Here is a 212648-nt window from a genome sequence, read left to right as displayed (position 1 = left end):
TGTCGCGGGCACGCAGACGTCATTGATCTTCGAGCATCTACGCGGGGGAGCGCCCCTGTAGAGTCGCGGATCAGCTGGTAGCCGGGGCCGGGTCCTCCACGACGTCATTGGCGGTGCCGTCCTGGCCCACGATCCCGTTCTCATCCACCTCGTACACGTGCGCCTCGGCGATGTTGAAGAACGTGCCGACCACGCGCACCCGTCCGGATACCACGGCCCCGGCCAGGATCGGATGGTGAATAAGACGTTCCACCTGGATTGCCACATTCACGACGCCGAGCTGATCGACTTCGTTGAACCCGTGTGCCTCCGCGCTGGATCGTGCTGGGTGGTGTTCCTGGAATGCGATGAGGCTGTCGCGGGCGTAGTCGAGCCAGCGTCCCACCGGAGTGGTGGGCGTATCGGTCGATTCGGTCAGCAGTGCCTTCATCGCTCCGCATGAGGAATGCCCGCACACGACAACCGAACTCACGTTCAACTGGTTGATCGCGAAGTCGAGTGATGCGTCCACCGAGCCATCGGCCGGATCGGTGGGCACCACATTGCCCACATTGCGGATCGTGAACAGGTCGCCCGGGCCACTGGCCGTGATGACGTTGGGCAAGATGCGCGAGTCGCCGCAGGTGAGGAACAGCGCATCGGGATCCTGATAGTCCGCCAGCTCGCTGACATGGGGTCGCAGAGCGCCCGAACCGCGGCTGTTGTACTCGTTGATGCCGTCGATGATCGACGCGCCCGCGCCGTCGTTCTCGCTGCGGCGCCACGACCGCCACGGCACCAAACCAACAGCGCGCGAAACGAAATGCCGCTGTGGCCGGGTGGTGTGGGCGTGGTGCAGCTTGGCGTGTGAGGACTCGACGATCATCACGGTGCCGCCCGCGGCTTCGTGGGCGCGCTTCCAGTCGGAGATGGCCTCCGAGATGGCGTGGTCGACATAGTCGGCGTTGATCGCCAGCGTGACATGTGCGCCCGGGGGAACCGTGCTGAGCGTCTTGGTCAGCCGGGGGAGCGACAGGAAGCTCAGCGTGCCGTCGAGCTCGACATGCCACTGCCGCGATCCCTCGGTGCCGAACGGCCTGGCGTCCATGTGCGCCCGCATGACGCGGCCTACCAGGATGCCGATGGCCACCACGAGTCCGATGCCGACACCTTCGAGCAGGTTGAGGAACACGACGCTGATCATGGTAATGGCGTAAACAGCCAAATCGCCTGTGCGCCAAGCGAGTTTCATGTGAGCCAACTTGACCAGCTGGACACCGATGACGATCAGCAGACCGGCCAGCGCGGCCTTGGGGATGAGCTGCACCACGCTGCTGAACAGCGAGGCGAATAGCAGCACCCAGGCGCCGTGCAGGATCGCCGAAGCACGGGTCTTCGCGCCCGCGGCCACGTTGGTCGAGCTGCGGACGATCACGCCCGTGATGGGCAGGCCGCCGAGGAAGCCGGACACCATGTTGGCGCTGCCCTGGCCGATCATCTCGCGATCGAAATTGGTCCGGGGACCGGTGTGTAGCTTGTCGACGGCGACCGCGGACAGCAGCGACTCGACACTCGCGATGAGGGCGATGGTCAGCACACCCAGGAGCACCCCGGCCCAGTCGCCATCGGCAGGTCCGGTCAGGGTCGGCAGGCTCAGTGCGTCAAAGAAGTCGCCCGACAGGGAGATCCGCTCCGCCGGGGAGTTGGTGAGGACCGCGAAGGCGGTCGCGGTGACGATCGCAATCAGGGCCCCCGGGATCATGCGAATCTTGGGCGGCAGCTTGGGCCACAGCAGCAGGATCGCGATCACCATCACGCCGATGATGACGTCGGGCAGATGGTGATTGAGGACGCCCTGGGGCAGCGCCTTGAGGTTCTGCCACGCGGAGCTCTGTGATGAGCCACCCATGAGGACGTGTATCTGCTGCAGCGCGATGGTCACACCGATACCGCCGAGCATGGCGTGCACCACGACCGGCGCGATGGCGAGCGCCGCGCGGGCGATACGGCTCAGTCCGAACAGGATTTGCAGCAGGCCCGCACCGATGGTGATCAGGCAGGTCATCTGCCAGCCGAACTTGTTGATGAGCTCGGCCACCACGACGGTCAGGCCGGCGGCCGGGCCGCTGACCTGCAGCGGTGAACCGCCGATGGCGCCGGCGACGATGCCACCGACCACGGCCGCGATGAGACCCGCCATCAGCGGTGCACCGGAGGCGATCGCGATACCGAGCGAAAGCGGCAGCGCGACGAGGAATACGACGAGGGAGGCCGGGAGGTCGTGCCGCAGATTCTGCAGTAACGACGGCTTCGAAGCCTGCTCGGTGACGGAAGTCGTCATGACAGTAAGCCCTATCGGGAGGAAGGGTCGCGGCAGCAGCGGTTACACACCCATGCGCGACGAAATGGATAGATCAGTGGATGAGACGCGTAGGACGGCGTCATTGCCGTCACGGCGACGGCTCAGCGTCGATCTATCCCGAGGGTGATAAGGCGTTGTCGTCCCAAGTTGTCGGGGGCTCGCGAGAATACGAAACCCCGCGAGGCCAGCAGCGCCAACAGGGTGGCGCCCAAGAGCGCTGTCATCACGATCGCGGCCGGAACCGGTATCGAGGTGGGTTGCTGGCGGATACGCGTGGCGGTCGCGCTCAGCGGGCTCTTGACGTGCTCATGGGCCTCTTCGGGCAGCAGGTTCGATGCTGGCGAAGTTCCGATGATGGCTGTTCGCCAGCCAAACATCTGCCCATGTGTGGCCGGTCCGAGGAAACACAGGGTCGCAAGGAGGGCAATCGCGACGCCACCCACACGCGCGTATCGCTTGCGGCCCGACATGGGTTCCAGAGTACCAGTGCGGGCCTCAAACGGGTCGTATCGCAGCTAGGGATATGTTTCTGAGAGGAACCTGAGAGCAGGGCGCGACTCTGGCAAATGGTTGCCAGAGTCGTGACTACCGTCACAGCTGGTTGCTCGGCCGGTCGGGATTACACCCGATTGCGCGACCAAAAAAAGGCTCAACCAGGAGTTGACATCATCGCCTGGCAAATCGATCGGGTGATAGACATTTCGTAGCTCGAGTGAATGCCGTGTGGCGCCCTGGTGAACTTCCGCCGGTGCGGCAACGCTGTCCTCCTGATGCGCGCGTTTTTGGCGCTTGTAGTCGGGCGCCGGATCCGCCGTCTCGGCGCCGAGGATTAGGGTGACCGGCGTGACTAACATCGCGACCGGAGTACTCGGAGCGCAGGGCAAGGTTGGCCAGGCCATGTGTCAGGCCGTTGAGGCGGCGGACGATCTTGACCTGGTGGCCGCTGTGGACAAGGACGACTCGCTGGAGGCGCTCGCCGCCGCCCGCGTTGTCATCGACTTCACCCATCCAGACGTCGTCATGGACAATTTGAAGTTCTTGATAGGTCACGGCATTCATGCGGTTGTCGGTACGACCGGCTTCACCGACGAGCGGTTGGATCAGGTGCGGGCCTGGTTGGCGGACAGCCCGGGCACGGCGGTGCTGATCGCCCCGAACTTCGCGATCGGCGCGGTGTTGTCGATGAAGTTCGCGCAGCAGGCCGCCCGATTCTTCGAGTCGGTTGAGGTCATTGAGCTGCACCACCCCAACAAGGCGGACGCTCCCTCCGGGACGGCGACGCGAACCGCACGTTTGATCGCCGAGGCACGTAAGGGATTGCCGCCAAGCCCCGATGCCACCAGCACCGGGATCGAGGGAGCCCGTGGCGCCGATGTCGACGGGGTGCGTGTGCACGCGGTGCGTGTCGCCGGACTCGTCGCCCATCAAGAGGTGCTGTTCGGGACCACCGGCGAGACCTTGACCATCCGCCACGACAGCATCGACCGGTCGTCCTTCGCGCCGGGCGTGCTGCTGGCGGTGCGTAACGTCGCGGCCCGGCCCGGACTCACGATCGGCATCGAGCCCCTGCTGGAGCTGTAGTGTCGGCCGCAGCCCGGATCAAGATCCTCATCGCGTTCATGTGTGCGGCGATGGTCGTCTACTTCCTGATCCTGGGTCGGATGGGTGTCGCGTTGATCGACAGCGGGAAGCCCGCGGCGATCGGCATGGGTGTCGGCGTGCTGATCCTTCCGTTCATTGGTGTGTGGGCGATGATCGCCACCCTGCGTGCGGGTTTCGCGCATCAGCGACTCGCCGGTCTGGCCACCGAATTGGGCCGTGATCTCGATGTGAGCGCCCTGCGCAAGACGCCGTCGGGGCGTGTCAATCGCGACGATGCCGATGCGCTCTTCGCGACCGTCAAGGCGGAGGTCGAGGCAGAACCCGGCGATTGGGTGGGCTGGTACCGGCTGGCACGCGCGTATGACTACGCGGGGGACCGGGGCCGCGCACGCGAGACCATGCGCACCGCTGTGCAGATGCAGCAGGACGCGGCGGGATGAGCCGTCTACTGGTCGTGCATCACACCCCGTCACCGGCCACCCGGGAATTGTTGGAGGCGGTGCTGGCGGGTGCGAAGGACCCCGACATCTCCGGAGTCGAGGTGGTCGCCAGGCCGGCTCTCGCCGCGACCATCCCCGACATGCTGGATGCCGACGGGTACCTGTTTGGCACCACCGCGAATTTCGGGTACATGTCGGGGGCGCTCAAGCACTTCTTCGATACCGTCTACTACCCGAGCCTGGACCATGTCGCCGCACGCCCTTACGGCCTGTGGGTGCACGGCAACAACGACACGGTGGGCGCGGCGTCCGCGGTGGACAAGATCGCGACCGGGCTTGCGCTGGAGAAGGCTGCCGATGTACTCGAGGTGGCCGGGCCGATCGACGCATCCGCGCGCGAGCAGGCCTATAACCTTGGCGGCACGCTCGCCGCGATCTTGATGCATTGAGGAGACTGGCATGCCCGGACTTGCCGAACTTGCCCTGGGGGCTGCGCCCATCGCCGGGGGTGCCCTGCTGGGAGCGGTAGCGGGCAATCTCAAACCCCCAGACTTCCGGGCGCTGATCGCCAAAGACCTCGATCTGCTCGATCGCATCCCCGAGGAGCAGGCCGAACGTCGCGCCGCGTTTCAGCGCACCATCGATCAGCGGATCGATGACCTGATCGCGAGCACCGATCGGGGCCGTTCGCTGCGTGAGGCCGCTTTTTCCTACGGCGGCAGCTGGCGCGATGTCTTGGTGTTCGTCGGGGCTGTTCTGTTCACCGTGATCTGGTGGAACGTCGAGCACACCCGGACCAACTGGCTGGTGATGTTCCTGGTAATGCTGGCGTTGACTTTGATCGCGGGGTTCTATGCGTTGCGCACGACGCTGCGTGGGCTACAAAGCCTCGGCGGAAGATTGCGACATCGATCCCCGGGATCGCCGTAGCCGCGAGGAGCGGCAATTCCGTTGCGAATTCGAATCTGTCATCTCCGATATAGTCTGTTAAATCGGACTCCGGATATTACGCAATATTAATTCAGCTGAATATCTGGATATGCGGAGTATCCATATGATGGACATAGACTATCGCTTATCTATTCAGTCCATATGGAATCGGAATTTGCCTTGAACGCGACACTACATACGGCCAAAACCGTTGATGTTCAGCGGATGCTCTCGGTGGCAGAGTCGGAATTGAACCATCTGCGCAAGTACACAACGATCTGGTACGTGGCCTGGCTGCGCGGTGCCGTGGATGTAGCCGCATTGCGTGCGGCAGCGACGGTTCTGCAACGCAAGCATCCTTTCCTGGCCGCACGGGTCGATCCCGTCGGCCGCCGTTTTCGGGTCACCACCGAGCCCGTGCGAGCCTCGGTGGTGTCCCTGCGGGCTGAGCCGCTCGAGGACGTCGCAACGCTGCCGGTGCTCTCGCTCGATGATGGAACGTTTGCGGTCCTGGTCCATCCGCGGGAAGCCGGTAGCGCCGTCGCGGTAGGAGTGGATCATTCGATCGCGGACGCACGGCTAAGTTACGTCTACTTCTCTGAATTGTGGGAGATCTACACCGGGATTGTGACGACGGGCGAAGCTCCCCAGGCACAGCGCCAGCCAATTCCTGTGGCTCCGGAGTCCGCGATGGAGAGCCGGGGCCTGCTGCGAACCACACTTCCGGACAAACACTGGTTCGGCGCTACGACCTGGGGCGGTCGCCAGCAGGAAGGCCCCTCCGCGGCGCGGACCGTGTTGGGATGGAAGCAACGCTTCGACCCCGAGGTATCTGCGGCGTTGCGTGCGGCGGCACGGCAACGCCACACGACCGTCAACACGCTCGTCACCGGTGTCATCGCACTGGCGGAACGTGCGCTGATCCCTGTCGAGGGTAGCGTGCCGGTGAACCTCGGCTTCGAATCGCTTGTGGACTATCGCAAGCACCTGGCACCGCCCGCCGAACTCGGCGAGATCGCCAACGGAATCATGATCGCGCGAAGTCAAGTGACGGTCCGCGTAAACGATGACCCTGTGCATATCGGCGCCGAAGTGGCGCGTCAAATCACCGAGGACATCGACAGCGGATTCCTTGTGCAGAGTGTGCGCCACCTGGGTGACGGTTTCTTGGCAGGTGATTTCGGGCCGTTCATCCGGATCACCAATCCTGGAATTCTGCCCATCCCGCCTTTGCCGGCGAACCTGATCCTGGAGGACTTCGACGCTCAGCTCACCACACCACCACCCGCGATCACTGGGGATGCCCCCGTGCCGCAAGCATCCCGCTACGAGGTCTATTCCATCGGGGACGAGTTCACCATCGTCTGCAAATTTCCCGCCGAATCGCTCACCGATGCACAGGTGGGCGCGCTGCGCGCGGACATCGTGGCGCGGGTTGACGCACTCGAGACACGGTAGAAGGCGTTCTGTGCTGGGCGCTCTCGGTGCGTCGGGACCCGGGCACCGTCGGAGCCGCGAAGTAAGCTAGCTGCGTGCCCGTTCCCACTCCTTACGAGGATCTGCTGCGTCTCGTGCTCGACCAGGGCACGCCGAAGTCGGATCGCACCGGCACCGGCACGCGCAGCGTCTTCGGTCACCAGCTGCGCTACCGCCTGGACGACGGCTTCCCGCTGATCACCACCAAGAGGGTTCATCTGAAGTCGGTGATCTACGAGCTGCTGTGGTTCCTGCGCGGTGAATCCAATGTCCGCTGGCTCCAAGAGCGCGGGGTCACCATCTGGGACGAGTGGGCATCGGAGGCAGGCGAGCTGGGGCCGGTGTACGGGGTGCAATGGAGGTCCTGGCCCACCCCGTCGGGTGAGCACATCGACCAGATCAGCGCGGCGCTCGAGCTGTTGCGTTCCGACCCCGATTCGCGCCGCAACATCGTCTCGGCCTGGAACGTTGGCGAGATCCCGCAGATGGCGCTGCCGCCCTGTCATGCCTTCTTTCAGTTCTATGTCGCCGACGGCAAGCTGAGCTGCCAGCTGTATCAGCGCAGTGCCGACCTGTTCCTGGGGGTTCCCTTCAACATCGCGAGCTATGCGCTGCTCACCCACATGATGGCGGCGCAGGCGGGGCTCGGGGTGGGCGACTTCGTGTGGACCGGTGGCGACTGCCATATCTACGACAATCACATCGAGCAGGTCACCGAGCAGCTCAGCCGCGATCCCTATCCGTATCCCAGGTTGGTTCTGGCGCAGCGTGATTCGATTTTTGATTACCAGTACGAGGACATCACTGTCGAGAACTATCAGCATCATCCGGCCATCAAGGCGCCTGTCGCGGTATGACGGGAACCATCGGGCTGATCTGGGCACAATCCCGCGACGGTGTCATCGGTGCGGATGGTGCCATACCGTGGCGGCTACCGGAAGACCAGGCGCGTTTTAAGGCAATCACCATGGGGCACACGGTGATCATGGGGCGCAAGACGTGGGAGTCGCTGCCCAGCAGTGTGAGGCCACTGCCGGGGCGCCCCAATATCGTGCTGACCCGTGATGCGCTGTTCGAACCAGATGGCGCGTTGGCTGTCGGATGCGTGGACGCCGCGTTGGCCGCCTCCGACGAGGCCCCCTGGGTCATCGGAGGCGGGGAGATCTACCGGCTGTTCCTGCCCTTGGCGCAGCGATGCGAGGTGACGGTAATAGACGCCGATGTGGCGGGCGATGCCCTCGCGCCGGAGCTCGACGAGAGTTGGGTGGTCGAGGGAAGTGACTGGCAGACAAGCGCATCCGGATTGCGATACCAATTCCTGAGCTATCGGAAGGCCGACGTGTGAGGCACGCGCTGCGCCGGGTGGCCATCCTGATGGCCACCGCGGTGCTGGTGCTCACCGGTTGCAGCCGCGTCGTTGACGGCACCGCGTCCGCACCCGCGGAAGCCGCGGGCTGGGGGAGCAGTCAGGGCGCCGGTGTGACGGTCGGCGGCGCCGGTGATGTCGCCGCCGGGATCACCGTGTTCGTCGATTTTCAATGCCCGTTCTGCCAGCGATTCGAAGCCGAGTACGGCGAGGAGATCGCCAAGTACGTCACCGAGGGGCGACTGCAGGTGACCTATCGGCCGGTGAGTTTTCTGGACCCGATCTCGGTCAGCGGTGACTACTCGTCGCGGGCCGCTGCCGCTCTGTTCCTGATCGACAAGTCGGGTGCCGCTGACCCGGTGATCCTGGGTTTCATCGGCGAGATGTTCCGACGGCAACCGGCCGAAGGCATGGGGAACCTCACCAATTTGCAGATCAGCGACATTGCCGCCGGTGCCGGAGTGACGGGCGATGTGCTGCATGAGATTTCATCTCTTCAGGTCACCGATGCCGACCACCAAAGGACGGCGGGCAACGAGCAGCAGCTGACAGATCACGGCCTGGGCGGCGTCCCGGCCGTCATCGACGGCTCGGGGGAGATGATTGATCCGTCCGACGCCGACTGGCTGGCCCGCGTTGTGGGAGCCCGGTGAGCCGCTCGGCATTGAACGCCGGGCAGGCGCGCCGGATCGCGATTGCGGCGCAGGGCTTCGCCGGTCCGCCCGCGACGTCGGTGACCCGGGCGCACCTGCGCAAGCTCATTTCCAGAATCCAGGTGCTGCAACTGGATTCGGTGTCGGTCGCGGTGCGCGCCCACTATGCGCCGGTGTTCAGCAGGCTTGGGCCCTACGATCGCGCGCTCCTCGACGATGCGGCCTGGAGTCATAGCGCGCGCACGCCACGGCTGCTCATCGAGTACTGGGCGCACGAGGCGGCGTTGATGTCCATCCAGGACTGGCCGCTGATGCGATGGCGTATGCGCGAGTACCAACATGGGCGGTGGGCACGGAAGTTCGTCGAGGAGAATCCGCGCCTGGTCGAGGAGGTTCTCGCCGCCGTCGCCGAGCTCGGGCCGTGCACGGCCGGACAGATTGAGGCGTACCTGGAGCGGGAAGCACCGGGCCGCAAGGGCCCGTGGTGGGACCGCAGCGAGACCAAGTGGATTGCCGAAGCCCTGTTCTCTTCGGGTGAGCTGACCACCGATAAACGCGTCGGGTTCTCGCGGCATTACCAGCTGGCGCACAAGGTGATTCCCGCTGAGATCTACCAACGCGAGGTCTCCGATGAGGAGGCAGTGCTGGAACTCACGCGTCGTGCGGTGCGTGCGCTGGGCCTGGGAACCGAGGCTGACATCCGCGACTATTTCCGGCTCGCGGCGGGACAGATCAAACCGGCACTGGCCGCGCTCGCCGATGCGGGCGAAGTGGAGAAGGTGGCCGTCGACGGGTGGAACGCGCCGGCTTATCTGGACCCCGGGCAGACGATTCCACGCGTGGATCGTGGTACAGCGCTGCTATGTCCCTTTGATCCGCTGATCTTCTTCCGTCCCAGGGTCGAGCGCCTCTTCGACTTTCACTATCGCATCGAGATCTACACCCCGGCACCCAAGCGGCAGTACGGCTATTACGTCTGGCCGTTTCTGCTCGACGGGCATCTCGTCGGCAGGGTCGACCTCAAGGCTGATCGTGCGGCTGGGACCCTCAACGTCGTCGGGGCGTTCGCGGAGCAGGGGCAGGACGCGTCGCGCATCGCCGGGCCGTTGGCCGAACAGCTTCGCATCATGGCGTCCTGGCTCGGTCTTGAGAGAGTCGCCGTCGGGAAGCGCGGTGACGTGGTCAAACCCCTGGGCGTCGCCCTTCGAACGACACGCTGACCAGGTCGGTGACCTTCAGTGATCCCATCGCCATGGAAAACGGCTTCACCTGGTAGGTCCGCTGTGACACCTCTGTGGTGAGGCTCAGCTGCTGACTGTCACCGTCTTCGACAACGGCAAGGTCGATATCCACAACCTGGGTTATCCCGTGAATGGTCAGGGAACCATGCATGCGATAGCCGACGGCCGCCGCGGTGATCTTCTCGGCACGGAATTCGATAGTGGGAAATCGCCTGGCATCCAATGTCTTCAGCGCGTTGCTCCGCACGACCGCCTTCTCCGGTGTCGTGAGGGGCGTCAAGCCGCCCTCGCCGCTGTCGACTCGCAGCGAGTTCACATCGACAACGAGGGCAGCCGACGATGGTTGTCCGTCGGTTTCGTCGACGGAGATGGTCCAGGAGTCCATGACGATCGTGAGACGGTGGCCCATACGGGCCGCGCGTCCGGTGACGCCGGTGTGCAGGGTCAGCGTGCCGTGCTCGGGTCCGAGCGTCCAGGAGCTCACCGGCTGATCGTAAAGGTGGGGCCTATCGCGCCTGCGGGGAGCCGACCGGCAGCGGTTTGCGCCATTGATCGGTGTGCAGTTCGATCCTGGACTTCCCGGAACCGGACCACGACGTGTTCAGTCCGAAGTGCTGCGCCAGCTGCACAATTCTGCGTCCAACGATGGCGTCGGTACGTTCGTGAACCTGGGCCTCGGCGCCCGGATCGCCGCGCTGATACGCCTCCAGCAGGTCTGTCGGCAACCCAGGGTGGGCGCGAAACGCGCTGTACCCCAAGTAAAGAACCGGATGATCGTCGGCAAGGCGCAGCGCATCTTGCTCGTGGAAATAGGTGTATGCCCACTGGTGGTAGCGGTACCCATCGGGCGGATCCGGATTGACGGTGCGCTCGCCGTCGATCTCGGAGGTGGCACAGGTCGTGCAGCAGGCGAAGCACATGCGCGCGAGGATGCCCTCGGATTCCAGGTGGGCGAACGTGTACTGGAGCCGGCCGTAGTCGCCGGTGTCGGCCCATGTCGCCTGTTCGGCGAGACGCTCACTCCACATCTCCTGCACCAGTGCCACGGCCTCATCGGGATCGATCTGGCCGGAGTCGTCCACCCACTCGGCGACGGAATCTTCTACCTCGTCCCGTGACCAGAAACCGGCGACGAGGTACTCGCGGATGAAGCGCCGTAGCTCATCGCGATCACCGGTTTGCCATTCGAGAATGCGCACACGTCAAAGGTAGCTCGGGGAGTTGCGGGCTGCATGTCGAGAACACCGGCGGGCTTGTCCTGGTGATCGGTGGGCCACGGCCGCCGATAGGGTGTGGCGCGTGGCAGAGATCGTGCCGCTGCGTGTGCAGCTGATAGCGAAGACCGACTTCATCGCACCTCCGGATATTGACTGGAGTACCGATGCCGATGGCGGCCCGGCACTCGTCGAATTCGCCGGGCGGGCCTGCTACCAAAGCTGGTCCAAGCCCAACCCGCGCACTGCCACCAACGAGAGCTACCTGCGCCACGTCATCGAGGTGGGCCATCTCTCGCTGCTCGAGCACGCCTCGGTCACCTTCTACATCACCGGAATCTCCCGGTCGTGCACCCACGAGCTGATCCGCCACCGCCACTTCTCCTACTCGCAGCTGTCGCAGCGATTTGTCCCCGAAGCGGACTCCAACGTCGTGCTACCACCTGCCGTCGAGGACGATCCGGAGCTGGTGGAGCTGCTGCGCAAGGCCACCGATGCCAGCCGTGCGGCCTACGTCGAGCTCCTGGAGAAGCTGGAATCCAAGCTCGGCGACGTCCCCAATGCCGTGTTGCGGCGCAAGCAGGCGCGGCAGGCGGCCCGGTCGGTGCTGCCCAACGCCACCGAGACCCGCATCGTCGTGACCGGGAACTACCGGGCCTGGCGGCACTTCATCGCGATGCGCGCCAGCGAGCATGCAGACGTGGAGATTCGGCGTCTGGCGATCGCCTGCCTGCGCCAGCTCGCCGACCTGGCGCCGTCGATCTTTGGAGACTTCGACATCGCAACCCTGGCCGACGGCACCGAGGTCGCGATCTCCCCGCTGGTTTACGAGGGATAAGACACACGGGGCACGGCATATTCACTTGGTCGCGGCGGGTATTCTCATGCCGTGACAGCAGGCGAAACAGTGGCGCGGCTCGGCACCGTGCTCACCGCGATGGTGACTCCTTTCGATGCCGATGGCGCCCTTGACGTCGACACCGCGGTCCGGTTGGCCGCGCATCTGGTCGACGCCGGGTGCGATGGGCTCGTGCTCTCTGGCACCACCGGTGAGTCTCCCGTTACTTCCGATGCCGAGAAGCTGACCCTGCTGCGCGAGGTGGTGGCCGCCGTGGGCGACCGCGCACGCATCATCGCCGGGTCTGGCACCTACGACACCGCGCACAGCATCAAGCTTTCCCGGGAGTGCGAGGCCGCCGGGGCCGACGGGTTGCTGGTCGTCACCCCTTACTACTCGCGGCCCTCGCAGGCTGGGCTGCTGGCGCATTTCACCGCAGTCGCCGACGCGGTGAATGTGCCCGTCATCTTGTACGACATTCCGCCGCGCTCGGTCATCCCCATCGACTTCCACATCATCCGCGAGCTCGCCGCACACCCGAACATCGTGGCGGTCAAGGATGCCAAGGGCGATTTGCACGGTGGTGCCCAGGTCATCGCCGGTACCGACCTCGTCTACTACTCGGGTGACGACCCGCTGAACCTGCCCTGGCTGTCGGTGGGAGCGGTCGGATTCGTCAGCGTCATATCGCATTTCGTGGCCGGCCCGCTGCGCGAGTTGTTGGCCGCCTACAACGCCGGTGATGTGGAGACAGCTCGCAAGATTAATGCGCAGATCGCGCCGGTGACGGAGGCTTGCAGACGTCTGGGTGCCGTGGGGGCCATCAAGGCCGGGCTTCGGTTGCAGGGCATCGAGGTTGGCGATCCCCGCCTGCCGAATGTCCCGCCGAGCCCGGAGCAGATCGAGGGATTGGCTGCGGATATGCGCGCTGCCGGGGTGCTGTAGGTGGCTCTCACCCCACCCGATAACCTGCGTGCGCCCGGACCGCTCGCCGAGGGCGCGCTGCGTGTCACGGCCCTGGGCGGCATCAGCGAAATCGGCCGCAACATGACGGTTTTCGAGCTACGCGGCCGTCTGCTCATCATCGACTGCGGCGTGCTCTTCCCGGGCCATGAAGAGCCTGGCGTGGACCTGATCCTCCCGGATATCCGCCTTATCGAAGATCGTCTCGACGATGTCGAGGCGCTGGTCCTCACGCATGCGCACGAGGATCACATCGGCGCCATCCCATACCTGCTCAAGATGCGCCCCGATATCCCCGTCGTCGGCTCGGCGTTCACGCTGGCGCTGGTGGAAGCCAAGTGCCGCGAACACCGCATCACCCCGCGGTTCGTCAAGGTCGCCGAGGGCGAGCGGTCCACCCACGGCGCCTTTGAATGCGAGTACTTCGCGGTCAACCATTCCATTCCGGATGCTCTCGCCATCGCCGTGCACACCGAGGCCGGGACCGTCCTGCACACCGGCGATATCAAGCTTGATCCGCTGCCCCCGGACCGCCGCCCGACCGACTTGCCCGGACTTTCCGGGCTGGGTGACCGGGGAGTCGACCTGTTCCTCGTCGACTCCACTAACTCCGAAATTCCGGGTGTGGGCCCGTCGGAGAGCGAGATTGCCCCGACGCTCAACCGGCTCATCGAGACCGCCCGCGGCCGGGTGATTATCGCGTGTTTTGCCAGCAACGTGGCTCGGGTGCAACAGATTATCGATGCATCAGTGGCGCACGGCCGTCGCGTCGCACTGGTAGGCCGATCGATGGTGCGCAATATGGGCATCGCCCGAGATCTGGGCTTCCTCGACATCGACGACCGCAATCTCATCAACGTGGACGTCGCGAACGAGCTTGCACCGCAACGCGTCGTGATGATCACCACCGGTACGCAGGGCGAGCCGATGGCCGCGCTGTCACGGATGGCGCGTGGCGACCACCGCCAGATCACACTCACCACCGATGATTTGGTCATCCTGTCCTCGTCGTTGGTGCCTGGAAACGAAGAGGCGGTCTACGGCATCATCGACTCTCTCGCGAAGGTGGGCACCCGGGTGGTAACGAATACCCATGCGCGGGTCCATGTTTCAGGTCACGCCTACGCGGGAGAGCTGCTCTACCTGTACAACGCGGTGCGGCCACGTAATGTGATGCCGGTGCACGGCACCTGGCGGCATCTGCGCGCCAATGCGGGGCTAGCCGTCAAGACCGGTGTGGATGATGACCGAATCGTGTTGGCCGAGAACGGTGTGAGCGTCGATCTGCATAACGAGCGTGTTCGCATCTCCGGCCGCGTGCCGGTGGGCAAGATGTTCGTTGACGGTCTGGTCGACGGCGACGTATCCGATGTCACTGTGGGCGAGCGCCTGGCCCTGGGTGGCGGGGGATTCATTGCGATCACCGTCGCGGTGCGCAGTGATGGGCGTGCCGTCGGCAGGCCGCAGCTGTTCTCGCGCGGCTTCTCCGATGATGCCAAGGCGCTCGACCCGGTGACCGAGCTCGTCATAGCGGAGCTGAATTCGCTTGCCGAACAATCGGTTACCGATACCGGCCGCATCGCGCAGGCTGTGCGGCGCGTCGTGGGCAAGTGGGTTGGCGAGAAGTACCGTCGCCAGCCGATGATCGTGCCGACCGTGTTGACCGTGGGCTAGGTCTTTTGGGCGAGCACGGTCCGTTCCAGTTCTGTGGTCGAAAGGCTGCGTCCAGCGGGTGCCAGATAGCGCTCCTGGAACTCGGGACCGCTGACATCCTCGATGACCCGCCAGCCGTACTCGGCGAGCAGGGGTGCCACCGCCCCGGGTGCGAGGCCGAACATCCATACCTGGCTGCGTAGCCGAAACCTTTTGTACAGGATCGTGTTCCCGTACAGGTTCGAGCCATCGATGAAATCGCGTTGCACGTAGGTGAAGGCCAGACGGCTGCCCGGTGCGGCGGTGCTCAGGTAGTCCAGTGTCGACCGGACCGCCGGTTCGGGAATGTACTGCGTGACGCCCTCCCAGATGAAGAAGGTGCGCGCGGTGACGTCGTGCCCGGCCCGGCGTAACGCGTCGCCCAGATCGTCGTGCTGGAACTCGACAGGAACAAGGTGGACAGACGGCGGTAGTGCGCCGACCGCCTTCTGGATCGCGCGCCGCTTGGCCGCGATGTTGACCGGCTGATCGACCTCGAATACCGGTACCGGGGAGCTTCGCGCCAGTCGGCATCCGCGGGTGTCCATTCCGGCACCCATATTGACGACCGATTCCCATGTGCCCGCGGACGAGGCCAGCTGGTCATCGATGTAGCGCTTACGGCACACGAAAATAGACCAGGCGCCCTGACCGCTTCGCTCCGCGAGCCTGATCAGCAGGTTCCGCAGCGTGGTCCAGGCGGTGACGCGGACACACCATCGCAGTCCTGCGGGCAGGATTCGGGCGGCTAGACCGTCATCGACGATCCGGGACCCGCGCGGCTCGTGCTGCTCGATCGCCGCGATGGCCATGGGGCCGTACGCGGTCTGCGCTGCGGGGTTTGTCCGTGCCATGTCTAGCGCCTGTTGGTGAACCCGGCGTCGACCGGAAGCGCGACACCGGTGACATAGCGGGCGTCCTCCGACACCAGCCATGCCACCGCGTTGGCCATGTCCTCGGGAGGCATGAGAACTACCGGCAAGGCATGGCCGGTATCAGACATGCCTTCGGGAGCGCCGTTGGCGAACAGTTCTTCCGTCACCGGATTCACCAGCATGGGCGTCGCGACACCACCCGGGTGGATCGTATTCACTCGAATATTATGTGGCGCAAGCATGTTGGCATAGGACCGCATGAGCCCGACCAGCCCGTGTTTGGCGGCGGTGTACGCCAGCCCGCCCGGGGTGTTCATCACCATGCCGGTCAGTCCGGCTACCGAGCTGGTCAGCACGATCGAACCACCGGCGCCCCGCTCCACCATCGACGGCCGGGCCACCTCGATCGTGTGATACACGCCGGTGAGGTTGACATCGAGTACATCGGTCCAGCCCTCCTCGCCACTTTCGGGAGTGAGGGTGGCGATACCGGCGTTGGCGACCACGATGTCGACGGGCCCGAGGGCCTCGACGCCGGCATCGAAGGCTGCCCGCAGTGCTGCCCGGTCACGCACATCGGTCTCATGTGCCGAGATGGCGCGCCCCAGGGCGTCGACCTCCTTGACGGTGAGGTCCAGGTCCTCGGTGGTGGCCATCGGATACTCGACCGAGGGGATCTGTGCGCAGATATCGACCGCGATGATGTCGGCTCCCTCCGAAGCCAGCTTGATCGCGTGGGCGCGGCCCTGCCCGCGGGCCGCGCCGGTGATAAAGGCGACCTTGCCGTCTAGCTTGCCCATATCAGTGCGTCAGATCACCCTTGGCGGGATCGCCTGCTGGAAGTGATTCGGCAACAACGATTTCCGGAGCTTGACTCAGCAGCGGGCCCACCTTACCGAACATCGCGGTGACGGCAGGCGCCTTCCCGTGTTCCGCCAGTGCCTCGTTGCTCGCCCAGGACTCTACGAAGACGAAGCGATCATGTGCCTCATGCAGGGAGTAGAGATTGCAGCCCGGCTCGTCGTGCACCTGGGGGATGGTTTCGAGAAGCGCGGCACGGACCTCGTCGCGCTTATCCGGCTGGGGATACAAGAACGCCACCACAGTGGGCATGGAACACCTCTCGTCGTTGGGAGTCGATCGAATTCCACCGTACCGAAACAGTCTCGAGGGGCCGTCGGTCGATAGGCTGTGCGGGTATCGAGGGAGGGATATGACCGATCAACACCCTGTGGCCGGGCTACCGATCCGCACCGAGGTTGTCCTCACCGAGGATGGACGAGGCAAGCTTACGAATGGCGCGCTTCGTACCGTCGCACGATCACGGGCCGTCTGGATTTTGCTCGTTGGCGCCGTGCTGTACGTCGCGTTCTTCTTCGTGTTTGTTGAGGCTCCCGCCGGTGTAGTGATCCTGATCGTCGTGGTCGCGGCGGCAGCCCTGATCGCGTCGAGAATTCGATCTCGTACTCGGCTGTCCATGCAGGCGATACCTGTCGGGACGGTACAGCGCGCCGAGTTCGGAGCGTCGGAGTTCACGTTCTGGGTACTGCGTCCGACGGCGAATGCTCTACTAGGGCAATCTTTTCTGACTACTCGGCTCATGATCCTGCGCGACTACACCGAGATCAAGAACGTGGTGGTGAACGACAACGCCGTGGGAATCCTGTTCTCGGCTCGGCCGGGAACGCGTGAGGCCTTCCCTCGTGAACTCTTCCCCGACCATGCGCTTGCGCTGATGTCCCGATACACCAAGGTCACCGGGAAGTGGGTGCCGCTGGCACGGACGAATTGACCCAGACGGAGTACTCGTCGAGTGCGGCATTGAGACGCGCGCGATCAACGCGCGTGCCGATTTGTTGGGCCCCCACCAGGATGCTGAATCCGATGCGCGCCAGGGTGTCCGCCCGGCCCGGTTCGAACCCGGCGTCGATGTAGTGCTTGGTGAGGTGTTTGTGCCGTACCTGGTCCACGCGGTGCTGCGCCGCGGCGACGTAGCGGTCGGCCATCGCCCAGGCGCGAATGGCCTTCTCCACCTCGTGATCTGCCTCGCGAGCGGCCTGTTCCAGTACGGCCAGCCGTTCCCGCGGGTTGTCGACCTCGTCCACGCGCTGGCGCTGTGCGGTAGTGACGTCGTTCTCCCAGTAGTCGATGACTGCCCGGTAGAAACCGGCGCCGCTGCCGAAGTGGTGGTACAGCGAGCCCGTTGTCACGCCGATCCTTCGGCATACCGCCGTTGTGGTGAGCGCGGGCTTGCCGCCCGCGGCCAGTAGTTCGAACGCGGCAGTGAAGTAGTCATGGCGGGCGACCTTCTCGGTCATGTATCCGACCATAGATGAATCTACGTGCGAGGGAAGGCGAATCTGAAAGGTAGCTGTGTCTATTTTGGTGGATGTTTCAGTTAACAATTTGTGTATGATTTATCACGTGGTACTGCACGCGAAATACGTAGTGCAGTGATACTGGGAAACAGGGGAGGTACTAGCGATGTCGCAAAAATGGTTTGCGATGGTGGGCGCGGTAGCAGGTTTGGCGATGTCGGTGGGAACGGCGTTGCCCGCTGCGGCAGACCCGCCGAAGGACCCGTACCCGGATACCAGCAAGTACGCGAAGTTCGACTTCGAGGGGTTCCGGATCGCCGACAAGCCTGGCGTGTGGTTTTCATCCACCTCCGGACTGAGCTGCGGCATTTGGGACGACGGCAGCTTCGGCTGCAATGGCGTTATCCCAGGAGCTCCAGCTGGCACCAATCAGGTGGGCTGGTTCTCCGGTGAGGGGTCCGCGCATTTTGATAACACCGAGCAGATTCGATTCACGTCCGGAGAAGCGCAGAGGGTACTGCCGGCCAATAACTACATCGAGTATCGCAATGTTCGTTGCGCGACAACGCCCGAGAATCATCTGTACTGCGGCGGAGCGGGTTCCGGTAAGGGCGGCTATTCGGGTGCCCGGTTCCTCATTACGCCAGGCAAGACCTGGTTGGGCAACGAGCAGTAGCCGCTAATTGCGTGGGGCGTGCGGCACCGGGCAGCCTGCCGGTGTCGCCGCCGTCGCGTCATGGTGGGTGTATGAGGTGTCGTGCATGCCGCCGAGCTTGGCCAGCGCCTGATTGATGACCGTCGCCGACCACCACAGCAGCTCGCCATTGCGTTGTTGTGCACGGCGTTTGGCGCCTGGCAGGCTGTCGGTCAGGCGGCGCAACTGGACGTTGGCGTGTACCGCGATACCCGTCAGCCACGTCCACGGTTGCAGCCGGGCGTCGCGCAGGGGAGTGGCGCGCACGAGTGCCCGCACCAGATCCTCACCGCCGTAGTACGCGGCGACACCGAGAACCGGAGTGAACACGAGCCGGCCAATGCGTCCCGCAATTCCCCTGTCGACAAAGCCGAATGCCGCAGTCATCATGACGTCGGTCCATTCCGAGGGGCCACCGGCGTAGGCGACCATGTAGTCCATGGTCTCCATCCCCTCCGCCACGGACTTGGGGATCAGTTCGTCGGCCACACCGAATACGTAGGCGATGTACGCCCAATACATCACGGCGGCTTCAAGATCGGCGATGCTGCGGGTGCGCCCGTGCTGATGGTCGATCAGCGGCGGGATGAGCCCGAAGGTCATCGCGGCACCCATCATCATGGAATTGGAAATCGGGTTGCCGTGGTGGGCGAACTGTTCGTCTCCCCAGGAGCGCCGGAGTCCGGCACGCACCTGTGCGTGCATCAGACGCACCAGGACGGTGTCCTTGAAAGGCTGCGAAAAGCGTTCCAGAGCACCGCGATAGGTCATCTTGCGAAACCATGCGGTGGTTTCCAGGTTGCGGCGCAGGGTGTCGTTGACGAATCTGCCGGTCGCGCCGGTGGCGTAGGCAACCTCGTCGCCCACAAACGTGCCGAAGGTATCGCCGAAGCCCATACCGAACTTGGCCGCCAATGACGAGTTGTTCCACAGCTGCCGCCCGCGTTCCCAGAGCGCGGGGTCGTACCACGCGGGTGGATTGTCGAGCTGCTCGAACAACGCGACGAACTCCGCCGGCGGATTCTCAATCGATTCGATGCCGTGGTCGAGGGCCCGGGTGAGCATCGCCCGACCCTGGCGAGCGGGCATCTTGCGGATGCGGTCCACGACCGCATCCATCAGTTCGTCGCCCTGCCAGAGATGATCGGCGAGCAGTCGGGTGCGCGGCGTCTCTCTGGGGACCTCATGGAAGTCCATCCACGGAGTCAGGATGTCCCTGCGGGACTGAGTCCACATCGCGTCGAATCGCAACCGAGCTGGTGCGGGGCGCAGAGCCATCCCTGCCCGCCAGTAGTAGTCGTTGGGATGCGTGCTGACTGTCGATAGGGCGCCGTTGCCACTCATGGGGACAGGCTAGCGAGCGCCAGGGCATGTTGGCAACACTCATTGTCAAGTGTCTGGCCGGTTTTCCCTCGCAGGGGCGACGGGGTCAATAGAATCGGCCTCGCTATTTTGCTGACTGGGTAACCACGAATATCGGGAGGGGTTGGAATGCGGCTGCTGACTCAGTTGGCGGGCATCATCGCGCTGACACTGGGGCTTATTGTCGGATCGGTGGCCTCCGCGGCGGCGGATCCCGACATCTCGGGGGACCCGAATCCATATCCCGACGTCAACAACATCACCAAGTTCAAACAGGCCGACTTCGAGCAGTTCCTGCGTGATGACACCGACGGGGCCTGGTTCGCGACGCCTCGCGGATTGACCTGTGCGATCTGGATCGACGGGAGTTTCGGCTGCAACGGTTCGTTCCCCGGGGCGCCCGCCGGCACGAACCAGGTGGCCTGGTTCCCGGGCGATTGGCGTGCTCATTTCGACGCGACGGGCGAGTCACTGTTCACTCCCGCGACGCGGCCGCCGGTGCTCGCGCCGGGTAACTACTTCAATTACCGCGCCGTCAAATGTGCCGTCACCAAAGACGAGGGCGTCTATTGCTTCCGGGGACATTCGGCCAGCAGTTTCAACGGCGACCAGTTCTACATCGCCGCGAATCAGTCCTGGCTGGGCGAGACTAAGCCGCGCCCCGACCGCTAAGCCGGGTTTCTCAGGTCACGGGACTGTCTCGGGGCGGCCTCGCGTAGGTGACAAAACATTTGCTTACTAGCGGTTTTACCCGTGTTGCAGATGGTGCGGATGTGACTGTTGCGACTAGGCTGTCGCCATGGCGAGTAAGACTGTCAGCCGTTCGCGCGGCCGCAACACCAAGCCGGGACCCCGGTCGCGCAACACTGCGCCGACCCGTCGTCCGGCGCCCCGTCGCCGCAATCAGCGTCGTAGCCAGCACTGGACGACGCCATTGGTGGCGTTGGGCCGCGGGGCGCGCACCGGGTGGCATGCCTGCGCCCATGGCGTCGGGTCGTTGTTCCGGTCGGTGGGCCGCGCTCACGACATCGAGCATGGCCATCGGCGCGACGGCATCGCGCTGGCGTTGCTGGGCCTGGCGTTCGTGGTGGGCGCGAGCTCGTGGTTCCACGCCGCCAAGCCGGTGGGCGGCTGGATTGACGATGTCTTCCGTGCGGTGGTGGGCTCCGGTGTGGCGCTGGTTCCGGTCATCGCACTCGTCATCGCCGTGTTCTTGATGCGCACCGAGCCGAACCCGGAGGAGCGTCCGCGCCTGCTGCTCGGCTTCGCCATGGTCGCGCTGCCGATCCTCGGCCTGTGGCACCTGTTCGCGGGTTCGCCCGATTCCCCGGAGGGGCGCTCGGCCGCAGGAGGATTCGTCGGTTTTGTGATCGGCGGACCGCTCGCGCAGGGCCTCACCGCCTGGATCGCCGCGCCGCTGCTCGTGATGGCGATCGTTTTCGGTGTACTACTGCTGACCGGCACCACGATCCGCGACATCCCCGACACCCTGCGGAACATGTTCTCGCCCCAGGAGTATGACGAGTGGGACGACGAGGACCTGGACCCGGAGTGGGATGAAGAGGATCTCGAGCCGGAAGACGACTATGAGGCGACTCGCGAATTCAAGCGCGGGACAACGCCGATGGAGAACTACCCGCTCGAGGAAGAGGGAGCCGCGGCCCCCGAGCCTCCCGCCGCACCCGCGCCCAAGCCAGTACCGGTGGTCAAACCGACCAAGAAGGCCAAGCCCAAAGCACAGATGCCCGTTGTCGATCGGGTGGTCGAGGGCCCGTATGTGCTGCCCTCGCTGGATCTGCTCATCGCGGGAGACCCGCCGAAAGAGAGCAGCGCGGCGAACGACGACATGATCGCGGCGATCACCGGGGTACTGGAGCAGTTCAAGGTCGATGCGGCCGTCACCGGCTTCAACCGCGGCCCCACCGTCACCCGCTACGAGGTGGAACTCGGCCCTGGCGTCAAGGTGGAGAAAATCACCGCGCTGCAACGCAATATTGCCTATGCGGTGGCCACCGATAGCGTGCGCCTACTCGCGCCGATCCCCGGCAAGTCCGCGGTGGGCATCGAGGTGCCGAATACCGACCGGGAGATGGTGCGGCTGGCCGATGTGCTGACCGCGCCCGAGACCCGCAGGGATCACCATCCGCTGTTGATCGGCCTGGGCAAGGACATCGAGGGCGACTTCATCTCCGCCAACCTGGCCAAGATGCCGCACTTGCTGGTGGCCGGATCTACCGGTTCGGGTAAGTCGAGCTTCGTCAACTCGATGCTCGTCTCACTGCTGGCACGCGCCACGCCGGAGGAGGTCAGGATGATCCTGATCGACCCCAAGATGGTGGAACTGACGCCCTACGAAGGTATTCCGCACCTGATCACCCCGATCATCACCTCGCCGAAGAAGGCCGCGGCCGCTCTGGCGTGGCTGGTGGAGGAGATGGAGCAGCGCTACCAGGACATGCAGGCCAGCCGGGTCCGGCACATCAACGACTTCAACGCGAAGGTGCGCTCTGGCGAGATCACCACACCGCTGGGCAGCCAGCGTGAATATCGCCCGTACCCCTTCATTCTCGCCGTCGTCGACGAGCTTGCCGACCTCATGATGACCGCGCCCCGTGATGTCGAGGACGCCATCGTGCGCATCACCCAGAAGGCACGTGCGGCCGGTATCCACCTGGTGCTGGCCACTCAGCGCCCGTCGGTGGACGTCGTCACCGGCCTCATCAAGACGAATGTGCCATCGCGCCTTGCCTTTGCGACGTCATCGCTTACCGACAGCCGCGTCATCCTGGACCAGCCAGGCGCCGAGAAGCTCATCGGTATGGGTGACGGACTGTTCCTGCCGATGGGGGCCGGGCGGCCCATTCGCATGCAGGGCGCCTTCATCACCGATGAAGAGATCAGCGCCGTGGTGTCAGCCGCCAAGGAACAGGCCGAGCCCGACTACACCGAGGGCGTCACCGCCGCCAAGGTCGGCGGCGGTCCCGGTAAGGACGATGTCGATCCTGACATCGGTGACGATATGGACGCCTTCTTGCAGGCCGTCGAGCTCGTGGTGTCGAGTCAATTCGGCTCGACCTCGATGCTGCAGCGCAAGCTGCGGGTCGGCTTCGCCAAGGCGGGCCGCCTCATGGATCTGATGGAGACACGCGGAATCGTGGGCCCCAGTGAGGGATCCAAGGCGCGCGAGGTCATGGTGAAACCCGAGGATCTGGGCAGTGTGATGGCCTCGATCCGTGGCGGCGGGGGAGCCGACGAGGAAGACGAAGACGACGGCGGAGTGCCGGAAGACTTCTAAGTCCCCGAAGACTTCTCGGTGTCGTCGTCGCGCCGCAATGCGATGGCGTCGCCCACATCGAAGGACGTGAACCCTTCGGGAGCGGCGATTTCCACGATCGGCTCCTCGCGGTTGTCCCACTCCAAACGCAGCGCCGTGCTCATCACCGCGTGCATCTCGTACATGGCCGTGATGTAGGTGAGCTCCAGGATCTCCTCATCGGACAGGTGGGCTTTCAGCGCGGTGAACACCCCGTCGGGTACTCGTCCGCCGTCCAGTACCAGGCAGTCGGTGTAGGCCAGTACCGCCCGTTGTGCGGGGGTGAAGCACTCGGCGGTACTCCACGACGGGATCGCGGAGATCATCTCCTCGGAGATGCCGACAATGCGGCACGATTTGCAGTGCTGGGAGAAGACGAACTGGCTGCGACGTGCCCAGCCGGCCCGGGTCTGTCCGAGCTCACGCAAAACCGGATCCAGCTTGCGATCGGGGCTGCGGTAGAACGCGAAACCCTGGACCGAGTGCTTCAGGGCGTCGGGCACGAGCGCAAAAACCGTCCACCAGTCACCGGGTGTGCCGGTAGTGGTCCCCGGAGCGGTGACCGGATCGCGATCGCCGAAGATCTGGTCGTACATGCGATGGACAAGTCGGTCGTCGGTTTCGGCGCGGGACACTTGGCGCAGTCGTGGCATGCCCCGATCATGGCCGACGATGGCGCCGCGAGGGCCCTGATGCGCGGAATCAGAGGTGGACGAGCATCCGGGTATTGCCCAGCGTGTTGGGCTTCACGTAGCTCAGGTCGAGGAACTCGGCCACGCCCGTGTCATAGGACCGGCACATCTCCTCGTACACCTCGGCGGTCACCGGGGTGCCCTCGATCTCGCGGAATCCGTGTTTGGTGAAGAAGTCGACCTCGAAAGTCAGCACGAACACTCTTTGGAGTTCCAGATCCCTGGCGACATCGAGCAGGCGGCTGACAATCGCGTGCCCGACTCCGGCTCCCTTGAGCCTGGGGTGCACCGCGATGGTGCGCACCTCACCGAGGTCCGACCACAGCACGTGCAGGGCGCCACAGCCGACGATTTCCCCGTCGAGTTCGGCCACCCAGAACTCCTGGACCGCCTCGTACAGCGTCACCAGGTTCTTCTCCAGCAGGATGCGTCCGGCGTAGACGTCGACAAGCGCCTTGATGGCGGGCACATCGGAGGTACGGGACCGGCGAACGGTCACCGTGGGAGTCGTGTGCCCCAGATTCCCTGAGATGCCGGATGTACCTTCAGCGCTCATGCGTGAACAGTAGCCAGCCCCAGAACAGATAGGGTGTTTGACGTGCCGATGCCACCGGAAACCCAGCCTGATTCCGAGGCTTCGGCTGCGCCGGTGCCGCTGCTGAACATTGCCAACATTCTCACGGTGCTGCGCATCGTGCTGATACCGGTGTTCATCGTCGTCTTGTTCACCGAGGGCGGGCACCAATCTTCCTGGCGCATTGCCGCTTTCGGGGTGTTCGCGCTGGCCATCGCCACCGACCGATACGACGGCGTACTCGCCCGCCGCTATGGGCTGGTCACCCCATTCGGCCAGCTCGCCGACCCGATCGCCGATAAGGCGCTCATCGGCGCGGCGCTGATCGGGCTCAGTATGCTCGGAGATCTCCCGTGGTGGGTGACCGCGGTCATCCTGGTACGTGAGGTCGGAATCACGGTGCTGCGCTTCTCGGTGCTCCGCCATGGTGTGATCCCGGCAAATCGGGGCGGCAAGCTCAAGACCATGGTCCAGTCGTTGGCGATCGCCGGCTATCTGCTGCCGTTGACGGGGAATTGGCACACCGCTGCGATGGTCCTCATGGGGCTGGCGGTGGTCCTCACGGTCCTCACCGGCATCGACTACCTGGTGCAGGCACTGCGTCCCCGGCCTAAATCCGCATAACCCGGGGCTAGATCCCTGCCGCGACGTCCTGATCCTTGAGGCGCGCGGTTTACTGGCGGTCTTGGCCTGCTCCGGAGCGTTCCGCTGCTTCGGAGCGTTCCGCTGCTTCGGCGAGCAGGCGCAGCTGCGTCAAGCGGTCCTCGGTGCTGTACGCCGCTGGGATACCCATCAGGGTGTCCGCACCGGCGTCCGCGTACGCGTTGAGGTCAGTAAACGGGTAGTGATTTGTCGACTTGGTTCGCCCACGCGACTATGCCGCCGTGCAGATGCGTGGCATCCGAGAAGCCCGCTTTTTTGAGAAGGGCGAGGACTTCCGCGGATCGGATACCGGTCTTGCAGTGCAGCACGATCGGCCGGTCCTGCGGTAAATCCGCGAGCGCTTCACCGGAGAGGAAACGGTCCTTCGGTATCAGCTTGGCGCCCGCAATGTGCATGATGTCCCATTCGGCGGGCTCACGCACGTCGATCAGCTCGATGTCGTCGCCCGTGTCGATCAGCTCCTTCAGCTCGGGCGCAGTGATGGTAGACCCCACCGCTGCGGCCTGTCCTTCTTCGGACACCGCACCGCAGAACGCCTCGTAGTCAATCAATTCGGTGATCGGCTGACGCTCGGGGTCACGATGCAACGCAATGGTGCGGTAACTCATTTCCAGCGCGTCATACACCATCAGACGGCCAAGTAATGATTCACCCATACCGGTGATCAGCTTGATCGCCTCGGTCACCATGACCGAACCGATCATGGCGCACAGCACGCCGAGCACGCCGCCCTCAGCGCACGAAGGCACCATGCCCGGCGGTGGGGCCTCCGGGTACAGATCGCGATAGTTAAGGCCGCGCCCCTCAGGTGCGTCCTCCCAGAACACCGATACCTGTCCTTGAAAGCGATAGATCGAGCCCCATACGTAGGGCTTGCGCGCCAACACCGCGGCGTCGTTGACCAGGTATCGGGTAGCGAAGTTGTCGGTCCCGTCGACGATCAGGTTGTACTCGGCGAACAGCTCGATCGCGTTCTCCGGCTCAAGCCGGATCTTGTGAAGCCGGACGACGATGCCGGAGTTGAGCTCGACGATTGCGTCACGCGCGCTTTCGGCCTTCGAGCGGCCGATGTCGGACTCTCCGTGGATGATCTGGCGCTGCAGGTTCGAGGCGTCCACTTCGTCAAAGTCGACGATCCCGAGCGTGCCGACACCCGCGGCCGCAAGATAGAGGAGTGCCGGCGAGCCTAGCCCGCCCGCGCCGATCACCAGCACCTTGGCGTTCTTGAGCCGCTTCTGCCCGTCCACCCCCAGGTTCGGGATAATCAAATGTCGGCTGTAGCGGGCGATTTCGTCCTTGGTCAGCTCAGCGGCTGGTTCGACCAGCGGCATCAATTTCGGTGATGACACGTACGGACTCCTCTAATCAACTGGTGATCCCAGCGCAGCGATAGCACCTCCGGGTGGGGGTCCGTTCAGTGCCCGATGACGAAGCCGATGCCCCCAAGATTTTCGGAATTTCGTACCAATAGATTCCTCTGCAAAGCCTATTTCCGGCATTATCGGTGCATGCTCGGCATCGAGCTAATGTGGAAATTGTCGTGACCTAATGGACGTGTTCGAAGAGTATTGATTCTTGCCCATCGGTGGGTCACACTATTTATTATACTCATAATGATCGTAAATTCAGCCCCAGGCTGGAAGTACATTCTGGGGATGGCGCGGTGACTCTTAGGGGGCTGTCGTTAACCAATTTTAATGATTGATCTTGTGGTTTAGCACTGGTCAATTTAACTGGCTGCCAGTGCGCGATTCTGCTTGCCGTTCGTGTCCTGGTTGTTGATGATTGGAGCTGAGGGCTGTGTTAGATAGGGACGCTCGCCGGGCCGAGGTCGCTGACCTGGTCAAAACCCGCTGGGGGGATCTCTTGGCAGAGATAGGGGCGACTGTAGTTGAACGAGATGATGCGAGACTTCCACCGCCATCTGAGCTAATGTTTGCCACTGGGGTGACGGGTCTTCAGGCCTTTTCCCTGCCACGTGAGGCGGGGGGTGAAGAAGCCGATGCACTGACATGGGGAATGGTGTTAGAACAAATCGGCTACCTCTGCCGAGATTCAGCCTTGCCTTTGATCATGAATCACCAGGTGGATATTGCCCGGCTTATTTGCGAATCTGGTCGTTCCGATTTGATCGAAAAGTATGCGATACCAGTCGCCCAGGGTCGCTGCGGCGCAGGCATCGCATACACCGAAGACGCTGATGCGTTCTCATTCCGCACAGTGCTCCTGCGGCAAGAAAATAACTATGTGTTGAACGGGTATAAGTCTTATATAACCGGTGGTCAAATGAGCGACTTCTTCCTCACCTATGCACTGGACGAGACCGGCGATATGCAGGCGTGCCTGGTGCATAGTGACGACCCCGGAGTCACGGTGACGCCATCGGAACCCTTAGGTATGAAGACGGCGGGCGCCGCATCAGTCACCTTCGACAACGTTCCGTTGCCCGCCGGCCGGATACTCGAGGCGACTGACGGACTTACGCACGCTCAACGATTCCTCAGCAACCAGCGGCTGTGGATCGCGTGCGCCCCACTGGGACGCGCCCAAGCAGTCTTAGATGACTGCGCAGCGCAGTTGGCCGGCACCGTCCGTTACGGGGAAACCGTAGCCGAGCTGAAAAACGTGCAGGCCTCGCTCGGGCGCATGTATGTGGCAGTCGAATCGGCGCGGGCCATGCTGTATCACGCGTTGACCCGCGTCGCGGAGGGCAGGACTGAGCCGGTGTTCGATCCCGTGGTTTCCGCGGCCAAGTGCTTTGCCGTTGAACAGATCCGGTTCGTACTGGAGCGGGCGTTGAACGTGCTGGGTGGATACGGCTTTTACGGAAACCCGCATCTGGGCCGGTACATGCGCGATTTCTCAGGGTTGGCACTTGCCGCCGGCACGCAGGACATCTTGGAAATCAATCTCGGTGCAGGAGTGGTGGCACGCGCAAGTCGCCCGTCGAACCTTGTCCACGTCTGATCACGGCCAGCATGCGCGCGTAACCGGTACCGGCACAGGGCGCCTTGGCTGATCACCGAAATGTCCCGACTCAGCGGGAGCCGGGTAAAGAATGAGACGAACGGAGAACATGCCATGATCTTCGAGTTCAGTGGAATATTGCAACGCGCGGCCGATAGCCGTTCAGTGTCGGTACCAGCGACCACATTCGGCGGTGCACTCGCAGAACTGACGGCCCAAATTCCAGAGATCAAACGAGTGCTGCTGGACAACACTGGGCAACTTCGTCAGGCCCACCGGGTGGTACTCAACGACGAACTCATCCAGCAACCAGACGGCGCCATGGCGCTATCCGCAGACGATCGAATCGCGTTCTATACCGCCGTCGCCGGCGGATAGCGTCCACCCTCCATTGACCCCAACCGGAGGCGAAATGCGGTCAGCAGAACTTCAGGGTGAGCTTTGGGGAGTTGGCGCCTCGGATTGGGTTGATGTCCAACAGCGAACCATCAGACCGGTGTCTCTTGCGGTCCTCGACGAGTTGGACCCATGGCGAGGCCGCTCGCTGCTGGACATCGGCTGCGGTGACGGCGACTTCACCAACCTGGCCAGTTGCCGGGGCGCGACAGTCACCGGGTTGGACGCCTGTCCGGCGTTGGTGGAGGTCGCACAAAAGAAGACACCTTCGGGGAGTTTCGAAGTCGGCGATATGGAGGACCTTCCATTTCCGGACGGTGCTTTTACCGTGGTTACTGCCTTCAATTGCCTGCACTTCGCCAGCGAACCCGCATGCGCGATCGATGAAGCCATCCGGGTCATGCGGCCCGATGGTTACCTGGTGCTGGCGACATGGGGCCCGCCAAACGAATGTGACGCCATCACGTACCTGCTCGACCTCGGCGGCCTGTTGCCGCCCGAAATATCCACAGCATCAACGCCACTGGACGCATCCGATCCCCATGCGCTGGATGTTCTTGTGACCAGGGCCGGATTAGCTCTGACCGGGCATCGCGTGGTGTCCTGCCCTTGGGAGTACACCGACCTGGGTACCGCGCTGCGCGGTCTGCTATCAACCGGCCCGGCAGCACTAGCAATCAACCATGCCGGACGGGATCGCGTCGCCACCACAATAGCCGAATCGATTGCGCCATACCGCCGCAACGACGGCTCCTATGTCCTGGAAAACACCTGCCACTACCTTGTGGCACGACACTAACCGCCGACCAGTGTCACACATGTAGTTGGAATTGCCCCGTCGTCCCTGTGGGAAAGGCTCCCACAGACAAGGATGGCCTCTGTCCCGCGGCGGGGGGCATGAAATCACTTGGGCGGCAGTAGGATACATCCGCCCATTTGTAGCCGGCGGAATGTCCGAAGTTACTGCGCATCAGCATATTTTGGCAGCGGCGTGCGGTATATGCGAGCGCAGGACGCGCGTCGGATCTGCCGTGGGGCAGTACCGACCCCGGGGGCGATGTTCGGTCCAACACCGTGCGTGGCTGTGTGTCGAGGGCTGTGCGCTTGCGCTGTCACAATGGTCGAGCATATGAACCCGACGGCATCGTCCGGTGTGAAGGCTTAGACAAACAAGCCTCTATGTCTCATCGAGAAAACAGTGCATTGATCGTTAGATAAGCCTGATTGCAGTAACTCTCGGGTCTCGTGAGGTTAGCTGCCGTGAAGGCGCTCGATGAGCCGCGAAGTGCGGTAGTTGAATCTGAGACTGCACATGGGCGAATCGGCTCACCGTGGGCTATCTGGGGCTAGCTGTAACCCAGATAGCGGTCGGGCCGACTGGCGGTGCGATTGTCGAATATCTTTGGGGCCCAACTGGTGCCCGTCGTGTTTCGGGATGCGCACATTTCGGAGACCGTCACCGCACAAATGTGATCTTGGTGGCAGAATCAGGGAATCGGCGGGTCTACGGAACGGTTACGGGTGTAAATAGCAGCCGTAATTTCCATGAGGGGAGCGCGTATATGCAACATTATCGGGGATGTGGTATGCGCGCTGTATTTCATTTAGTGACAGTGCAATACCACTTCAATGGTGGGCTGTTAGAGACATCGGTGCGATACGGCGGGCGTTGGCGTCGATCAGGGCGAAGGCGGCCGGGAATGACCCATTCGGCAGGCCGATGAGCGCTGCCGGTGGCGCTAGTTCGTCAGACCTTGCGGTGGGTGAACGAATTGAGTTGCGGCGCTTGGAGCTTAGGCTTTCGCGCAGACTCGTGGCCAATCTCGTAGGGCGCAGTGAAGAGTGGTTGAGGCTCGTGGAAACCGGACGGTTACGTCTGGACAGCGTTGAAGTGATCATGCGGTTGGCCAGAGCCTTGCGCATCGAAGACTTTCGGGACTTGATCGATTGGCCGGCGGGCCAAGTGATGCCGCAGTGCCGGACGGTCACAGACTTGTTGCGTCCAATGAGATCAGCGATTCTCGATCATCCCGCTATCAACGCAGCGGTTCTCCGGGAGGGCAATAGCCGGCGTAGTCAGGCCGCGCCCGCGGTTGATATTTCGACCGCACTGGATCTCTATGAGAGCATTTGGAGTGGACCCAGGGGACGTTATTCTCAATTGGCACAGCAGCTGCCTATCGCTCTCGCTCAGATGCGACAGCATTACTGGTACTCGGATGGCGCCGACGGGCCTGCAGATCTGATCCGGCTCTACCGTTTGTGTCGGGAGCTATGCAGCCGCGCGGGTGCCCATGACCTCGCTCTCATTGCGGCCGATCGCGCTATGTTGCTGGCAGGGTCGAGCAATCAGCCGATAGTGGTGGCTGCCAGCGCGTGGCATGTCGCCGACGCCCTGATTCAGTGGGGACGAGCGGGCGACGGTCACTGGTACGCACTGGCCGCTGCCGCAGGTCTTTCATCTGACGAGACGGGTGGCGCCGATGATGATGCTGCCTTACGTGGGGCTTTGCAGCTGCTCGCCGCGCAGACTGCCGCCACCGTGCCGGATCCGGCGGAGGCTAAGCGCCTGCTGGCCGCCGCGGAACACACCGCAGTAAGACTCGGTGAGCATCGCCAGGTGCATGGGGTCGGTTTTGGCCGCGACGAGGTGGGGCTCACTCGAATGGAGGCCGCCTTGGCCTGCAGTGACTTTGACGGAGTCATTCAGGCAGCGTCGTCTACTGTGCTGTCCGAAAAGTGCGCCGCGGGGCAGCGGGCTCGCTTTCACATTATGACAGCGAGGGCCTTCGCGGGTCTTCACGACGAAATGGGTGCGGCCTTCGAGCTCACGAAGGCCGCGGATAGTTCCGATGAGGATCTGCGCTACGACACCGACGCCCATCGAACCCTGCGATCGCTGCTGCGGCGTGACAATCAGCTGCTGAGACGAGATCTCGTAAGGCTCTCGCACCTCGCGGGTTTCAACGGTTACGCAATGAGCGAAGTGCGATAGTCGGAACCAAAAGTTCCCCGGCGGTACGTGTGGACGCGTTCCATTTCGGTGGTTTGATCTATCGCCTGTGAACCCGGCGTGTCTGCTCGATGAGTGCGTATACACCGTCCAACTCCCTTGGCCGTCGGTTCTCAAGAGAAATTTGGAGCTTGCGTACGCCGATCTTGGGCCTGGCGGGTCCGGGCTTATCAGGCAGAGATTGCCAATTGCGGTCTACCCAAGGCCGAATCTTCCATTGCACGCCAGGTGTTTTGGCCGAGTGGGTGTAGCCGCCGCATACGGTGGCTGCTCGAGACGGATTGATCTTCGGGAGGTATGTGATGACAACGCTTGTTCAATTTCCAGGATTGGGTGGTTATGCGCCAGGCATGTTCGCTCAGTTGGCACTGGATGCACCCCGTGCCGTAGGGATCCTGGCCGAGGTCGATAAGGTTGCTGCCGACTACGGGCTTGGGTCCGTGTCGGGGCCGTTGACGGACCCAAACGGTGCGTCAATCGAGAAGCTTGCCGAGACGCCAACGCTCTTGCACCTGGCGTCCTATGTCTCCGGTTATGTGATGTACCAGGCGATGTGTGCCAGGGGAACCGAAGGCGACGTGTTGCTTGGGCACAGTACCGGCGAGATTACCGCGCTAGCAGCCGCTGGCGCGCTGTCGGTGGCAGACGGTGCGCGCGTGCTTTGCGAACGAGAAGTCGCACTGGCCGAGCTTAACGTCTCGGGCGGGTTGGTTGCGCTGGCGACCGGTAGCGCTCGTGCTCGTCATCTTTGTGGTGCGGCGGGTGGATTATCGCTAACGGTGTCTCTATCGAATTCCCCAGTACAGACCGTTATTTCGGGATCTGATCAAGAACTGCCGAGGCTCGAGGCGGTGGCGCGCGCGGCCGGTGTGCAAGCAACCCGCTTACTGGTGCGCTACCCGCATCACAACCAAATCCTTCGGCGTGCTGCCGATCTGGTGGCGGAAGCCGCGGCGACATACCGGATCGCCGACCCCAAGATTAGGGTGTATTCGCCCATACTCGGGCGGTTCGTGGACCACGCAGCCGACGCTCGTCGAATTGTCGAACGGCATCTGACCGACCCGGTGAACTATCTCCACGCAATCAGGACGTTGTACGACGACTGCGGGGTGCGGACATTCATCGAAGTGGGGGTGCGTTCGGTGCTGACAGATTCGGCCCGTGAGAGTCTTCCGGCCGGCGTCACATTGCTGGGACCGCCTCCGGTGGCGCGCAGTGCCGTCGAGATTCTGGACGTTCTCTCGGGCGTGACAGCGCCGGCGTCTCCTCGCGACCTTCACCTAGTGCGGCCGTCCACGGAAATTGCGGGGGCGACGAACGGTGCGGCACCGGCAGTGATGCCGGCAAATGGTGTTGGAACATCAGCATTACCCGGCCGGGAGGCACTGCTGGCTCGGCTCCGAGCCTTGTTTGCCGCCTCGCTCGGATATCCCGAAGACGTGTTCACCGACGACGCGCATCTGGAGGCCGACCTCGGCATCGCCTCGGTGAAGAAGACCGAACTGCTGGTACGCCTGCTGGACGAGTTCAACTTGCCGACCCCACCGGCCGAGATGCGTATGCGGGACTACAACACGATTCCGGACCTGGCAGGGCTGATGGAGACCCTTGGGAGAAACGGAGCATCAGTGTGACCACAACCTCGCAGGGCAGCGTCGCGGTGGTTGGTATGGGTTTGGTCGCGCCCGGTGTCAGCAGCCCGCAGGACTTCTGGCGAGTGCTCTGCGGTTCGCGGAACACTCTGCGCGAACCCAGCCACATAGACCTCGACCACTGGTTCCACCCGGACCCGTCAACGCCAGACAAAACCTACGTCCGCGTCGGAGGTTTCCTGGGTGACTTCGATCCTCACCCAGACTTGGCAAAGGAACAAGCCCTGGGCTATTGGGGCGGGGCAGACCGTACCGCTGTCCTCCTGCGCCATAGCCTGCTGCAGGCGATGGACTCGCTCACGATCAACCAGGGCGATCGGCTGGGCGCCTACATCGGTGCTCAGCCAGGTGGACTCGCACTGGAAGACGCCATTCTGATGGCCACTGCCCGGGCCGCTCAGCGGTCCTCATCGGAAGCCCTGCGAGGGAGGTACCGGCACGCACCCGGGCGGGCGGTGGATGCCTTCCCGGACCGCATGGTGCGTGCGGCCTGCCGGGATCTATTGCCGGAGGACAGCGATGTGCTCGTGGTAGACACGGCGTGTTCGTCCTCGTTGTATGCCGTCGATCTCGGCGTCAAGAGCCTGCTGGCAGGCGAGCGTGACGTCGTGTTGTGCGGCGGTGCCAACATCGGTTCGCGTCGTGACATGGTGCTGTTCGCGAAGCTACGGGGCCTATCGACCACAGGCGAGATCAGGGCATTCGACACCGACGCCGCCGGAGTGCTGTTCTCCGACGCCGCCGCGGTAGTCGCTCTCAAGCGGCGCGAATGCGCGTTGGCCGACGGCGATGAAATCCTGGGGCTGCTGGCTGGATTCGGCGGATCTGCGGACGGTGAGGGCAGCGTCATGGCCTCGTCGCCGAAGGGGCAGCGCCGAGCAGTGGACCGGGCGCGATCGGTGAACGCGGTCGAGCCCGAGGCCGTTACGTGGTTCGTCGCGCACGGTACCGGTACCAGGGTGGGCGATGATGTGGAGCTGGAAACACTGACAGGTGCAGCCGGCTCCGGCCAAACGTGGTGCACCTCGAACAAGCCACTCATTGGGCACGGCGCCTGGGCTGCCGGGGCTTTCAACGTGATTCATGCGGTGCTGGCAATGCGACACGGCGAAATTCCCGGCGAACGCTATTTCACTGAGTTTCCGTCAACCGCCCGTACCGACCGGATCGTGGTTCCGACTGAGTCTGTGTCCTGGTCCGCGTCACCAGCGGCGCGCCGTATTGCTGGCGTATGTGCGTACGGTTTCGGCGGCACCAACGCTCATCTGTTGGTACAGGCACCGGACTCAGAAAGCGAGCCACCGCTGTCCGCGCCGAGGCGCGGTGCGGGTGCTGTCCTGGACGACCCCATGGTGTTGGTCGGTAGTTCGGTGCATTTCCCTGGCTCCGTATCGCAGGATGAGATCACCCACTGGCTGTGTGGCGACGGGGTCGCACCATCCCGGTCATTCGGTCCCGACTACCCGCTGCCGCCGATTTCGGAGTTGCGTATGCCGCCGGTCAATGCGCGCAGTATCGACCGGACTCATCTGATGGGGCTCGCGGTCGTTCGCGACTTCGTCGGCCAACACGGCGAGCTGTGGAGCGAAACATGTGAGCGTACTGGTGTTTTCACTGGCCACACCGGCCCCACCCGGGCCATGGTCGAGTACTCCGTGCGGGTGGGCGCCGACGATCTACGTGCCGCGCTGGCGGACACGCCGGAAGACATGTCGCAGTTGGAAGCCGAGCTGGCCACGTTGAACACCAAGCTGCCCGAAGCGAATGAAAGGAGCATGACAGGTCAGCTCACCAACATCATCTCCTCGATGGTGGTGAATCGGTATCGGCTGGGCGGCATGGCGATGAACGTCGATTGCGGACGATCATCCACGCAGGGAGCCCTGCACGCCGCCGAGCGGTATCTGTCATCGGGGGAACTAGATTTCGCCATAGTTATTGGGCTGAACGGGCATAGCACCGAGTTCATGGCCGGCCTCAGTGGGCTCGCGCCCGATGAACTCGCCGAAGGTGCGGTAATGCTGGCACTTACACGTCGCTCGGTCGCCGAGAAGAGTGGTTGGCCTATTCGGGCGATCCTCCGCACGGATGCTGCGCGCACAGGACGTCATATCGGTGTACCAGGAGCTGTGCAGCGGTGTTACTTGGGTGCGGATGGCGCTCTTGCGGTGCTGCGGGCCGTCGGCATGGGGCACCGGGATCCGATCACCGTGCACAACCTGGACCCTGCACCGCTGGTTCGGGTCGAACCGGCCGGTGCTGAAACCGGCCCGGCCGTATCGCTCCCTGAGCGTTCGGTGATGGTTTTACGGCGCGCCGACGCGCAGCCGGTCCACGAACGCCTGCCAGCAATCGAGCCCGGCACACTGGTGCTCACCCATAGCGCTGAAATCGCGCAACAGCTTGCGCAATTCGCGTGTGCTGCTGGCGCGCCGATAGTGTGCACCGCTGCGGCGGGCGTTGGTAGCGATGATGTACTGATACTGGCGGATGACGGGCCACAGGCAGCTATTGACGCTGCGATGGCGGCAATGGGTACTCGCTTCCGGCGGCTGCTGATTGTGGCGTCGGTGCGGGTACCCGGATCCGTGTGGCCTGCACCGCCGGCACCAGAGCTGTTGGCTCTGCAGGAGTGTGCGCTGGTGGCCGCTGCCGCGCTGGGGGAGAAACCACCAGCAGATAGCACGGTGACGGCGCTGCTCCTGGACCCGCTGCGCCGCGAGAGTATTCATCCATACATGACCCTTATCACCGGCTTCGTGCGTGCCCTCGCACACGAGATACCAAACCCGGTGTTCGCCGTCGTGACGGATGCAGCGCTCAGGACGGCACTGGAGCAGGTTGCCGCCGAATCCGCGAGCGCGCGTGACCGGGCAGTCGTGTACTACCGCCAGGGACTGCGCTATATCGAAAAACTATGTGCCGCACCTCTTCCTGAATCGCGCCGTGGCGGTCGTCTCCCGTGGGAGCGCCAGCCGGTGATCGTGGCTACCGGAGGGGCGCGGGGCGCGACAGCCGCGGTCGTGACCGCGTTGGCGTCACGGGCGCGGCCGGTGGTGTGGCTATTAGGTACGACGCCCGACGATGCGGTGCCCGCTGACATCCTGACCGCCGGCGAAGGGGAGCTCGCCGCAAGGCGCGCCGAGTTCCTGGCACGTGAACGGGAGATCGATTCCACCGCAACGATAATTTCCCTGAACGCCAGGTTCGAGGCATTACTGCGCGCACGCGAGATCCGGCGAACACTGCGTCTGCTCGAGCATCTGTGCGGTGTCGAGAATGTCCACTATCTGGTGTGCGATGTGCGCGACCGCGAGCAGGTGCAGCGCGCGGCCAAGACCGTGCGCACCCGGCATGACCGTGTCGACTTTCTCATTCACGGTGCCGGACGAATCCACTCTGCCAGTGTTTCTCACAAGCCGATAGACGAATTCCGCGCCGTCCGAGATATCAAGGTGGCGGGCTACCACCACCTCAAAGAGGCGTTCAGCGACCCGCCGCCGGCCCTGTGGTGCAACTTTGGCTCGGGCAGTGCCCTGCTGGGCTGTGGTGGCGATACCGACTATGTGTCGGCGAACGAATATCTCTGTGCGGCAGCAAGGTACGAAGATGGGAACGAGTTCACTCCCGCATGGGGGTTGTGGACCGAAACGGGAATGGTGCGTGATATCGCCGAGCAGCTGAGTCGGCAGTACAAATTCACGGGTATCACCAACGACCATGGCGCGGCGTTAATGCTCTCGGAACTGGCGGTGCCGCATCCGTTGGATCCGGTTCCCTTCTACGGAATCTCACCGGCGTTCGCCGACGCCGTCCCGGACGGGGGATGCGAACGTGAGCAGTCCGGACCGCTCCTGGATCCTGTTGAACCGACTACAAGGGCTGCCGCCGAGTGGGTTTGGTGCCCGAGCTCGACGCGCGACGGCTACCTGGCAGAGCATCTCTTTGACGGCAGGCCCGTGCTGCCCGCCGTGATGATGCTGGCCATGGCGGCCGAAGCCGCATCGTCACTGAATCCAGAGCTAGAGGTCACTGGCTTCAGTGACCTGCAGATCGCTGCACCGGTCTATGCCGACGTGCCCGCCGCCATGTGCCGGGTTACCGCTGAAACCATTGGCCCGGAGGATGTCTGGATTGAACTTCGTTCCGATGTCGTTACGCGGGATGGTCGGGTACTGGTACCCGATCGGTTGCACTGCAGGGTTCGGGTACATCTTGGTCGGTTCTCCACGTCTCCACCGGCGCAGGCCGTCCGGAGCGCGCCGCTATTGGAGGACGACCCGGCGGTTCGGCCGGATGTTTCGGCGCAACTATCCGGTGTCTGGCGCACACTCCATCGCTCTGCGAGTGATTCGGCCGGTGCATCCGCCATCTGCCGCCCACATGCTCAGGCGAACAGTATCTTTGCACGGTTGCGATTCCCGGCGTTGGTTCTCGACTCGACACTTCGGCTCTTCGGCTACCCGCCGCAGCCCGACGGCACTCAGATCATGGCCGTGCCCACCGCCGCCGAACGTATCGACTTCTACGCTGCGTGCACCGATGTGACACTCGCTGAACGGTATCCGGCAGGCGTCGACCTGTCGTACGACGCCGCGTGTGGCCGCGCCGTGGCGTCGGCCGATGGGCGCACGCTGCTCACGGTCACCAACTTGACTATCCACCCGATTGACTACCTCCCATCCGAAATCCCCTATCAGGAGTGGTACTCATGAGTTCGGCATTGCTTCAAATACCGGTACAGGGGCGGTCGCGGCCACAGCAGTCGTGGTTCACCATCGAACACCGTGTCACTGCGGGGGACACAAGTGCCGTGGGGCCGGTCTACTACGCGCGTCTGATCGATTGGCAAGGCCAATGCCGCGAGCAATGTGGACAGCTCGGCGCCCCGGTTTTCAGCTCGGATATCTCCGGTGACTACGTGATGCTCACCCAGTCTTGCAGCTGCGAGTTCATCGCGGAGTTGCACTTCGGCGACCTCGTCGCCATCAGATTGACCGTGCCTTGGGTTCGGATGCATCTGATGAAGGGGGAGTACCGCTTTGAGCGGATTGGCGTTCCTGGTGAAAAGGGCGGTGAGCTCGTGGCCAAGGGAGAGCAGATATGGGCGAGCGCCCGCCACGTCGACGGCCGCATGGAGCCCTGCCCGTGGCCACGTGAACTCGTGGATTGCGTGGTGCCGCTCGGCGCGGACATCAGCCGCGCCCAGATCGAAGATTCAGCGAAACGCGGAGCTGCGGACGGAATCTCTTGGTGAACATACTCATTGGCGACAGAGTGGATAAGAGGAATATTAAAGTGCCAGTTCCACAGGAAAATTCAGAGCCCTTTGTCTATCAAGGGATACTCCTATGACGACGTCCATGCGTACACCCACGGATACCGCACATGCCTCGAGGCCGGTCAACGAACTCCCGCTGGCGCCCAGGAGGCTGCGCGACATTCCGCTGTTGATCAATTTCTTGAAGGCCTTCGCGGGGCAGACGGCTATACCGGTACTGGCTCTGCGTGATGCCGGGCCAATTTACCGAATGCCCTTTCCTCAGCTGCCGCAACCGCTGAAAGGGTACTTCGCTGAATCCTTCATGGATGATTTTGCCGGTGAAACCGTCATCATTACCGACCCCCAACTAGTTCGCGAGCTGTACCACCAGCCACCGGGAGCGCTGGACCATGAGGCGTGGAAGAAGGCGCTGATCTATGTGCTCGGCGGGCAGAGCCCGTTTCTCCTCAGTGGGCGATCCCATGTGCGCGCTCGACGCGCCGTCGCGGCCGAGTTAACCCCGACCCGTGTCGAAGGCTACCGGCACGGCATGGGCACCGTACTCGACGAAATGATCGACGAGCTCCCGCTCGGCACTGCGGTCGGCCTGCACGACTTTCATACCCGCTTCACCCAGGAAGTCATCCTGCGCGTTGTATTCGGCTGGGACTGTGACGATCTCGACGAACTTAAAGCGGCCCTGTACGAGGCCCAGCAGTACTACGCCAAGCCCTTCGGCGGACGATTGCTCCCCTATATGCTCGCCGGTGCGCTCACCTTGCGCCGACGCGGTGGCCCACGGGACTTCACCGGCCGTCCAGATATCCCGCCGCGATTGCTTGCGCGCGAGGCTCATCGGTTGCGCACTCGTACCGACGCACTCATCGACCGAAAGATTGCCGAACTGCGCGCGCAACCGAACGACAGCGCAGCTGCACGGCTCATCGCCTACGGCGACGCCGAAAACCCCACGTGGACCAACAAACAACTGAGGGACACAATCAGAACCTTCATTGTGGCCGGCCACGATACGTCGGTTCTCGCTTATGACTGGGCCGTCCAATACTTGCTGCACAACCCCGGTCCCCGAGCCAAAGTCGTCGCCGAGGCCCGGGCCGCAGTCACCGATCGCTATGCCCAGGCCGCCAACATCGAAGCGCTGAGGATGGCATCTCCGCTCACCGGGGTTATCCCGTACCCGGCCACGCAGGACATCGCCGTCGGCGGTTACCGGATCCGCAAGAACACATTTGTTTTCGCGCTGAGCAGCCCAGTCCACATGAACGCGGAGCTATATCCCGAACCAGAGCAATTCCGCCCGGAACGGTGGCTGGAGAATCGGCCGGATCCCTACGGATTCCTGGCATTCGGGGTAACAGGACGCAATCCGCACCGATGTCCGGGCAGCACCTTTTACCTGACCGATGCTGTCGTCCTGCTGCATCGGCTGTTCGGCCGCCTTGACCTCGAACCGGTTCCGGCGAACGTCGATGCACCGCACTTTCTCTATGGAACCCTCTGTCGGCCGAAAGGCGACACCGAGGTCATCATTCACAAACGGCTCGCCGCCCAAGAGGTGCCGTGGTATCGCCCGGGCGATAGTGACCCGCTGACACCGCTGAAAGAGTCGCTACTCCCACCACAACCGGATGATGAGCACAAGCCGCAATGTCCGGTTCGGTCCGTCGGCAACGTACGAGCCTTCTAGGCGCTGCCCGATTGCGAACTCTGCCCGTGGCCACATGAGCTTGCCGACTGTGCAGCAGGTCTCGGTGCTGCTCTCAGCCGCGCCGAGGCCAGTGAATATCGAGATACCGCAGAAGAAAAGGAGTTTCGATGACAACCGTCAAACGACCGGCCATGCTCCCTGAGCAGAGCGCCCCGACCCTTGACGAATTGCCGCTGCCACCTCTGACCTGGCGCTCGGCTTGGGCGGCCCAGTTGGTCTCGTTCGCGCTGAGCGGGTGGGTAGGTGACCCGGGTGCCACACTTCGTAAGACCGGCGAGATTTGGCGCGCTCATTACCCCAAGCCGCCCAAACAACTAAGACTCCTTTTCCCCGATCCGTACACGGATGGTTGGACAGGCGAGGCTGTCTATGTGAACTCACCACGAGTGGTTCGGGAGATGTACAACCTGCCGACCGGTGACCTTAACCACGAGCAGTGGAAAAAGGCATTCGTCCTGGTTCTTGGTTCGTACAGCCCCTTTTATCGGACAGGACGTGACCACTCCAGGGTTCGCCGCGCGCTGGCCGTCGAACTCACCCCAGCGCGTGTCGAACGCTACCGGGAACGCAGTGTGAGACGACTCGACGAGATGATCGACCAACTCCCGTTGGGGATCCCAGTTGCCTTGCACGACTTTTATACCCGTTTTACCCAGGACATAATCCTGCGAGTGGTCTTCGGCTGGGATGGCAATAACGATCTCGAAGCGATGCGTGACTGCCTGTACCGGGCCAGTCAGCACTACGCCACGCGGAGACTAGTTGGCATGTTGACTTACCAGCTGAACGCCCGAATCAAACTGCGGCCCAAGGGTAACGAGGGCATCCCCGGGCGAGATGACGTGCCGCTGCGGATTCTCCGCAGGAGTTACCGACTGAGGAAACAGGCTGACGATTTGCTCTACCGAAAGATCGCCGAGCTGCGCGAGCATCCAAACGACAGCATCGCGTCGCGGCTCATCGAGTACGGCACTCGGGAAGATCCGGCCTGGACTGAGCGGCAGCTACGCGACATCATCGTCACCCTCCTGGTGGCCGGTCACGACACCTCCGTGCTCGCGTACGCCTGGGCAACACAGCATCTGATGCACAACACGGGGCCGCGTCAGAAGCTGATTGCCGAAGCGCTGGAGGGCCGCTCCGACCGGTATGCGCAGGCTGCCAACACCGAGGCGCTGCGCATGAATGCGCCGGTGATCGCCGCGCTACCCTCGCCCCTCGACCACGACATTGAACTCGCTGGGTATCGAATTCCACAGGGAACTCTGCTCTTCCTCATGATGTCCGCCGTCCATCAAGACGAGGAGCTGTATCCGGAGCCCACGGAGTTCCGGCCGGAAAGGTGGCTGGAGAACCGACCGGACCGGTATGGGTTCCTCGGGTTTGGTGCGGGCCCGCATCGTTGCCCAGGCAGCCCGTTCTATCTGGTGGAGGCGGGCATCGTGTTGCACCGGATGTTCGGTCGACTCGAATTGGAGCCATGCCGAAAGGACGTCGACAAGGCTCTCTTCATCTTCGGTACGGTCAGCCGCCCTCGTAGCGATACCAAGGTGATCATTCGTTCGCGGCGTGCCGCGAACGAAGTGCCCTGGTACCGCCCGAGCCACGACGAACCGTCAACTCCGTTGAACGAGGGGTTGTTACCCCTAGACGACGAGTACCACCAGGCGGCGACCGGCTGCCCCTACTCGGAAGTGAGCCAGCACAGGGAATCTTCTCCCGGTGCTGGACCATTCCGGTGACAGAGATGCAGCGGACCATTCTTGAGTGCCTGGAACGGACCACGTGTGCCCGCTTAAAACTCGGCCCACTCGCAGGGGTGGTCGTAGTGGGCCTGCGAGCGGGACTGCGTCCGGTGTCTTTACATCAGTTGATGTGTTTGTTGAACCAGTCGATCGGGATTTCGGGGTGCACACCGAAGAAGTTGTATCCATCGAAGCGGCGGTTGGTGCCCTCGATCCAGTACAGGCTCTTCTCGGCGACGGGGATCGCGTCGTAGATGTCCTGAACGTCCTGGGGGCGAGTCTGCGTGTCATCGTGCACCTGGGCAACCAGCGTGGGAACCGTCACGGCCTTCACATGCTCCAGCGGCGACTGTTCGGACAGGTGGAACCCCGTGCGCTCGTGCGCCGCCTTCTCGAACTTCTCGTAGCCGTTCTCCATGCCGATGGCCTTGACGAATTCCTCCACGAGGTAGCGCGCGGAGAACGGTTGCAACATCACCATGGCCTGAACCTCAGAAAACTCATCGGGGTGCTTGGACCAGGCGATGGCGGTCGAGTCAGCCCCCATGCACACCGACAACAGCGCCTTCTTCATGGTCTTGGTGTCCGGGCGGGCGGCGGCGTACCGCAGCGAGCCGATGACATCGCGGTACTCCATCAGCCCGACACCCGAGATTCCGCCGCTGCCCTGGCCGCTCATACCGTGGTTGCGGATGTCGTAGGCCAGGATGTTGTAGCCCGCGTCGTGCAACGCCTTGTATTCCGGCAGGTGGTTTACCTCGAACCCGCCCTGGATGTTGAACTCGGGCAAATGCCCCGGAAAGCCGTACCGGTTCCCCGGCAGGAAGTGGTTGTGGATGATCAGCCGGTCCGAGTCGGCCGGGATGAACCAGCCCTCAAGCGGGACACCGTCCATCGCGGGGAAGGACACGTCCTCGTACGCCAGGCCAACCTCGTCCGGGCGCCGAAGCACCGGTGCACGGCGACCGGCGGTAGTTCCACTGGTCCACATATCAAGGAAGCTGTCGAAAGCTGCCTGGGCTTGGTCATCGTTTGGCATGGGTGGTCTCCTTACACGTTGAGAATCAAATGGTCTCCAACCGGACCTAGCTGATGGAAGCTTCCTGTGCAGGGCATACGCAGAACCTCTGTAAGCGGTGCCTTCCACTGTGAAGGCACCGCCATCACGAAGGGTTCCCGGGCCCGCCACCGCTCGCTGTGCCTTTGACGGCGTGCTGTGGTGGCGGGCGCCTCAGCACCCGCCCTTGGTAGTTAGCTGAACTTGGAGGGGGTGAAGACGCCGCGGAAGCGGACTTTCCCGGAGACGAGCCTGTCGTATGCTTCGGTGGCCTGATCCAGGGAGAAGGTCTCGATGATGGGTTTGACCTGGCCCTTGGCGGCATAGTCCAGTATTTCGCCGAGTCGCTGCTGGCCGCCGTGCGTGGACCCGATGACTTTCTGGCGCATCATGTGGAAAGGCACAGCCCCCGACGCGATCTCGAACGGGTGGTTGAAGTCCAGGCCGCTCAAAGCGACCCGGCCATCCACACGCACGCCGGCCATCGCGTCCGCTGCTGCGGCGAACGCGTTCGTGGTCACCATGAGTACATCGGCCCCGCCGATATCGAGCAGTTCTTGGCCGTTGGCCACCACGTGATCGGCGCCCAGCTGCAGGGCGAGGTCGCGTTTGTCCGGGGAATGGGTGATCGCGATCGTCTCGAATCCGCTGGCCTTCGAAATCTGCAGTGCCACATGGCCAAGACCGCCGATACCGACGACCGCCACTCGCTCATGGGGCTGTGGCGCGGCGTCCCGGAAGCTGCTCCAGGTGGTGTAACCGGCACACATGATCGGTGCGGCCAGCTCATAGGGCAGCCCGTCGGGCAGCAGAACCGTGCCTTCAGCGGATAGTGCGATGTATTCGGCATGCCCACCCTGGGCGGCAAAACCCGAGGTCCGCGGATTGACACACTGCACCGCAGTCTGGCCGGTCAACGGACGGTTCTGGCGGCAATAGGCGCACCGCCCGCAGGCCGACTGCACCCAGGTGGCTCCAACCCGGTCGCCCACCTCGCGGGTATGCACGCCGGCACCGACCTCGACGACCTCGCCAACAATCTCATGGCCCGGAGTCTGGGGGTAGATATCGCCGCCGAAGCCTTGCGTGGCCCACGCGTCGGTGTAACACATGCCAGAGGCGTGCACCTTGACCAGCACCTGCCCCGGCTCCGCCGTGGGCGTCGGTACTTCCTGAACCTCCCAGGGCCGGTTAGCGCCCGTCATCACGATTGCCTTCATAGAGATCTTCTCCTCAACTCGTCATCAACAATCACCAAGCCGCCCGGCGGCGGTCTGGTGGGTCAGCCGACTTTGGCCTCCCCGGCAGAACCTGATGCGTCAGCGAAAGCCCGATCGCCGCATGCTCGTGGGCGTTCGCATTAGGCATGGCGATCAACGTGTCATTTCAGAATCGATCGGCATCCAGGACAGCAACCTAATCAATGTACACATTGATGCGTCGGAAACCTTCGAAATATGACCGGCTTTCGAAAAAGATGAGCGAATCGTCAAATGCGTCTCTACATGACAATTATCGTCTATCAGCGTACGTGTTAAATATTTGGCTACCCATCGATTGAGTCCATCGAATTCGTGCTTGAGGCGGGGAGTTCTGGCTAACTGAAATGATCGGCAATGCTGCGGCTGTTGTCGGCTTTCCGCGTCTATCAAGGGCATTGGTGACATCCATCAGGCGCGTCAGGGTGGTGGCCAGGTGTGGCGGCGTTACTTGCCCATTCACAGATCCGGCGAAAACCAAATGTGCGACTTCAGGCACGTAGGTCAACACCAACGGCTGCTCTCGGACTATGAGTCCGGCGAACATGGCATGACGGCGTTGATGGAGAAGTGTTTGTTGGGCAAGTCAGACAGTGAGGTGTCTGTCACCCAAACTTCCGGGAACCTCCGCGTGCGCGGCAACGTTGAGCAAGGCAGACTCAACTACTACGCGGTATGGACGCCGACGTTCAGGACGCAAAGGAGAAGGACATGGCGCTGTTGCTTCGAGAGGCCATCGGCGACACTCTGCGGAGCGCTCGATCCGGGCAGGGGAGAACCTTGCGTGAGGTGTCGGACTCCGCACGCGTCAGCCTCGGATACCTGTCCGAGGTGGAACGCGGTCGCAAGGAAGCCTCCAGCGAGCTGTTGGCCGCGATCTGCGGCGCGCTCGAGGTCCCGCTCTCGGCGGTGTTATCCGAGGTCAGCGAGCGGATGGCCCGTCGTGAGGCGCCTGCCGCCGCGTCGCAGCCCGCAGTGACCTCGGCATCGCGCTCACTCAGCGGGATCGATGTGGCCACCAAGGTGGTCATTCCGCAGGTTCGCGCAATGGCGGCCGCCTAACTACTGTGGCGGTCGCATTGTTTTGCGCCCCGGTAGGGGGTGTGTGGATCGGCGTGCAACCGATAAGTTGGGACCCACGCACTCCTAGATAGTGACGACTGCGACAGAAAGCGGATCGATCTCATGGCTAACCCGTTCGTCAAAGCGTGGAAGTACCTCATGGCACTGTTCAACGCGAAGATCGACGAAAACGCAGACCCGAAGGTGCAGATTCAGCAGGCCATCGAGGAGGCCCAGCGGAACCACCAGGCGCTCTCGCAGCAGGCCGCCTCGGTGATCGGGAATCAGCGCCAGCTTGAGATGCGGCTTAACCGTCAGCTCGCTGACGTCGAGAAACTTCAGGTCAACGTTCGTCAGGCGCTGACCCTTGCCGACCAGGCCACCGGCTCGGGCGATGCCGCGAAGGCGACCGAATACAACAACGCCGCCGAGGCGTTCGCCGCCCAGCTGGTCACTGCCGAGCAGAGCGTCGAGGACCTCAAGGCGCTGCACGACCAGGCTCTCGCCGCCGCGGCGCAGGCCAAGAAGGCCGTCGAGCAGAACGCGATGATGCTGCAGCAGCGCATCGCCGAGCGGACCAAGCTGCTGAGTCAACTGGAGCAGGCCAAGATGCAGGAGCAGGTGTCCGCCTCACTGCGGTCGATGAGCGAGCTGGCCGCCCCCGGTAACACCCCGAGCCTGGACGAGGTGCGCGACAAGATCGAGCGCCGCTACGCCAACGCCCTGGGCTCGGCGGAGCTGGCGCAGAACTCGGTGCAGGGCCGCATGATCGAGGTACAGCAGGCCAGCGTGCAGATGGCCGGGCATTCGCGCCTGGAGCAGATCCGCGCCTCCATGAAGGGTGAGGCCCTGCCCGCCGGCGGCACCGCGACACCGGCGCCCGCGACGGCGCCCGAGCAGGCTAACCCGGCCAATCCGCTGGGCCAGCAGTAGCTTTCTTCTCTTCAATCCGCCGAGTGTGAGCGCTGTCGCTCGCACTCGGCGGATTTGTTGCACCGACATTCGTACTCGGCGACCGCGAAGTTTTCGGGCACAATGTGAACATGACACCTCAGCCGCCCCGCCGCACCGCGGTGCAAGGAGGCTGGGACCAGCTGCTGCGCCGCGTGCTCACCAACGTCAATGATCTTGGTGAGGAACTCGCCCACCGCATGCGCGCGATGTCGGACAAACGCGAGAAGCTGCTGCGGAAACGGCTGCGGGCCAAGCGCTGGAGTATCCGCTGGGCGCTGGCCTGTGCGGCTGGCCTGCTTGTCACCACGGTGCTGGCGACTACCGGCGCACCGCCCTGGCTGCTGATCATTCCGGCGCTGCTGACGGCAGGCTGCGCCATTCCGGCGACGTATCTGTTGGTGCGGTACCGCTTCCTCAAGGCTGAGCCGTTGCCGCCGCCGCGCCCCGGGGTGGAGCGGCGGCTGCCGCCGTTGGGATCGGCCGCTCGCCCGCCCATGGCTGCCCTGGATGCCGCCGAGCGGGGCCTGTTCTCTCTGCTCGGAGTGGTGGAGCGCGGCAACATGATTCCGGACAGCGAGGGGCGGCAGATCCTTGCCGCGGCCAATCAGGCTGCGTATGTGATGGCCGCGACCGCCAAAGAGGTGGTGTCGATGGAGCGGGCCGCGGTCGAGGCGCCGCACACTCGGGAGTATCTGCAACCGACCATCAAGGCGTTCACCGCGCAGCTTGACACGGGTGTGCGGCAGTACAACGAGTTGGTCACCGCGGCAGCGCAATTGGTGTCGGCAGGAAATGGGGGAGCGGTGGCTGCCTCGCCAATGTCGCGCGGGCCACTCTTCGACGATTTGGTATCGGCCACCGATCGTCTCACCGGATGGGCGGGCGCGCTCGACGAACTCGGCCAGCTGTCAGGGTAATCCCCGATCTTTCCCTGATCTTCGAGTTCCGGGGTTCCTCAGGTGCTCAACGCCCTGCCAGGCTTGCTCTATCGCAGCAAGTCGAGAGAACGGTGGGTACCTGTGTTGTGGAAGATCATTGGCGTGCTGCTGGTCGTATGGCTGGCGTTCCTGGTGGTGGGCGCCATCTTCAAGCTCTTGGTCCCGATTCTGGTGGCCGGTGTGCTGATTCTCGGCGGCGTGATGCTGTACCGCGCGGTGACGGATGCGGACAAGACGACGCTGCCATGAGGGTTCAGAGTTTCGGGCGCAAGGCGGGGACCACGGTCCCGAGGATGCCGCGCGCGAGGCCCTTGGTGAGGTTCCAGACGTCGGCGTAGTCACGCCAGAGCGTGACCTTGCCGTCGTCGGAGAGCTCGGTGACACCGCACACCCAGAAGGCGATATGCAGCGGGCCCACGATGATGACATCGGTGCGCTCGGTCATCACGGTGTTGCCCGTGGCGGTGATCCGGTGGATCTTGACGTCGAAACCGGCGCCCGGCAGATTCAGCGAGGACAACGCCCGCATCACCGTGGTGCGCCCGCGGACCGTGGGCAGGCCCACATTTTCCCAGCGCACGGCATCGTCGAGCAGTGCGTCGAGGGCCGCGAGGTCGCTGCGGCGCATAGCGTCCCAGAATCCCTCAACGATCTCGATGGGGGCGGTGGTGGCGAGCGCGTCCGTCATGGGGCAACGGTAGTCACGCACGGCGAATCAGAGAAGGGGTGCGGCCAGATATCGGGGTGCAGCCCAAGCCGGGCTGGACCGATTCGTAGGTCGACTAGCGGTCAGAAACGTGGCCGCAGTGCGGGGAACGGGATGCCCACCAATCCGCGCAGCGTGGCCTTGAACATGTCGAACATGTCGAAGTAGTCGCGCCACAGGGTGATGGTGCCCTGGTCGGAGATCTCGAAGACCCCGCAGACCCAGAACTGCAGGCGCAGCGGCCCCAGAACGATGGCGTCGTGGCGCTCATTCATCACGGTGTTTCCATTGGTGGTGGTGCGATGGATCTGCACCTCGAAAGCGAAACCCGGGCGCTTGAGCGGCTCGAACACCTTCAGCGCTGCGCGACGTCCGTGGATGGTCGGCAGGCCCACGTTCTGATAGACGAGATTTTCGTCCAGGACACTTTCTGCGAACTCGGTGTCACCGTTTTGAGCGGCTTCCAGGAAGCGGGTGACGGTCTGTGCCGGCGTGAGGGCGGCCAGTTCCAGCGTGCTGTAGGTCATGCGTTTCACGGTAGTCCGAATCGCTGTGGCAGGGTAGGGCGGTGCGTGTCGCCGTGGTCGCTGGTCCTGATCCCGGGCACGCCTTTCCCGCGATCGCGTTATGCCTCAAATTCGCCGCCGCCGGCCACGATCCGGTACTGCTGACGGGAACGCGCTGGCTCGACCAGGCTCGTTCGGCCGGTGTGGAATCGGTTGAGCTTCTCGGGTTGCAGCCGCGTGCGGAGGACGACGACTTGGACTCCGGCACCAAGATCCATCAGCGTGCCGCATACATGGCGGCGGCCAATGTCGATCAGTTGCGTGAACTATCGCCGGACCTGATCGTCTCCGATGTCATCACAGCCTGCGGTGGCATGGCCGGTGAACTGCTCGGTGTGCCGTGGGTTGAGCTTAATCCACATCCGCTGTATCTCCCGTCAAAAGCTTTGCCGCCATTGGGAAGTGGATTAGCGCCCGGGGTGGGGTTGCGGGGACGGCTGCGTGATGTGCTGATGCGTAAGCTGACCCAGAAATCGATCAATGAGGGGCTGAATCAGCGTTCCCGAGCGCGGGTAAGCATCGGACTGTCCGCCAAAGATCCCGGGCCTGTCCGACGGTTGATCGCGACACTGCCGGCGCTGGAGGTGCCGCGTCCAGACTGGCCGGAAGAGGCGGTGCTGGTAGGGCCGCTGCACTGGGAGCCCACAGACGTTGTGCTGCAGCCACCCTCGGGTTCAGGACCGGTGGTCGTGATCGCACCGTCGACGGCCTTCACCGGGGCCGAGGGGATGACCGAACTGGCGCTGCGAGCCTTGGAATCGGCGGGCGCGCGAGTGGTTGTCTCTGCGCTGGATCCGGCCGCATCTGGGTTGCCATCGTGGGCAGTTGCCGGGCTGGCGCGTCAGGACTTGTTGCTGGCCGGGGCGGATCTCGCCATTTGTGGTGGGGGACACGGGTTTTTAAGTAAGGCTCTACTGGCGGGGGTGCCGGTGGTGGCAGTTCCCGGCGGCGGGGATCAGTGGGAGCTGGCGAATCGTGTTGTGCGGCAAGGTAGTGCCGAGTTAGTCCGTCCACTCAACCGGGACTCGCTGGCCGGCGCCATTGGTCGCGTCCTGGGGGATCAGCGTTATACGGAGGCTGCTCGCCGGGCTGCTGCCGGCGCCGTCGATGTCCAGGATCCGGTACGGGTGTGCCAGGACGTGCTGTCGGCCCTAAAGTGACCGTGTGCGTCTGACGGAATTTCATGAGCTTGTCACCGGTCGATTCGGTGCGGTCTACGGCTCGTCCGTGCTGGTCGACCACGTTCTGACCGCGATGGGCGGACGCACCGCGGCGCAAGCCGTCGAAGACGGGGCGGAACCCCGCGACGTGTGGCGGGCTCTATGCGCCGATTTCGACGTCCCGCGCGATCAGTGGTGATGGTGCGGTGACACGCCGCACCGGCGCGCCTGCTTGATTCGAACAGGTGTTCGCCTTACTCTAATTTCAGTCGAACGAACGGTCCGCGCAGGTAGATCGCTTGTCGGTGGGGTCGATTAGCGTCCACCTCAACCGATCGGCAACCCGAATCGGACCGATCTTCGAACACCAAGACGAAATGGAGAACACCATGGCGCAGGCACCGGATCGCGAGAAGGCTCTCGAGCTCGCGCTCGCACAAATCGACAAGAGCTTCGGTAAGGGCTCGGTCATGCGGCTCGGCGACGAGGTGCGTCAGCCCATCTCCGTGATCCCGACCGGATCCATCGCGCTGGACGTGGCGCTCGGTATTGGCGGCTTGCCCCGTGGTCGTGTGGTCGAGATCTACGGGCCGGAATCCTCGGGTAAGACCACCGTCGCGCTGCACGCGGTGGCCAACGCGCAAGCCGCCGGCGGTATCGCCGCGTTCATCGATGCCGAGCATGCGCTCGACCCGGAATACGCGAAGAACCTCGGTGTCGATACCGACTCGCTGCTCGTGTCCCAGCCGGATACCGGTGAGCAGGCTCTGGAAATCGCGGACATGCTGGTGCGCTCGGGCGCCATCTCGCTCATCGTCATCGACTCAGTGGCCGCGCTGGTGCCTCGCGCCGAAATTGAGGGCGAGATGGGCGACAGCCATGTCGGTCTACAGGCTCGCCTGATGAGTCAGGCCCTGCGCAAGATGACCGGTGCGCTCAGCAACTCGGGCACCACCGCGATCTTCATCAACCAGCTCCGCGAGAAGATCGGCGTGATGTTCGGTTCGCCCGAAACCACCACGGGTGGTAAGGCTTTGAAGTTCTACTCATCGGTTCGCCTTGATGTGCGCCGTATCGAGACTCTCAAGGACGGTACCGATGCGGTGGGTAACCGCACTCGCGTCAAGGTGGTCAAGAACAAAGTATCGCCGCCGTTCAAGCAGGCTGAGTTCGACATTCTCTACGGCAAGGGCATCTCCAAGGAGGGGTCGCTCATCGATATGGGCGTGGAGCAGGGCTTCATCCGCAAGTCCGGTTCCTGGTTCACCTATGAGGGTGAGCAATTGGGTCAGGGCAAGGAGAACGCCCGCAACTTCCTGTTGGAGAACGCCGATGTCGCCAACGAGATCGAGAAGAAGATCAAGGAAAAGCTCGGTATCGGAGCGGTGCTGACCGATGAAGAAGTTGTCCCGGCCCCAGTCGATTTCTGATTCCCCTTCCAGGGAATCTCTAGACGAACTGCGATCCCGGGTCGCGTCGGTACCCGAAGCCCCGACGCGTGAACCGGTTGATTCGCGGGACGAGCAGGCGTGGTCATATTGCCTCCGCCTGTTGACAAGTCGGGCGCGTACCCGCGCCGAGCTGACCGAAAGGCTGGCTCGGCGCGGGTACCCCGATGAGGTCTCTGATCGAATCATGCAACGGTTGGCAGCCGCAGGACTGATCAACGATGCCGATTTTGCGGCTCAATGGGTGCAGTCCCGGCATACCTACGCCGGTAAAGGCAAGCGTGCCTTGGCCGCAGAGCTTCGGACCAAGGGCGTATCGGCGGAGAATGCGGCCGCGGCGCTCGCACAGATCGACGGAGATGCCGAGCGATCGCGCGCGGCAGAGCTTGTCGCCAAGAAACTCCGGTCAGAAAATCTCGATGACGGTGGGATCAAGGCGGCGCGGCGATTGGTGGCTATGCTTGCGCGTCGCGGATACGGCCATTCCATGGCCTATGACGTGGTGAAAAACGCCCTTGCTTCCGAACAGGACAGGCGCAACGTCGGGTGAGTGAAGCGGTTCTAGAGGCCGAATGGGCGAGCCGGGGGATTGGGCGGCGGGTCACCCTCGTCCGGCGCGTTGGATCTCATGCTCATCGACGCTTCGGCCGACGGCGACTGCACACCCGGCAGGCACGGTACCTGGCGGGAGATTGTCTTGAATGGCCCAATCTCGGTGTCTTCGTTGAGCATGGGGAGCGGACCGCAGTTTCCCTTGAAGTGTGCGTCCATGGTGAACGGCGTCGGGTTCACGCAGGTGAGGTTCATTCCGACCGGGGTCGCGACCTGTAGGCAGTCGAAGTTCAACGGAGCTCCGTAGGCCACCGGTGCACCCGTCAGCGCTGCCCCCGCGCACGCCGCTCCGAAAACGGCGGACACGCCAACGGCCAATACGATGTTTCGCATGGGAGTTATGGTAACGAAGTGATACCTGTTACGTAATACTTCGATTGTGATAGTTGAGTAAGAATCGGCCCTGTGATGCAGCTGTGAAGGTTGATCACGTGTTCTTGGCGTAATGCCGTGCGGCCTTTGCCCTGTTTCCGCAGGTAGCCATGGAGTGCCACCGGCGAGCCCCGTTCTTGGACGTGTCGTAGAAGAACAACACGCACTGCGGGTGCGCGCACTGTTTGATCCGATCCGGCGAGTCGGCCAGCAGGGTGAGCAGATTGTCGGCGGCGAGCCAGCCGGGAAGCCAGTGTGATTCGGGAACTTCGGCGATGTCGGCCGGCCCGTCGGCGGTCAGGGCGCGGCGAATCGCACCGTGGGACAGCACCGCGTTGATGTCGTCGATATCGGAATCCTTGACCGCACGGTAGATGGCGTCACGTGCGAGCAGCAACGCCTCCCTGGTCTTGTCGTCTGCGGCACATCGATCCTCAAGGTTGTTGGTGTGCAACCAGATTCGCAAGCCATCGGAAGTGGTGAGCAGATCCTGCGGTCCATCGCCACTCATCCACCGGGTGTTCAGCAGATCCAGTGCGAGCGGTTCGCCGAGATGAGGGCGTGGATCGGACATGGCCTGAGGCTAGCCGCCTCCTTTCCGGGGCAAAGTGTCACATGAATTCTAACCGATAAAATCGGTATAGGTGGTTGACCGGAGTGCTCGCCCTGACTACGATCTAACCGGTAAGAAGAATTTATTGGTTAGGAAGGATTGTTCATGGGCACAGCCATCGCACCCCGCATCATCACCGGCCATATCGGACTCAACGTCAGCGATCTGGAGCGATCGGTCGCGTTTTACCGGCGGGCATTCGGATTCGAGCAGCTTGTGGCGAGCCTCGACGGGGCGCAGCGCTTCGCGTTTCTCGGATTCGATGGCAGCCCCGTGCTGACCCTCTGGGAACAGAGCAGTGGGGAATTCTCGGCCGCCACGCCGGGCTTGCACCATTTGTCCTTCCAAGTGGATTCCGTACAGGAGGTGCAGGCAGTGGAGGCGGTCCTGAAGGAACTGTCAACGGTGTTCGCGCACGACGGAGTTGTGCCGCACCAGGAAGGCGCGTCATCGGGCGGGATCTTCTTCACCGACCCCGACGGGATCCGTCTTGAGGTGTTCGCGGCGACGGGCGTCGAGCAGTACGAGGCGCCGGCGGGCGACGCGCCGACATGCGGGTTTTTCTGAGATGACCTATCACCCCGGCGAGCTGGCCGTTCAGCATCGAATGGGACAATCGGACAGTGCTGTTCGCGTTGGGCGGATTATCTCGGCGCAGATACCGGAAGTCGCGGCGGCCTTTCTTGCCGCCCAACCGTTGGTCTTCGTGTCGGCTGGGGATGGCGATGGCCGGATGTGGACGAGCCAGATCATCGGTCCGCCGGGGTTCGCGCATGCCACCGACGCCCGCACCATCGCGATAGACGGTCTGCCGGTCCCGGGCGATCCACTGTCCGCGCCACTGCAATCGGAGCAGAAGATCGGCATGATCGCGTTGCAGCCGCAGCGGCGGCGCCGGATGCGTGTCAACGGCACTGCGGTGCCATCGGGACAGGGTCTGATTGTCTCCACCGATCAGGTGTATTCCAACTGCCCCAAGTACATTGCACGGCGCGACGTGTCCGGGATCGGGCCCGGACTGCCCGGGACACCGCGCCACGCGACCGCTCTGGACGAGGAACAGCAGCAGACGGTCGCGACGACGGACACCTTCATCATCGGCACCGCCGATGGCGAAGGCAATGCCGATGCGTCGCATCGCGGCGGGAATCCCGGTTTCCTGCGGGTGCTTTCACCGAACGAACTACGGTGGCCCGACTACCTGGGCAACTCGATGTTCATGACGCTGGGGAACCTGCATGTCGATCCCCGGTGTGGCCTGCTGATCCCGAATTGGCAGACCGGATCGACTCTGCAGCTCTCGGGGACCGCGCGCCTCAATTGGGACGAGGGTACCTTCGCCCCGGGTGCGCAATGTTCCGTCGACTTCACCATCGGCGAGGTCATCGAGATCGTCAATGCCAGCCCTCTACGGTGGGGCGAAGCTGAACCTTCGCCCGCCAATCCGCATCTCTGACAAGGAAAGACACATCATGCGCCCACCGCTACCGCCGTTCGACATCGATTCCGCCCGCGAAAAGGTGCGGGCCGCCGAGAACGCCTGGAATACGCGCGATCCCGAGAAGGTCGCCGCCGCCTACACCGAAGATTCGGTGTGGCGAAACCGCGACGAGTTCATTACCGGGCGCGCGGACATCGTTGCGTTCCTGACCCGAAAGTGGGCCAAGGAGAACGGCTACGCGCTACGCAAGGAGCTGTGGGGGTTCCGGGAGAACCGGATGGCGGTGCGCTTTCAATACGAGTGGCATGACGAGGCCGGTCAGTGGTGGCGCAGCTATGGCAACGAGTTGTGGGAGTTCACCGTGGAAGGGCTGATGTCACGTCGCGAAGCCAGCATCAACGACACTCAGATCGCCGAGGAAGAGCGCCGCATCTTCGGTCCCCGCCCGGCCGGTGATGAGTCGCCGCTGCCCATCCGCTGACTACTCGCCGTAGTCCTGGCGTAAGTCTTTGTGTGCGGGATCCACGCCGCGTGTCTTCAGGAGATCCTTGGTGACCAAGCCTGGTTCGGGCTGTGCGTGCGGAACTTCTAAGAGGCTCTTCTTCTTGCGGCCTTCCCGCAGCTGACGCTCGATATTGGTGGCCAGCGACGAGAGCGCGAAGTTGATGAGGATCATGATGACCGCGACCACGACGAGCGCAGGCAGATAGTTTCCGTAGTACGACGCCGAGCGGATGCCCGAACGCACCACCTCGATGTAGCCGAATGCGTACCCCAGCGCAGAGTCCTTCAGGGCGATGACCATCTGAGAGATGAGCGCGGGCAGCATCGCCGCAATCGATTGGGGGAGCAGGATCAGCCGCATCATCTGCGACTTGCGCATGCCCAGCGCTACCGCGGCCTCGGACTGCCCCGTGGGGAGTGACTGGATGCCCGAACGCAGGATCTCGGCGATGACTGAGCCGTTATACAGCGACAGCCCTGTCACCACCGCGGCGAAAGCCAGATACTCGGACGGGAAAATGGCCTGCTGCCCGTACAAGTAGTACGAGAACACCATCAAGATCAGTACGGGGATCGCGCGGAAGAATTCGACAAGGGCACTCGAAATCCAGCGCACGGCGCGATGATCGGAGAGCCGGCCAATGCCGAGCATGGCGCCGAGAACAAGTGCGAAGACAATCGACAACGCCGCCGCGGTGATGGTGCCCAACAGTCCGGGCAGGATGTACGTCGTCCACGTGTCCAGACGCAGGAAGGGCGACCATTTTTCGGCGGTGAGCTGTTCATTGGCGACGAGGGTCCAGATCACCCAGGCCGCAGCCGCGCCCACGAAGGCCGTGAACGCGACGGCGATAATCCGATTGACCGCGCGGGCCTTTGGGCCGGGCGCGTCATACATGACGGTGGCGCTGCCGGTCATCGCTTCACCGCCAGCCGCTTCGCGAAGTATCCGAAGGTCAATCCGATCGTCAGCGTGATCACCATGTAGCCCGCCGCGATGATGAGAAAGATCCAGACAATCTGGTCGGCGAACAGCTCGATCTCCGATCGCATCAGCAGGGCTGCCTCGGCGACCCCGATCGCCGAGGCGATCGAGGTGTTCTTGACCAGGGCGATCAGCACGCTGCCCATGGGGGCCAGGACCGACCGCATGGCCTGCGGTAACACGATGAGCGTCAAGACCCTCCAGAACGGCATTCCGAGGGACCGCGCTGCCTCGGCCTGGCCCAGGGGGACCGTGTTGAACCCGGATCGCAATGTTTCGCACACGAAAGTTGCTGTGTACAAAGAGAATCCGAGAACCGATAGCCAGAAGTTGTTGTTTCTGATGAAGTTGGAGTTCTCGGGCGCCAGTGCGATACCGAGATTCTGATAGAGCCCCACCGAACAGAACAAAATGATCAGGGTCAGCGGGGTGTTCCGGACCAGGTTGACGTACCAGGTACCGAAGATCCGCATGATCGGCACGGGCGAGACCCGGCACTCCGCCAGGATCGTGCCCCACACCAGTGCGCCCACGGCCGAGAAGAATGTCAGCTTGAGGGTGGTCCAGAACGCCGGCCACAGCTGCGGTCCCATGTTCGCCCACAGCGCGTTCATGCGGCCTCACAAGCCTTGTCGGCGACGGGCTTGACGCCGGTGATCTTCTCGATCGCGGCCAGTGAGGGGTCGGGCAGCAGACCGTAGGTGCCGCTCTTGGCGCGCTTCTCCCAATCATCGATCGTGCTGTTGCCCAGTGCATCCCGCAGATCGGTATCCCAGGCCCCGCTGGCGATCATCTTGTCGAGTGCGCGGTCGATGGCCTCGATGGCGGCGGTGTCACCCTTCGCGAGGCCGATCCCGTAGACCTCCCTGGAGAACGGGTCGCCGTTCTTCTTCTGCTTCTTGGGTTTACCGATGCACAACGGCTTGCTCAGCTCGTAGTTCATCTGAATCAGCTTGAACTCACCCTCGTAGCGCTTGGCGTACCCGGCCAGGATCGTCTCGTCGGTGGTGAGGGCGTCGACCTTGCCCCGCCGCAGCGCCTCCACGCAGGAGGAATATGAGTCGAACTCCTGCAGCTGGGTGCCGGCCAGCAGGTTCTTCACGTTCTGTGCGGGCGTCGAGCCGGATACCGAACACAGCTTCTTGCCCCGGTTCAGATCATCCAGCGTTGTCAGTGAGTCATCCGCCTTGCGAACCAGAAGCCCTTGGTAGGTAATGAGATAAGGGCCGGCGAAGGACACCTTCTGGGCTCGGCTGTAGTTGACCGAGTAGCTCCCGGCGATCATGTCCACGGTGCCGTTGTCGATGAGTTGTTCGCGCTGTGCCGACGGCGTCTCGTACCAGTGGATGGTCGGATGTGCGACACCAAGTTCGTCGGCGATGGCGTTGACGACGTACTCGGAAATCTTGACGTCGAATCCGCTCATCTTCTTGTCGGGGTGCTGCAGGCCCACCCCGGGCTGATCGAACTTGGTGCCGAGGACGACGGTGCCGCCCCGGATCGATTCGAGTAGTTGGCGTGGCTCGGTACTGCCGCAGGAACTGATCAGCGTGGCAACCAGGGCGACGACCGCCACCAGTGCGGTGTGCCGTCGCATCAGTGCTTGAGCTTCTTCGCGCAAGCGACTCATCAATGCCCGAGGATCTTTCCGAGGAAGTCCTTGGCGCGTTCGGACTTCGGGTTGGTAAAGAAGCTCTCCGGGTCCGTGTCCTCGATGATGGCACCGTCGGCCATGAAGATGATCCGGTCCGCGGCCTTGCGGGCGAATCCCATCTCATGGGTGACCACCAGCATGGTCATGCCCTCTTTGGCCAGCGACACCATGACATCGAGAACCTCGTTGACCATCTCGGGGTCCAGTGCAGAGGTGGGCTCATCGAACAGCATGACCTTGGGGCCCATGGCCAACGATCTGGCGATCGCGACGCGTTGCTGCTGCCCGCCGGATAGTTGCGCCGGGTACTTGTCCTTCTGGCTCGCGATTCCCACGCGTTCCAGCAGCTCGATGGCGTGCTTGCGCGCGGATTCCTTGTCCTTCTTGCGCACCTTCATCGGCGCGAGCGTCACGTTGTCGAGAATTGTCTTGTGTGAGAAGAGGTTGAAGGACTGGAAGACCATCCCCACCTCCGCGCGCAGGTTGGCCAGCGCGCGTCCCTCTTCGGGAAGCGCCTGGCCGTCGATTCGGATGGTGCCGGTGTCGATGGGTTCGAGACGATTGATGGTGCGACACAAGGTCGACTTGCCCGAGCCGGAGGGCCCGAGGATGACAACGACCTGACCGCGTGGGATTTCCAGGGTGATGTCCTTGAGGACGTGCAAGTCGCCGAAGTGCTTGTCGACATGCTCAAGGGAGATCATCGGGATGCTTGTTGCGGGGGCGTTTTCCCCGCTCGTTGAGGTGTCGGTGCTCACCGGCATGGTCAGACAATACGGGTTCCCCACACTTTTGCAGCGCGGAACGCAGGGGTCCGCGAATCGGACGGCCTGGGATCCAGCACCTCGCCTGACCGGCGTCAGCAAACATCTGTAATACTGAGCCCATGCGGACGCGACGGCGGCCTTCCGTCGAAGGCCCGCGAATCAAGGCGCTCGCAAGAGTTCTAGCATCTGTTCTGTTCATCGGGTCATTTCCGGTTGCGGTGATCAACGGGGCAACTACCTGGGGCTGGATCGCCGCGAGTTTCGGGCTGGTTTGCGGGTTGTTTCTGCTGCCCAGCTCGCTAATGCGTTTGGTCACGCCATCGGGGCAGGTGACCGTCGATGCGGGGCGGCATCTGCGCGACAGCGAGATTCTCGAGCGGCCCCGGCCGCGGCGAGATATCTCATTCGCGGTCGTCATCGTGCTGATCGCGGGCGTCGTCGTGCTCGGTGTTCTCGAAGCATTCGCCGCGCCCGGGCTCGTCGGATCGTGGATGTGGGCCGGCTGGTGGATGTGGATGGGCGTGAATGCCGTCTGCAGCATCCACGATTGGTGGCAGGGCTGGCATGTCCCGGAGCGTGGAGTGCGATGAAGGCGCGGTGGTGGAACTGGCGCCCCTCGGCGCGAGAAACGGCCTGAACTCGGGCACGTACCATAAGTCCGTGACCAGTACCGTGACTTCCGATCAATCGGCGGTCCGGACGTACCAGGTCCGCACCTACGGCTGCCAGATGAATGTGCACGACTCCGAGCGGGTGTCGGGCCTCCTGGATGCGGCCGGATACGTCAAGGCCCCCGACGGCACCGACGCCGACATCGTCATCTTCAACACCTGCGCGGTGCGTGAGAACGCCGATAACAAGCTGTACGGAAACATCAGCCATCTCGCACCGCGTAAGGCCGCCAACCCGAACATGCAGATCGCCGTCGGCGGTTGTCTCGCCCAGAAGGACCGCGAGGGCATGCTCAAGAAGGCGCCGTGGGTCGACGTCGTCTTCGGCACTCACAACATCGGATCGCTGCCCACGCTGCTGGAGCGGGCACGTCACAACAACGAGGCCCAGGTCGAGATCGTCGAGGCCCTCGAACACTTTCCGTCGGCGCTGCCCGCCACCCGCGAATCGGCCTACGCGGCGTGGGTGTCGATCTCGGTGGGCTGCAACAACACCTGCACCTTTTGTATCGTTCCCTCTTTGCGGGGCAAAGAGATCGATCGGCGTCCCGGTGACATCCTCGCCGAGGTGCAGGCGCTGGTGGACCAGGGTGTGCTGGAGGTGACGCTGCTCGGTCAGAACGTCAACGCCTACGGCATCAACTTCGCCGATCCTGACATTGCCCGCGATCGCGGCGCTTTCGCCGATCTGCTGCGCGCCTGCGGCCGCATCGAGGGGCTGGAGCGGGTGCGATTCACCTCGCCACACCCCGCTGAATTCACCGATGACGTCATCGAGGCCATGGCACAGACCCCGAACGTGTGCCCCCAGCTGCATATGCCGCTGCAATCCGGTTCTGATCGCGTCCTCAAGGCGATGCGCCGGTCATACCGGTCCGAGCGCTTCCTATCGATCATCGACAAGGTACGTGCGGTCATGCCGGACGCCGCCATCACCACCGACATCATTGTCGGATTCCCCGGCGAGACCGAAGAGGACTTCGAGCAGACACTTGAGGTTGTGCGTCGCGCACGCTTCTGCAGCGCGTTCACCTTCCAGTACTCGATCCGGCCGGGGACACCGGCGGCCGAGCTTCCTGATCAGCTGCCGAAAGCCGTTGTGCAGGAACGCTATGACCGGCTCATCGTGCTGCAGGAATCCATCACGCTGGAAGAGAATCAGAAGCAGATTGGTCGACAGATCGAGGTGCTGATCGCCACCGGCGAAGGCCGTAAAGACGGCGAGACCGCGCGCATGAGCGGACGTGCCCGCGACGGCCGGTTGGTGCACTTCCGGCCGCAAGGACAGCTGGACGGCGAGTTGCGTCCCGGCGATGTCATCACCGTCGACGTCACCGGCGCGGCGCCGCATCACCTGATCGCCGACGGGGGAGTGCTCAGCCATCGGCGCACCCGGGCCGGCGATGCACACGAAACCGGCAAAAAACCGTCTACATCGGGAATCGGCTTGGGCATGCCGGCAATTGGAGCCCCGAAGGCGACAGAGCAGATTGAGGTTGCAGGGTGCGGGCTATGAGTGACGCGGAATCCGGAAAAGAAGACGCCGAGTTCGAGGAGTTCCGCAGAGACATCGACGCGGCCGAGAAGAAGGTCGCCGGAGAGATCGATCCGGGCGCGCGCGCCCTCGTGGTGGCCGTCCTGGTCTTCGCGCTACTTCTCACGTTCGTACTGCCGCACACCGGACATGCCAGAGGATTCGACGTTCTGCTCAATGGAGCGATAGCGGACCAGGAATCCGTACGGGTGCCGTCCCGGATCTTCGTGTGGCTCGCGATGGTCTTCGGTGTCGGGTTTTCCATGCTGGCCTTACTGACCCGCCGCTGGGTGCTGTCCTGGATCGCGCTGGCGGGCTCGTTCGTTGCCAGTGTGATTGGCATGCTTGCGATTTGGACCCGTCAGACCGCCGGAGCCGGACATCCCGGCCCGGGGATCGGTTTGGTGGTCGCCTGGATCGCCGTCATTCTGTTGACTTTCCACTGGGCGCGTGTGGTGTGGTCGCGTACTGCGGTGCAGCTGGCGGCCGAACAGCAGCGGCGCGAGGCGGCCAAGCGAGATCAGCGCACCTTCCTCGACGACGCCTTCGAGGACGACGGGGACGAGCGGTAACTAGCGCGACCGGCTCTTGACGGCGGCCACCGCCGCATCGGCCCATTCCTGCCACTGCTTGGCACTGGCACGGGCCTTCTCGGCATCCTTGGCCTTGCCCGCGGCCTCCGCCTTGACCGCCTGCTCCTCGAACTGGCGTGCGCGAACGCGGAATTGCTCGGCGCGTGCCTCCGCCTCGGGGTCGCCCCAGCCGGATTCACCAGCGTCGCGAACCTTCTTCTCTACCGCGCGCAGCCGCCGTTCCAGATCCGTCTGCTGCTCACGCGGCACCTTTCCGATGGCATCCCACTTGTCACCGATGGCCCGCAGTGCCGCCCGGGCGCCATCTACATCGGCCTCCGGATCGATCTTCTCGGCCTCGACCAGCAATGCGCGCTTGGCGTCCGCGTTGGCCACGAATTCGGCATCGCGGGAAGCAGATTCGGCGTTGCGGGCAGCGAAGAACTTGTCCTGAGCGGCCTTGAAGCGGTGCCACAGGTTGTCATCGGTCTCCCGGGGAGCCCGACCAGCGGCCTTCCAGTCGTTCAGCAGATTCCGGAATGCCGCGGAGGTTGCGCCCCAGTCGGTGGAATCCGAGAGTGTCTCAGCCTGCTTACACAGGTCTTCCTTCTTCTCCCGTGCCCCGGCGCGTTCGCGGTCCAGTTCGGCGAAATGCGCGCCGCGCCTGCGGTTAAACGTCTCGCGTGCGGTTGAGTACCGCTTCCACAGGGCGTCGTCGGTCTTGCGATCGACACCATGGATTGATTTCCACTCGTCGAGAATGACCCGGATCCGATCACCGGCGGCCTTCCACTGTGTGGAATTGTTCGCGAGCTCCTCGGCTTCGGCGGCGAGTTCCTCCTTGCGGGAGATGCTCGCTGAACGAGCCTCATCGCGTTGCACGCGTGCCGCGGCGGCCTGGGCGTCCGCGGACTCCACGAGCGCCGACAGGCGTGCGGACAGCGAGTCCACATCGCCGAGGACGGCCGCGGTGGGCAGCGTCTCTGCGAGGTGCTCGGCGGCGGTCTTGATCTTGCGCGCGTCGCCGGAACCCGAGCCGAGCCGCAATTCCAGTAGCTGGATTTCGGTCTCCAGGTCTTCGAACCGACGGCCGAAATGGGTATACGCCGCGTCGGCATCTCCGGCCTGCCACGACCCGATCTGGCGTTCACCGGCTGACGTGATCAGCCAGACGCTGCCGTCGTCATCCACACGGCCGAACTTGTGTGGATCGACATGATGGGCCGCAGGAGCGGGCGCCGATGCTGCGGGACGCCGCGGCATCGGATGAGGTTTCGGCCCCGGCCGGGGGACGGGGGCAGCTCCGGGCTGGTGGGCGGGAGCAACGTTCTCTTGTTGTGGTGACTGATCCGGCATCGAAACCTCTTCCTGCAATTGTTGCCGCGCAACACGGCGCCCTAAGCTCACTACACCGTTCATTCAAACAGGTGTCATCGCCGCACGGGCGAACATATGCCAGATGATTCCGCGAGGAGGCCGCGATGTCCGAGGCGGATATCGCGTCGGCACTCCCCATCGGAGCTGCCGTGTGCATCGCGTTTGGCGATGTCATCCACCCAAAGGCCGCGAACCTCAGCCAGGGGGTGACCTAGCATCGTGGATCTTTCGATAGCGATCTGCCCGTCGACCCCGCTGCTGGTGCCCGAGCTGGGCGGTGCGGCTGCCCACGAGACCGCTGACCTGCGTGAGGCCGCGATTACGGCGGTGCGAAGCCTGCCCACCCGATGGATCGCGATCGGGGCGGGGGACGGCCGATATGGCAGCGACGTGTCGGGCACATTCGCCGGATACGGGGTTGACGTGCGTGTTTCGCTCTCGTCGAGGCCCGCCGCCTCTGTCGAACTGCCGCTGCCCGTGCTCATCGCCGGGTGGTTGCGGGCCCGAGTGGAGGCCGCCGAGGTGCAGGTGCGACTTGTCGGTGTCTCCGGTGCGGACGGGGCCGCCTGCGGACGGGCCTTGCGTGATGAGATCGAGGCATTGCCGACGCCCCCGGGGGTACTCGTCATCGCCGACGGTGCCAACACCCTCACCGACAAGGCGCCCGGAGGTTATCGGCCCGAGGCCGGGGCCGCGCAGCAGGGACTTGTCGGCGCGCTTGCTCATGGGGACGTGGCCGCACTGTGCGGTCTCTCGGATGTGATCACCGGGGGCGCCGTCTACCGGGCACTTGCCGGATTGGTGGGTTCGGACGCCGTTCAGGCCCGGTGCCTGTACCAAGGTTCCCCGTACGGGGTTGGCTACTTCGCGGGCACCTGGCAGGTGTCGTGATGCGACCCATCGCGGTCATCGGCCCCACCGCCACCGGCAAGTCGGCCCTCGCGCTAGAGCTCGCCGAGCGGCTGGGCGGCGAGATCGTCAACGCCGACGCGATGCAGCTGTATCGCGGTATGGATATCGGTACCGCCAAGGTGCCTGAGGCAGAGCGCCGGGGCATTCCACACCACATGCTCGATGTGCTCGATGTGGCAGAGACCGCCACCGTCGCGACCTATCAACAGGACGCCGTTGCGGCCATCGATGACATCCAGGCACGAGGACATGTGCCCGTGATCGTCGGCGGATCGATGATGTATATCCAGGCCTTACTTGATGATTGGACGTTTCCCGCGACGGATGCGCAGGTACGGGCGCGCTGGGAGCAGCGGCTGGCGGAGATTGGAGTCGCCGCGTTGCACGCCGAACTCGCCAGCCGGGACCCGGCAGCGGCAGCGGTCATCCTGCCCACCGACGGGCGTCGCACGGTGCGGGCACTGGAGGTAATCGAACTCACCGGGCAGCCATTCGCCGCGTCGGCGCCGACTATCGGCTCGCCACGGTGGGACACGTTGATCGTGGGATTGGACTGGGAGACGGACAAACTCGACGAGCGGATCGCGCGGCGCACGGATCTGATGTTCGAGCAGGGATTTGTCGCGGAGGTCGAGCAGCTGTTGGGTGTCGGCCTGCGTGAGGGTGTCACGGCATCGAGGGCGATCGGATATGCCCAGGTGATCGCGGCGCTGGATACCGGGGGAGGCGCCGGCGACCTGGCACAGGCGCGTGAACTGACATTCATGGGCACCCGGCGCTATGTGCGTCGGCAGCGATCGTGGTTTGGCCGCGACCACCGCATCATGTGGCTGGCAGGCAGCGACGGTGACCCAGCCGGACTCTGCGGCGAAATTGAGTCGCGGTGGCGCCTATCCTCGGATACGTGAAGTTCACCAAGGGCCACGGCACCCAGAACGACTTCGTGGTGCTGCCGGACGTCCACATCAAGCGGGATCTGTCGGTGCCCGCCGTACAGGCGCTGTGTGACCGGCAACGCGGTCTTGGCGCCGACGGCGTGCTGCGCGTGACCACTGTGGGCGCGGCCCTCGAGGGCGGGGTGCTGGCCGAGAAGCCGGCCGGGGTCAGTAGCGAAGACTGGTTCATGGACTACCGCAATGCCGACGGTTCGATCGCCGAAATGTGCGGGAACGGTGTCCGGGTGTTCGCGCACTATCTGCGGTCGGTGGGGCTGGAGCACCGCGACGAGTTCGTTGTCGCGTCACTGGCCGGGCCCCGGCCAGTGACTATCAACTCCTGGAGCCAGCTCGCCGCTGACGTGACCGTCGACATGGGGCCGGTCAAGGAGTTCGGCGCCGGTGAGGCGACTGTCGGCGGCCGGCGGTTCTCCGGTCTGGCCATCGATGTGGGCAATCCGCACCTGGCCTGCGTGGACGCTGATCTGTCCGCTGAGGATCTGCGCATGCTCGACGTGGGTGCTCCGGTGGAGTTCGGCGAAGAGCTGTTTCCCGACGGGGTCAATATCGAGGTGCTGACGGCCCCCGTCGACGGCACTGACGGTGCCGTCGGCGCGGTGCAGATGCGGGTCCACGAACGGGGCGTCGGCGAGACGCGTTCCTGTGGAACAGGAACCGTGGCGGCTGCCTATGCCGCACTGCGGCACCTCGGACTGTCGGCCGGTGAGATTGTGGTCGACATCCCCGGTGGACAGGTCCGGGTGACAGTAACCGCCGATTCCAGCTTCCTGCGTGGGCCGTCGATGCTGCTGGCCGACGGCGAAATCTCCGACGAATGGTGGGGCGGCATTGGCGCCTGCGGATAATTGGGATGCGATCGATGAGCCACAGGTGGGAGCATCGGTGCGCGATGAGCGAACCGCGCGAAGAGCAGACAGCAGAGATATGAATTCGACGTCCTATCAGACACCCACCGATGGCGAACTGGCGCTGGAAGACCGCGCCGCGCTCAAGCGTGTGGCGGGGCTCTCCACCGAACTCGCCGATGTCACCGAGGTCGAGTACCGGCAGCTGCGCCTGGAACGGGTTGTGCTGGTGGGTGTCTGGACCGACGGGACCTCCCATGAGGCCGATGTCAGCATGGCCGAACTCGCGGCGCTCGCCGAGACCGCCGGGTCCGAGGTGCTCGAAGCGTTGATTCAGCGTCGTCAAAAGCCAGATCCGGCAACATATATCGGATCCGGCAAGGCGATCGAGCTGCGCGAGATCGTGTTGGCCACTGGTGCCGACACCGTGATCTGCGACGGTGAGCTCAGCCCGGCGCAGCTGGTAGCGCTGGAGAAGGCAGTGAAGGTCAAGGTCATCGACCGCACCGCGCTGATTCTGGATATCTTCGCCCAGCACGCCACCAGCCGCGAGGGCAAAGCGCAGGTGTCGCTGGCGCAGATGGAGTACATGCTGCCGCGGCTGCGTGGCTGGGGTGAATCCATGTCCCGCCAGGCCGGTGGCCGCGCCGGCGGCGCAGGTGGCGGTGTGGGTACCCGTGGCCCCGGTGAGACGAAGATCGAGACCGACCGGCGCCGGATCCGCGAACGCATGTCCAAGCTGCGTCGCGAGATCCGCGAAATGAAGACGGTTCGTGACACCAAGCGCAGCCGTCGCCTCGAGAGTGATGCTCCGTCGATTGCCATCGTCGGCTACACCAATGCCGGTAAGTCGAGCCTGCTGAACGCGATCACCGGTGCCGGGGTGCTGGTCCAGGATGCGTTGTTCGCCACCCTCGAACCGACAACGCGGCGCGGAACATTTGATGACGGAAGCGAATTCGTCATCACGGACACCGTCGGTTTCGTACGGCACCTGCCCACCCAATTGGTGGAGGCGTTTCGGTCCACTCTGGAAGAGGTGGCCGACGCGGACCTGCTCGTCCACGTGGTGGACGGCTCCGATCTGGCGCCGCTGGCCCAGATCGAGGCGGTGCGCGCGGTGATCAGTGAGGTTGTCGCCGACCATGATTCTTCGGCGGCACCGGAGCTGCTGGTGATCAACAAGATCGATGCTGCGGGTGATCTTGCCTTGGCGCAGCTGCGTCGCGCACTGCCCCAGGCGCTGTTCGTCTCGGCGCACACCGGCGACGGGGTCGCCAGGCTCCGAGCGGCCATCGCCGAGACGGTGCCCCGCGCGGATGTGCCCGTCGACGTGGTCATCCCGTACGAACGCGGTGACTTGGTGGCCCGAATCCATACCGAGGGTCAGGTGCATTCCACCGAACATCTGGCGGAGGGCACGCGCGTGGTGGGCAGGGTGCCTCGGGCGCTGGCCGCGCTTCTCGCCGGGCTCTAGTCGCGCGGAACGAGCTGCGGCGGGATGTGTGCCCGAACCGGCGGCAGTGATTCCTCGAACCGCTCGATCTGCACCAGCACGTGCTGACCGGTGCACCCCTGTGCCAAGGACGAGGTTCCTGAATCGTCGGTCAGGACATTGGGATTGCCGTGTGCGCAGAGCGAATCTAGATCGGACGGATCGATCGGGTCGTACCACGCGCCGGTGGACAGCTGCACCACCCGGTGCCGTAGGCCTTCGTCCAGAACCGCCCCGGCCAGGCACGCACCGCGGTCGTTGAAGACCCGCACCACGTCGCCGTCACCGATCCCGCGCTCGGCGGCGTCGGCCGGATGTATGCGGATGGGTTCGCGTCCCTGAACTTTCGAGGCCTGGCTGGTGCCGCCGAAATCGAGCTGGCTGTGCAGCCGGGTCCGCGGCTGATTGGCAATCAGGTGCAGTGGGAAGCTTTGGGCGCGTTCACCGTTCAGCCATTCTGTGGGCTCGTACCACTGCGGGTGGCCGCCGCAGTCGGCGTATCCGAAACTGTCGATGGTCTCCGAGAAGATCTCGATGCGCCCGCTCGGGGTGTGCAGCGGGTGCGCGTCTGGGTTGTCACGGAAGTCCGAGAGCAGAGTCAGGCCGGGATCGGTCGGCAACTGCAGGTAGCCCTGCTCCCAGAACTCGTCGAAGGTTGGCACCGCGAAATCGCGGGCCGCGGCCCAATCGGTGTAAATGTGACGTAGCCACTGCGCGGCGGTGCGTCCCTCGGAGAACTCGTCGCCGAACCCGAGCCTTTCGGCGAGCGCCGAGAATGTCGTGTAGTCATCGCGCGAGTTGGCATAGGGCGATGTCGCGGCCTTCATCGCCACCAGCAGGGGGTCGTTGCGGCTTCCGGAGAAGTCGTCGCGTTCCAGGCTGGTGGTAGACGGCACCACGATATCGGCGTGCTTGGCCATGGCCGTCCACACCGGATCGTGCACCACGACGGTGTCGACGCGCGCCAGCGCACGGCGCAGTCGCGGCAGGTTCTGATGGTGGTGGAACGGATTTCCGCCCGCCCAGTAGACGCATCGGATGTCCGGCAGTGTGAGTGTCTGACCGTTGTAGGCCAGTGTCTGGCCGGGCCGCAGCAGCAGCTCACTGATGGCCGCCACCGGGATGAACGTCGCAACCGGGTTGGGCCCCTGGGGGAAGGTCGGCAGCGGGCAGCTGACCGGGGCCAGTCCCGCCTCGTTCATCGAGCCATAGCCGTGGCCGAAACCACCTCCGGGAAGCCCGATCTGACCGAGCATCGCGGCCAGGGTGAGCCCCATCCACGGGGCCTGTTCGCCGTGGCGCACCCGCTGCAGCGACCAGCTGACCGTCACCAGGGTGCGCCCGGCCGCCATTCGCCGCGCCAGTGTGCGCAGCTCGTCAGCGTCCAGAGCGCTGATACTCGCAGCCCATTCCGGGGTCTTGGGTACACCGTCGTCGATCCCCAGGAGATAGCGCTCAAACCGTTCATAGCCGGTGCAGTAGGAGCGTAGGAAGGCCAGGTTGGCCAGACCTTCCACGGCCAGCACATGGGCCAGCGCGAGCATGACCGTGACGTCGGTCCCGGGAACAGGTGCGTGCCATTCGCATTCGCCGTCGATGTCATCGCGCAGCGGACTGAAGGAGACGATGCGCCCGCCGCGGGCGCGGAACCTGTCGAGGGCATCACGAGCCGGATGCGCGGTGGTGCCGCCATGGTTGACACCGGTGTTCTTCAGGGCCATACCGCCGAATGAGACCAGGAGGTCGGTGTTCTCGACGATGACGTCCCATGACGTCGACCTCTTGAACAGCCCGTCGTGGGTGCCGACGACGTGCGGCATGATGACGCCGGTTGCCCCCAGGCTGTACGAATGACGTGAAAAGGTGTACCCGCCGAGCAGTTTCAGGAACCGGTGTACCTGACTCTGGGCATGATGGAACCGTCCCGCGCTGGCCCAGCCGTACGAGCCGCCGTAAATGGCTTCGTTGCCATGAGTGTCGACGATCCGCCGTAGTTCATCGGCCAGTAGTTCGGTGAGCTCGTCCCAGGACACCTCGACGTACTCGTCGGAGCCGCGTGCTGTGCTGGGACCGGGTCCGTCCCGCAGCCAGCCGCGGCGTACGAATGGCGCGGTTACTCGGGCCTGGTGGCGGATCGAACCGGGAATGTTCTGCAACAGCGGTGACGGGTCCAGATCGGTCGGGATAGGCGTGACGCCGATCACTTCGCCGTCGCGGATCTCGGGGGTAAATGCACCCCAGTGCGTGTGTGAAAGTGCCAGCTTGGTCACCTCAGTCAGCCTAGGCTTTCTGTCCGTCGAAACCAGGTAGGCGAGTACCAACCGACCAGTGGGTTGGTATACATTCTGCCGAGTACGTAAACCCAAACCGGAAGGTGATCATGGCCGGCGCTGTTAAGTTCAAACGCACCATTTTCGAACCCGAGCACGAACTGTTCCGCGAGTCGTTCAAGACCTTCCTGGAACGGCATGCCGAGCCGTACCGGGAGGAGTGGGACGAGAACAAGATCGTCGACCGCTCTCTCTGGGTCGAGGCGGGCAAACAGGGCTTCCTGGGCACTGACATGCCTGAGGAGTTCGGCGGCGGCGGACTCGTCGATTTCCGCTACAACGCCATCATCGGCGAAGAGATCACCAAGGCTCGCCAGTCGGGTATCGGTTTCACTTTGCACAACGATGTCGCGGGTCCGTACTTCCGGGATCTGGCCAACGACGAGCAGAAGGCCCGCTGGTTCCCCGGTTTCTGTTCCGGTGAGCTGATCACCGCCATCGCCATGACCGAGCCGGGCACCGGAAGCGACCTGCAGGGCATCAAGACCCGCGCGGTCAAGGACGGCGATCATTACATTCTCAACGGCTCGAAGACCTTCATCACCAACGGCATTAACGCCGACCTGGTGATCGTGGTCGCACAGACCGACCCCGAGAAGGGTGCGCTGGGCTTCAGCCTCATTGTCGTGGAACGCGGCATGGAGGGCTTTGAGCGCGGCCGCAAGCTCGACAAGATGGGCCTGGACGCGCAGGACACCGCCGAGCTGTCCTTTACCGATGTCCGGGTGCCCGCCGCCAACCTGCTGGGTGAAGAGGGCCAGGGCTTCATCTACCTCATGCAGAACCTGCCGCAGGAGCGCATGTCGATCGCCGTCGTGGCGGCCGCGGCGATGGAAACCATGCTTGAGGCGACCATCCAGTACACATCCGAGCGCAAGGCGTTTGGCAAGCCCATCAAGAGCTTCCAGAACAGCCGCTTTGTGCTGGCCGAGCTCGCTACCGATGCCACGATGATCCGGATTATGGTCGACGAGTTCATCACGCTGCTCAACAAGAAGGAACTGAGCGTCGAGCAGGCCGCGATGGCCAAGTGGTACAGCACCGAGAAGCAGGTTCACCTGATCGATCGCTGCCTGCAGCTGCACGGTGGGTATGGCTTCATGCGCGAGTACCCGGTTGCCCGGGCATACATGGATTCTCGTATCCAGACGATCTACGGCGGAACCACCGAGATCATGAAGGAGATCATCGGGCGTTCGCTCTAGCGCCTCATGATCATTCGTGACGCGACCGCCGATGACGCGGTCGCCTGCGCGGCGATCTACGCGCCGTATGTAACGGATACGGCCATCTCGTTCGAGGAGGTGCCGCCGTCGGATGCTGTTCTTGCCGAACGCATCCGCACGGCGGCCCACCGGCATGCCTGGCTTGTTGCCGAGGATGGCGGTGAGATCTTCGGGTATGCCTACGCGGTGCCGTGGAAATCACGGACCGCCTATCAGTGGGCGTGTGAGGTCAGTGTGTACGTGGACGGCACCCGGCAACAGCGCGGGACGGGCCGCCAGTTGTACACGGCGCTGCTCGACCGGCTGCGCTCTCGCGGTTATCGCACGGTGCTCGCCGTTGTCGTGGTTCCCAATCAGGCGAGTGAAAAGCTGCACCGGGCAATGGGATTCGAGCAAGTCGCATGCTACCGACGCATCGGCTACAAGTTGGGCAGCTGGCATGACGTGGCGCATTTCCAGCTGTTCCTGCCGTCCCTCGACGGGCGCGCAGACGACGATTCCGCACCCGGACCGCCGCCTGGTGACGGCTAGATCTTGCGCAGGACGGTGACGACCTTGCCGAGGATGGCGGCGTCATTTCCGGGGATCGGCTCGAACAGTGGGTTGTGCGGCATCAGCCACACCTGACCCGTTGTCCGCTTGAATGTCTTGACGGTCGCCTCGCCGTCGATCATCGCCGCCACGATATCGCCGTTGTCGGCGACATTCTGCTGGCGGACCACTACCCAGTCGCCATCGCATATCGCGGCGTCGATCATCGATTCGCCGACCACCTTGAGCAAGAACAGCGATCCCTCGCCAACCAGCTCGCGGGGGAGCGGGAACACATCCTCTACGGCCTCCTCGGCCAGGATGGGACCACCGGCGGCGATACGGCCCAGGACGGGCACGAATGTTGGCTCGGGCAGGTCGCCGGAACCGGCCACATCGGTGGTCGCGGACGGGCCGCGGGAATCATCGATTCCTCGAACATCAACGGCGCGTGGACGATTCGGATCGCGCCGCAGGAAGCCCTTCTGTTCGAGGGTGCGTAGTTGATGGGCGACCGACGATGTCGAGGTAAGCCCGACGGCATCGCCGATTTCGCGGATGCTCGGGGGGTAACCCCGCTCATTCACCGATGCGCGGATGACCTCCAGGATGGTCCGCTGGCGCTCGGTCAGTGAACCGGTGGCGGGTCCCTTGCTGGGTGTATCGCTCATGGGCCCGAATCTAGACCTGTCGGCGGTATTTATCAAACATGTGTTCGATGCGTGTCGCGAATAGAGCCCGGGGGGCCGCGCGTAGGCGGCATTCGTGCAGCTCAAGACCACTTGTCGGTGGCGGATGCTACAAATCGATCACATGTTCGGACATCGAACACATGATCGAGTACATTCGAACATAAGAGCGAACGGGCCTACCGATCGACAGGACAGGAAGGGCACACAGATGAGCACAAACGTTCTCACCACACCGCGGTCTCGCGCTGCCGAGTACGCGTCGCGCGATTACGCCCCGCAGGCACGTGCCTACAGCGCGGAGTATCCGCTGACTCAGCGTCGGGCGCTGCCGGTGCGCACCGTCGCCTATCGGAGGCCCGCCGGCCGGCCGGCCGCGTACCGGGGCACCGGTGTCCGGGTATCGGCGGTGCCGCATCGGGTGCATGGTCGTCGTCCGGTGAGCCTGAAGGCGACCATTGTTGTTTCGGTGGGTGCCGCGGTGGCGACGATGTGGCTGCTGATGCTCGGCCAGGTCAGTGCTGCCGGAGTCGGGGGAGTTGGTGTGCCGGAGCGTGTGGCGGTCGTCCAGGTCGCGCCCGGCGAGACCCTGGCCGACGTGGCCTCGCGTGTCGCGCCGGATGCCCCGCGCTCGGCGGTGGTGTCCAAGATCCGTGAACTCAATGAACTCGACTCGGCGACAGTACAAGCCGGTCAGACGCTGGTTTCTCCGGTCGGCTGATCGGCGAACGGGCGTGACCTTCGAACGTGTGGGAGCACGGGTATCCTCGAGACCGGTCTGGGCGCGCTGCGCTGTGTGTCAGCCCACCCAGCCCAGTGACTTGGAGTCCAGAACCGGCGAAGGAGCAGTAATGCACTGTCCGTTCTGCCGTCATCCAGACTCGCGCGTTGTCGATTCCCGTGAAGCGGATGAAGGTCAGGCGATACGTCGACGGCGATCGTGCCCGGAGTGCGGCCGTCGTTTCACCACTGTCGAGACCGCTGTGCTGGCCGTTGTGAAGCGCAGCGGTGTCACCGAGCCGTTCAGTCGCGACAAGGTCATCAAGGGCGTGCGCCGGGCCTGTCAGGGCCGCGATGTCGATGACGATGCGCTGAATCTGCTTGCCCAGCAGGTCGAAGATGCGGTCCGGGCCGCCGGGTCTCCAGAGATTCCCAGTAACGAGGTGGGCCTGGCCATCCTCGGCCCGCTACGTGACCTGGACGAGGTCGCCTATCTGCGCTTCGCCTCGGTGTATCGCGGATTTAGCTCCGCCGACGACTTCGAACGTGAGATCGCCGCGTTGCGCGCCCATCGGGACGCACCGACCGGATCCTGATCTTCGGCCGGGTCGACGCGCTGTTAGTTCAATACCAACGATTGATCGGCGACGACATGGCCACCGATCGTCACCCAGCCTTCTGGGCTCCACTGCGTGAGAATCTGCGACCCCTTGCCCTGGTTGACGATCAGGTCGCGGCTTAATAGATCGGTCATCCGCGCCGCGACAGATCCGGTCGCCTCATCCTCGTTGACGCCCAGGTCGAAGGCGAACACCCGTGATCGCACCAAACTCGCGTCGCGGTCCTGCCACGACCACACGCAATGCAGCAGTTCGTCCGCATAGTCGGCGGGGTCGGCGGCATCCACATCGCCGGGGGAGTCCAGCTCGTGAAAATCGGTTTCCGGGGCCCATTCGGACCGGGCTCGGATCCACGTGCGGTCGTCATAGTTGACCTGGAGCACACCCGCGGGAACTTGCAAGGTGTTGACCGGTGTTCCGCGCTCGCGCAGCCACCACGCCAATCCCACCGTCGGATGTCCGGCGAAGGGCAGTTCGGCTGCCGGGGTGAAGATCCGCAGATGTGCGGTGTTGGACCCTTCGGCAGGAAGATCGACGAAAACCGTTTCGCTGAAACCCAACCGGGTAGCGATTTCCTGGCGGTCCGCCGCGGCGACGTCAGCGCCATTGACGATCCCCAGGGGATTTCCGAAGTTGCCTGTCTGGTCGGTGAATACGCGCACAACCGCGACATCGACGCTCATTCTTCGACTCTACGTCTCCCGCGCGCTGTGCACTCAGGTACCCACGAATTGTGCAAACCTCTGGTAGCGCTTGAGCTCTCGTGGCTAAGTGGCGCTGCGCTCGTCTGTGCCCATGGCGTCGAGCACTGCCATCCGGGTGCGCGCGGCCCCGCTGATCGTGCCTTCGGTGACGCCAGTGCGCAACAATCGGCGCAATTCATCCTCGTCGTATTGAGCGGGCTCAGTGGAGGCGATGAATTGGCGAACGACGGCGATGAATCGCTCGGGGTCGTCATGGAACGGGAAATGTCCGGAGCGGTCGAAGATTTCCAATGTCGCCCCGGGCATCGCGGCGTGCGCCAGATGGCCATGGCTAACGGGGATCACCAGATCATCGCTACCCCAAATAAGCTGCACAGGAACAGATTCGGTCAAATAACATCGGTCCAGCATGGTCACCACCTGGCCGCGCCAGTCAACCACGGCGCGCAGAGTCCGGGTGAAGGCGGCCGAGGCCCGAGGTTCGGGCAGATCAGCGAGAACCCGCAGAACATCGGGGATGTCGCGGGCCATACCGGCTCGCCCCAGCGTCGCGCGGGCCACCGCTCCGCCGAGCCGGATCATGGGCATCGCCAGCGGTAGCCTCAGCAGCCCCAGCGCGTCTCCGACGAAGGGCAATGACGCGCAACGCAATACGATGTTGACGTCCTTGGTCACCCCGCCTGGCGAGACCAGAATGAGCCGCTCGACCAGATGGGGGAACTGGTAGGTGAATTGCATCGCGACGCCGCCGCCCAGCGAATGCCCGACGACGGTGACCTTGTCGATGTCCAATACCGCCAGCAGGTCCCGCATCCCGTTGGCGTAGGCCGCCACCGAGTAGTCGGCGCGTGGTTTGTCGGACTGTCCGTGGCCCAGCAGGTCCGGGGCGATCACCGTGAAATGCTCAGCGAGCTGCGCGTGCACGCTGTCCCAGGTGGCCGAGTTGTCGCCGATCCCGTGGATCAGCAACAGCGCAGGTCCCGATCCCGCAATCCTGAAGGCGCGGCGGTAACCGTGGATGGTGCGGAACGCCATCCGAGGTTGCGTGGTCGTATTGCTAGCGGGTTGTACCGTGTCGTCACCGTCGGCGTGCTCGGTATCCGGCACCGGACGCAGGAGCCTCGGTGGTGGATTCATGTGGAGTATTTTCACCCGTCGCGGCAAATTTGGCGCGGCGAGCGCATAACCGGACTAGAGAATCGGGCCGTCGGGGGACGGATCCTCACCGAACTTGGCCTGTTCGGCGAGGAATCTCTCGAATTCTCCGGCCAGCTCGTCGCCGCTCGGCAACTCCTCGTCTCGTGCCAGCAACGAGCGGTTCTCCTGTGCGGAAACAAAGGCGTCGTACTGGCGTTCCAGCGCGTGGACCACCTGAGCCACTTCCTCGCTGCCTTCTACCTGCTCGTTGATCTGGTTGCGCACCTTGCCGGCGGCCTCGGTGAGCTGCTGCAGCGGAAGATCCAGCTCGCCGGTCCTGGCCACTTCTTCCAGCAGGCGTTGTGATGCCTCCGGGTAGTCGGTCTGCGCCAGGTAATGCGGGACGTGGACGGCGAAGCCGATGACATCGTGACCATGCTGGGCCAGCCGGAATTCCAACAAGTTCGATGCACTGCCCGGCACCTGAACCTCATCGATCCAGCCGGGATGCTCATCAAGTGTCTTGCGGTCGTTGCCATGAGCGGTAAGCGTGATGGGGCGAGTGTGCGGAACCGCCATCGGAATGGCGCCCAGGCCGATGGTCTTGCGCACACCGAGTTGCTCGGCCAACAGCCGGATCGCGGTGACGAACCGCTCCCACTTCAGATCTGGTTCTAGGCCGGCCAGCAACAGGAACGGCGTGCCCTTGGTGTCCTTGAGTGCGTACAGGTTGAGCTCAGGGGTGGCGTACTCGGTGAAGTGATCGCTCTTGAACGTCATCACCGGCCGACGCGATCGGTAGTCCAGCAGATCGTCGATGGCGAACGACGCCACCAGCTCGCTCTGCAGTGTGTCGCGCAGATGTGCCGCGGCCAGCTTCACGGCGTGCCCGGAGTCGGAGAACCCCTGCAACGCGTGCACCAGAACAGGGCCGCGCCCATCGGCAGATGCCAGCTGGGGCCCCGGGAATTCCAACTCGTACATGCCGCTCTGATCCGGTCTGTACGGCTGCTGCTGTCCGTCACTACTGCTTGCCATGTTCGCCTCCCTTCGCGCCCTCGTCCCACCAGTGTCCCTTACCGGCAGGCAAACGGCGAATGTACCTACTGCCTCAACGGCCCAGGCGGGATGCGAATTCCTGTTTCCTCAGGAGGGTGTGCGGTATTCGCCCAACGCGAAATCCCTCAGGCTTTGAACTGGTTGAGTGCGCGAATCTTGTTCATCACATCGAGCGCGGCGACTTTGTACGCCTCGGAGAATGTGGGGTAGTTGAAAACCGCGTCGACCAGGTACTCGACGGTGCCGCCGCAGCCCATGACGGCCTGTCCGATGTGGACCAGGTCGGTGGCATCGGAGCCGAAGATGTGCACCCCGAGCAGCTTGAGATCCTCGGTGGACACCAGCAGCTTGAGCATGCCGTAGGAATCCCCGGCGATCTGGCCGCGCGCCAGCTCGCGGTAACGCGAGACGCCCACCTCGTAAGGAATCGCGTTCTTGGTGAGTTCAACCTCGGTGGCGCCCACATAGGACACCTCGGGGATCGAGTAGATGCCGATAGGCTGCAGATCGGTCATGCCCTTGGAAGGTTCGCCGAACGCGTGGTACGCCGCCAGGCGGCCCTGGTCCATCGAGGTGGCTGCCAGCGCCGGGAAACCGATCACATCGCCCACCGCATAGATGTGATCGACCTTGGTCTGAAAATTCGCGTCGACCCAGATCCGGCCGCGGTTGTCGGCCTCGAGCCCCGCCTGGGCGAGGTCGAGCTGATCGGTCTGACCCTGCCGCCCCGCGGAGTACATCACGGTATCGGCGGGGATCTGCTTGCCGCTGGCCAATGTGGTCATGGTGCCGGTGTCATTGACGTCGACGGTGGTGACCTCCTCGCCGAAGCGGAACGTCACTGCCAAGTCCCGCAGGTGAAAGCGAAGGGCCTCAACGACTTCGGGATCGCAGAAGTCGAGCATCGTGTCGCGTTTCTCCACCACGGTCACCTTGGTGCCCAGGGCGGCGAACATCGAGGCGTACTCGATTCCGATGACGCCCGCACCGACCACGACCATCGATCCCGGGATGAAGCGCAGGTCCAGGATGCCGTCCGAGTCGAGGACTCGTCGCTCGTCGAAGGCCACACCCGACGGTCGGGCGGGTTTCGTGCCGGTGGCGATGACGACGTAGTGAGCGTGCAGGGTGGTGCGCTCGCCGCGGGAAGGTTCCTCCACGATGACGGTGTGCTCATCGGCGAACCGCCCGATGCCGGTGATCAAATCGATGCGGTTGCGCAGCAGCTGGGCGCGGACGACCTCGATCTCCTTGCGGATGACGTGCTCAGTGCGGGCCAGCAGGTCCTCGGGGGTGATATTGGCCTTCACCCGATAGCTCGCGCCGTACAGCTCGCGCTGATTCATGCCGGTCAGGTAGAGCACGGCCTCGCGCAACGTCTTGGACGGGATGGTGCCAGTGTTGGTGCAGACACCGCCGAGCATGTTGTCACGCTCGATCACCGCGACCGATTTACCCAGCTTGGCCGCGGCGATGGCGGCCTTCTGGCCCCCGGGGCCGGAGCCGATGACGACGAGGTCGTAGGTGGGGGTGTCGGCCACGGAGGAGCCGCGGGGGCGAAGACCGTTGGTCATGGTTGTACTCATACGCCGATTCCCCGAATCGCGCATGCCGTGCGCGTCACGGTCACATGAACAGTTGTCCCTGCCGAATCTCGCGCGCGCCTCCTCGGGCCCCGGGTGTGCCGATGGCAGCATGTGACTGTGGCGGCATCGCGGCTGGTAGCGACGATGGTTGTGGCTGGATGCTGCGCCGTGACGGCGCCCGCCTGCACACGGGCGATCGACGGATCGGCCGTCGAGGCATCGGGTGGTGCGCAGTCCCCGCTGACTACCACCACAACGGCCCTTCAGGCGCCGACGGGCCCCGTGGGCCCGCTGCTGCTGGCCCCGGCGGATTTCCCGCACCAGTATCCCGCCACCACGCTCGACCCCGCTGCGGCCGGACACGCTCTCCGCGATATTCGGGGTGTTCCCGACGCGGCGACGGTCGCCCCGAGTACCTGCGCACCCGAACCCCTCCCGGCCGGGCCGCAGGATGCGGCGGTGGCGGTGGGCACCAACGACTCCGACAATTCGACCATCACGGTGGCGGTGTTTCGTGTGCCGCGGCCACTGGCCACCTACAAGACTCAGCTGGAGCGCTGCACCTCGTTTGCCTTCACCGGTCCGGATCAGATCCCGAGCACGGTAACGGCTTCTCAGGCAGTGGCTCCACCCATCAACGCCGATGATTCGGTTGCGGTCAATCAAACGGTGGCACCCGCCGCGACGGGTAGCGGCACACAAACGACCTTGTCGCTTATCGCGCAGATCGCCGATATTCGAATCCAGGCCACCTACATGACTTTTCAGGGCACCGAGCCCGACGCGGTGCTCCTGGATCAGGCCTTCACCGCCGCTGTACTCAAGGTGCACGACAACTTCCGCTGATCAGCGACTGGCGATGCGCCCGTATCCGCCCTGGATCGGCGCTGGCCCCTGGGTCACCCCGGTCGCGAGGGAACGGCCGCGGTGCTCGATCTTGGCGACGAAGGGCGACGTCATCGCCCGCACGAGCGCGCCGTAGCCGACACCGAAGTCAATCTCGTCGCCGACCGTGACGGAGTGATCGCCGAGGTCGACCACCAGGTGGTCGCTGCTCATCCCGAGGATCGTGATGCCCTCAGGCGGCCGCAGGCCGTCCGGGTCCACGTCCTGACGGCCGAGGGCCAGGATTGCTTGGTGCACAGTCGAGTTACCCGTGCGGACCGGCGCCGCGCCGAAGGCTGCCTGAGCACGATCTCCCCAGGGTTGAGCCGGTTTCATCGCGACCTCGATGACCTCGGCGCTCAAGACGAAGGTGTCCGTGTGTAGGCCGGGGATCGGTGTCCGATACAGCGGGTCGACGCCGAGAAGGATGGCTTCGCCGAGCCGGAGTTCGTCGATCCGGCCGACGTCGTGGGTGTGCAGCGCCCAGCTCAGGTTCGCCGAGTTGCCACCTGAGACGACCTCGAGCGAGATCCCGTGCAGTGACTCGATGTCGTCCGCGAGCCCGGTGAGGATGCCCATGTTCCGGTCATCGGGCACGACACCGTTCTGGCACGCGAGGTTGGCGCCGAGCCCGGCGAGCCGCAGTGAGCTGTGCCCGAGAACGGCCCGCACGGCCTCGGCGGTGTCGTCCACCGCGATGCCCTCGCGCAGGTCACCCAGCTCGACCATGAGCACGACGGCGTGCAGTCGTTTCTGTTGGGACGCGGCCTGATCGAGCGCTGCCAGCACGACGGCCTCGGTGTTCAGACTGATATCGGCGACGTCAACGATCCGTGCTACCTGGCTGAGCATGGGTGAGCGGATCAGCGTGCGCAGCGGTAATCGGTCGAGATCGGCGAGCCGAGCGAGGTTCGGTATCCGGGAATCGCCGAGGCCGTAAGCGCCGCCGCGCAGCATCGCCGCGCCGATGCCCGGCGACCCCAACACGGCTTTGGTGATGCCGGTGACCCGGATGCCCGCCCGGGCAAGCCGGTCGACCAGGATCCGCGTGTTCTGCTCGACCTTGTCGAGATCGGTCTCGAGCCGAAGCGTCACACCGGGGTTGTCGTGTCGGCTCTCCCTGCGAGCTTCGCCGCGAGCACGGGGAAGGCCGCCAGCACCATGTCGACCAGATCCGACGAGGGGCGTGTCAGCGGGTCGGTGACCGGGAGGCCGAGCTCCGAATGGTGTTCGGAGATAGCGTCATTCAGCTCGTCATCGGTCATTTCCTCGTGGTTGATCGTGACCCCGATGACGCGGGTGTCGGCGAACGCCTCGATCAGTGCGACCTCGCTGGCCGCGGTGGGCATCTGCACCATCGGGAAGTCGCCGAGCACCTTGCGCTTTGGCGCGTGCTGCACGATCACGCCGGCCGGGCGGCTGCCGCGCAGGATATGAGCCGACGTGATGTAGGCGGGGTGGCTGAGTGCGCCCTGACCCTCGACCACGATCACGTCGGGGTCCTCACCTTCGAACGCGGCGACGACTTGGTGCTCGACCTCGCCCGAACAGAACTGGGGGACCAGCGCGTCCAGCGCGACGCCGTACTTCCCGCCCTGGATCAAGGTGGTCTGGCCGGTGCCGACCATGACCGCCTTGATGCCGCGCGCATTGAGCGCCTGGACCAGCAACGTGGCGGTGGTGCGTTTACCGATGGCTCCGTCCGTACCCAGGATCGCGATCCTGGGGCAGGTGACGTCGAAGATCCGGCCGGAGAACAGGTGCAGGTCGCGCTTGGCCTTCGGTTGGCGTACATCGGTGATGGTGACGCCCGCGATGACGGCTGCCGCCACGAACTCGGCGTCGTCGTTGAGGAACTCGTGCAGGCCGTTGATGATGTGCATCCCGCGGGCGATGCCGTCGAGCAGTACGAGCCGCTGCTCATTCGACAGTAGGCCGTCGGCAGGCGCCAGCCCGCAAATCAGGTAGTCGGGTACGCGGCCGGCGTGAGCGATGGACTGTGCCAGCGACGCCAGCACCGGGATGCCGTTCGCGGTGCCGTCGAGGAATTTCCCGGCATCTACTCCGGCCCGGAGGCTGTCGATGACGCTGAGGATCTCGTACTTCTCCGAGTGCCGGACCAGGCCGTTGGCGGTCTTGCCGTCCTGCTCGCCGAATTGGCCCTCGCAGTAGACGATCGCGGTGGAACCAACAGGCATCGGGAAGGGAGCTGCCGGACGGGTTCCTTCGCTCCGCTCGGACGCATCGAGAAAGGGAGTACCGCTTGAGAGTGAAGACATGGGATCCTCTGAGAAGTCTCAGAGAAGGCGACGGGATCGAGGCGGGGCGGTGAGCCCAACGTCCAGCGAGTGGTCTGCCCTGAGGGTCGGCAAGATTACCGACATGTTAATGATACCCGATCGGCGATGACTGTCCTGCTTCCGGCGTCTCAGAGCCCGGCCATCACCTGGCTTTTCAGGGACGCGCGGTGGCGATGGGCGTGTTGTCCACAATTGCGGTGGTATCCACAGATCCCCGCACGCGCTGTCACAACGTGAGGTCGCCGTCGGCGCGATGACGGTCCTCGTTGTCACGGTGCGGGCATGACATCACTGATTCCCGGGACCCCCGGTCGCCCCGACTTTCGATTGAACCGGCCCTCCGCCCTGATCGCGGCACTGCCGGCAATGCTGGGGTTCATTCCCGAAGACTCCCTCGTCGCCGTCACGCTCGCCAAGGGGCTGGTCGAGGCGGCACTGCGCAGGGATCTGGACGACCTGGACGACCCCGATAACGCGGCGCTCGAGACATTGGCCGAGGTGTTGAGTTCCGGGCCGGCCGACGCGGTGATCGCGGTGGTCATCAGTGCGGACCTGGATGAACGGGAGTCCGGCGACATCATCCGTCGGCTGGCCAGACATCTTGAACATCAAGGTATTTCGTTGATCGCCGGCCACACGGTGGACCGGGTATCTCCGCAGGGATGGTGGCGCTGCTACGACGGATGTGGTGCCGGCGGGCCCGTCGACGACCCGGACTGCTCACCGCTGACCGCGGCCGCGGTACTGGCGGGCAGGACCGTGCATCGCCGCCGAGGGGACCTCGTGGCGCTGATCGCTCCCACCGACACTCACCGCACCAGCGCGCTGGCCACTTCCTTGCGGCGGGGGGTGCGGGGGCAGGCTGACGACGCCGTGGCGGACCGGCGCGCCGTGAATCGAGTGATGCGGGCGGCGTGCCGGACGGCAGAATTCCGTCCACTGTCCAACCGTGAGCTGCTGGGCATCGCTCGCTCGTTGACGGTCGTACGCGTCCGAGACACGGTGTGTGCCTTGGCTGTCGGCGTGCTGGCCGATGATGTGGAGCGGCTGTGGTTGGCGCTGAGCCGACTGCTGCCCGCCCCATGGCGTGCCGAAGCCTTGGTCTTGTTTGGCTTCAGCGCTTACGTGCGCGGCGACGGCCCGCTAGCGGGTGTCGCTTTGGAGACGGCGCTCACGGTCGAACCGGGCCATCGTCTGGGGCAGCTGCTGACATCTGCGCTGCGTGCGGGTATGCGCCCCGATGAGATTCGCACCCTGGCCGACACCGGCTTCCGGCTCGCCCATGAATTACAGATCAGCTTGCCGCCCAGGAACATCCAGTGATCCGGGCGAGAGTGCTAGACCTTCTCGACCATCACGGCATGGGCCATCTCATGCGGCAACTCGACACTTTCGTGACCGGGAATGACGATGATGACGCCTTCGGGGGAGGACTCCACGGTGACGCGCGCATTGGGCACGATGCCGGCGTCCTTGAGACGCGTGAGCAGATCGGTATCGGCCTGGACGTGCTCGGCCAGGCGGCGCACCACCACGGCAACCTGCGAGCCCCCGGCAATCTCGGTGAGCCGCACCGCGCTGGCATTCTCGGACCGGTCGGGGGCAACACCCAGTTCGGACAGGCCGGGAATGGGGTTGCCGAACGGTGAGGTGGTCGGGTTGTTGAGCACCGTGAGCAGTCGGCGCTCGACATCCTCGCTCATGACGTGCTCCCAGCGGCACGCCTCGGCGTGTACGTCCTCCCAGGGCAACCCGATGATGTCGACCAGCAGGCACTCGGCCAGCCGGTGCTTGCGCATCACCGAAACCGCGAGTGCGCGGCCCTTATCGGTGAGTTCGAGGTGGCGGTCACCGGCGACGTTCAACAGACCGTCGCGCTCCATCCGCGCCACGGTCTGACTGACAGTCGGGCCGCTCTGCTCAAGCCTTTCGGCGATGCGCGCCCGCAGCGGCACGACGCCCTCTTCTTCAAGGTCGTAGATCGTCCGCAGATACATTTCTGTCGTATCGACAAGATCGTTCACTACTCGCCCCTTACGGTCGTGCTCAGTCTACCGATCTACAACGCAAATCGGGGCGCTGCGCTTCCAGAACGCAGCGCCCCGAGGGCAGGGTAGTAGGTCAACTAGCTCGCGTACGAACGCAGGCGCTCCGCGCGATCGCCGTGGCGCAGTTTCGTCATGACCTCACGCTCGATCTGACGCACCCGCTCGCGAGACAGCCCGAACAGCTTGCCGATCTGATCCAGCGTGCGGGCCTGGCCGTCATCGAGTCCATACCGGAGCCGGATGACCTGCTGCTCGCGTTCGTCGAGAGTGCCCAGCACGCTGCGCACATCCGAGTGCAGCAGCTCGGCGATCACGGCGTTCTCGGCGGACATCGCCTCGGTGTCCTCGATGAAGTCACCCAGGGGTGCTTCCTCGTCGGTGCCGACCGGCATGTCCAGGCTCACCGGATCCCTGCTGTGGTCCAGCAGATCCCCGATCTTCTCCACGGGAATGCCGGACTCCTCCGACAATTCCTCGTCGCTGGCCTCACGGCCGAGTCGCTGGTGTAGTTCGCGCTTGATGCGAGCCAGCTTGTTCACCTGCTCCACGAGGTGCACGGGGAGGCGGATGGTTCGGCTCTGATCAGCCATGCCACGGGTGATGGCCTGACGAATCCACCAGGTGGCGTATGTCGAGAACTTGAATCCCTTGGCGTAATCGAACTTCTCCATGGCGCGGATCAAGCCCAGGTTGCCCTCCTGGATGAGGTCGAGTAGCGGCATACCGCGACCGGTGTAGCGCTTGGCGAGCGAAACGACCAGGCGCAGGTTGGCCTCCAGCAGGTGGCTGCGTGCCGCGCTGCCCTCACGCACGATGACAGCCAGGTCCTTCTTGCGGGCTTCGCCCAAGCGTTTCTTGGTGTCCAGAAGGTGCTGGGCGTACAACCCCGCCTCGATCCGTTTGGCGAGCTCGACTTCGTCCTCCGCTGTCAGCAGCGCAGTCTTGCCGATGCCGTTCAAGTACACCCGTACAAGGTCCGCGGCTGGACTCTGGGCGTCCAGATCCTCGGACTCGATGGTACGAGCCGGACGGGTGGTGGCGTTTGCCATCGCTGCCTCCTAGTTGATCCGTAGGTCTCATGTGTTGCAACGCTTGGTTGGCCCAGAAAGTTCCTGAGGTTCCCAAACGGCGCCGTCACTGACCTGCGGATTCGCCGTCGGCAGCTGAGAATGTCCTGAGAATTGACATAGCTGTCCCTAAGACGGGTCAGCTGACCCTTCTGGCGGGGTGCGCGGTTGCGGCGGAGGAGCGGGATCAATCGCTCTGCGCTCAGCGGTGGGAAACAGCGAGTGGCGATGTTCCTGAGGCCCGTATCGGCGTGGCTCCTCGGCCTTGCGGGCAGGACGGTCGTTCGCGATGAGCACCGCCATCCATGGCAGCGGGATCGAGGCGGCCAGGATGGCCAGCGAGATCCACCCGTTGTGCCACACGCTGTAGGCCCAGGCGGCGCCCAGCAGGGCCGGTATCCGGAACGCCATCAGTGACAAATAGCGGCGTACCCGGGCGCGGTGCTGTTCTTCGACCGAGACCGCGGCCGCTGTGATGAGTACCGGATGGCCGTCGTCATCGAACGACAGCTCTTTTCTCATATCTCCACAATGTCACAATGTAGGGATGGACACGCAGACGATCGAGCGTCCGGACACCACCGTCGACGAGAGCACCGACAGTGATACTCCGAAGGTCTTCCACTACGTCAAGAAAGACAAGATCGTGGAGAGCGCCGTCATGGGAAACCATGTGGTCGCCCTGTGCGGTGAGGTTTTCCCGGTTACGCGGTCGGCCAAGCCTGGCTCTCCGGTGTGCCCGGACTGCAAGCGCATCTACGAAATGATGAAGAAGGGCGACTAGCGGCCTTCGGCGGTGCTGTCCGGAGTCGCCTCGTCAGAGCCGCTCTCGGCACCATTCTGGCCATTTTGTGGGCTCAGCCATTCCCGCAGCTGACGGGCGTGTGTGGCCCCGGCCGGCCAGTGTTCCTCGATAGCGGCGTTGAGTTCGGCGCCCAGCACGATCGCGAATCCGAGCATGAACGCGAACAGCAGGAACGCGATGGGGGTGGCCAAGGCGCCGTAGGTGTATCCGGTCTGCGTGATCCAGTTCAGGTAGAACCGCAGCCCCAGGCTGGCGATCACAAAGAACGTCACCGCCAACAGCGCACCGATCAACAAACGGTGCGATGGAAGCGGTTTGGGTAGGGATACCCGGTATAGCAGCGTCACCAGGGCGACCAGCGCGATACCCAGCAGTGGGAAGTAGCCATACCGCAACAGCGCGTTCCACGAGTCGGGTACGACCTCGGCGATCCGTTTCGGTCCGAGGGCGATCACCGGCAATGTCACCACCGCCATCGCCAGCGCCGCGACGTATAGGCCCAGCGCAAAGAACCGCTGACGAACGGGGTGTCGCAGCGGTGTCTGATCGTGTGCCTCGACGACGGAGTCCACAAAGCTCGATATCGCCGAGGAGCCTGCCCATAGCGAGATGACGAATCCGATGGACACCACCTCACCACGCCCGTCACGCATGATGTCGATGATTGTGGGCTCGATGATCTCGGCGACCACGCTCTTGCTGAAAACGCTGTTGGCCACCCGCAGGAGTCGCTCTTGGATCTCGGGCAGCGTGTCCGGTCCGAACAGCGGCCCAACGAACGTCAAGCTCCCCAGGATGCCCAACAGCAGCGGTGGTAGCGATAACACCTGCCAAAAAGCGGCTTGGGCTGACTGCGCGAAAATCGAGTCGTCCCAACTCTTTACGGCGGTGCGACGCATCACGTGCAAGACGTCTCGACCTATCGAGACATGGCGCGGCTTCTCACTCATGGCCACACCAGCATTCCTGATGGGATGGTCAGCGGTCGTTACCGGGGGTGAAACCGCGGCGACTAACCCTCGACGGGAGCGCTGATGTACAGCACTGCCGACATGGCGCTCAGCTTCTCTGAGTGCTCATTGGCGTGATGCTGGCAAAAAAGCAGCTCGGCCCCGGACGGGAGTGTGGCGCGGACCCGGGCAGCCGCTCCGCAACGATCGCAGCGGTCAGCCTTCGTCAGCTCTGGACTGGTCAGAGTTGCGTACATGGCTCCTCCGTATCTCTCCTGAGCTTTGCGGTCCGGTGAACCGCTCGGCGCCTATGTATGTACTTTGTCAGACGTTTGGGGGGTTTCGGTTGTTCCCCATGTGTGTCCGGTGTGTCGCGCCTCACGTCCGGGCTGTTACAGGGTGAGGCAGGCTGGTGTGATGCAGTCGATGGCACCGAACGAAGCCGAACTTGTTCACATCTGTTCGGTCGAGGAGTGGACGTTAGCACGTGAACAGGGCGAGCATCGGCCCACGTCACTGGCCGAAACGGGATTCATTCATCTTTCCGCGCCGCACCAGGTTCACCTTCCGGCCAACCGCTTGTATCGCGGAAGGTGTGATCTGGTCGTATTGTCTGTTGCCCCGAATCTGCTTGACTCTCCGGTACGTTGGGAACCAGGCGTGCCCAGCGACCCTGAATCGATGCTGTTCCCTCACTTGTACGGACCGCTGCCGATCGCCGCAGTTACTTCTGTGGCGAGTTTCCGGCCGGGACCGGATGGCTTTTTTAACCCGCTGGCACCTAGCACTTCCTAAGCTATCAACGTGGTAGCTAGACTGGCTTAACTCGTCGGTCTTGAGATAAGGGGGTAACCGCGGTGGCCTCTTCAAATCACCCGCTTACGACCGTGCTGGCCGACGAGCCCGCGGTCGGTGCCTCATGGCGTCCCGAGCTTGCTGCCATGTTCAATCAGGGTGCCGTCACCGACGACGCCCTCAGCGTTGCCTTCACTGAGATCGTCGCCGAGAACTTCCGCCCTGGAGAACTGCCCGTCGAACTGATGCGCCTTCGTGAGGCGGGCACCGTAGTCGTGCCGCATGGCGTTTCTCTGGGTCTCGCCGGGGCCGATCTGCCCGACGCCAAGCGCGTCAAGCACCTGGCCGCTCTGGCCGCGGAGCTCAACGCGCCGATGGTCAGCGAGCACGTGGCGTTTGTGCGGGCCGGCTTTGAGAACGGGCGGCACAGTGGCGTGCTCGAGGCGGGTCACCTGGTGGCTCCGCCGCGCACCACGTTGGCTTTGGATGTCCTGGTGGACAACGTGTCCCGGGTTCAGGATGACCTCGGGGTGCCCTTGGCGCTGGAGAACGTGGCCACCACCCTGCAGTGGCCCGAAAATGAACTCAGCGAGCCCGACTATCTGCGTGAGCTCTCTCGGCGCACCGGCTGCTGGCTGGTGCTCGATGTCGCCAACCTGTACGCGACGGCGGTGGCTTCGCGCACCGACCCCCTCGCGCTACTACGCCGTTTCCCCGTCGAGCGCGTCGCGTACGTGCACATCGCGGGTGGCCGGTTCGAGGGCGACCTGTACTGGGACACCCACTCCGACACCATCATCGATCCGGTGGCTGATCTGCTGACCGAGCTCGTGGTGCTCACCTCCGGGCGCGCTCTGGGCGTGCTGATCGAGCGTGACGGATCGATCGACGAGGCCAGTGTGAGCGCCGACCTTTCCGTGGTCCGACAGGCGATCAAGGCGGGTGTTGTGCATGCTTGACAACCGCGAGGTTCTGCGGCGCCGCCAGTTGTCGGTGCTCTCGGACCTGCTTGCCGGTAATGCCCCGTCGGGATTCGACGAGTACACGGCACTGGCCGCGGGTGCGCAACTGCGGGTCAAGCGGCGTTTCGATATGGCCAAGGCGGTGCCGTGGCTCGGGGAAACGCCCAACTGGGAGTATGAGTTTGAGCAGTACGCGCTGTTGCACTCCATGCGGTGCTGCGTGCAGTGCGACGCCAAGGAATTCCGCCAGTACGCCTATGAGCTGCCTCGTTTGCGCGACTGGATGATGGATCGCGAGGTGGCCGAGGGGCTTCGCCGCATCGCTCTGGTCCGCCGCGGCGGTCGTCGTGAGCTTCAGATCGCATTCGGAAAGAAGCTGCGCTACTTCGCATTACGGCCGGAGCGGGCTGAGGCGTGATGACCGCAGTCATCGTCATAGCGACGGTGACTGTCCTGCTTGTTGTTGGGTTGGGCTTTTTTGTGGCAACCAATTCGGGCAGCAGACCGCGTAATCAGGATGGTGCGCCGGATCATCAACAGGATGGCTATTCGGGCGCCAGCTGTGGGCTGGGCGGCCCAGACTAGCCAGTTATGCTGGGCGCGTGCAGATTTCGGACCGTAGGTGACGACGGCACCTGTTGTGGATCCGGATAGGTTCCTAGGAGACGGTCAGCGGTCCCCGAACTGGTCACAGTGAACCAGTAGTTCTCATTCTTGAAATGGTGGAACCGGTGGTTTCGCCAGACCGCCCGATAGATCGCATGACGCGGTTTGTAATCGGTGTGGACGAGGTAGTGCGTCCACTCGTAGAACACCAGGAACAATGCCACCGTGACCGCGAAGGTGAGCCCAAGTCCGGTGCGCGGGAAGGCGAACAACGCGGCCAGGGTCAATCCGATAATTACCACGACCAGACTTGGCCACGGGATGAACACCAGCGGGATATCCCGCGGATCCTGATGATGCAGGCGGTGATCGCGGGCTAGCCGCGAGTCGATTTTCACCGGCCCCACCGAGCGCGGTCGCCAATGCAGGATCCCGACATGGATCAGCCATTCGGCGACAGGGGAGATGGCCACGAGCGCTATGGGCGTGATGGCATCGGCGATGGTCCAGCCGCCCACCGAGATTCGGGCACCCAGGAGCACGGCGGACCATGCGAGAAGCATCCACGGGGTGGGGTGTTTGACGAATTCGACAAGTGCATCGCGCAGGGTCATCGACTTACGTGTGGCACGGGTCATTGCTGATTCTCCGATTCGTCCGTGATTTCCCGCAGGAGTTTGTCAAAGGCCTTGGTGCCCAAGGCAAGCATGGCCGCAGCCGCCTCTTGTGCGGCGTCCGGATCTTGCGCGGCGATGGCGTAGGCGAGGGCGCGGTAGTGGCCGATGTCTCCAACTTCAGCGGACATGACGTTGACGAGCACATCCAGGGCCCGGACATATGAGTCGCGCATGGTGTTGAACACCAGCCGGAAGGCAATCGAGTCGGCAGTGTCGATAACCAACTCCCAGAAGCCGAGCGCACGCCACATCCTCTGCAGCGGATCACCTTCGGACTCGAGATCCCCGGCCATGATGTGGAGCCGATCGGCGACACCAGGGCTTGTGTGGCCACGCTGTGCGGCGAGCCTGGCCACCTGTGGGCCGATGATGGCCCTGGCCTCGATGACGCTGGCCAATGTGCGGCGGTCCACGTCTCCGCCATAGGCGAGCAGTAGTGGCAGCACGTCGAAACCGGCCTCGCTGCGGTAATCCCGGATCACCGTCGACCCGCCCTGGCGGATGTGAATCAGACCCGAGCGCTCCAGGCGGCCCAACGCTTCGCGGACCGCCGTGCGGGACACCCCGAGGGCTTCGGCGAGGGCTCGCTCACTGGGCAGGGTGTCGCCGGGCGTGCGGTCACCGGTCAGGACCTGCGCCGCGAGCTGACTGAATATCTCGTCGGGTATCGACTGACGGGCGATCGGCTGCAGTGCCATGCCGTCACGGTAGCACCGGGATTGGTAGGAGGTCTAGTGGTCTGACCAATTTATTCTATGATGGCGTCGACCTCGATCTCCACCAGCAGCGCGGGGTCGATGAGTGCGGACACCTCGACCATGGTGGCGGCCGGGCGGATGTCGCCAAAAAACTCGCCGTGGGCAAAACCGACCTCGCGCCACCGCCCGATATCCGTGACGAAGATGCGGGTTCGTATGACATCACGCAACGAGGCCCCTGCCTGGCTAAGTGCTGACTCGATCCGGCGCAGCGCCTCGCGGGTCTGTTCGGCGATGTCGTCGTCGCCGACAGGTGCTCGGCCCTGGCGTGCTGCCGTGGTTCCGGCGACGGCGACGTGACCGCCGACCCGCACCGCGCGCGAGTAGCCGACCGCTGCTTCCCATTCGCCGTCCGACGAGATATTCAGGCGTTCCATGGCAGCAGCGTAGGCGGCGGGGAATACCTGCGGCGATCGATTAATTGGACTGCGATGTGACAGGACGCATTCGTATCGGAATCCAGCTGCGGCCCGCCAAGGCGCAGAACTACAAGCAGTGGCGAGATGCCGTGCTCCGCGCCGAGGACAAGGGAGTGGACGTCATCTTCGGCTACGACCACTTCCATTGGCCGGCCGGCACCCTGAGCAGTGAGGGAGTGGTGCTCGACGAGGTGCAGCCCGATGTCAACAATTTCGAGGCCTGGACCGCCCTGGGATCGTGGGCCGAAGTCACTTCGCGGGCCGAGATCGGACTGCTTGTCACGGGCGTGGGTTATCGGAACCCCGATCTGCTGGCCGATATGGCCCGAACCGTCGACCACATCAGCGATGGCAGGCTGATCCTGGGCGTGGGTGCCGGGTGGTATGAAAGGGACTACACCACATACGGATACGAGTTCGGTACGACGGGTTCGCGATTCGATCTATTCGAAGACAGCCTGGTTCGGATCGAGAACCGGTTGGCTCAGTTGCTGCCGGCGCCCGTGCGCCCGATACCGATCCTGATCGGTGGTGGGGGAGAGAAGCGCACCATTCCGTTAGTGGCCCGGCATGCCCATATCTGGCATGCGTTCGCCGATATCGACACCTACCGGCGCAAAAATGACATCCTCATCGCCGAGACCGAACGAATCGGCCGCGACCACAACGAAATCGAGCGCTCAACCAGTTGGGGGCTTGATCCCGAGCGGGGATTGACGGCGGCCGAAGCGGACGCCTACACCGAGGTGGGCGCGAGGTTGTTCACCGTGGGGATTGATGCCGACAACGATTACGACCTGTCGGTGCTGGACGCGCCGCTGGCCTGGCGGGACTCGCGCTCCTAACGCGCGTGGATCATCGCGGCTGAATCAGGTAGTACTCGCCGATCTTCACCGCGGTGGATACATCGGCCGTCACCACGGTGGGTGCGGCCGGTGGTGGGATCCGATTCTCCGGGCGCCATGTGATGTCCGAGGGCACCAGGATCAATAGTCCGTCGTGATCGCCCACGGGACCGAACCCCGGCGTGGGCTCACCGAACGGCAGCAGGCCCAGCGTGTCGCGCAGGAGCCTTTGGGTCTCCAGCACGTCGGATACCCCGAAGCCGACCTCGCTGAGAGAACGGATGTCGCCGATGCCGAAGCGGTGATCGATGCGGTTGTCGAGGATGTTGCGTTCGATGAGCTCCAGGACGGCGTTGTCGGGACCGGTGAAGTAGATGCTGCGGGCCTGCCAATGGGGAGCGCAGTCGAACTCATCGTGCCATTGACCATCGGTTTGCAGCGTGACGCGCTGCGACAGCCACTCCTTGGCCGCTGCGAGACTTCCCGTGGGAATGGTGAAGGCGATGTGATGCGCACCGTGATACGCGGGGCCCGGGACCAACGTGAGCGTGCTGTCCCCGATATGAACCGTCGCCCGGTCGTGATCCAGTTGCACTGGTAGATCAAGAGTTTCGGAATAGAACCGAGCAGCGCCGGACACGTCGGTAGCAGTGATCCGCACGTCGTGAATCTTCATAGCCCGGATGCTAGAAGCTCACGTGCGCTTGAGGTCAAACGAGCGGCTGGAGCTCACCCAAGACGGTGGGCAAGAACTCCGCCACGGTGGGATGGATGTGCACGGTGCGCTGAAGTTGTCGCGCGGGCACGCCGTACTGCATCGTGTCGAGCAGGCAGTGCACGACTTCGTCGCCGCCCACCCCGAGAATGGTCGCTCCCAGAATGAGATCGGTGTCGGCATCGACCAGAACCTGCATGTAGCCATCGGTTTCGCCCTTTTCGATGGCGCGGCCAACCTGGCTCATCGGTTTGCGGCCGACCAGTACGGAGTGTCCCGAAGCGCGCGCCTGCGTCTCGGTCATACCGACCCGGCCCAGCGGCGGATCGGTGTACAGGGCGTAGCAGGGCAGCCTGTCGGTAACCCGTCGTGGATCGTCATCGAGCAAGTTCGCGGCGACGATCTCGAAGTCGTTGTACGAGGTGTGGGTGAAGGCTCCGCGACCATTGCAGTCGCCCAGGGCCCAGATGCCCGGCACGTTGGTGCGTAGCTGATCGTCGACCGTGATGTACCCGCGGTCGTCGGTGATCACGCCGGCGTGCTCCAGACCTAAATCGTCGGTGTTCGGACGGCGCCCTACGGCGACGAGTACGTGCGAGCCGGTGACCTCGGGCGCACCGTGTGTGCAGTCGACGCCAACGCCGACCCCGTCCTGTCCGCGGGACAGGCTGATACAGGAGGCGTTGAGGCGGAAGGAGATTCCCTCACGCTCCAGGACTTCCTGAATGATCGCCGAGGCGTCGGGGTCCTCGCGTTCGACGAGCCGTGGTCCACGATGAACCACCGTTACCTTGCTGCCGAACCGGCGGTAGATCTGGGCGAATTCCAGTCCGACATAACTGCCGCCGATGACGATGAGATGTTCTGGGATCTCGTCGTACTCGATGAGTGAGCTATTGGTGAGCAGCGGAACGTCGTCGACGCCGGGCCAATCCGGAACCACGGCCCGGCCACCGACGTTCAGGAAAATTCTCTCGGCAGAGATGATCTCGTCTCCCACGGCGAGCTCCGTGGGAGATATGAAGCGTGCGTGCTCGTGGTAGATCGTGCAGCCAAGGTCCTTGAGCCATTTCTGGCCACCGTTGCGCGACGGGAGGATCACCGAATCCTTGCGTTCCCGTACGCGAGCCATATCCATGCTCACCGAGCCGTCGAGGACGACTCCCCACCGGGCCGCATCGCGTGCCATATGGGCGGCGTGCGCGCTGGCGACCAGCGCCTTGGTGGGGCGACAGCCGGTGTTGACGCAGGTGCCGCCGAACAGATGTCGCTCCACGATGGCCACCGTCATCCCCGCACCGCGCAATCGGGCGGCCAGGGAGGGACCGGCCTGGCCGGCGCCCACGACGACGGCGTCAAAGTTGGTGCTCACGTGGCGAGCACCAGGGTGATCGCCACGGCCGCCGCGACGGTGACGACGTCCTCGGTGAGCGCCGCGGGCAGATCCTTACCGAAGGCCCCTGCCAGCTTGCCCCGCGCCCATGCCCCGCCGAGCGTGCCGATCACCGCACCCACCGCGCCGAGTAGAAGGCCGATGATGAGTCCGGGGGAGGTCCCGCCGGCCAGAGTGCCGAACACCGCCCCGTAGAAGGCGCCGAGCACCACGCGTGCCGCGAACGCGGGTGGCGCCTTACGGCTCGGTGTCTTGGGCAGTTTGTCGTTGACGATCTCGCCCACGGCCAGCACCGTGGTGATGATGGCGACGATCAGACTGGCCAAAAATGATGCCCAGGTACCTTCCACTAGAAGGCATTTGGCGAAGGCCGCCCAACTCAACACGGCAAGCGGAGTCATCGCGCGCAGACCCGCGACGATTCCGATGAGAAGTGCAGCTACATACAAACCGGTCATGAGTTCTCCCGATGCGGTGGCCGAATCTTGATGCGCTAGAGCGTAGACCCGCGCTGTGTCTTTCGCGTCAGAACAGCGTGGGGTCGTCGAAACCGGGGGTGTGTTCGAGCCTGAGCAGTTCGCGCTTGGTGACGACGCCACCGTAGGCGGAGAAGCCATGCAGGCTGTGATCGGCGGCCAGCACGCGGTGGCAGGGGACGAGCAGTGGAATCGGATTGCGGCCCAACGACTGTCCGACGGCTTGCGCGGCGCCCGGCGCGCCGACGGCTGCTGCCACCTCACCGTAGCTGCGGGTCGTGCCGGGCCCGATGGCCCTGGTTACGGCGTACACCTCGCGATCGAAATCGGTGATGCCGTCCAGATCCAGTTGAACCCACCGCAGATCGTCGTCCTTGCCGGCAAGGACGCGCGTCAGGCCGTCGATCGCTTCGGCGACGAAGGGAGGCGGTACCTGTTCGCTTCCCGCAGGACGTCGGATCCTGGCCAGGGTGGCCGCATCATCGTGCTCGGGCAGCTGCAAGGCGACGATGCCGTTGTCACTCCACGCGATGGCGCAGGTGCCGATGGCGGTGTCGAAGAAGCAGTGGCCGACAGTGCTCACACTGCCCAGTATGGCCGGACCCACCGACAGGTTGCTGCTGCCGGTGGATCCGGCCGTGGGGTGTCGCGAACGTCATTCCAGCGCACGCCGCAGTTCGGCGATCGCGGCGGCCTTCTCCTCTGCGGTGAGATCGGGATCGCTGGCGACGATCTCGATCTTGTGCTCGATGAACGCGCGGTCATCCGCCCCTTCCCGGTGCCGGCGGCTGAGTTCTTCGAACTCCTGGCGCCGATCGGCGATGGGGCCGGTACCGGGAGGGGGAGGCGATCCGTTATCACTCATGATCGGCTGCTCCTGACCGGTCAACTCTTGACCACGAAAGAGTAATTCGGGTCCAGGAACAGTGGTGAGAAACCATGTCCGTCATTGCGTATGGTCGAGTCGGCCGCACGCAGCAGCGCCCATTGTCCCCAGTTGCCGGCGGCATCGCGGCCGACCAGCATGGTGTTGAGGAATCCAAGCCAGCGGGTGTTCGTGTAGCTGTTCTGGAATGTCTCGACGATCGGTCCCCAGCTGCCGACCCAACCGGAGGTCTGTTCGGCGGTAGTGGACTGATAGTCGAAGCGGTACACGAGATCCCAACGGTTCGCCGCACGGTTGTGGAGCAGTACTTCGTTGCGCCACCGGTTCGGCGCGATTTCGAAGGACTGATTCCACACGAGCAGTGTCTGCAGGCCCCAGCCGTGTGACGAGGTGCTGCGCAGGTACGACGTCAGATTCGCGAACGGGATGTCGGTCTGCCAGTGATCTGAGCGCGCCCAGTCGAAGACCTTGAATCGGGCGATGTCCTGCGCGTGGTACGACACGAACGCCTCGACACCCTTTTGTGCTCGGTTGGTGGCGGTCAGGTACAGGTAGTCGGCCACGTTCCCGCCGGGCTGATGTGGGCAGACGATCTCGTAGTAGAACGAGGTGCCGCGCGCGAAGCGGGTGCGAAAGCTGTTCGTGTAGAACATGCCGTAGCCGACTCCGCCTGGAGGCGGGGTTATTCCGGCGGCGAGTTCGGCGATGTCCGCCACCCCCGCGGCCTCGGCCAGCGTTGCCTCAGCCTCGCGGCGGGTGGCCGCTGAGAGCTTCGGATGTGATTGCAGCACAGCCAGCTTCGATGCGAGGAAGGCTCGTTCTGCGTACGGATCCTTGGCAGTCTCGGTGGTCAGTTTGCGGAACTTGCTGCGTCGATCGGCTACTTCACCGTCCAGGGGAGGAGGCGCGGTGACCTCGGTGTCGAGTGTTGCGGTCATGGTGTGTCCTTCGATTCCAGCCCGATGACGGTCACCGGGTTGGCACCATGCTGTGCGCGTGCGCACCCGCTCGACATGCGTAGCGGGCTACTCCATTCCCGCGCGGATCACCGCGGGTCTGGCTATTGGCCGTTACTTCGGGGTGGCGGCGATATCGTCGCCGGGCGTGTCTGCCGGCGCCCGTGGGGTTTCCGCGCCCCCGGCGATCTCGCTGAGGTCTCCCGCGGCTTCGGCCGGGGTGAGCTTGGCCTTGCGCCACGTGTACGCGACCAGTGCCGCCCAGGCGATGACGATCACCAGGTAGATAGGCGTACGCACCGAGTCGGGAGTGTCGAAGTAGCGCAGCAGTGTGCGGGCGTTGGTCAGCACCAGTACGCCGCCGACTGCGGTGCCGAGCACCACCGAGTTGACGCGCGAGACAAGCCAGGCGGCGATCGGCGCGGCGATCACGCCGCCCAGGGCCAGCCCGGCGATCACGATCAGATTGTTGAAGAACTCAGAGCCGAGCCCGAACAGGAAGCCGATGCTCGCCGAGACGGCGACGATGAACTCCGAGGCGCTTACCGAGCCGATCACCGTGCGGGGAGCGGCCTTTCCGCTCGTAAGTAACGTGCTGGTCGTGATGGGTCCCCAACCACCACCACCGGAGGCGTCGATGAATCCGCCGAACAGGCCCAGCGGGGCCAGGAATCTCGCCGAGAACGGGGTCGTCGGCGCGTAGTTCCCACGCGGCGGGTTGGTGCTGAATCGGTAGATGAGGTACACGCCGATGGCCAGCAAGATCCCTGCCGTGATCGGGGCCGCGGACTCCGTGGACAGCCGTGACAGCACGGTCGCCCCGAGGAACGCGCCGATGCCGCCGGGTATGCCCAATCGCAGCAGGACACGCTTGTCGACATTGCCGAACCGCCAGTGGGAGACACCCGAGGCCAGCGTGGTGGCGACCTCGGCGAAGTGCACGGCCGCACTGGCGTGGGCGGCGCCGACACCGGTGAATACCAGCAGCGTCGTCGCCGTCACCCCGAACGCCATACCGAGCGTCCCGTCGACGATCTGGGCGCCAAGACCCACAAGGGTAAAGATGAGAAGTTTGATCACGGGAGGGGCTCCTGGCGGGTATTTGTACGTCTAGCAGGAGTTTCGACAGTAGAGGTGACAGGTTCTGAATTCGCCAGTTGTTCTTGCCGTGATCGAAACCTGTGACTGGCCTGTCACCCCACTGTGAATACCCGCACGCCCATCCCCGCCAGCGCGGAAGGGGCTTTAGTCGAGGTAGTCCCGCAGCACCTGCGAACGGCTCGGGTGGCGCAGCTTCGACATGGTCTTGGACTCGATCTGCCGGATGCGCTCACGGGTCACTCCGTACACCTGACCGATCTCGTCGAGGGTGCGCGGCTGGCCGTCGGTCAGACCGAACCGCAGACGCACCACGCCGGCCTCACGCTCGGAGAGCGTCTCCAGCACCGACTGCAGCTGATCCTGCAGCAGGGTGAACGACACCGCGTCCACGGCGACCACGGCCTCGGAATCCTCGATGAAGTCGCCGAGCTGCGAATCGCCCTCGTCACCGATGGTCTGGTCCAGCGAGATGGGCTCACGCGCGTACTGCTGGATCTCCAGCACCTTCTCCGGCGTGATGTCCATTTCCTTGGCCAGCTCTTCGGGCGTGGGTTCGCGACCCAGGTCCTGGAGCAGCTCACGCTGAATGCGGCCGAGCTTGTTGATGACCTCGACCATGTGCACCGGGATGCGGATGGTGCGGGCCTGGTCGGCCATCGCGCGGGTGATGGCCTGGCGGATCCACCAGGTGGCATACGTCGAGAACTTGTAACCCTTTGTGTAGTCGAACTTCTCGACCGCGCGGATCAGACCCAGGTTGCCTTCCTGGATGAGGTCCAGGAAGGCCATGCCGCGACCGGTGTAGCGCTTGGCCAGCGACACCACCAGACGCAGGTTGGCCTCCAGCAGGTGGTTCTTGGCGCGATCGCCGTCACGGCAGATCCACGACATGTCGCGGCGCTGGGCGGCCGGAAGCTTCTCGCCCTTTTCGGTCAGCTCGGTGACGATCTGGGTCGCGTACAGACCGGCCTCGATCCGCTTGGCCAGCTCAACTTCCTCTTCGGCGTTGAGCAGGGCCACCTTGCCGATCTGCTTGAGGTAGGCGCGCACCGAGTCCGCGGAGGCGGTGAGCTCGGCATCCTTGCGGGCCTGTCGCAGCGCCTCAGATTCCTCTTCGTCCCAGACGAAATCGCCTGATGCCTTGTCCTTCTCGGAGGGCTCGTCGCTTTCGGCTTCCGCCTCGGGCTCAACAGCAACCTCGGCGAGGTCTGCCTCGATGTCCGGGTCCTCGGCGAGGTCGGGCTCGAGATCCTCACCGGGCTCGATATCGGCGTCCTCGGGGCTGCCCTGCGGTTCGAGAGCGGGATCGATCGCCTTACCGGCGGCCTTCTTGGCCGGTGCCTTCTTGGCGGGGGCCGCCTTCTTGGCAGGGGCCTTGGTCGCGGCCTTCTTGGCTGGTGCCTTCTTCGCGGGTGCTGCCTTGACGGCGGCCTTCGCGGGTGCCTTCTTGGCCGGCGCCTTCGCGGGTGCTGCCTTGACGGCGGTCGTCTTCGAAGATGCTTCGTCGGCGGCCTGCGTTACCGGAGCTGCTTTCGTGGCTGCCACGTACGCCCTTTCCTGGCTACTTCTTCGACGCGCATGGGCATGCAAAATCGAGAATTTGGCTGTCTGCTTGATGTTCGTCGCTGCCGGGGAGCACCTGCGTGGCCCTGCGTGCGGCTATCTGCTTGCCATTGTAACGACAACAGCGCAGAACCTGTGAAAAAGCTAAGGTGAAACGCCAGCGTGTGCGGCCATCGCCGCGCCGACGATTCCCGCTGTGTTCTGCAGCGCAGCGGCCACCACCGGGGTTCTATTCGTCAGCAGCGGCACCCACTTGTCGGCCTTGCGGCTGATGCCTCCGCCCACGATGAACAGATCGGGCCACAGCGCGTTCTCCACCGCCTCCAAGACCTTGGTGACCTCGGGAGCCCACTGCTTGTAGCTCCAATCGTTCTTTTCCTTCACCGACGACGCCGCACGATGCTCGGCCTCCATGCCGTCGACCTCGATATGTCCGAACTCGGTGTTGGGCAACAGGATTCCGTTATGAAGGACGGCGGAACCGATCCCGGTTCCGAACGTCAGGAGGACGACCAGGCCGGACTGATCCTTGCCCGCTCCGTACCGGTCCTCGGCCATTCCGGCGGCATCGGCGTCATTGAGCACGGTGACGGTTTGGCCGTTCAATTCGGCGCTGATGATGTCGTGGACGTTGACGCCCAACCACGATTTGTCGACGTTCGCGGCGGTACGCGCCTCGCCATGCACGATCACGCCCGGGTAGGTCACGCCAACGGGCCCTGTCCAGGAGAAATCACGCACGACTGTGGCGATGGTCTCGGCGACGGCCGTCGGCGTGGCGGGCTGGGGAGTGGGGTATTTGACCCGTTCGCCGATCATCTCGCCGGTAGTCAGATCCACGATCGCGCCCTTGATGCCGCTGCCGCCGACATCGATGCCGAACCCTTGCTGCGTGGTCTCGCCTGCTTGCGTCGCAGGTGCGGACGGTCCGGATTCGGTGGCGGTCATCGGCGCTCCTTGGCCCTGGGTCTAGATGGCTGCCGAACACGGTCGAACACAGCCGGAACAGACTGAATGCGAGTGACACCCTAATGCCCCGGGGGACGCCGCGCGTGACGCTCATGGCTGTGCTGCGATAGACGCGTGGGAATCGATCCGGGAGCGTTGCGTTCGGTAGCGGTGCGGCTGGCGTCCGAGGCCGCCGAATTCGTACGGCATCGTCGCGGGACCGTCGATTGGGCGGCCTCCGTGCGGACCAAGACTTCCGAGACAGACCCGGTGACTCTCGTCGATACCGAATGTGAACGGCTGCTGCGCCGTCGGCTGTCGGCGTTGCGCCCCGAGGACGCGATCCTGGGCGAGGAGGACGGAGTCACCGGAGGGGGCGCGAGCGGCTCATCGCACGTGCGCTGGGTGATCGATCCGATCGACGGCACGGTCAACTTCGTCTACGGCATTCCCGCGTATGCCGTGTCAGTGGCCGCTCAGGTGGACGGGATATCGGTAGCGGCGGCGGTAGCCGACGTCGCGGCCGACCGCGTCTTCTCGGCGGCCTCAGGCCTTGGCGCGACCGTGCGTGAGGCCAATGGCCTGCAGTGGCCCTTGGTGTGCAATCCAGTGCGGGAGGCGCGGCTGGCCCTGGTGGCTACGGGCTTCGCGTATTCGACGGTGCGGCGAGAACGTCAGGCTCAACTGATCGCGCAGCTCTTGCCCAGGGTGCGTGACGTGCGCCGGATCGGATCGGCGGCGCTGGATCTGTGTGCGGTGGCAGAGGGGCGCGTTGATGCCCAGTACGAGCACGGACTGGGGCCGTGGGACTGGGCCGCCGGTGTTCTCATCGCACGTGAGGCCGGTGCGGTGCTCGTGCTGCCCGACGCGGACGCCCGGAGCGCCGACGGCACCCTCATCGCGGCCATGGCGCCCGGGATCGCCGAGGAATTCGGGCAGCTCTTGACCGATATCGGCGCGATGGCGCCGATTCCCGGCTAACAGGTGCTCTGCCGCGCCTTGAGGATGAGATCAGAGTTGGCCTGGTTACCGGATTTGAGGCTGTTGAGCGCCGAGGTCACCGCGTTACCGGCAGCGAGTTCGGTGAACTCGCTGCCCAGCGCCAGATCCACCGAATCGTCGGATCGCTTGTCCTCGACGAACTCGACACACGGCGCGACCAGCGAGAGCGTCAGGGCGTTGGCGTATCCGGATTCCCCGAAACGAATCTGTCCGACGCAGTTCAGCCGCGATCCGCTGGGGTAGAAGGGGTCGTTATCGGCGGTCGGTGAGGGGAATCCCAGATCGCGCAGCGCGGTGGATACATCCCCGGCCTGACCGGCCTGGCCGTTGGCATTGAGGACACGTGCCTTGACGTTGTTGAGCGTCGCCGGCGTGGTTCCCGACAACGAGGAGCGTGACACCGGCTTACCGATGGTCCCGGACCCGGGCTCGGTCTGCTGAGCGGGCGGGTTGCATGCCGTCGCCTCCTTGACCGGTGCTTCCTGGGTGAGCGCCGACGCCCAGACGAATACCGTGACGACCAGGAGCACTATCCCCACGCATAGCGCTGGCAAATAGTTCCTACGGCGGAACGGGCGCCCGTACTTGTCTACCGAGGTGCCCTCGGTGATGTCTGCGACCACGGATGGCACTCTAGGCCAGCTGACTTCCAGGCGACAGACGGCGAAATAGACTGGGTGTCCACTGCCCTGTGATGCAAATCACACAAAGAACCGACGGGATCCGGGCACTAATAGTTTGTGGTGTCCGTTTCAGCCTGGTACAAAGCCTTGCTGCGCCTAATGCAGAAGCTTGAAGACGAGATGGTGATAAGGGGATGGACGCATGGCTACCGACTACGACGCTCCGAGGCGATCAGACGCCGACGATGTGTCAGAGGACTCGTTAGAGGAGCTCAAGGCTCGTCGTAACGAAGCACAGTCGGCGGTGGTCGATGTCGATGAGGCGGAAACCGCCGAATCGTTCGAGCTACCAGGTGCCGACCTGTCCGGCGAGGAACTTTCGGTCCGGGTCATCCCGAAGCAGGCTGACGAGTTCACCTGTTCGAGTTGCTTCCTGGTGCACCACCGCAGCCGGCTGGCCAGTGAGAAGAATGGCCAGCTGATCTGCACCGACTGCGCGGCCTGAGAGTCGGAGCTAGTCGCGGCCCAGCCGCGTACTAGCTCCGTAGGGCAGCCAGCACCCGATCGGGGTGACGGCTGCTCACCAGCCAGTACGGCGTCGGATCTTCCGGGTCGTCGAGTACCACCAGGACTAGCGGGCCGATCCATGCCCGGTGCACGACGAAGGCTGCCGGATCGAGCTGACGGCCGAGCGCCGAGCTCTTCGCGGTGGCGGGAATGGCCGCAGACTTAGCGATCACACTGACCGGCAGATGCGCTGATCCCGCGCGCAGTTCGGCGGCGCCATCCGGTCCGGCAACAACCTCTACGCGGATCCTGCTGAACCACAGCAGGACTCCCGCGACAATCGCGAACAGGATTGGGTACGGCACCCAGCTGGGCAGCTGGCGCATGCTCTGATTGATTTCCAGCCCGAGCAGGGTTGCCGCACCAAAGCCGGGCAGGGTCCACCACCACGGAACCCACAGCCGCTCGGCGTAGCGGATATCGGTCGTGTTGTTGGGGGAGGCCGTCACGCGGCCAAGGGTAGTCTGGGCGATCGTGCCCACACCTACGAGATTGGCGATCGTTCGCCTCGATCGAGAGCTCCCCCTGCCGTCGCGCGCGCATGCCGACGATGCGGGGGTCGATCTCTACAGTGCCGAGGACGTCGTGATCGAGCCTGGGCGCCGGGCTTTGGTGGGTACCGGTATCGCCGTGGCCATCCCCACCGGGATGGTTGGGTTGGTGCATCCGCGCTCGGGCCTGGCTGCGCGCGTGGGCCTTTCGATCGTCAACAGTCCTGGCACGATCGACGCCGGGTATCGTGGCGAGGTGAAGCTCAGCCTCATCAATGTGGACCCGGAGACCCCGATCGTCATCGCCCGTGGTGACCGGATCGCGCAGTTGTTGGTTCAGCAGGTTGAGTTGCCTGAGCTGGTTGAAGTGGATTCCTTTGACGAGGCCGGTCTGGCCGTGACCACCCGCGGTGTGGGCGGGCACGGATCCAGCGGCGGACATGCGAGTTTGTGATGGCTTTACACCGAAGTGGCGGTCTTAACGACCTGGACGATGCTGACGATGCGTCGGCTTCAGGCTTGGGCGAAACATTCGACGGCCCATACGAAGTCGAGGACTTCGACAGTGCCGAAGATGCCGGAATCGGGCGCCTGGACCTGGGTTCGGTACTCATCCCGGTGCCAGAGGCCGGACAGATTCAGGTTGAGTTGACCGCCTCGGGTGCCCCCGGTGCGGTCTTCGTGCTGACACCCAACGGGCGTTACTCGGTAGCTGCCTACGCCGCGCCGAAATCTGCCGGACTGTGGCGCGAGATCGCGGGTGAGCTGGCCGAATCGCTGCGCAAGGAAGCAGCGGAGGTCTCCATCACCGACGGTCCGTGGGGCCGCGAGGTGGTGGGAGTCGCCGACGGAGGCTCAGTGCGCTTCATCGGGGTTGACGGCTACCGGTGGATGATCCGGTGCGTGCTGCAGGGGCCCGCCGAGACTTTCGACGCACTGGCGCAGGAGGCGCGCGACGCGGTGGCCGATACGGTCGTTCGCCGCGATGACAGCCCGTACCCGGTGCGTACCCCGCTGCCGGTCGCACTGCCGGAACCGATGCTGGAGCAGCTGCAGGCGGCTCAGGCGCAGGCGATGGCTCAGGCAGAAGCCGAGGCGGTGGCTCAAGAACCCGCCCCGCAGGACGACCCAACGCCCGTCGCCCGCCGCAGTGTCTCCGGGTCAGCGATGCAGCAGCTGCGGTCCACGATCACCGGCGGCTAGATCCGGCGGACGAGCACGGGCCTGGGGTTTAGTCGGGATCGAACCGGAACACCGACAGCGTTCCGGCCAGGGCTTCGAACTCATCTGGGGTTCCGTGACGGACCAAACCGGCGTTTTTTGCGAACCGCACGCCCACCGGAACCTTCAGCGCAAATTCCCGCAGTGCCCGCCGCGCCGCCTCGGGCGGCACGCTGATGATCTTGACGTGCTGGACATGGTTTCGCCGGGTGAGAGTTCCGAAACCGGCCGCGGCGGCGTTGCGTGGCCAATCTGAGCCCGGGTAGCCGCCCACGGCATAGAGCTGACCGTCCATCTCGAACGGTGTGATCGGCGTGGGGCGGGGATGCCCGGTCTTTCTGCCGGGGACTGTGAGTACCATCGCCGGACCGGTGGGTATGCCGAGGCGGTGAAATGCCCGCACCACCTTGTTCATCGGTGTGAGCCACCGCGGTGGGATGTTGGCCATGGCAGTCATCCCTTCTGCGATGCGAACTCGGCGCGTGCGAATTCGGCCCGGAATCTGTGAGCCCAGGCCGCGAACGTCTCCGCAGGACGCCCGAGTATCCGGTCCACCTCGTGCGTGACAACCGCGGGCGTGGCCACCGTGGCCGCCTGCATGGCCAGGTACGCGTCGGCGAATTCCGCCGCAAACCCCAGACCGGCGAAGTGCTGACGGACGAGATCGTCGGAGACCTGCAGGTATTGCAACGGCCGACGCAGAACATCCCCGAGCACCGCGACCAGGTCGGCGTTGGTGAACGCCTGCGGACCGGTCAATGGGATGCGATGACCGACGAGGTCGTCCGTGAGCAGGGCATGCGCCGCGACCCCGGAGATGTCGCGGTCCGCGATCGGGGCGGCGGAGGCGGCCGCGTGAGGTCCGCGGACCGCATCGCCGACCTTGAGTTGGCCCGCCCACATCCCGAGAAAATTGGACGCGAAGACGGTCGGACGCAGGCTTACCCATTCCACCCCGGAATCGACGGCGCAGCGTTCGACCTCCTTGTTTCGATCACCGCGGAACCGCGATGGTTGCCGGGAGAAGTCTTCGTCGCAGTTGATCGCCGAGAGTGCGACCAGGCGGGTAACCCCTTCGTGGACAGCGTGATCCACAAAGTCGGAGAGATCTTCGCCGAGTGCCCGGGAATTCAGGAAGACGGCGGTGGCGCCGCTGAGACCGGCTCGGGCCGTCTCGACGGTCTTCACCTGGGGCGAGAAATTCGCGTGCTCAGGGTGGCGGGTGACCGCGCGTACGTCGGCGCCCGCGGCGATGAGTAGGTCCACAAGCGGGCGCCCCACATTGCCTGTTGCGCCGGTGACGAGAATTGTCATGTCGGGTACTCCAATTCGGGAGGTTCGGATGGCTTTCCATGTTTTGGCCACATGAGTACGACGGGGCGCGGGCGCGAAAAGTTACCGGCGCGGGCGGTAACTTTCCGGGCCGCGGAATCGTCGTAGTGACATGAGTTCCTCGTCGACGCACGACGCGCTGGTGGCGGCGGCCTGGCGTGAGCACTATCCGTACCTGGTCAATCTGGCGTATCAAATGCTCGGCGACATCGGGGATGCCGAGGACTGCGCCCAGGAGGCGTTCGTGCGGCTGGCGCGTGCCGATGAGACGGAGATCGACGAGCCGCGTGCCTGGCTATCGGTGGTGACCGGCAGGCTGTGCCTGGACCAGCTGCGTTCGGCACGGACGCGCCGCGAGCAGACCGGCGTCGCATCGGCGGTGGAATCCGCTGCACCGCTGCATATTTCCGGGAGTGCCGATCCCGCGGAGAGAGTCACTCTGGACGACGAGGTGCGTGGCGCCCTGCTCGAGGTGTTGCGCACCTTGAGTCCCGGCGAGCGGGTCGCGTTCGTCTTGCATGACGTGTTCGGAGTCCCGTTCGAGGAGATCGCGTCGACAGTGGGCCGTCCGGTGGGCACGTGCCGGCAGCTTGCCCGACGTGCGCGCACCAGATTCCAGCAGTCCGCGTCGCGCACCGGTGATGTCACCGGCGCCGAGCACCGGCAGCTGATCGAAAAGTTCGTCACCGCGTGCGCCAACGGTGATCTCATCGGGTTGATGGCGGTTCTGGATCCCAGCGTCTGGGGAGTTGGCACCCTCATCGGAGACCCGGCGCCCCCGCCACAGGTCAATCGTGGGCGCACAGATGTCGCGACCAACCTGCTCGTCTATCTCGGTCACGGCGCCACGTTGGTCGGTGGGCCGTTCGGGCAGCCGGTTCTGCTGGCCTTCGCGCAGCGCAGGCTGTTCGCGGTGGTCACCCTGACGGTGCGCGATGGCCTGGTGCTCACGATCGAAGCCACCGCCGACCACGCGGCCCGCCGTCTGTGACTCAGATGTCGCTCAGCGCACCGACACATGCCCGGCCCAGGCAGGACGGGTCGGCGCCCAGCTGATCGAGGGTGAAGGTGCGCAGTGCCGCGCGCGGCGCCCAGGACGCCCAGTCCTGGGCGACTGTGAGCGGATGTATCGGATCATCGGTGGCCGCCGCCACCGCCAAGGGCACGGTCAGCCCGCGGATATCGTCTGCCGTCGGATTCACGAAGGCCGACACCTCCTGCATGGCACTGGGCAGACCAGGCCACTGGGCGGCCCACGAGCGGGTGAGCTCTGCTCCAAGCCAGGCGGGGCTGCTGGCCTGCATCGCAGCGGTGACCGCTGCCAACCCGTCGGCGCGCAGCGATTCCGCGGTGATCCGCGCGGATACCGAGGCCGGTGAGTTCTCCGGCTTTCCGGTCCACGCGGGCATCGCTGCCAGCACCGCAACCGTCGCCCCGGGATTCCGCAGGGCCCACGTCAGGGCCACGGCGGTGCCGATGGACATTCCGCCCACGACGATCGGGCCACCTAGAGCGGCCCGGTCGAGTGCCCGTAAGTAGCCGTTGACCAGGTTATTCGGTTCTGGACACACCGCGACCAGGGTGGCCCCCGCGCTGCTGAGAGCGGGGCCGAAGGCCCGCATAATGTAGTCGTCATCGGAGCCGGTGCCCGGCATGAGAACAGCCGTGTGGCCATCAAGTTCGGGGGATAGGCCGCTCGCGGCACGACCGTTGATGGGTGTCACGCACCTGATCTTGCCCGGTGTGCGGAACACCCCCAGGGGCCGCCTGGCATCAGGGCGTGCAAAGGTCTACCGTGGCGGTTGCACCGATGAGCCGCTTGCGCCAAGTGACTCCACGAGCGATCACACGATCGGGCATGTTGAGAGGCCAGGACGAGAAGTGGCTACCACAGGCGGTTATCTGCGTCGACTGACTCGTCGGCTGACAGAGGACCTGGAGCAAGTAGACGCCGAGAAGATCGGTGACGACGCCGCCGCCACCGGTGCTCAGCGCGTCATCGATTGTCAGCGCGGCCAAGAGGTCACGATGTGCGGAACGTTGCGCACCGTCGAGACCAATTCCAAGGGTTGCGTGGCAGGCGTGAAGGCCGAGCTGTTCGACGGCACCGACACGGTGATGTTGGTCTGGCTGGGCCAGCGCCGAATCCCCGGTATCGAATCGGGCCGCACTCTTCTGGTGCGCGGTCGACTCGGCAAGCTTGAGAACGGCGGCAAGGTGATTCACAACCCGTACTACGAGATTCAGCGCTAAGTGCCAGAGACCTCATCGCACGAGCCGGACGGCTCGGGCGGCGCGCACGTCGGCTCGGATACCGCGGAGGGCCCGCAGCTGAAGTTCAGCGTGCCCGGCACCAAGCCCGAGGAGCCGGGAAGTTCTCCGCTGCACGAGATGTGGCATCAGGCCGGGGGATGGCAGGGAATCGTCTATTCGTCGATTCCGGTGATCGTTTTCGTCGTCGCGGTCAGCATCTCCTCGTTGATGCCGGCGATCGTCGCTGCCCTGGTGGCGGCGACCCTGGTGTTGGTCTGGCGCCTGGTGCGCCGCGAATCGCTGCAACCGGCAGTCTCCGGGTTCATCAGCGTCGGCATCAGCGCGCTGATCGCCTACCTGTTGGGAGAGGCCAAGGGCTACTTCCTCATTGGGATCTGGGCCAACTTCTTCTGGGGCACGGTGTTTTTGGTATCGGTGATCATCCGCCGACCCATCGTGGGTTACGCATACAGCTGGGCCACCGGCGGCGACATGTCGTGGCGCGGTGACCGGCGTATCCGCACGGCCTTCGATATCGCGACGGTGGCCTGGATAGCGTTGTTCGCCACCAGATTTGTCGTGCAGCAGTGGCTCTACGTCGCGGGCAACACGGCCTGGCTGGGTGGCACGAAGATCGCGATGGGCTGGCCGTTGACCGCTGTCGGCGCGTTGGTCACCCTGCTGGTGATTCGCTACGTGCGCCGCCACACCGACAATGCGGCCGAGGAATCCCCGGCGAGCAGCTAGCCGGCGACTACTGCGGCAGCACCGCGCGGTGCAGCTCGTCCTCGATATCGGCGGTGGCCACCAAGATCAGCTCGTCGCCGCCCTCGAGAGGCTCATCGGGCTGTACCGGGATAACCCGCGATCCGCGCAGAATCGCCACCAGCACCGCGTCGCGGGGGAGATCGAGCTTCCGTACTGGCTTGCCGCCCCAGGGGGTGTCGTCGGGAAGTGTGATCTCTACCAGATTGGCCTGACCGCGCCGGAACTCCATGAGTCGCACCACGTCACCTACGGCGACAGCCTCCTCGACGAGGGATGCCAGCATGCGCGGTGTCGACACCGCGACGTCGACGCCCCAGGCATCGTCGAACAGCCACTCGTTGCGCGGATCGTTTACCCGGGCCACGACACGCGCCACGGCGAACTCGGTCTTTGCGAGCAGGCTCAGCACCAGATTGGCCTTGTCATCACCGGTCGCCGCGATCACCACATCGAAGGTGTGCAGTTCCTCGGCTTCCAACAGGCTGATCTCGCAGGCGTCCCCAAGCCGCCAATGTGCCTCGGGTACGGCCTCTGGATCGATGTGATCGGGATTGCGCTCTAGCAGGGTGACTTCGTGCCGGCTTTCGATGAGCTCGCGTGCGATGGAACGTCCGACGGCGCCGGCGCCGCCGATGGCAACCTTCATCGGGCACCCCCGTGGTCGTCGTCGGCATCCTCGCCGGGCGGCTGCGCGGCGATCGCCATGGCCTCGGCGGCCCGTCCGGACACCGCAGACACGTACACCTCGTCACTGTCCTGGATGACCGTCTTGGCGTCGGGAAGTACACCTGTGCCGAATCGGATGATGAAGGCCGCCCGCGCACCGGTGGCTGTCTCCAGCGCCGTGACGCGCTTGCCTATCCACTCTTCGTGCAGCGCGAGTTCGGTGACGACAACCGAACCAGACGGATCACGCCACTTCGTGGTGTCGCTTTCCCTGGTGAGGGCATGCAGCAGACGATCGGTCGTCCACGGCACGGTGGCGACGGTCGGAATGCCGAGGCGCTCGTAGACGGCGGCACGCTTGGCGTCGTAGATGCGGGCCACGACGCGCTCGACACCGAAGGTCTCGCGGGCCGCCCGGGCCGAGATGATGTTGGAGTTGTCACCGGAGGAGACCGCCGCGAATGCCTGTGCCCGCTCGATCCCGGCCCGTAATAGGACGTCGCGATCAAAACCCATGCCGACGATGCGTTCGCCAGTGAATTCGGGGCTGAGCCGGTTGAACGCGGAGGCCTCCTTGTCGATGATCGCCACCTCATGGCCAATCCTGGCCAGGCCTCCTGCCAGTGCGGCCCCCACGCGCCCGCAGCCCATCACCACTACTCGCACCGGTAGACCCTTCTGGATAGGCGTTCGTCTGAGTACTCACCGCGATACTGAACGCCGCGTCACGGCACCCGACACAGCGATGTCAAGTGAGACCGTACCGCGATTGCTCGCGTGGCCTAATGTTGGCGTTCGTGTCTACGCTTTCCAAGCTGTCGACGGCGGCTCGGCGCCTGGTAATCGGCCGCCCGTTTCGCAGTGACAGCCTTGGCCATACCCTGCTGCCGAAGCGCATCGCGCTACCGGTTTTCGCCTCGGACGCCCTGTCCTCGGTGGCATACGCGCCCGAGGAAATCTTCCTGGTGCTCTCGGTCGCGGGCATGTCCGCCTATGCGTTGACGCCGTGGATCGGTCTTGCGGTCGCCGCGGTCATGATGGTCGTGGTCGCGAGTTACCGGCAGAACGTGCACGCCTATCCGTCCGGTGGCGGCGACTATGAGGTCGTCACCACCAATCTCGGGCCTACCGCGGGCCTGACGGTCGGCAGTGCCCTGCTGGTGGATTACGTGTTGACCGTTGCCGTTTCCATGTCCTCGGCGATGTCGAACATCGGCTCGGCCATTCCGCTTGTCGCGCAGCACAAGGTCACCTTCGCGGTGGTCGCCATTGTGATCCTGATGTCGATGAATCTGCGCGGAGTCCGCGAATCCGGCGCCGCGTTCGCGATTCCCACATACGCGTTCATGGTCAGCATGTACCTCATGCTGGGCTGGGGGCTGTTCCAGATCTACGTACTCGGTACTCCGCTGAAGGCGGAGTCGGCCTCCTTTGAGATGCATGGTGAGGGCGACGGCATCCTGGGCTTCGCGCTGGTGTTCCTTGTCGCGCGGGCTTTCTCGTCGGGGTGCGCGGCGTTGACGGGGGTGGAAGCCATCAGCAATGGCGTGCCTGCCTTCCGGAAGCCCAAGTCACGCAACGCGGCCACTACATTGTTGCTCCTCGGCGGCATCGCCATCACCCTCTTCATGGGGATCATCCTGCTGGCCGAGCGCACCGGCGCCAAGATCGCCGAGGACCCCGCCACGCAACTGGTGGGTGCTCCCGCCAACTATCACCAGAAGACCCTGGTCGCGCAGCTGGCCGAGGCGGTGTTCGGTGACTTCCGGATCGGCTTCCTGTTCATCACCGTGGTGACGGCGCTCATCTTGGTGCTGGCCGCGAACACCGCGTTCAACGGTTTCCCGGTGCTCGGATCGATTCTGGCGCAGGACCGTTACCTGCCGCGCCAGCTGCATACGCGCGGCGATCGGCTGGCGTTCTCCAACGGCATCATCTTCTTGTCGGCCGTCGCGATCCTGTTCGTGGTGGCGTTCAAGGCCGAGGTGACCGCGCTCATCCAGCTGTACATCGTCGGTGTCTTCGTGTCGTTCACGCTCAGCCAGATCGGCATGGTGCGGCACTGGACTCGGTTGCTCAAGACCGAAACCGATCCGGCAGTGCGCGGCAAGATGATGCGTTCTCGCGTGATCAACACCATCGGCTTCATCATGACCGGCGCGGTGCTGCTCGTCGTCTTGGTCACCAAATTCCTTGCCGGAGCGTGGATCGCGATCTTGGCAATGGGCCTGCTGTTCGTGCTCATGAAGATGATCCACAAGCACTACAACACGGTGGCCCGCGAGCTGGACAACCACGAGGGAGAGGTGGTGCTGCCCAGCCGTACCCATGCCGTCGTCCTTGTGTCGAAGGTGCATCAGCCCACACTGCGCGCCCTTGCCTATGCCCGTGCCACCCGCCCCGATGTCCTGGAGGCCATCACCGTCAGCGTTGACGATCGGGACACTCGGGAGCTCGTCAGGGACTGGGAGACAAGCGATCTCAGCACCCCACTGAAGGTGATCGCCTCCCCGTATCGCGAAATCACCCGGCCGATCCTCGACTACGTCAAGCGCATCAGTAAAGAAGCGCCGCGCACGGTCGTCTGCATCTTCATTCCCGAGTATGTGGTGGGACATTGGTGGGAACAGGTGCTGCACAACCAGAGTGCGCTGCGCCTCAAGGGGCGTCTGTTGTTCGTACCCAACGTCATGGTCACATCCGTTCCGTGGCAGCTTGACTCGTCCGAACGTCGCCGGGAGCTCGACGAACAGTCCGCGCCAGGAGACTCACGGCGGGGGTTCGATTCCTAGATGGCAATCGGCGAAATCCTGGAGGTCCAGACCGGCGGGCCTGCCAACGGGGGCAGCGTGGTGGCCCGGCACGACGGGCGCGTCATTTTCGTCAGATACGCGTTACCGGGCGAGCGGGTGCGTGTGCAGATCACCGACGACCGGCAAGCCAGCTTCTGGCACGGCGCCGCCATCGAGGTCCTCGACCCGTCACCGCACCGCATTGATCCGATATGTCCCATCGCGCACGGTAGCGGCGAATCTGGTTGCTGTGACCTGTCTTTCGCCGACCCCACGTATCTGCGCGAACTCAAGGGTGATGTGGTGAGCCAGCAGTTGGCGCGGCTTGGCAAGTACGAGTGGCAGGGTGTGGCCGAACAGGTCGGAGCCGGAGATTCCACGGGGTGGCGGACTCGGGTGCGTTTGGATGTGAATGCTCTGGGCCAACCGGGCTTTCACCGATATCACAGCGATGAGCTGGTGACCGACCTGCGCTGCGCTCAGGTGGTGCCGGGATTGCTCGATGGGCTGGACGAACCCGATCTCGGTTCCGAGGGTCCGCTGCACGCCGTGCTGGATGATCAGGGGCGCCGGCACGTGTTGCGCGGGCGTTCGGTTGTCGAAGGCGAGGACGTCGCGGTTCAGAAGGTGGGGGACCGGCACTGGTTGGTGCCGGTTACGGCCTTCTGGCAAGCGCATCGTGACGCGGCGCAAACGTACAGCCGGCTGGTCTCCGAATGGGCGGAGCTGGAGCCGGGGATGACTGCCTGGGACTTGTACGGCGGTGTCGGGGTTTTCGCGGCGGTGCTGGGGGAGGCGGTGGGACGCACGGGACGTGTTGTCAGTGTCGACACCTCACGTCCGGCGTTCCGTAGTGCCAAGAGTGCATTGGGAGATCTGCGTCAGGTCACCATGATCTGCGGTTCGGTGCGGAACGCCATGCGCGATCTGGGTAAGGCCGATGTCGCGGTGCTGGACCCGCCCCGAGCGGGTGCCGGACGCGAGGTCATCGGGCGAATCGCCGATGCCGGCGTGCCGAGAGTTATCCATATCGGTTGTGAAGCAGCGGCATTCGCGCGCGATGTGGGCTTGTACCTGGAGCGCGGGTATCGGGTGCGTGAGCTGCGGCTGTTTGACGCGTTCCCGCTGACCCATCACATCGAGAGCTTCGCGCTGCTCACCCGATGAGACGGCGCCCGGCGTAAAGATCTTATAAAGTAACTCCTCGGGTGTGCCGGGAAGTCTGGTCGGCGGTACTTTGCCCTGCCAGCAGAACGGACACCGACCCATGCGCCTGAGTCAACGCGTCTTTACCCGCGGAACGTGGGCGGAGTCGTCGCGCGTCGCTGGGATTTTGCGCAAAGAAACCGTCGGCGGCGTGCTGCTGGTGTTGGCGGCGCTGACCGCGTTGCTCTGGGCGAACTCTCCCTGGAGCTCGTGGTACTACCGGCTGGGTGCCATCACCGTCGGTCCGGAGCGGCTGCACCTGAACCTGACTCTCGCGGGCTGGGCGACCGATGGGCTGCTCGCGATCTTCTTCTTCGTTGTCGGTGTGGAACTCAAGCGCGAATTCGTGGCGGGGGATCTGCGGGACCCGGGTCGCGCCGCGTTGCCGATTGTCGCTGCGATCGGCGGCATGCTGGTTCCGGCCGCCATCTATCTGGCGGTGAACGCCTCCGGTGGCGGCGAAGCGATGCGTGGCTGGGCGATCCCCACCGCCACCGATATCGCCTTCGCGCTCGCCGTGCTCGCCGTGATTTCAACGCATCTGCCATCCGCGCTGCGCACCTTTCTGCTGACCCTGGCGGTGGTGGACGATCTGCTCGCTGTCATCGTGATCGCGGTCTTCTATACCGATGAGCTGCATTGGGGGCCGTTGGGCCTCGCGCTCGTTCCCCTCGCGCTGTTCGCGCTGGCGGTGCAGCATCGCCGCCGGGAATGGTGGCTGCTGCTGCCGCTGGCACTGTCCGCGTGGGCGCTGGTGCACGCCTCGGGTGTGCACGCCACCGTGGCGGGCGTGCTGCTCGGATTCACCGTCCCGGTATTGAGGAGGGACGGACGTACCGATGTGCACGGTATGGCCGAGCGATTCGAACACCGGCTGCGACCGTTGTCTGCGGGTGTCGCGGTGCCTGTATTCGCGTTCTTCGCGGCGGGTGTCACCCTCGGCGGGTTCTCCGGGCTCTGGCAGGCGCTGCTGGATCCGGTGGCATTGGGTGTGGTCCTGGGCCTGCTGGTGGGCAAGCCGATAGGGATTTTCCTGACGACGTATCTGTTGGCGCGGTTCACGCGGGCCAGTCTCGATGACGATCTGAGCTGGCTGGATATCGTCGGCGTGGCGCTGCTCGCCGGGATCGGCTTCACGGTGTCGCTGCTCATCGGCGAATTGGCGTTCGGTGCCGGGTCGGCCGCCGAGCACGTCAAGGTCGGTGTGCTCGCCGGATCGCTGACATCGGCGGCCGTGGCTTCGGTCGTGTTGAGGCTGCGCAACCGGACATATCGGCGCATCGAGGCCAAGGAGACCCTCGATGCCGACCACGATGGAGTGCCTGATGTTTTTGGCTCCGCTCCAAGCGACCGAATCTGAATCGCTGCGTAGACTGACCTGATGCTTGACGACATCAGAGGGCCGGGTGACCTGCAGGGTCTCTCGAAGCGAGAGCTGGACTTGCTCGCCGACGAGATTCGCGAGTTCCTGATCCATAAGGTCGCCGCGACCGGCGGCCACCTGGGGCCCAACCTGGGTGTCGTCGAGTTGACGCTGGCCCTCCATCGTGTGTTCGAGTCCCCGTATGACCCGATCATCTTCGACACCGGGCATCAGGCGTATGTGCACAAGATCCTGACCGGACGTTCCGGAGACTTTGACACGCTGCGTCAGAAGGACGGCCTGTCCGGGTACCCGTGCCGGGCCGAGAGCGAACACGATTGGGTGGAATCCAGTCACGCGTCGACGGCGCTTTCCTACGCGGATGGACTCGCGAAGGCATTCGAGCTGACCGGGCAACGCCGCCGCCACGTCGTCGCGGTGGTCGGCGATGGCGCGCTCACCGGCGGCATGTGCTGGGAGGCTCTGAACAACATCGCCGCCGCCGATCGGCGCATCATCATCGTCGTCAACGACAACGGGCGAAGCTACGCGCCGACCATCGGTGGGCTCGCCTCCCATCTGGCCGGGCTGCGGCTCACCCCCACCTACGAGAAGGTGCTTGACGAGAGCAGGAAGCTGCTGCGCGGCATGCCGGTGGTGGGACCGCTGGCGTACGCGTTGATGCACAGCCTCAAGGTGGGGGTCAAGGACGCGGTATCTCCGCAGGTGATGTTCACCGATCTGGGGATCAAATACGTTGGGCCCGTTGATGGTCACGACGAGCATGCGGTCGAGGATGCGTTGCGCCGCGCCCGCGGCTATGGCGGCCCGGTCATCGTGCACGTCATTACCCGCAAGGGCATGGGGTACGCGCCTGCCGAGGACGACGAGGCCGAGCAGATGCATTCCACCGGCATAATCGACCCGAAAACCGGCCGCTCCATCAATGTTTCGGCTCCGGGCTGGACGTCAGTGTTCTCCGATTCATTGATCGATGTGGCCAGCGAGCACCGCAATATCGTGGCGATCACCGCGGCCATGCCGGGTCCGACCGGGCTCAGCAAGTTCGGTGAGCGTTTCCCCGATCGGCTTTTCGACGTCGGTATCGCCGAGCAGCATGCCGTCACCTCCGCGGCCGGGCTCGCGATGGGCGGCCTGCACCCGGTGGTGGCGATTTACTCCACCTTCCTGAACCGTGCCTTCGATCAGGTGATGATGGACGTTGCGTTGCACCAGCTTCCGGTGACGTTCGTGCTGGACCGCGCGGGGATCACCGGCAGCGACGGGGCCAGCCACAACGGCATGTGGGACCTGTCGATCCTGAACGTGGTGCCCGGAATGCGGGTGGCCGCGCCGCGTGATGCCTCGCGGCTGCGTGAGGAGCTGACCGAGGCCCTGGCGATCGATGACGGACCGACCGCGCTGCGCTTCCCGAAAGGTGAAGTCGGCGAGGATATCCCGGCGGTCGAGCGGCGCGACGGCGTCGACATATTGGCGCGGCCGCTCAGTGGATTGCATGCCGACGTGTTGTTGGTGGCGGTCGGCTCGTTCGCGTCGACGGCGTTGGCGACGGCCGAGAGGCTCGGCAAGCAGGGGATTGGCGTGACCGTCGTCGACCCGCGCTGGGTGCTACCCGTACCCGACCATGTGATCGAGCTGGCTCGCCAGCATCGCCTGGTGGTAACTCTGGAGGACAGCGGCGTACACGGCGGTGCCGGCAGTGCGGTGACCGCGGCGATGCAGGATGCCGATGTGGACATTCCTAGCCGGGATATCGGTGTGCCACAACAGTTCCTGGACCACGCGTCGCGGGGGCAGGTTCTTGAGCAGCTCGGTTTGACCGATCAGCACATCGCCCGCAAGATCACCGGTTGGGTGGCCGCGATGAGCCGCGAAGCCGCCGACAGTCCGGTTTCCGAACAGGTGGACTAACCCCGTACCCAGTCCGGAGTGGCGAGGATCTCGCGTAGCTCTTCTACGAGGCGCGCGCTGTGGTACCCGTCGGCCGCCGCATGGTGAATCTGCATCGCCAGCGGCATGATGGTTTGGCCGTCCTGCTCATGGAACTTGCCGACGGTGAAGATGGGGGACAGATGTTCCCAGCCGGGGGCGATGGTCAGCGTGAAGCCGGAAAAGCTCGTCCACGGGATGCTGGAGATATCGAACACATTCCGGGGCCGGGGCAATCCTTGTGGGAAAAGTGTTGAGGAGTGCCGATATTCGGCCAGCAGGTCGACCACTTCGGTGTGGAACTCGTCGAAGTCGGTGCTGTAATTGGCGCTGATACCCGCGAAGGTCTCACGGTCGGTATTGAACACGGTGAACGCCGGGTCCACGGTGTCCCAGATTCCCGGATTTCCTTGATCGTCAAGGGCCATGCGGAATTCCGGATAACGATTCACGACGGTCGCCAATGCCCAAATCTGTGTCGGATATGTCTTGCGGCTGGATGCGCGAATTGCCCGGAGGAGGTCGGTGACGTCCAGATCGACCGTCATCGAGTAGTAGGTGGGGCAGCGGTCGAGATAGTGCGCGAACCATTCACTGCGTGGCCACTGTTGCACATCGATGGGTTCAAGGGTCGCCATGGAGATCAGCAGAGCGCGTCCTGCGCGGCCGTGCAACTCAATTTCGCCGGCCGGCGAGTTCGCCCCGGCTAGTCGGTCAGCGCCTCGGTGAGGATCGGCACCGTCAGTTCCCGTTGCCATGGGCGCGCGCCGTGGCTGGCGAGTAGCTCCTCGACGTCCCCGTTTCCGTCCCAGTCCCAGCACAGCCGCCGCACGATCTCCGGGGTGACAATGTTCTCCACGGGTACCGAGATCTGCTCGGAGAGCGCCGACAGGACCGTGCGTGCGGCCTCCAGGCGCGCGTAGGCCTCGGGTTTGCGTCGGGACCATCGCGACACTGGCGGTGGCCCGATGGTGGGTTCATTGACCGGCGGAGGGGTGGCTGCGTCGCGGGCTTTCGCCAGCGCCGTGAGCCACCGATCGGCCTGCTGTTTCTGCCGGGGACCGCCGAAGACCGGGAGGGCGATCAGCTCGTTGCGCGTCTTCGGGTCGGCCATCGCCGCTTCGACGATCGCTGAATCGGGTAGCGTCCGGCCGGGGGCTACGTCTCGTGCGCGCGCCAGTTCATCACGGCTGAGCCATAATTCGCGGACGGCCGCCAACTGTCCGGGCTTGCGCACCTTGTGGATTCCAGAGGTGCGGCGCCAGTTGTCCCGTCGGGTGGCCGAGGCAGGCACGTGCGCAAGGTATTCGAACTCCTGCCGGGCCCATTCGGTCTTGCCTTGCTCGTCGAGAACTTTGGCGATCTTCTCGCGCAGTTCGATGAGCACCTCGACGTCCAGCGCCGCGTAGTTGAGCCAGTCGTCCGGCAGGGGACGTTTGGACCAGTCGGCGGCGCCATGTCCCTTGGCAAGGCCCAGGCCAAGCAGTCGATGCACCATCGCCGCCAGGTTTACCTTCTCGAAACCGGCGAGGCGCCCGGCCAGTTCGGTGTCGTAGAGCGACGGCGGTCTCATCTCCACTTCGGCCAGGCACGGCAGATCCTGGTCGGCGGCGTGCAAGATCCATTCGTCGGCGCCCAGCACCTCGACGATCGGTCCCAGGGCGTCCGGAACATTAGTCGGGTCCAGCAGCACCGTTCCCGCGCCGCGTCTGCGGATCTGGATCAGGTAGGCCCGGTTGGAGTACCGGAATCCGGAGGCACGCTCGGCGTCGACGGCGAAGGCGCCGGTTCCGGACGCCAAACGTTCTGCGGCCATGCGGATCTCATCCGTCGAGGCGGTGAGTGGCGGCACCCCTTCGGCGGGGCGAAGCAGCGGAGTCGGTTCGGGAAGCTCGGAGTCGTTGTCCATATCTGAATCAGCAGCGTAGGCCCTAGGCGCGGTGGCGCGACCCCAGATCGGTCACACCCACCGGTGGCAGGCCAGCCGCATGCTCCAGTACCTCGCAGAACGCCTCGACGTGGGTCCCGATGTCGGTACCGGTGGCGGTCCAGGACGCCCGCAGCTCCAACTGGTGAGCACGTCCCGGACCGGCGATATCGCCGTAGCGGACGGAGGTGGTTGCGGTCACAGTTCCGCCCAACGCCGTCACGTCCGCGGTGCGCGTGTTCAACGCGTCCACGAGCCAGCTCCACGCAACTTCCGGCAGCAACGGATCGACGGCCTCGGAGGCATCCAGATCGGCCTGGATATAGGCGACCAGTCGCATCGTGCCGTTCCACGCCTCATCACCATCAGGGTCGTGCAACAGGATTAGCCTGCCGAAGGCGTCACCCTCGGATTGTTCGGGCACGTGATCGGTATCGAGGTGCTTGATCTCCGCGCCGAGTGCGTAGCTGAACGGAGCCAGCCGCTGCGGGGGACGAATAGTGCCCAGCTCAATCTCCGGACGCGCGGTCACGGAGTTCATCGCGTCGACCGCCGCGCGGAACGGGGCTGGTTCGGCAGACGTCACAGCAATGAACGCTAGCGCGCCGGGCCGACATGCTCCCGAAGGCGCGCCGTACGAGGTTGCCATGGCAGCATGGGCAGTGATGACCGGATTGAACGAAGATCGCGCGACGGAGGCAAAAACCCGTCGTGAACTGCCGCTTTCTCCCTACCTCGCGGCTGCCGCGGGCAGGGTTCCCAGCCGCCCTCCGGTGTGGTTCATGCGGCAGGCCGGGCGTTCGCTGCCCGAGTACCGCGCGGTACGCGCCGACCACGCCATGCTGGACGCTTGTTTTAAACCTGAACTGGTTTGCGAGATCACGCTGCAGCCGATCCGCCGGCACCAGGTTGACGCCGCCATCTTGTTCTCGGACATCGTGGTGCCGCTCAAGGCCGCCGGGATCGATCTGGACATCGTTCCCGATGTGGGACCGGTGATCGCCAACCCGGTACGCACCACCGCCGATGTGGCGGCACTGCCGCGCCTGGAGCCCGGACAGGTCGAGGCTGTCAGCGATGCCGTGCGACTGTTGGTTGCCGAGCTGGGCGCCACTCCGCTGATCGGCTTCGCCGGTGCCCCCTTCACGCTGGCCTCTTACCTTGTCGAGGGTGGCCCGAGCCGCCACCATCAGCGCACGAAGGCGCTGCTACAGGGCGACCCCCAGACCTGGCACGCGCTGATGACCGCGCTGACCGATATCACCATCGCGTTCCTGCGCGCGCAGCTCGATGCCGGTGTGGACGCGCTGCAGCTCTTCGACTCCTGGGCGGGCGCGCTGTCGCTGGCAGATTACCGGGCTGCGGTATTGCCGCACAGCGCAAGGATTTTCGATGAGTTCGCCGACGCGGGCGTGCCCATGACGCACTTCGGGGTGGGCACCGCCGAGCTGTTGGGTGCAATGGGGGAGGCCGGCGCCACGGTGGTCGGTGTGGACTGGCGCACTCCATTGGATGTCGCGGCGGGCCGGGTTGGCTCCGGAAAAGCCTTGCAGGGCAACCTCGATCCGGCCGTGCTGTTGGCCGGGTGGCCGGTGGTCGAGCGTGAGGTGCGCCGAATCGTGGGCGAGGGGCGCCAGGCCGTCGCCCACGGTGCTGCCGGGCATATCTTCAATCTGGGGCACGGGGTGCTGCCGGATACCGACCCGGCGGTACTCACCGATGCGGTGGCGCTGGTGCATTCGTTGTGAACTCAGCGATGCCGTCGGCCCCTCCCTCCATTGCGATTGCGGGGGGCGGTATTTCGGGGCTGACGGCGGCGTACCGGTTGCGATGCGCGCTCGGTGATGACGTGCACATCACCGTGTACGACCCCGCCGCGCAGCTGGGTGGGATCCTCCGCACGATCACCCTCGGTGAGCACCGGATCGACATCGGGGCCGAGGCCTTCATCACCCGCCGCCCCGAAGTGCTGGACCTGTTGGACGAACTGGGGCTGGCGGACCGCAGGCTCGACACCACGGGCGCGCGGCCACTCATCTATGCCGGAGGCAGTCTGCATCCGCTGCCCACGCGGACCGTGAACGGCATCCCGGCCTCGGCGTCGTCGGTGGTCGGACTTGTCGACGAGGACACCGTGGCACGCATTGAGAGCGAGCCGCGGCGCGATATGCACTGGACCATAGGAGCCGAACCCACCGTCGCGGACCTGGTCTCGCTGCGGTTCGGTCCGCAGGTGGTCGCGCGGCTGGTCGACCCGCTGCTCGGCGGCGTGTACGCGGGTTCGGCCGCGACGACGGGTCTGCGTACGGCGGCGCCCGGAATCGCCCGGGCGCTCGACGAGGGGGCGGGCAGCCTCCTCGCCGCGGCCCGGCAGGCGTTGCCGCCCATCTCGGATACCGGCATCTTCGGCGCCATCGACGGTGGTTACGCGGTGCTGCTGGAGGAACTCTGGCGCCGCGCCCGTGCCGAGCACCGGCAGCTCGCGATCACCGGTGTCGCGCGTGATGGCGACGGCTGGGCGGTCACCGGCGGGGATCAAGCGGACAGCACGGCTGACCATTTCGACGCGGTCATCGTCGCGGTGCCGGCGCCCCGTGCGGCGGGCATTCTGGATGCCGTGGCACCCGAATCGGCGGCGGCGGCGCGGACCATTCCGGTTGCTTCCTCGGTGGTCGTCGCGCTGACACTGCCCGGCGACGCCCCGATTCCCGCAAATTCCGGCGTGCTGGTGGCGTCGGGAGAAGCCTTGCACACCAAGGCCATAACGTTCTCGACCAGCAAGTGGGGATTACGCGGGCGGAGCACCCAGGTGGTGCGGTTGTCCTACGGACGCTTCGGTGACACCGTGGCGCGGGCCACCAGCGACGATCAACTGCGGCACTGGGCCGTTGTCGACCTGGAAACCGTGCTGGGCGCGCCTGTCACGCCGATTAATTCGGCGCTGGCCCGTTGGATCGACGCCATGCCGCAGTACGGTCCGGGCCACGCCGACGTGGTCGAGGCGATCCGTGCCGGGTTGCCGCCCGGAATCGCGGTGGCAGGCTCGTACCTGAACGGGATCGGGGTGCCGGCTTGTGTGGCCTCCGCCTCTCAAGCGGTGCGAGCCACCGTGGCACGATGGGGACATGGCTAGCCTCGATTTCGACACCCTCAACTCCACCATTCGCTACCTGATGTTCTCGGTGTTCCAGGTGCGCGACCAGGGTCTGGGCGAGGACCGCGATGCCGCCGCCGACGAGGTGGCCACCCTGATCAAGCGCCATGAAGACGACGGTGTCGTGGTGCGCGGCATCTACGACGTGGCCGGGCTGCGCGCTGATGCCGACTTCATGATCTGGTCGCATGCCGAATCCATCGAGAAGCTGCAGGCGCTGTACAGCGACTTCCGTCGCACCACCGCGCTGGGCCGGGCAAGCACCCCGGTGTGGAGCAATGCGGCCCTGCACCGGCCGGCCGAGTTCAACAAGAGCCACATCCCGGCATTCCTTGCGGGGGAGGAGCCGGGCGCTTACATCTGTGTGTATCCCTTTGTGCGGTCCTACGATTGGTACCTGCTGCCCGATGAGGAGCGGCGCAAGATGCTCGCCGATCACGGCATCGCCGCGCGTGCGTACAAGGATGTGCGGGCCAACACGGTGCCCGCTTTCGCCCTCGGCGACTACGAGTGGCTGCTGGCGTTCGAGGCGCCCGAGTTGTATCGCATTGTCGACCTGATGCGCGATTTGCGTGCCACCGAGGCGCGGTTGCACGTCCGAGAGGAGACGCCCTTCTTCACCGGCCCGCGCGTCTCGGTCGAGGAGCTCGTCGCCCGCCTCCCCTAGGAGATCAGGACGGCTGCAGCGTCAGTGAGATCGAGTTGATGCAGTAGCGCTGATCGGTGGGCGTCGGGTAGCCCTCGCCCTCGAACACATGCCCCAGGTGGCTGTGGCAGTTAGCGCAGATGACCTCGACGCGACGCATACCCAGCGACTTGTCGGGCTTCAGGATCACCGCATCCGAATCGGCCGGGTCGAAGAACGACGGCCAGCCGCAATGGGATTCGAACTTCTCGGTGCTGCGGAACAGTTCCGCTCCGCACGCCCGGCAGGCGTACACGCCCTCGGTCTTGGTGTCGGTGTACTCACCGACGAACGGTCGTTCGGTACCCGCGCGGCGCAGCACCGCGAACTCCTCAGGAGTCAGTCGCTCCCGCCACTGCTCGTCGGTCAGATTCACCTTCGGGTCGTTCGATGTCGTCATCGGTGGCTGACTCCTTAGTGCTTGTCCCAGCCGTCATCCAGTCCGGATCTAGCCCGTTATCCAGTGTGCCAGCGGCCTTGGCATCCCGGTACCGGAGTACCAGCACCATCATCACGACGATCAGCAGCAGGCACCATCCGTAGGTGATCTTCAGGTACTCCAGGGCCCGGCCGGTCGTCAGCCAGTGCACGAGCAGCCAGCGGTCCATGGTGAAGAAGCCGTAGATCGCCAGCCAGGCCGGCCAGTTCCGCAACACCGAGTTGGGCAGCACGATCGTCATGACGAACGGGAACAGTGCCATCGAGTAGTAGCCCTGTCCCAGCCCCAGGAGCAGGAACGAGGCGGTCAGCACCACACCGCCGGTGGTCAATGCCCAGAATCTGGGGTCGCGCTGGCGGTAGTACTTGTACAGCAGCCACACGCTCACCAGGGCGATCAGCAGGAATGCGATGCGCAGGAAGTCGATCAGCGGCGTGGGGAGCCCGTAGTACACGCCATTGCCGGCGATGGAGCTGTTGAAGTAGTCGCGGGTCTCACCCAGGTACCTCATGGTGCGTCGGAAGTAGTCCCAGCCATCGACGATCCGCACCTTGTGCGGGCCGAACATCGCCACGAGATTGAAGAAGGCGGGGATGCCGAAGGCGGCCGCGAAAACCCGCCACTGCCGGTTCAGCAGCGGCAGCAACAGCAGGGGAGCCAAGAGTGGTTTGATGACCAGCGTCAGGCCTATCGCGACGCCGGCCAGCCATTCGGAGTTCTTGTTCCCGTCCAGTAGCCAGCGGAAGAACAGCACCTCCAGCAGCAGCACCACGCCGTTGATGTTGGTGAAAACAATGGTGTTGGTCACGCTTTCGGTGCAGAACATGGCCAACAGCAGCGCCGGTGCGGCCACCGAGGCCAGCGTGAGGTTGAACAGCCTCAGCAGGAAGTAGGCCGCGATCACGATCGCGATGGTGTTGATGGTGATGAACCAGTACCGCGATGCGTCCACGGGCAGATATCCGAAGGGCGCCAGCAGCAGCGTGCCACCCGGTGGGTAGATGTAGTGCGGGTCGACGTAGCTGAAGTTTTCGTTGTAGACCGGCAGGTGCCGCTTGAAGGCGATGACGGCGCGGTAGACGGGCCCGAAGTCGTCGGTGATGTAGCCGTTGGTGCCCAGCACGTAGCTGCGGTGGATGACCGCCAGGATGGCGACGGGCCACAGCACCGATCGCAGGATCGTCGCGACCGAGGGCGGTGCGGTCGGAGGTTTCAGGGCCTTCGAGACGGAGTTCTTGAAGCCTTCAATCAGGCCTGAAAAGGACGTATCGACTGACACCACGCAGGCACCGTACCTTGAGCGCCCAGGGCAGTTCCGGCAAGTAGGACTAGGCCGGGCAGAACGTGTCGGTCTCCGGGAGCTTCCCGTCGTTCAGGTAGGCGAGGAAGGGCGGTTGCGCGCATGCGGTGTAGACAATCGCACCGTGGCCGATGCCCTGCCACATGACCCGCTTGCTCGCGGCCTTGGCGTTGATGATCACCGCGGCGGTTGGCGACACGCCCTCGCTGCCGGAGATCGGGTCGTGTTGTCCGCCGAGGATCAGCACGTTGATCTTCAAGTCCTGCGGCGGGTTCGGCTTGGATCCGCTGGGCCATTGCAGGCAGTTCACCAGCCCGAGGGCGGAGGTGCGCCCAAACAGCGGGTATTGCTTGCCCCAGGCCACCACGAGCTCGCGTACCCGATCAGGGGTGGGTCGTGCCAGCGCGTCGCTGCAGGAATTGACGAACTGCCCATCGGAATCGCGCAGTGCGTTGGCCCGGTCCACCAGGGGGGTGAGGGCCTCCCGGTCGGTACCGCGCGCCGCGTTGAGTGCGTTCGCGAGGTTCTGGACGACGGCGGTGCCGTCGCCGATCGGGTACCCCAGTGCCGTGGTGATTGCCCTGACGATTGTCGCCCGCGACCACGGCAGTCCACCGTTCTGAGCGCGGTTCAACAGGTCCCCGACGGCACCCGCGGGATCCGGTCCCAGCGGGCAGTTGTTGGCGACGCACTGTGCCGCGAATGCGTCGAATGCCGACTGCTCGCCCTTGAGCCGTTGTTCGGCGGCCGCTTCGGCGGTGATGTCGACGGCCACAGGGGAGTCGAGCATCAGCCGCGCCAGCTTGTTGGGGTGGGACCCGGCGTAGGCCAGGGCGACGCGGGCGCCACTGCCGATGCCGAGGAGCGCCAGGCCGGGCACATCCCATTGGGCGCGCAGCGCCTCCAGGTCCTCCGCGGCATGCGCGTCGTTATAGGCGGAGTCGCCGGGAGAGATGGTGTCGGTGCAGTTGGTGGTGGCCGTTTCGACGATCTTTCCCAGGCTGGCGACGGGATCGTCGCCGCCCCGGTTCTGCGCCAGGTCACGCATATCCCGCAGGTCCCAGGTGTCCCGGCAGGTGATCGCGTCGGATCGCCCGATACCGCGACGGTCGACCGCCACCACGGGGCGCTGCTTGAGCACCTCCGCGCCCGGGCCGTTGAGCCACGTCGCCAGCTGGACCGAGGACGGCAGATCGGAGCCCGTGGTGAACACCAGCGGGCCGGCGTCGGCAGGTGTCTGGGAGGTCTTGGCGCGCACCGCGCCCAGCGTCACGCTGCCCGGTGCTCCGTTGATCGGGTCCAGCGGCGCCTTGTATTCGGCGCATTCGAGCGTGAACGTCGGCGATGTGGTGATGTTGGCGCTGCCGAGCACCTCACGGGTGCAGTCCTGCCACGACAGGTCCACCTTGGGCTTGTCGATCGATGGAGGGCCGCTCGGTGGCGGTGCGGTGGCGGGGCCGGCATTTCCGTGGCCCTCGTCCATGGCGAAATGCGGTCCCGCCGAGGGGCCGGGCGCGCACCCAGCCAGTACCCCGGTCAGCAGCTGGGCAACCGCCATCGCCCCCATTAGCCGTGCACGCATGCCGACCACAGTATCGGGTGAATGTCACTCAAGCCCGGACGTGCCGCGCGAACAGGTAGCCGTCGGCATCGCCGAGTAGCAACACTCGCCGCCACGACGTGAGCTCTTCGGAGGGGCTTGCCGTGATCCGGCCTCCGCCGCCGACGATCGTGGTGGGTGCGGTGGTCAGGCACAGTTCGTCGACGAGCCGCGCCGCCAGCAGAGTGCCCAGCAGGGAGGGGCCTCCCTCGCACAGCACCCGGGACAGACCCCGGTCGTGCAGCTGCGCCAGCGCCGCACGCAGATCGACCTTCCCGGCGGCATCGACGGCGAGAACTTGCACGCCCGCCACCTGAGACGTGACGTTCCTCGCCCCGGCGGACGAGGTCACCACGATGGGTGCGACCTCGGACTCGGTGAACAAGGGGATGCCCGGATCTACCGCCCCTGAGGCCGTGACCACGGCAATCACCGGAACCTCGCTCTGTCCGCGGGCCTGGCGGCGCTGGCGCAGACCGACCGGCAGATGTGTTCCGTGGTAGCGCTCGGCCCGGACCGTGCCGGCCCCGACGAGAATCACATCGGCGTTGGCGCGCATTGCCGCGAATACGGCCCGGTCGCCCTCGCCGCCGAGTCCGCCGGACAAACCGGTTACCGTGGCGGCCCCGTCCAGGCTGCCAATCATGTTGGCGCGCAGGCAAAGTTCATCGCTGTCCGGGTAGTCGTAGAGGTCGACCAGCTCGCCGGAATCCACCGGCGCCCCGGCCGTCAGCTGTGTGAGCTGTATCCCAGCCGGGCCCCGTATCGCCTGTTCACCCTCACTGTCGGCCACAAGGAGATCTCAACACGCCGCTACGCTGCCCGTGTGACTGATCCGCAATCCGGTGCCGTTTCGGGCCATTCCCCGTCGCTTCGCTCGCCCGGGAACCTCCAGCACCTTGCCGACCGGCACCCCACCGTTTCCAATGAGCGGCTGATTGCGCAGCTGGTGCCGCCCCCCACGTTCACGTCGGTGAGTTTCGACTCGTACCGGCCTGACCCCAACGAGCCGACGCAGGCGGCGGCCGTGGAATCGTGCCGCGCCTTCGCTCAGGAGGCGACGATCCGCCGGGCGGGCAAGAAGAAGCTGTTCGGCAAGCGCGAGGTATTGCCCGGTGTCGGCATTTATCTCGACGGCGGGTTCGGAGTCGGTAAGACCCACCTCTTGGCCTCGATCTATCACACCGTGCCCGGCCCCAAGGCGTTCGCCAGCTTCGGTGAACTGACGCAGGTGGCGGGGGTTTTCGGCTTCCTGGAGTGCATCGAGCTGCTCGCGGAGTACACGGTGGTGTGCATCGACGAGTTCGAGTTGGATGACCCGGGCAACACGACGCTGGTATCGCGGCTGCTCTCGGAGCTGGTGGCGCGCGGGGTGTCGATTGCCGCCACCTCGAACACACTGCCCGAGCAGCTGGGCGAGGGCCGGTTCGCGGCACAGGACTTCTTGCGTGAGATCAACACGCTGTCGGCGATCTTCAACACGGTGCGCGTCGAGGGCCCCGATTACCGCCACCGCGACCTGCCGCCGGCCCCCGAGCCGCACACCGATGATGAGCTTCGCGAGCTGGCGGCGTCGATCGAGGGCGCGACCTTCGACCAGTTCGACGATCTGTGCCGGCACCTGGCGAGCATGCACCCGTCGCGGTATCTCACCCTGATCGAAGGTGTGACGGCGGTGTTCATCGCGGGCGTGGAGCAGGTGCACGATCAGGCGGTGGCACTGCGGATCGTCGCCTTGACCGACCGCCTCTACGACGCGGGTATCCCGGTGGAGGCCTCGGGCGCGAAGCTGGACACGGTTTTCGACGACGAGATGGTCGCCGGTGGATTCCGCAAGAAGTACCTGCGTGCCACCTCGCGGCTGCTGGCGCTCAGCGCGGCTCCGCTGCCAAGCACTGTATGACCCGCTGCATCACGTAGTCGTTCTCCAGGCGTTCGCCCACCTGGAAGGTCTTCGTGCCGCTGCGGTTGAAGCCGTGTTTGGCGTAAAAGCGCTGCGCGCGTTCATTTTCCTGGTTTACGCCCAGCCAGACACCGATCGCTCCGCGCGCGGCGGCGTCGGTAAGGGCCGCGGTCATCAGGGTGCCCGCCACCCCCGCCTGGTGGAATTCGGGCAGCACGTACATCTTGGAGAGCTGCATGGCGGGCCGCAGCGTGACGGCGCGCTGCACGTCGGGGTCGTCGACCACGCCGTCGACGAGCATCGAATACCCGACGATGACGTCGTTCTCGCGTGCCACCAGCACGCGGTGCTCGCGGATGTACTCGTCGAACTTGGCCGTGCTGAGGTTGGCCGCGATGAATGCCGCGATGTTCTCCGGTGTTGACGACGCCGGACACGCGAGCGGGAAGGTGCGGGCGGCGACAGCTGCGAGTTCGGTGCTGTCGGCAGCCGTCGCGCTACTGACCTGAATCGGCATGACCGGCACGCTACCTATACTTGGCGCGGTTCCGAGACAGCGACCATGTTGATGACCAACCCTGAGGAGCACCATATGACGCGGCGCGTGACGGCCTTCGGCGAGATTCGTGACGCCGTGGTGGGGCAGGGCCTGCGCACACTTGCCCGCACCACCCCGTGGGTGGAAACCGAGCTAGTGGGTATCGCGCAGGTGGTCAAGCCCGGAGATGTGTGCCTGGATGTGGGTGCCGCCGCCGGTTTCTACACCGCGGAGCTGGCGCGCCTGGTGGGTGCGGACGGCCTGGTGTACAGCCTGGAGCCGCTGCGGTTCGCCCATGCCACGTCCTCCGCGGCCCTGGGCCTGCGTAGCGCACAGAACGTGCGCCGCCATGCCGTTGCGCTCGGCACCAACCCGGGTGAGCAGGTCATGAGCGTTCCGCTGCGCAACGGCAAGCCGATCACCGGACGGTCGTTCGTTGACGCCGGGGCTGACGGGCTGGGCTCGAACGCCGAGTTCGACGAGCACATCCGGGTGGTCGTGGACACCGAGACGTTCGACGGGTTCTGCCAGCGCCTGAGCATCACGCGGATCGACTTCGTGAAGATCGATGTCGAGGGTGCCGAGCTCGATGTCCTGGTGAGCGGCGAGAAGACCATCGAACGGACCCGCCCGGCGATGATGCTGGAGGTGGAGGATCGCCACATGGAGCGGTTCGGTCGCACCGCCGAGGACATCGTCGCGTGGTTTACCGCGCGGGATTACCGGATGTCGGTATGGAGCGCCGACTCCTGGCGGCCTGTGGAGAAGGTCACCGAGACCTATCGGAACTATCTGTTCCAGCCCCGCTGAGAGCTCAGAGGTCCCATTGGGCCAGGTGCACCTGAGTCTGCGATGAACGCAGCACGATATGGCGCACCGGTCCGCGGTAGACGTCCCAGTACACCGCGCCGCTCACGGTCGAACCCTGAGGCGCGTTGCGCAGCGCGTAGTTCAGATCGTCGGGCTCATCGGTGCGCTGGGGCTCATAGGCATCCCCGGTTTCCGGTGAGATGCCGCCAAGCTTGAGCGCCATCAACAACGCATACGCGTTGGGCACCTTCGTCGGCCGGATGGTCACGTACGCCTTCCAGATGATGCCGCGTGGAGGAGCCATTCCGGCCGGTACACCGGTGGGTTCGATGTTGTGCACGGTGACATCGGCGCCGATGGTGCCGTAGTCGAAATGCAGGGTCTCACCGATGTGCCCGATGGGCGTTACCCGCTCGGGTTGCGCGGTCGCCGCCGGAGCCAGGGCCATGGCGATGGCGGTGAGGGCGGCGATGAGCTGGAATGCAGGGCGTAGACGCACCCAGCGATCTTGGCACACGTCATGCCGGCGACGGTGCCACATGGCTCTTCGGCATTCGCCCGGTATGGAGGCGCTGACAACCTACGATGTCCTGATGGGAGCGGTCCGCCGCACCGGAGGAGGCGTGAAGTATGCGCGTATTGGTCACTGGCGGTACCGGATTCGTGGGTGGATGGACGGCGAAGGCCATTGCCGACGCCGGGCATCAGGTCCGTTTTCTGGTGCGCAAGGAGGCCCGCCTGCAGACCACGGTGGCGACGCTCGGTGTCGGCGTATCCGACTACGCCGTCGGCGATATCACCGATCGGGACTCGGTCGAGGCCGCGCTCGACGGATGCGACGCGGTAGTGCACAGCGCGGCCATGGTCAGCACGGATCCCCGGGAAGCCGACCGGATGATGTCCATAAACCTCGAAGGCGCCCAGAACGTTCTCGGGACGGCGGTTGACCGGGGCCTCGATCCGATTGTGCACGTTTCCAGCATCACCGCGCTGTTTCGGCCGGGTCTGGAGACCTTCGAAGCCGACCTGCCCGCGGCCGGAGGCAGCGACGGATACGGTCAGTCGAAGGCGCGGGTCGAGCTGTACGTGCGCGACCTGCAGGACTCTGGTGCACCGGTGACCATCACCTACCCGGGCATGGTGCTGGGACCGCCGGTCGGGGATCAGTTCGGTGAGGCAGCCGAGGGGGTGCGCTGGGTCCTGCTGATGAGGTCCGTCCCGGGACGCAGCGCGGCCTGGCTGGTGGTCGACGTCCGAGACCTCGCTGCCCTGCACGCCGCGCTGTTGGAACCGGGGCGGGGCCCGCGACGCTACACCGCGGGCGGTCATCGGCTGGAGGTCGACGAGCTGGTGAACGTCTTGACCGATGCGGCCGGCAGCACCGTGCTGGCCGTTCCGGTGCCCGACTCGATGCTGCGGGTCGCGGGAACGGTCATGGATCAGCTTGGCCGGTATGTGCCGCTCGATACTCCGATGACCGAGGCAGGGATGCAGTACTACACACAGATGCCCGCGTCCGATGACTCGCCCAGCGAGCGTGAACTCGGGGTCACCTACCGTGACCCACGGGAAACCCTGACGGACACCATCGTCGCCTTGCGCGGTCAGAAGGCGACCTCGAGATTGTTCGGCTTATGGCCCTTCTCCGAATAGAGCGCGCCAGTGCGCTGTCCGTCGGCGAAGCTTTCGCGCGAATCACCGAGTGGCCGCGGCACAGTGAGCACATTCCGCTGACGACGGTATCGGTGACGAGCGCGCCGCCTGCGGGGGTGGGTACCACGTTTGTGGGGCGAACAGGTCTGGGAGCCATAGGTTTTGACGACCCGATGACGGTCACGTGGTGGCAGCCGCCACGAGAGGGGAGCCCTGGCCGCTGTCGGCTGGAGAAGACGGGGACCTTGATTCTGGGATGGGCTGAGATCGAGGTAGAGGCGCAGGGCAGTGGTTCACGCGTCGTGTGGACCGAAGAGGTGAGCATTCGGGGCGTGCCGCGCGTCTTCGACCGATTGGCACAGGCGGGCGGGCAGTGGATGTTCGGCCGCGCGATCGACGGATTACTGCGCTAGCGGGAAGCGCGCCACTGCGCGATGGCGATTCCGATCTCGGTCGCGGGTGGGTCGCCGTAAATCCACTCGCGCGCAATGCGATGCCAGTTGCCGGTGACATTGAGCTGGCCGAGTACACCGAAGGTGTAGAAATCCGCGCGGCGCGAGAAAATATGCTCGGGAGGCAGGTTTTGCCTGCGCATCCCGGAGAACTCGCTCGAACGTGGGTCCACCGCGAGAATCATCGCACTAGAAGCGATTTCCGGGGTGATGGTCATTTCCTCGTCGACAAGATTCCACCCCGAAGCCGCATGGCAGTACTCCAGACAGTCCTGGGGGGTGACGTCCGAATGCGGCTCCACGATCCCGCGCGTCACCATCGCGTCGTACATGTCCTGGGCGCGGCCCTCGGTGGCAGCGCGCATGATCGTCCGTTCGAAGTCGACGTGTTCGGGGTTCATTCGGTTGTACAACCCGAAGTCCACGAATCCGATGGTGCCGTCGGCCGCGCGCAGAATGTTCCCCGGATGCGGGTCGCCGCAGAAGTCGTTGTCCTGGAACAGTGATCCGATATAAAACCGGAAGATGAGCTCACCGATGCGGTTGCGTTCCTCGTCATCGAGTGTCTGCATGAAGGGAAAGGCTTGCCCGTCCAGGAATTCCGTCACAAGAATCTGCGAGGTGCACAGCTCGGGTAGGCAGTCGGGGATGACGATGAACGGGTGTCCGCGATAGCGTTCGGCGATCTCGTGTTGCGTGCGAGCTTCCCGCGGATAGTCGAGCTCGCTTTCCAGATTCATGGAAATCTCGTCCATGAAGGCCGAATTGGACAGCGTCGGTAGCGCTTTACGCCAAAACTTGGTGAACAGCGCGAGGTTCTGCATGTCTGCTCGTACCGCGTCATCGACGCCGGGGTATTTGACCTTGACCGCGACCTCGCGCCCGTCGTGCAGGATGGCGCGGTACACCTGGCCGATGGAGGCGGCGGCGACAGGAGTTTCGTCGAAATCGCGGAAGTTCTTCCGCAGCGCTCCGAGGTTGGACTCGATGATCGGGCGCATCACCGTAAACGGCTCACGCGGAGCCTGATCGCGCAGCCGGGCCAACTTCTGGCGGAAGCGCTCGCGATGGGCTTCGGGCACCATGTCCACTTCCAGCATCGACAGCAGTTGGCCCAGCTTCATCGCCGAGCCCTTGAGCCCGCCCAGCACGGTCACGAGCTGATCGGCCGCCTGCAGTGTGGAGCGTTCCGCGAGGAGCGCGCGTGCTTGTTCGGATCGCCCGATCATGGAGAGCCGGCTGCTCGCGGTGCGTACCGCCTGCCCGGCTGCCAACTTGCCAAGCGCCCGGCCACGGGTGATGCGTGCCAGGGGGACCCCGTCGGTCATGCGGTGCCGCCGCGCGCGCTGGTGAATGCCAGGTGTAGAGGCTGGTCGGGATCAAGTGTGAGGCCGTTGAACTCTGCGATCGATGCGGCGAGTCCGGAGAGGACGGTGGTCAGGTACTCCACGAATGTCTCAATGGGCATCGGTTGCGCACGTTGCTGATTGGGGCCCAGGAACCATTCGGTGGCGGTACCGATGGCACCCGCGGCAGAGCTGACCGCTAAGTCGGCGTCGTCGATGTCCACCGTCTCGTCGTCGATCGCATTCGACAGTATTTCGGCGATGTCGTGCGTCATCTGCTGCGCGGTCTCGACCAAACGCTCAGTGCCATCACTGGAATTGACGAAATGGCCGTGCACGATGAAGCGCAACACATTCGGGTGATCCGAAATCATGCGCGCGTACTCCTGGGCGCCATGCTGGACCAACTCGCGGGCCGAGTCGGCCAGCAGATTTATCCGGTCCATGGCCGCGTTCCACACCATGTCTTGTACGCGTTCCAGCACGGCGCTGTGCAGGTCTGCCTTGTCTTCGAAGTAGCGGTACAACTTCGGTTTGGCTACTCCCGCCTCTCGGGCGATGTCGTCCATGCTGACGATGGAGCCGATGGCGTCGATGGCGCGAAACGCGGCGTCCACCAATTCTTCCCGGGCAACCTTGCGGCGGTCGCCACGTCGGGCGGCGCCGGGGCCGACCTTTGACGCGATGGCTGTACTCACGCTTTCCACGCCTCTCATCACCAGTGATGGTACGTGTGCCCGGCCTCTGGTTCGCCAGTTCGGGACGACACACGCGTGCTGCCTATTGTGCTAGCGCCGTGCGGTATGGATACTACCAGTAGTACTCGGAGTACTACTAAGAAATCGCCAGGTCAGACGTCAATGGAGACGTCCCAGGAAGGAGTTCCGTCATGGCTGTTGTCGAGCAGGGGCGGCGGGGAGTCGCGGCACGCGAGTTGCCCAAGGTGCGCCGGATGAACTTCCGATTCGGTGAGCCGGCCCCCATGAAGAAGCACTACGTCGAGGGCGACATCGTCTTCAGTCACTTGGTGTCGCTCCTTTCCGGCGCGTTTCCCCCCGGTGAGGAGTCCTTCATCAGGTCCGTGCGCAACTACGCCGACCAGATCACCGACCCGGTGTTGAAGAAGCGGGTGGCGGGCTTCATCGGACAGGAGGCCATGCACGGCCGCGAGCATCGCAAGCTCAACGAGAAGATCATCGATATGGGCTATCCCTTGGTCCGGATCATGAACTTCGAGGAGGGGAGCCGGCGCGAGAAATTCGTCATCGCGCTGGAGAAGCGCGCACCCAAGATCGCACATCTGGCGATGACCGCCGCTGCCGAGCATTACACGGCGGTGCTCGCCCAGCGGGTGCTCTCCAGCGCTGAACTGCAAGAGATTCCGATGTCCGACGAGGTTCACCACCTCCTGAACTGGCACGCCATGGAGGAGATGGAGCACAAGTCTGTCGCCTTCGACGTGTATCGCTCGGTGGGTGGTCCGGAGTCGGTGCGCATCGGCGTGATGTCGCTGATTTGGGCGGGCACGCTGCCCTTGATGACGCTGGCCGTCTTGGCGTCGATCCTCACCGACCCGAGTGGATGGAAGCCGTTGGCAGTGCTGCGGCAGACCATCGATGTCTACCGCGGCCCGCTGGTAAAGGGTTTGATGCGTGATATCGCCGAATACATGCGCCCCGGATTTCATCCCGACGATGTCGACACCGAGGAGCTGCTCGAAGAATGGCAGGGAATCCTCTTCGGTTCCGAGGGCGAGCTGAATGATCGCTTGCCGGGCCGCCGTGCGGTGGGCCAGTGACGGCAGAAGCCATCCGGGTCACCGGCAGCGACACCACCGGGAACGCGGTCCTGGAGGTTGAAATCTACGGCAGCACACATGTTCTGGACTGGCCGAGGGGTAAGAAGCTGCTCGACGTACTCCTGGACGCCGGGATCGACGCGCCCTATGTATGTCGTGAATCAGCCTGTGCCACCTGCATGTGCTCGGTGCGATCGGGTCAGACGCGGATGCTGATGAACGAGTCTCTCATCGACAGCGAGGTGGCCGAGGGGTTCACGCTGGCGTGCCAGACGCTGCCGGAATCTGACCGGGTGCAGATCTTCTTCGACGCGTGAGCAAGGACTCCCGCGACACCTGGCGGAAATTGCGCCAGGCGTCGCGGGAGAACCGTGCCCGGGTCCACCCGCAAACCCGCAGGGCGGGGCCATGATCCAATACCACCGCAGCGGTGGCGCCTGCCGCCACGACCATCCAGCACGCGCGCAGCAGGATTTTGATGGTCCGGGGAGTGGACGCGAATCCCTCGTGTAGCGAGTCGATCTGGAACGCCACGTGATGATGCTCATCGTCGAGGATTCGCATCGACATCGCCTCCACCGCGGGGTCGCCGCACTGCGACATCGCGGCGTAGTAACTCAGGGCGATCACCTCGGCCACCGTCAGCACCATCACCTCCCAACGCAGCGTGAACATCCGGCGAGCCGATATGAACACCGAGTTCGACCAATGTCGCGACAGCGGCGGCACATCGAGGTGCTCCAGGCTTCGGCCCAGGAGGTGGGCGTGCTGCTGTTCTTCGGCGACGAACAATTCCAGCGCCCGCGCGTAGTGGGGGTCACCTGTGCGCGCCTTGCGGAGCAGCACCTCGCCATTGCCGCGTTCGCCGATTTCGAAGCGCTGCAGGGAACGGCCGATGGCCGACGCGGCCTCCCTGGACAGCATGGTGTCGCCGCGCCAGTTGATCGCGGCATCGACCTCCCGGTTGCGCGTACGGTTCCGTTCGAAATGGTCGACCCAGTTCATGCCGCACGGTAGCAATCAGTTGTGAAGCACCTGTGAAGACGCAGATGGGTCTTGCAGTTAGGCATGAATACTCAGGGATAAGCTGAGTATCTGCTGATCGAGTGAGGTGGATCGACTATGGCGACATTTGACCTGCTGGTGCGTGGCGGCCTGGTGTTCGACGGGACGGGCGCACCCGGCCAAGCTCTGGACGTCGGGATTCGCGGCGGCAAGGTGGTGGCCATGGCCCCCAGCCTGTCGAGTGCCGACGCGAGCGAGGTCATCGATGCCGACGGCAAGTGGGTTATCCCCGGCATGGTCGACGTGCATACCCACTATGACGCCGAGGTGCTGGTCAGCCCGGGACTCGGCGAATCGGTGCGGCACGGTGTCACGTCCGTCATTTACGGCAACTGCTCGATGTCCGCCGTGTACGCGGATCCGGAGGATGTTGCCGATCTTTTCGCCCGGGTGGAGGCCCTGCCGTGGGATGCGGTTCATTCCGCCCTCAAGGAGCACAAGGACTGGGACGGGCCACGTGGGTACCGCAAGTGCATCGAGTCACTTCCCTTGGGCGCCAACGTCGCAACGCTGATCGGGCACTCGGATATCCGTGCGGCGGTCATGGGTCTTGCGCGTGCGACCGACTACGACGAACGCCCCACATCCGAGGAGCTGACCCGGATGCGGGCCATGGTGGCCGATGCCCTGGACGCCGGTTTCGTCGGCTTGTCCACCGACCGGCTGCGTTTCTCCAAGCTGGAGGGCACCCGGTTCGCGGGTCGGCAGTTGCCGTCCACCTACGCGACCTGGCGCGAGTACGGCGCGCTCTATGACGTGGTGCGCCGCCGGGGCGCGGTGGTGCAATCGAACCTCGACGTGGAGAAGCGGCCCGAGACGGTCATGCACTTCTTGCTCAGCGGTGCTCGCCCCTGGCGGCGCTCCCTCAAGACCACGCTGCTGGCGGCCTTTGATCTGAAGAGCAACCGGTCGGTGATCAATCTCCTGAAGGCGGCGACCGGCGCTCTGAACCCGCTACTGCGCTCCCAGGTCAACTTCCAGCTGCTGGCGGTGCCGTTCCATCTGTACTCCGACGGTATGGATTTGGTGATTTTCGAGGAATTCGCCTCGGGCACGGCGGCACTGGATATCCGTGATCAGCTCCAGCGGGTCGATCTGATCAGGGACGAGGGGTATCGGCGACGGTTCCGCAAGGAGATGGCCCAGAAGTACGGGGTGGTGGCCTGGAATCGCGATATGTACGACACGGAGATCGTTGGTTGCCCCGATGAGTCGGTGGTAGGCAAGTCGTTTGGTCAGGTGGCAGACGATCGTGGGGTGCAGCCCGTCGACGCCTTCCTCGACCTCGTGTCCGAGTACCCGGGCAAGGTGCGCTGGCACACCACCATCGCCAATGACCGAACCGACATTCTGAACGAGGCCATCAAGTACCGCCATTTCCAGCTGGGCAACAACGACTCGGGTGCGCACCTGCGCAACATGTCCTTCTATAACGCGGGGCTGCGGTTACTCAAGCGCGTGAAGGAGGCCGGCGAGGCGGGCGTGCCCTTCATGCCGCTGGAAGCCGCGGTGCACCGGCTCACCGGCGAACTCGGTGGGTGGTACGGACTGGATGCCGGCCGTCTGCGCATTGGAGACACTGCCGATATCGCGGTGATCGACCCTGCGGGCCTTGATGATTCGCTGGAGGAGTATCACGAGCAGTTCATGGACGAATTCGGGGTGTCGCGGCAGGTATGCCGCAATGACAAGGCGATCGCGGCCACGGTCGTCGGTGGGCAGCGGGTGTACTCCTACGGCACCTTCGTCGAGGGCTTCGGCAGCACGGTCAAGGCGGGCCGGTTCCTGGCCGCGAGCTAGCTCAACCAGCCCATGTTCTTCCCGAAGGCCTCGGCCGCCGGAGACAGTGAGCCCAGCTCGCTGCTGCGCCGCACATAACCTTGGATGGCAACCATGAACTGCATCGGGTTATAGACGTCTTCCTCGTTGGCCCATTGATTGTCGCCGGCGTAGCGGAAGATGCTGATATTCGTTGCTTCCCAGATGCTTCCGTCGCCAGGGTCCTTCATCCGATTGACCAGCTCGCAGATGACCCAGCCGTGTTCCTCGTCGACCACGTGCCAGTTGGAGAAGTAGTGCGGCATCTCGGCTCCGGGGAACTCCGACATGGTCTTGACCATGGATTCGCGGATGGCCTCGCGCCCCTCGAACGTTCCGTAGGTCGGTTCGATATAGCTGGCTTCCTCGGCGAATAGGTCGGCGTATGTGGCCCACTCACCCTTGGGGCCTATCTCATCGACCACCCGGAGGGATGGTCGAACATGTTCTGCAGCTCGTCGCGTGACCACTGTCCCATGGCGGGACACTAACACCGGTCACGAATCCGAATCCGGGCTTTCGCCGGTATCACTCCGGAATTGAAAGCGGCGCACAGAAATTCGCGCGGCTACAGTAGGCCGAGCTGTTCGAGGTCCGTTGCGTACTTGACGATGAGATCCCGGGTGAGGTGGGGGATGTCGATGTTCTGGACGGCCTGGACGCCTTCGCGGAATCTGGTCGCGGGTATGAAAGCCCCGTTGTGCGCGTGCTGCGGGTACCGGTACGCGTGCAGCAGTGGCAGCAGGGAATGCTGTTTTTGTTTTTCGGGCAGGCCGCGGAGGGCGGTGCCGAAGCGGGTGAACCAGTCGCCGTAGTTGTCGATGCGCTGGATGGGGTAGCCGGCGTCGATGAGCCAGTCGACGAAGTTGTCCAGCGAGATGCCGTCGGAATGTGGGTTTACCGAATCGTAGGTCTGAAATCCTTCAGAAGACGCAACTGCGCTGCCGAGTGCGGTAATGGCTGATGCCGTGAAATCGGCTGGCAGCCCGTCATAGTGGGCGTGCGGACGCTCACTCGTCGCCTGTTTCTGGTAAAACGATCCGGGTGCGATGCCGGTGGCGATGAGGCTGAGGATCAGGCGGGTGAACTGGTCGGGGACGTTGAGCTGGCCGGTGTAGCGGCTGTGGGCCAGGATCATGTCGGAGCGGAACACCGCGACCGGCAGGCCGCAGAGGTCGTGCGCTTCGCGCAGCAGCACCTCGCCGGCCCACTTGGCATTGCCGTATCCGTTGGCGTACCCCTCGTCTATTGGCCGGACCGCACTGATGGTGCGGATGTCGGAATCCTCATTGAACACCCCGGGATCCACCGACATGGCCACGGCGACAGTGGACAGATAGGTGACAGGCTTGATCGTGGTGGTCAGTGCCAGCTTGATGATCTCCGCCGTGCCAACGACATTCGGGCCGAACAGCTGGCTATAGGGGAGCACGTGATTGACCAGGGCCGCGGGGTGAACGATGACGTCCACGGTGTCGGCCAGGCGCTGCCAGGTGTCCGCATCGAGCCCCAGGTTCGGGTCGCCGATGTCGCCGGGCAGCACCTCCAGGTGTTTTTCGGCCAGCGCCCGGAAGTGCGCAAGCAGCTGCGCGTCTCCGCTGTCGAATGCCTCTTCCAGGCGGCGGTAGGCGGCGTCGGCGTCCTTGCCGCGGATGATGGCGATGAGCTTGCCGCCGGTCTTGTCCAGGCATTCAAGCCATTCCAGTGTCAGGAACCGTCCTAGGTAGCCGTTGGCTCCGGTGAGCAGCACCGTCTGCGGGACTCCGACCGCTCGGGGGAGCGCGGGGGCCGCCCGCAGCGTGGCTTCATCGATGAACTTGTCCAGGGTCAGGTCGGCGGTGCGGATCTCGGTGTGCCCGGCGCCGTGCACCGTTTCGGCGGTGGGTCGGGCCGACCCGGAATCGCGGTGCTTTTCGATGATGCGCGCGATGGCGGTCACATCGTTCGCGGCGCTGACGATATCGCCGACCGGAACGTCGACGGCGAAGATGTCGCGGAGCAGATCCGAGAATGACAGGGCAGAGAGGGAATCGCCGCCGAGGTCGATGAAATGCGCGTCCGGGCTGACCTCTGCCGCGGACAGCCCCAGTAGCGCCGTCACCGCACGTTGCACGGTGTCGAGGACCGGCTTGCCCTCGTGTCCGGCCGCGTGCAGCGCCTGCAGTTCGAGCGTCTGGGCGCTCGCGATATCGGAGTACAGCTGTTCGAGACGGGCACCGTACTTCTCGTGCAGCTTGGGGCGAGCCAGCTTCGCGATACCGGTGAGCAAGCCGTTGGCGGCCGTGAACGGCTCGGTCTCCACCAGGAAGTCGCGGGGCACCTCGTAGGGTTGCAGCTCGGCATCGCGGGCCACCTGCTGAAGTGACTCGGCGATCAGGCGTCTGAGTAGTTCGTCATCGCCGTGGCTTAGCTCGAACGCCTCGGAGGTCGGTACCACCACGGCCAACAGATACGATCGCTCGCTGCTTCCATAGACGCAAATCTGGTGCACCAGTGGGCTGTTGGCATACTCGGCCTCCAAGTTGGCGATCGCGACGAACTCGCCCTGAGACAGCTTGATGACGTTGTTGCGCCGGTCGACGATCTGGATCTTGTCGGGTTCAAGCTCGGCGACGATATCGCCGGTCTTGTAGTACCCATCCGGATCGAACACATCGGCCGTGACATCGGGACGCTTGAAGTAGCCTCCGAACACCGACTCGGCCTTGACGAGCAGCTCACCGCGCGGGTGCGGCTTGTCGGTGGAGAAGTAGCCCAGCTCGGGCACATCGATCAGCTTGTAGTCGATGACGGGCGGGCGCTGGATTCGTCCGTTGCGCACAATGACCCCGGCCTCGGTGGATCCGTATCCGTCGGTGATGCGGGCGTCGAGGCAGGACTCGATGAACGCCGCGAGCTCTTCCGATAATGGCGCAGAGCCGCAGACGATTGTCAAAACGCGTCCCCCGAAAAGGTTTTCACGGATCTCGGCTTTGACGTCCGCGCCGAGTGCGGCGAGGTTGGCCGCGGGATCTTCCCCGGCGCGGCGTTCGACCTCATTGCGGTAACGCTGAAAGAGCATGTCGCACACGCGGGGAACGAGAGTCACCACCGTGGGGCGGGTGAGGGTGATGTCCTCGAAGAGGGTGGACATATCGCTGGACGCCGCGAAGTAGGCAAGGCCGCCACAGGCCAGCGCGGTGACCAGGCTGCCGCGTCCCATCACGTGGCTCATCGGCATGAAATTGAGATTGATCAAAGGAATTTCGGCCTTGGAGCTCAGGGTGTCGGCCCGCAGCCATGGTTTGGCGACCATCTTCTCGGTGTATGTGGCGCCCTTGGGGGTGCCCGTACTTCCCGAGGTGTAGATCACCAGGGCCAAGGGGTCGTCGCCTTCGGCGGCGGTGAACAGGGGAGCCTCCGGCAGGGCGCGCCCATGTCCGATCACCGCGGATATCACGTCAACGGAAATCGGCAGGCCGGCTTCGGCGATCCGGTGCTGCGCGGATTCGATGCTCTCGTGCTGTGTGTCGACACCGGGGTGGTAGTCGAAGACAGTGATATGCCGCAGGGACGGCGTAACGAGTGCCGATTCCATTGCCGCATCCAATAACTCGGCGCTTACGGCCAGTACCGAGGGTTCGGACTCGGCAAGGATCGCGGTCCAATTCGATGCGGGCGCGCTGGTCTGCAGCGGCACCGCTACCGCGCCCAGGTGGATGCACGCGAGATCAACCGCAGTGTAGTCGACGCTCGTGAAGCCGAGCATCGCGACAAAATCGCCGGTCCGCACCGGAGCGTGGGCATCGTGATGCCAGGCAGAAGCCAGCGCACGGGCCATACCCCACAGCTCGCCGTAGGTGACGGTCTCGAATTCGGGCAGCGGACGCAGCGTCGAGCGTCCCGCCTCATCGGTGACGAGCTTCTGGGCGCGGTGTCCGAGGGCGGGACGTTCGGCGTATCCGTCCATGATCGTGGCGACCACCTGTGCGAGCCGCAGACCGGGCACCGCGACGGCGGCATCGACCGCGGTGTCAGGTTTGGCGGCCCGGAACTGCGGATCCTCGGTGAAGAGACGCCTCACGCGGTCACCCAACCGCTGACGACGTGCTTCCTTCGTATGGGCAGCGGTGGCGTCGATCGTCATATCGGGCAGCTTACGAAACCGTCGATTCTGTAAGCGCGGGGGCTCACCTGGACCTACAGAAGACCGAGCTGTTCGAGGTCCTTGGCGTACTTGACGATCAGCTGCCGCGACAGACGAGGAATGTCGGTCGTGCCGTCTTGGCCGACCGGGCCGATTCCGGCCGCCTGGACCGCGTGCTGGAAACGCTTGGCCGGAACTACTCCATGGTCTTCGGCGCCGGAGGGTTGTTCGAACGCGTGCAGCAACGGCAACAGAGAGTGCTGCTTTTGCTTTTCGGGCAGGCCGCGGAGGGCGGTGTCGAAGCGGTCGAACCACTCGCTGTAGTTGTCGATGCGCCGAATGCGGTAGCCGGCGTCGATGAGCCAGTCGACGAAGTTGTCCAGCGAGATGCCGTCGGAATGGGGGTTCACACAGTCGTACGTCACATAGGCCTCGGGGCCCTCCGGCACCTGCGTGCCCAACGTCGTGATGGCCTCTGCGGTGAAGTCACCCGGCAGCCCGTCATAGTGCGCACGGGGACGCTCAGCCGTGACCTGCGCCTGATAAAACGATCCGGGTGCGATGCCGGTCGCGATCACGCTGAGGATCAGGCGGGTGAACTGGTCGGGGACGTTGAGCTGGCCGGTATAGCGGCTGTGGGCCAGGATCATGTCGGAGCGGAACACCGCGACCGGCAGGCCGCAGAGGTCGTGCGCTTCGCGCAGCAGCACCTCGCCCGCCCACTTGCTGTTGCCGTAGCCGTTTGCGTACAGCTCGTCCACGGGGCGCACCGCGCTGATGAGCCGGATATCGGACTCTTCGTCGAAGGTGGCCGGATCGACATACGCCGCGACCGCGACCGTGGACAGATAGGTGATGGGCTTGATCTTGGTGGTCAGTGCCAGCTTGATGATTTCAGCGGTCCCAACGACATTCGGGCCGAACAGCTGCTTGTAGGGCAGTACATGGTTCACCAGTGCGGCCGGGTGCACGATCACGTCCACGGTGTCGGCCAGGCGCTGCCAGGTGCCGGATTCCAGGCCGAGGTCGGGGTCGCCGATATCGCCCGCGAGCACCTCCAGCTGCGTTTCGGCCAGCGCCCGGAAGTGCGCAAGCAGTTCGGTGTCGCCGGTATCGAACGCTTCCTCGAGGCGGCGGTAGGCGGCGTCGGCGTCCTTGCCACGGACGATGACGATGAGCTTGCCGCCGGTCTTGTCCAGGCGTTCAAGCCATTCCAGTGCCAGATAGTGGCCCAGGTAGCCGTTGGACCCGGTCAAGAGCACCGTCTGCGGGACTCCGACCGCTCGGGGGAGCGAGGGGGCCGCCTGCAACGTGGCCTCGTCGATGAACTTGTCCAGGGTCAGGTCTGCGGCGCGGATCTCGGTGTGCCCGGCGCCGTGCACCGTTTCGGCGGTCGGTCGGCTTCCGCCCGAATGGCGTTGCTCATCAACGAACTTCGCGATACCGCTGAGGTCGTTCGCGGCACTGACGATGACTCCGACGGGGACCTCGACGCCAAAGATATCGCGCAATAGATCAGAGAAGGACAAGGCGGACAGTGAATCGCCACCCAGGTCGGTGAAATGTGCGTCCGCGGTGAGTTCGGCCGACGAGACGCCCAGTAGAGCCTGTGCAGCCTTGAGCACCGTCTCCAGCGCGGGCTTATCGGGATCGTAATCGGAACGCAGCCGGTGCATTTCCAAGCTCTGCTGCTCGGCGATGTCGGCGTACATCTGTTCCAGCCGATCGCCGTAGTGCGACTTGAGGTTCGGACGGGCCAGCTTGGCAATGCCGGTCAGCAGTCCGTTGCCCTGGGTGAATGGCTGGGGCTCGATGATGAAGTCGCGCGGGATCTCGTAGGACTGCAACTGGATCTCTCGGGCGATGTCCTGCAACGAATCCGCGATGGTCGCCTTCAGTGCCGCTGCGTCGCCCTGTGCGGCCGCGACGGCTTCCGGTGTCGGCACCACGACCGCCAGCAGATAGGACCTTTCGCTGCTGCCATACACGTAGATTTGGTGCACCACAGGGCTGTTGGCGTACTCGGCTTCCAGTGTGGCGACCGCGACGAACTCGCCCTGGGACAGTTTGAGCACGTTGTTACGGCGATCGACAATCTGGATGTTGTCGTGGGCGAGCTCGGTGACAATGTCGCCGGTCATGTAGAAGCCGTCTTCGTCGAAGACGCCTGCGGTGACCTCGGGACGCTTGTAGTAGCCGAGGAACATGCCGTCGGTCTTCAGCAGCAGCTCACCGCGCGGGTGCGGCTGGTCGGTGGAGAAGTACCCCAGCTCGGGCACGTCGACCAGCTTGTACTCGATGACCGGCGGGCGTTGCACGACTCCATCACGGAACACCATGCCCGCCTCGGTGGATCCGTATCCGTCGGTCAGATGCAGCTCGAAGCAGGACTCGATGAATTCGCCCAGCTCTTCGGATAGCGGTGCCGAGCCCACCATGACCGCCAGTACACGTCCACCAAAGAGGTTGTCACGAATCTCGGCCTTGACCTCTGCGGCCACCGCATCTGGATCCGCGGCGTGACCGCTGGCGAGGCGGCGATCCACCTCCGTCTGGAACCGCTGGAAGACCATGTCGCATACGCGGGGCACCAGGGCGAGTGCGGTGGGGCGGATCAGCTCCATGTCGTCGAAGAGCGTTGACATGTCGCTGGATGCGGCGAAGTACCCGAGTCCACCGGTGGACAGCGTCGAAGTGAGTGTGCCGCGGCCCATGATGTGGCTCATCGGCATGAAGTTCAGTCCGATCATCGGCAGGTTCTCGGTCCCGGCCATGACGTCTTCGCGAATCCACCAGCGGCGCACGATGTTCTCACTGTGCATGGCGCCCTTGGGGGCCCCGGTGCTGCCGGAGGTGTAGATCAGCAGCGCGAGCGGGTCGTCGCCGTCGGAGGGTGCGTAGAGCGGGGCCGCGGGAAGCTTTGCGCCGCGGGTGATCACCCCATCGAGCGGCTCGATGGTGATACCGGTTCCCGCGAGCTGTGCGCTAGCGGCGTCGAAGGCCTCGCGTTGCGCATCGACCTCGGGGGTGTAGTCGAACACCACGACCTGCTTGATCGACGGGGTGGCGAGTACCGATTCCAATGCGGTGCCGATCAATTCGACGCTCACGGCCAGCGTGTTGGGTTCGGTCTCGGCGAGAATGGTGGTCCACTGCGACGCCGGTGCACTGGTCTGCAGCGGAACCGCGACCCCGCCGAGAATCATGATCGCGAGGTCCAGCACGGTGTAGTCGATGCTGGTGAACCCGAGGGTCGCCACCAGGTCGCCACCGTTGACCGAATGAGCCGCGTCGTGGTGCCAGTATGCTGCGACAGACGTTGTCCGGGACCATAATTCACCGTAGGTGGTGGTGTCGAAACGGGGGAGCAGCCGCAGCACGGTCCGGCCCTCGTGGTCGGTGACCAGTTCACGTGCACGCTCGCCCAGCGCCGGGCGCTCGGCGTATCCGGTCATCAACGTCGCGATGGCCTCGGAGAGATGTAGGCCGGGGCGCAGTACCTGCTCGGCGACCGTGCGATCGGGTGCAGTGGCGCGGAACTGTGGATCGCTCTCACGCAGATTTTCGATGCGGCGGGCCAGCTGCTCCAGCTGCGGGTCGGTCTCGTGGGTCACGGTCATGGCAGCCTCAAATCAACAGGGTGTTCTTTGGAAGTCTGAAAAGTAGATTACCTAAACTAACGATATATCCAGATATGGTATTCCTCACAACAGGCTCCCACTATCCGGGATGCAAATCCACTGCCGACGCGGCCGCGGGAACCGTTGCGCTCGCGCCTTCCCGCACGAAGGATTATCCGGCTTACGTGCTGTGAAAGGGATTGCCATGGCGCACGCGGCGGTTGCTCACGGGGGCCGGCGGGGCGCCGGTGCTCGCGGGTTTACACGAAGAATGGGCATCGATGGTCGAGCCCTGAACCGTGCTGTGGGCCGAGGAAATGGCCGTCGATGGTGTACCCGATGTGGCGGGGTGGGATCAGGTTCGGGTGAACTCCACGATGTCGCGCCACCGGCTTCCGGTCGCCGAGGCAAAGGCGAAACCCCCTGATTCGGCGAGGGCGCGTAGCTCGGAGATGCTCAGGCGATCGGGGTCGAGGAAGATCTCCTGGAACACCAGCCGTCCGCCGGGTTTGAGCGCCTTGTGCAGCGACCGGATGCATGCGGTCTTGTCGGGGACTTCGCCGATCACGCTGGCGAGGAAGGCGATGTCAAAGGAGTTGTCCGGGAAGGGAAGTCCATTGCTGGCGTCGCCCGAGTGAAATCCCGCGTTCCGATATCCGGCCCGGTCGAGTTTGCGTTTCACCTTGTCGAGCATCTCGGGCTGCACGTCGAACAAGTCGAGATGGCCGGACGGGAGTCGTGGGGCGATCTGCACGCTGAAGATTCCCGGCCCTGGGCCGATCTCCAACACTCGTTCGTCACCACGCAGCGCCAGCCGCTCGGCTACGCCCGCGGGATTCACGAACCTTCGATGAATCGGATTGTCGAGCATGAAGGCCGCCTGGTGAGGAAACGGGAAGTCGCCCACCCTGCGCACCTGGCGTACCACGGTGTCCATCCATGTTGTCGGCATGAAATAAGGGTACCCTTACTTCTGCTGTGGTGGGGCTCTCGCTAGTGGTGGCCGCCACCGCTGCTGCCACCGCCGCCGTAACCACCACCGCTGCTGCCGCCCGAACTGGGTGCCTGTGTCGCGGTGCTGTACGTCGGTGCCTCCCGCGTGGGCGCGTCGCGTGTAGGCGCCGCGGTTTCTGGCGCCGACGCTCGTGACGGGGGCGTCTCACGCTCGACGGGTGTCTGCTTCGCTGGAGCCTCGGTCGGGACCTGCTGGGGCGCAGGTTCTACGGTCGCCCGCGGTGCGGGCGCTTCGGACGTCGGCGTCTCGTACGTCGGCGTGCTGCGCTGCTTGGTCGGTTCGGGAGCGACCGATGGCTCGGCTGTTTCCGGTGGTGCTGTGGTGACCGTTTGGCGTGGCGTTGGCGTGACCGGTGTCTCGTGAGTCGGGGCCGTCGGCGTCGTCACGGGCGCGGAGGTCTCCTCCTTCGGTGTGGGTCCGGGAGCAGCCGAGGTGGGAGCGGGAGCGGACGGGCTGGTGGTGGCATCGGTCGGAGGCCCGGACGTCGGGGTCGGTGAGTGTGACGGTTCGGTCGACGGGGCCGGGCTCGACGTGCTGGACGTTGCGCGCGGCTCCGTGGACGGGGCCGGTGTCAGTGGCGGAACCGTCGGCAGTGACGGGGGTGTGAAATCTTCGGGCACTTGCTTGGGCGGAACTGTCGGCACTGGCGCCGTCAATACCGGTGGGGCGGCGGGCTTTACCTCGGCAGGGGGCACCGATGTCGGTGCCTTTTCGGGAGCCGGGGGCGGGGTGGCCAATTCCTTGCTGAAGTTTCGGACCGACTTAGTCGACAGATCCTTGATGAGATCCCCCGATGGACGGGCGGACTTGTCATCGGTGAGGAACTGCGCGAGTGACGCATCGAGGTTCACCACCGGCTCGGACAGTACCGGGCGGTCGGCGACCCGGGCGGTGCTGGTTACGGGGGACCAGTCGCGCTCTAACGGGTTGTCCCAGCCGCGATTCAGGTTCCAATCCCGGTATTGCGCGGGATTGATTCCATGCGCTTGATCCCACAGGTTGCGGCTGTACACCGGGTTGGTGTTCTGGAACTTCCAGTCGTAGTACTCCCGATACGGGTGATACCGGTCGTACCAACCCTGGTCGCGGGGATCGTCGTCGCGGAACTGACCCCATTCGTTGCGGCCGTCCCGATCTCGACCGTCGCGGTTGTAGCCCGACCAGTTGTAGCCGTCCCAGTTGTAACCCGACCGGTCGTAACCCCATCGGTCGTAACCCCATCGGTCGTAACCCCATCGGTCGAAGCCCATGAAGTCGAACCCGTACCGGTTGAAGCCGGACAGTCCCCAGTTGAACCAGTCCAAGACGTTGTATCCGTAGAGCAGAGACCACGACGGGTCGTAGCCACCCAGATCGAGCAGGTTGGGCGTCAACGGCGGCGCGACCGGAGCCGGCCAGTCGGCAACGGGATCGACCGGAATTCCGGGAGGCGGGGGAGCCGAGTAGGACTGCGGTGCCGGGCCCGGTGCGCTCGCGGCGGCGGCGTAGCCCCAGCTTGGCGGCGATGACGCCGGTGCGGCGGGCCCCACGTTGGCGGCCAGATTCGCGTCGGTGTTCACGCCTGGGGGCGCGGGTAGCGCGGGAAGTTGCTGTGCCTGTTCGGGTGTGTACTGGCGCAGCTGCTGAGTGAGCTGCAGATAGAGGTTCTGCAGTGTGGTGCGTTCATTGGAGGCGGAGACGAACTCCAGTCCTCGTTTGGCCTCGTTGAGTGAGGTACGCGCCTCGGTGAGTTGATCGGGAGAGGGCTGCGTGCCATTGCCCAGGATGTCCTGGGCGTTCTTGAGCGGGGAAACCACGGCACGCACAGCCACGTCCTGGGAGTGAGTGGTGAAGACGGTTTTGTTCAAGGCCCACAGTGAACCGCCGGGCTCGGCGCCATAGGCCGCGCCCAGTAACACCGCCACCAGCAGACCGATCAGCGTCCCGAAGGCCGCAGCACGCAGCTGCGGCTCGCCGGGTGCGTACTTGGCCGACGATGCGGGCGGTTCGGGGTCGTTCTCGGGGAACTCCCACGCCCGCATCGCGGTGTCCTCGACGGGAGGCGGAACAATCGTCATCTCAACCCTCTGTACTACCGGCGCCCCCACCACACCGGGCGGAGACAACTATCAGCACTAATTCACACCGAACTCTAGGTATTCCATCGCCAGGGTAGTCGCGGTCGTTACCGATTCTCATGGATCCGGTGAGTCCGCTATCAGCGACGTTGGGGCGCAATCAGTCCCGGTACATTGCCCACAGCGTGGGGCCGTCGGGCGCCGGTTTGATCTCGTCGACCACGGTGAATCCGAAGCGTTCGTAGAGCGGGTTATTGCGGATATTGGAGCTCTCCAGATATGCCGGACCTTCGATCTGATCGATCTGGTGTTTGAGGAGGGCTGAGCCGATGCCTCTGCCGGGGATGGCGGCACCGATAGTCGCCAGATACCAGTGCGGGTGCTTGGGCCGGACCGCGGCGGCGGCACGCGCCAGGGCGACACCGCGGAAGACGCCGAGCCGCACCCCGCCGAGAAGCAACGGGATGGCGCGCATCCGCTGCGCACCCGGAGGCTCCCAGCTCGGCGGATCCCAATGCGCGGCTCCCACCGCCACACCGTCGTCGTACAGCAGGTACTCACCTTGGCCGGAGCCGTGCAAGGCCAGCGAGATCCCACGGAATATCGCCACGTCACGCCGGGGGTCGGAGTTCACCCAACGCAGTACGGGATCCTCTGCGAATGCCGTGGCGATCACGCGGTGGGCAACGGCCTCAGTGGTGGAGTCGATGTCTCGGATCTCACGGGTCATATGTGTTCTACGAGCCCGGTGCGTCGAAGGTTCCCGATCAGGTGTCGCTGTGACGCATCACAACGGCGGCCGTGATCGCGGTGGCGACCAGGACCAGCGTCGATACTCCCGCTACCGCGTGGATTCCGTCGGTCCATCCGGTTCTGGCGAGCTCAGCCGCGGCGGCGCCCGCCTCGCCACCGATGTCCTTGGCGCGCGCCATGGCCTGCCCGAGTGTCTCGTGCACGTGGGTGCGTGCGGCGAAGATGGCGGAGGCGAGGGCACCGAACAAGGCCAGTCCAAAGGCCGTCCCGAGCTCAAAGCTCATCTCGGAAATGCCCGTGGCTTGCCCGGCCCGCTCGGTCGGGGCGGCATTGAGCGCTACGGCCGAGACGAACGTGAACATGACACCGGCCCCGGCGCCGACGATCACCGTCGCCGCGATGTAGACGCCCACCGGCCCGTGCGGGCCCACGGCGAGGAGGACCGCGTTGCCGACGGCCATGGCCAGCAGAGACGTCACAAACGTCCAGCGCTCCCCGAGTAGACGCTCGATACGTGCCGCGTCCATCGAGAAGTAGGCGACCGTCAGCGCCATGGGTAGCCCGAGGAAGGCTGCGGCCAGTACGTCGAAACCGAGCACCGACTGCAGGTAGAGCCCGGTGAGGTAGGTCGTGGCGCCGAACGTCGCCATCGCGGCGACGGTGCCGACGATCGCCACGGTGAAGGTCCGGTTGCGGAACAGGTCCAGTGCGAGCAGCGGGTGCGGGCAGCGCATCTGCTGCCGGATGAACATCACCAGGGTGACGACGCCGATCACGCCGGTGATCGCGACAGATAGCGAGAAGCCATGCGTGGCTGCGGCTTTCACGGCGTATACCAGTGTCATGATTCCGGTCATCGACAGCGCGACGCCGGCGAGGTCAAAGGGTTCCAGGACGGGGTTCCGGTATTCGGGGATGAGCGCGTTGGCGGTGAGCAGCAGCACGATTAGCACCGGAACGTTGATGAGGAACACCGAGCCCCACCAGTAGTGGTGCAACAGCAGGCCGCCGATGACGGGTCCGACGGCGGCGCCGAATGAGAAGGCTGCGGCCCAGATGCCGACCGCAAGCGCCTTCTGGCGGGCGTTGGGGAACATGACGCCGATGAGCGCGAGGCTGGCGGGCAGCAGGGTGGCCCCGCCGATACCCATCAGTGCGCGGGCCGCGATGAGGGCCAGTGGAGTGGGTGCGAATGCGGCGATCACCGATGCGATGCCAAAAAGCGTTGCACCCCAGAGCATGAGGCGTCGGCGTCCCCACCGGTCGCCGAGGTTGCCCATGGTGATAAGCAGTCCGGCGAGCAGAAATCCGTACACATCCAGGATCCACAGCTGTTCGGCCGCCGACGGATTGAGCGACTCGGACAGCCGTGGCATCGCCAGGAATAGCACGGAGACATCCATGGACACCAGGAACACGGGCAGCAGGAGAGTGGCCAGCCCGAACCAGGTACGGCGTCCAGCGCGGGCGCCTTCTGGCGTCGCGTTTTCGGGCGCAGTGCTCTTACAGGTGGTCATGGGGTATCGCTCCGGTGATATTTTTGGCGCGTACGGCGTACGCAGTAGACTGGGTACACTGTACGCAAATTGGTGAAGCCGGTCAATCGAGTTATGGAGGGAGCATCGTGACCGATCCGCGTCTCACGCTGGAATCGATTGTCGCCAAGGCCATCACGATTGCCGATGCGGAAGGCCTGACCGGTGTGTCCATGCGCAAGATCGCCGAGGCTCTCGGCGTGGGCGCCATGTCGCTGTACCGCCACGTCGCCGACAAGGATGCGCTGCTGGTCGAGATGACCGCCGAGGTCACCCGGCGATTCGCCTATCCCGCTGACATGCTGGGTGACCCAGACTGGCGGGCACGGGTGCGCGTCGCCCTCGAATATGACTTCAATCTGTACAGCACCCATCCCTGGGTGCTGTTGGCGTACGCGGTGCCACGCAACGGGATGCAGCCCGACACCCTGGTGTGTTTCGACTGGTTGTTGGAGGCCTTCGGTCACCTTGGGGTTCCGGTGCCTGAGGCGGCGGAGTTAGCGTTTCAGGTGTGGAGCTACTCGCAGGGCGTCGGTCTCGGTGCGGTCGGTGGGCAGCTTGTCTCCCCGGGTGCACGCACCGACTTTTCGGGATTGTCGGAGCTGATCGGCGGTAATGCCGAGCTGCCGGAGTCCCCGCGCCTGGCCGCACTGGTGGGGGTGGGTGACCTGCCGCAGGTGACCAATCCGCGTGAGGTGATCGTCAAGGGCGTGGAGATCTTGTGCGACGGGATCGCGCGACGCTACGGGTCGCTATAGATACCTGGCGATGACCGCGGCCTCTTCGCGCAGCTGCGTGGCGGCCTGGGCGTGGCCGAGCGTGTCGTAGCGCTCGGCTTCGGTGACACGATCATCGATCTGTGCCCGCAGGACGGCCCGCACATCGGCGGGGGAGAGCACCCTGCGAGCTGCCTCGGCTGACCCGAGGCCTCTTGTCGCACCAGCGACATGAGCGTTATCCAGGGAGGCTTGCGCTGCGTTGTCCATTGACTCGGCGTTGTCGATCGCGGCGATCGCTGTCCGCAGTGCACTCACGGTTCGGCTGTTGCGGGCCTTCATCGCGGTGCTGAGATCGGTGCGCATGGTTGTGCGCAGTACATGTGGGTCGTGGGTCGAGGTCATGGGGTGTCGAGCGTATCGAGAAGGATCGATGCCGGCCATCGGATATTCGACGGTGTCAAGCGGATCCGGCCAGGCCGACGCCGTCTTCGTATTCCACGATGTCGACCGTGGAGGCCGCACCCCCGGGTGTCGCGAGGATCCATCGCTCGCCCGAATCGGCGCCCGCATCCTCGATGTCGAAGAGCACCCGCTGGCGCAGTTCGTGGGCGATGGTCTGTGCCACCGCATCCTGGGATCGTGGCATCCGCGTGGTAGGCGGCCAGATGATGCACAGTCCCATCGCGAATCCGTCTGTGTACTCGGTGATCTGCACATAGCCATCCGCGTCGTCGACGGGATGGCCATCTGATTCCAGGGCAAGGCCACAGGCCTTGGTACAGGCCATGACCACCGCCGCATCGGAGGCGGCCCGCTCGACGAAGAAGTTCATGTAGTTGGGATCGGTCATGGTTGGTGCCCCGGTCAGGCGTCGCGATCGCGTGGCTCGTCGTCGGAATTGTTGCGCCACTCCGAGAATCGGCGTCGCACGTCGGTGGCGACATCGGTGACGCCCTGGCCGACGACATTGACCACGCCGTCGAGCGTGGATCCGAAGTTGCGCAGCGCGGAGATCAGCGGATCGGTGGAGGAATCGAAATTGTCCTTGTATGACTTTGCCGCGGAGCGGAATTCGGAACCCAGGTCAGCCTGTGCGTCCTCGTCGCGTCGCGGATAGTCGCCGCGGAGGATCGCGCCGTATTCGCCGCGGTCGATCCACTTGCTGAGCTCGGCGGCCCGCAATACCGAGAACGGGTGCGATTGCAGTTCGAGGTTGAGTAGTTTGAGCACGCCGTCACGCATATCGCCGGTGCGCTCGTACTCTGCCGCCTGAGCTAGAAAGCGCTGCGTGTCCATCTCGTCGAGGCGTGAGCCGCCGGCCAGCTTCATCTCCACCCGGATCGCGGTGTCCACGTCCTGACCACAGAGCATTCCGGCGCGGTCCCCGGAAAGCTCGGACTTGCGCTGCCATTCCATGAGCGCGGCGACGACGGCGCGCAGCGCCCACCCGCCGATCGGCATCCAGCCGAGGTTCCCCGCCAGCCGCATCAGGTGCATCAGCATGGTGCGGTACACCGCATGGCCGGAGAGTGCATGCCCGAGTTCGTGGCCGACGATGAAGCGCAGCTCCTGCTCGTTCATCAGGTCCAGCAGGGCGGAGGTCAGCACGATGAACGGTTGGTCCATGCCGATGGTGTACGCGTTGGCGTATGGCCCCTGAATGACGTAGAGCTCCGGGGTTTCGGGGGCATCGAGGATGCGAGCGCAGTCATTGAGGGTGTCGTGCAATGACGTGAACTGTCGATCGTCGACGCGGACGGCGGTCGCCAGATACATCAGCCGATGCTGCCGTTCCCGCAGCAGTGCGGCCAGCGCTTTGAGGACCGTGTCGAAGCCTTTGAGGCTGCGCAGTGTTTGCAGAGCTGCCCGGTCGGCCGGGTGCTCCCAGGCGCGTGTGCTGATTCCGGGAAACTCGGCATAGGTGCGAGTAGGCAGATCGGACATGGCATTCAACCTATCTGGTTACCGTGCTTACCGTGTGCGCCCGGCGAAATCGGGGAACGCGACAGCTGTTAGCGGATGCCGTCGCGGCAACGCCTGGTCTCGATGTCATGTGTCCCCCCGGAAGCGCTTCTTGTTAGGTCAGACGATCGCGCACACGTTTTGGTTCCCCGGGCACGCCTACGTATTCGTGTTCCGGAGTTCCCTCTGATACCACTCCGACTTGGTCCTCACCGCGTCCATCAGTGTCGGGTACTGCCCGATCCCGTTAGGGCCGCCAGCGCCGAGCTCGAACACGGTGCCCGGCTCGTCGCTGAAGTACGAATGGGCAACGGCGACGATCATGGCGTAGTCGTCCTCGGTGCCGAGAACGGGAATCAGCTGGTTGAAGGAGTGGGCACCAAAGTATTCGGGAGTCAGCGACGCGCCTTCGATGTAGGCCTTCATGCCCTCCCAGTTCGTCGAACCCGGCGCCGAATCGGCGAGGGAGAACAAGTCGTCGAAGCCACAGAAGGCGCGCATGCCGTCGGATATCTGAAGCAGTTCCCGGTGGTCGGCATCGAGATACAAGCCCCACTGCCGTTCCTTTGCGCGGATGTCCTTGCGTGTCGTCGGCTGGGGTGCGCCGGGGAGGTCGTACAAAGGGTCCTTTTCGTGCAGAGCCTTCTGCTGGTCGGCGAGCATCGACACGAGCGACGACCATTCGTCGTGCCGGGCAGCGCTGCTGGGGGACACACACGCACACAGGAATGCGCCGATGAGGAAGAGTGTCGCGCTGAACCGCACGCGACCCGCAAAACTTGCGTCCATCAGCAACGATAGCAAACGGCACGAAAGCGGGATGACGAAATTCAGTAACCGAGCTCCATCTTGACAACGATTGATGTCAACATAATCATTGCTCGGGGTGACACGCCTCGGCTCTGCCGCCGCAACGCGAAACAGTCAGCAGCACACGAGTTATGGGAGACCCGATGCGGGCCGTCAGGCACATGATCAACGTTCTCACGAGGCCGGTCAGCATCAGCTACCCATGGACTCCGACACTGTCCGAGCGCGTGGGCGGTCGGACAGTGTTGATCACCGGCGCGTCGAGCGGGATCGGCCGCCGGCTGGCCGAGAGGGTCGCGGAGGCGGGCGCTCGTGCGATTGTCACCGCACGCCGGGCCGATGAACTCGACGACGTCGTGCGCGAGATCACTGTGCGGGGCGGTGCCGCGCACGCTGTGCCCGGCGACCTATCGACCAGCGACGGCGCGGATGCAGTCGCCAACGAGGTGCTCGAACGCTATGGGGCACCGGATATTTTGGTGCTGAACGCGGGCAGATCGATCATGCGGTCGCTCGCAGATTCCGAACACCGGCTGCACGACTACGAGCGGACCGTGGCGATCAATTACCTCGGTGGTGTGGGCCTGGTGCTGCGCCTGCTGCCGGGCATGCGTGCCCGTGGCTCGGGGCATATCGTGCACAGCTCGTCGATTGGAGTGCTGGGCAACCTGCCCGACTTCTCTGCCTATGTCGGGTCGAAGGCGGCCATGGATGCGGTACTGCGTATCGCGGGCATTGAGAGCCGTGCCGACGGAGTGCGCGTCACCAACGTTCATCTCCCGCTGGTGACGACCGACATGATCGCCCCGTCGGACTGGAGCCAGTACGCATCGCTGACGCTGGAGGAGGGCGTCGACATGGTCGTCGATGCGCTCAGGCGGCGCAGTCGCGAGGTGAACAACCCACTGGGCACCCTGTACCGGGATTCCTACCGTGTACTACCGGGAATCGTGAGCCGGGTGCAGAACGATTACTACCGTTGGTATTCGGGCCGCGGCCGGAGCCCGGAAGGCCAGGTGGAAGCGGTGGCCGGCCCGTTGAGGTAGACCCCAATGGGCCCCTCTGCGTGGATATACTCGCCGACCTATGGACAGCGTGCCTACCGCCCTCTCGGCGCCGAGCGGGTCGGCTGAGCAGCGTGGTGTGAATGAGCCGGGGCACCCCGACAAGCTCGACGCCGTACTGCTGCGGATCGCTGGCGTCTGCGGTTTGGCCAGCGTGATGGCATTTTTGGACAGCACGGCGGTGGCGGTCGCCCAGCGCACCTTTGTCGCCGAGTTCGGTTCCAGTCAGGCCGTGGTGTCCTGGACCATCGCCGGTTACATGCTTGCCTTCGCAACAGTGATCCCGATGACCGGATGGGCTGCCGACCGTTTCGGCACAAAACGTCTGTTCATGGGCGCCGTCCTGGTATTCACGGTTGGCTCGTTGTTGTGCGCGGTGGCCCCAAACATATTGTTGCTCATTATCTTCCGTGTGATTCAGGGCATTGGTGGTGGCATGTTGATGCCACTGAGCTTCATGATCTTGACCCGTGAGGCGGGCCCGAAGCGCCTTGGCAGAGTGGTCGCCATAGGAGCGGTGCCCTTCCTGCTCGGCCCGATCGGTGGGCCGATCCTGGGGGGATGGTTGATCAGCAGCTACGGCTGGGAATGGATATTCCTGATCAACCTGCCGATCGGTTTGAGTGCCATCGTGCTGGCGGCCTTCATGTTTCCCGGGGATAACCCCGAGCCTTCAGAGAAACTCGACGTGGTGGGCGCGCTGTTGCTCTCACCTGGCGTGGCGATGTTGCTTGTCGGGATGTCGGCGATCCCCGGGCGCGACAGCGTGGCCGACCGACATGTCCTGCTAGCCGTCATCATCGGTTCCGCACTGATTTTTGCGTTCGTCGTGCACACCAGGAACCATGCGTCACATCCTCTTGTCGACCTACGGCTGTTCGAAAATCGTGTGGTCAGGTGGGCCAACATCACGCAGTTCGCCTTCGCCGCCACCTTTGTCGGCGTCAGCTTGCTTGTGCCGAGTTACTTCCAGGTGGTGCTGCATCAATCGCCGATGCGGTCCGGGATGTCCATGGTGGCAATGGGAGTCGGTCTCGTGCTGACCATGCCCCTCGCGGGGATCTTCATGGACAGGCGCGGGCCAGGGACGATTGTGCTGATTGGCCTCCCGTTGATTGCGGTGGGCTTGGGCATCTTCACATTGGGTGTGGCGCGACAAGCAGATTTCTCGCCGATACTGCTGGCCGGGTTAATGGTCATGGGCATGGGGGTTGGCTGTACGTCGACGCCACTGTCGGCGGCCTGCGTGCAGTCGCTGGCACCGTCCCAGATCGCGCGGGGCACCACGCTGCTCAGCGTCAACGATCAGGTGGGCGGATCTGTGGGGGCCGCGTTGATGGCAACGCTGTTGACCAATCAATTCAATCGTGCCGGAGGCGGAATTCAGGTCGATCCGTTGTCCGCAGCGGAGGGAGAAACCGCCAATCGCGGATTATCGAGTGACCCGGTGATGAATCCCGCTTCAGATTTTGCGATAAACAATCCTGAGTGGCTTTCGCACGCGTACACGGCGGTATTCTTAGTGGCCGCGGCATTAGCGGTGTTCACCATTGTTCCGGCGGTATTTTTGCCGAGGAAGTTGGTGGTGGGCGCCGACGCCTGAGAATTATTGCCACGTTTGGTTCCGTGCGCTCGTGCAGGTTAGCGGCCTGCTGCCCGGCCCCGGGGCCCCTTCCTGTGGGTTAGGGAAGGCTTGCGTAACCTGCGGAAACCCTTAAGCTGATCTGCCAGTGGTGTTCAATTTGAGGGCATAAGCCCCTGACCAGCGCTTAAGAGCTAAGGGGTCGCACATGCGCATTGTGTCGTTCGGATATCAAGTCTGGGGCTACCGAACCCTGCAGGCCCTGATTGATCTCGGGCATGAGGTCGTTCTCGCCGTCACGCACCCGGCCAGCGAGGAGGCGTACAAGGCGATTTGGTCGGCACCGGTCGACGAACTCGCACGCAAGCATGGTATTCCTGTGCATTTCACCAAGCGGGTCGATGCCGAAACCATCAATTTGGTCAAGGGTGCCGAGCCCGACGTCATCGTCGTCAATAGCTGGTACAACCGGATGCCCGTCGAACTCTATGATTTCCCGCCACACGGCACCCTGAACTTCCATGATTCGTTGCTGCCCAAATTCACCGGATTTTCCCCTGTTTTATGGTCATTGATCAGCGGCGAGTCCGAATTCGGGTTGACCGTGCACCGCATGGACAGCGGGCTGGATACCGGTGACATTCTGGTGCAGCATTCGCTTCCGATCGGCCCCGCGGACACCGGCACCGAGCTGGTCCTGCGCGGGATGGACCTGATTCCGGGCGTGCTGTCCGAAGCGCTCAGCGCGCTGGAGTCCGGCAACGCTGTCTGGCGGCCGCAGAACAAGGCCGAACGGACCTACTGCCACAAGCGTTCAGAGCGGGATAGCGCGATTGACTGGACATGGCCTGCCGAGGATCTCGAGCGATTTGTTCGCGCACTGTCAGACCCGTACCCCCGCGCCTTCACCTTCTACGACGGTGAACGGATCGAGGTTTTGGAGGCGCGGATCTCCGAGGCCCGCTACGGCGGGACGCCGGGCCGGGTGATCGTCCAGGAGGAAGGCGGCGTGGTGGTGTGCGGTTCCGATGCGTACCGTGTCGGCAACCGCGGCCTGGTGATCACCCGCATCCGTTGCGCCGACGGAGTGGAGCGCAGTGGCGAAGAGTACTTCCGGCGCGGGGGATATCTCAACAGCCACACGTGATCTCGAGGTGGCAGAACCGGTGCTGAATGCGGCGCCGTTGCGCTCGGATCGTGATGATGAGGAAAGTCGATGCAAACCAATCCCTTTGACGATGACAGTGGCAGTTTTCTGGTCCTGGTCAACGACCAGGAACAACACAGCCTGTGGCCGTCCTTCGCCGATGCCCCGTCGGGCTGGAGCGTGGTCTACGGTCATGCCGACCGTGCGGCGTGTCTCGAGTACATCGATGAGCATTGGCCCGACATACGGCCGAAGGACTTACGCCAAAGACTCGCGTAGAGGGCCTATTCACCTTGCACGCCAAGGTATCTCAACGCTGATATCTCAGACGCCAGTACGCAGGCCCAAGTAGGGAGTTCGTCGTCCTCATGCTCAACTATGGAACGCAGTCCGACGTTCTTGGACCTCTGACAGCCGCACAGCGGTCGATATGGGTCGCGCAGCAACTGCGCCCCGAGGTTCCCTACAATTTTGCGGGATTTGTCACGATCGATCACGACGTGGACGCCGAAAAGTTGATGGTGGCCTGTGAATCGATGGCCGCACGGTTCGGTACGCCATGTGCACGGCTGTCCATCGAGGACGGCGAACCGGTCTTCGTCGTCGACCGTGCGTTCCCGGAGATCATGCCCTGCATCGATTTACGCTCCGAGCGTGATGCTATCGCTGCTGCTCGCCACTGGATGGACGAGGAGTACCGCCGACCCATCGACTTGCTCAGTGAGCGCCTCACGTACTTCGCGCTCCTGCGGGTAGCCGACGATGTGTCGTACTTCTACATGCGCACACATCACGTTCTCTTGGACGGGTATGCCACCAACAATCTGCTGAGGCATATCGCGGATGTGTACTCGGGGTCGGTGGCGGCCGAGACCGATGTCGATTTCTCGGAGTTCTCCGTGATTCGCGAGGCCGATCAGAAGTATCAGCAGTCCTCGCGCAGCGATGCGGATTTCGAATACTGGAAGAATGTCCTATCCCGTCCGATAGAGACGGCTGATCTCGCGGGGATGGAGCGTGTCGTCACGCCGCGACACCCACTGGTACGCGAATTGGTGTGCGATGAGTTGTTGTCGCAGAACGGTCTTGGTCAGTTTGAGGTGGCCCGAGTCGTCGCGACGCTAGCCTCCTTCTTTGCGAAGACGACAGGGCGTCACAATGTTTCATTGTCGCTGCCGGTGTCCGGGCGGACTACCGCGGCGCTGAAGAGATGTGGCGGCATGGTGTCGAATCTGGTGCCGTTGTTGGTCACCGTCGATGATGGGGACACCATCGGAGCGCTGGACGACCAGGTCGCCAAGGCCGTGGTGGGCGCGCTGCGCCACCAACAGTTCCGGCGCTGGCCGGAGCTGGTCGTCGATGCGGGACGTCGCGACACGAACATCGAATTCGGCCAGGTAATCAACGTCTTCGACTTCGCGGATGTGTTCTTCTTCGGACCGTCGGAGGCGGTGGTCAACGTGTTGACCACCTTCCCTGTCCAGGACATCGCGATCAACATCTATCCGCGCCCGGGCGGCGGCACGTCGCGCATCCAGTTCGCGTGGAATCCCGATAGGTACACCGTTGCCGAGATCGATAGGCACATAGCCCGTTTGGAATCGCTCCTGGGACGGCTTCTGGGGGCCGAGCGCTCGGTGGTTGTGGGCGAGGTCCCGCTGTTGGATCAGCGGGAACGTGATCTGGTGCTGTCGCAGTGGTCCGGTGCGGGCGTACAGGCGCCGGTTGGTGTGGCACCGCAACTGTTGGCCGCAGCAGTAGCCGCTTCCCCCGGGGCGGTGGCGGTGGTCGATGGTGCCCGAGAATTGACCTACCGCGAGTTGGACGAATGGTCGACGCGCTGGGCGCGGGTGCTGATCGAGACCGGGGTGGGCCCGGAACGTGCGGTGGGTGTGGCGATGGACCGCTGTGCCGAGCTGGTGGTGGCGTGGTGGGCGGTGGCCAAGGCCGGCGGGGTGTACGTGCCGGTGGATAGCGCTCATCCGGTCGAGCGGGTTGCCGCGGTCTTGGACTCGGTGGCGGCGGCGTGCGTGTTGACCTGCGGCACCGACGAGGTTTCGGGGGCTGGTGCTCGTCCGGTGCTGCGCATCGACGGCCGCGACGTGTCCGGGCTGTCGGCCGAAACGCTCACCGACGCCGATCGATCGGCGGCGCTGCGGGCGGAGAACACCGCGTACGTGATCTTCACCTCGGGCTCCACCGGCACCCCCAAGGGTGTGGCGGTGGGTCACGCCGGGCTGCCGGGAGTGGCGGCGGCGCAACAAGATCTGTTCGAACTGGGTGGCGAAGCGCGGGTGCTGATGGTGGCCTCGCCGACATTCGACGCCTCGGTCTTCGAGATGGTGTGGGCGGTCGGCGCAGGGGCCACGCTGGTAGTGGCGCCGCGCGATGTGTACGCCGCCGAGGCGTTGACGGAGTTTTTGCAGGTCCGGCGGGTCAGCGCGGCGGTGCTGACCCCGACGGTGTTGTCGTCGCTGGACCGGATGCGGCTGGACAGTCTGGGCACATTGGTCACCGCGGGGGAGGACTGTCCGCGCGAGCTGGTGGATGACTGGGCGCCGGGACGGCGGTTGGTCAACGCCTACGGCCCGAGTGAGGCCACCATCTGGGCCACCTCCGCGCCGATGGCGGCGGGGCAGCCGGTCGGGATCGGTGCCCCGATTCCGGGTATGCGCACCCTGGTGCTGGATGCCGGGCTGAACCCGACGCCGATCGGTGTGGTGGGCGAGCTGTATCTGGCCGGACCCGCACTGGCATCTGGTTACGTGGGCCGGGCGGCGTTGACGGCGGAGCGGTTTGTGGCCAATCCGTACGGGCCGTCTGGGGCGCGCATGTATCGCACCGGAGATCTGGTGCGCTGGAACGCCGATGGTGCGTTGCAGTACATGGGCCGCGCCGACGAGCAGGTCAAGATCCGCGGTAATCGCATCGAACTGGGCGAAGTGCAGACCGTGCTCGCCGGTGCACACGGAGTGGAGCAGGCCGTGGTGATGGTCCGCGAGGACCGTCCGGGTGATAGGCGGCTGGTGGGTTATATCACCGGTGCCGTCGACGCGGCCGGGACCCGCGCCGCACTCGGTGATCGGCTGCCTGCCTACATGATTCCGTCCGCGATCATCGTGTTGGACGCGCTTCCGCTGACCGCCAACGGCAAGCTCGACCTCCGCGCGCTGCCGGTACCCGAGATGAATGCTGGTGCGTACCGCGCGCCCACGGACGAGGTTGAGCAGACGCTGGCCGCCGTGTACGCCCAGGTCCTCGGGCTCCCGCGGGTCGGTGTGGACGACTCATTCTTCGATCTCGGCGGAGACAGCATCATGTCCATGCAGGTGGTGTCGCGGGCCCGCGCCGCCGGAGTGCTGTGCCGACCTCGCGATATTTTCGTCGAGCAGACCGTGGCACGGCTGGCGCGAGTGGCCACCACCGTCGTCGGCGATGCAGACGTGGCCGATGACGGACTGGGCGAGGTGCTTGCGACGCCGGTCATGCGATGGCTGCGGGATGTGCCGGGCGAGTCAGACCAGTTCAACCAGACGATGGTGGTGACGGTCCCGGCCGCCGTGACCGAGGCCGATGTGCTGGTGGTGCTTCAGGCTCTGCTGGACCGCCATCCCATGCTGCGGCTGCGTGCCGAAGACAACGGTGCGGCAGGCTGGTCGTTGACCGTTCCCGACGCGGAAACGGTGGACGCGCGCAACTGCCTGCAATCCGTGGATGTGTTGTCCGACGAGGCCCTGGTACAGGCCCGGGCCCGGTTGAGCCCGGCCCACGGGACGATGCTGAGCGCGCTGTGGGCCAGCTCCACGGCACAGTTGGCGCTGGTCATTCACCACCTCGCGGTCGATGGAGTGTCTTGGCGAATCCTGCTGGAAGACATGAACATCGGCTGGGCCCAGCGTCGCGCCGGACAACCGGTTGCCCTGCCGCCTGGCGGCACGTCCTTCGCCCGGTGGTCGGCATTGATCGACGAGCACGCGCGTACCGCCGGGGTGGCCGAACATGTCGACGCGTGGAAGCGGGTGCAGGCGATCCCCGCACTCTTGCCCGCCGTGCGGCCCGAGCTCGACACGTATGCCACCGCACACACCTTGTCGGCGTCGCTGGATGCCGAAACCACCCGCATCTTGCTGGGCGAGGCGCCCGCGGCGTTCCATGCCGGAGTGGGCGACATCTTGCTGGTCGCGTTGGGCATGGCAGTCGCGCAGTTCTCGGGCAACACCGGCGCACCGGTTGGCATTGACGTGGAAGGCCATGGGCGCCAGGAGGAATTGGTCGCCGGCGGGAGTCCGCCGGTGGACCTTTCGCGCACGGTGGGGTGGTTCACCAGCAAGTACCCGGTGGCCTTGAGTCTGGGCCGGCTGGACTGGGCGCAGGTGAGTGCCGGCGGCCCCGCGTTGGGCGCGGTGATCAAGGAGGCAAAGGAACAGCTCCGCGCGCTGCCCGACGGAATAACGTACGGCTTGTTGCGCTATGCGAATCCCGAGGTGGATCTCGCTGGGGCGCAGCCAGTTATCGGATTCAACTATCTGGGACGGCTGGGCGGCGTCGGTGATCAGGTCGGCGGCTTGTGGCTGCCGAGCCCCGACGCCCTGTCGGCGGCCGCGGTGGCCGCCGCGGTGCCGCTGGCGCTGGCGCACACCGTGACGCTGAATGCGGGCGTCCTGGAATCAAGTGCCGGCACAGGTCCCTCCCTGCAGGCCAATTGGACCTGGGCGCCCTCGATGGACGATGGGCAGATCACTCGGCTGAGCCAGCTGTGGATTGAGGCACTGACAGGCATCTGTGCGCATGTGCGTGGCGGCGGCGGGGGATTGACTCCGTCGGATATCGTGCCCGCACAACTCACCCAGCAGCAGATCGACGAGCTGGAGCGGTTGCACCGGGTTGCCGATGTGCTGCCGCTGACCCCGCTGCAGCAGGGGCTGCTGTTCCATGCCACCGCCCACGCCAGCAGTGACGACGTGTACGCGGTGCAGCTGGACCTCACTCTCTCGGGCACGCTGGATGCGCCCAGACTGCGCGATGCGGTGCATACGGTCGTGGCTCGGCACCCCAACCTGGCCGCCCGCTTCCATCAGCAGTTCGATCCGCCGGTGCAGAGCATTCCCTGCGACCCGGTAACCCCTTGGCAGTACCTCGAATTCACGGGTATCGATATCGAAGACCAGATCGCACAGCTGTGTGCTGCCGAGCGCGCGGCGGTATGTGACTTGACCAATCCGCCGCTGTTCCGGGTGGGGCTTATCGGAGTCGGTCGCGACCAACACCGCCTTGTCCTCACCAGTCACCACTGCGTCCTCGACGGCTGGTCGTTGCCCATCCTGTTGCAAGAGATCTTCGCGAGTTATGGCGGGCACGGCCTGCCGCCGGCCGTGCCGTACCGCAGGTTTGTGACGTGGCTGGCCGATCAGGATCGTGATGCGGCTCTTGCTGCTTGGCAGGATGTGCTGGCGGGGTTCGAGACGCCCGCGTTGGTAGGCCCGTCGCACAAGCTGGGATCGGGGCGGCGCCAGACACAATCGCTTCGACTTTCCGGGCAGGCCACGCGGGCGCTGACCGAACTTGCCCGCACCCACCACACCACCGTCAACACTGTCCTGCAGGCGGGCTGGGCGCAGCTGCTGGTCTGGTTGACCGGCCAGCATGATGTGGCCTTCGGCGCTGCGGTCTCGGGCCGTCCCGCCGAGGTCGCAGGGGCGGAATCGATGGTGGGCCTGTTGATCAACACGGTGCCGGTGCGCGCGCATATCACCGCGACGACCACCGCCGCCGAATTATTGGAGCAGCTGCAGAGCGTCTCGAACCGGACACTGGATCACCAACACGTAGCGCTTCCCGAGATTCACCGAGTCACCGGGCAGGACCAGCTCTTCGACACCCTGTTCGTGTACGAGAACTACCCGATCGACCCGGCGGCCTTCGGGACGGTCATGGGCACAGGAGAATTGGCGATCGCGGGCTTCTCCAGCCGGGAAGCCACCCACTATCCGCTGGCACTACAGGTGACACCGGGTCATGAATTGGTGCTGAACATCGAACACGACACCGATGTGTTCGATTCGGAAAGCGTTGTGGTGTTGGCCGGCCGGTTGGAGCTCGTGCTGGCCGCGATGGTGGCCGACCCGTTGCGGCGGTTGTCCTCGGTGGATGTCCTGGCTGCCGATGAGCGTGTGCTTCTGGATGCGATGGGTAACCGCGCGGTGCTGGATCAGCAGGCGATAGGAGCGTCGATTCCGGAACTGTTCTCGGCGCAGGTGGCACGGACCGCGGATGCGGTGGCGCTGAGTTGCCGGGGCCGGTCGTGGACCTATGCTGCGGTGGAACGTGATTCGAATCGTCTGGCGCACTGTCTGATTGGCTTGGGCGCCGGACCGGGCCACTGTGTGGCGGTGATGTTCGGGCGGTCCGCGGAGGGGATTATCGCGATCTTGGCGGTACTCAAGACCGGGGCGGCGTACGTGCCGATCGACCCCGCGGTGCCCGATGCCCGGATCGATTTCGTGGTCGGTGACGCGAAACCGGTGGCGGTGATCACCACCGCGACGTTGGCCGGTCGGTTCGGGGCACATGATGTCGTGGTTGTCGATATCGACGACCCGGCCATCGCTGCGCAGACCGAAGCATCGCTACCGCTACCCGCCCCTGACGATGTTGCGCACATCATCTATACGTCGGGCACCACTGGTGTTCCCAAGGGAGTGGCGACAACTCACCACAATGTGACCCAGTTGTTGGAGTCGTTGCATGTCGGTTTGCCCTCGGGGCCGGGACAGGTGTGGTCGCAGTGGTATTCGTTTGCCTTTGACGCGTCGGTGGAAGAGATCTGGGGTGCGCTGTTCCACGGTTCGCGGCTGCTCGTGATCCCGGAGTCGATCGGTCCGGATGAGTTCCAGGCCTTGCTGATTGACGAACATGTCACCGTGCTGCACCAGACGCCGTCGGCCGTGTCGGCACTGTCGGTAGCGGCGCTGGATTCGGTGGCGCTGGTAGTGGCGGCCGAGGCATGTTCGGCGGAGCTGGTGGACCGTTGGGCGCCAGGGCGGGTGATGACGAACGCCTATGGGCCCACTGAGACCACGATGTGCGTGACGGTCAGTAAACCGTTGGCCGCGGGTTCGGGGACGCCGACGATCGGTGGGCCGGTGCCGGGGGCTGCGCTGTTTGTGCTCGATGCCTGGCTGCGGCCGGTGCCGGTCGGTGTGGTCGGTGAGCTGTATGTGGCGGGGCTCGGGCTGGGGCTCGGATATGTGAGCCGGTCCTCGTTGACCGCGTCGCGGTTTGTGGCCTGCCCACTTGGTGCCGCGGGTGAGCGTATGTACCGCACAGGGGATTTGGTGCGCTGGCGTGCGGACGGAAACTTGCAGTATTTGGGCCGAGCCGATGAGCAGGTCAAGATTCGTGGGTATCGCATCGAGCTCGGTGAGATCCAGGCCGCCCTTGCCGACGTGGTCGGGGTCGAGCAGGCGGTGGTGATCGTGCGTGAGGACCGACCAGGCGATAAGCGGCTGGTCGGCTACGTCACGCAGTCGCCGGAAGCGGAGCTGGCGGGGGGAGTCGACACCGCTGCGGCGCGGGTGACGCTGGGCGAGCGGCTACCGCCCTACATGGTGCCGGCCGCGGTCGTGGTGGTGGACGCCCTGCCGTTGACGGTCAACGGAAAGCTCGATACCCGTGCCTTGCCGGTGCCGCAGTATCAGGAAACGCAGTACCGTGCACCGTCGAACGCGGTCGAGGAAATCCTGGCCGATATCTACGCACACGTGCTCGGTCTGAAACGTGTGGGCGTCGACGACTCGTTCTTCGATCTGGGTGGCGACTCCCTGTCGGCCATGCGCTTGATCGCGGCCGTCAACAAGTCGATGAATACGCATCTGACCGTGCGCGCCCTCTTCGACACCCCCACGATCGCCCAGTTGGCCCCGGGCCTGCGAACAGATTCGGGCGGGCGCGCACCGTTGGTGCCCGTCGCACGGCCTGATGTGATTCCGCTGTCGTTCTCGCAGCGGCGGCTGTGGTTCCTGGACCAATTGCACGGTGCCTCACCGGTATACAACATGACGGTCGCGCTGCGGCTGAACGGGCAGCTCGACCTGGACGCATTGGGCGCGGCATTGTCCGACGTGGTGAGCCGCCACGAGTCGCTACGCACCGTGTTCCGCGATGAGGAAGGTGTGCCGTACCAGCTGGTGCTCGCACCCGACAGCGCGGAATTCGGCTGGGAGGTGGTCGATGCCACCGCATGGTCGCCCGCGCAGCTGGATGAAGAGATCGGCGCCGCGGCGCGCTATACGTTCGACCTCGCGGCAGAGATTCCCCTGCACGCAAAGCTGTTCACGGTGGCCGATGACGAGCACATCCTCGTGGCCACGGTGCATCACATCGCCGCCGACGGCTGGTCGGTGGCTCCACTCATGCGTGACCTGACGGTGGCCTATGCCAGCCGGTGCGGGGGGCAAGCCCCCGAGTGGGCGCCGCTGCCGGTGCAGTATGCCGATTACACACTGTGGCAACGTGATCAGCTGGGCGACCTCGAAGACAGCGAGAGCGCCATTGCGACCCAGGTTGCCTATTGGCATGATGCGCTGGCCGGGATGCCCGAACATCTCGCACTACCCACCGACCGGCCTTACCCGGCGGTCGCGGACTACCGCGGCGCCAGTGTGGATCTGGAGTGGCCGGAGCAGCTGCAACACGCCGTGCGGGCGCTGGCACGTGAACACGGGGCCACCAGCTTCATGGTGATCCAGGCGGCGCTGGCCGTGCTGCTCTCGAAGATCAGTGCCACTTCCGATGTGGCGGTGGGGTTCGCGGTTGCCGGCCGCGACGAGCCCGCCCTCGACGAGTTGGTGGGTTTCTTCGTCAACACCCTGGTGTTGCGCGTCGACGCCGGTGGCGATCCCACCTTCGCGGACCTGCTGGCGCAGGTCCGGACCCGCAGCCTGGAAGCGCTCGAACACCAGGATGTGCCCTTCGAGGTGTTGGTGGAAAGGCTCAACCCCATCCGGTCTCGGAGCAGCCACCCCCTGGTTCAGGTCGGATTGACCTGGCAGAACCTTCCCGGACAGGATGCCGACGGACTAGGGCTGGGCGATCTGCGGATCACCCAGATACCGGTGCACACCAATACCGCCCGCATGGACCTGACGTTCTCCCTGGGCGAGCGCTTCACCCAGGCCGGGGAGCCTGCCGGTCTCGGGGGTGCAGTCGAGTTCCGCACCGATGTATTCGATCTCGTGAGTGTCGAGTCGCTGATCGGGCGGCTGCAGCGGGTACTCGAGGCGGTTGCGGCCAACCCTTCGCAACGCTTGTCGGCGGTAGATGTGCTCGACACCGCCGAGAGTGCCCGGCTGGACGAACTGGGCAACCGCGCGGTGCTCTCGGCGCCGGTGACACCGACGTCGATACCAGAACTGTTCGCAGCGCAGGTGGTTCGCAATCCAGCGGCGATCGCGATCAGATGCGGGCAGCGGTCGTGGACCTACCGCGAACTCGATGAGGAATCGAATCGTTTGGCGCACCTGCTCGTTGAGCACGGCGCCGGACCGGGTCAGTGCGTGGCGTTACTGTCGGAACGCCGTGGTGAGGCGATCGTCGCGATTCTGGCGGTGCTCAAGAGCGGTGCGGCATACCTACCGATCGCTCCGGCGGTGCCCGACTCGCGCATCGAATTCATGATCACCGATGCGGGCCCGATCGCCGCCATCGCGAGCGCGGCGCTGCGTTCGCGGCTGGACGGGTACACAATGCCGATCCTCGATATCAGCGATCCCGGGGTGAGCACCCAGCCCGGCACCGCCTTGGCGGGGCCGGCCGCCGACGATATCGCGCACATCGTGTACACCTCGGGCACCACGGGTGTTCCCAAGGGAGTGGCGACAACTCACCACAACGTGACGCAGGTGCTGGGGTATGAGCACCTCGGAGTGCCCTCGGGGCCAGGGCAGGTGTGGTCCCAGTGGTACTCGTATGCCTTTGATGCCTCGGTGGAAGAGATCTGGGGCCCGCTGCTGCACGGCGGCAGCCTCGTGGTGGTGCCCGAATCGTTGGTCCCGGAAGACTTCCAGGCGTTCCTCGTCTCCGAGGGAGTCACCGCCTTGCATCAGACACCTTCTGCGGCGGCCGCGCTGTCGCCGGAGGCGCTGGAGGGCATGGCCCTGGTGGTGGCTGCTGAGGCCTGCTCGGCGGAGATGGTGGACCGCTGGGCGCCGGGACGGGTGATGGTCAACGCCTACGGTCCCACCGAGTCCACCCTCTGTGTGACGGTGAGCCCCCCGCTGGCCGCTGGTTCGGGAACACCCGCGATAGGTGTTCCGGTGGCAGGGGCGGCGCTGTTCGTGCTGGACACCTGGATGCGACGGGTTCCGGTGGGCGTGGTCGGCGAGCTGTATATCGCGGGCCACGGGCTCGGGGCCGGTTATCTGCACCGAGCAGGGCTGACGGCATCGCGGTTTGTGGCATGCCCATTCGTCGATCCGGGTCACGAAGGGCTCCGTATGTATCGCACAGGGGATTTGGTGCGGTGGGGTGCGGACGGAAACTTGCACTACATGGGCCGCGCCGATGATCAGGTGAAGATTCGCGGCTACCGCATCGAACTCGGCGAAATCCAAACCGCGCTAGCCGATCTCGAGGGTGTCGAGCAGGCGGTCGTGATTGTGCGTGAGGATCGTCCGGGCGATAAGCGGCTGGTCGGCTACGTCACGGGGACCATCGAGCCGGCCCAGGCGCGCGCGGCGCTGGCCGAGCGGATACCGGCCTACATGGTGCCCGCGGCGGTGGTGGTCATCGACGCTTTGCCGTTGACGGTCAACGGCAAGCTTGATACCCGTGCCTTGCCGGAGCCGCAGTATCAGGAAACTCAGTACCGCGCGCCGTCCAATCCGGTCGAGGAAGCCCTGGCCGGTCTCTACGCGGATGTGCTCGGCCTGGAGCGCGTCGGCGTCGACGACTCGTTCTTCGATCTGGGCGGCGACTCCCTGTCGGCCATGCGCCTGATCGCCGCCATCAACAAATCGATGAACACGCATCTGACCGTGCGCGCGCTCTTCGACACCCCCACCGTGAGCAGCCTGAGCGGACAGCTGGACAAGCATGCCAGCGACCCGCGCTATGTGGCCGTGCACGGTTCCGAGGTCGCAGAGGTACGGGCCGCCGACCTGACGCTGGATCAGTTCATCGATACGGAAACACTCAGCGTCGCAACAACACTGCCGAAGCCCAGCGGGGAAGCACGCACCGTGTTGCTGACCGGAGCGACCGGCTTCCTCGGGCGGTACCTGGTGCTGCAATGGCTTGAAAAGCTCGAACTGCTCGACGGCAAGCTGATCTGCTTGGTACGGGCCTCGTCGGACGACGAGGCCCGGCGCAGGCTGGAACAGATCTTCGACAGCGGCGACCCGGAACTGTTGCGGCACTTCCACGAACTGGCCGAGGACCATTTGGAGGTTATCGCCGGTGACAAGGGTGAAACAGACCTCGGTGTGACCACGGAGACCTGGCAGCGGTTGGCCGATACCGTTGACGTGATCGTCGATTCGGCAGCCGTTGTGAGCGGCGCGCTGTCCTACGGCGAGTTGTTCGGGCCGAATGTGGCGGGCACCGCGGAGCTGATCCGGCTGGCCCTCACCGCGAAGCTGAAGATGTTCACGTTCGTCTCGACGGCCAATGTGGGTGACCCGGTCAAACGGGTGGCCTTCACCGAGGACGCCGATATCCGTGACATCTGCGCCACGCGTGCCATCAAGGACACGTACGCCAACGGCTATGGCAGCAGCAAGTGGGCCGGAGAGGTGCTGCTGCGAGAGGCCCATGATCTGTGCGGGCTGCCGATCGGTGTCTTCCGCTGCGACATGATCCTGGCCGATACCACCTACGCGGGTCAGCTGAACGCCTCGGATGTGTTCAGCAAGATGATCCTGAGCATTGTGACCACCGGTCTGGCACCCAAGTCGTTCTATCGCCTTGACGCCGAAGGCAATCGGAGGCGTGCGCACTTCGACGGGCTGCCCGTGGAATTCGTCGCCGAGGCCATCACCACTTTGGGTGTTCAAGTGGTTGACGGGTTCCAGACCTATCACGTGATGAACCCGCACGATGACGGCATCGGTCTCGACGAGTACGTCGACTGGCTGATCGAGGCTGGGTACCCCATCGAGCGCGTCGACGATTTCCAGGACTGGTTGCAGCGGTTCGGGACAGGATTGCAAGCGCTGCCCGAGAAGCACCGGCGAAACTCCGTACTGCAGATGTATCTGACGCTGGTGCAAGATCCCGAGCGGGTCAAGCCCATCGTGCCGACTGCGGGTTCATTCGCCCCAGCCGATCGGTTCCGCGCTGCGGTGCAGGAAGCCAAGATTGGCTCCGAGAGAGACATTCCTCAGGTCGGGGCGCCGAACATCGTCAAGTACGTCACCGATATGGAGCTACTCGGGATGCTCTAGGCGTCAGCTGGCTGCAGTTCGGCAGCGGGACCGATGAATTCGAGACCGGCGTTGATCGCCGGACGATGCCGCAGGATTCGGAAGTGCGCCAGGCGCCCGAGTCCCTTTGTCGCGATGAAACGTGCTCCGGGCCATGACTGCGCCAGACGTTCGCTTGACGCGTACGGCGTGTCCGGGTCGTCGGGGTCGTGGATCAGCAGTAGCGGAGGATGCCCGGCGGTCGCAGCGACGCGCACCAACTCGGTTTCGGGCAGCGTCATCTCGATGCGGCGCTCGAGCTGTCGCTGCAGTCCGGCGCGTATCCGCTTGCCGAAGCCATGGCGTGCGGCGAACAGGTCGAGGTAAAGGGGGAAATCGCCCATTGGTGCCAGGTACACCAGGCGGCCCACCGATGCGCCATAGGAGGCTGCGAAGGTGGTCGCGTTGGCCCCCAGGGAGTGGGCTACCACCGCGTGGGCGGGCCCGTGCTCCTTGATGACGGCCGCCACCGCGTGCGCGCACTCGATGAGCGTGGTGCGCCCGGGTGCCAGCGCGCCCCCAGCGGACTCGCTATGGCTGGGCAGGTCGAAGGCGATGACGCGGTAACCGGCCTGCAGCAGCGGCTTGATGAAGATCCCGAGGTGCGTGCGCTGCCCGCCCCAGCCGTGGACCAGGTAGACCGTCGGCCCTTCGCCCCATGACTCACCCGCAATCCGGTGCCCGTCCCAGTGAGCCTCCAGCGGCTCGCCGGGGGGCACACCGGGCGGCATGCGCAGACTCGATTCGATGACCGGCGGGGTGCACCACAGCTCGACCGCCCACCGGGATCCGATGGCCGGTGCGAGGCGTTCTAACCACCAGAAAGCCCTGCGTATCCGGTCGGAGACAGGGGGTTGGACACCGGAGCCCTCCACGTCGAGCGCGGCCCCCGCGTCCTTGGTGGGTGCGGAATCCGTCTTCTCTCGTTCGGTCACGTCGAAGGAGTCTATTGGCGCTACCCGGGAGACGCACGAAGCGCGGACCGGTCAGCCGTGTTGGAGGGAGGCCCGCCCTGCCGCTGTGAGGTCACCGAAGAGGCGTAAGCGGGCCAGCCCACCGTCGGGGTAGATGTCCAGGCGGACGTCGGTGACGGGCTGCTGACCATCCAGCAGAAAACGGTGCCGGGTGTCGGGCTGTAGCGGGGTGCGCGGCAGCAGCGGGACCCAGTCGCCCTGGGCGCTCAAGCCCTGCAGCCCCGCGGCGCCGGGGCTGTTGCCCACGAAATACGAGGTGTCGATCTCGGCCAGGCGCAGTACTCCTTCACCGGCGAGCCGCACCTGCACCCAGTCGTTGGCGCCGTCGCGGCGGCGGGCGGTCTCCCAGCCGTCGCCCATCACCCGCGCGACACCGGGGAACAGCAGATTCTGAGGTGAGCTGTAGAAACGGTTGGAGCAATCGGTCACCAGCCCGCCGTTCTCGATGGCGGCCAGGTCAAACTGGCCGGCGTCGAGGAATCGCGGGTCGGGCCGGCCGTGACCGTGCACCCGCAACCGTGCGACACCGCCGTCCGGGTGCATCGTCAACCGCACGTGTGTCCACCGCTGCGTCGAGTCAACATCGAACACGTTGCGGGTGTCGCCGTAGACTTTCGTACGCCCGATAATGCTGTGCCAGTTGGTATTCCGCGCGACATCGTCCACAGGCGGGTACCCCTCGATCTCGGCGGCATCGACCGATATCTCCGGCGGGTAGTTGCCCTTGAACCACGCGGTGTCGACGACAATGCCCGCGATCACACCGGGGACGCCCAGCCGGACGATGGCGGCGTCGTGGCCGGGCTCGCCCGCGGGGTCGCGCCGGCGCCGGGTCTCCCACCCGTCGTACACCTGTCCCTTGTGCCCGAAGGTCGCGGGCCGGTAGTCCGCGGGGCCGGGCTTGATCAGGTTCTCCTTCTCAGCGAAGAGGTCGTCGTTGGCCCAGATCACCGCTCCGCCCAGGGATCGCAGCGCCAAGTCGGGCAGCATCGTGAAATCGGGCAGCCCTGCGGGTGTATTGCTGGTCATTGCTGGTCGGTATCTCCTGTTGTGGTGCGTTGCACGAGTTGGTCCAGTACCGCGCGGTCGCATCCGGGGGCGACGGCGGCGACCTCGTCGGGGGAGTAGGCGCCGCAGTCCAAGCCGCGCAGTATTCCGCCGGCCAGCGCCTGCGCCGTCGCCGGTTCGTCGACGATCGCGCCGCCCTGGCGCCGCAGGTAGGCATCGATGCGGGGCCCGGCGGTGGCCAGCGCCCGCTGGTGGAATGCGTAGGTGGCCAGCCACCGGGTGATCAAGTGCCCGGGATGCATGTCCCAGCCTTGCCAGTAGCCGCGTTCGAGGGCGCGGGTGACCAGCCGGTGGTGTCTGGTGATCGCGGCGGCCTGCTGTTCGGGGGTGCCTTCCGGGATCACCTGGGTGGAGCCGTCGCACACCCAGACACCGGTCTGGGCTGCGGCGGCCAGCATCACCGCCTTGGCGTGATCGGCCACGGGATGTTCCAGCGACTGGTGTTCGGCGGCGATCCCGCAGGCGGCGCTGTAGTCATAGGTTCCGTAATGCAATGCGGTGAGGCGCCCCTGCCCAAGGTGGATGGCCTGAGCCAGGGTGGCGGTGCCGTCGGCGCCTAGCACTGCTTGCGGGCTTTCGATCTGAAGCTCGAAACGCAGTGAACCATGGGGTAATCCGTGTACCCGCTCGAGTTCGTCGAACAAACGCAGGGCCGCCTCGACCTGAGCCAGCGCGCGAAATTTCGGGATGGTGGTGACGAATCCGCGCGGCACCCCCGACGCGCCGTCCAGCACCAGTTCCAATGTGCGCACGCTGCGCCGCAGGTGTTGGGAGGTCAGGCCCTTGATCCGGATGCCCAGTACGGCAGGAGGATTCGCCGCGATCGACAGTGAGCGCAAGGTGCGTCCCGCCGTGCGTGCGTCTGCGTCCTCGGTGCTGTCCGCGCGCCAGCCGTAGCCGTCCTCGAAATCGAGCCGCAGGTCCTGAATCGGGTCGGTGGCAAGCCTCTCCCTGACGCGGGGGAGGACTCCCTGTGTATCGAGGGCCGCGAGCGCTTGCTCATGGCGCCCGGCGAGCTCGAGTGCTGCGGCACCCCACTGTTCGGGGGTCTGGACGTCGGCCAGCGCCGCGCTGACGTACGCGGTGTGGATCGGCTGCGGTTCGCCGCGGCCATCGGGGTACGCAGAGGCCAGCTCGGCGTCGAGACCGGCCACCAGCTCTGCGATAGGAGCCAGCCAGTCGGGACCATCGGCCTCTGGCGGGTGGGACGTAGAAGCCGCTGACACGGGTCCCATGCTCGCAGACTCGCTGCGGCGGCGCTCAGGCGTGTGCAGCTGGGGATTCCTCCTCGGGCTCGTCGGCGACCTGTTCACCGGCGAGAACCGCGCGCATGCGGTCCTTGTCGAGTTGGCCTTCCCAGTTGGCCACCACCAGCGTCGCCACGCAGTTGCCCAGCAGATTCACCGAGACCCGCATCGAGTCCATGATCCGGTCGGCGCCCAGCAGCAGGGCGACGGCGGCCACCGGGATGGCCCCGTGGCCTATCGCCGCCACGGTCGCCGAGAGCGCCAGGAACGATGAACCCGGCACGCCTGCCATGCCCTTGGAGGTCAGCATGAGCACCAGCACGGCGGTGATCTGCTCGCCGATGCTGAGGTCGACGCCCAGCGCCTGCGCGAGAAACAGCACGCAGATCGACAGGTACAGGGTGGCTCCGTCGAGATTGAAGGAGTACCCGGTGGGAATGACCAGTCCTGTGGTCGTCTTGGAACACCCCGCGTGATTCAGCTTGGTCATGATGCGCGGCAACACCACTTCGGTGGAGGCCGTGCCGAGGGCCAGGAAGAGCTCGTCCTTGATGTAGACGACGAACTTCCACAGGTTCACTCCCGCGAAGAGCCGCGCGATCACCGCCAGAACCCCGATGAACAGCAACGCGGCCACGTAGCACGCGGCGATGAGCTTGCCGTAACTGCCCAGCGAGCCGATCCCGTATTGGCCCACGATGTAGGCCATGGCCCCGAGCGCCCCGAGCGGTGCCAGCCGCATGATCCACCCGATGATGGTGAAGAAGATGTGACTGAGGTGCTCGATGAATTCCAGCACTACCGGTGGTCCCGATTCGCCGAACTTGGCCAGCGCCAAGCCGAAAAGTACGGCGAAGAACAGCACTTGCAACAAGGCGTTCTCGGCGAAGGCCGAGACAATGGACGAGGGGATGATGCCGAGCAGGAACTCGACGGTGTGTGGCAGTTCGCCATTGTTGGTCTTCTTGGCGATGGCATCGGCACCTGTCGCCAGCGTCCCGGCGTCGATGTGGAACCCTGCCCCCGGCTTGGCGAGATTTCCCACCAGCAGACCGAACAGCAGCGCGAAGGTGGTGACCGCCTCGAAGTAGATGAGCGCCTTGACGCCGATCCGTCCGACGGACTTGAGATCCCCGACGTGCGCGATGCCGAGGACGACCGTGCAGAAGATGATCGGCGCGATGAGCATCTTGATCAGCTTGATGAAGCCATCCGCTAACGGGCGCAGGTCGGCACCGACCCCGGGCCACTGCCAGCCGATGAGCACACCCGCGACGATGGCGGCCAGCAGCTGGACGAACAGCGACCGGTACCAGGGCGGCTTGTTCGCCAAACGCACCATCTCGCTGGCGGGTACCTCGATCGCGGCCGTCATGGGCGCGACCGTAACGACGGTCTGTTTAACGAATGTGAACGCGGGATGCAGTGCGTATTACGCGGACGGCGGTCATGAGGTTCGATAGGACTATGAGCTTCGCCGCGCCCGATGCCAGGGCGGATGTCGTTGCCGGCGCGGTACTCGCGGCAGGAGCGGGCACCCGCTACGGCATGCCGAAGATCCTTGCCGAGGAAGGGCGCTGGCTCGCGCTCGCGGTGAAGGCGCTGGACCGTGGGGGCTGCGACGAGATCTACGTGACGCAGGGTGCCGCGCACGCCGACATGCCTTTTCCTGCCCGGGGTATTGAGGTTCCTCGGTGGCGCGACGGTGCGTCCGAATCGGTGCGATCGGTGCTGGACCTGCTGCGCTCGCGAACAGATGTGGCGGGAGTCCTCATCCATCTGGTCGACCTGCCGTCCGTCGGCCCGGAGGCGGTACGCGCGGTGCTGCGCGCAAGTGAGCACCGGCGCTCGGCACTGGCCCGTGCGACATTCGCGGGGCGTCCCGGGCATCCGGTGTACATCGGTTCGGAACATTTCGGCCCCGTGCTGGGCGCACTGGTAGGTGACCGGGGGGCCGGGCCGTACCTGAGCGCACGCTCCGATGTGATCGAGGTGCCGTGTGATTACCTCGGCGACGGCGCCGACCAGGACTACCGGCCATAGATCACGTGTGCCGGGACGTAGCGCATGCCCAGCAGGTAGATGCCGAAGCCGATTCCGGCACCCACGAACCAGGTGAAGCTCGCCAGGTATGCGCTGCCCCAGACCACCATCGCGATAGCTGTGAGCGCCCCGACGACAGTCGCGGCCACCGCCACTGGGTTGACCCCGCCGCGGTAGTAGTACGTGCCCGCCGGGGACAGGGTGAAGAGGTCGTCGACCTCGATGGTGCGGTTGCGCACGATATAGAAGTCGGCGATGAGGATTCCGAAGAGCGGGCCGATCACCGCGCCCAGGGTGTCCAGCGTGTAGTGGATGGTGTCCGGGTTGTTGTACAGATTCCAGGGGGTGATCAGGATCGAGCCGACCGCCGCGATCATGCCGCCGGCCCGCCAGCTGATCCGTGTGGGGGACAGGTTGGAGAAATCGAAAGCGGGCGAGACGAAGTTGGCCACGATGTTGATGCCGATGGTGGCGATCGCGAAGGTGAGAACACCCAGCACTGCCGCGGTGGTGTTGTCGATCTTGTCCACGATCAGCACCGGGTCGGTGATGATGGCGCCGTCCTCGCCGCGGCCGATGACCGTCGCCCCTGCCGACACCGTGCACACCGCCAACACCGCGAAGAACAGAAAGTTCAACGGCAATCCCAGGAAGTTGCCGCGCTTGACCTCTTCGAAGCTGCGCCCGTACCGCGAGAAGTCGCCGAAGTTGAGCATGGGCCCCGAGAAGTACGACACCACCAGCGCGATCGCGCTCAACACAGTCGCCACCGCGGCGAGCCCGGTTTTCGGCGGACCCGACGCCAGGCCGAAATGCACGTTCTCCCAGCCGGCCGCGACGACGAGATAGAGCGCCAATGCCAGCATCACCGCGTACACCGCGGGCCCACAGAAGTCGATGAACTTACGAATCGCCTCCATGCCGTTCCAGAAGACGGCGGCCTGCAGCACCCACATCAGCAGGAAGCCGCCCCAGCCGAGGAGCGATAACCCGAGAAAGCCGTACTCGCCGGCATTGCCGTAACGACCCAGGGAAGGCTCGAACTTCACCGCCAGGAGTACGAATGCCGTGGAAGCCAAATAGGTTTGGATGCCGTACCAGGCGACGGCGATGAGGCCCCGGATCACAGCGGGAAGATTGGCGCCCCGCACTCCGAACGCGATGCGGGCGGTCACCGGGTATGGCACGCCGGCCTGCTGGGAAGGTCGTGACACCAGATTGCACAGCCAGTACACCGCCACGATGCCGATCGTCAGTGCCAGTAGCACCTGCCAGGCTGAGATTCCCAGCGCGAAAAGACTTCCCGCGAAGACGTAGCCGCCGACACTGTGGACATCGGACATCCAGAACGCGAAGAAGTTGTAGCTGGTCCAGCTCTGCGCCCGCAGCGGGGCCAGATCGCCGTTGGTCAACGCCGGGTCGTACCCGGGTTTGATCACGCTGTCCCCGGCGGCGCTGTGCCCGCTGGCGGGAGCGCTGGCGTCAGCCGTGAGTACGCCGGTCACGTAACCTCCTGCGAATGGTCGACCAGCCAGAAAAGCTGGTGACCCGAAGTTAAGTGGTCGGTGTTGCCATCGTGTTGCGCAGAAACAATATTTTCCCAGGCCAGAATTACTCCACCGGAACGTGATTCGATGCGGCAAATCGGGCGGCCTACTATCGTGCCCACGATGGCTCATAACGAGACTGGACAGGCGACACCCCGCGATATGGTGGGTTACGGGCGCACGCCACCGCACCCGCGGTGGCCCGGTGAGGCCCGCATCGCGGTGCAGTTCGTGCTCAATTATGAAGAGGGCGCTGAGAACAACGTCCTGGATGGATCGGCGGCCTCGGAGACATTTCTGTCGGAGATGGTCCCGGCCGATCCCTTCCCGAACCGGCACATGAGCATGGAATCGCTGTACGAATACGGTTCGCGCGCCGGGCTCTGGCGGGTACTGCGGGTTTTCGAGCGCCGGCGCCTACCGCTGACGATTTTCGCCGTGGCGCGGGCGTTGCAAGGCAACCCGGAGGCGGTGGCGGCGTTTGGTGAGCTCGGGCACGAAATTGCGTGCCATGGGCTGCGGTGGCAGTCCTACCAGCTGGTGTCCCCGGATATCGAGCGTGAGCACATGGCACAGGCGGTCCAGATTCTGCGTGATCTCACCGGAGCCGCCCCGTTGGGTTGGTACACCGGCCGTGACTCCCCACAGACCCGGCAACTGGTGGTCGAGCACGGGGGATTCGCTTACGATTCCGACTCTTATGCCGATGACCTGCCGTACTGGGTGCGGGTACCTGCGCACGGCGCTGGGGTCGAACACTTGGTGGTGCCCTACACCCTCGACACGAACGACATGCGTTTCGCCTCACCGGCCGGATTCCCTAGCGGGGAACAATTTTTCACGCATCTGCGTGATGCCTTCGACTGCCTGTACGCCGAAGGGGAGGCGGGCAGTCCGAAGATGCTATCGGTAGGCCTGCACTGCCGGCTGGTGGGTCGGCCGGCGAGGACAGTCGCGCTGGAGCGGTTCCTCGATCATGTGCAGGCTCATGAGGGGGTGTGGATCGCCAAACGCATCGACATCGCCGAACATTGGCGCCGGATTCACCCCGCAGGTACCGAACCGAACGAATCCATCAGTCCGGCATAGGGTTTGATCGGCGGTGGGGCGAACTCGCCCCGTCCTGACTTGCGCAGGCCCATGGATACCAGCGACTGCACCAGGTTCACCGCGGCTGCCACACCATCGATCACCGGTAGTCCAATCTCGGCGGAGATGTCCCGGCACAGCCCGGCCATTCCCGCACAACCCAGCACAATCACATCGCTGCCGTCATCGCGCGCCGCGCGTCGGCAGTGCTCGACGAGAATGTCCTTGGTCTTGGGGTTCGTTTCCAGGTCCAGTACCGCGATATCGCAACCGTGCACGCCCCGGCAGAAGCGGGACATCCCGTAGCGTTCGGCCAGGTCCCACGCGCGGCCGGTGGTGCGTTCCAACGTGGTGACCACGCTGAACCCCCTGCCGAGGTGGCTGGCCATGTGCATGGCGGCCTCGGCGATGCCGACCACCGGACCGGCCGCCAGTTCCCGGGCGGCATCAAGCCCGGGATCTCCGAAGCAGGCCAGCACGTACCCTTCGGCACCTTCGGATTCCGCGCGGCGGATTTCGGCCAGCACACCGGGCACACTCAACGCCTCGTCATAGTGGCTCTCTATCGAGACCGGCCCCATCTCCGGGTTGACCGCGCTGATGCTGGTTCCCGGCCAGGCCGCTGATCGCGCCACCGCTTCGACGGCCTTCGTCATGGCCTCGGTGGTGTTGGGATTGATGACGCGTATGCGCATGGCCGACAGGGTACGTCGGCCGCGACGCACGTGGGGTGTGGCGTTGTCGTGGCCGCCGCGTCATGAAACGTTCGCGTTAACTCTGTGTCGCCAGCGATGGCAGCCGGGCACGACCGCTGACAAGATCGAGGTTCGGCAGACGGCGATGGAGGGCGAATGTCACGTACGTTCCGCTACCGGAGGCTGATCAACGAGCTGCGCGCCAACCGGTCCGGGCATGACCAGACGAGCGTGCTCGACGGGTTGCGGCGGGCCATCCTTGATGGTGCCGCGCCGCCAGGTTCCATGATTCCCATCAGCGAGGTAGCCGACACCTACCAAATCAGCCCCATCCCGGTCCGGGAAGCACTCAAGACCCTTGTCGCCGAAGGGCTTGTCAACCATCGGGCCAATGGGGGCTACCGCGTGGCTCAGCTCACGCTGCCGGAGCTTCGCGAGATCTACTTCACCCGAGGCGTTCTCGAGCGTGCCGCGCTCGCACAGGCGGTGGCGCTTGCAACGCCCGAGGATCTGGATCGCGCGCTGGCCGAACATGAGCTGCTGCAACAGGCAACCATTGAAGGCGATGCGCGGGCATTTCACCTACATTCCCGTCGTTTTCACCGCGCACTGGTGATTCCCTGCGGCATGCACCGCCTCTTGCACATGTTCGAGGCCACCTGGAATCTGACCGAACCGTTCCAGGTGATGCGGACGGTTTCCGCGTCGGATCAGCTGCAGCTACACGCCGATCATGAGGCGATGATCACAGCGGTGGCAAGGCGCGATACCGAGGCTCTGCTGGCCGTCGCAGCCACCCACCACGACCGCTTGGAGTCGGTGATAGTCGCTGCCGCAGGACAATTGGACGTGATCGCGGAGACGTAGCGTGGTGACCCGCCGGGAAGATATAGACACCCGGCAACCTGGCCGCAACACGGTCGATCTAGCGTCGCTTCGGCGGTCGGCAAGTAGGCGCGGACGCACCGAGGCAGGGAGGTTCTGCGATGAGGAGAGTCCATCCCGTCGACGAGGTGCCCTCTGCGGGCAAACTCGTCACTCTGGGCATCCAGCATGTGATCGCGTTCTATGCCGGCGCGGTGCTGGTGCCGCTGCTCATCGCGCGCGCCATCGACCTGGACGCCGAGGCGCTGACCATGTTGATCACCGCAGACCTGTTCACTTGCGGTATTGCCTCGATCCTGCAGGCGGTCGGGTTCTGGAAGATCGGCGTGCGGCTGCCGCTGCTCCAAGGGGTCACCTTCGCGACCTTGGCCCCGGTGATCAAGATCGCCAACGACCACGGCGGCGGCAGGGTGGGACTGCTCACCGTGTACGGCGCTGTCATCGCGGCGGGCGCCTTCACGTTTCTCATCGCGCCGTTCTTCGCTCGCCTCATCCGCTTCTTCCCGCCGATCGTGACCGGGTCGGTCATCACGATCATCGGGGTGTCGCTGCTGCCGGTGGGCATCGGTGACGCCGTCCGCAACCCGCACAGCCCGGTCGCCGCGCATGATCCCGGAAACGGGCGCTGGCTCATGTACGCGGTGGGCACCATCGTGCTGATCGTGCTGATGCAGAGGTTCTTCCGGGGCTTCTGGAGCACCATCGCGGTGCTGCTGGGTCTGGTTGCCGGTACCGCCATCGCCTGGCTTGCCGGTGACACCGATTTCACGCGGGTGGGTGAGGCGGGCTGGATCGGCTTCACCTCGCCGTTCGCATTCGGTGCCCCGCGCTTTGACGTTATTGCGGTGGTGTCGCTGATCGTGGTGCTGATGGTGACCGCTGTCGAATCCACCGGCGCGGTCTTCGCCACCGCCGAGATCGTCGGCAAGCGGGTGCGCGGGGCGGATATCGCCGCCACGGTGCGCGCGGACGGCATCGCCACCATGATCGGCGGCACCTTCAACTCGTTTCCGTACACGGCGTTCTCGGAGAACGTCGGGCTGGTGCGCCTCACCGGGGTCAAGAGTCGTTGGGTGGTAGCGACCGCCGGGGTGATCATGATGGTGTTGGGTGTGCTGCCCAAGACCGCCAAGATCGTGGAGTCGATTCCGGCTCCGGTGCTAGGCGGGGCCGCGATGACTTTATTCGCGACGGTGGCCGTCGTCGGCATCCAGACGCTGGGAAAGGTTGATTTCAACGACCACCGCAACCTGATCATCGCCAGTACTTCGCTGGCCATGGGGATGTACGTGCAGTTCTCCCAGTCCTCGGGCCCGTCAACTGTCCTGGACCACGGGCGCGGTATCGCGGTTCCCGCGCTCCCGGGAATCGACCAGGCCGTACCGGGGCTGCTGCAGATCCCGTTCAGCACCGGCATCACCATGGGCGCCATCACCGCGATCGTCTTGAACCTGCTGTTCTTCCACACCGGCAGCCGCGGCCTGGCGGTGGCTGGGGGAGGCGCCATTCGGCTCGCGCAGGTCAATGAGATGACCCTCGACGAGTTCCGCCACACGTTCGGCAGCCTGGTCCAGGACGTGCACTGGGTGGTGGATCGCGCCTACCAGCAGCGGCCTTTTGCCGACGCACACGATCTGCGCAGCGCATTCCAGGAGGCGATGCTCACCGGCAGCGACGAGCAGCAGCTCGAACTCATCAGATCGTTCCCCGATCTGGGTGCCGAGGACGAAGCTGGGGAGATGGCAGCCGTCGACCACACCATCCTGCAGACCCTCGACGAGGGTGAGCTGAACAATGTGGTGAGCCTGGCCAGCGCCTATCGCGAGCATTTCGGTTTCCCGCTGGTGATCTGCGCACGAGAGACCGAGCGGTACGAACGGGTGCTGCGCAACGGGTGGAGCCGCATGGAGAATTCGACAACCAGCGAGCGTTCCTTCGCTCTCATCGAGATCGCGAAGATCGCCAATTACCGGTTCGATGATCTGGTGGCCGACGCCAATCCCATCACGGCTGCCCGCTTCGGGCGTTACGAGGATTTCCATGCGGCGCGTTGACTGGCGGGGAATCGAGAGCTTCAACGAGCTCACCGATAACCAGGCGATCCACTGGCTCTACGAGTGTTGCACCTCGCGGATATGGGCGGTGCGGGTGGCGTCCGGGCGCCCCTTTCGCGATGAGGAGGCGCTGTACAACCGGGCGGACCTGATCCTGGCCGAGCTCACCGACTCCGATCTGGACGAGGCGCTCGACGGGCACCCGAGGATCGGGGAGCGGCCCGATAACGCGGCCTCGCGCCGGGAGCAGTCCGGCGTGGCCGGCGCCGAGGCCACGGTGCTGGCCCAGCTCAAGGAAGGCAATGCGGAATACGAGAAGCGTTTTGGCTACGTGTATCTCGTGTTTGCCAATGGCAGGCCGGCCGGGGAACTGCTGGCGATCTTGCAGGAGCGGCTCAAGAATGACCCCCAGAATGAACGCCGCGTCATGAGAATGGAATTGGGCAAGATCAATCGCAGTCGCCTGGCGCGGATGCTGGGCCCGGCAGGTCGGCATGCCGATGACATCGAGACGGAGGACGGATCGTGACGGGTTTGAGTACCCATGTACTGGACGCGGTTTCCGGGCGGCCGGCGCAGGGTGTGCGTGTGACTCTGCTGGACACCGCGGAGTCTCTGGTGGCCAGTGGTACAACAGATTCCGACGGCAGGATTGCCGATCTTGCTGGGACAGTGCTGACCGCCGGTACATACCGGCTGGTGTTCGACACGGGAACCTGGTTCACCGACAACGCGATCGATGGGTTCTATCCGGAAGTGATCATTAGCTTCCGGGCGGCCGGTAGTGGGCACCTGCATGTCCCGCTGCTCCTGAGCCCGTACGCCTACTCCACCTATCGCGGCAGCTGAGAAAGGAAAGCATCGATGGCAATCGTCCTCGGAGGCAACCAGTACGGCAAGGCCGAGAACCGAGTCGTTCGGATCTACCGGGACTCTCCGCGCCATGAGATCAAGGACCTCAACGTCGGTAGCGCGCTGCGCGGGGACTTCGCCGCCGCCTACACCGATGGCGATCAGCGCAAGGTGCTGCCCACCGACAGCCAGAAGCAGACCATCTACGCCTACGCCAAGGAAAAGGGCATCGAGACCATCGAACAATACGGTCTGGACCTGGCGCACCACTTTGTGGACGAGTATGAGCCGGTAACCGGCGCGCGCATTGAGATTGACGAATACGCCTGGGAGAGGGTCCTTGTCGATGGGCGCGAACATGATCACGCCTGGGTTCGTAAGGGTCAGGAGGTGCGCACCGCCGAGATCACCGTCGAGGGTGTGGGTGCGGCGCAGCGGACCTGGGTGATCGGCGGTCTCAAAGACCTTGTCGTCCTGAAGTCGACGGGTTCGGAGTTCCACGATTTCCTCGAGGACAAGTACACGGTCCTGCAGCCCACCAACGACCGGGTGATGGCCACCTCACTGGTGGCCAAGTGGCGCTTCGTGGGTACCGAAGTCGACTGGGACCAGACCTATCTCGGAGTGAAGGCGCTCATTCTTGAGCGGTTCGCCACCGTGCACTCGCTCGCCCTGCAGCAGACGTTGTACGAGATCGGCAAGGCGATCCTGGAGGCTTATCCGCTGATCGCCGAGGTCCGGCTCTCGGCACCCAACAAACACCACTTCGTGTACGACCTGTCACCGTTCGGGCTGGAGAACCCCAACGAGGTCTTTCATGCCGATGACCGCCCGTACGGGCTGATTCAGGCCGTCGTGACCCGTGACGACGCACCGGAGGCCGGGCCGGCCTGGGATCCACATCTGGCCTGGCTGGTCTAGCTGTCGCGGTTGAGGTAGCCGGTGATATCGCGCCCACGTACTCGCACCGAGCTGATGGCCGGCTCGCGCAGCCCCATCAGCAGGCGGAACAGCGTCTGCTCGGTGGCCAGCTGCTCGTCGTCGGATCGGATGCCGTGGGAAAGGTTGTCGGCCAACGGTTCCCATCGGTGCGGGTCGATGATCAGGAAGTCCGCGTCCTTGCCCTGGTCCAGGTTGCCGAACGTGTCCTCGCGGTCCAGCGCGCGTGCCCCGGCAAGCGTGGCGGTGAACAGCAGCTCGGCGGGGTGTAGAGATACCGCAGCCGAAGCCGGTTCGGTCATATGGACTTTGAAACAGTCGTTCAGTACGCGCGTCAACAGCCATTCGTCGCCACCACCCACATCGGTGCCGAGAGCGACGTTGACTCCACTGCCGACGGTGCGGCGCCATGGCATGGTCCCGGAACCCAGGAACAGCTGGGAGGTGGGGCAATGTGCGATGGAGGTTCCGGTTTCGGCCATGCGGGCCAGTTCCGCGTCCTGGCAGTGCACGGCATGGGCCAGAATGCTTCTGCGGCCCAGCAGGGTCGAGCCGCCCTTGCGGGAGCCGGGCAGAAAATGACCGTCATAGGTATCCAGGTAGCTCCCGACCCCGTATGCGGACAGGGTGGCATCCACCTCGCCGGTGCCCGGCCGGGCGTTCTCGTTGAGGTGCGAATGGAAGTAGACACCCGTATCCCGCACCTCGTCATAGAGCTCGCCGAGCGCCGCGAGGGTGCCGGGCGCGACGGACAGCGAGAAGCGGGGCACCAGTGCCACATCCGTGAGGGAGTCGCCGTGCCAGCTGTCGATTTCGTGGGCGCACAGCCGGATTGCCTGCTCGGTCGTGGTGAGCAGCGGCGTGGCGCTGTCGGGCCCGGTGGTCTGCACACCGCGTCCGCTGACCATCCGCAGGCCCGCGGCGCGGGTCGCCGTGAACAAGGCGTCCTGGGCCTGAGGAAAGGCCGAGCCCATCACCATCGCGGCCGTGGTTCCGGCGGTGATCCGGCGGCGGCAGAAGGTTTCGGCAGCGCGCTGTGCCAGCACCGGGTCGGCCAAGCGGGCCTCGGCGGGAAAGATGCAGCGCTCCAGCCACTCCAACAGTTGGCCGCCGCCATAAGAATCGGTGCAATAGGTCTGCGGGAAGTGCATATGGGTGTCCACGAAACCGGGCAGCAGGAATCCGGGGCGATGATCGTGCACGGGCCACGCGCAGTAGGTCTGGGGCAGTTCGGGGTAGGTGCCGCAGTAGGCGATCACACCATCGATGCCGACTGCCAGCGCTCCATCGGGTATCGACTGCAGATGCGCGGCCGCATCTGCCACGCCGGGGGAGCCCGCGATGTGGAAGATGTGCCCGCGGTAGACGGTGGCTGCAATCGGGTGCATCGCACCATAGTGCACACCACGTGTCATATCCGCAGCCCGAAGTGCGGCAGCGAGTCCGGCCGATGAGCTCAATCACTTTGATCGAGAACGTATTCGTGGCCACGGTCGATCACGACGGGCGTGAGCTTGACGGTGCGACTGTCGTCATCGATGGCCAGCGGATCGCCGCGGTATTGCCGGCCGGAGAACAGAACCCGTGGCGGACACTGGGTGGTGCCGAACGTGTAGATGGTCGTGGTTGTCTACTCACACCGGGATTGGTGAACACCCACCACCACCTCTATCAGTGGATTACCCGCGGACTCGCCGCCGATCACACGCTCTTCCAATGGCTTACCGCGCTGTACCCGGTGTGGGAGGGTATCGACGCCGACAATCTCTACGTAGCGGCACAGGGCGCGTTGAGCTGGCTGGCCTTATCGGGATGTACCACCACGACCGATCATCACTATGTATTTCCTTCTGGTGCAGGCGATCTACTGGAATCTGAGATCGAGGCAGCCAGGCAAGTCGGGCTGCGCTTCGACCCGACCCGGGGTTCAATGGACTTTGGACAGTCCGCCGGGGGCTTGCCCCCGGACAGTCTGGTGGAGTCGATCGACACAGCTTTGGAGGCCAGCGCCGCGGCCGTCGCCCGCTGGCATGATCCGGCGCCAGGCTCCATGGTGCGCATCGGTCTGGCACCCTGCTCGCCCTTCTCGGTGAGCGGAGATCTCTTGCGCCAGTCAGCGCTCGTGGCTCGCGAGCACGGTGTCCGGATGCACACCCACCTGGCCGAGACCCAGGACGAAACTGACTACTGTGCCGAGCGGTTTGGCTGCAGCCCCATCGACTACATGGAACAGCTGGGCTGGCTGGGCCCCGATGTGTGGTTCGCGCACGGGATCCACTTCGACGATGCGGCCATTGCCCGCCTGGCCGGCACGGGCACCGGCATCGCGCACTGCCCGACCTCCAATGGGCGCCTGGGCGCCGGTATCGCCCGCACCCGGGAGCTGCTGGCGGCTGGGGTGCCGGTGGGTCTGGGGGTGGATGGTGCGGCCTCCAATGAGTCGGGACGGCTGCTGGGGGAGGCGCATCAGGCACTGTTGTTGGCGCGTGCTGTCGGAGGGCCTACGGCGCTGAGCACCCGCACCGCGCTGGAGTTGGCGACACTGGGCGGGGCTCGCCTGCTGGGCCGCGCCGACGAGATCGGCTCGATTGAGGCCGGTAAGTGCGCGGATCTGGTGCTATGGGATCTGCGCACGCTGGGCCACAGCGGCATCGATGATCCGGTGGCCGCTCTGATGTTGGGTGCGGTACCGCCGATCAGGTGTTCCTGGGTGAACGGGCGACTGGTCGTCAGAGATGGGGAGATGCTGACGGTGGATACCGATCGGATCGCGGCCGCGGTGCGGGCGGCGCATCATGGATTGATGGGCAGGGTTCGCTGATGGATCTGCACACCATCGACTCGGTGCTGATTCCGCGAGAGCGCGCAGATCTCAGCGGCCTCGGAGCGCAGGACGGCGTGCTGGCGGGCGGAACCTGGCTCATGAGCCAGCCGCAGCCGGAGTTGCGGCGGTTGGTGGACCTGGCCGGCATGCGGTGGCCCGATGTGGTGGTCGATGCGGGCGGCCTGCAGGTCGCAGCCACCTGCAGTATCGAACGCCTCATCAACGCCTCCTATCCGCCGCACTGGAGTGCGACCGTCCTTTTTGAGCAGTGCGCGCGTGCGCTGCTGGCCTCATTCAAGATCTGGCGTGCCGCGACGGTCGGAGGCAACATCTGTCTGGGTCTGCCGGCGGGAGCGATGATCTCGCTGTGCGCGGCCCTGGACGCCCAGCTGCTCATCTGGCGCCGCGACGGCACCGACGAGCGTTGCGCCATCACCGAATTCGTCACCGATGTCAACGAGACGGTATTGCGAGCCGGTGATGTCCTGCGCGCCATCGCCTTTCCCGCTGCGGCGCTCACGCAACCGACAGCGCTACGCAAGCTCGCGTACTCTGCACTGGGCCGCTCCGGTGCGCTCGTTACCGGCAGGCTCGACGGCCACGACATTGTGCTCGGAGTCTCCGCCGGAACGCGCAGGCCGATCGTGCTGCGCCTCCCGGCCGATCCGGAGGGTGTATTCGAGGCCGCTGCGGGCATTCCCGGCTCGGAGTTCCACACCGATGCCCACGGCACCGCTGATTGGCGGCGCGCGGTCACCGCGCAGCTGGCCCGCGAGGTCGCTGAAGAACTGACCGGAGGGCGCCCGTGAAGGTCAACGGCCAGATCATCGACACCAGCCCACGGCCCGGGCAGTGTCTGCGCACGTTCCTGCGCGAGCACGGCCACAGCGAGGTCAAAAAAGGCTGCGACGCCGGTGATTGCGGCGCCTGCACGGTGTTGGTGGACGGTGCCTCGCAACACTCCTGCATCGTGCCCGCACATCGGGTCACCGATGCCGAGATCCTCACCGTCCGCGGTCTCGGAGAAGAACATGACCTGCATCCCATGCAGCGTGGATTCATCGGTCATGCGGGTTTTCAATGCGGATTCTGCACCGCCGGAATGGTGTTGACGGCGGCGACGCTCACCGAGGATCAGACCGGGGATCTGGGAAACGCGTTGAAAGGCAATCTGTGCCGGTGTACCGGGTATAGGCCCATTCGCGCCGCAATCTGTGGTGTCGCACCACCGAAGGGAACCGTCAGCGCTCCGGCCGCCGCGCGGGTGGTCACCGGTACCGAGCCGTACACCATGGACCAGCTGCCCGCCGGTGTGGGACATATTGCGGTACTGGGCAGCCCGCACCCGTCGGCCCGCATCATCCGGATTGACATCGCCAAGGCCCGCGCCCTGCCGGGGGTGCGCGCGGTGCTGTGTTATCGCGACGACCCCGGGGTGCCGTTCTCCACCGCGCGCCACCATGAGCGCAGCGATGATCCCGACGACACACTGGTTTTCGACCGTGTGCTGCGGTTCGCGGGACAGCGCGTCGCGGCGGTAGTCGCGGACTCGTCGACCATCGCGCACCGGGCGCTCGAGCACATCGAGGTCGAATACGAGGTACTGCCGGCGGTATTCGATCCCGAGCTGTCGCAGCAACCGGGCGTGCATCGGGTGCACGGAGATAAAGGGGCCAGTGCCAGGATCGCTGACCCCGCCCGCAATCTGGTGGCGGAGGTGCACGGTGAGGTCGGCGATGTCGAGACGGCGGTGGCCCGTGCGGGGGAGTCTGGTGCGGTGGTACGCGGCAGCTGGCAGACCGCCCGGGTACAGCATGTCCACCTGGAGACGCACGGCTCGGTGGGGTGGCAGGACGAGCGCGGGCGCTACGTTCTGCGCACCAGCAGCCAGGTCCCGTTCCTGGTCCGCGACGAGCTCTGCCATATCTTCGGGCTTACGCGTGAACAGGTTCGGGTGTTCGCGCCGCGCGTCGGCGGCGGGTTCGGCGCCAAACAGGAGATGCTCACCGAGGACCTCGTGCTGCTGGCGGTGCGCGCGACTGGCGCTCCCGCCGTTTACGAGTTGACCCGTAGCGATCAGTTCACCATCGCGCCATGCCGCCACCCCATGCGGGTGGACGTGACCGTCGCGGCGGGCCTCGACGGCGTGTTGACGGCGCTGGCCGTGGATGTGCTCTCCGATGCCGGGGCCTACGGAAACCACAGCGTGGGTGTCATGTTTCACGGGTGCAACGAGTCCATGGCGCAATACCGTTGCGCCAATAAGAGAGTCGATGCGCAGGCCGTGTATACCAACAACCTTCCGTCCGGTGCGTTCCGCGGCTACGGGCTGGGGCAGGTGCTGTTCGGGATCGAGTCGGCCCTCGACGAGCTGTCCGGTGAACTCGGTATCGACCCGTTCGAGTTGCGGCGCCGCAATGCCATCGTCCCGGGAGATCCTTTTGTCAGCTGGGAGGTGGAGGAGGACGACCTGGAATTCGGCAGCTATGGGCTGGACCAGTGCCTGGACCTGGCGCAGCATGCGCTGGCGCGGGGCGCGGCCGACCCGGCGCGCAATGGGTCGGACTTACCCGAGGACTGGAAGGTGGGCGAGGGTATGGCCATCGCCATGATCGCGACCGTGCCGCCGCGCGGGCATGTGGCCGATGCGCGTGCCGAGCTGGACGAGCGGGGCCGCTACCGGATCTTCGTGGGCTCGGCCGAATTCGGCAACGGCACGACCACCGTGCACGCTCAGCTCGCGGCCGCCGTGCTGGGGTGCGCACCGAGTCAGGTCGAGGTTCATCAGGCCGATACCGATGGGGTGGGCCACGACACCGGGGCATTCGGATCGGCGGGCACCACTGTCGCCGGACTGGCCGTGCACCGGGCGGCGGAGCTGTTGCGGGACAAGATTATCCGGTTCGCCGCGGAGAAGCTGGGAGTGCTGGAATCGCGGTGTGTGCTGGGACCGGACGGGGTGCGGCTCGGCGAGGATCTGCTGAGACTGGCCGATATCGCGGACTCGGCGTCCCAGCCACTGACGGCGCTGGGACGCCACGAAGGCACACCGCGGTCGGTCGCGTTCAATGTCCAGGCGTTCCGGGTCGGGGTGCATCCGGACACCGGCACCGTGCGGATCCTGCAGTCGGTGCAGTCCGCCGATGCCGGGGTGATCGTCAATCCGCAGCAGTGCCGTGGACAAGTGGAAGGCGGTGTCGCGCAGGCCATTGGCTCGGCACTCTACGAAGAGATCCTGGTGCGCGACGGCGTCGTCAGCACGGCGACCCTGCGCAACTACCACATTCCGCAGCTGGTCGATCTGCCCGATACCGAGGTCTACTTCGCCGACACCTACGACACATTGGGGCCGCTGGGGGCCAAGTCGATGAGCGAGTCCCCGTACAACCCGGTGGCGCCGGCGTTGGCCAACGCCATCCGCGATGCTGTCGGGGTGCGGATGCACCGCCTACCGATGAACGCGGCGCGAGTGTGGCGGGCCATCAACACATCCGGGGCGGGAGAGCCCTCATGAAAGACATACTCGGCGATCTGGTTCGCCTGCTCCAGACCGGTGGCACTGTCGCGCTGGCGCGCGTGGTGGAGGTCAGTGGTGCGGCTCCGCGCGAGCCCGGCGCCGCCATGATCGTGACGGCCGATTCGGTAGTCATCGGGTCGTTGTCGGGTGGCTGCGTGGAGGCGGCGGTCATTCATACCGCGCGTGAAGTTCTGGAGACCGGCCTGTGCGTGAGCGAGCGGTTCGGTATCGACGACGGTATGGCGGCCGGACTGACGTGCGGCGGCGAGATCGAAGTTGTCACCGAAAGTGTTGGTGCCGACAGATTGCCGCTGCTGCTCCGATTGCGCAGCATGACCGAGGCGGGGGAGCCTGCTGCCGTGGTGAGCACGCTATCGGGGATTCCGGAATGGGCTCTGGTGCGCGCGGGCGAGCCGGCGCCGTGGCCGCAGATCGATGGTGATATCGCGTCGCTGGTGCGGGCGGGGCGCAGCGCGGTGGCAGGTGCCGACCGCTGTGAGCCCGATCAATCCGCGCTGCCGCGCGTGTTCGTCCAAGCATTCGGTGTGCCCCCGCGGATGATCTTGGCGGGGGCCAACGCCTTCGTGCGGGCGTTGAGCCACACGGGGAGCCAGCTCGGCTACCGGGTGACGGTGGTCGACGCCCGTGAGGTGTTCGCGACGCAAACGCAGTTCCCGCACGCCCACCAGGTGGTGGTCGACTGGCCGCACCGCTATCTGCGCGCCGAAGCAGCCGCCGGGCGCATCGATGGGCGCACGGTGGTGTGCGTCCTGACTCACGACCCCAAGTTCGATGTGCCGATGCTGGCGGCGGCCCTCACCGTGGTGCCCGTCGCGTTTGTCGGCGCGCTGGGTTCACGACGCACCCACACCGACCGGATGGCGCGTCTAGGTGAAGAGGGCGTCACCGAGGATCAGTTGCGGCGGCTACACAGCCCGCTGGGCCTGGACCTCAACGCCCGCACACCCGAGGAGACCGCGATATCCATTGCGGCGCAGATCATCGCCGAAACCTCGGGAGGCTCCGGGCGTGCCTTGAGCGACACCGACGGGCCGATCCACCGGTAGGGGCGTACGTGGCGTATGTGAAGGCATGCCTGAACGGGGTGCGACGCAAGGACCAGCACCCTGCGATCCCGTGCACCCCGGCTGAGATCGCGGCGGATGCCGCGGCATGTCGCGATGCGGGCGCGGCCGCGGTTCACGTTCATGCCAAGGACGCCAGGGGGTTCGACTCGCTGCTGGCCAGTGCGGTCGATCCTGTCGTTGCGGCCATCCGTGCGCAGTGTCCGGGTCTTCCCGTTGGCGTCACCACAGGCGCGTGGGCCCTGACCGATTCGGCCGCACGCTGTGCGGCCATCAACGCGTGGGCCGAGCTGCCGGACTTCGCCTCGGTGAATTGGCACGAGGACAGTGCGACCGAGGTCGCCGAGACCCTGCTGGCTCGCGGGATCGGTGTGGAGGCGGGGTTGTGGAACGAGGCGGCCGCGTTGTCGTGGTCGGGCTCGCCGCTTCGCAAGGAGTGCTTCCGTGTTCTGCTGGAGCTGCCGGGCGGGGTCGCCGGCACCGAAGTCGAAGAGCAAGCGGTGCGCATGCTGGCGCAGGTTCGTGTGGCTGGTGCCCTGGATGTGGTGCTGCACGGCGAGGACTCATCGACATGGCCGGTACTCGACCTCGCGGTGGCGCGAGGGGTTGCCGCACGGATAGGGCTTGAGGACACGCTGCGTCTGCCGGATGGATCGCTGGCCGCAGGCAACGCCGAACTCGTCGCTGCGGCCCGTGCCCGGATGGGGAAGCGCTAGGCCGCCCGCTTCGCCAGCTGCTCCCGGTGCCATCTGCTCTGCGCTGAATGGTGTGCCGAGAATCCCTCGTTGGGGTGGGTGCCCAGCCTGCCGTTGGGTCGGTCGAACTGAACGAATACATCGAGATCTTCTGGGGACAAACTGAAATCGAAGATCTCGAGATTTTCGGTCAACCGGCTGGGCGAGCAGGTCTTGGGGATCACCACATGACCTAGTTCGATATGCCAGCGCAGGATCAGCTGTGCTGGTGTCTTGTTGTGCTTGGCAGCCAGGGCGGCCAGGGGGGAATCCCCGGTGGTACCGATTCCCTGGGCGAGGGGACTCCATGCCTCCGTGACGATTTCGCGGTCGGTGTTGAACTGCCGCAACTCTCGCTGCTGGAAGTACGGGTGCAGCTCCACCTGGTTGATCACCGGCAGCACGCCGGTCGCGTCAACAATGGCTTGTACGTGCTCGGGCTCGAAGTTGGAGACCCCGATGGCGCGAATGTTGCCGGCGAGGTAGAGCTGCACGATTTGCTGCCAGGCGGTCACGTACTGGCCGTGATCCGGTGCAGGCCAATGGATCAGGAATAAATCCACATAATCGGTGCCAAGCATGTCAAGGCTCCGTGCGAAAGCACCTGCGGCATCACAGAAATCGTCTACCCACAGCTTTGTGGTGATGAAGACTTCTTCGCGGGGCACTTCAGAGCGAGAGATGCCGAGGCCGACGCCGCGCTCATTGCCATATCTGGTGGCGGTGTCGATATGTCGGTATCCGGCGTCAAGTGCTTGCCGGACAATGGTTTCCGCCTCGACATTGGGGATGGCGGCGACACCGAGGCCCAGCTGGGGGATGTCGACACCATTGTAGAAGCGAACTTTCGGGACAGTGCATGGTTGCACGACGGACTCCAATCACTCTGCGGCTGAAGGAGCAGTGGAATTGATACCCGGGAGCGACACGTCCTCGTGTCAGTTGAGACGGTACAACTGTCAGTTGAAGTCGGTATCTATGATGCCGATCACAGAATTGCTGTGAACTTGCTGAAATCGCTGAACAGCAAGGGTTTTCGGCGCACGGAAGGCTTTCGGGTTTACAAGATCCTTACGTCGCGAACGCCGAGACAGGCCGGGTGACGATGGCGGAATCGAGGGCTGCGAGGTGTTTATGCGGTGGCGTTGGCTTTGACCAAGCGGGCCACGGATTGGGCCTTGTTACTTGCGGTGTTGCCATATTCGTGCACCGACACCTCGATGATGTACTGCGATGTCTGGACGGCGGCTCGTTGCGTTTGGCGTGGCGCCAGATGCTGGGGTCCAGTCGATTCGGCGATGATCGCATGCACAAAATCTGGGGAAACGCTTTCCTCTGCAACGCTTTTAACTTCCAGGTTGGTTACCGCGCCCGTCCCGGGGCCCTTTGTGGTGAACGGCTTGTCTTGGCAGCGCCGCCAGCTGGATTCCAGTGTGGTGAACCAGGTTCTGGCACTGTTGGGAGAGTCCATTTCTACTACCTGGATCTCTATTGCGGTTCCTGTACCAGCGCCCCTAATTTTCCAGCGTGTCGACCATTGCTGCTGTATCGCCTGGCGTACGGGAGCTTCGGCGAGTGTGGTGCCCCAACTGGGTAAGGCGACGCCGAGGCACTCGACAGAACTCGTACGGGTGTCCGCGCTATGGGCATTGGCTGCCGCGAGATCGAGTCTTTCGACGCGTGCGTCCGAATGGAGCCGGAGCGCCAGAAGTGAAGACATCTGAGCGTCATCGGGCAGTATCTCTGCGGCCGAGCCAACGTGCCCTTGACCTACGTTCGCGGCGCCGGGAACCACGCACCCAGTCAACAACCCGCCCGCGACGAGCAGGGCACTTAGCTTCACTCCAGCGGCGTGCACCAGCAATTTCTAGTGGGGAAATATCAGATCGTCAAGCCGCAAGAATCGCGAGATTCTTAGAGGTTCAGCTACCGATAAGCCGAAAGGGTGAATGACTTCTTCACTCAGGTGCAATGAGAAATGAACACATGACGGCGAACTGTGTGCAGGAGGCGTATGTGGGTCAACTCACCGACGAGGCAGGCACGCCGCCGGTTAATGGGATCTGAACTACCGATTGACGACTCGGTTGTTATGGCTCACTCTGATGTGATGTCTGGGATGAGTGAGCAGACATTAGTGGCTGCGGTTTAGCAGCGGCTGATGACGAAGTACTCATGGTTACGAAGTACTCATGGTTGTCGTCTGCGTATGTCTCGGCTGTCGTGCAGAGTGCGCACGCTCAATTCGCAGATTGCCGGGTTCGCGAGTTTGTGCCCTTGCTGGTCGAGTGACGTGCCCGCGTGGAGTTGTCGAAGGCCGGCGCGTCTAGTGCCGTGACGGTGGAGGAGCCCACTGTGTGTCTCGCGTAGCGGGGTATCGGTGGTGTAGGCCGTCGATGAGGCGGTGGGCTTCGTAGAGGTCTTTGCGCATGGCTGACGCCCGGCGGTGGTGATGTCGGTGGGTTGTGCTGTGGCGCGAGGTATGTCGAATGAGGTGTTCTGTCTTGGCCATCGTGGTCGATACCTCGTTGACATGCTCGTAGAGCGATGCCAGGAGTGTCCGGGCTTGTGCCACGGAAGCTTCCTCAGTCACGTGCGTATCCTTGCATCTGGTGTCGACTGTGTACAGATATCTGTCAGGTCCGGCGACAGTGCGTCGACTGCTTGTTGAACCGCCAGCATGGGATGGCCCTGACAATGCCGGGATCGCCACCGCTGGGCGTGCCCGGTTGTGCCGTAAAACTGGGCGTGCCGGATGCGTAAGAGACGTGCGTGCCCCACAGTGGAGAGGACACTGCGCCAGCTTGGAGGTTTGTCGATTTCTAGGACATTACGAGTCGCGGGCCTGCAGTCGGCCGGGAATCCCGCGAATCCGGATGCCAACCTTGCTGAGCTCGACCAGGTCGCGAGAAGATTGGCGGGGCAGGCAGATCTGCTCATCACGCCGGAGCTGTTTATCACCGGTTACGACATCGGGGATCGTTTACCCGAGCTCGTGAGCGCCGATCATCTTGATGCCGTCTGTTCAATCGCTGAACGGAACAAGATTGCGATCATCGTGGGGCTGGCGGAAAGCGGTGCTGCGGGGGCGCTGTACAACAATGCTGTCTTTATCGATGAGCGGGGCGTGGTGTGTGGCCGACACCGGAAGACTCACCTCTTCGGCGCGAACGATCGTGCCTATTTCACGCCGGGGAGCCAACCGGCGACCGTGGTGCAGTATCGCGGCGTCAACGTGGCCATGATGATTTGTTACGACGTGGAGTTTCCCGAGAATGTCCGGATGAGTGCCCTTGCCGGTGCGCATCTGCTTGCGGTGCCGACGGCACAGATGACGCCTTTTGAGTTCGTCGCCGATGTCGTGATCCGGACACGGGCCTGGGAGAACCAGATCTATGTGGCGTACATCAATCACGACGGTGTCGAGAGAGCGACAACCTATGTCGGCAGGAGCAGCATCGTCGGTCCCGACGGGGGTGTTCTCGACCGCATCGAATCGGGGACCGGGACGATCATGGCCGAGATCGATACCGAGGTGGTACGTGTAGCGCAGCAGGCCAATCCGTATCTGGCCGATTTGCGCCCCGAACTAAATTCCCCTCTGGTGCCACCGCCGACTCGGTGACGTCAATGATCTGGTTAATGGCCATGAGGATGACAACGTCCTCTAGCCTCACAGCCAGACAGCGGATTCGACTCGAAACCGGTTTGGTGACGCGTATTCTCCCCAGATGACGGTGGGGCAGCTGGCGGGCATTGACCTTCAGGGAAGCGGTGCGGCATTTGATCTCGGGCAGCGGTGCACAACGACGGCGACGTTCAAGGTCGGCGATTGGACCGTAGCTGTGGCAGATGGCTCAAAGTGGCTACTTGTCTACGCTGCGATTGATTCGGACATCGACCAGATTTTCAAAGTTGCCTTGGCACAGGCGAATTTGTGCCTTGACTATCTGTCCGCTATAGGCAGGGGTGACGCCGTTATTCGCCAGCCTTACGACGCTTCTCTGACCTGGGCGATGACGGGCCCGAACGTGACTATGCGCGTCACCAGCATCATTCCTGGCACTTTGGGGATGAGCATGACGGTTCGCGTACTCGACGCTGATGGGAATGAGATACCCTCGCTGCCGCCGCCTCCGCCACGACTTCACGATGCGCTTCGTTTCTTGCGGATGGCGAGGACTGGGGAAGTGCTGTACGACGCGTATCGCAACATGTTCCTGGCCTTGGAGGCTGTATTGCACCACTTGCACCCCCACCGGCGAGGGCGTGAAAGCGATTGGTTCAAGGCCGCTCTCAGGCACGTAGAACCAATCGCGTCGGCAGACATCCTCGCCCCGGAGAATGAAACAGATCCAGTCAGATGGGCGTACCGAAACATCTATTCGGATATGCGCTCGGGTCTGATGCACGCTAAGCATCTCTATCACCTTCCTGGTGACGAGACGCGCCGAGCCGATATGGAACGGTCGTTCGAATCGTTATGGCGCTATACCAGCAAGTTGGTGGGCAGCGCGTTGGACGCCAGATTCGACAGCGGCCACTTTGCCGCGGCTGCGTGGAAAGGTGTCGCTAAGACGGTGTGCGAGACCTTCGAGCTAGTTGCAACCAACGACACACCTCACCGCGTGCCCGGGTCTCAGCGAGCAGCTCGCAGCCGAAGTACCAGACGCGGACTTCGACACCGGGTTCTACATTGATGCGGGCGTACTCCTTGCCTTCGCGTAGGTCGCCGGCGATGGTTTCCGTCCAGACCCCGTGGCCCCAGTTGTGCATCACCGTGCACACCGTCTGGCCGGTCGTGAGTTTGTCGACGTGGAACTTCACCACAATGCGGGACGCTAGCCCCGGGGTACGACAACTAGTCGCGCCAGCGTTCCCCAAGTGCTTTTGCAGCTGTAGAAACCTTCATCACCAGGCGGCGCTCCCGATTCTTAACGGGGGCGAAGCCATAGTGTTTGTAGAACTCCGCGGCTTCGTCATCGAGCGCGTCTACGACGATCAGACGTCCGGCGCCGATCTCAGAAGCGGCTACGGCCTTGCCGAGAGCGTCGACTAGCAGCTGTTCCCCGTAACCTCTTCCGCGAAGTGATTTGTCCAGTGCCAACCGGGCAATGAGAAAGCCGGGGATGCTGGAGTAGCCACCGGCCAGGCTTCGAGGTACCCCGTCCTCCTCGCGGTAGACCAAGGTCGGGCAAATGGCGAAGTAGGCGCACACCTTTGGCTCACCGAGCTGAGTCCAGACATAGACATGAGCAACCCCGTTGTTGTCCGCACGCATAGCATCATTGACCAGCCAATTGTTCAGCGATTCCTTACCGCAGTCGAATCCCTCAACTAGGTGGTCGTCCTCTAAGCGTGCCGACTCGAAGTGCATCAGCGCCTCTTGAACACCGCGGGCTTACGAGCGGCCGCAGCCAGACGTGGCGCCGCATCCGCTACATCCAGCGACTCCATCAACGCGTCGAACTGCTCGGATGGCATGGCCGTCACCAGCTCTTGCCGTAGAACATCTTCCGCTCGCTGAAGTGCAGCTTTGCGTACAAACTCTGATGTCTGCTCATGAACCGCGCTCGCGGCGCGCTGGATGCGCACCAAGCTCGCCTCTTCAGTTCGGAACTCCACCCGTTCCGTTTTCGCAGCCATTAGTGACACCTCCCAATTTGTGTCCATAGGTGCATGCCCAAGTGTACGGCGAATGTCCGTACAAATCTATAGAAGTGTTGTAGTCCAACCGTTATTCCCACGGTGACGAGCGGTAGCCGCCGGTACAGGGAGGGCGTAGACGCTATCGTCACAATGAAGCGGCCCCAGCCAGGGAACTTTGTATTTTCCTGGATGGGGCCGCGCCTCCGTGTATTGGCTATGTGGTTACGGCCGCCAGCTCGTCAGCGAGCGTGATCGCCACGGTCCCCAGATTTCGTAGATCCTGCGGGTCATCGATCTGGTTGGGACTGCGGTCGCCGACGAGTTCGATGTGCGCGTTGTAGGAAATGGTGCCAGCGTCGTACTGCGAGCGGACAATTCGGCCCGTGACGTGACCTAGTGCCACGGTGACAACCGTGTCGACTCGATCCTCGGTGGTGTCGACGGGGGAGACCGGGTGACGCTTGATTTGGATGGACATGGCTTCCTCTCGGTTAGCCATTGGGTCAGGTCCCATCTAGGTCCCGCATCCAGATTAGAGGTCTTGAAATAACCTCTGAACTGCAAAAACTTTGGTGCGCGATACTGGGATTGAACCAGTGACCTCTTCCGTGTCAGGGAAGCGCTCTCCCGCTGAGCTAATCGCGCGGGGTCTTTATGGAGGTGGAGACGGGAATCGAACCCGTGTGCACGGCTTTGCAGGCCGTTGCCTCACCACTCGGCCACTCCACCGCTAGGGATGACTGTCCACCCTCCGAGCGGATGACGGGATTCGAACCCGCGACCCCAACCTTGGCAAGGTTGTGCGCTACCAACTGCGCTACATCCGCGCGCAACGGATGAGATCGTCACCCGGTGCGAAGTGAAACAGTAGTCGAACGAGAGGTTTAATCACAAATCCCTTGCGTGCGCGGCCCGTCGGCGGCCGGACTGCGGTGTTTCCGGCGTCTCGTGCTAGCCTTTCACCTCGGTTGATCAGCCATCAACGATCAACATGCGGTCTCGTAGCTCAGTGGAAGAGCACTCGCCTCACACGCGAGGGGTCGCTGGTTCGAACCCAGCCGGGACCACAGAAGAAGTACAGGGCAGGAGAGTTTTTCTGCTTTGCCACGCGCCGCACTAATTAAGAGTGCAATAAGAGCTTGATTCGCTTATGGCAGCGCCACGGCGCGATGAGGCTTGAGTGTGCCCTAGGGGCATAGCTGATACTTCGCCCCATGAGTGTTGTAGAGCACTTCGGCGCGGCGAGCGGACCCGCTCGGCCCGGTTGGCTGGAACTTGGTGTAGCTGCGGCCACTGCTGTCTTTCTGTATCTAGTGGGCGGCGTGGCCGCATACTTCGTGCCGGAAGATTTCCCCGTTGCCCTCGGACACGTGAACTTCCTGATTTCAGGGCTTGCGCCGTTGGGAGCGTTTGCTGCTGCGGTCCTCGTTCGGATTCGTGATGTCCGTCCGTTCGGGTTGCGGCATACGAGTCTCTTGTGGCTGCTGACCGGCGTCGTCATCGGCCTGGTGTGCTTCGGGCTTAGTTGGCCGGTTTCGGCGATTTTTGATCCGCTGTTTCCGGGGGCGGAGGGTGTTCAGCAGCCCTACCGTGATGCTGCTCGGTCGGGAGCAGTGCCTCTTATCGCGGCCGTGGGGCTGGGCGGTATCTTGACGCCGCTCGGTGAGGAGGCTTTGTTTCGTGGCGTGCTTGCGACTTTCCTGTTCCGCTGGGGGAGCTGCATCAGCGTGGTCTTCAGCGCGGCAGTTTTCGCTGTGGCACATGGGATCAACGGAGTGATGCCTTTGGCCCTCATGATCGGTTTGGCCAATGGTGTCCTGCTGTGGCGCTCAGGTTCGATCTGGCCTGCGGTCATGGTGCACATCGCCTATAACAGTGCGGGCATCTTGTATCACGGCCTCGGATACTGACTGCCGGGGGTTGCGGTGCCGCTGCGGCACGGTCAAGTCGCTCTTGACTGTGCCGCTACGTCCGAGTGTTGGATGCCTGGTGTGACGACATTGCTGAGCGATTCCGATTACGCGCGTGCCGAGCAGATGCTTTTCCCGCACCGGGCCCGGCGGGTGCCGGGCACGGTGCTGACACCGCAGTGGTTCGCCGACGGTGCCCGATTCTGGTACCGGATCGGAACCCGCTACGTCGCGGTTGATCCGAGCGTGAAGGCTCGTCGTGCCGCCTTCGACCACGACGCGCTGGCTGCCGCACTGTCGGCGGCAGTTGGGCAGGCGGTAACCGGTGCCGATCTACCGATACAGGCCGTGGAAATTCGTGCCGACGACACGGTGCTGTTCAGCGCGTTCGGCCGGAATTGGCGATGGGCGGACAACGCCTGCACCGAATCTGACACCACCGCAACCATTCCGGGCGCGATCCCGTCGCCCGATGAGCGGTGGGACGCGTTCGGCCGCGATGGCAATATCTGGATCCGCAACCGGGCCGATGGCACCGAACATGCCCTCACCGATGACGCCGAACCCTACTTCGATTATGGCGGCCTGCCGGAGACTACCGGAGCGGGGGCGCTGACACGCGCGCTCGGCATACCGCCGCCGTTGATTTTGCACTGGTCGCCCGATTCCACCCGAATCCTGGTGCAGCGCATCGATCAACGTGAGGTGCCCGAACTGGTGCTCGTAGAATCGAGCCCGGCTGACGGTGGCCGACCGGTGGAACACCGCACCCGTTACTCGATGCCCGGCGAGGACACCGTGGCAACGATGACCTGGAACGTGCTCGACGTCGGGCAACGCACGGTCGTACGGCAGCAGAGCGAGCCGACACCGATCATGCACAATGTCGCACTCGTCTACGCCTGGTGGTCGAGTGCGGACGTCGTTCATTACCTGCACCAATCGCGCGACGCCCGGACGTTGCGACTGCGTCGACTCGACCCGTCGAACGGCGAGGTCACCACGCTGATCACGGAGACATGCCAGACGCGGGTCGACCCGACCGTGGTGCTCGGCGACCCGCACATGGTGCACGTGCTGGACACCGGTGAGATCCTGTGGTGGTCGCAGCGCGACGGTTGGGGCCACCTGTACCTCTATTCGGCGGACGGCGCCCAGGTCACCCAGATCACCGCCGGGCCGTGGCTGGTGAGCAGCCTGCTATGGGTCGACGAGAAGGCTCGGCAGGTGTACTTCGCGGCCAACGGTCTGGTCGAGGCCGACCCGTATCTGCGGCAGCTCTGCCGAATCGGACTGGACGGCAACGAGTTCACCCGCCTCACAGATGACGAGCTGGATCATGATGCGGTCAGCCCGCCGCAGGGCGGCTACCTGGTGGACCGGGCCTCAAGCCCGAGCCTGCCGCCACGCTCAGTGGTACTCGACGGGGAGGGTCAGGTGGTGGTGGAGTTGGAGACGCCCGACACCGACGACCTGAGGATTCTGGGTTGGCAACCGCCGGAGCGGTTCCGGACGACCGCCGCGGACGGCAGAACCCCCATCTACGGTCTGCTCTGGCGACCGCACGATCTGGACCCGGACCGCACGTACCCGATCATCGAACACATCTATCCGGGGCCGCAGCTCTACCGCGCCGGACCGATGTTCAACCCGCCGCACTATGGCGAACCGGAGGCCTTCGCCGCGCTCGGGTTCGCGGTGGTGGCCATCGACGGTCGCGGAAGCGCGGGGCGCAGCAAGGCATTTCATGACCACTCCTATGGAGATCTCGGCAACGCTGGCGCCCTGGACGACCACATCGCCGCAATCCGCGAACTCGGACAACGGTATCCGTGGCTGGACACCGCCCGAGTCGGGATTACCGGACAGTCCGCCGGTGCGTTCGCCGCGGCGCGTGCCGTGCTGCGATACCCGGACTTCTACTCGGTGGCCGTCGCGGTCTCGGGCAATCATGACAACGCCCTCAACCTGGCGATGTGGGCCGAGCACTACCACGGCGATCTGAGCGCCGAAGGCAAAGCGGCGATCTCGAACACCACGCTGGCCGCCAACCTGAAAGGCAAGCTGCTGCTCATCCACGGTGAACTCGACGACAACGCACATCCATACATGACGATGCGCCTGGCCGATGCACTCATCAAGGCGGACAAGGACTTCGACTTGATCATGATTCCTGGTGCCGAGCACTCGCTGTACGGTTGGCTGCACTATTCGCTACGTCGCACCTGGGATTACTTTGTGCGGCATCTACACGGCACCGAGCCGCCCAGCTACCGACTGCAGCCGCTGCTGCTACCTCCCCTCGGCTGACCGGCACGATCTCTCCGTCCCGCTTCAGCACATCTAGCTGCGCCGGGTTGTACAGAGCAGCCATAGCCAGGCGGATCGCCCAGACCGAACCTTTTTCCGCGTGGGCACGAGCTACGTCTGCGGACGCGACTCTAACCCTGGATCGAGCTAGTAGGAATGAAGTTTCGGTACGGGCAATGCGTTCGCGATCTTGGCTACGAGGGCACGAGCCTTCGTGAGCTGTGCCGCCACCTGATCTTCCCGGCGCCAGGTCAGGAAGAGGCCTAGTTCAACGCCAATCACGAACGCCTCACCGAACTCGGACTCAGCTAACCTGCACGACCGTGCACGTCGGCGGCGCAGCGCAGTGGGCCCGATGCAGGCACACCGGCCAGACAACCAATGGGTTGAAAAGGAAGAAAGATGAACCCAAATATCAGGAGCGGTCGCAGCATCGTCGACGGCAGGAACACGGCCGGGGCGGCGAAGGGCCGCGACGCTTTCGACGTCGATGCCCTGGTCACAAGGACCGGCGGCAGCACCACGGGGAAGACGCACTGCGTCGGCCGACTATGTAGGGAAATCCGCACTGCGAGAAAGCGTCTCGTTCGCCCGGATGTCGGCGAGCGTCTGCTGCAGCGTATCGATCACGGCGTCGTAGCCGCTATTGCCTAGGACCAGCCGTCGGGGCGGCGGGTTCTGGGCCATCGCCGCGATCACCGCACGGGCACCGCGGAGCGGATCGCCGGGCTGCACACCGTCCATCCCGACGAAGACGGCTCGGACCTGCTCCAGCATGTGGTGATATTCCGGGATCGGCTCCGCGACAGGCTCGTTGGCGAAGCCGGCGTAAGCGTTCGTGCGGAACGCCCCCGGTTCGACTGTCAAGACGGAGATGCCCTGTGTGGCGACCTCATCACGCAGCGCATCGGTGATGGCTTCGATGGCGAACTTCGTCGCACTGTAGTAGCCAAATCCGGGTGCGGACACAAGCCCGGCCACCGAGGACACGTTGACGATCCACCCGTTGCCGCGGGCGCGCATCCCGGGCAGCACTGCACGTGTCACCGACAGCACGGCGAAGAAGTTCAGTTCGAACATTGCCCGCAACGAGGACTCGTCCATCGCTTCGATCGATCCGTACCAACCGCGGCCGGCGTTGTTGACGAGCACGTCGATGCCGCCGAAGCGCTCCTCGGCGGCATGCACCGCGCGCTGCACCTGCGCCGCATCGGTGAGTTCCAGCGGCACGACCAGAACGCGGTCGCCGTACTGCTCGGCCCACGTCGCCAGCTCCTGCGGGCGCCGGGAGGTGAGCGTCACGCGGTCCCCGGTCTCCAGCGCCGCCTCGGCGAACGCCACCCCGAAGCCGCCGGGCGTGCCCCCGGTGATGAACCATCTCCTTGTCATGGCTCGATCACCAACCGGCTGATCAACGCGCCGTCCAACGTGAAGCGGAAGTGCAGGTCGACGACCCCGCCGGGGAAGTCGCCCTCCAGGTGCTGCCCGACGTCGATGGTCGTGTCGGTTGTGGTCGCGCCGGTGAACTCGGAGGTATAGATGTATTCGCCGGCCGAGGCGGTCAGCCAGGCCCCGATCTCGTCGCGGCCCGTGTAGTCGCGGCCCTCATCGGTCACGACGGCATCGGCGGTGAACGTGGCTACCGCTCGGCCGTCCACTGGGGTGCTGAGTGCGGTCATGAACGTTTTTACGGTGTCCGGGAGTGCTTCCCATTCTGTGGTCATGACCCCAGGTTGGAGCTTCCCCTAAGGGGAAGGTCAACCTTCGGCAGGGCGAATCTCGTATTCGTGCGGCCCCGGCAGCCAGGCCCTCGGTTCCCCAGGGAGGCCACTGGAACGGGACAGGAGCCTTCGGTCTCACGCCGCGATGTTGACCTGGCCCCAGGGGGAGACTTCAGGATGGACCCACCCCTTAACACAGGCGGCGGAACACAGAGGAGGATGCCATGGGCGCGCGGGTCTCGATCGGTGATTTCGCGGTGATGACCAGCCTGAGCAGGAAGGCGCTACGGCACTACCACGACATCGGCATTCTCGAACCAGCTGACATCGATCTCCACACTGGCTACCGGTTCTACGACACCAGCCAGGTCGATCATGCACACATCATCCGCCGGTTCCGCTCTCTGGGCATGTCCATTCCCGACATCAAGGCGCTGCTGAGCACAGACGACGCCGCGGCCCGCACTGAGATCATCACGACTCATCTCGAACAAATGGAAGTGCAACTGCAGCACACCCGTGACACCGTTGGCGCGCTGCGCGAGCTGCTTTCTCCCGTGCACACCTCCGCCGCTGTGGAGTTGCGCCATGAACCCGCGCTCGCCGTGTGGTCGATCGGCGCCACCATCGAGGTTTCCGCGATCGACAGCTGGTTCGTGGCGACGCTGAAGACACTGAGAGACGCAGTTGCCACGGCGACAGGCGCACCGTCGGCGGTCGTTCCGGGTGGCCTCTACGACCGAGCACTGTTTCTCGAATCACGTGGCAAGGCGACCCTGTTCGTGCCTGCGCCGCAGTCCGCGATCACTCCGGAGGGGGTGCGTGCCGAGGTCTTGCCTCAGGCCGAATTCGCCGTGCTCACTCACCCCGGCGGCCACGACGAGAGCATCGACCGCAGTTACGGGGCTCTGGGCATATACGCAAACGAGCATCTGATCAGCGGCCAGGGGCCGATCCGCGAACACTACATCGGTGCTACGCCCTCAGATCCGACAGCGTTCACCGCCACAGAAATCTGTTGGCCGATCTTTAGCACCGCTCCACCGCCATGCTGACAGCAGTTCTCAGCCAGTTCATTCCTCGGCCATGTGCGAGCCCGCGCGGTTTGGGCACGGATTCGGAACACCGTGGGCGCTAGGGTGCGGGATCTGCGGATCGAGCGCGGCATGACCCAGGAGCAGCTGGCGCTGGATCTCGCCAGCGGTTTAGTCGGCGAGGAACTCGGCGGCGGCGGGGGCGAATTCCTTGTGGTACTGGAAGATCCCGCCGTGACCGGAGTTGGGGTAGATGAGCAGTTGGCTGCCCTGGATGCGGTTGTGCAGGTCCTCTGACAGGACGGTGGGGACCATGCGGTCGTGGCCTCCGTTTGCGATCAGCGTCGGCTGGGTGAACATGGACAGGTCTGAGGGAGCCGAGCGGCCGAACTTCTGTATCGCCTTCAATTGAGTCAGCAGCGCCTTGATGTTGATCTCCTGGTCCCGATCGGCGGTGCGTTCCCGGAGTCGCTTGATGAATGCTTTCCCCGCGGCCTTTCCCGCGGTATCGCGGTTGAAGAAGAGGAATTCCTTCGGGTCCGACCTCGTCAATGTCGCGCGCAGGATGTCCCAGTAGGTCACGCTGGCAACCTTGTCGATGTCCTTGCCGCCGCGCGGTCCGGTCCCGGTGAGGACGAGTTTGCGGACCAGGTCGGGATGTTTGACGATCAGGTCCTGGGCGATCATGCCGCCCATCGAGAAGGAGAAGATGTCGATGGTCTCGTATCCGAGTGCCGCGATGAATTCGTAGGCGTGATCGGCGGCTTCTTCGAGGGTGTCAGGCACCTGTCCGGTGGAGGCACCGACGCCGCGCTGGTCGAACGCGATGACGTGTCGATTCTGTGCGATGGGGTCGATGATGCGGGGGTCCCAGTTGTCGAGGGTCCCCGCGAGGTGGACGAAGAAGACAACGGGAATGCCTCCCTTGGGGCCCAGTTCCCGGTATGCGTACCTTGTATTGCCGACGGCGACGGTGCGCGTTGGGGCCTGCGCGTACGAGCTGAGGATGGCCTCGTTGCTGTTGTTGCTCATGGAGAACTCCTTAGGATGTGGTGGCGCTTGCGAACAATGCGTCAGTGACGGTTGTTGTGGTTACTGATACGAGTGCCGGCTGAGTTCGGCTGAGGTTGTCGCACCGGTAGCGTCGTTTCAGGTGTCGGGCGGTGCGAGAGCGGTTGTCGGCTTTCATGACCTTCTGGGGATCGCCGATGAGTTTCGGCGCGCGGCGAGAAGTCCGATTCCCCGACCGGCGCCGGCGACCAGGACGGACGGTGATCTGCCGAAATCGTCATCGGCTCACTGTGATCTTGCCGTTAGCTTTGCCCTGCTCGACGTAGGCCATAGCGTCCAGCGTCTCTGCGAACGGGAAGGTCCGGTCCAGGACAGGTCGCAGGGTGCCCGCGTCGTAGAGCGCCCCGAGCATCGCGAGCTGCGGACCGCTAGCCCGCATGAAAAAGAATGAGTAACGCACGCCCAGCTTGCGTGCTTGACGGCGGATCTTGCGGCTGAGAACGGCCATAACGGGCTTAAGGACCGGCTGCCGGAGTTGATCGGCGAAGGCCGGGTCCGGCGGTCCGACGACGCTGATCGCAAGACCGCCTGGCTGCAGAACGGTCAATGACTTCTCCAGACTCGCCAGACCTAGGGAGTCCAGCACGACGTCGTACCCGGACAGGACCTGGGCGAATTCCCGGGCCCTGAAGTCGATGACCTCGTCGGCACCCAGGGCCCGAACCTTGTCGATGTCCTTGGCGCTCGCAGTAGTGGCGACATACGCGCCGAGGTGCTTGGCGACCTGGATGGCTGTGGAGCCCAATCCGCCTGCGCCGGCGTGGACCAGGACCTTCTGCCCCGGTTGGACATCGGCTAGCTCGGCCAGGGCCTGCCACGCGGCGAGCGCGACGAGGGGCACTGCGGCCGCTTCCTCAAACGACAGGGAGGCGGGTTTGAGGGCGATGTCGTCAGCATCGACGGCTACCTGTTCGGCAAAGGCGCCGATACGCAGGTCTCGCGGCCGGGCGTAGACCTCATCACCCGCCTTGAAGCCGCGGACCTCGGCGCCGACCTTGGTGATCACGCCGGCCAGGTCATGGCCGAGGATGAAAGGCCGCTTGTACCTGATGAGCTGCTTGAACTCCCCGTTGCGGACCATCTTGTCGAGCGGATTGATACTAGCGGCCCGGACGTCTATCAGAACGTCGCGAGGTCCAACGCTCGGCGTCGGGACATCAGCAGCCCGGAGCCCGTCGGGGCCGTAATGAGTGACGACGAAGGCCTTCATTCTGTTTCCTGTCGGATCGTTGGGCGTACGGGATTTCGTGAAGCGCCGGCAAGGGTCATGGCGTTGCTGAACGCCGCCGCAAGGATGCGGTCGGACAGCGCGGTATCGGTGACCGCGCGGGCGGCCTGGAGCGAGCCGACGAGCAAGGAGAACAAGCCAATCGCACGCTCGTTGGTCCGCTGCGGGTCGCCGTCATCGAGGTGGCGGGCAATCGCCTCGATCATCGAACTGGCGCCGTCGGTGTAGGCCTCCCGGATCGTGACATCGCACCGCCCGATCTCATCCAGCAGTGCCGCGGAGGGGCAGCCACCAGCGAGATCGTGGCGGTGTGCGGGGGAGAGGTACTCCCGGAGGAACGCCTCGACCGAGTCAAGGCCGGCCGGCAGCGAGTTCACAACGGCGACCTGGTCCTCGAGCTGTTGCGCGACGACCGTAGCGACCAGGTCGTCCTTCGAAGAGAAGTGGCCGTAGAAGGCTCCGTTGGTCAGGCCGGCGTCGGCGACCAGCGTCGCGATGCCGGAGCCGTCGATTCCGTCGCTCTTGAACCTGCGTCCGGCGGACTCGATCATCCGGCGCCGGGTCGCTTCCTTGTGTTCCGGGCTGTATCTCACCATGACGCGGATCTCCTTACTGGGCTTGTCAACACCATAGCATTATGATCATAATATAACAGTCGTGCCGCAAAGGAAATCGGACCATTTCACGGCAGCGCCTGCCGATCAGCTCGACGTGCGGTCCTGCGCATGCCCGCCCAACCCCGCAGCACCCTGACGAAAGAAGGAGTCATGGCTAACTGGAAGACCGCGCCCACCAAGACAATTGACGTCGACGGCACCTCGTTCACCTACCGCGAGCTGGGCAGGCCCGTCGGCGTGCCGGTAGTGTTCCTGCACCACCTGACTGCCGTCCTCGATGACTGGGATCCGCGCGTCCTGGATGGCGTCGCCGCTCATCACCATGTGATCGCGTTCGATAACCGGGGGGTGGGGGCTACCGCCGGACGTGTGCCGACCGACATCGAGCAGATGGGCGCCGACGCGATCGCGTTCATCCGTGCGCTGGGGTACGAGCAGGTAGACCTGATCGGTTTCTCGCTCGGTGGTGGCGTGGCTCAGATGATTGCCCTCCAGGCTCCTGACCTTGTGCGCCGCATGGTGCTCGCGGGCACCGGCCCGCGCGGCGGCGGGGGAATCTGGAAGATGCCATTCATCGTCGGTGGCGCCTACACCAAGGCGTTCCTGTCCCGAAAGGACCCACGCCACTTCCTGTTTTTCCCTCGTACCACGAAGGGCAAAGAGGCGGCCAACGCCTACCTCGAGCGGCTCGCGGAGCGCACGTCGGATCTGGACAAGCCGATATCCTCACAGGCCGGCCTCGCGCAGATGCGAGCAATCACCAGCGCGGGACTGCACCCCGCCGACGACCTGTCACAGATCAAAATCCCGGTCTTCGTCGCCAACGGCGACCATGACCTGATGGTCGCCAGTGAGCACTCCAAGGACATGGCCGCTCGGCTGCCGGACTCCCGCCTTCGGATCTACCCCAACTCCGGCCACGGTGGCGTCTTTCAGTACCACCATGAGTTCGTACCGGAGGTTCTGGACTTCCTGGCTCCGCGCCCGCACCGTCCTGAGGTCGCGGCGATCAGTGCACTGGATCTTCCGCGGAACTGACCGACCCACTGGACCGTCCGCGATGAACGTCAACAACGGTTCAACGGCTTGTCGGTACGCCTCGGCGCTGATTCGACGGCAGTCGCCTGGTCTAAGCATTCCGAGAGTTCTCCGAGATTCAGGCCATGGTGATGCTGAAACCAGCCTCCGGTAGGTACATCGTCGAAGAATTCGTCCAAGGCCATCGGCATGGACGACGGCTACACGAAGTTTTGACAACGCCGTGCACCGGCGCTCCGGCTTCCGCCTCGCCGAGCGGTCACCGCTAGAGCATGTCACAGCAATCGCCACGCCCTTGTATCGGTGATGGTGGTGCCGGGTCAGCCCGCCTCGGGGAACTGTTGCCTGGGTGTGGCGTTGGCGTGTGCAGATCGTCCAGGTGTGGGCGCAGACGACGACGCCCAAGTGGTGTGGACCTTTCGGGACGGGCTGGCCCGGCACGGTTGGATAGCTGTACCGGCACCTCGCTTTCACCTGATCGTGATCGGATTAGCTTGTGGGCGTGTGGATCTTGTTGGCGGAGGGCTGCGCTGCATCGGGTCGACTCGCCGGACTGGTTCACTGTGTTGTCGCGGCGATGGGCGGTGGTGAGACCGACCAGCTTGCCGGGGCCCGCGAAGGGCGCACCCGACCGCTGGTGGCGCCGGCCGCTGGCATCGGTGAGCTTCGGCGGCGCCGAGTATGGCGTCGACTTCAGCGATCAGCGCTATCAGCCCTGTGGCGTCGTCTAGATCCAGGGTGGCCAGCACCTCTGACTCGGCCGGGCTTGGCGGTGCCGGCGCCACCATCATGACGCTCTGCGTCATTGCTCACCTCCTTTGTGCTGTCAGCGGGGCCGACCATCCAGGTTTTGAGATGCGGTCTATTGCAATATGTATTTCGCTGCAGCCCAGGTGTCTACCTAGGGCATCGGGATGATTGAGCTGAGGATGGATCGCTGGCATGAGCCCCGCCGGCATCATCCCGAGGACACCTGGCGCCGGGATGAGACGTAGCACGGCGCCAGGTGGCATCGGGGCGGCACGTGAGGCCTCGGCCCAGCTAGTGGAACACGAACACAGTCAGGCGCTGACCGGTTCCTTGATCGCACCACCGCCACGCACCGCGTCGCCCTCTTCGGTGATCACCGTGGTGTCATCGATCGCCTTGGCGGCGGCCGGGCGATCCACGGCGATTTTGCGGGGTTTGGCTTTCTCGGCTACCGGGACCACTAACCGCAACACGCCGTCGTGGTAGTCCGCGGTGATCCGGCCGGTGTCCAGATTGTTGCCCAGTACCAACTGGCGTGAGAACACCCCGCGGGCACGCTCGGCGGCCAACATCTCACGGCCGGGATCCAGCGGTGCGCGTTCGGCGCGCACTGTCACCACATTGTTCTCGATATCCAGATCCAGCGAATCGGTAGCGATACCGGGCAGATCGAACTCCACGTGGAACTCATCCCCGTCACGCCAGGCATCCATCGGCATCGCCGCCGGACGTGCCGCGGTTCCCAGCACCTGCTGGGTGAAGCGATCTAGCTCTCGGAATGGATCGGTACGCATCAGCATCGTGGCCACCTCCATCTGTCCTTTCCCTTGTGCCATCTGTGCGCTTCCAACTGTTTTATCTATGCCAGTTGGTATAGATTTATTTAGCACTCAATGATGCCGAGTGCAAGTAGGCGAACGAGAAAAGTTGTGACGATGATCAATGAAGGCTTGCCGGTGCAAGGCCCTGGGATCCGCGCTCGGATGCCCGCACCCCACCACGGGGTGTACGGGATCACGATCGCCGCGGAATTATCCGGCGCCCCCACGCAATCGCTGCGACTGTGGGAACGCCATGGGTTGCTATCCCCGGCGCGCACGGAGGGCGGCACCCGCCGCTACAGTGCCGATGACTTGGCGCGTATCGAACGCATCGTCGCCCTCGTTATGGTCGGCGTCAACATCGCAGGCATCGGTCGCATCTTGGACCTAGAAGATGTCAACGCCGCACTACGATCTAGCGCCGCCGACCACGTCCGACCTAAACGCAACGGCTCAGTGGAGGACGGTTAGATCCGCTATTGAGCGCTGGACCCGGCGCGGCTGGGAATTGGGCGCGGCCTGCATGCACGTGGGAAGCGAGCGACATGGCGGCCGAGGATGCGAGCCTGAGTGAGTTTAAGTGCCTTCGATCTACGCCTGTGGACTGACCTCGCTGATGGATTGTGGTCCGGGGCTCGGCTCATTTCTGAAGGTGGCCCGCTTCGGCGTGGGCAGTTTCTGCGGCCACCAGAACCAGGGCCCGAGGAGACTGGCTAACGGCATCACCAGCAATAGCCGGACGATCATCATGTCGAAGACCAGTCCGATGCAGATGGTCGCTCCGGCTTGGCCGATGTTGACCACGTCGCTGGAGAGCATCGCCAGCATGGTTCCGGCGAGCACGAACGCCGCAGTGACAGCGACGTTGCCGGAGCCGGTGATAGTTCGGATCAGGCCGGTGCGGATGCCGGCCGACAACTCTTCGCGGTATCGGGACAGCAGTAGCAGGTTGTAGTCGCAGCCCACGCCGACGAGCACGATGAAGGCGATGGGCAGTGTGAGCCAATGCAAGGTGATGCCGAACAGGGTCTCCCAGATGAAAGCCGCCAGCCCCAGCGAGCCCAGGAAGGACAGCACCACGGTGATCAACACGATCACCGAACCGGCCAGCGTTCGCGTGATGACCATGACGATCAGGAACACCAACCCGAAGGTGGCCAGCATCATCGTCAGGATGTCGTTCATGGAAAACGTTTGCACATCACGGAAATTTGAGGATGAGCCGGCCATGAGAAGCTGTACGTCCGATAGGGAGGTGCCCTTGATGGCTTCGTGGGCGGCGGCATCAGCGCGCTGGATCTGATCGATGCCCTCGGGGCTCATTGCTTCGCCCTGGTGGTAGATCATGATGCGGGTACCCCTACCGTCGGGCGTCATCATGAACTTCAACCCAGTCTGAAATTCCGTGGTTTTGAAGGAATCCGGGGGCAGGAAGAAGAAGTCGTCGTTCTTGGCGTTGTCGAACGCCTGCGCCATGTCGACCATCGGGCTGACCATCGGCTCAAGCTGGGTGATGGTCGCATGCATCAGGCTCTGCGTGGTCAGCGTCAGCCGCTGCATGACAGTCATGTTCTGCACCATGGCGTTGAGTTGGGCGATCATCTGCGGGGTGGCGGTGGAAATCTTGGTCAGACCATCGACCATCGGCCCTAGATACTGAGTCGTTTCGTCGATACTGTCGAGAGACTCGTTCAGCGAGCGCATGGCCCAGCAGATCGGGATGTCGAAGCAGTGCGGTTCCCAATACAGATAGTTGCGCACTGGCCGGAAGAAGTCATCGAAGTCGGCCATCTTGTCCCGCATCGTCTCCATTGCCTCTTTGAGCCCCTTGGCGGCCTCTGTGGAGATCTGCGCGCCTTCGGCTAATTGTCCTGTGAGGCTCGTCATCTTTTGGGTCGAGGCGATCATGTCGCCCATACGAGCGGCCATGGTGTCGATATCGGCGACCCGGTCTTTCATGAATCCGAGATTCTGGCCGATCATGGTGCCCATGGAACCCATGGAATAGGGCAGCGAGGCGTGTTCCAGCGGTCGGCCGTTGGGCCGGGTGATGCTCTGCACCATCGAAATGCCCGGTGTGCGGACGATATTCTTGGCAATCCGGTCCAGGCTGATCATGTCGGTGGTGTTGCGCATGTCGTGGTCGGCCTTGATGTACAGGGTGTCGATCGAGAGCTGGCTCGGCTGGAAATGCCGGTCGGCCGCTGCGTAACCCTGAGATGCTTCCACAGAAGTCGGTGCGTAGTCCCGATCGTTGTAGCTCACCGTGTAGTTAGCCAGGTTGGCGATGCACAGCGGAATCACCAGTGCCGCAACCGCAATCATGGCGGCGGGCCACTTGGCGGTGGCGGTGCCGAGCTTACGCCAGACGGGGCTGGCCTTGGCCGGCTCGCCTAGCCAGGGGATCTTGCTTCCCAGCGTCAACAGCGCCGGGCCCATCGTGAGGGCCGCCATGACCGACACGGCCATCGCCACGAAACACGGCGGCCCCAGGGTGCGGAAGTAGTCGAGCGTGGTCAGGCTCAGACACAGGCACGCACCCGAGATCGCTACTCCCGAGCCGATGACGACGTGGGTCACGTTGTGCACCGAGGTGTAGTACGCCGACTCGCGGTCCTCCCCGGCCCGCAAGGCCTCCTCGAAGCGGCCCAGGTAGAAGATGCCGTAGTCGGTGGCAACACCCAGGACCAGGGACACCGCCATATTCATCCCGAAGGACGAGATCCCGATGACGTGATTCTCAACCAGCAGCGAGATCACGCCACGCGCGGTAGCGAGCGTGATCAACACACCGAACAGCGGGATGATCGCCCGGGTAACGGAGCGGAAGGCGATCAGCAGCATGACGATGATCACCACGACGGTGACGATTTCCAGCGTGACCATGCTCTCGTCGGCGGCGGTCAGCATGTCCGAGGCCAAAGGCGCCGGACCGCTCACGTAGACCTTGAGTCCCTCGGGTTTCTCATTGTCGAGTTTCTCGATGATGCCCCGAATGGCCTTAATCGACCTGTTCGAGTCGGCATCAGCCAAATCGCCGGTCGGCCGGACCGTCAGCGTTGCCACCTGACCGTCCGCGCTCTGCTGACCCGAGCGGGTGACCGGATCGCCCCACATGTCCATCAGTGACTGCACATGCTCTTTGTCGTCCCGCAGCCGACGAACCATCTCGTCGTAATACTTTCGGTCCTGTTCGCCGAGCTGGCGGCCCTGCGCCTCAAGCACGACGACGGCAGCGCTGGTGTAGTCGGATTCCTTGAAGTCCTTCCCCTGAGTGATGGCCGCAACCGACGAGGGCGCGTCCCGCGGAATCATCGCTTTAGCGTTGGCCGAGGTGGTTTCTTCCAGGGAGGGCACAAAGATAGTCACGGCAGCGGCGGCAATGACCCAGAAAAGCACCACCGGAACCGCGAGCACACGAAGCCAGCGTGCGGCGGCTGGATGCTTGTGCGTTTCGTGCTTCACCGGCCGTTGAGTCGGCACCGGACCCGTGACCGCGTCATCACCCGGCGGCTGCTGGCCCGCGGTCATGCTGCCGTCACCGAGCACGCAACCGCGGCACCGACGTGGTTGACGACCTGTTCCTCACGCACTTCTCCGTTGACCCGTATGCGGCAACCCACAGTGTTGCCGTCGACCTGCGCCACCAGGCTCAGCGACACGGCCGACGACATCGTGGTCTCCGAAACCAACCACGGCAGTGAGGTCAGCACGACATTGACGGGTTCGCTATTGAGGTTGGCATAGGCCACCTTCCCGCTATTTCCGAGATCACCGAACACCTCGTAGGTGACATTCTTGGGATTGATCTGAACCACCGTGGCCGGGATCGGACGAGCAGTCGGAGGGTGGCTGATCGCCTGCGACTTCTCCCGAATCCGATTCACCCCGAAGCCCACCACCGCGATGACGATCAGCGCTACCAAGGGCATCCACAACGCGCCCGCCACTCGGCCGGCTCGGCCTTTTGCTTGTTTGCGTCGACTCATGATCGAGACCCTGTCGCTGGGGCGCGATGAATGACAATCATTGGATCCTCGTTTCGCTCGGCGCTTCATGGGGTTTCGCTGTACGCGGTGAGCCGGCTGGGGGAGCCAGTAATGGTGTCGTACTAACTAGTTCAGAAAGGTGTCGGGCTGTCTGCATTACAGTGCGATCCGGCCGAACCAGCGCCACTTTGGCGTGGCCGCGGCGCAGCCAACGGCCCAACTCGGATTGGCGTGGTTCGATAATGAGGTCGGCGCCGCACCGACCTAGCAGGGCTCGTTGATCGCAATCCACCGCTTCGCAGGTGACCACTGCGAATCCCATCCCGAGGACCGTGTCAAGTCGTTGGCCCTGGCTGAGAACAAGATTCGGAATCTGGGTGCCAGCTAGCTGCAGCGGGCGTCGGGGTTTGATCACTAGCGCAGACCGAGTCAGCGGCGGCGACCCCGAATGACGTATGCGTGATCGCACCCCCGGGACGTGACGTAGGCGGGGAACCAGCAGTTTGCAGATGGCAGCGCCCACTGCGCTACGAGTGGTCATGGCCATGCCGATGGCTACCGCAACGGCGATCGCTTTCCAGGCGTGAGGCTTTCGTTCTTTTTCATAGGTGTCCAGCACCCGCGCGGGCAACTGGCCGCCCAGCACCCCGGCTAATTTCCAGGCGAGGTTGGCCGCATCCCTCATTCCCGCTCCCATGCCCTGGCCGACAAATGGTGGGGTCAGGTGGGCGGCATCGCCCAGAATGAACACATTGCCGTTGCGCCAGTGATCGGCAACGCAGGCGCGGAAGTCGTACTCGGTGGCCCGAATCAATTCGAGTTCATTGGCCGTGACGTTGCCTATCCACGGGGCGAGCAGCGGCCGCAGCTTCACAGTGGTGTCAAAGTCTGCCGCCGTCTCATCGTGGTGAAGTTTGAATTCCCAACGGTAGCGGCGTTTTCCGATCCGCATGAACGTTGCCGGACGATCTGGATCGCACAAGTGGTGTACGCCGTCCCATTGGCGCAGGTCGGCGTCCGAGGACATGTCGACCACAAGCCACCGCTGGGCGAACGGCCATGCAGTCATGCTGGATCCGATGGCGGTGCGGACCACGCTGTTGGCGCCATCACAGCCCAAGACATAGGCAGCCATCACACGGTGCTCATCACCGC

At 64.4% G+C, this 212648-nt stretch carries 201 protein-coding genes, 4 tRNA genes and 1 pseudogene (1 of these 206 cut by a window edge); 104 read left to right on the top strand and 102 right to left on the bottom strand.

Annotated features, from left to right (window positions below):
- Positions 1-70 precede the first annotated feature (70 nt).
- Together B4400_RS14590 and B4400_RS14585 are read right to left on the bottom strand one after the other, a co-directional pair.
- Positions 71-2320 (bottom strand): SulP family inorganic anion transporter, encoded by a 2250-nt coding sequence (locus tag B4400_RS14590; RefSeq protein ID WP_078311017.1) that lies wholly within the window; start codon positions 2318-2320, stop codon positions 71-73.
- Positions 2321-2442: 122 nt separating this feature from the next.
- A complete protein-coding gene (locus tag B4400_RS14585) occupies positions 2443-2718 on the bottom strand; it encodes a hypothetical protein (RefSeq protein ID WP_078311147.1) in 276 nt (91 codons plus the stop codon).
- 475 nt (positions 2719-3193) lie between these two features.
- Here B4400_RS14585 and dapB point away from each other — a divergent pair, with 475 nt between their 5' ends.
- From dapB to B4400_RS14540, 9 genes are all read left to right on the top strand, one after another.
- Positions 3194-3922 (top strand): 4-hydroxy-tetrahydrodipicolinate reductase, encoded by a 729-nt coding sequence (dapB, locus tag B4400_RS14580; protein WP_170915016.1) that lies wholly within the window; start codon positions 3194-3196, stop codon positions 3920-3922.
- Positions 3922-4383: a hypothetical protein gene (locus B4400_RS14575; protein WP_078311016.1), complete on the top strand. Its 462-nt coding sequence runs from the start codon at positions 3922-3924 to the stop codon at positions 4381-4383. The genes dapB and B4400_RS14575 overlap by 1 nt, the downstream gene beginning before the upstream one ends.
- Positions 4380-4832: a flavodoxin family protein gene (locus B4400_RS14570; protein ID WP_078311015.1), complete on the top strand. Its 453-nt coding sequence runs from the start codon at positions 4380-4382 to the stop codon at positions 4830-4832. Before B4400_RS14575 ends, B4400_RS14570 begins: the two co-directional genes overlap by 4 nt.
- 10 nt (positions 4833-4842) lie before the next feature.
- Entirely contained in the window at positions 4843-5313 is a 471-nt protein-coding gene (locus tag B4400_RS14565) for a hypothetical protein (RefSeq protein ID WP_078311014.1), read from the top strand.
- A 180-nt stretch (positions 5314-5493) separates the two neighbouring features.
- Complete coding sequence (locus B4400_RS14560; RefSeq protein ID WP_078311145.1) at positions 5494-6771, top strand: phthiocerol/phthiodiolone dimycocerosyl transferase family protein; 1278 nt, start codon at positions 5494-5496, stop codon at positions 6769-6771.
- 74 nt (positions 6772-6845) lie between these two features.
- The gene (locus tag B4400_RS14555) at positions 6846-7646 is read left to right on the top strand and encodes a thymidylate synthase (protein WP_078311013.1); all 801 of its coding nucleotides are present in this window, start codon (positions 6846-6848) and stop codon (positions 7644-7646) included.
- Positions 7643-8134, top strand: a complete 492-nt coding sequence (locus B4400_RS14550; RefSeq protein WP_078311012.1) for a dihydrofolate reductase — start codon at positions 7643-7645, stop codon at positions 8132-8134. Before B4400_RS14555 ends, B4400_RS14550 begins: the two co-directional genes overlap by 4 nt.
- A 29-nt stretch (positions 8135-8163) precedes the next feature.
- Entirely contained in the window at positions 8164-8808 is a 645-nt protein-coding gene (locus tag B4400_RS14545; protein ID WP_078311144.1) for a DsbA family protein, read from the top strand.
- Positions 8805-10028: a winged helix-turn-helix domain-containing protein gene (locus B4400_RS14540; protein WP_078311011.1), complete on the top strand. Its 1224-nt coding sequence runs from the start codon at positions 8805-8807 to the stop codon at positions 10026-10028. Before B4400_RS14545 ends, B4400_RS14540 begins: the two co-directional genes overlap by 4 nt.
- Here the strand turns inward: B4400_RS14540 and B4400_RS14535 are convergent.
- Both B4400_RS14535 and B4400_RS14530 read right to left on the bottom strand, forming a co-directional pair.
- On the bottom strand, positions 9991-10533 hold the full coding sequence (locus B4400_RS14535; protein ID WP_078311010.1) for a YceI family protein: 543 nt from the start codon (positions 10531-10533) through the stop codon (positions 9991-9993). The two genes, B4400_RS14540 and B4400_RS14535, sit on opposite strands and share 38 nt — an antisense overlap.
- A 22-nt stretch (positions 10534-10555) precedes the next feature.
- A complete protein-coding gene (locus tag B4400_RS14530) occupies positions 10556-11248 on the bottom strand; it encodes a DUF6891 domain-containing protein (protein WP_078311009.1) in 693 nt (230 codons plus the stop codon).
- A gap of 100 nt (positions 11249-11348) precedes the next feature.
- On the opposite strand from B4400_RS14530, the gene thyX reads away from it, so the two are divergent.
- From thyX to B4400_RS14515, 3 genes are all read left to right on the top strand, one after another.
- Positions 11349-12101: an FAD-dependent thymidylate synthase gene (gene thyX / locus B4400_RS14525; protein ID WP_078311008.1), complete on the top strand. Its 753-nt coding sequence runs from the start codon at positions 11349-11351 to the stop codon at positions 12099-12101.
- 69 nt (positions 12102-12170) lie between these two features.
- The gene (gene dapA, locus B4400_RS14520) at positions 12171-13046 is read left to right on the top strand and encodes a 4-hydroxy-tetrahydrodipicolinate synthase (RefSeq protein ID WP_078311007.1); all 876 of its coding nucleotides are present in this window, start codon (positions 12171-12173) and stop codon (positions 13044-13046) included.
- Positions 13047-14738, top strand: coding sequence for a ribonuclease J (locus B4400_RS14515; protein ID WP_078311006.1), 1692 nt, complete (start codon positions 13047-13049; stop codon positions 14736-14738).
- Here B4400_RS14515 and B4400_RS14510 read toward each other — a convergent pair.
- The 3 genes from B4400_RS14510 to B4400_RS14500 are packed head-to-tail and all read right to left on the bottom strand — an operon-like array spanning position 14735 to position 16744.
- A complete protein-coding gene (locus B4400_RS14510; protein WP_078311005.1) occupies positions 14735-15610 on the bottom strand; it encodes an SAM-dependent methyltransferase in 876 nt (291 codons plus the stop codon). The two genes, B4400_RS14515 and B4400_RS14510, sit on opposite strands and share 4 nt — an antisense overlap.
- Positions 15611-15612: 2 nt before the next feature.
- Positions 15613-16431, bottom strand: coding sequence for a mycofactocin-coupled SDR family oxidoreductase (locus B4400_RS14505; protein ID WP_078311004.1), 819 nt, complete (start codon positions 16429-16431; stop codon positions 15613-15615).
- Position 16432: 1 nt separating this feature from the next.
- Positions 16433-16744: a putative quinol monooxygenase gene (locus tag B4400_RS14500; protein WP_078311003.1), complete on the bottom strand. Its 312-nt coding sequence runs from the start codon at positions 16742-16744 to the stop codon at positions 16433-16435.
- 100 nt (positions 16745-16844) lie between these two features.
- Here B4400_RS14500 and B4400_RS14495 point away from each other — a divergent pair, with 100 nt between their 5' ends.
- A complete protein-coding gene (locus B4400_RS14495; protein WP_078311002.1) occupies positions 16845-17423 on the top strand; it encodes a hypothetical protein in 579 nt (192 codons plus the stop codon).
- Here the strand turns inward: B4400_RS14495 and B4400_RS14490 are convergent.
- Positions 17386-17949 carry a TetR/AcrR family transcriptional regulator gene (locus B4400_RS14490; protein ID WP_078311143.1) on the bottom strand — a complete coding sequence of 188 codons (564 nt, stop codon included), beginning with the start codon at positions 17947-17949 and terminating at the stop codon, positions 17386-17388. The genes B4400_RS14495 and B4400_RS14490 overlap by 38 nt on opposite strands.
- A gap of 166 nt (positions 17950-18115) precedes the next feature.
- Between B4400_RS14490 and B4400_RS14485 the strand changes: the two genes are divergently transcribed.
- On the top strand, positions 18116-18625 hold the full coding sequence (locus B4400_RS14485) for a hypothetical protein (RefSeq protein ID WP_078311001.1): 510 nt from the start codon (positions 18116-18118) through the stop codon (positions 18623-18625).
- A gap of 3 nt (positions 18626-18628) precedes the next feature.
- On the opposite strand, the gene B4400_RS14480 is transcribed toward B4400_RS14485, so the two are convergent.
- Positions 18629-19987, bottom strand: coding sequence for an oxygenase MpaB family protein (locus tag B4400_RS14480; protein WP_078311000.1), 1359 nt, complete (start codon positions 19985-19987; stop codon positions 18629-18631).
- Between the two features lie 147 nt (positions 19988-20134).
- Between B4400_RS14480 and B4400_RS14475 the strand changes: the two genes are divergently transcribed.
- On the top strand, positions 20135-20677 hold the full coding sequence (locus B4400_RS14475; RefSeq protein ID WP_078310999.1) for a hypothetical protein: 543 nt from the start codon (positions 20135-20137) through the stop codon (positions 20675-20677).
- Between the two features lie 127 nt (positions 20678-20804).
- A complete protein-coding gene (locus B4400_RS14470) occupies positions 20805-23300 on the top strand; it encodes an FtsK/SpoIIIE family DNA translocase (protein WP_078310998.1) in 2496 nt (831 codons plus the stop codon).
- Here the strand turns inward: B4400_RS14470 and B4400_RS14465 are convergent.
- Positions 23297-23971, bottom strand: coding sequence for a carboxymuconolactone decarboxylase family protein (locus tag B4400_RS14465; protein WP_078310997.1), 675 nt, complete (start codon positions 23969-23971; stop codon positions 23297-23299). The two genes, B4400_RS14470 and B4400_RS14465, sit on opposite strands and share 4 nt — an antisense overlap.
- Positions 23972-24020: 49 nt before the next feature.
- A complete protein-coding gene (locus B4400_RS14460; RefSeq protein ID WP_139360260.1) occupies positions 24021-24566 on the bottom strand; it encodes an amino-acid N-acetyltransferase in 546 nt (181 codons plus the stop codon).
- 42 nt (positions 24567-24608) lie between these two features.
- On the opposite strand from B4400_RS14460, the gene pgsA reads away from it, so the two are divergent.
- Positions 24609-25208: a CDP-diacylglycerol--glycerol-3-phosphate 3-phosphatidyltransferase gene (pgsA, locus tag B4400_RS14455; protein WP_078311141.1), complete on the top strand. Its 600-nt coding sequence runs from the start codon at positions 24609-24611 to the stop codon at positions 25206-25208.
- A 206-nt stretch (positions 25209-25414) separates the two neighbouring features.
- Here pgsA and moeZ read toward each other — a convergent pair whose 3' ends face one another.
- The gene (moeZ, locus tag B4400_RS14450; RefSeq protein WP_078310996.1) at positions 25415-26578 is read right to left on the bottom strand and encodes an adenylyltransferase/sulfurtransferase MoeZ; all 1164 of its coding nucleotides are present in this window, start codon (positions 26576-26578) and stop codon (positions 25415-25417) included.
- A 469-nt stretch (positions 26579-27047) separates the two neighbouring features.
- On the opposite strand from moeZ, the gene B4400_RS14445 reads away from it, so the two are divergent.
- From B4400_RS14445 to B4400_RS14405, 9 genes are all read left to right on the top strand, one after another.
- A complete protein-coding gene (locus B4400_RS14445) occupies positions 27048-28214 on the top strand; it encodes an acyl-CoA dehydrogenase family protein (RefSeq protein ID WP_170915009.1) in 1167 nt (388 codons plus the stop codon).
- Between the two features lie 114 nt (positions 28215-28328).
- The gene (locus tag B4400_RS14440) at positions 28329-28592 is read left to right on the top strand and encodes a MoaD/ThiS family protein (protein ID WP_170915008.1); all 264 of its coding nucleotides are present in this window, start codon (positions 28329-28331) and stop codon (positions 28590-28592) included.
- A 118-nt stretch (positions 28593-28710) separates the two neighbouring features.
- A complete protein-coding gene (locus B4400_RS14435) occupies positions 28711-29409 on the top strand; it encodes a class I SAM-dependent methyltransferase (RefSeq protein WP_170915007.1) in 699 nt (232 codons plus the stop codon).
- Between the two features lie 1395 nt (positions 29410-30804).
- Complete coding sequence (locus B4400_RS14430; RefSeq protein WP_286142101.1) at positions 30805-31605, top strand: hypothetical protein; 801 nt, start codon at positions 30805-30807, stop codon at positions 31603-31605.
- A gap of 320 nt (positions 31606-31925) precedes the next feature.
- Entirely contained in the window at positions 31926-33260 is a 1335-nt protein-coding gene (locus B4400_RS14425) for an acyltransferase domain-containing protein (RefSeq protein WP_078310991.1), read from the top strand.
- The gene (locus B4400_RS14420) at positions 33257-37993 is read left to right on the top strand and encodes an SDR family NAD(P)-dependent oxidoreductase (protein WP_078310990.1); all 4737 of its coding nucleotides are present in this window, start codon (positions 33257-33259) and stop codon (positions 37991-37993) included. The genes B4400_RS14425 and B4400_RS14420 overlap by 4 nt, the downstream gene beginning before the upstream one ends.
- A complete protein-coding gene (locus B4400_RS14415; RefSeq protein WP_078310989.1) occupies positions 37990-38535 on the top strand; it encodes an acyl-CoA thioesterase in 546 nt (181 codons plus the stop codon). The genes B4400_RS14420 and B4400_RS14415 overlap by 4 nt, the downstream gene beginning before the upstream one ends.
- A 94-nt stretch (positions 38536-38629) precedes the next feature.
- A complete protein-coding gene (locus B4400_RS14410) occupies positions 38630-40249 on the top strand; it encodes a cytochrome P450 (protein WP_078310988.1) in 1620 nt (539 codons plus the stop codon).
- 128 nt (positions 40250-40377) lie between these two features.
- Positions 40378-42012, top strand: coding sequence for a cytochrome P450 (locus B4400_RS14405; RefSeq protein ID WP_078310987.1), 1635 nt, complete (start codon positions 40378-40380; stop codon positions 42010-42012).
- A 124-nt stretch (positions 42013-42136) separates the two neighbouring features.
- Here the strand turns inward: B4400_RS14405 and B4400_RS14400 are convergent, their stop codons facing one another.
- Both B4400_RS14400 and B4400_RS14395 read right to left on the bottom strand, forming a co-directional pair.
- Entirely contained in the window at positions 42137-43054 is a 918-nt protein-coding gene (locus B4400_RS14400; RefSeq protein ID WP_078310986.1) for an alpha/beta hydrolase family protein, read from the bottom strand.
- A 212-nt stretch (positions 43055-43266) separates the two neighbouring features.
- Positions 43267-44292, bottom strand: coding sequence for an alcohol dehydrogenase catalytic domain-containing protein (locus B4400_RS14395; RefSeq protein ID WP_078310985.1), 1026 nt, complete (start codon positions 44290-44292; stop codon positions 43267-43269).
- A gap of 750 nt (positions 44293-45042) precedes the next feature.
- Here B4400_RS14395 and clgR point away from each other — a divergent pair.
- From clgR to B4400_RS24410, 4 genes are all read left to right on the top strand, one after another.
- The gene (gene clgR / locus B4400_RS14390) at positions 45043-45393 is read left to right on the top strand and encodes a transcriptional regulator ClgR (RefSeq protein ID WP_078311140.1); all 351 of its coding nucleotides are present in this window, start codon (positions 45043-45045) and stop codon (positions 45391-45393) included.
- Positions 45394-45516: 123 nt separating this feature from the next.
- Entirely contained in the window at positions 45517-46326 is an 810-nt protein-coding gene (pspA, locus tag B4400_RS14385; protein WP_078310984.1) for a phage shock protein PspA, read from the top strand.
- Positions 46327-46436: 110 nt separating this feature from the next.
- Complete coding sequence (pspM, locus tag B4400_RS14380; protein WP_139360258.1) at positions 46437-47264, top strand: phage shock envelope stress response protein PspM; 828 nt, start codon at positions 46437-46439, stop codon at positions 47262-47264.
- A gap of 42 nt (positions 47265-47306) precedes the next feature.
- Positions 47307-47534 carry a hypothetical protein gene (locus tag B4400_RS24410; RefSeq protein WP_212566652.1) on the top strand — a complete coding sequence of 76 codons (228 nt, stop codon included), beginning with the start codon at positions 47307-47309 and terminating at the stop codon, positions 47532-47534.
- Between the two features lie 4 nt (positions 47535-47538).
- Here B4400_RS24410 and B4400_RS14375 read toward each other — a convergent pair whose 3' ends face one another.
- Complete coding sequence (locus tag B4400_RS14375) at positions 47539-47973, bottom strand: limonene-1,2-epoxide hydrolase family protein (RefSeq protein WP_078310982.1); 435 nt, start codon at positions 47971-47973, stop codon at positions 47539-47541.
- 101 nt (positions 47974-48074) lie between these two features.
- Positions 48075-48518: a limonene-1,2-epoxide hydrolase family protein gene (locus tag B4400_RS14370; RefSeq protein WP_078310981.1), complete on the bottom strand. Its 444-nt coding sequence runs from the start codon at positions 48516-48518 to the stop codon at positions 48075-48077.
- Between the two features lie 41 nt (positions 48519-48559).
- On the opposite strand from B4400_RS14370, the gene B4400_RS14365 reads away from it, so the two are divergent.
- The 4 genes from B4400_RS14365 to recX all read left to right on the top strand — a co-directional run bounded on the left by B4400_RS14365 (position 48560) and on the right by recX (position 51715).
- Positions 48560-49717 carry a glycosyltransferase gene (locus B4400_RS14365; protein WP_078310980.1) on the top strand — a complete coding sequence of 386 codons (1158 nt, stop codon included), beginning with the start codon at positions 48560-48562 and terminating at the stop codon, positions 49715-49717.
- A 4-nt stretch (positions 49718-49721) separates the two neighbouring features.
- The gene (locus tag B4400_RS14360) at positions 49722-49916 is read left to right on the top strand and encodes a DUF3046 domain-containing protein (RefSeq protein WP_070940115.1); all 195 of its coding nucleotides are present in this window, start codon (positions 49722-49724) and stop codon (positions 49914-49916) included.
- A gap of 190 nt (positions 49917-50106) precedes the next feature.
- On the top strand, positions 50107-51147 hold the full coding sequence (recA, locus tag B4400_RS14355) for a recombinase RecA (protein ID WP_078311139.1): 1041 nt from the start codon (positions 50107-50109) through the stop codon (positions 51145-51147).
- Positions 51113-51715 carry a recombination regulator RecX gene (recX, locus tag B4400_RS14350; protein WP_078310979.1) on the top strand — a complete coding sequence of 201 codons (603 nt, stop codon included), beginning with the start codon at positions 51113-51115 and terminating at the stop codon, positions 51713-51715. The genes recA and recX overlap by 35 nt, the downstream gene beginning before the upstream one ends.
- Positions 51716-51726: 11 nt before the next feature.
- Here recX and B4400_RS14345 read toward each other — a convergent pair whose 3' ends face one another.
- Positions 51727-52110 carry a hypothetical protein gene (locus tag B4400_RS14345; protein WP_078310978.1) on the bottom strand — a complete coding sequence of 128 codons (384 nt, stop codon included), beginning with the start codon at positions 52108-52110 and terminating at the stop codon, positions 51727-51729.
- Between the two features lie 94 nt (positions 52111-52204).
- The gene (locus B4400_RS14340) at positions 52205-52723 is read right to left on the bottom strand and encodes a CGNR zinc finger domain-containing protein (protein WP_078310977.1); all 519 of its coding nucleotides are present in this window, start codon (positions 52721-52723) and stop codon (positions 52205-52207) included.
- A 144-nt stretch (positions 52724-52867) separates the two neighbouring features.
- On the opposite strand from B4400_RS14340, the gene B4400_RS14335 reads away from it, so the two are divergent.
- Genes B4400_RS14335 through B4400_RS14325 form a run of 3 tightly spaced genes read left to right on the top strand, consistent with a single transcriptional unit; the run spans position 52868 to position 54684 of the window.
- The gene (locus tag B4400_RS14335) at positions 52868-53329 is read left to right on the top strand and encodes a VOC family protein (RefSeq protein ID WP_078310976.1); all 462 of its coding nucleotides are present in this window, start codon (positions 52868-52870) and stop codon (positions 53327-53329) included.
- A 1-nt stretch (position 53330) separates the two neighbouring features.
- Entirely contained in the window at positions 53331-54218 is an 888-nt protein-coding gene (locus tag B4400_RS14330; protein WP_078310975.1) for a pyridoxamine 5'-phosphate oxidase family protein, read from the top strand.
- Between the two features lie 13 nt (positions 54219-54231).
- Positions 54232-54684, top strand: a complete 453-nt coding sequence (locus B4400_RS14325) for a nuclear transport factor 2 family protein (protein WP_078311138.1) — start codon at positions 54232-54234, stop codon at positions 54682-54684.
- On the opposite strand, the gene B4400_RS14320 is transcribed toward B4400_RS14325, so the two are convergent.
- The 4 genes from B4400_RS14320 to gluA are packed head-to-tail and all read right to left on the bottom strand — an operon-like array spanning position 54685 to position 58050.
- On the bottom strand, positions 54685-55626 hold the full coding sequence (locus tag B4400_RS14320; RefSeq protein WP_078310974.1) for an amino acid ABC transporter permease: 942 nt from the start codon (positions 55624-55626) through the stop codon (positions 54685-54687).
- Positions 55623-56306, bottom strand: coding sequence for an amino acid ABC transporter permease (locus B4400_RS14315; RefSeq protein WP_078310973.1), 684 nt, complete (start codon positions 56304-56306; stop codon positions 55623-55625). Before B4400_RS14315 ends, B4400_RS14320 begins: the two co-directional genes overlap by 4 nt.
- Positions 56303-57322, bottom strand: a complete 1020-nt coding sequence (locus tag B4400_RS14310) for a glutamate ABC transporter substrate-binding protein (RefSeq protein ID WP_078310972.1) — start codon at positions 57320-57322, stop codon at positions 56303-56305. The genes B4400_RS14315 and B4400_RS14310 overlap by 4 nt, the downstream gene beginning before the upstream one ends.
- Positions 57322-58050: a glutamate ABC transporter ATP-binding protein GluA gene (gene gluA / locus B4400_RS14305; RefSeq protein WP_170915013.1), complete on the bottom strand. Its 729-nt coding sequence runs from the start codon at positions 58048-58050 to the stop codon at positions 57322-57324. Before gluA ends, B4400_RS14310 begins: the two co-directional genes overlap by 1 nt.
- Positions 58051-58232: 182 nt before the next feature.
- On the opposite strand from gluA, the gene B4400_RS14300 reads away from it, so the two are divergent.
- From B4400_RS14300 to B4400_RS14290, 3 genes are all read left to right on the top strand, one after another.
- Positions 58233-58703, top strand: coding sequence for a hypothetical protein (locus B4400_RS14300; protein ID WP_078310970.1), 471 nt, complete (start codon positions 58233-58235; stop codon positions 58701-58703).
- 70 nt (positions 58704-58773) lie between these two features.
- Positions 58774-60300, top strand: coding sequence for a tRNA (N6-isopentenyl adenosine(37)-C2)-methylthiotransferase MiaB (gene miaB / locus B4400_RS14295; protein WP_078311137.1), 1527 nt, complete (start codon positions 58774-58776; stop codon positions 60298-60300).
- Positions 60297-60890, top strand: coding sequence for an Rv2732c family membrane protein (locus B4400_RS14290; protein WP_078310969.1), 594 nt, complete (start codon positions 60297-60299; stop codon positions 60888-60890). Before miaB ends, B4400_RS14290 begins: the two co-directional genes overlap by 4 nt.
- Here the strand turns inward: B4400_RS14290 and B4400_RS14285 are convergent, their stop codons facing one another.
- The gene (locus tag B4400_RS14285) at positions 60891-62153 is read right to left on the bottom strand and encodes a DUF349 domain-containing protein (RefSeq protein WP_212566651.1); all 1263 of its coding nucleotides are present in this window, start codon (positions 62151-62153) and stop codon (positions 60891-60893) included.
- A gap of 333 nt (positions 62154-62486) precedes the next feature.
- On the opposite strand from B4400_RS14285, the gene B4400_RS14280 reads away from it, so the two are divergent.
- From B4400_RS14280 to hflX, 4 genes are all read left to right on the top strand, one after another.
- A complete protein-coding gene (locus B4400_RS14280; RefSeq protein WP_078310968.1) occupies positions 62487-63158 on the top strand; it encodes a class III extradiol ring-cleavage dioxygenase family protein in 672 nt (223 codons plus the stop codon).
- Positions 63158-64087, top strand: a complete 930-nt coding sequence (gene miaA, locus B4400_RS14275; RefSeq protein ID WP_078310967.1) for a tRNA (adenosine(37)-N6)-dimethylallyltransferase MiaA — start codon at positions 63158-63160, stop codon at positions 64085-64087. The genes B4400_RS14280 and miaA overlap by 1 nt, the downstream gene beginning before the upstream one ends.
- A complete protein-coding gene (gene dapF / locus B4400_RS14270; protein WP_078310966.1) occupies positions 64084-64980 on the top strand; it encodes a diaminopimelate epimerase in 897 nt (298 codons plus the stop codon). The genes miaA and dapF overlap by 4 nt, the downstream gene beginning before the upstream one ends.
- Positions 64981-65059: 79 nt before the next feature.
- Positions 65060-66457 (top strand): GTPase HflX, encoded by a 1398-nt coding sequence (gene hflX, locus B4400_RS14265; RefSeq protein WP_078310965.1) that lies wholly within the window; start codon positions 65060-65062, stop codon positions 66455-66457.
- Here hflX and B4400_RS14260 read toward each other — a convergent pair.
- Positions 66454-68745: a molybdopterin-dependent oxidoreductase gene (locus tag B4400_RS14260; protein ID WP_078310964.1), complete on the bottom strand. Its 2292-nt coding sequence runs from the start codon at positions 68743-68745 to the stop codon at positions 66454-66456. The two genes, hflX and B4400_RS14260, sit on opposite strands and share 4 nt — an antisense overlap.
- 110 nt (positions 68746-68855) lie before the next feature.
- Between B4400_RS14260 and B4400_RS14255 the strand changes: the two genes are divergently transcribed.
- The gene (locus tag B4400_RS14255) at positions 68856-70010 is read left to right on the top strand and encodes an acyl-CoA dehydrogenase family protein (RefSeq protein WP_078310963.1); all 1155 of its coding nucleotides are present in this window, start codon (positions 68856-68858) and stop codon (positions 70008-70010) included.
- Positions 70011-70016: 6 nt separating this feature from the next.
- Positions 70017-70562: a GNAT family N-acetyltransferase gene (locus B4400_RS14250; protein ID WP_078310962.1), complete on the top strand. Its 546-nt coding sequence runs from the start codon at positions 70017-70019 to the stop codon at positions 70560-70562.
- Here the strand turns inward: B4400_RS14250 and lexA are convergent.
- Entirely contained in the window at positions 70559-71233 is a 675-nt protein-coding gene (gene lexA, locus B4400_RS14245; protein WP_078310961.1) for a transcriptional repressor LexA, read from the bottom strand. The genes B4400_RS14250 and lexA overlap by 4 nt on opposite strands.
- A gap of 229 nt (positions 71234-71462) precedes the next feature.
- On the opposite strand from lexA, the gene B4400_RS14240 reads away from it, so the two are divergent.
- The gene (locus tag B4400_RS14240; protein WP_078310960.1) at positions 71463-71972 is read left to right on the top strand and encodes a LysM peptidoglycan-binding domain-containing protein; all 510 of its coding nucleotides are present in this window, start codon (positions 71463-71465) and stop codon (positions 71970-71972) included.
- A 130-nt stretch (positions 71973-72102) separates the two neighbouring features.
- Complete coding sequence (nrdR, locus tag B4400_RS14235; protein WP_078310959.1) at positions 72103-72567, top strand: transcriptional regulator NrdR; 465 nt, start codon at positions 72103-72105, stop codon at positions 72565-72567.
- A gap of 23 nt (positions 72568-72590) precedes the next feature.
- On the opposite strand, the gene B4400_RS14230 is transcribed toward nrdR, so the two are convergent.
- The 4 genes from B4400_RS14230 to sthA all read right to left on the bottom strand — a co-directional run bounded on the left by B4400_RS14230 (position 72591) and on the right by sthA (position 77065).
- Positions 72591-73274 carry a PhzF family phenazine biosynthesis protein gene (locus B4400_RS14230; RefSeq protein ID WP_078310958.1) on the bottom strand — a complete coding sequence of 228 codons (684 nt, stop codon included), beginning with the start codon at positions 73272-73274 and terminating at the stop codon, positions 72591-72593.
- 84 nt (positions 73275-73358) lie between these two features.
- Positions 73359-74330, bottom strand: coding sequence for an alpha/beta fold hydrolase (locus B4400_RS14225; protein ID WP_502688403.1), 972 nt, complete (start codon positions 74328-74330; stop codon positions 73359-73361).
- A gap of 156 nt (positions 74331-74486) precedes the next feature.
- Entirely contained in the window at positions 74487-75470 is a 984-nt protein-coding gene (locus tag B4400_RS14220) for a proteasome assembly chaperone family protein (protein ID WP_078310956.1), read from the bottom strand.
- 146 nt (positions 75471-75616) lie between these two features.
- On the bottom strand, positions 75617-77065 hold the full coding sequence (sthA, locus tag B4400_RS14215) for a Si-specific NAD(P)(+) transhydrogenase (RefSeq protein ID WP_078310955.1): 1449 nt from the start codon (positions 77063-77065) through the stop codon (positions 75617-75619).
- Between the two features lie 123 nt (positions 77066-77188).
- Here sthA and B4400_RS14210 point away from each other — a divergent pair, with 123 nt between their 5' ends.
- Positions 77189-77923 (top strand): hypothetical protein, encoded by a 735-nt coding sequence (locus B4400_RS14210; protein WP_078310954.1) that lies wholly within the window; start codon positions 77189-77191, stop codon positions 77921-77923.
- On the opposite strand, the gene B4400_RS14205 is transcribed toward B4400_RS14210, so the two are convergent.
- Both B4400_RS14205 and B4400_RS14200 read right to left on the bottom strand, forming a co-directional pair.
- Positions 77924-79057, bottom strand: coding sequence for an alanine/ornithine racemase family PLP-dependent enzyme (locus B4400_RS14205; protein WP_078310953.1), 1134 nt, complete (start codon positions 79055-79057; stop codon positions 77924-77926). It lies immediately after the preceding gene.
- Positions 79054-80241 carry an N-acetyltransferase DgcN family protein gene (locus tag B4400_RS14200; RefSeq protein WP_139360255.1) on the bottom strand — a complete coding sequence of 396 codons (1188 nt, stop codon included), beginning with the start codon at positions 80239-80241 and terminating at the stop codon, positions 79054-79056. The genes B4400_RS14205 and B4400_RS14200 overlap by 4 nt, the downstream gene beginning before the upstream one ends.
- A 303-nt stretch (positions 80242-80544) precedes the next feature.
- On the opposite strand from B4400_RS14200, the gene B4400_RS14195 reads away from it, so the two are divergent.
- Positions 80545-81585 carry a DUF4192 domain-containing protein gene (locus B4400_RS14195; RefSeq protein WP_078310951.1) on the top strand — a complete coding sequence of 347 codons (1041 nt, stop codon included), beginning with the start codon at positions 80545-80547 and terminating at the stop codon, positions 81583-81585.
- A 14-nt stretch (positions 81586-81599) separates the two neighbouring features.
- Here the strand turns inward: B4400_RS14195 and B4400_RS14190 are convergent, their stop codons facing one another.
- From B4400_RS14190 to B4400_RS14180, 3 genes are all read right to left on the bottom strand, one after another.
- Complete coding sequence (locus B4400_RS14190) at positions 81600-82286, bottom strand: iron-dependent transcriptional repressor DtxR (RefSeq protein WP_070923741.1); 687 nt, start codon at positions 82284-82286, stop codon at positions 81600-81602.
- A gap of 101 nt (positions 82287-82387) precedes the next feature.
- Positions 82388-83359: a sigma-70 family RNA polymerase sigma factor gene (locus B4400_RS14185; protein WP_078310950.1), complete on the bottom strand. Its 972-nt coding sequence runs from the start codon at positions 83357-83359 to the stop codon at positions 82388-82390.
- Between the two features lie 147 nt (positions 83360-83506).
- Positions 83507-83899 (bottom strand): DUF3099 domain-containing protein, encoded by a 393-nt coding sequence (locus B4400_RS14180; RefSeq protein ID WP_078310949.1) that lies wholly within the window; start codon positions 83897-83899, stop codon positions 83507-83509.
- A 25-nt stretch (positions 83900-83924) separates the two neighbouring features.
- Between B4400_RS14180 and B4400_RS14175 the strand changes: the two genes are divergently transcribed.
- On the top strand, positions 83925-84161 hold the full coding sequence (locus tag B4400_RS14175; protein ID WP_078304143.1) for a DUF3039 domain-containing protein: 237 nt from the start codon (positions 83925-83927) through the stop codon (positions 84159-84161).
- Here B4400_RS14175 and B4400_RS14170 read toward each other — a convergent pair.
- Positions 84158-85132, bottom strand: a complete 975-nt coding sequence (locus B4400_RS14170) for a YihY/virulence factor BrkB family protein (RefSeq protein ID WP_078311135.1) — start codon at positions 85130-85132, stop codon at positions 84158-84160. The genes B4400_RS14175 and B4400_RS14170 overlap by 4 nt on opposite strands.
- A gap of 62 nt (positions 85133-85194) precedes the next feature.
- Positions 85195-85389: a DUF7455 domain-containing protein gene (locus B4400_RS14165; protein WP_078310948.1), complete on the bottom strand. Its 195-nt coding sequence runs from the start codon at positions 85387-85389 to the stop codon at positions 85195-85197.
- Positions 85390-85558: 169 nt separating this feature from the next.
- Here B4400_RS14165 and B4400_RS14160 point away from each other — a divergent pair, with 169 nt between their 5' ends.
- The 3 genes from B4400_RS14160 (at position 85559) to B4400_RS14150 (ending at position 87307) form a co-directional block, all read left to right on the top strand.
- A complete protein-coding gene (locus tag B4400_RS14160; RefSeq protein ID WP_502688402.1) occupies positions 85559-85927 on the top strand; it encodes a DUF952 domain-containing protein in 369 nt (122 codons plus the stop codon).
- 62 nt (positions 85928-85989) lie between these two features.
- Positions 85990-86886, top strand: coding sequence for a multinuclear nonheme iron-dependent oxidase (locus tag B4400_RS14155; RefSeq protein ID WP_078310946.1), 897 nt, complete (start codon positions 85990-85992; stop codon positions 86884-86886).
- Positions 86879-87307 (top strand): SCO6045 C-terminal-like domain-containing protein, encoded by a 429-nt coding sequence (locus B4400_RS14150; protein ID WP_078310945.1) that lies wholly within the window; start codon positions 86879-86881, stop codon positions 87305-87307. The genes B4400_RS14155 and B4400_RS14150 overlap by 8 nt, the downstream gene beginning before the upstream one ends.
- A 163-nt stretch (positions 87308-87470) precedes the next feature.
- On the opposite strand, the gene B4400_RS14145 is transcribed toward B4400_RS14150, so the two are convergent.
- Genes B4400_RS14145 through B4400_RS14135 form a run of 3 tightly spaced genes read right to left on the bottom strand, consistent with a single transcriptional unit; the run spans position 87471 to position 89307 of the window.
- On the bottom strand, positions 87471-88133 hold the full coding sequence (locus B4400_RS14145) for a sterol desaturase family protein (protein ID WP_078310944.1): 663 nt from the start codon (positions 88131-88133) through the stop codon (positions 87471-87473).
- The gene (locus tag B4400_RS14140; RefSeq protein ID WP_078310943.1) at positions 88130-88870 is read right to left on the bottom strand and encodes a FadR/GntR family transcriptional regulator; all 741 of its coding nucleotides are present in this window, start codon (positions 88868-88870) and stop codon (positions 88130-88132) included. Before B4400_RS14140 ends, B4400_RS14145 begins: the two co-directional genes overlap by 4 nt.
- A gap of 50 nt (positions 88871-88920) precedes the next feature.
- Complete coding sequence (locus B4400_RS14135) at positions 88921-89307, bottom strand: RidA family protein (protein ID WP_078310942.1); 387 nt, start codon at positions 89305-89307, stop codon at positions 88921-88923.
- 56 nt (positions 89308-89363) lie between these two features.
- Between B4400_RS14135 and B4400_RS14130 the strand changes: the two genes are divergently transcribed.
- Positions 89364-90194 (top strand): LLM class F420-dependent oxidoreductase, encoded by an 831-nt coding sequence (locus tag B4400_RS14130; protein ID WP_078310941.1) that lies wholly within the window; start codon positions 89364-89366, stop codon positions 90192-90194.
- Positions 90195-90204: 10 nt separating this feature from the next.
- On the opposite strand, the gene B4400_RS14125 is transcribed toward B4400_RS14130, so the two are convergent.
- The 9 genes from B4400_RS14125 to ppgK form a co-directional block, all read right to left on the bottom strand.
- Complete coding sequence (locus tag B4400_RS14125; RefSeq protein WP_078310940.1) at positions 90205-90870, bottom strand: VOC family protein; 666 nt, start codon at positions 90868-90870, stop codon at positions 90205-90207.
- A 34-nt stretch (positions 90871-90904) separates the two neighbouring features.
- Positions 90905-92281: an FAD-containing oxidoreductase gene (locus tag B4400_RS14120; RefSeq protein WP_078310939.1), complete on the bottom strand. Its 1377-nt coding sequence runs from the start codon at positions 92279-92281 to the stop codon at positions 90905-90907.
- Entirely contained in the window at positions 92278-92760 is a 483-nt protein-coding gene (locus B4400_RS14115) for a DUF4126 domain-containing protein (protein WP_078310938.1), read from the bottom strand. Before B4400_RS14115 ends, B4400_RS14120 begins: the two co-directional genes overlap by 4 nt.
- 67 nt (positions 92761-92827) lie before the next feature.
- Positions 92828-93385 (bottom strand): methylated-DNA--[protein]-cysteine S-methyltransferase, encoded by a 558-nt coding sequence (locus B4400_RS14110; protein ID WP_078310937.1) that lies wholly within the window; start codon positions 93383-93385, stop codon positions 92828-92830.
- Positions 93386-93433: 48 nt separating this feature from the next.
- Positions 93434-93643, bottom strand: a complete 210-nt coding sequence (locus B4400_RS14105; protein ID WP_078311134.1) for a hypothetical protein — start codon at positions 93641-93643, stop codon at positions 93434-93436.
- Positions 93644-93663: 20 nt separating this feature from the next.
- Positions 93664-94602 carry a hypothetical protein gene (locus tag B4400_RS14100; protein WP_078310936.1) on the bottom strand — a complete coding sequence of 313 codons (939 nt, stop codon included), beginning with the start codon at positions 94600-94602 and terminating at the stop codon, positions 93664-93666.
- A 132-nt stretch (positions 94603-94734) separates the two neighbouring features.
- Positions 94735-95700, bottom strand: coding sequence for a sulfite exporter TauE/SafE family protein (locus B4400_RS14095; protein ID WP_078310935.1), 966 nt, complete (start codon positions 95698-95700; stop codon positions 94735-94737).
- A 165-nt stretch (positions 95701-95865) separates the two neighbouring features.
- Positions 95866-97266: an RNA polymerase sigma factor gene (locus tag B4400_RS14090; RefSeq protein ID WP_502688398.1), complete on the bottom strand. Its 1401-nt coding sequence runs from the start codon at positions 97264-97266 to the stop codon at positions 95866-95868.
- A 162-nt stretch (positions 97267-97428) separates the two neighbouring features.
- Positions 97429-98232, bottom strand: a complete 804-nt coding sequence (ppgK, locus tag B4400_RS14085; RefSeq protein WP_078310933.1) for a polyphosphate--glucose phosphotransferase — start codon at positions 98230-98232, stop codon at positions 97429-97431.
- A 156-nt stretch (positions 98233-98388) separates the two neighbouring features.
- Between ppgK and B4400_RS14080 the strand changes: the two genes are divergently transcribed.
- A complete protein-coding gene (locus B4400_RS14080; protein WP_078311133.1) occupies positions 98389-99213 on the top strand; it encodes an inositol monophosphatase family protein in 825 nt (274 codons plus the stop codon).
- Here B4400_RS14080 and cei read toward each other — a convergent pair.
- The gene (gene cei / locus B4400_RS14075) at positions 99210-99857 is read right to left on the bottom strand and encodes an envelope integrity protein Cei (RefSeq protein WP_078310932.1); all 648 of its coding nucleotides are present in this window, start codon (positions 99855-99857) and stop codon (positions 99210-99212) included. The two genes, B4400_RS14080 and cei, sit on opposite strands and share 4 nt — an antisense overlap.
- 202 nt (positions 99858-100059) lie before the next feature.
- On the opposite strand from cei, the gene B4400_RS14070 reads away from it, so the two are divergent.
- The gene (locus B4400_RS14070) at positions 100060-100362 is read left to right on the top strand and encodes a DUF4193 domain-containing protein (RefSeq protein ID WP_005057245.1); all 303 of its coding nucleotides are present in this window, start codon (positions 100060-100062) and stop codon (positions 100360-100362) included.
- A 31-nt stretch (positions 100363-100393) separates the two neighbouring features.
- Here B4400_RS14070 and B4400_RS14065 read toward each other — a convergent pair whose 3' ends face one another.
- Positions 100394-100906 carry a DUF3093 domain-containing protein gene (locus B4400_RS14065; protein ID WP_212566650.1) on the bottom strand — a complete coding sequence of 171 codons (513 nt, stop codon included), beginning with the start codon at positions 100904-100906 and terminating at the stop codon, positions 100394-100396.
- Between B4400_RS14065 and dut the strand changes: the two genes are divergently transcribed.
- Together dut and B4400_RS14055 are read left to right on the top strand one after the other, a co-directional pair.
- Positions 100899-101369 (top strand): dUTP diphosphatase, encoded by a 471-nt coding sequence (gene dut / locus B4400_RS14060; RefSeq protein WP_170915004.1) that lies wholly within the window; start codon positions 100899-100901, stop codon positions 101367-101369. The genes B4400_RS14065 and dut overlap by 8 nt on opposite strands.
- On the top strand, positions 101369-102118 hold the full coding sequence (locus tag B4400_RS14055) for a DUF3710 domain-containing protein (RefSeq protein ID WP_078310930.1): 750 nt from the start codon (positions 101369-101371) through the stop codon (positions 102116-102118). Before dut ends, B4400_RS14055 begins: the two co-directional genes overlap by 1 nt.
- Before the next feature lie 28 nt (positions 102119-102146).
- Here the strand turns inward: B4400_RS14055 and B4400_RS14050 are convergent, their stop codons facing one another.
- The gene (locus B4400_RS14050) at positions 102147-102551 is read right to left on the bottom strand and encodes a nitroreductase/quinone reductase family protein (protein ID WP_078311131.1); all 405 of its coding nucleotides are present in this window, start codon (positions 102549-102551) and stop codon (positions 102147-102149) included.
- 38 nt (positions 102552-102589) lie between these two features.
- Positions 102590-103450 carry an NAD(P)H-binding protein gene (locus B4400_RS14045; RefSeq protein ID WP_078310929.1) on the bottom strand — a complete coding sequence of 287 codons (861 nt, stop codon included), beginning with the start codon at positions 103448-103450 and terminating at the stop codon, positions 102590-102592.
- 130 nt (positions 103451-103580) lie between these two features.
- Between B4400_RS14045 and sigI the strand changes: the two genes are divergently transcribed.
- Positions 103581-104459 carry an RNA polymerase sigma factor SigI gene (gene sigI, locus B4400_RS14040; RefSeq protein WP_078310928.1) on the top strand — a complete coding sequence of 293 codons (879 nt, stop codon included), beginning with the start codon at positions 103581-103583 and terminating at the stop codon, positions 104457-104459.
- A gap of 1 nt (position 104460) precedes the next feature.
- Here sigI and B4400_RS14035 read toward each other — a convergent pair whose 3' ends face one another.
- Positions 104461-105123, bottom strand: a complete 663-nt coding sequence (locus B4400_RS14035) for an alpha/beta fold hydrolase (protein ID WP_078310927.1) — start codon at positions 105121-105123, stop codon at positions 104461-104463.
- A gap of 226 nt (positions 105124-105349) precedes the next feature.
- Between B4400_RS14035 and B4400_RS14025 the strand changes: the two genes are divergently transcribed.
- Positions 105350-105721, top strand: a complete 372-nt coding sequence (locus B4400_RS14025) for an OB-fold nucleic acid binding domain-containing protein (RefSeq protein ID WP_005057265.1) — start codon at positions 105350-105352, stop codon at positions 105719-105721.
- Positions 105722-106468 (top strand): DUF3159 domain-containing protein, encoded by a 747-nt coding sequence (locus B4400_RS14020; RefSeq protein ID WP_078310926.1) that lies wholly within the window; start codon positions 105722-105724, stop codon positions 106466-106468.
- Between the two features lie 7 nt (positions 106469-106475).
- On the opposite strand, the gene B4400_RS14015 is transcribed toward B4400_RS14020, so the two are convergent.
- Both B4400_RS14015 and B4400_RS14010 read right to left on the bottom strand, forming a co-directional pair.
- Entirely contained in the window at positions 106476-107135 is a 660-nt protein-coding gene (locus B4400_RS14015) for a potassium channel family protein (RefSeq protein WP_078310925.1), read from the bottom strand.
- On the bottom strand, positions 107132-107821 hold the full coding sequence (locus B4400_RS14010; protein ID WP_139360249.1) for a potassium channel family protein: 690 nt from the start codon (positions 107819-107821) through the stop codon (positions 107132-107134). Before B4400_RS14010 ends, B4400_RS14015 begins: the two co-directional genes overlap by 4 nt.
- Positions 107822-107952: 131 nt before the next feature.
- Between B4400_RS14010 and B4400_RS14005 the strand changes: the two genes are divergently transcribed.
- From B4400_RS14005 to dxs, 4 genes are all read left to right on the top strand, one after another.
- The gene (locus B4400_RS14005; RefSeq protein ID WP_286142097.1) at positions 107953-109947 is read left to right on the top strand and encodes an APC family permease; all 1995 of its coding nucleotides are present in this window, start codon (positions 107953-107955) and stop codon (positions 109945-109947) included.
- Entirely contained in the window at positions 109948-111114 is a 1167-nt protein-coding gene (locus B4400_RS14000) for a class I SAM-dependent RNA methyltransferase (protein ID WP_078310923.1), read from the top strand.
- A 100-nt stretch (positions 111115-111214) separates the two neighbouring features.
- Complete coding sequence (nhaA, locus tag B4400_RS13995; RefSeq protein ID WP_078310922.1) at positions 111215-112513, top strand: Na+/H+ antiporter NhaA; 1299 nt, start codon at positions 111215-111217, stop codon at positions 112511-112513.
- 21 nt (positions 112514-112534) lie between these two features.
- Positions 112535-114448 carry a 1-deoxy-D-xylulose-5-phosphate synthase gene (gene dxs, locus B4400_RS13990; protein ID WP_078310921.1) on the top strand — a complete coding sequence of 638 codons (1914 nt, stop codon included), beginning with the start codon at positions 112535-112537 and terminating at the stop codon, positions 114446-114448.
- On the opposite strand, the gene B4400_RS13985 is transcribed toward dxs, so the two are convergent.
- The 3 genes from B4400_RS13985 to B4400_RS13975 form a co-directional block, all read right to left on the bottom strand.
- Positions 114445-115104 (bottom strand): CatA-like O-acetyltransferase, encoded by a 660-nt coding sequence (locus B4400_RS13985; protein WP_078311129.1) that lies wholly within the window; start codon positions 115102-115104, stop codon positions 114445-114447. The genes dxs and B4400_RS13985 overlap by 4 nt on opposite strands.
- 68 nt (positions 115105-115172) lie before the next feature.
- Positions 115173-116375 (bottom strand): HRDC domain-containing protein, encoded by a 1203-nt coding sequence (locus B4400_RS13980; RefSeq protein WP_078310920.1) that lies wholly within the window; start codon positions 116373-116375, stop codon positions 115173-115175.
- 22 nt (positions 116376-116397) lie between these two features.
- Positions 116398-116934, bottom strand: coding sequence for a DUF3000 domain-containing protein (locus B4400_RS13975; protein ID WP_286142094.1), 537 nt, complete (start codon positions 116932-116934; stop codon positions 116398-116400).
- A gap of 106 nt (positions 116935-117040) precedes the next feature.
- Between B4400_RS13975 and hemE the strand changes: the two genes are divergently transcribed.
- Genes hemE through hemQ form a run of 3 tightly spaced genes read left to right on the top strand, consistent with a single transcriptional unit; the run spans position 117041 to position 120214 of the window.
- A complete protein-coding gene (hemE, locus tag B4400_RS13970) occupies positions 117041-118141 on the top strand; it encodes a uroporphyrinogen decarboxylase (RefSeq protein ID WP_170915003.1) in 1101 nt (366 codons plus the stop codon).
- An 8-nt stretch (positions 118142-118149) separates the two neighbouring features.
- Positions 118150-119526 carry a protoporphyrinogen oxidase gene (locus B4400_RS13965; protein ID WP_078311126.1) on the top strand — a complete coding sequence of 459 codons (1377 nt, stop codon included), beginning with the start codon at positions 118150-118152 and terminating at the stop codon, positions 119524-119526.
- Positions 119519-120214, top strand: a complete 696-nt coding sequence (gene hemQ, locus B4400_RS13960; RefSeq protein ID WP_078310919.1) for a hydrogen peroxide-dependent heme synthase — start codon at positions 119519-119521, stop codon at positions 120212-120214. The genes B4400_RS13965 and hemQ overlap by 8 nt, the downstream gene beginning before the upstream one ends.
- Before the next feature lie 4 nt (positions 120215-120218).
- On the opposite strand, the gene msrB is transcribed toward hemQ, so the two are convergent.
- From msrB to B4400_RS13940, 4 genes are all read right to left on the bottom strand, one after another.
- Positions 120219-120632 (bottom strand): peptide-methionine (R)-S-oxide reductase MsrB, encoded by a 414-nt coding sequence (msrB, locus tag B4400_RS13955; protein WP_139361097.1) that lies wholly within the window; start codon positions 120630-120632, stop codon positions 120219-120221.
- Positions 120565-121923: a glycosyltransferase family 87 protein gene (locus B4400_RS13950; protein ID WP_502688401.1), complete on the bottom strand. Its 1359-nt coding sequence runs from the start codon at positions 121921-121923 to the stop codon at positions 120565-120567. Before B4400_RS13950 ends, msrB begins: the two co-directional genes overlap by 68 nt.
- Before the next feature lie 76 nt (positions 121924-121999).
- Positions 122000-123553: an alpha/beta fold hydrolase gene (locus tag B4400_RS13945; RefSeq protein WP_078310916.1), complete on the bottom strand. Its 1554-nt coding sequence runs from the start codon at positions 123551-123553 to the stop codon at positions 122000-122002.
- 28 nt (positions 123554-123581) lie between these two features.
- Positions 123582-124364: a pyrimidine reductase family protein gene (locus tag B4400_RS13940; RefSeq protein WP_078310915.1), complete on the bottom strand. Its 783-nt coding sequence runs from the start codon at positions 124362-124364 to the stop codon at positions 123582-123584.
- A gap of 141 nt (positions 124365-124505) precedes the next feature.
- On the opposite strand from B4400_RS13940, the gene zapE reads away from it, so the two are divergent.
- Positions 124506-125474 carry a cell division protein ZapE gene (gene zapE / locus B4400_RS13935; protein ID WP_502688400.1) on the top strand — a complete coding sequence of 323 codons (969 nt, stop codon included), beginning with the start codon at positions 124506-124508 and terminating at the stop codon, positions 125472-125474.
- Here the strand turns inward: zapE and B4400_RS13930 are convergent.
- On the bottom strand, positions 125443-125991 hold the full coding sequence (locus B4400_RS13930) for a GNAT family N-acetyltransferase (RefSeq protein ID WP_078310913.1): 549 nt from the start codon (positions 125989-125991) through the stop codon (positions 125443-125445). The genes zapE and B4400_RS13930 overlap by 32 nt on opposite strands.
- Positions 125992-126066: 75 nt before the next feature.
- On the opposite strand from B4400_RS13930, the gene B4400_RS13925 reads away from it, so the two are divergent.
- On the top strand, positions 126067-126822 hold the full coding sequence (locus tag B4400_RS13925) for an FkbM family methyltransferase (protein ID WP_078311125.1): 756 nt from the start codon (positions 126067-126069) through the stop codon (positions 126820-126822).
- Between the two features lie 4 nt (positions 126823-126826).
- Here B4400_RS13925 and B4400_RS13920 read toward each other — a convergent pair whose 3' ends face one another.
- Complete coding sequence (locus B4400_RS13920; protein WP_139361402.1) at positions 126827-127321, bottom strand: DUF1942 domain-containing protein; 495 nt, start codon at positions 127319-127321, stop codon at positions 126827-126829.
- Between the two features lie 131 nt (positions 127322-127452).
- On the opposite strand from B4400_RS13920, the gene B4400_RS13915 reads away from it, so the two are divergent.
- Positions 127453-128475, top strand: coding sequence for an SDR family NAD(P)-dependent oxidoreductase (locus tag B4400_RS13915; RefSeq protein WP_078310911.1), 1023 nt, complete (start codon positions 127453-127455; stop codon positions 128473-128475).
- Positions 128457-128888, top strand: a complete 432-nt coding sequence (locus B4400_RS13910) for an SRPBCC family protein (protein WP_078310910.1) — start codon at positions 128457-128459, stop codon at positions 128886-128888. The genes B4400_RS13915 and B4400_RS13910 overlap by 19 nt, the downstream gene beginning before the upstream one ends.
- Here the strand turns inward: B4400_RS13910 and B4400_RS13905 are convergent.
- Positions 128885-130255, bottom strand: a complete 1371-nt coding sequence (locus B4400_RS13905) for an ABC1 kinase family protein (protein ID WP_078310909.1) — start codon at positions 130253-130255, stop codon at positions 128885-128887. The genes B4400_RS13910 and B4400_RS13905 overlap by 4 nt on opposite strands.
- On the bottom strand, positions 130252-130980 hold the full coding sequence (locus tag B4400_RS13900; protein WP_078310908.1) for a TetR/AcrR family transcriptional regulator: 729 nt from the start codon (positions 130978-130980) through the stop codon (positions 130252-130254). Before B4400_RS13900 ends, B4400_RS13905 begins: the two co-directional genes overlap by 4 nt.
- Before the next feature lie 182 nt (positions 130981-131162).
- On the opposite strand from B4400_RS13900, the gene B4400_RS13895 reads away from it, so the two are divergent.
- The gene (locus B4400_RS13895) at positions 131163-132071 is read left to right on the top strand and encodes a metal-dependent hydrolase (protein ID WP_078310907.1); all 909 of its coding nucleotides are present in this window, start codon (positions 131163-131165) and stop codon (positions 132069-132071) included.
- On the top strand, positions 132068-132388 hold the full coding sequence (locus B4400_RS13890) for a 2Fe-2S iron-sulfur cluster-binding protein (protein WP_078310906.1): 321 nt from the start codon (positions 132068-132070) through the stop codon (positions 132386-132388). The genes B4400_RS13895 and B4400_RS13890 overlap by 4 nt, the downstream gene beginning before the upstream one ends.
- Here B4400_RS13890 and B4400_RS13885 read toward each other — a convergent pair.
- On the bottom strand, positions 132327-133076 hold the full coding sequence (locus B4400_RS13885; RefSeq protein WP_078310905.1) for a ferritin family protein: 750 nt from the start codon (positions 133074-133076) through the stop codon (positions 132327-132329). The genes B4400_RS13890 and B4400_RS13885 overlap by 62 nt on opposite strands.
- A gap of 117 nt (positions 133077-133193) precedes the next feature.
- On the opposite strand from B4400_RS13885, the gene B4400_RS13880 reads away from it, so the two are divergent.
- On the top strand, positions 133194-134936 hold the full coding sequence (locus B4400_RS13880) for an N-acyl-D-amino-acid deacylase family protein (protein WP_078310904.1): 1743 nt from the start codon (positions 133194-133196) through the stop codon (positions 134934-134936).
- On the opposite strand, the pseudogene B4400_RS13875 reads toward B4400_RS13880, so the two are convergent.
- The 7 genes and pseudogenes from B4400_RS13875 to B4400_RS13845 form a co-directional block, all read right to left on the bottom strand.
- Positions 134933-135432, bottom strand: a pseudogene (locus tag B4400_RS13875) (nuclear transport factor 2 family protein). The gene B4400_RS13880 and the pseudogene B4400_RS13875 sit on opposite strands and share 4 nt — an antisense overlap.
- Before the next feature lie 90 nt (positions 135433-135522).
- Entirely contained in the window at positions 135523-139080 is a 3558-nt protein-coding gene (gene car / locus B4400_RS13870; protein WP_078356023.1) for a carboxylic acid reductase, read from the bottom strand.
- A gap of 53 nt (positions 139081-139133) precedes the next feature.
- The gene (gene car / locus B4400_RS13865; RefSeq protein ID WP_078310902.1) at positions 139134-142700 is read right to left on the bottom strand and encodes a carboxylic acid reductase; all 3567 of its coding nucleotides are present in this window, start codon (positions 142698-142700) and stop codon (positions 139134-139136) included.
- 355 nt (positions 142701-143055) lie between these two features.
- Entirely contained in the window at positions 143056-143637 is a 582-nt protein-coding gene (locus B4400_RS13860) for a class I SAM-dependent methyltransferase (RefSeq protein WP_078310901.1), read from the bottom strand.
- A gap of 56 nt (positions 143638-143693) precedes the next feature.
- Entirely contained in the window at positions 143694-145772 is a 2079-nt protein-coding gene (locus B4400_RS13855) for a hypothetical protein (RefSeq protein ID WP_078356022.1), read from the bottom strand.
- Positions 145773-145932: 160 nt separating this feature from the next.
- Entirely contained in the window at positions 145933-146502 is a 570-nt protein-coding gene (locus tag B4400_RS13850) for a GNAT family N-acetyltransferase (protein ID WP_078310876.1), read from the bottom strand.
- Positions 146503-146539: 37 nt separating this feature from the next.
- Positions 146540-148042, bottom strand: coding sequence for an MFS transporter (locus B4400_RS13845; RefSeq protein WP_078310875.1), 1503 nt, complete (start codon positions 148040-148042; stop codon positions 146540-146542).
- A 107-nt stretch (positions 148043-148149) separates the two neighbouring features.
- Between B4400_RS13845 and B4400_RS13840 the strand changes: the two genes are divergently transcribed.
- Positions 148150-148818: a TetR/AcrR family transcriptional regulator gene (locus B4400_RS13840; protein WP_078310874.1), complete on the top strand. Its 669-nt coding sequence runs from the start codon at positions 148150-148152 to the stop codon at positions 148816-148818.
- Here B4400_RS13840 and B4400_RS13835 read toward each other — a convergent pair.
- From B4400_RS13835 to B4400_RS13820, 4 genes are all read right to left on the bottom strand, one after another.
- Positions 148813-149181: a GatB/YqeY domain-containing protein gene (locus B4400_RS13835; RefSeq protein WP_078310900.1), complete on the bottom strand. Its 369-nt coding sequence runs from the start codon at positions 149179-149181 to the stop codon at positions 148813-148815. The two genes, B4400_RS13840 and B4400_RS13835, sit on opposite strands and share 6 nt — an antisense overlap.
- A 55-nt stretch (positions 149182-149236) precedes the next feature.
- Entirely contained in the window at positions 149237-149629 is a 393-nt protein-coding gene (locus B4400_RS13830) for a hypothetical protein (protein ID WP_078310873.1), read from the bottom strand.
- 14 nt (positions 149630-149643) lie between these two features.
- Positions 149644-150723 (bottom strand): M48 family metallopeptidase, encoded by a 1080-nt coding sequence (locus B4400_RS13825; protein ID WP_078310872.1) that lies wholly within the window; start codon positions 150721-150723, stop codon positions 149644-149646.
- Positions 150724-150900: 177 nt separating this feature from the next.
- Positions 150901-151410 (bottom strand): SMI1/KNR4 family protein, encoded by a 510-nt coding sequence (locus B4400_RS13820; RefSeq protein WP_078310899.1) that lies wholly within the window; start codon positions 151408-151410, stop codon positions 150901-150903.
- Positions 151411-151694: 284 nt separating this feature from the next.
- On the opposite strand from B4400_RS13820, the gene B4400_RS13815 reads away from it, so the two are divergent.
- The 5 genes from B4400_RS13815 (at position 151695) to B4400_RS13795 (ending at position 167784) form a co-directional block, all read left to right on the top strand.
- A complete protein-coding gene (locus tag B4400_RS13815) occupies positions 151695-152597 on the top strand; it encodes an SDR family NAD(P)-dependent oxidoreductase (protein ID WP_078310898.1) in 903 nt (300 codons plus the stop codon).
- A gap of 40 nt (positions 152598-152637) precedes the next feature.
- A complete protein-coding gene (locus B4400_RS13810) occupies positions 152638-154218 on the top strand; it encodes a DHA2 family efflux MFS transporter permease subunit (RefSeq protein WP_078310871.1) in 1581 nt (526 codons plus the stop codon).
- Positions 154219-154405: 187 nt separating this feature from the next.
- Entirely contained in the window at positions 154406-155344 is a 939-nt protein-coding gene (locus tag B4400_RS13805) for a methionyl-tRNA formyltransferase (RefSeq protein WP_078310870.1), read from the top strand.
- A 69-nt stretch (positions 155345-155413) separates the two neighbouring features.
- Positions 155414-155623 carry an MbtH family protein gene (locus B4400_RS13800; RefSeq protein ID WP_078310869.1) on the top strand — a complete coding sequence of 70 codons (210 nt, stop codon included), beginning with the start codon at positions 155414-155416 and terminating at the stop codon, positions 155621-155623.
- A gap of 89 nt (positions 155624-155712) precedes the next feature.
- Complete coding sequence (locus tag B4400_RS13795) at positions 155713-167784, top strand: non-ribosomal peptide synthetase (RefSeq protein WP_078310868.1); 12072 nt, start codon at positions 155713-155715, stop codon at positions 167782-167784.
- Here the strand turns inward: B4400_RS13795 and B4400_RS13790 are convergent.
- From B4400_RS13790 to dctA, 4 genes are read right to left on the bottom strand one after another with little or no spacing between them, the layout of a single operon-like run.
- The gene (locus B4400_RS13790; protein ID WP_078310867.1) at positions 167781-168737 is read right to left on the bottom strand and encodes an alpha/beta fold hydrolase; all 957 of its coding nucleotides are present in this window, start codon (positions 168735-168737) and stop codon (positions 167781-167783) included. The two genes, B4400_RS13795 and B4400_RS13790, sit on opposite strands and share 4 nt — an antisense overlap.
- 51 nt (positions 168738-168788) lie before the next feature.
- Positions 168789-169805 (bottom strand): allantoicase, encoded by a 1017-nt coding sequence (gene alc, locus B4400_RS13785; protein WP_078310866.1) that lies wholly within the window; start codon positions 169803-169805, stop codon positions 168789-168791.
- Complete coding sequence (locus tag B4400_RS13780; RefSeq protein WP_078310865.1) at positions 169802-171079, bottom strand: DUF6986 family protein; 1278 nt, start codon at positions 171077-171079, stop codon at positions 169802-169804. Before B4400_RS13780 ends, alc begins: the two co-directional genes overlap by 4 nt.
- Positions 171080-171104: 25 nt before the next feature.
- Positions 171105-172466 (bottom strand): C4-dicarboxylate transporter DctA, encoded by a 1362-nt coding sequence (dctA, locus tag B4400_RS13775; protein WP_078310864.1) that lies wholly within the window; start codon positions 172464-172466, stop codon positions 171105-171107.
- Between the two features lie 74 nt (positions 172467-172540).
- On the opposite strand from dctA, the gene B4400_RS13770 reads away from it, so the two are divergent.
- On the top strand, positions 172541-173134 hold the full coding sequence (locus B4400_RS13770) for a nucleotidyltransferase family protein (RefSeq protein WP_078310863.1): 594 nt from the start codon (positions 172541-172543) through the stop codon (positions 173132-173134).
- Here B4400_RS13770 and B4400_RS13765 read toward each other — a convergent pair.
- Positions 173122-174639, bottom strand: coding sequence for an NCS1 family nucleobase:cation symporter-1 (locus B4400_RS13765; RefSeq protein WP_078310862.1), 1518 nt, complete (start codon positions 174637-174639; stop codon positions 173122-173124). The genes B4400_RS13770 and B4400_RS13765 overlap by 13 nt on opposite strands.
- Before the next feature lie 165 nt (positions 174640-174804).
- Between B4400_RS13765 and puuE the strand changes: the two genes are divergently transcribed.
- Positions 174805-175770 carry an allantoinase PuuE gene (puuE, locus tag B4400_RS13760; RefSeq protein ID WP_078310861.1) on the top strand — a complete coding sequence of 322 codons (966 nt, stop codon included), beginning with the start codon at positions 174805-174807 and terminating at the stop codon, positions 175768-175770.
- Here the strand turns inward: puuE and B4400_RS13755 are convergent.
- The gene (locus B4400_RS13755) at positions 175725-176465 is read right to left on the bottom strand and encodes an aspartate/glutamate racemase family protein (protein WP_078310860.1); all 741 of its coding nucleotides are present in this window, start codon (positions 176463-176465) and stop codon (positions 175725-175727) included. The two genes, puuE and B4400_RS13755, sit on opposite strands and share 46 nt — an antisense overlap.
- A 156-nt stretch (positions 176466-176621) precedes the next feature.
- On the opposite strand from B4400_RS13755, the gene B4400_RS13745 reads away from it, so the two are divergent.
- The 5 genes from B4400_RS13745 to pucL all read left to right on the top strand — a co-directional run bounded on the left by B4400_RS13745 (position 176622) and on the right by pucL (position 181177).
- Complete coding sequence (locus tag B4400_RS13745; protein WP_078310858.1) at positions 176622-177332, top strand: GntR family transcriptional regulator; 711 nt, start codon at positions 176622-176624, stop codon at positions 177330-177332.
- 119 nt (positions 177333-177451) lie between these two features.
- The gene (locus B4400_RS13740) at positions 177452-179404 is read left to right on the top strand and encodes a solute carrier family 23 protein (RefSeq protein WP_078310857.1); all 1953 of its coding nucleotides are present in this window, start codon (positions 177452-177454) and stop codon (positions 179402-179404) included.
- Positions 179391-179933 carry a 2-oxo-4-hydroxy-4-carboxy-5-ureidoimidazoline decarboxylase gene (gene uraD / locus B4400_RS13735; protein WP_078310856.1) on the top strand — a complete coding sequence of 181 codons (543 nt, stop codon included), beginning with the start codon at positions 179391-179393 and terminating at the stop codon, positions 179931-179933. Before B4400_RS13740 ends, uraD begins: the two co-directional genes overlap by 14 nt.
- On the top strand, positions 179930-180253 hold the full coding sequence (gene uraH, locus B4400_RS13730) for a hydroxyisourate hydrolase (RefSeq protein WP_078310855.1): 324 nt from the start codon (positions 179930-179932) through the stop codon (positions 180251-180253). The genes uraD and uraH overlap by 4 nt, the downstream gene beginning before the upstream one ends.
- Before the next feature lie 15 nt (positions 180254-180268).
- Positions 180269-181177 carry a factor-independent urate hydroxylase gene (gene pucL / locus B4400_RS13725; protein WP_078310854.1) on the top strand — a complete coding sequence of 303 codons (909 nt, stop codon included), beginning with the start codon at positions 180269-180271 and terminating at the stop codon, positions 181175-181177.
- Here the strand turns inward: pucL and B4400_RS13720 are convergent.
- The gene (locus B4400_RS13720) at positions 181174-182583 is read right to left on the bottom strand and encodes an amidohydrolase family protein (RefSeq protein WP_078310897.1); all 1410 of its coding nucleotides are present in this window, start codon (positions 182581-182583) and stop codon (positions 181174-181176) included. The genes pucL and B4400_RS13720 overlap by 4 nt on opposite strands.
- A 62-nt stretch (positions 182584-182645) precedes the next feature.
- On the opposite strand from B4400_RS13720, the gene B4400_RS13715 reads away from it, so the two are divergent.
- Genes B4400_RS13715 through B4400_RS13695 form a run of 5 tightly spaced genes read left to right on the top strand, consistent with a single transcriptional unit; the run spans position 182646 to position 189337 of the window.
- On the top strand, positions 182646-184016 hold the full coding sequence (locus tag B4400_RS13715; protein ID WP_078310853.1) for an 8-oxoguanine deaminase: 1371 nt from the start codon (positions 182646-182648) through the stop codon (positions 184014-184016).
- On the top strand, positions 184016-184828 hold the full coding sequence (locus tag B4400_RS13710) for an FAD binding domain-containing protein (RefSeq protein ID WP_078310852.1): 813 nt from the start codon (positions 184016-184018) through the stop codon (positions 184826-184828). Before B4400_RS13715 ends, B4400_RS13710 begins: the two co-directional genes overlap by 1 nt.
- On the top strand, positions 184825-187533 hold the full coding sequence (locus tag B4400_RS13705; protein WP_078310851.1) for a molybdopterin-dependent oxidoreductase: 2709 nt from the start codon (positions 184825-184827) through the stop codon (positions 187531-187533). The genes B4400_RS13710 and B4400_RS13705 overlap by 4 nt, the downstream gene beginning before the upstream one ends.
- Positions 187530-188603: an XdhC family protein gene (locus B4400_RS13700; RefSeq protein ID WP_078310850.1), complete on the top strand. Its 1074-nt coding sequence runs from the start codon at positions 187530-187532 to the stop codon at positions 188601-188603. Before B4400_RS13705 ends, B4400_RS13700 begins: the two co-directional genes overlap by 4 nt.
- Before the next feature lie 8 nt (positions 188604-188611).
- A complete protein-coding gene (locus B4400_RS13695; protein ID WP_078310849.1) occupies positions 188612-189337 on the top strand; it encodes a 3-keto-5-aminohexanoate cleavage protein in 726 nt (241 codons plus the stop codon).
- Here the strand turns inward: B4400_RS13695 and B4400_RS13690 are convergent.
- The gene (locus B4400_RS13690; RefSeq protein WP_078310848.1) at positions 189334-190224 is read right to left on the bottom strand and encodes an aldo/keto reductase; all 891 of its coding nucleotides are present in this window, start codon (positions 190222-190224) and stop codon (positions 189334-189336) included. The genes B4400_RS13695 and B4400_RS13690 overlap by 4 nt on opposite strands.
- A gap of 263 nt (positions 190225-190487) precedes the next feature.
- Positions 190488-191150 carry a sensor domain-containing protein gene (locus B4400_RS13685; protein WP_217700463.1) on the bottom strand — a complete coding sequence of 221 codons (663 nt, stop codon included), beginning with the start codon at positions 191148-191150 and terminating at the stop codon, positions 190488-190490.
- A gap of 380 nt (positions 191151-191530) precedes the next feature.
- On the opposite strand from B4400_RS13685, the gene B4400_RS25150 reads away from it, so the two are divergent.
- The 3 genes from B4400_RS25150 to B4400_RS24680 all read left to right on the top strand — a co-directional run bounded on the left by B4400_RS25150 (position 191531) and on the right by B4400_RS24680 (position 194055).
- On the top strand, positions 191531-191647 hold the full coding sequence (locus B4400_RS25150; protein WP_502688397.1) for a three-helix bundle dimerization domain-containing protein: 117 nt from the start codon (positions 191531-191533) through the stop codon (positions 191645-191647).
- 520 nt (positions 191648-192167) lie between these two features.
- A complete protein-coding gene (locus B4400_RS13675) occupies positions 192168-192980 on the top strand; it encodes a carbon-nitrogen hydrolase family protein (RefSeq protein ID WP_286151247.1) in 813 nt (270 codons plus the stop codon).
- A gap of 106 nt (positions 192981-193086) precedes the next feature.
- Positions 193087-194055, top strand: coding sequence for a hypothetical protein (locus tag B4400_RS24680; RefSeq protein ID WP_170915002.1), 969 nt, complete (start codon positions 193087-193089; stop codon positions 194053-194055).
- 161 nt (positions 194056-194216) lie between these two features.
- On the opposite strand, the gene B4400_RS13665 is transcribed toward B4400_RS24680, so the two are convergent.
- The 6 genes from B4400_RS13665 to B4400_RS13640 all read right to left on the bottom strand — a co-directional run bounded on the left by B4400_RS13665 (position 194217) and on the right by B4400_RS13640 (position 195831).
- Positions 194217-194732 carry a GNAT family N-acetyltransferase gene (locus tag B4400_RS13665; RefSeq protein ID WP_078310844.1) on the bottom strand — a complete coding sequence of 172 codons (516 nt, stop codon included), beginning with the start codon at positions 194730-194732 and terminating at the stop codon, positions 194217-194219.
- Positions 194732-195001 (bottom strand): type II toxin-antitoxin system TacA family antitoxin, encoded by a 270-nt coding sequence (locus tag B4400_RS13660; protein WP_078310895.1) that lies wholly within the window; start codon positions 194999-195001, stop codon positions 194732-194734. Before B4400_RS13660 ends, B4400_RS13665 begins: the two co-directional genes overlap by 1 nt.
- Positions 195002-195218: 217 nt before the next feature.
- On the bottom strand, positions 195219-195482 hold the full coding sequence (locus B4400_RS13655; RefSeq protein ID WP_286151556.1) for a hypothetical protein: 264 nt from the start codon (positions 195480-195482) through the stop codon (positions 195219-195221).
- Between the two features lie 92 nt (positions 195483-195574).
- Positions 195575-195649: transfer RNA gene (locus B4400_RS13650), tRNA-Val, on the bottom strand.
- A gap of 10 nt (positions 195650-195659) precedes the next feature.
- Positions 195660-195733 (bottom strand) — tRNA-Cys (locus B4400_RS13645).
- Positions 195734-195758: 25 nt separating this feature from the next.
- Positions 195759-195831, bottom strand: a tRNA-Gly gene (locus B4400_RS13640).
- A gap of 168 nt (positions 195832-195999) precedes the next feature.
- On the opposite strand from B4400_RS13640, the gene B4400_RS13635 reads away from it, so the two are divergent.
- The 3 genes from B4400_RS13635 to B4400_RS13625 all read left to right on the top strand — a co-directional run bounded on the left by B4400_RS13635 (position 196000) and on the right by B4400_RS13625 (position 199224).
- Positions 196000-196071: transfer RNA gene (locus B4400_RS13635), tRNA-Val, on the top strand.
- Positions 196072-196218: 147 nt separating this feature from the next.
- On the top strand, positions 196219-196914 hold the full coding sequence (locus B4400_RS13630; protein WP_078310843.1) for a CPBP family intramembrane glutamic endopeptidase: 696 nt from the start codon (positions 196219-196221) through the stop codon (positions 196912-196914).
- A gap of 81 nt (positions 196915-196995) precedes the next feature.
- Positions 196996-199224 (top strand): S9 family peptidase, encoded by a 2229-nt coding sequence (locus B4400_RS13625; protein ID WP_078310842.1) that lies wholly within the window; start codon positions 196996-196998, stop codon positions 199222-199224.
- Positions 199225-199773: 549 nt separating this feature from the next.
- Here the strand turns inward: B4400_RS13625 and B4400_RS13620 are convergent.
- Both B4400_RS13620 and B4400_RS13615 read right to left on the bottom strand, forming a co-directional pair.
- Positions 199774-200613 carry an SDR family NAD(P)-dependent oxidoreductase gene (locus tag B4400_RS13620; protein ID WP_078310841.1) on the bottom strand — a complete coding sequence of 280 codons (840 nt, stop codon included), beginning with the start codon at positions 200611-200613 and terminating at the stop codon, positions 199774-199776.
- Positions 200610-200948, bottom strand: a complete 339-nt coding sequence (locus B4400_RS13615; protein ID WP_170915001.1) for a nuclear transport factor 2 family protein — start codon at positions 200946-200948, stop codon at positions 200610-200612. The genes B4400_RS13620 and B4400_RS13615 overlap by 4 nt, the downstream gene beginning before the upstream one ends.
- Before the next feature lie 221 nt (positions 200949-201169).
- On the opposite strand from B4400_RS13615, the gene B4400_RS13610 reads away from it, so the two are divergent.
- Positions 201170-202000, top strand: coding sequence for a MerR family transcriptional regulator (locus B4400_RS13610; RefSeq protein ID WP_078310840.1), 831 nt, complete (start codon positions 201170-201172; stop codon positions 201998-202000).
- Positions 202001-202150: 150 nt separating this feature from the next.
- On the opposite strand, the gene B4400_RS13605 is transcribed toward B4400_RS13610, so the two are convergent.
- From B4400_RS13605 to B4400_RS13595, 3 genes are all read right to left on the bottom strand, one after another.
- Positions 202151-203011 carry an alpha/beta fold hydrolase gene (locus B4400_RS13605; RefSeq protein ID WP_078310839.1) on the bottom strand — a complete coding sequence of 287 codons (861 nt, stop codon included), beginning with the start codon at positions 203009-203011 and terminating at the stop codon, positions 202151-202153.
- Between the two features lie 256 nt (positions 203012-203267).
- Positions 203268-204260, bottom strand: coding sequence for an NADP-dependent oxidoreductase (locus B4400_RS13600; protein WP_078310838.1), 993 nt, complete (start codon positions 204258-204260; stop codon positions 203268-203270).
- On the bottom strand, positions 204257-204874 hold the full coding sequence (locus B4400_RS13595; protein WP_078310837.1) for a TetR/AcrR family transcriptional regulator: 618 nt from the start codon (positions 204872-204874) through the stop codon (positions 204257-204259). The genes B4400_RS13600 and B4400_RS13595 overlap by 4 nt, the downstream gene beginning before the upstream one ends.
- A gap of 171 nt (positions 204875-205045) precedes the next feature.
- On the opposite strand from B4400_RS13595, the gene B4400_RS13590 reads away from it, so the two are divergent.
- Positions 205046-205933, top strand: a complete 888-nt coding sequence (locus tag B4400_RS13590) for an alpha/beta fold hydrolase (RefSeq protein ID WP_078310836.1) — start codon at positions 205046-205048, stop codon at positions 205931-205933.
- A gap of 587 nt (positions 205934-206520) precedes the next feature.
- Positions 206521-206664, top strand: coding sequence for a hypothetical protein (locus tag B4400_RS24675; protein WP_170915000.1), 144 nt, complete (start codon positions 206521-206523; stop codon positions 206662-206664).
- Positions 206665-206994: 330 nt separating this feature from the next.
- Here B4400_RS24675 and B4400_RS13580 read toward each other — a convergent pair whose 3' ends face one another.
- Positions 206995-207483 carry an Hsp20/alpha crystallin family protein gene (locus tag B4400_RS13580; protein ID WP_078310892.1) on the bottom strand — a complete coding sequence of 163 codons (489 nt, stop codon included), beginning with the start codon at positions 207481-207483 and terminating at the stop codon, positions 206995-206997.
- Positions 207484-207618: 135 nt separating this feature from the next.
- Between B4400_RS13580 and B4400_RS13575 the strand changes: the two genes are divergently transcribed.
- On the top strand, positions 207619-207975 hold the full coding sequence (locus B4400_RS13575; RefSeq protein WP_078310835.1) for a MerR family transcriptional regulator: 357 nt from the start codon (positions 207619-207621) through the stop codon (positions 207973-207975).
- 120 nt (positions 207976-208095) lie between these two features.
- On the opposite strand, the gene B4400_RS13570 is transcribed toward B4400_RS13575, so the two are convergent.
- The 3 genes in view from B4400_RS13570 to mhpA are tightly spaced (at most 37 nt apart) and all read right to left on the bottom strand, a layout consistent with a single transcriptional unit that may run on beyond the window.
- Positions 208096-211035: an MMPL/RND family transporter gene (locus B4400_RS13570; protein WP_078310891.1), complete on the bottom strand. Its 2940-nt coding sequence runs from the start codon at positions 211033-211035 to the stop codon at positions 208096-208098.
- Complete coding sequence (locus B4400_RS13565; RefSeq protein ID WP_078310834.1) at positions 211032-211493, bottom strand: MmpS family transport accessory protein; 462 nt, start codon at positions 211491-211493, stop codon at positions 211032-211034. The genes B4400_RS13570 and B4400_RS13565 overlap by 4 nt, the downstream gene beginning before the upstream one ends.
- Positions 211494-211530: 37 nt before the next feature.
- Positions 211531-212648: the 3' portion of a bifunctional 3-(3-hydroxy-phenyl)propionate/3-hydroxycinnamic acid hydroxylase MhpA gene (gene mhpA / locus B4400_RS13560; RefSeq protein WP_078310890.1), read on the bottom strand. Its footprint extends 463 nt past the window's final position; only the last 1118 of its 1581 coding nucleotides appear in the window; the start codon falls outside the window, past its right edge — the gene reads right to left on this strand; its stop codon occupies positions 211531-211533.

The sequence above is a fragment of the Mycobacterium sp. D16Q13 genome, from assembly GCF_002013375.1.
Classification (GTDB): domain Bacteria; phylum Actinomycetota; class Actinomycetes; order Mycobacteriales; family Mycobacteriaceae; genus Mycobacterium.
Note: the sequence above shows the minus strand (reverse complement) of the source record. Positions and strands in the feature narration are given on the sequence as shown.

Excerpts from the sequence above, each read along its gene's own strand:
- B4400_RS14125 (WP_078310940.1), bottom strand. The coding sequence starts at position 90,870 with ATGAAGATTCACGACGTGCGGATCACTGCTACCGACGTGTCCGGCGCT.
- B4400_RS13925 (WP_078311125.1), top strand. The coding sequence starts at position 126,067 with ATGACGCGGCGCGTGACGGCCTTCGGCGAGATTCGTGACGCCGTGGTG.
- B4400_RS14185 (WP_078310950.1), bottom strand. The coding sequence starts at position 83,359 with ATGGCAAACGCCACCACCCGTCCGGCTCGTACCATCGAGTCCGAGGAT.
- sthA (WP_078310955.1), bottom strand. The coding sequence starts at position 77,065 with ATGACCAACGGTCTTCGCCCCCGCGGCTCCTCCGTGGCCGACACCCCC.
- B4400_RS13850 (WP_078310876.1), bottom strand. The coding sequence starts at position 146,502 with ATGACCCGTGAGATCCGAGACATCGACTCCACCACTGAGGCCGTTGCC.
- ppgK (WP_078310933.1), bottom strand. The coding sequence starts at position 98,232 with ATGACCGCCACCGAATCCGGACCGTCCGCACCTGCGACGCAAGCAGGC.
- B4400_RS13905 (WP_078310909.1), bottom strand. The coding sequence starts at position 130,255 with ATGACCGACGGGGTCCCCCTGGCACGCATCACCCGTGGCCGGGCGCTT.
- B4400_RS14195 (WP_078310951.1), top strand. The coding sequence starts at position 80,545 with ATGACATCACTGATTCCCGGGACCCCCGGTCGCCCCGACTTTCGATTG.
- B4400_RS14465 (WP_078310997.1), bottom strand. The coding sequence starts at position 23,971 with ATGCCACGACTGCGCCAAGTGTCCCGCGCCGAAACCGACGACCGACTT.
- B4400_RS14015 (WP_078310925.1), bottom strand. The coding sequence starts at position 107,135 with ATGAAGGTTGCCATCGGCGGCGCCGGCGCCGTCGGACGTTCCATCGCA.
- pspM (WP_139360258.1), top strand. The coding sequence starts at position 46,437 with ATGACACCTCAGCCGCCCCGCCGCACCGCGGTGCAAGGAGGCTGGGAC.
- moeZ (WP_078310996.1), bottom strand. The coding sequence starts at position 26,578 with ATGCCGCTGGTCGAACCAGCCGCTGAGCTGACCAAGGACGAAATCGCC.
- B4400_RS14510 (WP_078311005.1), bottom strand. The coding sequence starts at position 15,610 with ATGGCACGGACAAACCCCGCAGCGCAGACCGCGTACGGCCCCATGGCC.
- B4400_RS13825 (WP_078310872.1), bottom strand. The coding sequence starts at position 150,723 with ATGTCCGATCTGCCTACTCGCACCTATGCCGAGTTTCCCGGAATCAGC.
- B4400_RS14290 (WP_078310969.1), top strand. The coding sequence starts at position 60,297 with ATGAGTGACGCGGAATCCGGAAAAGAAGACGCCGAGTTCGAGGAGTTC.
- B4400_RS14480 (WP_078311000.1), bottom strand. The coding sequence starts at position 19,987 with ATGAGTGGCAACGGCGCCCTATCGACAGTCAGCACGCATCCCAACGAC.
- B4400_RS14400 (WP_078310986.1), bottom strand. The coding sequence starts at position 43,054 with ATGCCAAACGATGACCAAGCCCAGGCAGCTTTCGACAGCTTCCTTGAT.
- pspA (WP_078310984.1), top strand. The coding sequence starts at position 45,517 with ATGGCTAACCCGTTCGTCAAAGCGTGGAAGTACCTCATGGCACTGTTC.
- B4400_RS13980 (WP_078310920.1), bottom strand. The coding sequence starts at position 116,375 with ATGGACAACGACTCCGAGCTTCCCGAACCGACTCCGCTGCTTCGCCCC.
- alc (WP_078310866.1), bottom strand. The coding sequence starts at position 169,805 with ATGACCAGCAATACACCCGCAGGGCTGCCCGATTTCACGATGCTGCCC.
- B4400_RS13590 (WP_078310836.1), top strand. The coding sequence starts at position 205,046 with ATGGCTAACTGGAAGACCGCGCCCACCAAGACAATTGACGTCGACGGC.
- B4400_RS13620 (WP_078310841.1), bottom strand. The coding sequence starts at position 200,613 with ATGACAAGGAGATGGTTCATCACCGGGGGCACGCCCGGCGGCTTCGGG.
- B4400_RS14100 (WP_078310936.1), bottom strand. The coding sequence starts at position 94,602 with ATGACCGCAACACTCGACACCGAGGTCACCGCGCCTCCTCCCCTGGAC.
- B4400_RS14145 (WP_078310944.1), bottom strand. The coding sequence starts at position 88,133 with ATGACCCGTGCCACACGTAAGTCGATGACCCTGCGCGATGCACTTGTC.
- B4400_RS14310 (WP_078310972.1), bottom strand. The coding sequence starts at position 57,322 with ATGAGTCGCTTGCGCGAAGAAGCTCAAGCACTGATGCGACGGCACACC.
- B4400_RS13880 (WP_078310904.1), top strand. The coding sequence starts at position 133,194 with ATGGCGACATTTGACCTGCTGGTGCGTGGCGGCCTGGTGTTCGACGGG.
- B4400_RS14475 (WP_078310999.1), top strand. The coding sequence starts at position 20,135 with ATGCGGCTGCTGACTCAGTTGGCGGGCATCATCGCGCTGACACTGGGG.
- recX (WP_078310979.1), top strand. The coding sequence starts at position 51,113 with ATGAAGAAGTTGTCCCGGCCCCAGTCGATTTCTGATTCCCCTTCCAGG.
- B4400_RS13830 (WP_078310873.1), bottom strand. The coding sequence starts at position 149,629 with ATGACCGATCCCAACTACATGAACTTCTTCGTCGAGCGGGCCGCCTCC.
- B4400_RS14055 (WP_078310930.1), top strand. The coding sequence starts at position 101,369 with ATGGCTTTACACCGAAGTGGCGGTCTTAACGACCTGGACGATGCTGAC.
- B4400_RS14035 (WP_078310927.1), bottom strand. The coding sequence starts at position 105,123 with ATGCCGGGCACCGGCTCCGATGACGACTACATTATGCGGGCCTTCGGC.
- B4400_RS13810 (WP_078310871.1), top strand. The coding sequence starts at position 152,638 with ATGGACAGCGTGCCTACCGCCCTCTCGGCGCCGAGCGGGTCGGCTGAG.
- B4400_RS14550 (WP_078311012.1), top strand. The coding sequence starts at position 7,643 with ATGACGGGAACCATCGGGCTGATCTGGGCACAATCCCGCGACGGTGTC.
- hemQ (WP_078310919.1), top strand. The coding sequence starts at position 119,519 with ATGGCTAGCCTCGATTTCGACACCCTCAACTCCACCATTCGCTACCTG.
- B4400_RS14255 (WP_078310963.1), top strand. The coding sequence starts at position 68,856 with ATGGCCGGCGCTGTTAAGTTCAAACGCACCATTTTCGAACCCGAGCAC.
- B4400_RS13605 (WP_078310839.1), bottom strand. The coding sequence starts at position 203,011 with ATGAGCAACAACAGCAACGAGGCCATCCTCAGCTCGTACGCGCAGGCC.
- B4400_RS14495 (WP_078311002.1), top strand. The coding sequence starts at position 16,845 with ATGACCGATCAACACCCTGTGGCCGGGCTACCGATCCGCACCGAGGTT.
- B4400_RS13580 (WP_078310892.1), bottom strand. The coding sequence starts at position 207,483 with ATGCTGATGCGTACCGATCCATTCCGAGAGCTAGATCGCTTCACCCAG.
- B4400_RS14490 (WP_078311143.1), bottom strand. The coding sequence starts at position 17,949 with ATGACCGAGAAGGTCGCCCGCCATGACTACTTCACTGCCGCGTTCGAA.
- B4400_RS14570 (WP_078311015.1), top strand. The coding sequence starts at position 4,380 with ATGAGCCGTCTACTGGTCGTGCATCACACCCCGTCACCGGCCACCCGG.
- B4400_RS14485 (WP_078311001.1), top strand. The coding sequence starts at position 18,116 with ATGTCGCAAAAATGGTTTGCGATGGTGGGCGCGGTAGCAGGTTTGGCG.
- B4400_RS14160 (WP_502688402.1), top strand. The coding sequence starts at position 85,559 with ATGGCACCGAACGAAGCCGAACTTGTTCACATCTGTTCGGTCGAGGAG.
- B4400_RS14170 (WP_078311135.1), bottom strand. The coding sequence starts at position 85,132 with ATGAGTGAGAAGCCGCGCCATGTCTCGATAGGTCGAGACGTCTTGCAC.
- B4400_RS13700 (WP_078310850.1), top strand. The coding sequence starts at position 187,530 with ATGAAAGACATACTCGGCGATCTGGTTCGCCTGCTCCAGACCGGTGGC.
- B4400_RS14285 (WP_212566651.1), bottom strand. The coding sequence starts at position 62,153 with ATGCCGCGGCGTCCCGCAGCATCGGCGCCCGCTCCTGCGGCCCATCAT.
- B4400_RS14375 (WP_078310982.1), bottom strand. The coding sequence starts at position 47,973 with ATGACGGACGCGCTCGCCACCACCGCCCCCATCGAGATCGTTGAGGGA.
- B4400_RS13770 (WP_078310863.1), top strand. The coding sequence starts at position 172,541 with ATGAGGTTCGATAGGACTATGAGCTTCGCCGCGCCCGATGCCAGGGCG.
- B4400_RS14340 (WP_078310977.1), bottom strand. The coding sequence starts at position 52,723 with ATGTCCGATCCACGCCCTCATCTCGGCGAACCGCTCGCACTGGATCTG.
- B4400_RS13740 (WP_078310857.1), top strand. The coding sequence starts at position 177,452 with ATGAGGAGAGTCCATCCCGTCGACGAGGTGCCCTCTGCGGGCAAACTC.
- B4400_RS13660 (WP_078310895.1), bottom strand. The coding sequence starts at position 195,001 with ATGGCTGCGAAAACGGAACGGGTGGAGTTCCGAACTGAAGAGGCGAGC.
- B4400_RS13600 (WP_078310838.1), bottom strand. The coding sequence starts at position 204,260 with ATGAAGGCCTTCGTCGTCACTCATTACGGCCCCGACGGGCTCCGGGCT.
- B4400_RS13755 (WP_078310860.1), bottom strand. The coding sequence starts at position 176,465 with ATGCGCATACGCGTCATCAATCCCAACACCACCGAGGCCATGACGAAG.
- B4400_RS14115 (WP_078310938.1), bottom strand. The coding sequence starts at position 92,760 with ATGACCGGTTTGTATGTAGCTGCACTTCTCATCGGAATCGTCGCGGGT.
- B4400_RS14335 (WP_078310976.1), top strand. The coding sequence starts at position 52,868 with ATGGGCACAGCCATCGCACCCCGCATCATCACCGGCCATATCGGACTC.
- B4400_RS13885 (WP_078310905.1), bottom strand. The coding sequence starts at position 133,076 with ATGAACTGGGTCGACCATTTCGAACGGAACCGTACGCGCAACCGGGAG.
- dctA (WP_078310864.1), bottom strand. The coding sequence starts at position 172,466 with ATGACGGCCGCGATCGAGGTACCCGCCAGCGAGATGGTGCGTTTGGCG.
- B4400_RS13795 (WP_078310868.1), top strand. The coding sequence starts at position 155,713 with ATGCTCAACTATGGAACGCAGTCCGACGTTCTTGGACCTCTGACAGCC.
- msrB (WP_139361097.1), bottom strand. The coding sequence starts at position 120,632 with ATGACGACATCGAACGACCCGAAGGTGAATCTGACCGACGAGCAGTGG.
- B4400_RS13965 (WP_078311126.1), top strand. The coding sequence starts at position 118,150 with ATGCCGTCGGCCCCTCCCTCCATTGCGATTGCGGGGGGCGGTATTTCG.
- gluA (WP_170915013.1), bottom strand. The coding sequence starts at position 58,050 with ATGATCTCCCTTGAGCATGTCGACAAGCACTTCGGCGACTTGCACGTC.
- B4400_RS14425 (WP_078310991.1), top strand. The coding sequence starts at position 31,926 with ATGACAACGCTTGTTCAATTTCCAGGATTGGGTGGTTATGCGCCAGGC.
- B4400_RS13930 (WP_078310913.1), bottom strand. The coding sequence starts at position 125,991 with ATGCCGATTCAGGTCAGTAGCGCGACGGCTGCCGACAGCACCGAACTC.
- recA (WP_078311139.1), top strand. The coding sequence starts at position 50,107 with ATGGCGCAGGCACCGGATCGCGAGAAGGCTCTCGAGCTCGCGCTCGCA.
- B4400_RS14545 (WP_078311144.1), top strand. The coding sequence starts at position 8,164 with ATGGCCACCGCGGTGCTGGTGCTCACCGGTTGCAGCCGCGTCGTTGAC.
- pucL (WP_078310854.1), top strand. The coding sequence starts at position 180,269 with ATGGCAATCGTCCTCGGAGGCAACCAGTACGGCAAGGCCGAGAACCGA.
- puuE (WP_078310861.1), top strand. The coding sequence starts at position 174,805 with ATGGCTCATAACGAGACTGGACAGGCGACACCCCGCGATATGGTGGGT.
- B4400_RS13655 (WP_286151556.1), bottom strand. The coding sequence starts at position 195,482 with ATGTCCATCCAAATCAAGCGTCACCCGGTCTCCCCCGTCGACACCACC.
- B4400_RS14410 (WP_078310988.1), top strand. The coding sequence starts at position 38,630 with ATGACGACGTCCATGCGTACACCCACGGATACCGCACATGCCTCGAGG.
- B4400_RS14370 (WP_078310981.1), bottom strand. The coding sequence starts at position 48,518 with ATGACCTACAGCACGCTGGAACTGGCCGCCCTCACGCCGGCACAGACC.
- B4400_RS25150 (WP_502688397.1), top strand. The coding sequence starts at position 191,531 with ATGGTTACGAAGTACTCATGGTTGTCGTCTGCGTATGTCTCGGCTGTC.
- B4400_RS14470 (WP_078310998.1), top strand. The coding sequence starts at position 20,805 with ATGGCGAGTAAGACTGTCAGCCGTTCGCGCGGCCGCAACACCAAGCCG.
- B4400_RS14500 (WP_078311003.1), bottom strand. The coding sequence starts at position 16,744 with ATGCCCACTGTGGTGGCGTTCTTGTATCCCCAGCCGGATAAGCGCGAC.
- B4400_RS13835 (WP_078310900.1), bottom strand. The coding sequence starts at position 149,181 with ATGACCTCGACCCACGACCCACATGTACTGCGCACAACCATGCGCACC.
- B4400_RS13975 (WP_286142094.1), bottom strand. The coding sequence starts at position 116,934 with ATGAACTCCGTGACCGCGCGTCCGGAGATTGAGCTGGGCACTATTCGT.
- B4400_RS13720 (WP_078310897.1), bottom strand. The coding sequence starts at position 182,583 with ATGCACCCGATTGCAGCCACCGTCTACCGCGGGCACATCTTCCACATC.
- B4400_RS13805 (WP_078310870.1), top strand. The coding sequence starts at position 154,406 with ATGCGCATTGTGTCGTTCGGATATCAAGTCTGGGGCTACCGAACCCTG.
- B4400_RS14415 (WP_078310989.1), top strand. The coding sequence starts at position 37,990 with ATGAGTTCGGCATTGCTTCAAATACCGGTACAGGGGCGGTCGCGGCCA.
- nrdR (WP_078310959.1), top strand. The coding sequence starts at position 72,103 with ATGCACTGTCCGTTCTGCCGTCATCCAGACTCGCGCGTTGTCGATTCC.
- miaA (WP_078310967.1), top strand. The coding sequence starts at position 63,158 with ATGCGACCCATCGCGGTCATCGGCCCCACCGCCACCGGCAAGTCGGCC.
- B4400_RS14440 (WP_170915008.1), top strand. The coding sequence starts at position 28,329 with ATGATCTTCGAGTTCAGTGGAATATTGCAACGCGCGGCCGATAGCCGT.
- B4400_RS14150 (WP_078310945.1), top strand. The coding sequence starts at position 86,879 with ATGCTTGACAACCGCGAGGTTCTGCGGCGCCGCCAGTTGTCGGTGCTC.
- B4400_RS13910 (WP_078310910.1), top strand. The coding sequence starts at position 128,457 with ATGGCCCTTCTCCGAATAGAGCGCGCCAGTGCGCTGTCCGTCGGCGAA.
- B4400_RS14070 (WP_005057245.1), top strand. The coding sequence starts at position 100,060 with ATGGCTACCGACTACGACGCTCCGAGGCGATCAGACGCCGACGATGTG.
- B4400_RS13715 (WP_078310853.1), top strand. The coding sequence starts at position 182,646 with ATGAGCTCAATCACTTTGATCGAGAACGTATTCGTGGCCACGGTCGAT.
- B4400_RS14395 (WP_078310985.1), bottom strand. The coding sequence starts at position 44,292 with ATGAAGGCAATCGTGATGACGGGCGCTAACCGGCCCTGGGAGGTTCAG.
- B4400_RS14240 (WP_078310960.1), top strand. The coding sequence starts at position 71,463 with ATGAGCACAAACGTTCTCACCACACCGCGGTCTCGCGCTGCCGAGTAC.
- B4400_RS13915 (WP_078310911.1), top strand. The coding sequence starts at position 127,453 with ATGCGCGTATTGGTCACTGGCGGTACCGGATTCGTGGGTGGATGGACG.
- B4400_RS13860 (WP_078310901.1), bottom strand. The coding sequence starts at position 143,637 with ATGGACACCGTGGTACGCCAGGTGCGCAGGGTGGGCGACTTCCCGTTT.
- B4400_RS14000 (WP_078310923.1), top strand. The coding sequence starts at position 109,948 with ATGGCAATCGGCGAAATCCTGGAGGTCCAGACCGGCGGGCCTGCCAAC.
- B4400_RS14320 (WP_078310974.1), bottom strand. The coding sequence starts at position 55,626 with ATGACCGGCAGCGCCACCGTCATGTATGACGCGCCCGGCCCAAAGGCC.
- B4400_RS13895 (WP_078310907.1), top strand. The coding sequence starts at position 131,163 with ATGGCTGTTGTCGAGCAGGGGCGGCGGGGAGTCGCGGCACGCGAGTTG.
- sigI (WP_078310928.1), top strand. The coding sequence starts at position 103,581 with ATGAGTTCCTCGTCGACGCACGACGCGCTGGTGGCGGCGGCCTGGCGT.
- B4400_RS14220 (WP_078310956.1), bottom strand. The coding sequence starts at position 75,470 with ATGGCAAGCAGTAGTGACGGACAGCAGCAGCCGTACAGACCGGATCAG.
- B4400_RS14585 (WP_078311147.1), bottom strand. The coding sequence starts at position 2,718 with ATGTTTGGCTGGCGAACAGCCATCATCGGAACTTCGCCAGCATCGAAC.
- B4400_RS14135 (WP_078310942.1), bottom strand. The coding sequence starts at position 89,307 with ATGGAACGCCTGAATATCTCGTCGGACGGCGAATGGGAAGCAGCGGTC.
- B4400_RS14315 (WP_078310973.1), bottom strand. The coding sequence starts at position 56,306 with ATGAACGCGCTGTGGGCGAACATGGGACCGCAGCTGTGGCCGGCGTTC.
- B4400_RS13800 (WP_078310869.1), top strand. The coding sequence starts at position 155,414 with ATGCAAACCAATCCCTTTGACGATGACAGTGGCAGTTTTCTGGTCCTG.
- B4400_RS14300 (WP_078310970.1), top strand. The coding sequence starts at position 58,233 with ATGCGGACGCGACGGCGGCCTTCCGTCGAAGGCCCGCGAATCAAGGCG.
- car (WP_078310902.1), bottom strand. The coding sequence starts at position 142,700 with ATGACCGTGACCCACGAGACCGACCCGCAGCTGGAGCAGCTGGCCCGC.
- B4400_RS13570 (WP_078310891.1), bottom strand. The coding sequence starts at position 211,035 with ATGACCGCGGGCCAGCAGCCGCCGGGTGATGACGCGGTCACGGGTCCG.
- car (WP_078356023.1), bottom strand. The coding sequence starts at position 139,080 with ATGACGATCGACGCCACCGCTGCCCATACGAAGGAAGCACGTCGTCAG.
- B4400_RS13780 (WP_078310865.1), bottom strand. The coding sequence starts at position 171,079 with ATGGGACCCGTGTCAGCGGCTTCTACGTCCCACCCGCCAGAGGCCGAT.
- nhaA (WP_078310922.1), top strand. The coding sequence starts at position 111,215 with ATGCGCCTGAGTCAACGCGTCTTTACCCGCGGAACGTGGGCGGAGTCG.
- B4400_RS13575 (WP_078310835.1), top strand. The coding sequence starts at position 207,619 with ATGATCAATGAAGGCTTGCCGGTGCAAGGCCCTGGGATCCGCGCTCGG.
- B4400_RS14050 (WP_078311131.1), bottom strand. The coding sequence starts at position 102,551 with ATGAACAAGGTGGTGCGGGCATTTCACCGCCTCGGCATACCCACCGGT.
- B4400_RS14345 (WP_078310978.1), bottom strand. The coding sequence starts at position 52,110 with ATGCGAAACATCGTATTGGCCGTTGGCGTGTCCGCCGTTTTCGGAGCG.
- clgR (WP_078311140.1), top strand. The coding sequence starts at position 45,043 with ATGGCGCTGTTGCTTCGAGAGGCCATCGGCGACACTCTGCGGAGCGCT.
- B4400_RS13985 (WP_078311129.1), bottom strand. The coding sequence starts at position 115,104 with ATGGCGACCCTTGAACCCATCGATGTGCAACAGTGGCCACGCAGTGAA.
- B4400_RS13665 (WP_078310844.1), bottom strand. The coding sequence starts at position 194,732 with ATGCACTTCGAGTCGGCACGCTTAGAGGACGACCACCTAGTTGAGGGA.
- B4400_RS13710 (WP_078310852.1), top strand. The coding sequence starts at position 184,016 with ATGGATCTGCACACCATCGACTCGGTGCTGATTCCGCGAGAGCGCGCA.
- B4400_RS13745 (WP_078310858.1), top strand. The coding sequence starts at position 176,622 with ATGTCACGTACGTTCCGCTACCGGAGGCTGATCAACGAGCTGCGCGCC.
- B4400_RS14565 (WP_078311014.1), top strand. The coding sequence starts at position 4,843 with ATGCCCGGACTTGCCGAACTTGCCCTGGGGGCTGCGCCCATCGCCGGG.
- B4400_RS14140 (WP_078310943.1), bottom strand. The coding sequence starts at position 88,870 with ATGGCACTGCAGCCGATCGCCCGTCAGTCGATACCCGACGAGATATTC.
- B4400_RS14460 (WP_139360260.1), bottom strand. The coding sequence starts at position 24,566 with ATGAGCGCTGAAGGTACATCCGGCATCTCAGGGAATCTGGGGCACACG.
- B4400_RS14430 (WP_286142101.1), top strand. The coding sequence starts at position 30,805 with ATGCGACAGCATTACTGGTACTCGGATGGCGCCGACGGGCCTGCAGAT.
- B4400_RS13845 (WP_078310875.1), bottom strand. The coding sequence starts at position 148,042 with ATGACCACCTGTAAGAGCACTGCGCCCGAAAACGCGACGCCAGAAGGC.
- B4400_RS13615 (WP_170915001.1), bottom strand. The coding sequence starts at position 200,948 with ATGACCACAGAATGGGAAGCACTCCCGGACACCGTAAAAACGTTCATG.
- B4400_RS13595 (WP_078310837.1), bottom strand. The coding sequence starts at position 204,874 with ATGGTGAGATACAGCCCGGAACACAAGGAAGCGACCCGGCGCCGGATG.
- B4400_RS14180 (WP_078310949.1), bottom strand. The coding sequence starts at position 83,899 with ATGAGAAAAGAGCTGTCGTTCGATGACGACGGCCATCCGGTACTCATC.
- uraD (WP_078310856.1), top strand. The coding sequence starts at position 179,391 with ATGCGGCGCGTTGACTGGCGGGGAATCGAGAGCTTCAACGAGCTCACC.
- B4400_RS13565 (WP_078310834.1), bottom strand. The coding sequence starts at position 211,493 with ATGAGTCGACGCAAACAAGCAAAAGGCCGAGCCGGCCGAGTGGCGGGC.
- B4400_RS13855 (WP_078356022.1), bottom strand. The coding sequence starts at position 145,772 with ATGACGATTGTTCCGCCTCCCGTCGAGGACACCGCGATGCGGGCGTGG.
- B4400_RS14230 (WP_078310958.1), bottom strand. The coding sequence starts at position 73,274 with ATGAGCGTCGATGTCGCGGTTGTGCGCGTATTCACCGACCAGACAGGC.
- dxs (WP_078310921.1), top strand. The coding sequence starts at position 112,535 with ATGCTTGACGACATCAGAGGGCCGGGTGACCTGCAGGGTCTCTCGAAG.
- B4400_RS13630 (WP_078310843.1), top strand. The coding sequence starts at position 196,219 with ATGAGTGTTGTAGAGCACTTCGGCGCGGCGAGCGGACCCGCTCGGCCC.
- B4400_RS13815 (WP_078310898.1), top strand. The coding sequence starts at position 151,695 with ATGCGGGCCGTCAGGCACATGATCAACGTTCTCACGAGGCCGGTCAGC.
- B4400_RS14505 (WP_078311004.1), bottom strand. The coding sequence starts at position 16,431 with ATGGGCAAGCTAGACGGCAAGGTCGCCTTTATCACCGGCGCGGCCCGC.
- B4400_RS14045 (WP_078310929.1), bottom strand. The coding sequence starts at position 103,450 with ATGACAATTCTCGTCACCGGCGCAACAGGCAATGTGGGGCGCCCGCTT.
- B4400_RS14200 (WP_139360255.1), bottom strand. The coding sequence starts at position 80,241 with ATGTCTTCACTCTCAAGCGGTACTCCCTTTCTCGATGCGTCCGAGCGG.
- B4400_RS14105 (WP_078311134.1), bottom strand. The coding sequence starts at position 93,643 with ATGAGTGATAACGGATCGCCTCCCCCTCCCGGTACCGGCCCCATCGCC.
- B4400_RS14405 (WP_078310987.1), top strand. The coding sequence starts at position 40,378 with ATGACAACCGTCAAACGACCGGCCATGCTCCCTGAGCAGAGCGCCCCG.
- B4400_RS14590 (WP_078311017.1), bottom strand. The coding sequence starts at position 2,320 with ATGACGACTTCCGTCACCGAGCAGGCTTCGAAGCCGTCGTTACTGCAG.
- B4400_RS14330 (WP_078310975.1), top strand. The coding sequence starts at position 53,331 with ATGACCTATCACCCCGGCGAGCTGGCCGTTCAGCATCGAATGGGACAA.
- B4400_RS13610 (WP_078310840.1), top strand. The coding sequence starts at position 201,170 with ATGGGCGCGCGGGTCTCGATCGGTGATTTCGCGGTGATGACCAGCCTG.
- B4400_RS14165 (WP_078310948.1), bottom strand. The coding sequence starts at position 85,389 with ATGTACGCAACTCTGACCAGTCCAGAGCTGACGAAGGCTGACCGCTGC.
- B4400_RS24680 (WP_170915002.1), top strand. The coding sequence starts at position 193,087 with ATGACGGTGGGGCAGCTGGCGGGCATTGACCTTCAGGGAAGCGGTGCG.
- hflX (WP_078310965.1), top strand. The coding sequence starts at position 65,060 with ATGAATTCGACGTCCTATCAGACACCCACCGATGGCGAACTGGCGCTG.
- B4400_RS13945 (WP_078310916.1), bottom strand. The coding sequence starts at position 123,553 with ATGCGTGCACGGCTAATGGGGGCGATGGCGGTTGCCCAGCTGCTGACC.
- lexA (WP_078310961.1), bottom strand. The coding sequence starts at position 71,233 with ATGAGCGATACACCCAGCAAGGGACCCGCCACCGGTTCACTGACCGAG.
- B4400_RS14250 (WP_078310962.1), top strand. The coding sequence starts at position 70,017 with ATGATCATTCGTGACGCGACCGCCGATGACGCGGTCGCCTGCGCGGCG.
- hemE (WP_170915003.1), top strand. The coding sequence starts at position 117,041 with ATGGCAGCATGGGCAGTGATGACCGGATTGAACGAAGATCGCGCGACG.
- B4400_RS14225 (WP_502688403.1), bottom strand. The coding sequence starts at position 74,330 with ATGGCGTTCCGCACCATCCACGGTTACCGCCGCGCCTTCAGGATTGCG.
- B4400_RS14175 (WP_078304143.1), top strand. The coding sequence starts at position 83,925 with ATGGACACGCAGACGATCGAGCGTCCGGACACCACCGTCGACGAGAGC.